Annotated in this window: 175 protein-coding genes and 4 pseudogenes (2 of these 179 running past the window's edge); 100 read left to right on the top strand and 79 right to left on the bottom strand. The window is 61.9% G+C overall.

What is annotated here, in order from left to right; genetic code table 11:
* The 6 genes from ybgC to F8A90_RS08740 form a co-directional block, all read right to left on the bottom strand.
* Nucleotides 1–62: the beginning of a tol-pal system-associated acyl-CoA thioesterase gene (gene ybgC, locus F8A90_RS08765; RefSeq protein WP_166017926.1), read on the bottom strand. Its footprint begins 373 nt before the window's first position; the window shows 62 of its 435 coding nt (coding positions 1–62); it begins with the start codon at nt 60–62; its stop codon lies beyond the left edge, outside the window.
* A complete protein-coding gene (gene ruvB, locus F8A90_RS08760; protein ID WP_200019790.1) occupies nt 59–1,102 on the bottom strand; it encodes a Holliday junction branch migration DNA helicase RuvB in 1,044 nt (347 codons plus the stop codon). The genes ybgC and ruvB overlap by 4 nt, the downstream gene beginning before the upstream one ends.
* A 240-nt stretch (nt 1,103–1,342) precedes the next feature.
* Nucleotides 1,343–1,957, bottom strand: a complete 615-nt coding sequence (gene ruvA / locus F8A90_RS08755) for a Holliday junction branch migration protein RuvA (RefSeq protein ID WP_043333607.1) — start codon at nt 1,955–1,957, stop codon at nt 1,343–1,345.
* Nucleotides 1,958–2,269: 312 nt separating this feature from the next.
* Nucleotides 2,270–2,848, bottom strand: coding sequence for a crossover junction endodeoxyribonuclease RuvC (ruvC, locus tag F8A90_RS08750; protein WP_166017922.1), 579 nt, complete (start codon nt 2,846–2,848; stop codon nt 2,270–2,272).
* Between the two features lie 288 nt (nt 2,849–3,136).
* Nucleotides 3,137–4,924: an aspartate--tRNA ligase gene (gene aspS, locus F8A90_RS08745; RefSeq protein ID WP_043333603.1), complete on the bottom strand. Its 1,788-nt coding sequence runs from the start codon at nt 4,922–4,924 to the stop codon at nt 3,137–3,139.
* A gap of 147 nt (nt 4,925–5,071) precedes the next feature.
* Nucleotides 5,072–5,296, bottom strand: coding sequence for an FmdB family zinc ribbon protein (locus tag F8A90_RS08740; protein WP_166017918.1), 225 nt, complete (start codon nt 5,294–5,296; stop codon nt 5,072–5,074).
* A gap of 319 nt (nt 5,297–5,615) precedes the next feature.
* Here F8A90_RS08740 and F8A90_RS08735 point away from each other — a divergent pair, with 319 nt between their 5' ends.
* Nucleotides 5,616–6,668, top strand: coding sequence for a D-2-hydroxyacid dehydrogenase (locus F8A90_RS08735; protein ID WP_200019789.1), 1,053 nt, complete (start codon nt 5,616–5,618; stop codon nt 6,666–6,668).
* 123 nt (nt 6,669–6,791) lie between these two features.
* On the opposite strand, the gene F8A90_RS08730 is transcribed toward F8A90_RS08735, so the two are convergent.
* Nucleotides 6,792–8,759, bottom strand: coding sequence for a PDC sensor domain-containing protein (locus tag F8A90_RS08730; RefSeq protein ID WP_200019788.1), 1,968 nt, complete (start codon nt 8,757–8,759; stop codon nt 6,792–6,794).
* A gap of 170 nt (nt 8,760–8,929) precedes the next feature.
* On the opposite strand from F8A90_RS08730, the gene F8A90_RS08725 reads away from it, so the two are divergent.
* The 3 genes from F8A90_RS08725 to F8A90_RS08715 all read left to right on the top strand — a co-directional run bounded on the left by F8A90_RS08725 (nt 8,930) and on the right by F8A90_RS08715 (nt 12,546).
* On the top strand, nt 8,930–9,850 hold the full coding sequence (locus F8A90_RS08725) for a ribokinase (protein WP_200019787.1): 921 nt from the start codon (nt 8,930–8,932) through the stop codon (nt 9,848–9,850).
* Nucleotides 9,851–9,992: 142 nt separating this feature from the next.
* Nucleotides 9,993–10,946 carry a nucleoside hydrolase gene (locus tag F8A90_RS08720; protein WP_200019786.1) on the top strand — a complete coding sequence of 318 codons (954 nt, stop codon included), beginning with the start codon at nt 9,993–9,995 and terminating at the stop codon, nt 10,944–10,946.
* A 445-nt stretch (nt 10,947–11,391) separates the two neighbouring features.
* Complete coding sequence (locus F8A90_RS08715) at nt 11,392–12,546, top strand: bifunctional nicotinamide-nucleotide adenylyltransferase/Nudix hydroxylase (RefSeq protein WP_200019785.1); 1,155 nt, start codon at nt 11,392–11,394, stop codon at nt 12,544–12,546.
* Between the two features lie 102 nt (nt 12,547–12,648).
* Here the strand turns inward: F8A90_RS08715 and F8A90_RS08710 are convergent, their stop codons facing one another.
* Nucleotides 12,649–13,581, bottom strand: coding sequence for a LysR substrate-binding domain-containing protein (locus tag F8A90_RS08710; protein ID WP_054556694.1), 933 nt, complete (start codon nt 13,579–13,581; stop codon nt 12,649–12,651).
* A 321-nt stretch (nt 13,582–13,902) separates the two neighbouring features.
* Here F8A90_RS08710 and F8A90_RS08705 point away from each other — a divergent pair, with 321 nt between their 5' ends.
* Nucleotides 13,903–15,312: an aspartate ammonia-lyase gene (locus tag F8A90_RS08705; protein ID WP_225348134.1), complete on the top strand. Its 1,410-nt coding sequence runs from the start codon at nt 13,903–13,905 to the stop codon at nt 15,310–15,312.
* 86 nt (nt 15,313–15,398) lie between these two features.
* Here F8A90_RS08705 and F8A90_RS08700 read toward each other — a convergent pair whose 3' ends face one another.
* The 4 genes from F8A90_RS08700 to F8A90_RS08685 form a co-directional block, all read right to left on the bottom strand.
* Nucleotides 15,399–17,288, bottom strand: coding sequence for a protein kinase domain-containing protein (locus tag F8A90_RS08700; RefSeq protein WP_200019783.1), 1,890 nt, complete (start codon nt 17,286–17,288; stop codon nt 15,399–15,401).
* 42 nt (nt 17,289–17,330) lie between these two features.
* Nucleotides 17,331–19,151: a dihydrolipoyllysine-residue acetyltransferase gene (locus tag F8A90_RS08695; protein ID WP_200019782.1), complete on the bottom strand. Its 1,821-nt coding sequence runs from the start codon at nt 19,149–19,151 to the stop codon at nt 17,331–17,333.
* A 21-nt stretch (nt 19,152–19,172) separates the two neighbouring features.
* A complete protein-coding gene (locus F8A90_RS08690) occupies nt 19,173–20,141 on the bottom strand; it encodes an alpha-ketoacid dehydrogenase subunit beta (RefSeq protein ID WP_043333588.1) in 969 nt (322 codons plus the stop codon).
* Between the two features lie 134 nt (nt 20,142–20,275).
* The gene (locus F8A90_RS08685; RefSeq protein ID WP_200019955.1) at nt 20,276–21,601 is read right to left on the bottom strand and encodes a thiamine pyrophosphate-dependent dehydrogenase E1 component subunit alpha; all 1,326 of its coding nucleotides are present in this window, start codon (nt 21,599–21,601) and stop codon (nt 20,276–20,278) included.
* A 618-nt stretch (nt 21,602–22,219) separates the two neighbouring features.
* Here F8A90_RS08685 and F8A90_RS08680 point away from each other — a divergent pair.
* Nucleotides 22,220–23,476 (top strand): dicarboxylate/amino acid:cation symporter, encoded by a 1,257-nt coding sequence (locus tag F8A90_RS08680; RefSeq protein ID WP_200019781.1) that lies wholly within the window; start codon nt 22,220–22,222, stop codon nt 23,474–23,476.
* A gap of 174 nt (nt 23,477–23,650) precedes the next feature.
* Here F8A90_RS08680 and F8A90_RS08675 read toward each other — a convergent pair whose 3' ends face one another.
* The 3 genes from F8A90_RS08675 to F8A90_RS08665 all read right to left on the bottom strand — a co-directional run bounded on the left by F8A90_RS08675 (nt 23,651) and on the right by F8A90_RS08665 (nt 30,160).
* Nucleotides 23,651–25,315 (bottom strand): AMP-binding protein, encoded by a 1,665-nt coding sequence (locus F8A90_RS08675; RefSeq protein WP_200019954.1) that lies wholly within the window; start codon nt 25,313–25,315, stop codon nt 23,651–23,653.
* Between the two features lie 625 nt (nt 25,316–25,940).
* Nucleotides 25,941–27,674 carry a BCCT family transporter gene (locus F8A90_RS08670; RefSeq protein ID WP_200019780.1) on the bottom strand — a complete coding sequence of 578 codons (1,734 nt, stop codon included), beginning with the start codon at nt 27,672–27,674 and terminating at the stop codon, nt 25,941–25,943.
* A gap of 458 nt (nt 27,675–28,132) precedes the next feature.
* Entirely contained in the window at nt 28,133–30,160 is a 2,028-nt protein-coding gene (locus tag F8A90_RS08665; protein ID WP_166017893.1) for a BCCT family transporter, read from the bottom strand.
* Nucleotides 30,161–30,427: 267 nt separating this feature from the next.
* Between F8A90_RS08665 and F8A90_RS08660 the strand changes: the two genes are divergently transcribed.
* On the top strand, nt 30,428–30,985 hold the full coding sequence (locus F8A90_RS08660) for a hypothetical protein (protein WP_200019779.1): 558 nt from the start codon (nt 30,428–30,430) through the stop codon (nt 30,983–30,985).
* Nucleotides 30,986–31,117: 132 nt separating this feature from the next.
* Here the strand turns inward: F8A90_RS08660 and smrA are convergent, their stop codons facing one another.
* From smrA to F8A90_RS08630, 6 genes are all read right to left on the bottom strand, one after another.
* Nucleotides 31,118–31,759, bottom strand: a complete 642-nt coding sequence (smrA, locus tag F8A90_RS08655; protein WP_233593614.1) for a DNA endonuclease SmrA — start codon at nt 31,757–31,759, stop codon at nt 31,118–31,120.
* A gap of 155 nt (nt 31,760–31,914) precedes the next feature.
* Nucleotides 31,915–32,991: an extracellular solute-binding protein gene (locus F8A90_RS08650; RefSeq protein ID WP_200019778.1), complete on the bottom strand. Its 1,077-nt coding sequence runs from the start codon at nt 32,989–32,991 to the stop codon at nt 31,915–31,917.
* A 1-nt stretch (nt 32,992) separates the two neighbouring features.
* Entirely contained in the window at nt 32,993–33,775 is a 783-nt protein-coding gene (gene potC, locus F8A90_RS08645; RefSeq protein ID WP_043333579.1) for a spermidine/putrescine ABC transporter permease PotC, read from the bottom strand.
* Nucleotides 33,772–34,653 (bottom strand): spermidine/putrescine ABC transporter permease PotB, encoded by an 882-nt coding sequence (potB, locus tag F8A90_RS08640; protein WP_200019777.1) that lies wholly within the window; start codon nt 34,651–34,653, stop codon nt 33,772–33,774. The genes potC and potB overlap by 4 nt, the downstream gene beginning before the upstream one ends.
* On the bottom strand, nt 34,650–35,783 hold the full coding sequence (gene potA / locus F8A90_RS08635) for a spermidine/putrescine ABC transporter ATP-binding protein PotA (protein ID WP_200019776.1): 1,134 nt from the start codon (nt 35,781–35,783) through the stop codon (nt 34,650–34,652). The genes potB and potA overlap by 4 nt, the downstream gene beginning before the upstream one ends.
* A gap of 580 nt (nt 35,784–36,363) precedes the next feature.
* A complete protein-coding gene (locus tag F8A90_RS08630) occupies nt 36,364–37,647 on the bottom strand; it encodes a YihY family inner membrane protein (protein ID WP_200019775.1) in 1,284 nt (427 codons plus the stop codon).
* Nucleotides 37,648–37,752: 105 nt separating this feature from the next.
* On the opposite strand from F8A90_RS08630, the gene F8A90_RS08625 reads away from it, so the two are divergent.
* The 4 genes from F8A90_RS08625 (at nt 37,753) to F8A90_RS08610 (ending at nt 39,978) form a co-directional block, all read left to right on the top strand.
* On the top strand, nt 37,753–38,112 hold the full coding sequence (locus F8A90_RS08625; RefSeq protein WP_166017883.1) for an arsenate reductase family protein: 360 nt from the start codon (nt 37,753–37,755) through the stop codon (nt 38,110–38,112).
* A gap of 70 nt (nt 38,113–38,182) precedes the next feature.
* A complete protein-coding gene (wrbA, locus tag F8A90_RS08620) occupies nt 38,183–38,815 on the top strand; it encodes an NAD(P)H:quinone oxidoreductase (protein WP_200019774.1) in 633 nt (210 codons plus the stop codon).
* On the top strand, nt 38,816–39,223 hold the full coding sequence (locus tag F8A90_RS08615) for a DUF2069 domain-containing protein (protein ID WP_166017879.1): 408 nt from the start codon (nt 38,816–38,818) through the stop codon (nt 39,221–39,223). It begins immediately after the preceding gene.
* Between the two features lie 266 nt (nt 39,224–39,489).
* Nucleotides 39,490–39,978 (top strand): c-type cytochrome, encoded by a 489-nt coding sequence (locus tag F8A90_RS08610; RefSeq protein WP_200019773.1) that lies wholly within the window; start codon nt 39,490–39,492, stop codon nt 39,976–39,978.
* 101 nt (nt 39,979–40,079) lie between these two features.
* On the opposite strand, the gene F8A90_RS08605 is transcribed toward F8A90_RS08610, so the two are convergent.
* Nucleotides 40,080–40,838 (bottom strand): cytochrome b/b6 domain-containing protein, encoded by a 759-nt coding sequence (locus tag F8A90_RS08605; RefSeq protein ID WP_200019772.1) that lies wholly within the window; start codon nt 40,836–40,838, stop codon nt 40,080–40,082.
* A gap of 338 nt (nt 40,839–41,176) precedes the next feature.
* On the opposite strand from F8A90_RS08605, the gene F8A90_RS08600 reads away from it, so the two are divergent.
* The 5 genes from F8A90_RS08600 to F8A90_RS08580 all read left to right on the top strand — a co-directional run bounded on the left by F8A90_RS08600 (nt 41,177) and on the right by F8A90_RS08580 (nt 44,783).
* Nucleotides 41,177–42,067, top strand: a complete 891-nt coding sequence (locus tag F8A90_RS08600) for an AzlC family ABC transporter permease (RefSeq protein WP_200019771.1) — start codon at nt 41,177–41,179, stop codon at nt 42,065–42,067.
* Entirely contained in the window at nt 42,064–42,438 is a 375-nt protein-coding gene (locus tag F8A90_RS08595) for a branched-chain amino acid transporter permease (protein ID WP_200019770.1), read from the top strand. The genes F8A90_RS08600 and F8A90_RS08595 overlap by 4 nt, the downstream gene beginning before the upstream one ends.
* A 70-nt stretch (nt 42,439–42,508) precedes the next feature.
* Nucleotides 42,509–43,159, top strand: coding sequence for a pyridoxamine 5'-phosphate oxidase (gene pdxH, locus F8A90_RS08590; RefSeq protein ID WP_200019769.1), 651 nt, complete (start codon nt 42,509–42,511; stop codon nt 43,157–43,159).
* Between the two features lie 356 nt (nt 43,160–43,515).
* Nucleotides 43,516–44,043 carry a hypothetical protein gene (locus tag F8A90_RS08585; protein WP_200019768.1) on the top strand — a complete coding sequence of 176 codons (528 nt, stop codon included), beginning with the start codon at nt 43,516–43,518 and terminating at the stop codon, nt 44,041–44,043.
* Nucleotides 44,044–44,111: 68 nt separating this feature from the next.
* Entirely contained in the window at nt 44,112–44,783 is a 672-nt protein-coding gene (locus F8A90_RS08580) for an RluA family pseudouridine synthase (RefSeq protein WP_166017865.1), read from the top strand.
* A gap of 140 nt (nt 44,784–44,923) precedes the next feature.
* On the opposite strand, the gene F8A90_RS08575 is transcribed toward F8A90_RS08580, so the two are convergent.
* From F8A90_RS08575 to F8A90_RS08560, 4 genes are all read right to left on the bottom strand, one after another.
* A complete protein-coding gene (locus F8A90_RS08575; RefSeq protein ID WP_233593613.1) occupies nt 44,924–45,844 on the bottom strand; it encodes a glycine betaine ABC transporter substrate-binding protein in 921 nt (306 codons plus the stop codon).
* 205 nt (nt 45,845–46,049) lie between these two features.
* The gene (locus F8A90_RS08570; RefSeq protein ID WP_166017863.1) at nt 46,050–46,907 is read right to left on the bottom strand and encodes an ABC transporter permease; all 858 of its coding nucleotides are present in this window, start codon (nt 46,905–46,907) and stop codon (nt 46,050–46,052) included.
* Entirely contained in the window at nt 46,904–48,112 is a 1,209-nt protein-coding gene (locus F8A90_RS08565; protein ID WP_200019767.1) for a quaternary amine ABC transporter ATP-binding protein, read from the bottom strand. Before F8A90_RS08565 ends, F8A90_RS08570 begins: the two co-directional genes overlap by 4 nt.
* 484 nt (nt 48,113–48,596) lie before the next feature.
* Nucleotides 48,597–51,686 carry a bifunctional acetate--CoA ligase family protein/GNAT family N-acetyltransferase gene (locus F8A90_RS08560; RefSeq protein ID WP_233593612.1) on the bottom strand — a complete coding sequence of 1,030 codons (3,090 nt, stop codon included), beginning with the start codon at nt 51,684–51,686 and terminating at the stop codon, nt 48,597–48,599.
* Between the two features lie 201 nt (nt 51,687–51,887).
* Here F8A90_RS08560 and F8A90_RS08550 point away from each other — a divergent pair.
* Nucleotides 51,888–52,820, top strand: a pseudogene (locus F8A90_RS08550) (histone deacetylase family protein); the annotation flags it as partial.
* A gap of 591 nt (nt 52,821–53,411) precedes the next feature.
* Nucleotides 53,412–54,050, top strand: coding sequence for a helix-turn-helix domain-containing protein (locus F8A90_RS08545; protein ID WP_166017857.1), 639 nt, complete (start codon nt 53,412–53,414; stop codon nt 54,048–54,050).
* Between the two features lie 229 nt (nt 54,051–54,279).
* Here the strand turns inward: F8A90_RS08545 and F8A90_RS08540 are convergent, their stop codons facing one another.
* The 3 genes from F8A90_RS08540 to F8A90_RS08530 are packed head-to-tail and all read right to left on the bottom strand — an operon-like array spanning nt 54,280 to nt 56,388.
* The gene (locus F8A90_RS08540) at nt 54,280–54,441 is read right to left on the bottom strand and encodes a hypothetical protein (protein ID WP_200019765.1); all 162 of its coding nucleotides are present in this window, start codon (nt 54,439–54,441) and stop codon (nt 54,280–54,282) included.
* Complete coding sequence (locus F8A90_RS08535; RefSeq protein WP_166017855.1) at nt 54,416–55,453, bottom strand: helix-turn-helix transcriptional regulator; 1,038 nt, start codon at nt 55,451–55,453, stop codon at nt 54,416–54,418. Before F8A90_RS08535 ends, F8A90_RS08540 begins: the two co-directional genes overlap by 26 nt.
* On the bottom strand, nt 55,453–56,388 hold the full coding sequence (locus F8A90_RS08530; RefSeq protein WP_200019950.1) for a formate dehydrogenase accessory sulfurtransferase FdhD: 936 nt from the start codon (nt 56,386–56,388) through the stop codon (nt 55,453–55,455). The genes F8A90_RS08535 and F8A90_RS08530 overlap by 1 nt, the downstream gene beginning before the upstream one ends.
* Nucleotides 56,389–56,596: 208 nt before the next feature.
* On the opposite strand from F8A90_RS08530, the gene F8A90_RS08525 reads away from it, so the two are divergent.
* From F8A90_RS08525 to F8A90_RS08445, 18 genes and pseudogenes are all read left to right on the top strand, one after another.
* Nucleotides 56,597–57,154 (top strand): DUF3305 domain-containing protein, encoded by a 558-nt coding sequence (locus F8A90_RS08525; protein ID WP_200019764.1) that lies wholly within the window; start codon nt 56,597–56,599, stop codon nt 57,152–57,154.
* A complete protein-coding gene (locus F8A90_RS08520; protein ID WP_200019763.1) occupies nt 57,151–57,924 on the top strand; it encodes a DUF3306 domain-containing protein in 774 nt (257 codons plus the stop codon). The genes F8A90_RS08525 and F8A90_RS08520 overlap by 4 nt, the downstream gene beginning before the upstream one ends.
* 509 nt (nt 57,925–58,433) lie before the next feature.
* Nucleotides 58,434–60,350: a 4Fe-4S dicluster domain-containing protein gene (locus F8A90_RS08515; protein ID WP_200019762.1), complete on the top strand. Its 1,917-nt coding sequence runs from the start codon at nt 58,434–58,436 to the stop codon at nt 60,348–60,350.
* A 4-nt stretch (nt 60,351–60,354) separates the two neighbouring features.
* Entirely contained in the window at nt 60,355–61,131 is a 777-nt protein-coding gene (locus F8A90_RS08510) for a TorD/DmsD family molecular chaperone (RefSeq protein WP_200019761.1), read from the top strand.
* A gap of 85 nt (nt 61,132–61,216) precedes the next feature.
* The gene (locus F8A90_RS08505; protein ID WP_200019760.1) at nt 61,217–61,444 is read left to right on the top strand and encodes a twin-arginine translocation pathway signal; all 228 of its coding nucleotides are present in this window, start codon (nt 61,217–61,219) and stop codon (nt 61,442–61,444) included.
* Nucleotides 61,445–61,658: 214 nt separating this feature from the next.
* A complete protein-coding gene (locus F8A90_RS08500) occupies nt 61,659–64,505 on the top strand; it encodes a molybdopterin-dependent oxidoreductase (RefSeq protein ID WP_200019759.1) in 2,847 nt (948 codons plus the stop codon).
* Nucleotides 64,506–64,635: 130 nt separating this feature from the next.
* Nucleotides 64,636–65,295, top strand: a complete 660-nt coding sequence (gene fdh3B, locus F8A90_RS08495) for a formate dehydrogenase FDH3 subunit beta (RefSeq protein ID WP_084208727.1) — start codon at nt 64,636–64,638, stop codon at nt 65,293–65,295.
* Nucleotides 65,296–65,304: 9 nt separating this feature from the next.
* Nucleotides 65,305–66,351: a formate dehydrogenase subunit gamma gene (locus F8A90_RS08490; RefSeq protein WP_200019758.1), complete on the top strand. Its 1,047-nt coding sequence runs from the start codon at nt 65,305–65,307 to the stop codon at nt 66,349–66,351.
* Between the two features lie 256 nt (nt 66,352–66,607).
* Nucleotides 66,608–66,952, top strand: coding sequence for a DUF1244 domain-containing protein (locus tag F8A90_RS08485; protein ID WP_166017841.1), 345 nt, complete (start codon nt 66,608–66,610; stop codon nt 66,950–66,952).
* Between the two features lie 2 nt (nt 66,953–66,954).
* Nucleotides 66,955–67,485, top strand: a complete 531-nt coding sequence (moaB, locus tag F8A90_RS08480) for a molybdenum cofactor biosynthesis protein B (protein WP_043333541.1) — start codon at nt 66,955–66,957, stop codon at nt 67,483–67,485.
* Nucleotides 67,475–68,791, top strand: coding sequence for a molybdopterin molybdotransferase MoeA (locus tag F8A90_RS08475; RefSeq protein WP_200019757.1), 1,317 nt, complete (start codon nt 67,475–67,477; stop codon nt 68,789–68,791). The genes moaB and F8A90_RS08475 overlap by 11 nt, the downstream gene beginning before the upstream one ends.
* A 244-nt stretch (nt 68,792–69,035) precedes the next feature.
* Entirely contained in the window at nt 69,036–69,842 is an 807-nt protein-coding gene (locus F8A90_RS08470; protein WP_200019756.1) for a carbonic anhydrase, read from the top strand.
* Between the two features lie 491 nt (nt 69,843–70,333).
* Nucleotides 70,334–74,221 (top strand): annotated as a pseudogene (locus F8A90_RS08465) (Ig-like domain-containing protein); the annotation flags it as partial.
* Nucleotides 74,212–74,520 (top strand): annotated as a pseudogene (locus F8A90_RS17745) (Ig-like domain-containing protein); the annotation flags it as partial. The pseudogenes F8A90_RS08465 and F8A90_RS17745, both read left to right, overlap by 10 nt.
* A gap of 84 nt (nt 74,521–74,604) precedes the next feature.
* Complete coding sequence (locus F8A90_RS08460; protein ID WP_200019754.1) at nt 74,605–87,276, top strand: Ig-like domain-containing protein; 12,672 nt, start codon at nt 74,605–74,607, stop codon at nt 87,274–87,276.
* 119 nt (nt 87,277–87,395) lie between these two features.
* A complete protein-coding gene (locus F8A90_RS08455) occupies nt 87,396–88,796 on the top strand; it encodes a TolC family protein (RefSeq protein WP_200019753.1) in 1,401 nt (466 codons plus the stop codon).
* Nucleotides 88,793–91,069 carry a type I secretion system permease/ATPase gene (locus tag F8A90_RS08450; RefSeq protein ID WP_200019752.1) on the top strand — a complete coding sequence of 759 codons (2,277 nt, stop codon included), beginning with the start codon at nt 88,793–88,795 and terminating at the stop codon, nt 91,067–91,069. Before F8A90_RS08455 ends, F8A90_RS08450 begins: the two co-directional genes overlap by 4 nt.
* Nucleotides 91,066–92,253 carry an HlyD family efflux transporter periplasmic adaptor subunit gene (locus tag F8A90_RS08445; RefSeq protein WP_200019751.1) on the top strand — a complete coding sequence of 396 codons (1,188 nt, stop codon included), beginning with the start codon at nt 91,066–91,068 and terminating at the stop codon, nt 92,251–92,253. Before F8A90_RS08450 ends, F8A90_RS08445 begins: the two co-directional genes overlap by 4 nt.
* 15 nt (nt 92,254–92,268) lie before the next feature.
* Here the strand turns inward: F8A90_RS08445 and F8A90_RS08440 are convergent, their stop codons facing one another.
* Nucleotides 92,269–92,988: an ACP phosphodiesterase gene (locus tag F8A90_RS08440; RefSeq protein ID WP_200019750.1), complete on the bottom strand. Its 720-nt coding sequence runs from the start codon at nt 92,986–92,988 to the stop codon at nt 92,269–92,271.
* A gap of 70 nt (nt 92,989–93,058) precedes the next feature.
* On the opposite strand from F8A90_RS08440, the gene selD reads away from it, so the two are divergent.
* Complete coding sequence (gene selD, locus F8A90_RS08435; RefSeq protein WP_200019749.1) at nt 93,059–95,458, top strand: selenide, water dikinase SelD; 2,400 nt, start codon at nt 93,059–93,061, stop codon at nt 95,456–95,458.
* Nucleotides 95,459–95,647: 189 nt separating this feature from the next.
* Here selD and F8A90_RS08430 read toward each other — a convergent pair whose 3' ends face one another.
* On the bottom strand, nt 95,648–96,370 hold the full coding sequence (locus F8A90_RS08430; RefSeq protein ID WP_200019748.1) for a DUF3581 family protein: 723 nt from the start codon (nt 96,368–96,370) through the stop codon (nt 95,648–95,650).
* A gap of 291 nt (nt 96,371–96,661) precedes the next feature.
* Between F8A90_RS08430 and F8A90_RS08425 the strand changes: the two genes are divergently transcribed.
* From F8A90_RS08425 to puuE, 3 genes are all read left to right on the top strand, one after another.
* Nucleotides 96,662–98,497, top strand: coding sequence for a VRR-NUC domain-containing protein (locus F8A90_RS08425; protein ID WP_233593611.1), 1,836 nt, complete (start codon nt 96,662–96,664; stop codon nt 98,495–98,497).
* A complete protein-coding gene (locus F8A90_RS17560; protein ID WP_233593610.1) occupies nt 98,494–101,319 on the top strand; it encodes an ATP-dependent DNA helicase in 2,826 nt (941 codons plus the stop codon). The genes F8A90_RS08425 and F8A90_RS17560 overlap by 4 nt, the downstream gene beginning before the upstream one ends.
* Nucleotides 101,320–101,444: 125 nt before the next feature.
* Complete coding sequence (gene puuE, locus F8A90_RS08415) at nt 101,445–102,398, top strand: allantoinase PuuE (RefSeq protein WP_200019746.1); 954 nt, start codon at nt 101,445–101,447, stop codon at nt 102,396–102,398.
* Between the two features lie 111 nt (nt 102,399–102,509).
* On the opposite strand, the gene F8A90_RS08410 is transcribed toward puuE, so the two are convergent.
* The 6 genes from F8A90_RS08410 to F8A90_RS08385 form a co-directional block, all read right to left on the bottom strand.
* Complete coding sequence (locus tag F8A90_RS08410; protein ID WP_233593609.1) at nt 102,510–103,787, bottom strand: amidase family protein; 1,278 nt, start codon at nt 103,785–103,787, stop codon at nt 102,510–102,512.
* Nucleotides 103,788–103,839: 52 nt separating this feature from the next.
* Nucleotides 103,840–104,658, bottom strand: coding sequence for an amino acid ABC transporter ATP-binding protein (locus F8A90_RS08405; RefSeq protein ID WP_200019744.1), 819 nt, complete (start codon nt 104,656–104,658; stop codon nt 103,840–103,842).
* On the bottom strand, nt 104,642–105,295 hold the full coding sequence (locus F8A90_RS08400) for an amino acid ABC transporter permease (RefSeq protein WP_077376658.1): 654 nt from the start codon (nt 105,293–105,295) through the stop codon (nt 104,642–104,644). Before F8A90_RS08400 ends, F8A90_RS08405 begins: the two co-directional genes overlap by 17 nt.
* Entirely contained in the window at nt 105,292–106,017 is a 726-nt protein-coding gene (locus tag F8A90_RS08395) for an amino acid ABC transporter permease (RefSeq protein WP_200019743.1), read from the bottom strand. The genes F8A90_RS08400 and F8A90_RS08395 overlap by 4 nt, the downstream gene beginning before the upstream one ends.
* Before the next feature lie 47 nt (nt 106,018–106,064).
* On the bottom strand, nt 106,065–106,919 hold the full coding sequence (locus F8A90_RS08390; protein WP_200019742.1) for a transporter substrate-binding domain-containing protein: 855 nt from the start codon (nt 106,917–106,919) through the stop codon (nt 106,065–106,067).
* A 593-nt stretch (nt 106,920–107,512) separates the two neighbouring features.
* Entirely contained in the window at nt 107,513–108,496 is a 984-nt protein-coding gene (locus F8A90_RS08385) for a MurR/RpiR family transcriptional regulator (RefSeq protein WP_200019741.1), read from the bottom strand.
* 373 nt (nt 108,497–108,869) lie between these two features.
* On the opposite strand from F8A90_RS08385, the gene F8A90_RS08380 reads away from it, so the two are divergent.
* The gene (locus F8A90_RS08380) at nt 108,870–109,313 is read left to right on the top strand and encodes a hypothetical protein (RefSeq protein ID WP_200019740.1); all 444 of its coding nucleotides are present in this window, start codon (nt 108,870–108,872) and stop codon (nt 109,311–109,313) included.
* A complete protein-coding gene (locus F8A90_RS08375; protein ID WP_200019739.1) occupies nt 109,310–109,915 on the top strand; it encodes a hypothetical protein in 606 nt (201 codons plus the stop codon). The genes F8A90_RS08380 and F8A90_RS08375 overlap by 4 nt, the downstream gene beginning before the upstream one ends.
* A gap of 200 nt (nt 109,916–110,115) precedes the next feature.
* Here the strand turns inward: F8A90_RS08375 and F8A90_RS08370 are convergent, their stop codons facing one another.
* Nucleotides 110,116–110,799 (bottom strand): TetR family transcriptional regulator C-terminal domain-containing protein, encoded by a 684-nt coding sequence (locus F8A90_RS08370; protein WP_200019738.1) that lies wholly within the window; start codon nt 110,797–110,799, stop codon nt 110,116–110,118.
* Nucleotides 110,800–111,204: 405 nt separating this feature from the next.
* Here F8A90_RS08370 and F8A90_RS08365 point away from each other — a divergent pair, with 405 nt between their 5' ends.
* From F8A90_RS08365 to F8A90_RS08325, 9 genes are all read left to right on the top strand, one after another.
* A complete protein-coding gene (locus F8A90_RS08365) occupies nt 111,205–112,734 on the top strand; it encodes a xanthine dehydrogenase small subunit (protein ID WP_200019737.1) in 1,530 nt (509 codons plus the stop codon).
* Nucleotides 112,712–115,126 carry a xanthine dehydrogenase molybdopterin binding subunit gene (gene xdhB, locus F8A90_RS08360; protein WP_200019736.1) on the top strand — a complete coding sequence of 805 codons (2,415 nt, stop codon included), beginning with the start codon at nt 112,712–112,714 and terminating at the stop codon, nt 115,124–115,126. The genes F8A90_RS08365 and xdhB overlap by 23 nt, the downstream gene beginning before the upstream one ends.
* Nucleotides 115,127–115,146: 20 nt before the next feature.
* Entirely contained in the window at nt 115,147–116,190 is a 1,044-nt protein-coding gene (gene xdhC, locus F8A90_RS08355; protein WP_200019735.1) for a xanthine dehydrogenase accessory protein XdhC, read from the top strand.
* On the top strand, nt 116,190–117,776 hold the full coding sequence (gene guaD / locus F8A90_RS08350) for a guanine deaminase (RefSeq protein ID WP_233593608.1): 1,587 nt from the start codon (nt 116,190–116,192) through the stop codon (nt 117,774–117,776). The genes xdhC and guaD overlap by 1 nt, the downstream gene beginning before the upstream one ends.
* A gap of 199 nt (nt 117,777–117,975) precedes the next feature.
* Nucleotides 117,976–118,635, top strand: coding sequence for an oxygen-insensitive NAD(P)H nitroreductase (gene nfsB / locus F8A90_RS08345; RefSeq protein ID WP_200019734.1), 660 nt, complete (start codon nt 117,976–117,978; stop codon nt 118,633–118,635).
* 304 nt (nt 118,636–118,939) lie between these two features.
* Nucleotides 118,940–119,248: a putative quinol monooxygenase gene (locus F8A90_RS08340; protein ID WP_200019733.1), complete on the top strand. Its 309-nt coding sequence runs from the start codon at nt 118,940–118,942 to the stop codon at nt 119,246–119,248.
* A gap of 266 nt (nt 119,249–119,514) precedes the next feature.
* On the top strand, nt 119,515–120,945 hold the full coding sequence (locus tag F8A90_RS08335; protein WP_200019732.1) for a uracil-xanthine permease family protein: 1,431 nt from the start codon (nt 119,515–119,517) through the stop codon (nt 120,943–120,945).
* A 351-nt stretch (nt 120,946–121,296) separates the two neighbouring features.
* Nucleotides 121,297–123,012 (top strand): bifunctional UDP-sugar hydrolase/5'-nucleotidase UshA, encoded by a 1,716-nt coding sequence (gene ushA, locus F8A90_RS08330; RefSeq protein ID WP_325096950.1) that lies wholly within the window; start codon nt 121,297–121,299, stop codon nt 123,010–123,012.
* A gap of 190 nt (nt 123,013–123,202) precedes the next feature.
* Nucleotides 123,203–123,655: an Lrp/AsnC family transcriptional regulator gene (locus F8A90_RS08325; RefSeq protein WP_084208752.1), complete on the top strand. Its 453-nt coding sequence runs from the start codon at nt 123,203–123,205 to the stop codon at nt 123,653–123,655.
* Nucleotides 123,656–123,735: 80 nt separating this feature from the next.
* Here the strand turns inward: F8A90_RS08325 and F8A90_RS08320 are convergent, their stop codons facing one another.
* Entirely contained in the window at nt 123,736–124,554 is an 819-nt protein-coding gene (locus tag F8A90_RS08320; RefSeq protein WP_200019731.1) for a hypothetical protein, read from the bottom strand.
* An 807-nt stretch (nt 124,555–125,361) separates the two neighbouring features.
* On the opposite strand from F8A90_RS08320, the gene F8A90_RS08315 reads away from it, so the two are divergent.
* The 6 genes from F8A90_RS08315 (at nt 125,362) to F8A90_RS08290 (ending at nt 132,611) form a co-directional block, all read left to right on the top strand.
* Nucleotides 125,362–126,453, top strand: coding sequence for a TRAP transporter substrate-binding protein (locus F8A90_RS08315; protein WP_200019730.1), 1,092 nt, complete (start codon nt 125,362–125,364; stop codon nt 126,451–126,453).
* 140 nt (nt 126,454–126,593) lie between these two features.
* On the top strand, nt 126,594–127,124 hold the full coding sequence (locus tag F8A90_RS08310) for a TRAP transporter small permease subunit (protein WP_200019729.1): 531 nt from the start codon (nt 126,594–126,596) through the stop codon (nt 127,122–127,124).
* Nucleotides 127,121–128,449, top strand: a complete 1,329-nt coding sequence (locus F8A90_RS08305; protein ID WP_200019728.1) for a TRAP transporter large permease — start codon at nt 127,121–127,123, stop codon at nt 128,447–128,449. The genes F8A90_RS08310 and F8A90_RS08305 overlap by 4 nt, the downstream gene beginning before the upstream one ends.
* A gap of 252 nt (nt 128,450–128,701) precedes the next feature.
* Entirely contained in the window at nt 128,702–129,541 is an 840-nt protein-coding gene (locus F8A90_RS08300; RefSeq protein WP_200019727.1) for a sulfite exporter TauE/SafE family protein, read from the top strand.
* A gap of 79 nt (nt 129,542–129,620) precedes the next feature.
* Entirely contained in the window at nt 129,621–131,321 is a 1,701-nt protein-coding gene (locus tag F8A90_RS08295; protein ID WP_200019726.1) for a gamma-glutamyltransferase family protein, read from the top strand.
* 231 nt (nt 131,322–131,552) lie between these two features.
* A complete protein-coding gene (locus tag F8A90_RS08290) occupies nt 131,553–132,611 on the top strand; it encodes a type II asparaginase (RefSeq protein WP_200019725.1) in 1,059 nt (352 codons plus the stop codon).
* A gap of 117 nt (nt 132,612–132,728) precedes the next feature.
* Here F8A90_RS08290 and F8A90_RS08285 read toward each other — a convergent pair whose 3' ends face one another.
* Nucleotides 132,729–133,388, bottom strand: coding sequence for an NADPH-dependent FMN reductase (locus F8A90_RS08285; protein WP_233593607.1), 660 nt, complete (start codon nt 133,386–133,388; stop codon nt 132,729–132,731).
* A gap of 730 nt (nt 133,389–134,118) precedes the next feature.
* On the opposite strand from F8A90_RS08285, the gene F8A90_RS08280 reads away from it, so the two are divergent.
* The 5 genes from F8A90_RS08280 (at nt 134,119) to sodX (ending at nt 136,534) form a co-directional block, all read left to right on the top strand.
* Nucleotides 134,119–134,811, top strand: a complete 693-nt coding sequence (locus tag F8A90_RS08280) for a hypothetical protein (RefSeq protein WP_200019724.1) — start codon at nt 134,119–134,121, stop codon at nt 134,809–134,811.
* A gap of 212 nt (nt 134,812–135,023) precedes the next feature.
* A complete protein-coding gene (locus F8A90_RS08275) occupies nt 135,024–135,443 on the top strand; it encodes a tetratricopeptide repeat protein (RefSeq protein WP_200019723.1) in 420 nt (139 codons plus the stop codon).
* Nucleotides 135,444–135,468: 25 nt separating this feature from the next.
* Nucleotides 135,469–135,678 carry a hypothetical protein gene (locus F8A90_RS08270; protein WP_200019722.1) on the top strand — a complete coding sequence of 70 codons (210 nt, stop codon included), beginning with the start codon at nt 135,469–135,471 and terminating at the stop codon, nt 135,676–135,678.
* Between the two features lie 2 nt (nt 135,679–135,680).
* Nucleotides 135,681–136,181, top strand: a complete 501-nt coding sequence (gene sodN / locus F8A90_RS08265; protein WP_200019721.1) for a superoxide dismutase, Ni — start codon at nt 135,681–135,683, stop codon at nt 136,179–136,181.
* Between the two features lie 56 nt (nt 136,182–136,237).
* Nucleotides 136,238–136,534 carry a nickel-type superoxide dismutase maturation protease gene (sodX, locus tag F8A90_RS08260; RefSeq protein WP_200019720.1) on the top strand — a complete coding sequence of 99 codons (297 nt, stop codon included), beginning with the start codon at nt 136,238–136,240 and terminating at the stop codon, nt 136,532–136,534.
* A 57-nt stretch (nt 136,535–136,591) separates the two neighbouring features.
* On the opposite strand, the gene F8A90_RS08255 is transcribed toward sodX, so the two are convergent.
* Nucleotides 136,592–138,688, bottom strand: coding sequence for an NADH:flavin oxidoreductase (locus tag F8A90_RS08255; protein WP_200019719.1), 2,097 nt, complete (start codon nt 138,686–138,688; stop codon nt 136,592–136,594).
* Between the two features lie 227 nt (nt 138,689–138,915).
* On the opposite strand from F8A90_RS08255, the gene F8A90_RS08250 reads away from it, so the two are divergent.
* On the top strand, nt 138,916–139,560 hold the full coding sequence (locus tag F8A90_RS08250) for a TetR/AcrR family transcriptional regulator (RefSeq protein ID WP_200019718.1): 645 nt from the start codon (nt 138,916–138,918) through the stop codon (nt 139,558–139,560).
* An 82-nt stretch (nt 139,561–139,642) separates the two neighbouring features.
* On the opposite strand, the gene F8A90_RS08245 is transcribed toward F8A90_RS08250, so the two are convergent.
* The 3 genes from F8A90_RS08245 to uraH all read right to left on the bottom strand — a co-directional run bounded on the left by F8A90_RS08245 (nt 139,643) and on the right by uraH (nt 143,548).
* Complete coding sequence (locus F8A90_RS08245; protein WP_200019717.1) at nt 139,643–141,742, bottom strand: methyl-accepting chemotaxis protein; 2,100 nt, start codon at nt 141,740–141,742, stop codon at nt 139,643–139,645.
* A 195-nt stretch (nt 141,743–141,937) separates the two neighbouring features.
* A complete protein-coding gene (locus F8A90_RS08240; protein ID WP_200019716.1) occupies nt 141,938–143,185 on the bottom strand; it encodes a urate hydroxylase PuuD in 1,248 nt (415 codons plus the stop codon).
* Nucleotides 143,186–143,194: 9 nt separating this feature from the next.
* The gene (gene uraH, locus F8A90_RS08235; protein ID WP_200019715.1) at nt 143,195–143,548 is read right to left on the bottom strand and encodes a hydroxyisourate hydrolase; all 354 of its coding nucleotides are present in this window, start codon (nt 143,546–143,548) and stop codon (nt 143,195–143,197) included.
* Between the two features lie 421 nt (nt 143,549–143,969).
* Here uraH and uraD point away from each other — a divergent pair, with 421 nt between their 5' ends.
* The gene (gene uraD, locus F8A90_RS08230) at nt 143,970–144,503 is read left to right on the top strand and encodes a 2-oxo-4-hydroxy-4-carboxy-5-ureidoimidazoline decarboxylase (RefSeq protein ID WP_200019714.1); all 534 of its coding nucleotides are present in this window, start codon (nt 143,970–143,972) and stop codon (nt 144,501–144,503) included.
* A 77-nt stretch (nt 144,504–144,580) separates the two neighbouring features.
* Here uraD and F8A90_RS08225 read toward each other — a convergent pair whose 3' ends face one another.
* Entirely contained in the window at nt 144,581–145,909 is a 1,329-nt protein-coding gene (locus tag F8A90_RS08225) for an allantoate amidohydrolase (RefSeq protein WP_200019713.1), read from the bottom strand.
* Nucleotides 145,906–147,189, bottom strand: a complete 1,284-nt coding sequence (locus F8A90_RS08220; protein WP_233593606.1) for a pyridoxal-phosphate-dependent aminotransferase family protein — start codon at nt 147,187–147,189, stop codon at nt 145,906–145,908. The genes F8A90_RS08225 and F8A90_RS08220 overlap by 4 nt, the downstream gene beginning before the upstream one ends.
* Nucleotides 147,190–147,633: 444 nt before the next feature.
* Between F8A90_RS08220 and F8A90_RS08215 the strand changes: the two genes are divergently transcribed.
* Nucleotides 147,634–148,458: an inositol monophosphatase family protein gene (locus F8A90_RS08215; protein WP_200019712.1), complete on the top strand. Its 825-nt coding sequence runs from the start codon at nt 147,634–147,636 to the stop codon at nt 148,456–148,458.
* Between the two features lie 181 nt (nt 148,459–148,639).
* Here the strand turns inward: F8A90_RS08215 and F8A90_RS08210 are convergent, their stop codons facing one another.
* The 3 genes from F8A90_RS08210 to F8A90_RS08200 form a co-directional block, all read right to left on the bottom strand.
* Nucleotides 148,640–149,665: a ParA family protein gene (locus F8A90_RS08210; protein WP_200019711.1), complete on the bottom strand. Its 1,026-nt coding sequence runs from the start codon at nt 149,663–149,665 to the stop codon at nt 148,640–148,642.
* A gap of 103 nt (nt 149,666–149,768) precedes the next feature.
* Nucleotides 149,769–150,434, bottom strand: coding sequence for a 7-cyano-7-deazaguanine/7-aminomethyl-7-deazaguanine transporter (locus F8A90_RS08205; protein WP_200019710.1), 666 nt, complete (start codon nt 150,432–150,434; stop codon nt 149,769–149,771).
* 353 nt (nt 150,435–150,787) lie between these two features.
* Nucleotides 150,788–152,239 (bottom strand): alanine/glycine:cation symporter family protein, encoded by a 1,452-nt coding sequence (locus tag F8A90_RS08200; protein ID WP_200019709.1) that lies wholly within the window; start codon nt 152,237–152,239, stop codon nt 150,788–150,790.
* A 507-nt stretch (nt 152,240–152,746) separates the two neighbouring features.
* Here F8A90_RS08200 and F8A90_RS08195 point away from each other — a divergent pair.
* Nucleotides 152,747–154,348, top strand: a complete 1,602-nt coding sequence (locus tag F8A90_RS08195; protein WP_200019708.1) for a Na+/H+ antiporter NhaC family protein — start codon at nt 152,747–152,749, stop codon at nt 154,346–154,348.
* 127 nt (nt 154,349–154,475) lie between these two features.
* Here F8A90_RS08195 and F8A90_RS08190 read toward each other — a convergent pair whose 3' ends face one another.
* The gene (locus F8A90_RS08190) at nt 154,476–156,446 is read right to left on the bottom strand and encodes an acetate--CoA ligase (RefSeq protein ID WP_200019707.1); all 1,971 of its coding nucleotides are present in this window, start codon (nt 156,444–156,446) and stop codon (nt 154,476–154,478) included.
* A gap of 621 nt (nt 156,447–157,067) precedes the next feature.
* Between F8A90_RS08190 and F8A90_RS08185 the strand changes: the two genes are divergently transcribed.
* Nucleotides 157,068–157,382: an ArsR/SmtB family transcription factor gene (locus F8A90_RS08185; RefSeq protein WP_054556050.1), complete on the top strand. Its 315-nt coding sequence runs from the start codon at nt 157,068–157,070 to the stop codon at nt 157,380–157,382.
* Between the two features lie 167 nt (nt 157,383–157,549).
* On the opposite strand, the gene sohB is transcribed toward F8A90_RS08185, so the two are convergent.
* On the bottom strand, nt 157,550–158,653 hold the full coding sequence (sohB, locus tag F8A90_RS08180) for a protease SohB (protein WP_200019706.1): 1,104 nt from the start codon (nt 158,651–158,653) through the stop codon (nt 157,550–157,552).
* Nucleotides 158,654–159,178: 525 nt separating this feature from the next.
* On the opposite strand from sohB, the gene F8A90_RS08175 reads away from it, so the two are divergent.
* Nucleotides 159,179–159,496: an SCP2 sterol-binding domain-containing protein gene (locus F8A90_RS08175; RefSeq protein ID WP_043332726.1), complete on the top strand. Its 318-nt coding sequence runs from the start codon at nt 159,179–159,181 to the stop codon at nt 159,494–159,496.
* A gap of 136 nt (nt 159,497–159,632) precedes the next feature.
* Here the strand turns inward: F8A90_RS08175 and nudC are convergent, their stop codons facing one another.
* From nudC to F8A90_RS08155, 4 genes are all read right to left on the bottom strand, one after another.
* Entirely contained in the window at nt 159,633–160,406 is a 774-nt protein-coding gene (gene nudC / locus F8A90_RS08170; protein WP_200019705.1) for an NAD(+) diphosphatase, read from the bottom strand.
* The gene (gene dnaQ / locus F8A90_RS08165) at nt 160,406–161,227 is read right to left on the bottom strand and encodes a DNA polymerase III subunit epsilon (RefSeq protein WP_200019704.1); all 822 of its coding nucleotides are present in this window, start codon (nt 161,225–161,227) and stop codon (nt 160,406–160,408) included. Before dnaQ ends, nudC begins: the two co-directional genes overlap by 1 nt.
* Nucleotides 161,228–161,384: 157 nt before the next feature.
* A complete protein-coding gene (gene rnhA / locus F8A90_RS08160) occupies nt 161,385–161,819 on the bottom strand; it encodes a ribonuclease HI (RefSeq protein ID WP_233593642.1) in 435 nt (144 codons plus the stop codon).
* 353 nt (nt 161,820–162,172) lie between these two features.
* Nucleotides 162,173–163,039 carry a class I SAM-dependent methyltransferase gene (locus tag F8A90_RS08155; protein ID WP_200019702.1) on the bottom strand — a complete coding sequence of 289 codons (867 nt, stop codon included), beginning with the start codon at nt 163,037–163,039 and terminating at the stop codon, nt 162,173–162,175.
* Between the two features lie 758 nt (nt 163,040–163,797).
* Here F8A90_RS08155 and gloB point away from each other — a divergent pair.
* The 10 genes from gloB to F8A90_RS08105 all read left to right on the top strand — a co-directional run bounded on the left by gloB (nt 163,798) and on the right by F8A90_RS08105 (nt 178,422).
* A complete protein-coding gene (gene gloB, locus F8A90_RS08150; protein ID WP_200019701.1) occupies nt 163,798–164,586 on the top strand; it encodes a hydroxyacylglutathione hydrolase in 789 nt (262 codons plus the stop codon).
* 208 nt (nt 164,587–164,794) lie between these two features.
* On the top strand, nt 164,795–166,201 hold the full coding sequence (locus F8A90_RS08145) for a LysM peptidoglycan-binding domain-containing protein (protein WP_233593605.1): 1,407 nt from the start codon (nt 164,795–164,797) through the stop codon (nt 166,199–166,201).
* 403 nt (nt 166,202–166,604) lie between these two features.
* On the top strand, nt 166,605–168,593 hold the full coding sequence (locus F8A90_RS08140; RefSeq protein ID WP_233593604.1) for an extracellular solute-binding protein: 1,989 nt from the start codon (nt 166,605–166,607) through the stop codon (nt 168,591–168,593).
* Between the two features lie 200 nt (nt 168,594–168,793).
* A complete protein-coding gene (locus tag F8A90_RS08135; protein ID WP_200019700.1) occupies nt 168,794–169,885 on the top strand; it encodes a microcin C ABC transporter permease YejB in 1,092 nt (363 codons plus the stop codon).
* Between the two features lies 1 nt (nt 169,886).
* Nucleotides 169,887–171,011 carry an ABC transporter permease gene (locus F8A90_RS08130; RefSeq protein ID WP_192838200.1) on the top strand — a complete coding sequence of 375 codons (1,125 nt, stop codon included), beginning with the start codon at nt 169,887–169,889 and terminating at the stop codon, nt 171,009–171,011.
* Nucleotides 171,008–172,663, top strand: a complete 1,656-nt coding sequence (locus F8A90_RS08125; RefSeq protein WP_200019699.1) for an ABC transporter ATP-binding protein — start codon at nt 171,008–171,010, stop codon at nt 172,661–172,663. Before F8A90_RS08130 ends, F8A90_RS08125 begins: the two co-directional genes overlap by 4 nt.
* Before the next feature lie 299 nt (nt 172,664–172,962).
* Complete coding sequence (locus F8A90_RS08120) at nt 172,963–174,273, top strand: imelysin family protein (protein WP_200019698.1); 1,311 nt, start codon at nt 172,963–172,965, stop codon at nt 174,271–174,273.
* Between the two features lie 258 nt (nt 174,274–174,531).
* On the top strand, nt 174,532–175,950 hold the full coding sequence (locus F8A90_RS08115; RefSeq protein ID WP_200019697.1) for a di-heme oxidoreductase family protein: 1,419 nt from the start codon (nt 174,532–174,534) through the stop codon (nt 175,948–175,950).
* Between the two features lie 104 nt (nt 175,951–176,054).
* Nucleotides 176,055–177,218 (top strand): imelysin family protein, encoded by a 1,164-nt coding sequence (locus F8A90_RS08110; RefSeq protein ID WP_200019696.1) that lies wholly within the window; start codon nt 176,055–176,057, stop codon nt 177,216–177,218.
* 16 nt (nt 177,219–177,234) lie between these two features.
* The gene (locus F8A90_RS08105) at nt 177,235–178,422 is read left to right on the top strand and encodes a DUF1513 domain-containing protein (RefSeq protein ID WP_200019695.1); all 1,188 of its coding nucleotides are present in this window, start codon (nt 177,235–177,237) and stop codon (nt 178,420–178,422) included.
* 133 nt (nt 178,423–178,555) lie between these two features.
* Here F8A90_RS08105 and F8A90_RS08100 read toward each other — a convergent pair whose 3' ends face one another.
* The 3 genes from F8A90_RS08100 to F8A90_RS08090 all read right to left on the bottom strand — a co-directional run bounded on the left by F8A90_RS08100 (nt 178,556) and on the right by F8A90_RS08090 (nt 185,357).
* A complete protein-coding gene (locus tag F8A90_RS08100) occupies nt 178,556–180,619 on the bottom strand; it encodes a TonB-dependent siderophore receptor (RefSeq protein WP_200019694.1) in 2,064 nt (687 codons plus the stop codon).
* Between the two features lie 360 nt (nt 180,620–180,979).
* Nucleotides 180,980–182,737: a multidrug ABC transporter permease/ATP-binding protein gene (locus F8A90_RS08095; protein ID WP_200019693.1), complete on the bottom strand. Its 1,758-nt coding sequence runs from the start codon at nt 182,735–182,737 to the stop codon at nt 180,980–180,982.
* Nucleotides 182,738–182,879: 142 nt separating this feature from the next.
* The gene (locus F8A90_RS08090; RefSeq protein WP_267906757.1) at nt 182,880–185,357 is read right to left on the bottom strand and encodes a DNA polymerase II; all 2,478 of its coding nucleotides are present in this window, start codon (nt 185,355–185,357) and stop codon (nt 182,880–182,882) included.
* A gap of 217 nt (nt 185,358–185,574) precedes the next feature.
* Here F8A90_RS08090 and F8A90_RS08085 point away from each other — a divergent pair, with 217 nt between their 5' ends.
* The 3 genes from F8A90_RS08085 to F8A90_RS08075 all read left to right on the top strand — a co-directional run bounded on the left by F8A90_RS08085 (nt 185,575) and on the right by F8A90_RS08075 (nt 189,632).
* A complete protein-coding gene (locus F8A90_RS08085) occupies nt 185,575–186,966 on the top strand; it encodes a sensor domain-containing diguanylate cyclase (RefSeq protein ID WP_200019691.1) in 1,392 nt (463 codons plus the stop codon).
* Nucleotides 186,967–187,189: 223 nt separating this feature from the next.
* Entirely contained in the window at nt 187,190–188,281 is a 1,092-nt protein-coding gene (locus tag F8A90_RS08080) for a GlxA family transcriptional regulator (protein ID WP_233593602.1), read from the top strand.
* 127 nt (nt 188,282–188,408) lie between these two features.
* Nucleotides 188,409–189,632, top strand: a complete 1,224-nt coding sequence (locus F8A90_RS08075; protein WP_200019690.1) for a TauD/TfdA family dioxygenase — start codon at nt 188,409–188,411, stop codon at nt 189,630–189,632.
* 85 nt (nt 189,633–189,717) lie between these two features.
* On the opposite strand, the gene F8A90_RS08070 is transcribed toward F8A90_RS08075, so the two are convergent.
* From F8A90_RS08070 to F8A90_RS08050, 5 genes are all read right to left on the bottom strand, one after another.
* Nucleotides 189,718–190,476, bottom strand: a complete 759-nt coding sequence (locus F8A90_RS08070; protein WP_233593601.1) for a c-type cytochrome — start codon at nt 190,474–190,476, stop codon at nt 189,718–189,720.
* 148 nt (nt 190,477–190,624) lie between these two features.
* Nucleotides 190,625–191,407: a copper resistance protein B gene (locus tag F8A90_RS08065; protein WP_200019689.1), complete on the bottom strand. Its 783-nt coding sequence runs from the start codon at nt 191,405–191,407 to the stop codon at nt 190,625–190,627.
* Nucleotides 191,408–191,416: 9 nt separating this feature from the next.
* Nucleotides 191,417–193,249 (bottom strand): copper resistance system multicopper oxidase, encoded by a 1,833-nt coding sequence (locus tag F8A90_RS08060; protein ID WP_200019940.1) that lies wholly within the window; start codon nt 193,247–193,249, stop codon nt 191,417–191,419.
* Nucleotides 193,250–193,333: 84 nt separating this feature from the next.
* A complete protein-coding gene (locus F8A90_RS08055; RefSeq protein ID WP_200019688.1) occupies nt 193,334–194,668 on the bottom strand; it encodes an ATP-binding protein in 1,335 nt (444 codons plus the stop codon).
* Entirely contained in the window at nt 194,646–195,320 is a 675-nt protein-coding gene (locus tag F8A90_RS08050; RefSeq protein ID WP_200019687.1) for a response regulator transcription factor, read from the bottom strand. Before F8A90_RS08050 ends, F8A90_RS08055 begins: the two co-directional genes overlap by 23 nt.
* A gap of 377 nt (nt 195,321–195,697) precedes the next feature.
* Between F8A90_RS08050 and F8A90_RS08045 the strand changes: the two genes are divergently transcribed.
* The 3 genes from F8A90_RS08045 to copD all read left to right on the top strand — a co-directional run bounded on the left by F8A90_RS08045 (nt 195,698) and on the right by copD (nt 197,918).
* The gene (locus F8A90_RS08045) at nt 195,698–196,504 is read left to right on the top strand and encodes a sulfite exporter TauE/SafE family protein (RefSeq protein WP_200019686.1); all 807 of its coding nucleotides are present in this window, start codon (nt 195,698–195,700) and stop codon (nt 196,502–196,504) included.
* A gap of 167 nt (nt 196,505–196,671) precedes the next feature.
* Nucleotides 196,672–197,037 (top strand): copper homeostasis periplasmic binding protein CopC, encoded by a 366-nt coding sequence (gene copC / locus F8A90_RS08040; protein ID WP_200019685.1) that lies wholly within the window; start codon nt 196,672–196,674, stop codon nt 197,035–197,037.
* The gene (gene copD / locus F8A90_RS08035; RefSeq protein WP_267906756.1) at nt 196,971–197,918 is read left to right on the top strand and encodes a copper homeostasis membrane protein CopD; all 948 of its coding nucleotides are present in this window, start codon (nt 196,971–196,973) and stop codon (nt 197,916–197,918) included. The genes copC and copD overlap by 67 nt, the downstream gene beginning before the upstream one ends.
* Before the next feature lie 179 nt (nt 197,919–198,097).
* On the opposite strand, the gene F8A90_RS08030 is transcribed toward copD, so the two are convergent.
* Complete coding sequence (locus F8A90_RS08030) at nt 198,098–199,564, bottom strand: aldehyde dehydrogenase family protein (RefSeq protein WP_200019683.1); 1,467 nt, start codon at nt 199,562–199,564, stop codon at nt 198,098–198,100.
* Between the two features lie 136 nt (nt 199,565–199,700).
* On the opposite strand from F8A90_RS08030, the gene F8A90_RS08025 reads away from it, so the two are divergent.
* Both F8A90_RS08025 and F8A90_RS08020 read left to right on the top strand, forming a co-directional pair.
* The gene (locus tag F8A90_RS08025) at nt 199,701–199,913 is read left to right on the top strand and encodes a DUF3820 family protein (RefSeq protein WP_200019682.1); all 213 of its coding nucleotides are present in this window, start codon (nt 199,701–199,703) and stop codon (nt 199,911–199,913) included.
* 91 nt (nt 199,914–200,004) lie between these two features.
* Nucleotides 200,005–200,445, top strand: a complete 441-nt coding sequence (locus F8A90_RS08020) for a hypothetical protein (RefSeq protein ID WP_200019681.1) — start codon at nt 200,005–200,007, stop codon at nt 200,443–200,445.
* 6 nt (nt 200,446–200,451) lie between these two features.
* Here F8A90_RS08020 and F8A90_RS08015 read toward each other — a convergent pair whose 3' ends face one another.
* Nucleotides 200,452–201,540: an NAD-dependent epimerase/dehydratase family protein gene (locus F8A90_RS08015; protein ID WP_200019680.1), complete on the bottom strand. Its 1,089-nt coding sequence runs from the start codon at nt 201,538–201,540 to the stop codon at nt 200,452–200,454.
* Between the two features lie 60 nt (nt 201,541–201,600).
* Nucleotides 201,601–201,984 carry a hypothetical protein gene (locus F8A90_RS08010; RefSeq protein WP_200019679.1) on the bottom strand — a complete coding sequence of 128 codons (384 nt, stop codon included), beginning with the start codon at nt 201,982–201,984 and terminating at the stop codon, nt 201,601–201,603.
* A gap of 250 nt (nt 201,985–202,234) precedes the next feature.
* On the opposite strand from F8A90_RS08010, the gene F8A90_RS08005 reads away from it, so the two are divergent.
* From F8A90_RS08005 to F8A90_RS07985, 5 genes are all read left to right on the top strand, one after another.
* Entirely contained in the window at nt 202,235–202,639 is a 405-nt protein-coding gene (locus F8A90_RS08005) for an ArsR/SmtB family transcription factor (RefSeq protein WP_200019678.1), read from the top strand.
* On the top strand, nt 202,632–203,063 hold the full coding sequence (gene arsC, locus F8A90_RS08000) for an arsenate reductase (glutaredoxin) (RefSeq protein ID WP_200019677.1): 432 nt from the start codon (nt 202,632–202,634) through the stop codon (nt 203,061–203,063). The genes F8A90_RS08005 and arsC overlap by 8 nt, the downstream gene beginning before the upstream one ends.
* A 63-nt stretch (nt 203,064–203,126) precedes the next feature.
* Complete coding sequence (gene arsH / locus F8A90_RS07995) at nt 203,127–203,849, top strand: arsenical resistance protein ArsH (protein ID WP_442778902.1); 723 nt, start codon at nt 203,127–203,129, stop codon at nt 203,847–203,849.
* A gap of 61 nt (nt 203,850–203,910) precedes the next feature.
* A complete protein-coding gene (locus tag F8A90_RS07990; RefSeq protein ID WP_200019676.1) occupies nt 203,911–205,224 on the top strand; it encodes an arsenic transporter in 1,314 nt (437 codons plus the stop codon).
* Between the two features lie 261 nt (nt 205,225–205,485).
* Nucleotides 205,486–206,355 carry an urea carboxylase-associated family protein gene (locus tag F8A90_RS07985; RefSeq protein ID WP_200019675.1) on the top strand — a complete coding sequence of 290 codons (870 nt, stop codon included), beginning with the start codon at nt 205,486–205,488 and terminating at the stop codon, nt 206,353–206,355.
* A 108-nt stretch (nt 206,356–206,463) separates the two neighbouring features.
* Here F8A90_RS07985 and F8A90_RS07980 read toward each other — a convergent pair whose 3' ends face one another.
* From F8A90_RS07980 to F8A90_RS07970, 3 genes are all read right to left on the bottom strand, one after another.
* Entirely contained in the window at nt 206,464–207,165 is a 702-nt protein-coding gene (locus F8A90_RS07980; RefSeq protein ID WP_200019674.1) for an HD-GYP domain-containing protein, read from the bottom strand.
* Between the two features lie 350 nt (nt 207,166–207,515).
* Nucleotides 207,516–208,409: a LysR family transcriptional regulator gene (locus F8A90_RS07975; protein WP_200019673.1), complete on the bottom strand. Its 894-nt coding sequence runs from the start codon at nt 208,407–208,409 to the stop codon at nt 207,516–207,518.
* 460 nt (nt 208,410–208,869) lie between these two features.
* Nucleotides 208,870–211,020 carry a TonB-dependent siderophore receptor gene (locus tag F8A90_RS07970; protein ID WP_233593600.1) on the bottom strand — a complete coding sequence of 717 codons (2,151 nt, stop codon included), beginning with the start codon at nt 211,018–211,020 and terminating at the stop codon, nt 208,870–208,872.
* Between the two features lie 391 nt (nt 211,021–211,411).
* On the opposite strand from F8A90_RS07970, the gene F8A90_RS07965 reads away from it, so the two are divergent.
* The gene (locus tag F8A90_RS07965; RefSeq protein WP_200019672.1) at nt 211,412–211,933 is read left to right on the top strand and encodes a TetR/AcrR family transcriptional regulator; all 522 of its coding nucleotides are present in this window, start codon (nt 211,412–211,414) and stop codon (nt 211,931–211,933) included.
* A gap of 26 nt (nt 211,934–211,959) precedes the next feature.
* Nucleotides 211,960–212,994 (top strand): annotated as a pseudogene (locus tag F8A90_RS07960) (alcohol dehydrogenase family protein).
* Between the two features lie 105 nt (nt 212,995–213,099).
* Here F8A90_RS07960 and yghU read toward each other — a convergent pair.
* A complete protein-coding gene (gene yghU / locus F8A90_RS07955) occupies nt 213,100–213,963 on the bottom strand; it encodes a glutathione-dependent disulfide-bond oxidoreductase (protein ID WP_200019671.1) in 864 nt (287 codons plus the stop codon).
* A 384-nt stretch (nt 213,964–214,347) separates the two neighbouring features.
* On the opposite strand from yghU, the gene F8A90_RS07950 reads away from it, so the two are divergent.
* From F8A90_RS07950 to F8A90_RS07940, 3 genes are all read left to right on the top strand, one after another.
* The gene (locus F8A90_RS07950; protein ID WP_200019670.1) at nt 214,348–214,917 is read left to right on the top strand and encodes a manganese efflux pump MntP; all 570 of its coding nucleotides are present in this window, start codon (nt 214,348–214,350) and stop codon (nt 214,915–214,917) included.
* A 239-nt stretch (nt 214,918–215,156) separates the two neighbouring features.
* Entirely contained in the window at nt 215,157–215,696 is a 540-nt protein-coding gene (locus F8A90_RS07945; RefSeq protein ID WP_200019669.1) for a redoxin domain-containing protein, read from the top strand.
* A 292-nt stretch (nt 215,697–215,988) separates the two neighbouring features.
* The gene (locus tag F8A90_RS07940) at nt 215,989–216,504 is read left to right on the top strand and encodes a DUF3455 domain-containing protein (RefSeq protein WP_054556016.1); all 516 of its coding nucleotides are present in this window, start codon (nt 215,989–215,991) and stop codon (nt 216,502–216,504) included.
* A gap of 319 nt (nt 216,505–216,823) precedes the next feature.
* Here F8A90_RS07940 and F8A90_RS07935 read toward each other — a convergent pair whose 3' ends face one another.
* The 3 genes from F8A90_RS07935 to F8A90_RS07925 all read right to left on the bottom strand — a co-directional run bounded on the left by F8A90_RS07935 (nt 216,824) and on the right by F8A90_RS07925 (nt 220,856).
* Nucleotides 216,824–217,861 carry a hypothetical protein gene (locus tag F8A90_RS07935; protein ID WP_200019668.1) on the bottom strand — a complete coding sequence of 346 codons (1,038 nt, stop codon included), beginning with the start codon at nt 217,859–217,861 and terminating at the stop codon, nt 216,824–216,826.
* Between the two features lie 268 nt (nt 217,862–218,129).
* Nucleotides 218,130–219,593 carry a Na+/H+ antiporter NhaC family protein gene (locus F8A90_RS07930; RefSeq protein WP_200019667.1) on the bottom strand — a complete coding sequence of 488 codons (1,464 nt, stop codon included), beginning with the start codon at nt 219,591–219,593 and terminating at the stop codon, nt 218,130–218,132.
* 690 nt (nt 219,594–220,283) lie between these two features.
* Nucleotides 220,284–220,856 (bottom strand): helix-turn-helix domain-containing protein, encoded by a 573-nt coding sequence (locus F8A90_RS07925; RefSeq protein WP_200019666.1) that lies wholly within the window; start codon nt 220,854–220,856, stop codon nt 220,284–220,286.
* 146 nt (nt 220,857–221,002) lie between these two features.
* On the opposite strand from F8A90_RS07925, the gene rhtA reads away from it, so the two are divergent.
* Nucleotides 221,003–221,896: a threonine/homoserine exporter RhtA gene (gene rhtA / locus F8A90_RS07920; RefSeq protein ID WP_200019665.1), complete on the top strand. Its 894-nt coding sequence runs from the start codon at nt 221,003–221,005 to the stop codon at nt 221,894–221,896.
* Nucleotides 221,897–221,985: 89 nt separating this feature from the next.
* Nucleotides 221,986–222,525: a TspO/MBR family protein gene (locus F8A90_RS07915; RefSeq protein ID WP_233593599.1), complete on the top strand. Its 540-nt coding sequence runs from the start codon at nt 221,986–221,988 to the stop codon at nt 222,523–222,525.
* Nucleotides 222,526–222,620: 95 nt separating this feature from the next.
* On the opposite strand, the gene F8A90_RS07910 is transcribed toward F8A90_RS07915, so the two are convergent.
* The 4 genes from F8A90_RS07910 to F8A90_RS07895 are packed head-to-tail and all read right to left on the bottom strand — an operon-like array spanning nt 222,621 to nt 227,498.
* Entirely contained in the window at nt 222,621–224,138 is a 1,518-nt protein-coding gene (locus F8A90_RS07910) for an ABC transporter ATP-binding protein (protein ID WP_233593598.1), read from the bottom strand.
* Nucleotides 224,135–225,052, bottom strand: a complete 918-nt coding sequence (locus F8A90_RS07905; protein WP_200019664.1) for an ABC transporter permease — start codon at nt 225,050–225,052, stop codon at nt 224,135–224,137. Before F8A90_RS07905 ends, F8A90_RS07910 begins: the two co-directional genes overlap by 4 nt.
* Nucleotides 225,049–225,975 (bottom strand): ABC transporter permease, encoded by a 927-nt coding sequence (locus tag F8A90_RS07900; protein ID WP_233593597.1) that lies wholly within the window; start codon nt 225,973–225,975, stop codon nt 225,049–225,051. Before F8A90_RS07900 ends, F8A90_RS07905 begins: the two co-directional genes overlap by 4 nt.
* Nucleotides 225,972–227,498, bottom strand: a complete 1,527-nt coding sequence (locus tag F8A90_RS07895; protein WP_200019662.1) for an ABC transporter substrate-binding protein — start codon at nt 227,496–227,498, stop codon at nt 225,972–225,974. Before F8A90_RS07895 ends, F8A90_RS07900 begins: the two co-directional genes overlap by 4 nt.
* Nucleotides 227,499–227,913: 415 nt before the next feature.
* Here F8A90_RS07895 and F8A90_RS07890 point away from each other — a divergent pair, with 415 nt between their 5' ends.
* Complete coding sequence (locus F8A90_RS07890; RefSeq protein ID WP_200019661.1) at nt 227,914–228,612, top strand: GNAT family N-acetyltransferase; 699 nt, start codon at nt 227,914–227,916, stop codon at nt 228,610–228,612.
* 127 nt (nt 228,613–228,739) lie between these two features.
* On the opposite strand, the gene F8A90_RS07885 is transcribed toward F8A90_RS07890, so the two are convergent.
* Entirely contained in the window at nt 228,740–229,582 is an 843-nt protein-coding gene (locus F8A90_RS07885; protein WP_233593596.1) for an alpha/beta fold hydrolase, read from the bottom strand.
* 176 nt (nt 229,583–229,758) lie between these two features.
* Here F8A90_RS07885 and F8A90_RS07880 point away from each other — a divergent pair, with 176 nt between their 5' ends.
* Nucleotides 229,759–230,064: a hypothetical protein gene (locus F8A90_RS07880; RefSeq protein WP_084208808.1), complete on the top strand. Its 306-nt coding sequence runs from the start codon at nt 229,759–229,761 to the stop codon at nt 230,062–230,064.
* A 151-nt stretch (nt 230,065–230,215) separates the two neighbouring features.
* Here the strand turns inward: F8A90_RS07880 and F8A90_RS07875 are convergent, their stop codons facing one another.
* Nucleotides 230,216–230,686, bottom strand: the end of a protein-coding gene (locus F8A90_RS07875; protein WP_200019660.1) for a bifunctional 2',3'-cyclic-nucleotide 2'-phosphodiesterase/3'-nucleotidase. 1,578 nt of this gene lie beyond the right edge of the window; 471 of the gene's 2,049 nt are visible here — the last part of the coding sequence; its start codon lies beyond the right edge, outside the window; it ends in the stop codon at nt 230,216–230,218.

Here is a 230,686-nt window from a genome sequence, read left to right as displayed (position 1 = left end):
ACAGTGTGGTGAAAACATGCAGCTTCACCCTTCAACGTATTTCCTGCGTCTTCAGATGTCATGACGCGTCATTTCCTTCCTGTCCCAGGCGCGCCTGCTCTTCACGTGGCGTGATCCCGAAGTGCAGATAGGCCGAGCGTGTGACCAGACGCCCACGCGCCGTGCGCATCATGAAGCCCTGCTGGATCAGGTAGGGCTCCAGCACATCCTCGATGGTATCGCGCTCTTCCCCGATGGCCGTCGCCAGTGAATCGACCCCGACTGGCCCGCCATCGAACTTCTCGATCATCGCCAACAGCAGTCGACGGTCCATGTGATCCAGGCCGTGGCTGTCGACATTGAGCATGTTGAGCGCCTTGTCGGCCACTTCCAGGGTCAAGCGACCATCCGAGCGCACTTCGGCGAAGTCACGCACCCGGCGCAGCAGGCGATTGGCGATACGTGGCGTGCCGCGGGAACGACGCGCAATCTCCAGCGCCCCTTCCATCTCGACTTCCATGCCGGAAAGCCTGGCACTGCGCGCCACGATGTCGGTGAGTGACTCGATATCGTAGAACTCGAGGCGCTGGACGATACCGAAGCGATCGCGCAGTGGCGCCGTCAGCAGCCCCGCGCGCGTCGTCGCGCCCACCAGGGTGAATCGTGGCAGTTCAAGCTTGATCGAGCGGGCCGCGGGCCCTTCACCGATCATGATGTCGAGCTGGTAATCTTCCATCGCCGGGTAGAGCACTTCCTCGACGGCCGGTGACAGGCGGTGAATCTCGTCGATGAACAGTACATCGCCTTCCTGCAGGTTGGTCAGCATCGCTGCCAGATCCCCTGCCCGCTCCAGCACCGGCCCTGAAGTCGACTTGATATCGACACTCATCTCGCTGGCGATGATATGCGCCAGTGTCGTCTTGCCGAGACCAGGTGGGCCGAAGACCAGGGTGTGATCCAGACTATCGCCTCGTCCTCGCGCGGCACTGATGAAGATCTCCATCTGCTCGCGGACGATAGGCTGTCCGATGTAATCACTCAGCGTGCGTGGCCGGTTGGCACGATCGATCCGCTCTTCCGGATCATGCGTCGCCGCGGAGATCAGTCGGTCCGACTCCATCATGATGCTTGCTCAACTCCTGATGACGCAGATCACGTACATGACGCGGGTCATGGGCCATGAACGTGCGTCAGTGGCAGGTGGCAAGGTTTGTCGGGGCTGTGCAACGATCTAGCGCATCTGCGTTCAAGCGCGCACTTTCTACCCCAGTAACCTGCCAACCCCTAGTCAATAAATCCAATCACGATGCGCCGTTTCCTTGGCGGAAACTATAGGGCGCATGTTTGCTGCCCTGGCGGGGCGTCAGCTGGCCATCTTGCGCGCCAGAGCCGCCTTGATGAGCGCTTCCGTGGAGGCGCCGGTCTCGAGACCGGAGAGCATCTTGGCTGCCTCGACAGGCTTGTAGCCCAGTGACACCAGCGCGGCTTCGGCATCCGCCAGAGGATGCGTGACCGGCGGCTGTGGCTGGGAGGCACGCGCCATTTCATCAAGACCATCATCCGCCGGCAGCGTCCAATGCTTGAGACGATCGCGCATCTCAATGATCAGACGATCCGCCGTCTTCTTGCCGACACCCGGCAGACGTGTCAGCGCCCGGCTATCTTCATCGTGAACACAGCGAATGAAATCTGACTGCTCCATTCCCGACAGAATCGCCAGCGCCAGACGCGGGCCGACACCGGAAATCTTGATCAATTCACGGAACAGACGACGCTCGGGCTCCTTGCCGAAGCCGTAGAGCAACTGCGCGTCTTCGCGCACCACCAGATGGGTGTAAAGCTGGCAATGTTCGCCCACTGCCGGCAAGCCCAACAGGGTGTTCATCGAAGCTTCCAGCTCATAACCGACACCCTGTACATCAAGCACCAGCTGCGGCGGTTGTTTTTCCAGCAATGTCCCGGTCAGACGTCCAATCATGTTGCGGCTGTCCTTGCTCGGCAGAGAACGTGTTCGGTGGAATCCTGCTGCTCGCAGGCCCGATCCTCTGCACGGATTGTTACAATGCGGGCAAGCCTACCAAAGATGAAGCGTAGGCGGCATGTCCCAGTGTCACGACGAATTTGTCGCATCTTTCTGACAGTCATACCTTGAGGAATGACACGAAGCCTGATGCCACGCGGCTTGGCACATCACGCAATCGGCTGCTGCCAGACTCGGCAGACACTCTACAAGTGACTGAAAAATCGCTATTAATTGAGCACAATACCGCATTTGTCGCTCAGCGGCATGTCAGGCGTCGGGCTCGAAGTCTCGCCAACTGCTGCTGCGCCGCACGCGGGTTCCCTTGCGTCGACTGGTATTCCCCAATCCCAAGGCTTCCAGCTGGTCATTGCCGGGCGTAAGGCGTCGACGCGCGAAACAATGCGTCAAGGCGATGGCCAGCGCATCGGCGGCATCGGCTTGTGGCGTGGCGGAAAGCTTGAGCGTATGCGTGACCATATGCTGCACCTGAGACTTCTCCGCAGCGCCGGTGCCGGTCACGGCCTGCTTGATCTGTCGCGGCCCATATTCGAATACCGGCAAGCCGTGATTGGCCGCACACACGATAGCAGCCCCGCGCGCCTGGCCCAGCTTGAGCGCAGAATCCGCGTTCTTGGACATGAAGACCTGCTCGATGGCGAATTCCGCAGGGCGATGCATGGCGATCACCTCGCTGATACCGGCATAGATCTGTGCCAGACGCTGATCCAGGCTGACCTGTGACATGCGAATGCAGCCACTGTCCACATAGCGAGGCTGAGCCGCAGAGACATCCAACACCCCATACCCGGTCAGACGTGAACCCGGGTCGATGCCAAGAATGATCATGCTGCCGCCTCGTCTTTCACACCTTCGGTCTTCGGTCTTCGCTGTCATCATCGCGCCATCGCTTTTACTGTGTATATAACCAGCCACCATGCCACAAAAAAGGCGGTGCGACACTGTCAACGCCTGACGTGAACGTCAGCAAACAGTCTCGCACCGCCTTGTCGGGCTTGCTTGCCCCCCTTGCCTATCAGGTCACAGGGGCAAACCTCCCACGGCGGGACAGCCCTTGCCTGATCGAATCAGTCCAGACGGCCCCACCAGTCACTTCCTCGGTCATGCGCCGCTGAATCAGGCCTGACCGCTTTCGTCCTCGACCTTGACCTTCTGACGCAGACGGATGTTCAGCTCCTTGAGCTGCTCACCGCTGACCACGCCCGGGGCGTCGGTCATCATGCAGCCGGCGCTCTGGGTTTTCGGGAAGGCAATCACTTCACGAATGGTCTTGGCGCCGGTCATCAGCATCACCAGACGGTCGAGACCGAAGGCCAGACCACCATGGGGCGGCGCGCCGAACTTCAGGGCGTCGAGCAGGAAGCCGAACTTCTCTTCCGCTTCTTCTTCACCGATGCCCAGCACTTCGAACACGGTACGCTGCATGGCCTGATCGTGAATACGGATGGAGCCGCCACCCAGCTCGGTGCCGTTGATGACCATGTCGTAGGCGCGAGACAGTGCCGCTTCCGGGTTGGCCTTGAGCTCTTCCGGCGTGCAGGACGGTGCGGTGAACGGGTGGTGAAGCGCGCTCAGGCGGCCATTGGCATCGGCTTCGAACATCGGGAAGTCGACGACCCACAGCGGTGCCCACTCGCGAGTGTAGAGGTTGAGGTCTTCGCCCAGCTTGACGCGCAGCGCACCGATGGCCTCGGCCACGATGTTGGCCTTGTCAGCGCCGAAGAACACGATGTCGCCATCGACGGCGCCACAGCGGTCCAGCACTTCATCCACGACGTCTTCCATGAACTTGACGATCGGCGACTGCAGCCCCTCGATGCCCTTGGCACGTTCGTTGACCTTGATCCATGCCAGGCCCTTGGCACCGTAGATGCCGACGAACTTGGTGTAGGCGTCGATTTCCTTGCGAGACAGGCTGGCACCGCCCGGAACACGGAGTGCGGCGACACGGCCCTTGTCGTCCTTGGCCGGACCGGAGAAGACCTTGAAGTCCACGCCGCTCATCAGGTCATCGACATCGACCAGTTCCAGCGGGATGCGCAGGTCCGGCTTGTCGGAACCGAAGCGGCTGATGGCCTCGGAATACGGCATGGTCGGGAAGTCACCCAGCTCGACATCGAGCACTTCCTTGTAGAGGCCACGGATCATGGTCTCGGTCATGCCCATGATGTCCTGCTCGTCGACGAAGCTGGCTTCGAGGTCGATCTGGGTGAACTCCGGCTGACGGTCGGCGCGCAGATCTTCATCACGGAAGCATTTGGCGATCTGGTAGTAACGATCGACACCAGCGACCATCAGCAGCTGCTTGAACAGCTGCGGGGACTGCGGCAGCGCGAAGAAGCTGCCGGCGTAGGTACGGCTCGGCACCAGATAGTCACGTGCGCCTTCCGGCGTGGCACGTGTCAGGATCGGGGTTTCGATGTCGAGGAAGCCCAGGGCTTCGAGCTGGGCGCGCACGCTGTGAGTGATGCGCGAGCGCAGACGCAGCTTCTCGATCATGTCGGGACGACGCAGGTCGACATAACGATACTTGAGGCGCACTTCCTCACCGACCTTGTTGTGGTCGTCGAGCTGGAACGGCGGCGTCTGTGCGGTGTTGAGCACTTCGACGTCCTTGGCCAGCACTTCGATCATGCCTGTCGGCATGTTCGGGTTCTGGGTGCCTTCCGGGCGCAGACGGATGCGGCCCTTGATACGCAGCACGAACTCGCTGCGCGCCTTGTCGGCAGTGGCGAAGGCATCGACGGTGTCCGGATCGACGACGATCTGGGCAATGCCATCACGGTCGCGCATGTCGAGGAAGATGACGCCACCGTGGTCGCGACGGCGGTGCACCCACCCGCACAGAGTGACATCCTGATCGATCAGGGTCTCGTTCAGTTTGCCGCAATAGTGGCTGCGCATGTTGATTCCTTGTTGCTCAAATTCATGATCGACGCGCTGATGCGCATCTGTCTCAGAGGGCCTGCCGTTGGCGATGAGGGTCAAGGGTACCCGTTGGGCGCCCTTGACCCTCATCACGCTGATGCCTGACGCACTATCCCAGCTGCATCAGGCGGTGCTGTCGCTACCACCGGCCAGATTCTTCTTGCTGCCGGACTTGAAATCCGTCTCGTACCAGCCACTGCCTGCCAGACGGAAGCCGGAGGCGGAGACCAGCTTCTCGAGCTGGTCCGTCTTGCATTCCGGGCACTCCGTCAGCGGCGCAGCGCTGATCTTCTGCAACTTGTCCATCCGATGGCCACAGGCCTTGCAGTGGTATTCATAGATCGGCATGGTCTTCTTTCCTGACAATACTGGTCACGGGGCTGTCTGAGCACCGTGAACCATGACAATGTTATGCCTTGCGGCGCGTCTTGCGTTCAGCGCACCTGCAGCCCCAACATGAGAGCTTTCGCAAGCACCAGCAAGAGACGCCTACAATAAGGCCAGTTGAGCGGCTTTCAAGTCAAAGCGAAAGGGGCACATTATAGCGTGCTCGGCCCCGTGCGGGGCAACACCCAAGCACAAACCGGCCCAGACACCACGTACTCGTCATTCCGGGGCCAGCCTTTCTGTCTTTTTGTCTATCTTCCTACGCCATCATGAGGCACCCATGTCCGATCACGATCGTACTTCGCAGTCTCCCTCTCATTCCTCCACGCCTTCTTCCTCCCACTGCGAGCCCGCCTCGTCCACCAGTGCCCCGCAGGCCGTCATGCTCGATGCCGGTTCCGTCGGTGACGGGCTGGACTTCTCGCGCCTCGAGGCCCGCCTGGAGGGATTGGCCTGCCATGACGCCACCGCGCCCGAGGAAGTGGTGCCACGAATGAGCGGTGCCTCCATCGTGCTGGTCAACAAGGTACGCATCGAGGCGCACCATATGGATGAGCTGCCGACCCTCAAGCTGATCGCGGTGATGGCGACCGGTACCAACAACATCGACATGGCGGCCGCCGAAGCACGCGGCATTCGGGTCATGAACGTCAATGCCTATGGCACTCACTCGGTGGCGCAGCACACCTGGATGCTGCTACTGGCACTGGCTGGCCGCCTGCCGGAATACCAGACCGACATCGCTGCGGGCGAGTGGCAACGCAGCCCGACCTTCTGCCTGATGGGCCGCCCCGTGGTGCAGCTGTCCGGCAAGCATCTGGTCATCGTCGGCAAGGGGGAGCTGGGCACCGCGGTGGGTAGGCTGGCCGAGGCATTCGGTATGCGTGTGACCTTTGCCGCTCGTCCGGGCACTGCCCCCACCGCCGAGCGCCCCGCGCTGGAAAGTCTGCTGCCCCAGGCTGACGCCATCAGCCTGCACTGCCCGCTGACACCGGAAACGCAGCATCTGATCGATGAACAGGCGCTCGCCGCCATGAAGACTGGTGCACTGCTGGTCAATTGTGCCCGCGGGGGCATCATCGACGAGGATGCAGCCCTGGAAGCACTGGCCACCGGACAACTCGGCGGCCTGGCGGTAGATAGCCTACCGGAGGAGCCGCCACGTGAAGGCCACTCACTGCTCTCGGCTCTGGAAAGCCAGCACCATTCGGCGAGTGCGCCCTTGAACCTGATCGTCACGCCGCACAATGCCTGGATCAGCCAGGAGGCGCGCCAGAACATGCTTGATCTCAGTCTGGCCAATATCGAGACATTCCTGAGCGAACACGCCTAACACCGCTAAATCCTCGCGGTGACAGGGGCTGACGCCGAGTGGCAGGTGTGATCGGTACATTACGAAAAAGCCCCCGAACCGGCATATGCGCCGGTTCGGGGGCTTTTTATGAGTGGCCTGGCATCAGCGAATACGGATATGCATGCCCGCCGCCTTGAGGGCATTGCCTTCAGCGTCCCACGACACCACACGACCGCGTGAGCTCAATAGTACCCACTGGGTAGCGCCTTCTCTTGCGCCGTCCTCTTTCTCGCCCCTCTCTTGCTCGTCCAACTCTCTCTCGTCGCCCTCCAGCACACCATCAGCGTCAGCGTCAGCCATCAGGCTCCGCTGTTGCAGGGAGTTGTCGCCAGCCTTGCCTGCTTCAGCATCCATGCCTGCCTCGTTCATTCCCATCGCCTCGATCTGCTGAAGGTCTTCCTCCTGCGGCGCACGCATTCGGTACTGACATTCACAGCTTTCGCCGTAAGTATTGATGACCTGATGCCTGAGCACATGCACCTGCTCAAGGTCATCCGGGTGGATCAAGCGGTCGAAATCCATTTCGCGCATCGCCAACGGCTCGTGACCCGAAGCGCCGAGCATCTTCCAGAGATTGGGATGGATGCGCACGATGCGTTCAGGAATGTCCATTTCCCACAGGCTATCGCCGCTGGCTTCGAGAGAATCCAGCAGGCGACGCTCGCTGGACTGCAATTCCTTCTGGGTCTGGCGCAGCCGCTGGTACATCTCTTCGGCGGTGGCGTTGGCATCATCCAGCTCGACGATGCCACTGCCACCCGCGGACTCGACGTCCGCGCCCATGCCGATGCGATGAAGACGCTCACGCAGCTCGGCCAGCGGCACCGAAAGGCGACGGCTGATGTGGTGCGTGCGCCAGCTCATGAGAATGAAGAAGGTGAAATAGAACAGGATCAGGCCACCGACCAGCGCCATGCCGACCAGCTGGAAGTTGCGTCCGATCTCGGCGGTACGAAAGAAGACGGCGCTCTCCTCGACCATGCTCAACATGATCCAGCCATTGCCCGGCAAGCGCTCCCACGCCACCTTGTAGGGTGCCCCTGCTACATTGACGCTCTCCAGGCCACGCCGCTGCTCGAGGATACGGGGCGCGAGTCTCTTGAAGACGTCATGGCCTTTCAGCGCCAGCTGGGCTGGCCGAATGACATCCTCTTCCTGCAGGTCATAGGCATCGGGAATATCCAACGGCAGCAGCGACAACAACTGCTCACCGGCGCGCGGCACGGCGAGTGAGCGTCCGTCGGCATCGAACAGCATCGCGAAGCCTTGCCAAGGCAGCTCCATCGCCAGCACCTGATTGACGATCACGTCCAGGGTCATGTCGACGCCGGCGACACCGAGAAATTCGCCTTGCTCCGAATAGAAGGGGCTGACGGCCGACGTCATCCAGCCATTGCCGGCCGGATCTTCGTAGATATCGGTCCAGATGGTGTTTCGCGAGGGATTTGCCTCTGGCGCGGCCAGATAGAAGAAGGAGAAGTCACGACAGTCATGGTTGGCTGGCACCAGCGAGGCCAGATCGACATAGGGGAAAAGGCGGACATAGCAGTCAGCCATCGTGACGAAGGACTGCACCACGGCCGAGTGCGAATATACGACACTGCGCATAATCGGGTCGACCGCCGTCATGCGCAGCGCCATGGAGATGTCCTGCTCGAGGCCTGGCAAGGCGGGATAGAAGCCGCTGCCCTGATTGTCCGCCGTCTGCTGACTGGCCCAGACACCGCTGGGCTGGCTTGCGTGACGAGCAACCTCGTGCGCCGCTACCCCAGTGCCAGTGTCGCCCATGGCCAGTTCGCCTGCCTGGGCACCGAGCCCGCGCGACAGGTTCTGGACATGCTCCAGTTGCTGGCTGAGTGACTTGGCCTCCCGCAGCATTGCCAGATTGAGTTCACTGCTCGACTGGGATTGCAGATAATTGAGATTGGCATCACGAATCTCGTCATTGGACACGAAATACACCGCCACCAGGGCGGTCTCGACCAACAGCAACGGAATCATGGTACTGGTGAAGAGCGCTCGCCAGACCCACTTCTTGATCGTGACGGCGGGTTGCTTCGACTCCGACATGGGCGACTATCCTGAATCCAGCGAGATGACAGGAAGTATGCACTTTCTCTTGCGTTCCAAGAGGCTAATAGCTTCAACGCTGAAACATGACCTATAGGTCAGACCTTGGTGATACGACTGGGGACAGGCGGCCAAGGCTTTGCTAGGATGCTCGACCCCAAGGAGGCTGCATGCTTTACAACTACGGTTCTATCAATATCGATCACGTCTATCGGGTACCCCACCTGGTACGACCGGGTGAAACCCTGGCGAGTCTCTCCTACCGTCAGGTACTGGGTGGCAAGGGTGCCAACCAGTCGCTCGCGCTTGCGCGCGCCGGAGGCGACGTCACGCACTGGGGCCGCCTTGGCAACAGTGATCGCTGGGCACTCGAGCCGCTGGAAGGCGCCGGTGTCATCACCTCGCAAGTCGAGCTGAGCGCCAGCGCCAGTGGCCACGCCATCATCCAGGTGGACGACCACGCCGAGAACAGCATCATTCTGCATCCGGGTGCCAACCACGGTTTCACCGATGAGCATCTGGCGACGCTGTTCTCCGGCGTGACACAGGGAGATTGGCTGCTGCTGCAAAATGAGTGCAACGCACTGGGCAAGGTCATCGAGCTGGCACATGCCAAGGGTATGAAGATCGCCTTCAATCCCGCCCCGATGGGTGCTGATGTCCTGCGCCTGCCACTGGAGCATTGCCAGGTGCTGTTCCTCAATCGCGGTGAAGCGGCACAGCTGGTCGAGCTGGAAGAGAGCGCGCCTGTCGCCACCTTGCTCGCCGCGCTGCACACTCGTCTGCCTGACACCGAAGTGGTCATGACCCTGGGCAGTGAAGGCGTCTGCTACCAGCTGGGGGAACAACGCATCCAGCTGCCGGCGCACCGCGTCAATGCCGTGGACACCACTGCAGCGGGTGACACCTTCATCGGCTATTACCTGGCAAGCCAGATCGAAGGTCTGAGCATCGAGGAAAGCCTGCGTCGCGCCAGCACCGCCTCTGCCCTGTGCGTGAGCCGCGAAGGCGCAGCGCCGAGCATTCCGCTGGCCAGTGATGTCGCCGCTGCCCTGGCCGAATGGCCGACGCTCGACGTCCTGAGTAACTGAGTCTTTGAGCAGCGAGTCTCTGAACAACTGAACTACCTGCACGGGGCACCACCACGTGGCCCGTGCCGTGCCCATGTCAGCTCATGGGCACCCTGTCGGCGTAACGCCCTCTTTAGCAGGTCACTTCTTTCACGAGGTCAGCATGAAAACACCGATCATCTTTGATACCGATCCGGGCGTGGATGATGCCCAGGCGATTGCCATCTGTCTGGCGCATCCGGACATCGAATTCCTCGGCATGACCACCACCTTCGGCAACGTCACCATCGAGACGGCCACCTCCAACGCCCTGCTGCTGGGCGAACTGGCAGGTCAGGAGATTCCGGTCGCCCAGGGCGCTGCCCAGCCGCTGGTCAAGGACAAGTTCCCGGCGCCGGCGCACATCCACGGTGCCAATGGCCTGGGCAACATGGAGATCCCGGAGCCCAAGGGCAAGGCACTGTCCATCAGCGCACCGCAATTCATCGTCGAGCAGGTCAATGCGCGCCCGGGCGAGATCACGCTCGTCGCCGTCGGTCCGCTGGGCAATCTGGCCACCGCACTGCAGCTGGACCCGAGCATCATCAGCAAGGTCAAGCAGGTCGTCGTCATGGGCGGTTCCATCCGTGAAGGCGGCAACGTCTCCCCGGTCGCCGAAGCCAACATCTTCAATGACCCGCATGCCGCCGCCAAGGTGCTGACCGCCGGCTGGCCGCTGACCATGGTCGGTCTCGATGCGACGCACCGCTGCGTGCTGTCTCCGGCCCATGTCGAGCGCATTCGCGTCGCGCAGGGCGCACTCGGCGAAGTGCTGTCCGGCAGCTATCAGTTCTACAAGGCCTTCTATCAGGAAGCGCGCGGCATCGATGGTTGCTGCCCGCACGACAGCTGCGCCCTCGCCTGGCTGATGAAGCCGGAGCTGTTCACCACCGAGCGCGGCCACCTGAATGTCGAAGTCGAAGGCCTGGCCGAAGGTCAGACGCTGTTCGCCCCTGAGGGGCGCGAATTCCTCGGCAACCAGTGGTCCCAGACGCCGCTGGTCGACGTCTGCGTCAATGCCCAGGGCGACAAGGTCGTGGAGTGGATCACCGAGGTGCTGACCGCCAAGGCGTCCTGATCCCGCGCCCGGCAGGCTCGCCTGGGCCTGCCACCGGCCTTGCCACAAACCGAGACAACGCCCGTCAGCGTCATTGCTGGCGGGCGTTGTCTCGGTTAGGGCATTCGCGCTTGTTCACTTTCCCCTTTCCTTCCCACTTCCCACTTCCCACTTCCCACTTCCCACTTCCCACTTCCCACTTCCCCCTTATCCCTTATCCCTTATCCCTTATCCCTTCAGGCCTCACCTTCAGGGCTATAGCTTCCCTATGGCCCCAAAGACCGAGAAGTTTAGGGATTACCAAGTTTTGCTTAACAAGATAACGGGATAAACTTTTACATACCCCTTACCAGACAGGGGTGGATGGCGAGCCGTTCGACGCATGCACATAATCTGATACGCTAGCGGAATCTCGCTGGGCAAGCACTTCATACGCCGCCCCATCCTGCCTGCCACGGAGCTCACCATGCCTTCGACGACAACGTTGCCCTCCGCACCCGCTGCAACGCTTCGCACTCAGGATTCTCCCGCGATCGCCGACACCCAATATGACTGCCTGGTCTTCATCGGTCGCTTTCAGCCCATGCACCATGGCCATGTTGCCGTGATGGAAGAGGCACTGCGCCTCGCGCGGCAGGTCATCGTGCTGGTCGGTTCTGCCTGGCAGGCGCGTTCACTGCGCAACCCGTTCACCTTCTCTGAACGCACGCGCATGATCCGCAGTTGCTTTGACGATGCTGACAATGCGCGCCTGGAAATCGTGCCGTTGCTTGACGCCCTCTACAACGACGATGTCTGGGTGCGTGATGTGCAGCGCAAGGTACGCGATATCGCACGTCCGCAAGCCAATCGGATGCCGAGAATCGCGCTGATCGGTGCCAATCGTCGTGACAGCAACAGCCAGTCAAGCTACTACCTGAGCCTCTTCCCCCAGTGGGAGTCGGTGGCGGTGCCGCTGCGCGAGGGGATGGAAGCCAGCCGTATTCGTGAGGTCATCTTCACCGAGCGTGCACGCGCCGAGGATTGGCTGGACAACGAGGGGTTGGAGCTGCTGCCAGCGCCGGTAGCTCAGCACCTGCATGGCTTTCTGGATGAGACCGCGTGGCAAGGGCTGGTGGAGGAACGTCGCCTGCTGGAGCAATATCGCGCCGCCTGGAGCGACGCGCCCTACCCGCCACTGTTCATCACGGTCAACGCCGTGGTGGTGCAGTCCGGCCATGTGCTGCTCACCACGCGTCGCGCGGCGCCCGGCAAGGGGCTTTACGCCCTGCCTGGCGGCTTCGTGCAACCCCAGGAGCGCCTGCTGGATGCCTGCCTGCGTGAGCTCAAGGAACGTGTACGCCTCAAGGTGCCGGAACCAGTCCTGCGTGGCTCTCTGCGCGGTCAGCGTCTGTTTGACGCGCCGCATCGCAGCTGGCGCGGACGCACCCTGGCTGAGGCCTTCTACTTCGCCCTGCGGCCGGAGCAGCAGCTACCCAAGCTCAGAAGTGGCGGTGGAGAGAACGAGGAGCAGGCACGCTGGGTCGCGCTGGCGGACCTGGAGCCTGACACCCTGTTCGAAGACCACTTCTTCATCATTCAGAACTTTCTCGGCCTGCATGCCGGACAGACCGGTTTCTGACGGCTGGGATGTGGTCCACACACGAAAACGGCAGCCCAGTGGGCTGCCGTTTTCGGCCAAGAGACACGCAGGTCTTCTAAACCGGCAATACACCGGCAAGGCTCAGGCTTCGAGGAAGTCGCGCGGCAAGTTCATCAGCTGTTTCCACAGCTTGTCGATGCCGGGCTTGTGGACCAGCGAACACCGATAGAGACGAATCTCCAGCGGGATATCCCACGCCTCGTTGCCCGCGCGCACCAGCTTGCCGCTTTCCAGCTCATCGCGAATGCAGAAATCCGGTATCCACGCCATGCCGACGCCCTGCAGGGCCATGCCCTTGAGCCCTTCTGCCATCGCCATCTCATAGACGGTGCGCAGACGCAGCCGCAGCGGATCATTCTTGAGCAGCATCTTCACGCTGCGGCCCAGAAATGCGCCCTGGGTATAGGACAGCAGGGGAATCGCATCCTGGCTGGTCTCGCTCTGCCCGGTCAGCGGGAAGCGTGGCTCGCCATTCTCCAGCGGCACGCACACCGGCAGCATGTTGACCTTGGCGACCGAGAAGGACGGGAAAGCCTCGGCGTCCAGCTGCATGCTGGCGTAAGGGTCGTAATAGGCCAGCATCAAGTCGCAGTTGCCTTCGCGCAGCGAGTGAATGGCGTCGCCGACATTCATCGCGGACAGGCGTGTCGGCAGCTCCCCCAGGCCCTGCTGAAGACGCGAGATCCACTTGGGGAAGAAGGCCAGCGCCAGCGAATGCGCGGCCGCGATATCCAGGGTCTCGTTGGCCATGCCCAGCCCACGCAGGTGGGCGAGACACTCCGACAGCTGCTCTGTCAGGTTGCGCGCGGTGACCAGGAACAACTGGCCCTCCGGTGTCAGACTGACCGGGGTCGTCGAACGATCGACCAGCGTAGTGCCCACTGCCTGTTCAAGCGCACGAATGCGGCGACTGAACGCAGGCTGGGTAACGTGTCGCAGGCGAGCCGAGGTGGAGAAGCTGCGGGTATTGGATAGCGCAACGAAATCTTCCAACCACTTAGTTTCCAGGTTCACCCGAACTCCCAAAAATGTCGAACATGCCCGGGCGAGGCTTGCCTGGCCGGTCATGCAGGGTCTTGTCATGGAGAATGATGCGTCGCGGCGCACCACCACCTTCGTCTTATGCGTTTGACGTATACGGCAGCGTTGAATGGCATTGGCCGCCGAGGGGCTGCGCTGGTTACCCTTGTCCACCTAGCCGCCATTCAAGCGCCACAGTGTACTTCAGCCAGGAGTTCCGCCCAAGTGAACCATCTCTCGGAAACCCCCATCGCCGCCAATGCCACCCCGGCAACTTCCGCGCCGGCCGACTTGAGCCATGCCGAGCGTGAGGCACTGGCCAACGGCTTCCGACTTGAAAAGGATCTCCTCGGGCGCGAGCCGGTGCCGGCTGACGCCTACTACGGTGTGCAGACCCAGCGCGCGCTGAACAACTTCCACCTGTCTGGCGTGCCGCTGTCGCACTTCCCGCGTCTCGTTGAAGGACTCGCGCTGGTCAAGGCCGCCGCCGCCGAAGCCAACCATGCGCTGGGCTATCTCGAGACACGCGAGCACGATGCCATCCAGCACGCCTGTGCGCGTCTGATGAATGGCGATCATCACGATCAGTTCGTGGTCGACATGATCCAGGGTGGTGCCGGCACCTCGACCAACATGAATGCCAACGAAGTGATCGCCAATCTTGGCCTGGAATTCCTCGGCTACGAGAAAGGAGATTACCAGCAGCTGCATCCCAACAATCACGTCAACATGGCGCAGTCCACCAACGACGCCTACCCGACCGCCATCCGTGTCGGCCTGCTGCGCAGCCACTCGATGCTGGTGGACGCGCTGAGCGAACTGGCCAATGCCTTCGCCACCAAGGCGCTGGAATTCGATGACGTGGTCAAGATGGGCCGCACCCAGCTGCAGGACGCGGTGCCGATGACGCTGGGCCAGGAATTCCGCGCCTTCGCCAACACCCTGCGTGAAGACGTCGACCGCATCGCCAACCTCAATGAGTTGCTCAAGGAGGTCAATCTGGGCGGGACCGCGATCGGCACCGGCATCAATGCCGACCCGCGCTACAGCGCACTGGCGATCGAGGCACTGGCGCGGCGTTCCGGCATCGACTTCCGCCCGGCGTCAGACCTGGTCGAGGCGACCAGCGACATGGGTGCCTTCGTGCTGTTCCACGGCATGCTCAAGCGGCTGGCGGTCAAGCTGTCCAAGATCTGCAACGATCTGCGCCTGCTGTCCTCCGGCCCGCGCACCGGCTTCAACGAGATCAACCTGCCGCCACAGCAGCCGGGCAGCTCGATCATGCCGGGCAAGGTCAACCCGGTGATTCCGGAAGCCGTCAATCAGGTCGCCTTCGATGTCATCGGCAACGACACCGCGCTGACCATGGCCGCTGAAGCCGGCCAGCTGCAGCTCAATGTGATGGAGCCGCTGATCGCCTACAAGCTGCTCGACTCCATCCGCCAGCTGAGCCGCGCCATGACCATGCTCAAGAATCGCTGCGTGATCGGCATCACCGCCAACCGCGATCGCTGTGCCGAGCTGGTCAACAACTCCATCGGCCTGATCACCGCGCTCAATCCGTATATCGGCTATGACAACGCCACCCGCATCGCCAAAGAAGCCCTGGTCAGCGGTCGCAGCGTGCTGGAACTGGTGCGCGAGGAAGGCCTGCTGGATGAAGCGCGCCTGGAGGCACTGCTGTCCCCGCAGGCCATGACGCGCCCGCGCCAGATGAAGGACTGAGTGGTCCTGGGAACCTGAAAGCAGCTCGATAGCATGTCATTGATGAAACCCGCCCGAGCAATTGCTCAGGCGGGTTTTTGTTTGGGTTACACAGCACGCGGATCCCGAGGATAGAAACGTTCGGGTTGCGCCTCGATATGATCGAAATGCTTGGTGTTCTTGTAGGGCATCTTCATGAAGCCGGAAATTCCCAGCCCTAAGATCAGCGGCACGGCATCCAGAATCTCCGCCAGCAGACGCGCGAATTCCTGCTCGCGCGAGGGATCCAGCAGCCGGTAATAACTGTGAATCTTGAGGTGGTGTGGCAGGGCTTCGAAGATCAGCATGCCGGTGTGGTGGATGGCATTGAGTGACTCCAGTGCCTTCAATATCTCCTCGGGCAGCACCAGCAGTTCCTCAGGGTCCGGGCCATCCTCGAAGTAGGAATGCACACGCGAGTCATCCTCAAGCTCCGGCACCGCGCTGACCTCATAGCTCAAGCGAGGTCCGGCCTCCCCGTCTGCCGTTGACGCAAAGACAAAGGCGGCTTCCGGGTCTTCCCGCTCCAGGTGCAGGGTATCGCGAGCATTGAACAGACACGCCTTGAACACGCCCTGGCGATAGATGGCACGCGCCAGAGCAACCATGTTGTTGATCGCGACGACAAAGGCGGCCTTCAAGGCAGGGTCATGCAGGTGCAGCGCAGTATCCACGAAGATGCCCTGTGGCTCCCAGCGAATCGCCAGACCGCCAACGATCGGGTATTTGCCCAGACGACTGACCGCGGCCAGGAAGGCTTTTTCGGTGCCGCCCATGCCTTGCATGAAGTTCTTGTAGTAACGATCCAGCTGGACATCATTGACGGCGTCCAGCGCGTTGCCAGCATGTTCGACGGTCTCGTCCGCCTCGAAGGCCTCACGCAGGAAGGATTTGCGTGAGGTATAGACGACCGTGTCGATCTCGCGCATCGCCGGCCTTACCCAGACCGGCAGCAGAGACTGTGGCGGTTCTAGAGGCAATTCCGGCATCACCAGACGCGAGATCCTGCTCATCTCGCGCAGGAAGTAGTCGCCGGCCTGCATGCGCAGCTGCGGGTCATCCGCCAGCATGCCATCGAGTAGACGCGCGAATTCCCGCGGCAACCCCAGCGACACCGCCGGAATGGCGCGCACGCCGAAGCGACACGACTGACCAGAAGCCAGCGCATAGAGTGTCGCGGCCACGCCCTGCTCATCGAAGCGCGGCGAGGACAGCGCACCATTGAGCTGCTCCTCACCGATGAAATAGACATCGCCCAGACGCGCATTGGTCTGCTGCAGATTATCCGACATCAGCTGCATCACGTTGGTGGTGATGAATTGCTGATGCTCATCGAGCTGAGCGAACACCGAACTGCCCCAGTCGATCAATGCCACCTGTTCCCGCTCGACATCGAAGACCAGATTCGACGGCTTGATATCACCATGCACGACCGGTGGCGTAACCGCTCCCATCGATGACCCGCGCAGCGACTTGAGAATATCGGCCAGCTGACTGGCGATCTTGACCACCAGTCGCGGCGACATGCGCCCGTGACGCAGCGAATATTCCTCGAGATTGATGCCCGGCGCGCGCTGCATGACCAGAATCGACTGCCGCCGTACCCGCTGATAACTGACCAGACGCGGAATCAGCGGGTGGGCGACCTGGTCGAGCATATAGGCCTCTTCCTCCAGGCGGTCCTGCAGTGCCTGGGGCAGGGTCACCCGCGTGAACTTGAAGACATGCTCTTCAGGTATGCGCCGGTCTTCGCCAGGACGCCAGCCCGCGAACACGAAACCGTAGGCGCCCTTGCCGACCAGATGGATATCCCGGTAGCCCAGCCCCTCGAGCTGAGCGATGCACAGCGCCACCCAGTCCTTGAGTTTCTTGGCATCATGATGCGAGAGCAGATAGATCGACTGCTCTTCCGGGATATAGAACTGTTGCAGGCGCTCGTGGGCGCGCGCATCACTCATGCAGGATGCTCTCTAGCCGGGGCCCTTGGAGCAAGCAGCGCGTCATGACAGCGACAGCAGCATTTCGTCAGGGTGCTCGAGATAGTGCTTCCACAGATTGCTGAAGCGCGCGATGGTCCCGCCGTCGATGATGCGATGATCCCCCGCCCAGGTGATGGTCATGATGTCACGCGCACAGACATTGCCCTCGCTATCGAAGCGCGGCAGACGCTGAGTGCGCCCCAGCGCGACGATGGCGACCTCCGGCTGGTTGATGATCGGCGCGGCGTAGGTGCCGCCCAGCGCCCCGATATTGGAGATCGACAAGGTGCCGCCCTTGAGGTCTGCCTGTGCAACGCGCCCGCTGCGTGCAGCTTCGGTCAGCCGCCCGACCTCCCGCGCGATCTCGAGAATGCTCAGACGTTCGACGCCCTTCACGTTCGGTACCATCAGCCCGCTGGCGCTGTCCACTGCCATGCCGATGTTGCAGCTCCCCTGATAGAGAATCTCGCTCTCATCCTCACTGAGGCGTGCATTGAGAATCGGCTCCTCGATCACCGCCAGCGCCATGGCCTTCATGATGAACGGCATCAAGGTCAGGCGAATGCCCTGCTGCTGGGCGCGCGCCTTGAGGCGTGCCCGCAGCGCCAGCAGGTCGGTGATATCGAGCTCATCGCCGTAATGGAAATGCGGGATCTGCGTGCTGGCCTGCACCATACGCCTGGCCATTACCGCGGCGACCCCCTTGAGCGGTACCGCTTTCGACTCAAGTCGTGACGATCGCACCTCGTCACTGGCCACGTCACTGGCCACAGCACACGCTTCGGCAGCTGCCTTGTCGGTCTCGACGGCCGCGCCGACCTTGTGAGAGTCATCAGGTGTCACGTCAGTCTCGTGAGCCTCGGATTGCTTGAGATATGCCAGCACGTCTTCCTTCAGCACCCGGCCGTTACGCCCCGAGCCTGCAATGGCCTGGATATCGAGCTGATGCTCGCGCAATAGGCGGCGCACGGCTGGGGTCGCGGGTATGCGAGGCCGGCTCTCCTCGTGACGCCCGTCTTGCCCACTCTTGTCGTCGCTCTTGTCGTCGCCCTCCTGCCGGTGCTCCGCCAGAAGCTCTGGCTGAGCCTGTTTGCGTTCAGACGAGGTGACGTCGCTCTCTGTGCTCTCAGTGCTTTCAGCCTCTGCCTCTTCATCAGGCACATAGGCATACAGCGGCGTATGCACTCGGGCATTTTCGCCCTGAGCATAATGGAAGCGCACGATACGCCCGGGCTCCGAGGCGGTGATCTCGACCAGCGCCTTGTCGGTCATCACATCGACGATCGTCTGGTCTTCTTCCACCGTGTCGCCTTCCGCGACGTGCCAGGTGACGACCTCACATTCGACGATGCCTTCGCCGATATCCGGCAGGATGAAATCACGTGAGCGCCGCTCAAGGGTCGCGGCTGTCTGTGAGGCAGTTGCCCCAGTACCGGCTGACTTAGAAGCTGACGCAGCGACATTCGACTGACGGCTGGACACCTGGCTGGCGGCTGACTGAGCCTGTGCCGTCGAGCGAGCAGGCGCTGCAACCGTCACGACATCGCCGACGGGGTCATCCTCACGCGTGTCTTCTCGGTGCTTCTCACTATCATCGTCGCTGCCAAGGCCATCATCCACTGCGAACAGTGGCGCATGGACACGGGCAATCTCGCCCTCCTGACAGTAGAGCTTGATCACGGTACCGGCGTGGGGCGCGGGGATTTCCACCAACGCCTTGTCTGTCATGACCTCGGCCACCGGCTGATCTTCCTCGATCACGTCGCCTTCCTTGATCAACCATTTGACCAGCTCGCACTCGACGATGCCTTCGCCGATATCGGGCAGGATGAAATCATTCATGGCGCGCATCACTCCCTGTCATCAGTAATTCAAGCTTTGCTTGATGGCCTCGTAGATCTTGAGCTCGTCCGGCAGATGCTCCTTCTCGAGCACCAGCGGGAACGGCGTATCAAGGCCTGTGACGCGTCGGATCGGCGCCTCGAGATACAAAAAGCAACGCTCCTGCACGGTGGCAGCAATCTCGCTGGCAAAGCCGCCCGTCAGCGGCGCTTCATGACTGACCACCAGACGCCCCGTCTTGAGCACCGAGTCACACACCGTCTCGATGTCCCAGGGCAGAATGCTGCGCAGGTCGATGATCTCGCAGTCGATGCCATCCTGCTCGGCAAGGGCAGCGGCCTTCTCGATGACCTCCATCTGAGCACCCCAGCCAAGCAGCGTGATATCGCGACCTTCACGAATGACGTCGGCCACCCCCAAGGGCAGTTCGTAATCGGCTTCTGGCACCTCGCCCACCGAGGCGCGATAGAGCCGCTTGGGCTCCATGAACAGCACCGGGTTGGGGTCGCGAATCGCCGCCAGCAAGAGGCCCTTGGCCTGATGAGGGTTGCGTGGCATCACGATCTTGAGGCCCGGGGTATGAGCGAAATAAGCCTCGGGCGACTGGGAGTGATAAAGCCCGCCTGCGATGCCACCACCATAGGGCGTGCGAATCGTCAGGCCGCCGACATCGAACAGATCACCGGAGCGATAGCGGAACTTGGCCGCCTCGTTCACGATCTGGTCAAAGGCGGGGAAGATGTAGTCGGCGAACTGGATCTCGGCCACCGGCGTCGAGCCCTGCGCCGCCAGACCGTTGGCGAACCCGATGATTCCCTGCTCGGTGAGTGGCGTATTGAAGCAGCGCTCTCGCCCGTATTTGTCCTGCAGGTGGCTGGTAGCCCGGAAGACGCCGCCGAATACCCCGACGTCCTCCCCGAACAACACCACACGGGGATTGGCGGCCATGGCGATATCCAGCGCATTGTTGATCGCCTGCAGCATGTTCATCTGTTTCTTGCCCGAGCCCGAGGCTGCTGCATTCTTGCTGCCAGTTGCGGCAGACACTTCTTGCGCAGCTGAACCCGCCGCAGCTGAGTCTGTCACTGGCGTTTTCTCCAACGGCTGTTCACTCATCTGCTCGTTCATGATGTCTGGCCTCCATCCACAGGCTGATGGCTTTCCACAAGCTGATGGCCCTCAACAGGCTTAGGGCTCTGCATTCGCTGCAGGCGTTCCTGATGCGCCTTGCGGCTGTCTTCCAGCTCCTGCGCGGTGAACCCCATGCTGGCAGCGCCCTTGGGATAAGCATGCGGATACTTGCGAATATGCTGTTTCACGTCTTCCAGCTGCTGTTTGAGCAACGGCGTCGGCGTGTCGTAGACATCAGTGATCAGCGTATCCAGCGCCGGTGGCGCCAGTTTCTCGGCACGCTTCATGGACTCAAGCACTTCACGACGCAGTTGATCGCCAGTGGCCTTTTCCTCCTCCTCACTCCACCAGCCTTGCGCCTCCAGCCAGTTGCGCATGCGCAGGATGGGGTCCTTGTCGCGCCAGATGGCCTCCTCCTTCTTGCTGCGATACCCGGAGGGATCATCCGAGGAGGAATGCGCCGCCAGACGGTAGGTCATCGCCTCGATCAATACCGGCTGATGGGTCTCGACCGCGATCTTGCGCGCCGCCAGGGTGGCTTCGTAGACGGCGATCACGTCATTGCCATCCACTCGGATGCTTTGCATGTGATAACCGAAGGCGCGTGGCGCGATGCCATCGGCGGCGAATTGCTCGCATGACGGGGTGGAAATGGCATAGCCATTGTTGCGACACAGGAAGATACATGGCACCCGATGCACCGAGGCCATGTTGAGAGCGGCATGGAAATCACCCTCAGACGCCGCCCCTTCACCGAAGATGGTGATGGTGCACTGCCCCTTGCCCGCCAGTTTCTGGCCATAGGCATAGCCGGTCGCCTGGGGAATCTGGGTCGCCAGCGGCGAAGAGATGGTCATGTAGTGCAGGTCACGCGACCCATAGTGAATCGGCATCTGACGGCCCTTGCCGTAGTCGCGCTCGTTGCCGAACATCTGGTTCATGAATTCGTCACAGCTGAAGCCACGCCAGGCAAGCGCACCCTGCTCACGGTATTGCGCCATGATCATGTCATCGTCTTCCAGTGCTGCCGCACTGCCGATCACCGTGGCTTCCTCGCCGGTGCATTGCATATAGAAGCTCAAGCGCCCCTGACGCTGAGCGGCCAACATGCGTTCATCCAGCACCCGGGTGAACAGCATCGTCCGGTAGATCTTGAGTGCCTTCTCTCGCTCGATCGGATCGCGCTCGATGGATGTAGTGTCCTGCGACTGGCCTCCCCGGGCATCGTCACTCTGCCTTTGTGCCGCATCGACAGGATAAAGGGTGCCATCCTGACGCAGGCGCTTGAAGATCGGGATGCAGAGCTCATCGCCGGTCATGAAGGCCAGATGATGCAGCACCGTCGGCCCCTGCGGCGCGATCTGGTCTGCCGTCGGCAGGGCGGTCAGGTCATTGAGCTCTTGTTGTGAGCCATCAGGCGGCGCGGTCCCCGGGGATACGGGTCCGCGTGTTGTTGTATCGGACATGCTCAGCGTCCTCTCTTACCGATCAGGCGTTTGAGGGATTACCCAGCCCTCGTGAGGCCGGGCAGGCAATGGCGAACTTTCAGAATTACCGAAGCGAAAGCTGTCGATTCGGCAATGACAACAGTGCCTACCATCAGACTAGTGGAAAGTCGCTCTGGGAGCCTAACAGTTGACGTTAACGTCAAGGTAACGCAAAGACAGACGATATGCCTGCCTGGCAACTACTTCTTTGGTGGAACTTTTTGCAGCATGAGCTCATGCGCGTTAGGCATGGAAAGCTGAATTCGCGTGAAAGGACGCTTTTTTGCGACTAAAGGTGCAGAGGGTGAGTGCAGGCTGACTGTTAATCTTCCCGCACCAAAAAAGTGCTTAATGCAGTGCGCAATCGTGACAAGGCATCGAGACGACAGACTCGGGCGCGCCCTGAGCATCATCAGCGATGATCATCGCTAGACACCTAAGGACAGTTTTATGAGTGATTCCTCCCGCCCTAACCTGTGGCGCCGTTTGCCGTTGTGGCAGAAGATCCTGGGCGGCCTCGCCTTGGGGATACTCGCTGGCGCCCTGATGGGCGAAAGTGCCAGCATGTTCAAGCCGCTGGGCGATATCTTCATCAATGCGATCAAGATGCTGATCGTGCCGCTGGTCTTCAGCACCCTGGTGGTCGGTATCACCTCGATGCGTGACCCGCAGAAGATGGGCCGCATCGGCGGCAAGACCATCGCCCTCTACCTGCTGACGACCGCCTTCGCGATCGCCATCGGCATGCTGGCCTCCAGCATCTTCCAGCCAGGTGCCGGCTTCGAGTTCAACTTCGACAAGGCGATGGAAACCAAGGACGCTCCTTCGCTGGTGCAGATTCTGGTCGACCTGGTGCCGAGCAACCCGATCGATGCGCTGGCCAATGGCAACATCATGCAGATCATCGTCTTCGCCATCGGGATCGGCATCTCGCTGATCATGATCGGCGACAAGGGCGAGCCGGTCGTGCGCGTCTTCGATAGTTTCGCCGAAGTGATGTACAAGCTGACCGAATTCGTGATGGCCTTCGCGCCGTTCGGTGTCTTCGGCCTGATGGCGCATGTCTCCGGCAACTACGGCCTTGATGTACTGCTGCCGTTGGCCAAGGTGATCGGCGTGGCGTATCTGGCGAGCATCGTGCACGTACTGGTGGTCTACTCCGGCCTGCTGGCGACACTGGGCAAGCTGAATCCGGTGCGCTATCTGCGTGGTATCGTCGATGCGCTGGTCGTGGCCTTCTCCTCGGCCTCCAGCTCCGGCACCCTGCCGATCTCCATCCGCTGCGCCCAGAAGAACCTCGGCGTCTCGGAAGGTGTCTCCGGTTTCGTGCTGCCGGTCGGCGCGACCATCAACATGGATGGCACCGCCATCTACCAGGGCGTGGTGGCACTGTTCATCGCCCAGATGACCGGCATCGAGCTGTCGATGATGGATTACGGCATGATCGTGCTGACTGGTACGCTGGCCTCCATCGGTACCGCCGGTGTGCCGGGCGCCGGTCTGATCATGCTCTCCATCGTGCTGAGTCAGGTAGGCCTGCCGCTGGAAGCCATCGCGGTGATCGCCGGCATCGACCGTATCCTCGACATGGCGCGTACCACCGTGAATGTCGCGGGCGACCTGATGGTCACCACCCTGGTCGGCAAGTCCGAGAACGAGCTGGACCTCGAGGTCTACAACGCGACCCAGCAGAAGAAAGACGCCTGACAGTAGGCGCTCTCACAAGCGCCCACTCTTGAAACACGAACGCCCCGCTCATTGAGCGGGGCGTTCGTGTTTCAAGGACCGTGTTTCAGGGCTGTGTTGACGGCCTGCGTTTACGGTTCATTTCTTCGATCCGGGTTTCAGGCTGACATGAACAGGGAGAAATCAAAGCCAAGGTCAGGCAGATTCCGGCGGCGAGTCGCGCAGCTCACGTCTGAGCACCTTGCCGACATTGGTCTTGGGTAGCTCATCAATGAAGACCACCTGACGCGGCACCTTGTAGCTGGCCAGTTCCTTGCGCGACCAGTCTCGCAGCGCGTCCGCCTCGAGCTCTGCGCCGTCCTTGAGCACGACATACAGCTTGATCGCCTCACCACTGCGCTCGTCCACCACCGAGACGGCGGCAGCCTCAAGCACGTCCGGGTGACGCACGATGACGTCCTCGACCTCATTGGGATACACGTTGAAGCCGGAGACGATGATCATGTCCTTCTTGCGATCGACGATGCGCATATAGCCATCGTCCTGGAAGACCGCGATATCACCGGTGCGCAGGAAGCCATCGGCAGTGAAGCTGTCTTTCGTTGCCTGCTCACGCTGCCAGTAGCCCTTCATCACCTGCGGCCCCTTCACGCACAGCTCGCCCGGCTCCCCCATCGCGACCAGCGCACCCTCATCGTCATACAGGCGCACCTCGGTGGAGGGCATGGGCCGACCGATGGTGCCGAGCTGAATGGCATCCAGCGGGTTGAACGACACGATCGGTGAGGTCTCGGTCATGCCGTAGCCCTCGGAGATATCACTGCCGGTGATCCGCTTCCACTCTTCTGCCGCCTTGCGCGTCAGCGCCACGCCCCCCGAGGTCGTGATCTTGAGCTTCGAGAAGTCCAGTGCCTGGAAGCCGGGATTGTTGCACAGCGCCACGAACAGCGTATTGAGACCGACGAACATCGTGAAGTCGTGCTTTTGCAGCGTCTTGACGAAGCCCGGGATATCGCGCGGATTGGGGATCAACAGGGTGTGATTGCCTTCACTGAGCATGCAGGCCATATGAATGGTGAAGGCGTAGATGTGATAGAGCGGCAGCGGCGCCACCAGCGTCTCATGGCCCGGGTTCAAGCCCTGCGTCAGGGCCATCTTGCCTTGCAGCATGTTGGCGAGCAGGTTGCGGTGGGTCAGCATCGCGCCCTTGGCGACCCCGGTGGTGCCGCCGGTGTACTGCAGCACAGCGACATCATCGAGTGCCAGTGTCGGCCGCTCCCAGCGCTCGGCCTTGCCCTGCGAGATGGCCGTGCGCAGCGCAATGGCATCGGGCAGGTGGTAACTCGGCACCAGTTTCTTGACGTGCTTGACCACGGTGTTGATCAATAGCCGCTTGAAGGCCGGGTGCATGTCGCCCAACTCACAGACCAGCACGTACTCGAGGCCAGTGCGCTCCCGCACGCGTTCGACCTTGTCCGCCATGTTGGCCAGCACCACCAACGCCCGTGCGCCGGAATCATTGAACTGATGCTCCATCTCACGTTCGGTATACAGCGGATTGGTATTCACCAGCACCAGGCCTGCTCGCAGCACGGCGAAGGCGACCACCGGAAACATCAGCGTATTGGGCAGCTGGATGGCGACCCGATCGCCCGGCTTGAGGTCGGTCTCATGCTGGAACCAGTCCGCCAGCTGGCGACTGGTGGCATCCAGCTCCGCAAAGGTCATGGTGCGGTCCATGCAGGTAAAGGCAGGACGCTCGCCATGCGCCGAGCAGGCCTTCTCCAGCATGTCCATCAGGGAGTCGTAGCCGCTGAAATCCACCTCCTGAGAAGACCGTAGGCACGACATGCCGCTCATGTCGCCTGCCGCTGGCTGTGCTCTCGAAGCGTCGGGCGAGGCATCTGCCACGTGGGAAGGCGCTGTATTGGAATCGGCAGTGGTATCGCTAGTGGACTTGCCTGACTCATCGGGTCGAGCCGCTAGGGGATCATGCATGGCGTTGCTCCTTGATCAGTACGTGGGGCGCTCGGCGTCACTGCCCCCGCTACCTTGTTGTTGTAGACGTCGTTGCAAGACGTCGTCGCGAGACTACGTCGTAAGGCATCGTGGTGAGTTGCGTGGTGAGGCGCTGCTGGGGCTCCGTCGGGTGGGTGTCAGCCTGTGGGCTCTTCACTGTCGACAGCATAGCCGCAAACCCATGCTGCGCGCCGTTGGCGGAATCGATGGACCTGCCAGCATTGGAACATACGTACGTTTGATATTGCCTTGCGACCTTGGTGACATGCGCAGGCCTGCTCTGGAGCAGGAAAACAGCCCTGAGCCCATAAAGGTAAACAGCCCCGGTATAAAAGCCGGAAAATCGCTGACGTGGATGAACGAGACCTCACCTTCTCACCCGACAGCGAGAAACAACGAGGCCCCTGCCCAGGGGCAGAGGCCTCATGTCTTGCACACCAGACGCATACATCTGGCAAACGGCAACTCAAGAGAGGTCGCGGACCTCGTTCTCGATCATCTTGCGGATATGCTCTTCGTTCTCGATCATCGATTCACCGTCCTCGCGCAGCGATTTCAACAACCCGATCATCATGGCGATCAATACGAAGGTGAACGGCAAGGCGCCGGCGATCGAGGCAGCCTGCAGGGACTTGAGCGCCTGATCTCCCCCCAGCAACAGCAGGATCAAGGTCACGGCGCCCAGCATCATGCCCCAGATGATGCGTTGCTGAACCGGAGGACGACGACCGAAGGCCAACAGGCGTCCCAGCACCAGGGTGCCGGAATCCGCAGACGTGACGAAGAAGATGATCACCACGACCAGCGCCGCCACCTTGGCTACGGTTGCGGCGATGCCGGGTGTGAGCACCTCGAACGAGTGGTAGAGGGTTCCGGCATAATCCCAGTTGGTGACCGCAGCCGTGTAGATGCCCATGTCGGCCCCGTACAGGGACTGGTAGATGCCCGCCGAGCCGATGACGCCGAACCAGACCAGCGCCACGATGGAGGGGATCACCATCACCCCGAGAATGAATTCACGGATGGTCCGGCCACGCGAGATACGGGCAATGAACATGCCGACGAAACCGGCCCAGGCGATCCACCAGCCCCAGTAGAAGATGGTCCATCCGCCCTGCCACACTCGCTCGTCCGGCGTGCGCGCCGTCCACAGTGTCATCGAGACCGCATCGGTGAGGTAATCCCCGAGCGCGGTGATGGAGCTCGCGATCAGATAGTTGGCATCGCTCACCAGCAGGAAGTAGGCCAGGATGCCCAGACATACCCAGGTATTGAAGGTGGAAAGCAGTTTGATGCCACGTGCCACGCCGCTGGTCGCTGACAGAGTGGCGATGGCACTGATCAGCACGATGGAGACCACGGTCACCATGCGCGACTTCTCTTCGATGAGACCCAGCGACATCAAGCCGGAGCCGATCTGCTCGACGCCCAGGCCGAGCGTGGTGGCGATGCCGAAGATGGTGCCGAATACGGTCAGGATATCGACGGTATGCCCGATGGGCCCGTAGATCCGGTTGCCGATCAGCGGATAGAGGGCCGAGCGCATCGAGAGCGGTAGCCCCTTGCGGAAGGCGAAATAGGCCAGTGACAGCCCGACGATGGCATACATGGCCCAGGCAATCGTCCCCCAGTGGAAGACGGTGAGCTTGATGCCACCGGCGGCCGCTTCCGCGACCCGGCTGTCAGGCACCGGGAAGCCTTCGTCCCCCGGCATGAGCCCACTTGCCAGAGCTGCCTGCTTGGCCTCGAAGAAGGCAGCGACAGCCGCCTTGATGTCAGCGCTCAGAAACGGATTGCCCCCGCTCCAGTCACTCGCGAAATGGATCATGGGCTCGGACATCGAGAAGAACAACATGCCCGCGCCGGTGCCGCAGCCGAACAGCATCGAGAACCAGGCAAAGTTGCTGAACTCGGGGCGTTCATCGTCACGCCCCAGCCGAATCTTGCCGACACGCGAACACATCACGTAAAGACAGACCACGAAGGTCGAGAACATGACCAGCACGTAGTACCAGCCCAGGGTGCTCTCTATCCAGGACTTGATGCCCAGAAACTGATCGCTGGCCGTCTTGCCCAACAGAATCGCATAGAGAATGAAGAACACGGTCATGGTGATTGCGGTGATACCGAGCGTCGAGTTGAGTCCCTTCAGGACACCTCGCTGCTCGATCAGTGCATCCAGTTCCTTTCCTTTCAGCATGTTTCTACCTCGTGACGGGTTTTTATTATCGTTTTCCATGACACCGGTATCGTTGTTCATCACAGAGGATACCGGGGCTCAGAGAACCTCAGGCGTCATGGAGACATTGCGGGCAGATCGCGTTCACCTTCGGTCAGTCATGGGCGAGAACCCTGGCAGGAGACACCACCACGGCATGTCATCTGGTCCCCGCCGGTATACGACTTTGTGGGAAGAATCCATGCTAGAGGGCCCCCGCTTGCGAGACAAATAAGATCTCGACGTCGTCTGGATAAGCAGAGCTAATGCCTGAGCTGAGAAAACGAGACTTCAGGTCGCGGCGTCTCTCGACAGATGCACTTTCCATTCCACCTAAACCAGCCTGTCTTATCCAGACAGACAAAAGCCCCTGCGGATCTCTCCGCAAGGGGCTTTCGTGTCATGACGACGCGTGAAGCAATACTGACTGCCCGCTCAGATCATTGACCGACGGACTGGCTCAGGCGCAGCTGGTGCAGGTAGTGCATATGGCGCTCGTACTGCTCCAGCAGGTCATTGATGACCTGGTCCTTGCTGTAGCCCATCAGATCATAGGACTGGCCGCCTTCCTTGAGGAAGACTTCGGCACGACAGTAATCCTCTTCATCCCCTTCGTCTTCCTGATCCAGATTGAGGTCCGGGCGCAGGTGAGAACGAATGCGCACGCCGTAGATGAAGTCATCTTCCTCGCCATGACGCGCATTGAAGTAGACACGATCACGGCTGGTAGTGACTTCGACTTCCAGCCCCTGGGTGCGCAATTCTTCGGCCAGCTCCTGCATGCCCTGCGCAACGGTACCGCGCAAGAAGCCACGAACCATGGCACGCGTCGGGAAGCTCATCAGATGCTGGGCACGCTTGCGCCAGTTGCCCTTTTCGCCCATCGGGGTCGCGGCTGCGGTATTCACCGACAGCGAGCGGCGCTTGACCGACTCGAGATTGAGCTGACGCAGCAGCCCGAAGATCGCGGCCAGCAGGATCATCCCGAACGGCAGGGCCGTGGCGATGGTGGCCGTCTGCAGTGCGCCCAGCCCACCGGCCAGCATCAACACGATCGCCAGAATGCCCACCGCGAAGGCCCAGTAGATACGCTGCCAGGTCGGGGTGTCTTCACGACCACCGGAGGCCAGCATGTCGACCACCATCGAGCCGGAATCCGCCGAGGTGACGAAGAACACGATGACCATCACCAGCGCGATCACCGAGGTGATGGACGACAGCGGCAGCTGCTCGAGGAAGGTGAACAGAGCCAGCGAATAGTTGTCGTTGACGGTATCGACCAGCGCCGTGACGTTCTGCTCCAGAATCATCGAGATGGCGGTGTTGCCGAAGATGGTCATCCACAAAAGCGTGAAACCGGCCGGCACGAACAGCACGCCGATCACGAATTCCCGGATGGTACGGCCACGCGAGACACGCGCGATGAACATGCCGACGAACGGAGACCAGGACATCCACCAACCCCAGTACAGCAGCGTCCAGCCACCGATCCAGTCATTGGGTTCGTAGGCGTAGAGCTCGAAGGTCTTGCCGACGATATCCGCCATGTAGAAGCCGGAATTCTGGACGAACGCCTTGAGCAGGAAGGCCGTCGGACCGAGCAGCAGCACGAACAGCAACAGCACCACGGCGAGGCCGAGGTTGATCTCGGACAGGATGCGGATGCCCTTGTCCAGGCCGGTCACGACCGAGATGGTGGCAAGGCCGGTGATCACGACGATGATCGCGACCTGGGTCCAGTCATTGTTCGGCATGCCGGTCAGGTGCGAGAGTCCGGCATTGACCTGTGCCACGCCGTAGCCCAGCGTGGTGGCGACACCACAGACGGTGCCGACGATGGCGAAGATGTCCACCGCGTGGCCGATGGGGCCGTAGATGCGCTTGCCGATCAGAGGATACAAGGCACTGCGCAGCGTCAACGGCAGGTCATGGCGATAGCTGAAGTAGGCCAGGATCAACGCGACGATGGCGTAGATCGACCAGGCATGCAGCCCCCAGTGGAAGAAGGTCAGCTTCATCGCTTCACGCGCGGTCTCGACCTGCTCCGGGGTGCCCGTCGGTGGATTGAGGAAATGCATCACGGGTTCTGCCACGCCGAAGAACATCAGGCCGATGCCCATGCCCGCCGAGAACAGCATCGCGAACCAGGTGACATTGCTGTAGTCCGGCAGTGAGTGGTCCGGCCCCAGACGAATCTCGCCGTGACGTGAGAAGCCGACATACACCACCGAGATCAGCACGATGGCCACACACAGGATGTAGAACCAGCTCACGGTATTGGTGATCCAATGCTGGACCGATTCAAACACCGACATGGCCGTGTCCGAGAACACCGCGGTGAAGATCACCAATAACAGGATGATGGCATTCGCGCCGAAAAAGACCGGCGGGTTGACCTTGGCAAACAAGCCGGTGCGCGGCTCGGCACTGGCAGCTTCGCCACCGCCCGCTGCAGGGGTATTGCGCATGGAGATTTCCTTGTGAGTGTCCTGGAGAGACGCCGTGAGCTGTCTCGGCGCCCTGCTGGCAGACAACACTATAATGAAAAAACATGATCGGATTGCGCGCGGATAATATCACCTGATGCTGACATGACCAATGTCTTGTCCAACTACCGTCCAACTTCTCGGAACACACATGGCGCAGGATGCCATTTCTTTTCTTGATGCTTGCACGCTAGCACCCAACGTCATCGGCACACTCACATGCCATGCTGGTCACACAGGAGGAAACGCATGAGTCGCAATCATCATTCCGGCAAGGGCCCCCAGCGCGCGCTCGCGCTGTCTCTCGCCCTGTTGAGTGCCCTGCCGACCACGTCCGCCATGGCGGGCCCGGGGCATGGGCGCTTCGATGGGCCGGGTTACATAGGCCCCGACATCGTGATCGGGCATGGCGCCCCCGGCCGGCTGATCCGCTGGGCTCCGGGTGGCCCGGGGCACGGTCATGGCCTGCCCGCAGGGGCACGCGGTGTCTGGGTGGGCGCTACGCTTTACTTCCTGGCGGCAGGCACCTATTACCTGTGGGAAGAGAGCCAGCAGCAGTATCTACCCGTCCAGGCCCCCGCTCAGGCGACACTCACGGCCGCAGCGGTCGATGTCATCGCCTATCCCACCAAGGGCCAGAGCGAAGACCAGCAAGCGCGTGATCGCTATGAGTGCCATCGGTGGGCCAATCAACAGAGCGGTGCCGAAGCCAACTCTGCCGCGCCGCCCGTGACCGCCAGCAACGCAGACACCTATCGCCGCGCATTGAGTGCCTGCTTTACCGGTCGCGGTTACAGCGTGCAATAGTCCGCTTGAGCCATGAGCATGAAAAAGCCCCGCCAGTTCGCGATGATCGCGGCCTGGCAGGGCTTTGTTGTGTCTACTGTCGGGTTTCTGTTGTCTGATTTGACTGCTTGCGGAACTTGCTGCTCGCAGCGATCAGCCGCGTCGCTTCTGATGCCGTTCGCGGTTGTTGTCACGCGACGCGCGGGACTTGCGCAACATCACCAGCGTCGCCCCCAGCCCACCATGGCGCGGCGTGGCACTGCTCCAGGCCTGCACCTCAGGCATCTGCTCCAGCCAGTGCACCAGGTAGGCACGAATCAAGGCGGCATGCGATTCGCTGTCACGTCCCTTGCCATGAATCACCAGCAGGCAGCGCAACTCGTTGCGCCAGGCATCCTGAATGAAGCGATGCACCTCACGCCGACACTCGATGAGCGGACGACGCATCAGATTGAGCTGCGCCTCGGGTGGGTAGCCGCCTTGGCGCAAGCGCTCCAGCACACCGGTCTGGATGCCATCGCGGCGAAACTCGACCGGGTCGTGCGGCGAGAGATGCTCCACGTAGCTGTCGGACAGCCCGTCCAGCTCATTGCCCAAGTTCTTCTGCGCGTCTTCACGCCGTGCCAGCTGAGCCTCGCTGGGGCCCTTGCGGGCCGCGGTGACATCGGCGCGGTCCTTGCCGCGCGTCAGGGGAGCAACGCCTTGCATCTCACGACTGAACAGATCATCCGCCTCGGCACTGCTCAACTCACGGGCATGCGCCGCTGACATCATTGCAGGGGAAAAACGTGACATGGCACCCTCCAGTCTTCACCAGGACGTGTCAATTACGTGGAGCGCGTAGTCAAGGTCGACAAACGACGACGCCCCGAGACAGAGCATGCCTCGGGGCGTCGGTTCAGCTCAAGTCGCTGACGTGATTTCTTGCGTCATCACGCCTCAAGGACGGATCAATGCCCGGTCTTGAGCTGCTCCCAGTACTTCTGATAGATCGACAGCGCATCGCCGACATCGGTCTGGAATTCGCCGCGGGCGAGATCCTGCTGAGTCGGGAAGACCACCGGATTGTCACGCACTTCCGGGTCCATCATGTTCTTGGCCGCCAGGCTCGGCGTGGTGTAACCCACGTACTCGCTGATTTCCTTGCTGACTTCCGGGCTGATCAGATAATCGATGAACTGATAGGCCGCATCGACGTGACGCGCATTGGACGGAATCGCCATGGTATCCATCCACAGGATGATGCCTTCCTTGGGATAGACATACTCGACCGGCACGCCTTCCTGGTTGGCCTGATAGACCTCACCGTTCCAGATCAGACCGGCATCGACCTCGCCCTGCATGAAAGGCACGCGCGCCGCGTCGGAGTTGAAGGCGCGCACGTTGGGCATCAGCTGGGTCAGCTTCTCGTAGGCCGCCTTGATCTCGTCCGGGTCCGTGGTGTTGCCACTGAAGCCGAGGCTTGCCAGTGCGACATGGAAGACTTCGCGCATGTCGTTGGAGAGCAGCAGCTTGTCACGATACTTGTCGTTCCACAGATCGTTCCAGCTGGTCAGCGCGCCCTCTTCGACATAGTCCGGGTTGTAACCGATACCGGCGCTGCCCCACATGTAAGGCACGCTGTACTGGTTGCCCTTGTCGAAGTCACGATCGACCAGATTCGGGTCGAGGTCCTCGAAATGATCCAGCTTGCTGACATCCAGCTTCTGCAGCAGGCCTTCACGCGCCATCTTGTCGATGTAATAGGTCGACGGGAAGACGAGGTCGTAGCTGTTGTCGCTATCCAGCAGCTTGAGCTTGGCGTACATCGCTTCGTTGGAATCGAAGGTGGAGTAGACGACATCGATGCCGGTCTGCTCTTCGAAGCGCTCGATGACCTCATCGGGCATGTACTCGGTCCAGTTGTAGACGTAGAGGACCTTGTCGCTGTCATCCGCGGCCAGAACGGGGGCGGATGAGGCCACGGAAGCCAGGCTGACGGCAGCCATCAGGCCAGCGGCACGCAGCGGGAAACGGGTACCTTGCATGTTATTTTTTCTCCTTGAGCAACAACTGTGAAATCAACAGCAGACAGAGCGACAGCCCCAACAGCAGGGTTGCCAATGCATTCACTTCAGGTTTGAGCCCCAGTCGCACCATCGAGTAGATGCGCAGCGGCAGCACCTCGAAGGTCGGCCCGGTGACGAAGGTCGAGATCACCACATCATCCAGCGACAGGGTGAAGCTCAGCAGCCAGCCGGAGGCGATCGCCGGCATCAGCGCCGGTACCAGCACATGCCAGACGGCGCGGGCTTCACTGGCCCCCAGATCACGCGCCGCTTCCAGCAACTGCGGGTTGATGCCCGTCAGGCGGGAGTAGACGGTGATCACCACGAACGGCAGACAGAAGGTGGCGTGCGAGACCAGCAGCGAGAAATAGCCAAGCTGGATACCCAGCGCAATGAACAGCGCCAGGAAGGCGATCGCCATCACGATGTCGGGCATCATCATCACCGTGAACAGCATGCCATTGAGCAGTGGCTTGCCGCGGAAGCGATAGCGGTAAAGCGCGGTGGCCGTCAGCGTGCCGATCAGCGTCGCCAGCGTTGCCGCCGTCACCCCGAGCCACAGCGTATTGAGCGCGGCTTCCATCAGATTGCCATTGCCCAGCAGCTTGTCGTACCAGCGCAGGCTGAAGCCGCCCCACACGAAGGGGTTGCGTGAGTCATTGAACGAGATGCCGATCAACACCAGGATCGGCACATACAACAGCGTGAAGATCAGCGTCAGGTAACAGCGGCTGAACCAACGCAGCGCGGCGCTCGCCTTCATAGGGTCACCTCACGCTTGAAGAGCTTGACGCTGCGGTAATAGGCCAGCAGCAGGAACGCCATCACCAGCGTCAGCATCACGCTGATCGCCGCACCGAAGGTCCAGTTGTTGGCCTCCAGGAACTGGCCCTTGATGATGTTGCCGATCAGCGGGTGGCGCGAGCCGCCCAGCAGGTCCGAGACATAGAACATGCCCATCGCCGGCAGGAACACCAGCAGCACGCCCGCGATGATGCCAGGCATGGTCAGCGGCAGCACGATATGGCGGAAGGTGGCCAGGCCATTGGCGCCCAGGTCGCGGGCCGCCTCCAGCGTCGGGCGGCTCAACTGCTCGAAGACGGCATACAGCGGCAAAATCATGAACGGCAGCAGCATGTAGACCAGCCCCACGATCACCGCCTCCTCTGTGTACAGCAGGCGCAGCGGCGCATCGATCAGGCCGAGATTCATCAGCACATCGTTGAGCAGCCCGCGAGTCGCGATCAGCGTGCGCAGGGCATAGATGCGGATCAGCGAGTTGGTCCAGAACGGAATGATCACCAACAGCAGCAGCAAGGGCTGCAGGCGCGGGCTGGCCCGCGAGATCATCCACGCGAAGGGATAGCCGAGCAGCAGACAGATCAGGGTCGTGATCAGGCCGATCCATAGCGAATGGCCGAAGACGCTCAGATACACCGGACTGATCATCTGGCCATAGTTGGTCAGAAAGCCCTGCCACAGCGTGCTCAACGACAGCTCACCGCCCAGCAGCTGGCCGGTGTTTTCCGGCATCAGACTGACCAGCACCACCAGCAGAGTCGGGGCCAGCACCAGCACGATCAGCCAGCCCCAGATGACGGCCAGGGTGGCGGTCTTGAAGGGATTGCGCACCAGACTCATGCACCCACCCCCGTCACGGCCGGCGCATCATCGGGCAGAATGATCTCCCAGTCCGGCACCCAGCTGACGCGCACGCGCTCGCCGAGGCGGTAATCGAAGTCCGGATCATCCTCATCGAAGAACTCGCTGGCCAACAACTGCTGACCGCTGTCGAGCTCCAGCACCGTATCCAGCGTCATGCCCTTGTAGTTGCGCTCGATGACGCGCGCCGGGAAGCCTTCGCTGTCCTCGGCGCCCTTGAGTCGCATGTCTTCCGGGCGCAGCAGCACCTGCACCGCCTCTCCGCCCTGATAGGTGCGACCATGGCTGCTGAGTTCCAGCGTCTGACCGAGCAGCGTCAACTCGATGCGCCCGGCCGTTGCCGCCGGGCGCACGACCTGCGCCGCCAGCTGGTTGATCTCACCGACGAAGCGTGCCACGAACAGGGTGCTCGGCGACTCATAGACCTCACGCGGCGTGCCGATCTGCTCGATGCCGCCTTCGCGCATCACCACCACGCGATCGGACATCGACAGCGCCTCTTCCTGATCGTGGGTGACGAACACGAAGGTGATGCCCAGACGACGCTGCAGGCGCTTGAGCTCGTTCTGCATCTGCTTGCGCAGCTTGTAATCCAGCGCCGACAGCGGCTCATCCAGCAGCAGGACACGGGGACGCTTGACCACGGCGCGGGCGATCGCGACGCGCTGCTGCTGCCCGCCGGAGAGCTGGTCCGGGCGGCGGTCCGACAGATGGGCCAGCTGCACCATCTCCAGCGCTTCGCGCACCCGCTCGTGAATCTCGGTCTTGGCGACCTTCTCCATGCGCAGACCGAAGGCCACGTTGTCATAGAGGTTCATGTGCGGAAACAGCGCATAGCTCTGAAAGACGGTATTGACCGGGCGCTGGTGAGCGGGACGCTCATGCAAGGCCGTCGACTCGAGCGTGATGGTGCCGCTATCCGGCGATTCGAAGCCGGCGATCATTCTCAGCACGGTGGTCTTGCCGCAACCGGACGGGCCCAGCAGCGTGACGAACTCACCATCGTTCAAATCCAGGTCAAGGCTGTCCAACACCTTGCGATCACCAAAGGTCTTGGAAATGCCACGCAGCTTGACCAGCGGGGCCTTCTCAGGAGCAGAGCTTTTCATCGGCGGGTTGTCACCTCCAGCGGGCGCCGCGAACGGCACCCTCATGCATGTCAGGCGCGCCAGGGACTGGCACGCCACATCGTCAATTCCGTCGTGCCTGGCCACCGACAGGCAGCCAGCTATCGCATCGTCTCGCCTCTCCCGCTAGCGCAAGGATGGCTTCACACAGCGGGCAAGACGCCGTCGCCAGTCTGGCATGCGAACCTTTCACTTGCGTGTCTGCCCGGCGAGCAGCGCCAGCTGATCTATTTTGCTGATACCTCGCCCATGCCTTACTCATACCTCGCTCATACCTCGCCCTGGCTCGCCAGCGTGCAGGCCGAATTGCGGCCATACAGGCGAGCGGTTCCGGTTGATGCGCGAGAGACAAAGGAAAAGGCCCGAACAGGTGTCGGGCCTTTGCATTGACTTCAATCACTGGCGTCAGTCACTGGTGCCAGCCAGGCGTCATCACTTTCGCTAACGAGACAACGACATCAACATCCGCCTCAACCCTCGTCGGGGTGAGCAGACGGCACAGGGTGCGCATTCTGCCCATTCGGCTTCAGACTGTCACCTTGCAATCGCGTTCCAGTGCCGCTCAGGAAGTCGCAAGTTGCGGATCTTGTGAGTCTTTTTCCTCCCGAGTCATGGCCTCATCACCCACGTCACCGACACTGGGCAACACCTCTACCAGACCGCAGGTCATGCGTTCCTTCTCGGCGGCACGCGCACGCGCCAGCGCCTCACGCAGGGGTTCCAGACGCGGGTGCGGCGCTTCGCCCGCCTCGCCGGCCGGCAGTTCCCACGGCAAGGCGTGCGCCATCTCCCACAGGGTGTAATGACTGAGATCACGCCCGAGCACCCATTGGCCATCCTGGGTCTGGCTGGCAATGTTCTCGGCGATCAGCGGCTTGAGCACGCGACGATAACGACTGCCCAGCACTTCCGTGAGGCGATCATCGGACAGCGGCTCACCGCGCTCATGGGCATCCTTGAGCAGCATCACGGCACCGAGGGTCTGCCAGAACGGCGGCCAGCGATGCCAGTCTGCATTGGAGCGCTCACCCATCCAAGCCGCGACTTCTGCCCCCAGCAGCACGATGCACCAGGACAGGAACACCCACAGCAGGAAGAGCGGCACGGCTGCGAAGGCGCCATAGATGGCCTGATAGGATGGGAAGTGCGTCACGTAGAGCGAGAAGCCCGCCTTGGCCAGCTCCAGCGCCAGGGCCGTGGTCAGCGCGCCGACCGCGGCGTCACGCAGGCGAACCTTGCAGTTGGGCACCGCGGCATAGATGAAGGTGAAGGCCGCGGCGCTCAACAGCGGCGGCAACAGACGAAGCAGAAGAGCCTTGCCGCCCAGCATCTCGGCGGCCGAGTCGAAGAAGGACAGCGAGGTCAAGAAGGATGACAGCAAGAAGCCCGAGCCCAGCATCAGCGGCCCCAGCGTCAGAACGGCCCAGTACATCAGGAAGCTCGACAGTCCCTTGCGCCCTTCCGGCACCTGCCAGATGGCATTGAAGGCACCTTCGATGGTGATCATCATCATCACCGAGGTCACAAACAGGAAGATCAGACCGACCGAGGTCAGATTGCGCGCCTGACCGGAGAACTCGTTGAGATACTCGAGCACCGTGGCGCCGGTCGAAGGCAGAAACTGGGAGAACACCGTCGACTGCAGTTGATCGCCCACTCCGTCGAAACTCGGAATGACGGCAAACATCGCGTAGATGACCGTCATCAGTGGCACGATGGCGAACAGCGTCGTATAGGTCAGCGCCGACGCGGTCTTCTTGCCGTCGTGATAGTTGAAACGTGATACCAGCTTGAGGATGACGCCGATGGCGGGCATGACCCGCGAGGTCCCTGGCAGTTGTGGCATTCTTGTGCGCCCCTCTACAATGCGTGCCTGATTCATTAGCCACCGCCGGCCATGGCCAGTAGCGCTTGCGTGAAACTCATCACCTGTCCGGAAACGGAGACAGTCATGTCAATATTGAAACTCTACCATAACCCGCGCTGCTCCAAGTCACGGGAAACACTGGCGCTTTTGACCGCGCGTCTTGAGGGCGATGGATTCGAGACCGTTCGTTACCTGGAAGATCCCCTCGATCGTGAGCAGCTCGAGGCCCTGGCCGCCCGAGTGGAAGGCGGGGCGCGGGCTCTGACCCGCGAGAACGAAGCCGAGTGGAAGACACTGGGTCTGGTAGACCCCAGCGATGCGCAACGCCTTGACGCGATTGCCGCAACGCCAAAATTGATGCAGCGACCGATTCTCGATGATGGCAAGCGTGCTGTCATCGGCCGCCCGCCTGAAGATGTGCTGGTGCTGTTGAGCGACGCCTGATGACAGGGTGTGCTCACGCAAGCCCCCTGCTTGCCCCTTTCGATAGATTGTCATCCATTTGAGGAAGCTCATGTCCGCAACGCCCCCCGACGCGACGCCATACGTCCTCGTCCTCTATTACTCGCGACACGGTGCGACCCGTACCCTGGCCGAGCAGATTGCCGCCGGTATCGAGTCCATCAGCGGTGTCGAGGCGCGCCTGCGCCGAGTGCCCGAGATCTCGGCCACCTGCGAACAGACCGCGCCGGAAATCCCCGACAGCGGGGCCATGTATGTCGAGCTGGACGACCTGCGTCACTGTTCGGGCCTCGCGCTGGGCAGCCCGACTCGCTTCGGCAACATGGCGGCGCCGCTCAAGTACTTCCTGGACTCCACCAGTGAGCTGTGGATGAACGGCGCCTTGATCGACAAGCCTGCCACCGCCTTCAGTGCCTCAAGCTCTCTGCATGGCGGTCAGGAAACCACGCTGATCACCATGCTGATCCCGCTGCTGCATCATGGCATGGTGTATGCCGGTGTGCCCTACAGCGCCACCGAGTTGCTCGAGACCACCCAGGGCGGCACGCCCTACGGCACGACCCACGTCAGCGGCAAGCGTGGCGACAACGATGTCGATGACAACGAACAGCGCCTGGCACTGGCGCAAGGCAAGCGTATCGCTCGCCTGGCCCTGGCCATGCAACCTCTCAGGGAGACGAAATAGATGCGCGCCTGGCTTGAACGACTGGAACGTGAGCAGGGTCTCGATACGCTCGAAGCCAAGAGCCGTCGCGGTGTGATCGCAAGTTTCGCGGCCGTCGCCCTGCTGCTGCTGATCGGCGGTATTCAGCTGATGGCGCAGAGCGAGGACAATGGCCTGCTGCCGCTGCTGATCCGCCTGCTGCCCATCGCATTGTTTCTGCCCGCCATCATCACCCGCCGGGCACGAGGTCATGTCTGGCTGGCGTTCGTCAGCCTGCTCTACATCATGCAAGGCGTGATGCTGGCCGGTGTGCCTGGCCACGCCGTCATCGGTGTACTGGAAGCGCTGGCGGCGCTGGGGCTGTTCATTTCCAGCATGGCTTACGCCCGATTCCGCTCACGCAATCTCAAGCGCCAACCGCAGGCCTGATCAAGCCTTGATCTCTCCATTGCCCGCCCTTCTCGTCGCGCCCTGATCCACTAAAATAGGCGACTGGAATAGGCGACTAAAATAGCCAACGAGAATTGCCGACGAGATTGGCGGGTATCGGTTTGCCCACGGCGACTTGCCACAACCCCAGCGCTACCCGCCCCTTTTCTTGCAAGACCCCTCAACCATCGCGAGCCGCCTATGATGTAACGGTGTTTGCGAGTTGACTACAGCGAGGCTTTGACATGACCGGCCTGACCACACACTTGTCTCATCACCGTCCTGCGGGCGTATCGCGCAGCTCCCTGACCACTGGCATGCTGGCGGCTGGCGTGGTGCTTTCCAGCCTGTTGGCGTCACCAGCGGCCCTGGCTGACAAGACGGAGGATGCCATCCAGTATCGCCAGGCTGTCTTCCAGACGCTGGCATGGCAGTTCAGCCCGATGGGCGCGATGGTCAAGGGCAAGCAGGATTATGATGCCGAGGAGTTTCGCACTCGCGCCGAGCGACTGGCACTGTTGGCTCAGATGCCTTGGGAGGGATTCATCGCCGGCTCCTACGACGGTGATACCGATGCGCTGAGCAAGATAGAGACCGACCGTGCAGGCTTCGACAAGCGTGCAGAGGCACTGATGACCCAGAGCCGGGCATTGGCCGACGCCGCCGCCAGTCAGGACCTTGACGCCCTGCGCAGCCAGTTCGTCGAGACAGCCAAGACCTGCAAGGGCTGTCATCAGCAGTATCGCGCTGACTGATAGTCAAAGCTCCACCACACACAAGCGCCGCCATGAGATTGCTCATGGCGGCGCTTGTGTGTATTGGCATGCTTGAGGGCGAGAGCAGGAGTGAGCAGAGCTTACGGCAACTGAGCCCCCTGCCAGATGACCACAATGGCAATGCTGATCGCCAATCCCAGCGCGAGCCACTTGCGGGGGCGTGAAGGTGGCGCTGGCGCGTTCTCGCCTGCCACCGATTGATTGCGCCTGAAATGCTTGCGGCCATGCACCATCGCCCAGATCAGCCACTCACCGCGCAGCCCGTGCCAGACGATGGCCATCAGATGCAGGGCGATCAGCCCCCACAACAGCGTAATATTGGTGTGATGCACCCAGGCCAGCCCATCGGCGACACTCGCTGAGACCCGGTCATGCAGGGGCCCTTCGAACAGCAGATCATCGGTGAGAAACAGCCCGCTCGATCCCTGAATTGCCAGCACCAGCAACATGGCCAGCGTCATCCAGCCACCCAGAGGGTTATGGCCTGCATGACGTGGCGCGCGTCCCGCCAGAAAGTCACCGGCGTAACGCCAGGTCGTGCGCGGTGACGCCAAGAAGCGGCTGAAGCGAGCATTCCCGGTGCCCACCAGCCCCCAGATGACGCGAAATACCACCAAACCGATCACGCAATATCCCAGTCGTGCATGCCAGACCATCGGAAAATCGAGCCCTGCGCCCACCTCGGCGGTGTACCACATGCCGATGATCGCCAGAATCAGCAACAGGTGAAACAGCCGGATGGCCAGCCCCCAGATCATGACACTGCGCAACGATGAAGGCCCGCCCTGATCAAGAAGCAACGTTTCGGACGAGGACTTGCGGGATAGGTTCGAACTCATCCTGATGACTCCCTCAGCGAATGAACCCTGGATGGCACGGCACGGGGCAAGGCAGCGATAGGCAGCCAATACGTGGTCATAGGCCAGTATAGGTGGCCATGGCCTGGCGGATCACGGCAAATCACTCCACCGCGGCGCCATGAGACATGTGAAATATCAGCAATGAAGCGCTGATTCAGCACTTTCCACTACCAGCTGCCACCTTGGCAGCATCGCCTGATGCTCGATGACATTATATGCTGACGAGATTGTCTACGGCTTTCCGGGTCTCGGCCACTTGAGGCCCCCTGCATGTGTCGCCCGGCTTCACCCCGCCTGCGCAGAACGGAACTCTCGCCATGTCATCGCCTTCCACGGCCAGTACCTCGCACGCCTCCCGGGACGACACCACCTGTGCGGGCTCGCCTCCCCGGCAGCCAGTCAGCGGTCGTCACCTATGGCAACAGGCACTTAACCAGACCCTGCCGGTGATGTTCGGCTATATCCCACTGGGCGCAGCCTTTGGCGTGCTGTTCACCCAGCTGCCGTTGAGCCCTTGGCTGGGCCTTCTCATGTCGCTGGTCATTCTGGCCGGGGCCGGCCAGTTCCTGGCGGTGGCATTGCTTGGTGCCGGAGCCGGCATCACCGAGGTCTTCGTGGCTACGCTGCTGCTCAATTCGCGCCACCTATTCTATGGCTTGTCGCTGCTGGAACGCTTCCGCGCGGCGGGCCTTGGCAAGCTCTATCTCATCTTCGGGCTGACCGACGAAACCTACTCGCTGCTGGCCAGTCTGCCGCGCAGTGGCGAGCGCGATGATCCGGTGGCGCGCCGTGATGACCAACGCCTGATGTTGCGCATCACCTTCCTCAACCAGTCCTGGTGGGTACTGGGGACGCTGCTGGGTCTGGCAGCCGGACAGCTCAACTTTGACAGCAGCGGCATCGAGTTCGCGTTGACGGCGCTATTCGTGGTGCTGGGGATCGAACAGTGGTTTGCCCTGCGCGAGCGTTGGCCCTTCCTGCTGGGTCTGCTGGTCACGTTCGCGGGCCTGTGGCTGCTGCCAAAAGATCAGCTGTTGCTGGGCAGCATCGCGGCAGCCTGCGCTCTGTTGCTCGGGCAGTATCATTACCAGCGTGGCAAACAACCGCCACACGGCAAGCCTGTCCCGCGTGACGATCATCCCCCCCACGGCAAGTCTGGCGCGCGCCAGACTCGGCACAATCAAGCCTCGGAGCACACCACCCCATGACGACCCTGCATGCCTTGCTGCTGATCGCCGTGTCAGCCGGTGCGACCTTCACCACGCGCGCGCTGCCCTTCGTGTTTCTGTCCCGCCATTCGGCCCATCCGCTGATTCTGCATATGGGCCGCTATCTGCCGGCCATCGTCATGGTCGTGCTGATCATCGTCTCGCTGTCCGCCATGCAACTGCCTGACCTGTCAGAGTCCGCGCACCGCATCTCGGCCTGGCGGAGTTGGCTTGAGAGCGCTGAGGGCGCTGGCATGCTGGTCGCGGCCATTTGCGTGGCGGGATTGCATCTGTGGCGACGCAATGCGCTGCTCTCGATTGCCGTCGGTACCGGGCTTTACATGGCGTGGTTGCAGCTGGGTGGTGTCTGAGGCTTGCGATCCACCACGTGAGCGGTCACAGTCATGTCATTACATGAGCAATTCATCAAGGGAGCCCACCATGAACCGCGATATCGCCGATGTGCGCAGAACCTATTCCGGTGATGGCCTGAGCCTTGCGAACACACCGCTGGAACCCTTCGAGCTGTTCCAGGAGTGGTTGACCAGCGCCCTGTCCGCCGATGACAACGACGCCAATGTCATGACGCTCTCCACCGTCGACAGCCAGGGCAAGCCGCATGCGCGCATCGTGCTGCTCAAGGGCTGCGACAGTGAAGGCTTCATCTTCTATACCAACTATCAGAGCCACAAGGGCAGCGAACTGGCCAATGTGCCCTTCGCCGCGCTGACCTTCTGGTGGCCCGCGCTGGAGCGCCAGGTGCGCATCGAAGGCAGCGTCGAGAAAGTCGCGGAAGCCACCTCCGATCAGTACTTCGCCTCACGCCCCAAGGGAAGCCAGTTGGGCGCCTGGGTCTCGCAGCAGAGTGTCGAGATTCCCGATCGCGAATGGCTCAGCGAGCGTCAGGGTCGCTTTGAACAGGTCTATGCCACCACCGAGGTGCCGCGACCGGAGCATTGGGGCGGCTATCGCGTGGTGCCGGAGATGATCGAATTCTGGCAGGGTCAACCCTCGCGCCTGCACGATCGCGTGCGCTACCAGCGCCTGGACACCGAAGACGGCAAATGGCACAAGCAGCTGCTGGCGCCTTGAACCGATCGCCAGTCTGTGCCGATCGCCAGTCTGTGCCGATCGCCAGTCTGTGCCGATCGCCAGTCTGTGCCGATAGCCAGTCTGCGCCACATCAAGCACTCTTCTCGAGGCTCCGCTATTGCGGGGCCTCTTGCGTTATCGTTCGGGTTACCGTCCGGTTTGCCGCTTGTGATGTCGCGTGCGCTTTCTCTTGAGACCCTGGCGGTACAGATTCGCGCGGTCAGCGGCTTGCCCTCGCCTGGCACAAACCGGACAATGGCCGCCCTTTCGGCCTCTCGAACGCTAGTCAGCCTGCGCCCTTCACCGGCGCATCCGACATGGCCTGCGATGCCAGACACGCTCAGATTGGAGGCATCATGGCCTGGGATGACAGCGGCACCCCCAAGGTGGCACGTCAGACACTCGTAGACCGACTGCTGGCGGGCTACACCCCGTCCGACAGGCATGGCATCTCGCTGGTCGATCACGCCGTGGTCGGCAATGTGCTGTATGCCGTGCTGGAGCACCCTCACGGCCATACCTTCATTCGCCAGCACCTGATGCAGGCACCCAAGAATGGTGACCCCAGCCGCTGGGAATACCATATCCGTGACGAGGGCACGCCAGACATTCCGCTGCAATGCCCGGAAGAGCTGCTCGAACAGTCGACAGCGCCCGGTGAAATTGCCGCCCAATGGCGCGCCGACACCCGCGCGGCGCGTGAGGCCGCCGCGGCGCGCAAGCGCAGGATCAAGAAGCTCAAGAAAGGCGAGCTGCTGACCGCACTGGACGGCAGCGAGGTGATCTTCGTGCGTGCCTTCACCGCCAGCCTCTTCATCGGACGTGCGCCCCAGGATGGTGAGGACGACGAGTACGAGTATCACTGGGATGACATTGCCCTCTAGATAGGGGCAGCGCTTGCGCCCACTTGCCGTTACGCCCCGACTCCTTCTGACGTCACTGACGAGCCTTTATGCAGCCACAAGCCGATCCGTTCATCGTTCCCGTCTGCCACGAAACCTACGCGATACTGTACGCCGACGATGACATCCTGCTGATCCACAAGCCCAGTGGCCTGCTCAGCCTATCCGGCAAGCATCCACTCAATCTGGATTCACTGCATCATCGCCTGGTCAAGGAATATCCCACCGCCAAGCTGCTGCATCGGCTGGATTTCGGCACCTCGGGCATCATGCTGGTCGCGCTCAACAAGCCGGCCAACGGCAACCTGACGCGCCAGTTTCAGGATCGAAACATCGGCAAGTCCTACACCGCGATCCTGCATGGCCATCTTGAGGAGGACAGCGGACGTATCTCGCTGCCCATCGCCAAGGATGTCGACCAGTTCCCGCTGCAGAAGATCTGCCACGAGACCGGCAAGACCGCCATCAGTGATTTTCGCGTCATTGAACGCCTGGAGAATCCGGCGCGCACGCGAGTCGAGTTCACGCCGGTGTCAGGTCGCACGCATCAGTTGCGCATTCATAGCCAGCAGATCGGCCACCCGATCCTGGGCTGCGACCTCTATGCGACGGATGAGGCCTTCTTCATGGCCGAGCGCCTGATGCTGCATGCCGAGATGATCAGCTTCGATCACCCGGTGAGCGGTGAGCGCATGGCAGTGCGCAGTCCCTGTCCTTTCTGAGCCCGCCCGTTCTGATCAATTCAGGCTGAGTCCGCCCCGTGTGAGCGACGCGTCATTGCAGGCACACAACGAAACGCCCCCACAGGAGACCCTGTGGGGGCGTTTCGTCATGCATGACTCAGTGAGTCATGCGTCAGGCATCACTCAGCTGCGGCCGGCAGCCATTCCTTGACGATATCCTGATGGCTTTCCACCCAAGCCTTGGCGGTTTCGTAGGGGTCAGCGTCATCTTCCTGGTTGTTGAGCATCACTTCGCCCATGTCAGCCGGGGTCCAGGCGAAGTTGTCGAGAATCGCGTAGACCTCCGGCATGTCTTCCTCGAGCCCCTTGCGCGCCAGGGTGTGAATCTCCTCGGCACCGCCGTAGACGCCCTGCGGGTCATCCAGGTACTTGAGGTCCCAGCGAGCGAACATCCAATGCGGTGTCCAGCCGGTGACGACGATCTCACGCTCGCCCTTGATCGCATTGCTCAGCGCGGCGGTCATGGTCGCGCCGCTGCCGGTGGTCAGATCGATGTCCTCGAGATCATAATCCTCGAGCACCTGCTCGGTCAGACGCGTCAGACCTGCGCCCGGCTCGATGCCGACGATGCGCTCATCGATATCCTCGGCGTGGGTCTTGATGTCGTCGATGGTCTCGAGCTTGCTGTAGGACGGCACGACCAGCCCCAGCTTGGTGCCTTCGAGATTGACGCCCAGGTCGTCGACCTTGTCGGCGATCTTGGCCATGTAGTCTTCGTGGGTGGTGGGGAGCCACGCACCGACCATGCCATCGGCATCGCCGAAGGCAACTGCCTGGAACATCGCCGCCGCAGACAGCGCCTTGAGTTCGACGTTGTAGCCCTGTGATTCGAGCACCGCCTTGACCACATTGGTGGAGGCGACTTCAGAGGACCATTCGACGTAGGCCAGCGTCACATCGCCCTTGTCACCGGCGGCATACACGGCACTTGCACCGGCCAGTGAGGAAGACATGACAGCGCCGAGCAGCAATGCCTTGCTGGCGGCATTCATCTTCGCAGTGACGTTCAAGGTAGTGCGGGAGGCATCTTGCTTGTTCATCGTTATCCCCTTTATTCGAATTTACTCATTATTTATCGAAAAGCATCTGTCGAAGAACGTCTGTCGAAACACGAGTTCAAAGAGCGCTTGTCGACGGCCAACAGCCATCGTCCTCTCGACAGTCAAACGCTGAGGCGGGTAGGAAAAGTGCTCGAGGCGGCCTCCGTATAGCCATGAAGCATACGGAGGCCACTGATGAAGCCCCTCACGAACGAGGCTTCTTTTCCTTGCTGAAGGTCTGGGTCAGGCGGTCGAGCAGCATGGCCAGGATGACCACCGCGATGCCCGCTTCGAAACCATCTCCCGGACGCAGGCGCTGGATGGCTTTCCAGACTTCATTCCCCAGGCCATCGGCGCCGATCATGGCCGCGATCACCACCATCGACAGTGCCAGCATGATGGTCTGGTTGATGCCGGCCATCACGGTGGGCAGTGACAGCGGCAGCTGCAGCTTGAAGAGTTTCTGGCTGCGGGTGGCACCGAAGGCATCGGCCGCCTCGATCAGGTCGTTGGGCACCTGACGAATGCCCAGCGTGGTGAAGCGAATCGCCGGTGGCATCGAGAAGATCACGGTGGCGAAGATGGCGGAGACCGAGCCGATGCCGAAGAAGGGAATCGCCGGAATCAGGTAGACGAAGGCCGGCATGGTCTGCATGAAATCCAGCACCGGCATGATGACCTTGTAGAAGCGATCCGAAAGTGCCGCCAGTATCCCCAGTGGTACCGCGATGACCACGGCGACCAGGGTGGCGATCACCACCAGAGTCAGCGATTCGATCATCGGATCCCACAGATCCAGGTTCCAGATCAGTCCCAGCCCCAGTACGGAACCGATGGCCAGGCGCGTGCCGGCCAGCCGCCAGCACAACAGCGTCACCAGGGCGATCAGCGCCCACTCGGGTAGCCACATCAGCGCATCGTTGAGGACATCGATGCCGGTCTCGGTGAACTTGGAGATGCCGCGCGTGATGCCTGAGTAGTTGGTCGTCAGGTAATCAAGCCCCGTCTCGATCCAGTCACCCAGTTCAATCTTCGGGATGGTAAAACCGGTTGCGTCGCTCATGCGTGTGCCTCCCCTGCTTCCGCCAGTTCCGCGAGTACGGACCCTTTGATCACCACGCCCAAGAGGCGGGATTGCTCATCGACTACCGCCAGCGGATGGTGATGACCGGCAAACATCGCGAACAGGTTGTGCAGCGGTTCTTCCGGGGAAACCTGACAGCAATCGGAGTGGATGATGCTCGAGAGATCAGTCAGATTCTCGCGCACGGCACGTTCGGCATCCTCGGCAGTGATGATCCCGAGTACGGTGCGATCACGACGCACCACGAACAGGCTGTCGAGGCCGTTGTCGCCCATCTTGCGCAGCGCCGTGCGCGGGCCATCATCATCGCGTGCGGTGGCACGCACATCGGTCATCGCCGAGCGGGCAGTCAGGATGCGCGACATGTCGACGCCTTCGACGAAGCGCGCCACATAATCATTGGCAGGGGATGTCAGGATGCTTTCGGGGGAGCCGATCTGCACGATCTCGCCATCCTTGAGCAGGATGATGCGGTCGCCGATGGACAGGGCTTCATCAAGGTCGTGGGTGATGAAGATGGTGGTCTTCTTCATCTTGTGCTGCAGCGCCAGCAATTCCTGCTGCATGTCCTTGCGGATCAGGGGATCAAGCGCCGAGAAGGCCTCATCCATCAACAGCACAGTGGAGTCGTTGGCCAGCGCTCGCGCCAGGCCGACACGTTGTTGCATGCCGCCGGATAGCTGGCTGGGGTAGGCATCTTCCCAACCATCAAGGCCGACCTGCTTGAGCGCATCGCGACCGCGCTGACAACAGACTTCCTTGTCCTCGCCACGGACCTCAAGCCCGAACTCGGCATTCTGTTGCACGGTGCGATGCGGGAAGAGCGCGAAATTCTGGAACACCATCGAGAAATGCTTGCGACGACAGCGCAGCAGCGACTTGTCATCCAGCTTGGCGACATCATCGCCGTCGATGAGGATCTCGCCCTCCGTCGGTTCGATCAACCGGTTCAGGCAGCGGATCAGGGTCGATTTCCCGGAGCCGGACAGCCCCATGATGACCAGCAACTCGCCTTCCATCACATCAAAGTCCACGTTGGAAAGCCCCAACGTCTGGCCAGTCTTCTCGAGAATCTCAGGGCGTTTCATGCCCTCATCACGCAATTTGAGCGCCTTGTCGGGCTGATTGCCGAACACCTTGCTCAAATTGCGCACTCGAATCTTCACGTCGCGAGTGTCAGTCATTGGCTTTCCTGTCGTCAGCGGGCAGGAAATAACCACGGATTCTGTCCATTACACACTCAATCCGGCAGGGAGAGTGACTCGCCCTGCCGCTGAAATCGCGCAACCTGGCCGCAAGTCTCGCTTGCCGGCCTGCTGACAGAATACTGTGTCATCCCCTGCGCCATTATCCATAAAGGATTCTTATATTTGTAATTACAATACAGTTTTATTGATAAGCGCTCAAACACGAACAGACGTTTATACGACCAAGGTGGTATGCCCTTGACGCTTCTTGCTGATACCTCCCTGAATCACGATATTGCGTGTTGTTATTGGTCTATTGCTCTCCAACCCGACATTCATTGCGTGCTGTCGAGAACCGCCTGGCAAGCCTGCGCATGCGGCCTTGAGCACCTCCCACACGTCTAACAACAAACCCACACACACGCTTATCAATAAGCCCAGACATAGGCCTATCAACAAGCCCACGCACCAACAAGGTGCATCAGGCCTTGGCTTCCAGTCTCAGGCGCTGCCAATCACTGACCGGCTCGTTGAGACGGATGCTGGCATCGATGACCTGTTCCTCCATGTTGTAGCGACAAGTGAAGCCGAGGTGCTTCATCAAGGCGCGCATCGGATGATTGTCGATCATGATCTTGCCGACCATCTCCAGCGTGCCCAGCGAGCGGCAATAGCGCAGCATCTTCTCCATCAACAAGCTGCCAATTCCCTCGCCTTGCATGTCATCACGGATGATGACGGAGAACTCGGTGCGAATGTTGTCCGGGTCATTCCATACCCTTACCACCCCCAGCATCTCGCGCTGCGGCGACTCACCTGGCTGGGCTTCCACTTCACGCTCGGCGATGAAGGCCATCTGGCGGTCGTAATTGATCTGGGCGAGCAACGCGAGATCTCGCTGCGTCAGTGCCGCCTTGTGGTGGAAGTAGCGGAAACGAATGCTCTCCTCTGAGAGCCGGGCATGGAAGGCCGTGATCAAGGGCGCATCCTCACCGCGTATCGGGCGCACCTCGACGTGCATGCCATTGTCCAGCGACACCCATTCACGCAGCTCCTCCGGGTACGGCATGATCGCGAAACGAGCCGGTTTGCCAAGATCCAGCGCGAAATCCACCGCCACGGCTTCCTCGCGGTTGAGCAACAACGGATTGATTTCCAACCCTCTTATGTCAGGCAAATCCGATGCCAACTGCGAGAGCTTGATCAACAGCGTGCTGACGCGCTCGAAATCGCGCTCCGGGTCCGGCGAGTGCTCGGCGATCAGGCGGGAGGCATGGCTACGCGAGATCAGCTCACGCGCCAATGTCATATTGAGGGGCGGCAAGGCCACCTGGCGGTCCGCCAGCACATTGACCTTGTAACCGCCGATGCCGAACACGATCACCGGGCCGAATTCGTCATCACGCGTGATGCCTGCGCTCAACTGCAGCGAGTGCTTGCCACGCTGCATCGGCTGCAGGCAGAACTCATGAATGCGCGTACGCTCATGGTCACTGCGCCCGCGCTCGGCATCGCCTTCCGCCACCTTCTGGGTGATGCGGCGGATCGCCAGCGCGATATCCTCCGGACCGGAAAGGTCCTGCACCACGCCGGAAGACAGCCGCTGTGGGTAGCGGCGATAGCGGAACGGCTGACTGTTGTGTTCATGCACCACGCGCAGCGCATAGGGGCCCTGGCGAGAAGGCTGGTCGCCATTCGCGGCGGAACGCTGCAACTCGACGATGGCGCGTGCACCTTCGGCGGCATCAAGCACATAGCGACTCGGTGCGGTCGCGATGCCGTAGGTATCGAGCACCTGCGCCGTCTCCGAGTGGGTCAACCATTCCCGCCCCGCACGCCGCGCGCTGTGCACCAGGTCATGGGCGCGGGCGCGAATCTCGGCACTGGTCGAGAAGGCCAGGCTCGGCGGCGTCTGCTGCAACAGTGTCTGCACACGGTGATAATCGACCATCTGCAGGAAGGCCTTGACGCCCTTCTCTGGTGACAGATAGGTCGGAATGCCGGCCAGATGGCACTCATGGCGGGCCGAAAGTGCCTGCTCGAGCCCCATCCAGCTGGTCAGCAGGTTGCGTCGGAATTGCTTGCGATGCGCCACCAGGGCCTCGGCCGTCGCCCGTGAGGGAGCAAGACGTGTCGGCGCATGCACGACCAGCACGGCGTCCACGCCTCGGTCATTGGCCACGATGTTGACCGCGGCCACGAAGTCTTCCGGCGTGGCATTGCCGCCCAGATCCACCGGATTGCGCCCCGGCAGGCTGACATCCAGTTCGGCCTTGAGCAGCGCCTGGCGGCTCTCCTCGCTCAGCTCGGCCAGCTTGCCGCCACCCGCCATCAGCTTGTCGATGGCCAGCAAGGCCGGGCCCAACCCATTGGAGACGATCGCCAGCCGATCACCGCGCAACGGTTTCATGCGATTCAGCGTCTCCAACGCATCGAACATGTCTTCGCTGTCATTGACACGCACCACGCCGGCACGCGCGAGGGCAACATCGACGATCCGGTCGCGATTGGGCACCCCACGCGTGACATGTGTGCCGAACAGGTCGGCTTCCGGGGTGCGTCCGCTCTTGATCGCCAGCACCAGCCGATTGCGGGATGCCTCGCGCAGCGCGGTCATGAAGTGCATCGGGTCGTGGATGCGCTCCAGGTGCAACAGCAAGGCCTGCGACGGCCCGTACTGGTTCAGATAGTCGATCAGATCGGGCAGCATCACATCGACGCTGTCGCCCAGAGTCACCAGATGCGAGAAGCCGATGCCGCGCCCCGCCGCCCAGTCGATCATCGCATTGCCCAACATCCCCGACTGGCCGAGATAGGCGACCTTGCCCTTGGCCACTGGCTGCCCGCTGAAGGAGGCATTCAGGTGGCGGTTGGGCACGCAGATGCCCATGCATTCCGGCCCGAGCAGGCGAATCCCACTGCCACGGGCGGCCTTTAGCAACCGACTGTTGAGGCTTTCCTGATCACGGTGGATACGCGGGACTTCGCCCCCTGGCTCACGGGCCCGGGAGGCGTCCAACACGTCGTCCGTACTGTCGGCGATCCGTGGGTAGCGCTCGGCGCTCGATGCTGAAGGCTCGCCTGCCTGATCCAAATGCGACAATTCGGTGGCGGAGGAATTGGGGGCTGGCTTGCCAGTAGTGGGCCTGTGAATGCCCGGCAGGCGTGGGGCAGAGAAGTTCAGCCCATCGCGGCGTGACAGCATCTCAAGCCCCTTGCCGGTAACGCGGGCCAACGAGCTGACCGGTGTCGGCGCGACACCTCCCGAAATCAGCAGCGCCGCCTTGACACCGCGCCGGCCCAGCTTCTCGACCACCCGCGGCAAGGTATCCGGCGGCGAGCACAGAATGGCCAGGTCCGGCACCTGTTCCAGCTCACTGACCCGCTTGACGCACGCCACGCCATGCACCGTCTCATATCCCTTGGGATTGACCACCGTCAGGGCGCCCTTGAAGCCCCCTTCAAGCAGATTGCGCAGTACCTGCCCGCCCAGTGAATGCGGCTTTTCCGAGGCGCCGATCACCACGATACTGGCGGGCTCGAAGAAATTGCGCAGAAATCGCGTTCCCATAGGCTTGTCCTGTCAGCGGTTGCGCCTCGTCAGCGCGATATGAGCAGCATGCCGCGAAAGCGCAGGTCTGAACAGCCATCCTCGCGCCCTTCATGCGTGAAACAAGGTAGACCATCGGCGACTGGCTCATGCCATTGACGACTCTTACTGTTACGTCATGGTGCAGACCATTATGACCCGCACACTTACGCAGGCATGCCGATGATCACCTCCTACATATCCCATCGCGACTGCGGTCAGCATTTCATGGGCCCTACCCACCCCGAGAGCCCACTGCGCCTGCAGGCCATCGAGCGTCAGCTGGCGCTGAGCGGCGTGATTCAGCATGTCCAGCAATACAGTGCGCGAGCGGCAACGCTTGAGCAGCTGGCGCGCGTGCATCCCATGCGCCACCTGCAGGCGCTGGAGAAATGTCCACCCCAGGCAGGGCAGCTGCTGACCATCAACGAAGACACCGTGATGTGTGCCGATAGCCTGGTCGCGGCGCGACTGGCCGCCGGCGCGGTGGTACGTGGGGTCGACCAGGTGATGCGTGATCAGGCCGACAACGTCTTCTGCGCCGTGCGCCCACCGGGCCATCATGCCGAACGCGCCGATGCGATGGGCTTCTGCTTCTACAACAACGTGGCCGTGGGCGCCCTGCACGCCCGCCAGCATTACGGCGTGAAGCGGATCGCGATCCTCGATTTCGACGTACACCAGGGCAACGGCACCGTCGACATCTTCAAGCATGATCCCGACACGCTGGTGTGCTCCTCCTTTCAGGACGCCATGTACCCGTGGCGCTACCTGGAGAGCCGCTGGGAGCACATCCACAACACGCCCTTGAGTGAAGGCAGCGGCTCACTGGCCTTCCGGCGGGCCATAGAAGCCCAATGGCTGAAGAAGCTCGATGACTTCAAACCGGAGTTGATCCTGATCTCGGCGGGCTTTGACGCGCATCGTGAAGACCCGATGGCGGAACTGTGTCTGGAAGATGACGACTATTACTGGGTCACCCTGCTGGCGATGGATGTCGCGCGGCGACACTGCCACGGGCGTATCGTCTCCGTGTTGGAAGGCGGGTATTGCCTGGAGGCGCTGGGGCGCAGCACCGAAGCGCATCTCAAGGCGCTGGTGGGCTTGCCGATGCAGGATGGTCTCGATGCGCGTGCCGGCAGCCATCACCCGGGCCAACGCCCTTCAGAGCCACCGGCTTCAGAGCAACCGGCTTCAGAGCAACCCACCTCAGAGCGTCCCGAGTCAAAGAAACCCGAGTCAAAGAAACCCGAGCCAGATCAGCTCGAACTCGCGTCCCGCTCCGCCTCTGGCACGCCAGACGGCGTCCAGCCGCCGCTTGCCAAGCCCGCCAAGGATGAGCGTGACCACCCGCTGTTCTAGCGCCTGACTGTTCTAGTGCTCGGCTATTAGTGCCCGGCTGTTCCAGCGCTGAGCATTCCCCGTACCGGTGACTTTTCGCACTTGCCGCACACCACTCCCCACGACAGGTTTCCCGCAGCCAGGAAACCTGCCGCTGGATCAAGGGGAGTACCAGCGAGCCTCCAGTGTCCCAAAGAGGCATGTCGCGGACAGCCATGTTGGCTACGTGTCGGGATGATGCGCGCTTGCCATGCTGTGATAAGCTGGCGATAAAGTTTCCGATAGTAAACTTTATCGCCAGCTGACAGCACTGCGACACCCAGTGTCGTGCGCCGCCAATATCACGCCCATAGCGAAGCCACTCTCATGAGCACACCGACAGACAAGGACGCCGCCGTCCGGATCGCCTCCGGTCGCAAACCCTTCGTTGAGCCCCTGAAGCTTGGCGAACGCGTGAAGCAGATTCGCCTCTCCCATCACTGGACGCTGGAAGATGTCAGCCAGCGCACGGGACTGGCGCGTTCGACGTTGTCCAAGATCGAGAATGAGCAGATCTCACCGACCTTCACGGCGGTCCAGAAGCTGATTCATGGCCTCAACATCGACCTGCCGCAGCTGCTGAGCCCACCCAAGCGCCAGACTGGCACTCTCGGGCGTCGCGACCTGACGCGCGTCGGTGATGGCAAATCACACCCGACACCGACCTATGAGCACGAGCTACTGTCCTGGCAGCTGGCGCAGAAACGCATGATTCCCTTCAAGACTCGCGTGCGCGCACGCAGCTTCGATGATTTCCCCGACTGGGTGCGTCACGACGGCGAGGAGTTCCTGATGGTATTGGCGGGCAGCATTCTGCTCTATTCGGAATTCTATGAACCCTTGCCGCTGGGCGATGGCGACAGCATCTATTTCGACTCCGACATGGGTCACGCCCTTGTCTCTACCAGCGAAGAAGATGCCATCGTTCTGTCGGTGTGCACTCGCAATGATTCGGACCCAAGCTGATCTGTCGTGAAGTGAGCCGAGCTGTGTTGAAGCGAGCTGAGCCGAGTTGAACTACGCAGAACGCGCTGGCGAGAAGCTAAACCGTAAAGACAGCCTCGACGCGAGCACCACCTGGCCGACCCATTCGAAACAACGACTTGCTTGATCATTCTCGCCGTCAACCCGAAATAAAAAAATCGCCCACTAGCCATGCGCTAATGGGCGATTTTTTGAGATGTTGTAAAGACACTCATGGCTTGCGCCGAGTCCTGGCCGCCAGCACCCGCTGGGCGTTCAATTTATCGAGCGTCTCGATACCGAGCGTCTCAATACTGAGCGTCTCGATACCGAGCGTCTCAATACTGAGCGTCTCGATACCGAGCGTCTCAATCGTGCTGGGCGGCGTCGCCACGCCAGATCAATTGACCGCATTCGCGCAGATCATAGCCGCCGAGGGATTGGGCCAGCTGGATGCCATTGGGTGTCGCCAGATAGTCCAGCAACCCCTGGAAGAGATCCCGGAAGTAGACATTGCGCGGCACCACCAGATCGAAGGCTTCTTCACAGACCGGCACGAAGCCGAGGCCGAACTCATTGGCGGCCGACAGCGTACCGGGGCCGACATCCACCTCGCCCCGCGCCACCATCGAGGCCACTTCACGCTCGGAATAGGCGATCGCCAAGGTGTTGAGCTGCTCGGCACGCATCTGATGGCCGGACAGCCACTCCTGCAGGAAGCGCTGCGAACCCGCCCCCTCCTGTCGCACCGCCCAACGCCGCTGCGAGCCGAACAGACCGCTGGGGTCGATGGACAAATGGCGGTCGTCATTGCGGATGATCAACCCCTGAGTGCGGCGCGCAAGCCGCACCATCACCCATTGGCGATAGCCATCATGTCCGCGAATCAGCGCCGGATGCCGCAGCGCCGCCTCCTCCGCACGCCCCCAGTGAATGGCGCAGACATCAGCCCGCCCCTGGCTGAGCAGATCAAGCCCCAGACGCGTGCCAGTGACGCTCATGCCATAGAAGGCGCTACCGGCATGCTGCTGATTGAGGCGCATGGAGAGCGCGGCCAGCAGCGGATCATCGCTGCCGGTGATCATCAGGCGATCCGCCAGTACACCATGATGGCTGGACTCGAGAATCCATTGCTCCACCAGTCGCCGTGGAAACAACCACTTGCCGGTCACCTTGGTCGCCGGCATGGTGCCGTCACTAGCCAGCTGATAGATCTTCTTCTCGTTGAGGTGCAGCAGGCGCGCAACCTCCTGCACCGTCAGGAAGGGGTTGTCGTGGGGGACCGGAGCTTGCCGGCCGGTAGCCGTACCTGAAGACTCAGCGGCAGAGCTGCCTGAAGGTGCGCCGAGTTCGGAGGAAAAGCCCTGTGAGAGTGTGTCGCCCAGCGGCGAACAGAGACGGCTCATCACTGGCCCTCCTTGTCGTGCCCGGCTGCGGCAACTGATGAGGATTGCTTGCCTGACGCGTCATGACGAGACGACTTGAGGGCGTCGCCTGCACGTAGCGGCGGGATGGCGTCCAGCACCAGCCGCCCGGCAGGGTCCACGGCCTGGAAATGGCGTCCCTTGGCGCGTGCGATCAACAGCACGCCAAAGCGTTCCGCCAGCTCCACCCCCTTCTGCGTGACGCCGGAGCGCGAGACCAGCACCGAGATCCCCGCTTGAGCCACCTTCAATACCATCTCGGAGGTCAGGCGACCAGTGGTATAGAAGATGTTGGCCCCCTGATAATCACTGGCATCATCACTCAGCGGCGCCAGCCAGCTCAGCCCCGCCAGCGTATCGACGGCGTTGTGGCGGCCGACATCCTCGATGAACGCCAATACCTCATCATCGCGGCACAGGGCGCAGCCATGTACCGCGCCGGCCTTGCGATAGGTCGCGTTGTGCGCCGCCAGCGCCTCCAGCAGGCGATACAACAAGGCCTGACTGAAGGGGCCTGCGTCCAGCGCGGCCAGTGATTGGCGCTCCAGCAGATTGCCGAATACCGTGCCCTGCCCACAGCCGGTGGTTACGGTGCGCTTGCCGAGGCGCTGCTCGATATCCTCGGGCAGATGACGCGTCACCACCGAGGCGCTCTCGACTTCCCAGTCCACCTGCAGCGCCTCGAGGTCCTCCAGCTCACCCAGCAAGCCCTGATTGCGCAGATAGCCGGCCACCAGCGCCTCAGGTTCGGCGCCCAGGGTCATCAAGGTGACGATCTCGCGACGATTGAGATAGATGGTCAGCGAGCGCTCGGCGGCAATGGACTGCTGATGGCGCTCACCGCGCTCATCCATGACTTCGATGTCCAGCGTAGTGGGTAGTGTGGCGCGACTGATCGCTGGCCGTGCAGAGGGCATCATGAACTCGGGTCTCCCTGATCGAGCCGGTTGGAATGGCAATTCTTGCGCTGAATCGCCGTAGAGTACCAGTCCGATGGCAGAGCTGTCCCCGCACTGACTGATCGAGACCCTGATATCCCGCGCAGCGGCATGTATCTTGCAAACCAGTACCATCGCAACATTCTTTTCAGACCCGCTTGCGGGTACAGCAGTGATCAAGGAAGCCATGTCTGAATCCATCCCTCCCCGCAGTGACGACACCCGCTGGTTGAGCGTCACCCTGGCGCCCACCACGCAGAAACTGGGGCGTTTCAGCATCGACACCTGGCGGATTGCCGACCTCTCGCCCTCCGCAACGCCAGAGGCGGACACGCACGCAGCAGAGCCTGCCGCCGCTGAAGAAGTGGCGCATCGCCGCATCCTGCCGCTGCAGCTTCATCTGACTGAGCGCACCGATTACCGCTACAACCTGCGCTGCGAGCAGCCGCGCCTGTTCGTCCAATGCGATGAGCGCGAAGCCGACGGCATGCAGCCCCGCGTGGTGACAGCCTGTCAGGAGGTGGCATCACAGTGGATGGATGGCGACCAGCTGGTGCTGGACGTGCCGATGCCGCCGGCCTTGATGGTGTGGCTGGAAGCCTACCTCGCCCGTCACGGTGAGCGCATCGACGAAGGCAAGAAGAAGAAACGCAAGGGCGCCGGGCGCGCCAGTCAGGCAGAGCAGCAAGCCGCGACGACCAACAAGGCGCAACAACCCGGTGATGGTACGGAAAGCACGTCATGAGCCAGCACGACGATAACGCAAGCCCTGCCAATGAAGGCCTGTTCTCGCGCTGGTCACGCCGAAAGCAAGGCGACAGCCGGCGTGAAGACCAACTGGCACAGCTGGACAGCCTCGAGGGAACCAGAGGCAACACCCTTCCGCCCTCACAGGCGGGAGACGTCGCTGACAACAGCGCTGTTACCCCTGCAGCGAGCGCCTCGCAGCACGCCCCCCTGAACGGCGACAGCCCCTCCTCGGCAGCCGAGCAGGCATCACCTGAGGGCGATCAGCAGGCATCGGACGCTGACGATACCGAAGTGTCAGCCATCGAGCTGCCAGACCCCGACACCCTGACACCAGACGCCGACATCAGCGCCTTCATGCAGAGCGGCGTGGATCCGGCGCTGCGCCAGCGTGCACTGCGACGCATCTTCATGGGTGGCGAGCACTCGGTGCGCGATGGGCTGGATGACTACGACCAGGACTTTTCCAAGATGCGCCCCCTCGCCGAAGGTGTCGCCGACACGCTGCGCAGCTGGACCCGCAAGGTCGAAGAAGGCCTGGAAAAGCTCGATGAGACAAGCGAGACACCCCAGGCGGATACGACGCTGGAGACACGCGAACAGATCCCTGAGCAGGCGCCTGACGGTGGGGCGCCAGTGGATGAGTCACACGCGTCGCACAGGGACGAGATAGTCGAATCACCAAGCCCGCAAGCGATGTCAGCAGAAGACTCGTCCGAGCCAGCTCCCGCGTCAGATGATAACGGCGTCGTCCGCGACAAGCCGTGACCCGGGGCTGGCCCCATAAGCGCATCAGGGCTCAGGATTAAGGACTAAGGCCCAAGGGCGTCAGGATGACGCGCCGCATAACCGACATGAGTCATTATGACCCACGAGTAAGCCGGACACATCTGACCGAGGTCATCCTGATGCCTCATGAGTCACCCTGACGCGCCTGCTCAAGGCGCACTGACTGCAACGCACCTGCAAGATTCAGCATGACATGCCAATACTTGAAGATGATGACTGGCGTCAACCGCCTACGGTGATGAGTGCCTGCGCGACCTGACAGCGCCTTTCTCTCATCAGGCGTAAAACGGCAATGGCATCAACAATATGCAAAGACGGTTGGCATGTCATGAATCCCTCACTGAAAGACTGTCGATCGCCGACCCGGCCCTCACCGCGAAAGACCGCGAGAGGCCGCGAGAATCAGCGACGACCGGGACCTGTATCACCCGCCTGCCACCTGACGGCAGCTTGCATGCAAGGTCCGCCACGACCGAATAAGGATGAGGATGCTCAGCTCAAGCCTCGAGAGCGCTCAACGCGCCCTCAATCAACAAGCACGCCAACGCGCCCTGTCATCCGCCATGGGTGGCTCATCAGCCTCCAGCCTGCCGCTATTGGCGACGGATGCCGGTAGCGCGCCCATCCGTTATCACAGTCTGGGACGCACCGTGATCATCGGCAGCGAAGCGCGAGTGCGAGCGCTGGCAAGCCTGCTGACCCGCCTGCCGGCCACCGCTCAGCTGCCGGTGGCACTCTTGATCAGTGAGCAGGACAACAGTGCGCTGGTGACGATGGACGAACAGCATCTCGCCGCCAGCGAGTCGTTGCCTGTGCACAGCGCCCCGCGTGACATGCTCGCGCTGAGCGGCCACCTCGGCCAGTTCAGCCTTGCCAGCGATGGCGTCAATCTGGCTGCCGCACTGGTGCCGCAAGGTGCCGGCAGCGCGCCCCATTTCGACCTGGTCGCTGACCTGTCCAGCCAGCCGCTCAACCAGGCGGAACTGCCACCGCCCGGCTATCTGCAAGCCGGTGCGGACGTCATCGCCGAGTTGGATCAGCTGGTCGCCGATGCTGAAGCCTCCCAGCAATCACTGTCACAGCTGACCGCCTGGGCCATGCAGTTCGCGGGCCTGATCGGCAACTTCGACAAACCGAATTACGTGACCGTCAATCTCGATACCTGCGCGCACTCCAGTGCCGGCAATGTCGGCTGTACGCGTTGCCTGTCATCGTGCAGCGCCGATGCCATCTTCTCGGTGGCCGGTCGTCGCAATGCGCATATCGAGATTGACCCATACCTGTGCCACGGCGCAGCCAGCTGCGTCAGCGCCTGCCCGACCGGCGCACTGAGCTTCACCCAGCCCCCCACCGAGCAGCGCATGGAGCAGATCCAGCGCCTGTTGGAGCGCTATCAGGATGGCGGGGGCCTCTACCCGCTGCTGCGCTATCGGCTGGAGCAATCCCCTGCCGCGCAGACTGCCCTGGCGAGTGTCGACCAGGAGCGCTGCCTCGATATCACCCTCGAGGAAATCTCCGCCACCGGGCACGACGAGTGGCTGGCCGCACTCGCACTTGGCGCGACGCAGGTCATCGTCGAACTGACCCACGACCTGCCCGCAGGCCAGTACCAGCAGCTCGAGAGCGAACGTCGCCTGGCATTGACCCTGCTCGACAGCATGGGACTTGCCAATGCGGACAGTGGCGAGCCGCGCATCCGCTTCGTATCACTGCCGGCCACCCTGCCGCAAATGGATGCCCGCGAGGCTGACCCCCTGCCCCCGATCACGCCGCTGTGTGTCGCTCTGGCACCGGGCGCGGATAGTGAAGAAGAGCAGCAACCCAGCCAGCCGATCGCCCGTGACTGGCTGCTGGGTCAGCCGCAGGCACGCCCCGGCAAGCGCGAACGCCTCAATCGGGTGCTCGATCACCTGGCGACACTGTCGGTCGCGGACCTGGCGCAGGGCAGCGTCGCCGTGCCGACAGGCGCGCCCTTCGGCGTGGTGAACGTCGACAGCGACAACTGCACGCTGTGTCAGGGATGTGTCGCCGTCTGCCCGACCAGCGCTCTCTCGGCCAATCGCACGTCGCCTGCACTATCCTTCACTCAAGGTGACTGCGTGCAGTGTGGCCTGTGCGAGCAGGCATGCCCGGAGCAGGTCATCACCCTGACCCCAGGCTTTGCTCCGCAGCCCGACGTGCGCCGCGAACCGCAGCTCATCAAGCAGGATGTGCCCTTCCCCTGCATCAGCTGTGGCACGCCGTTCGGCTCCACCGCCACTATCACGGCGATGCAGACCAAACTGGCCTCGCATGCCTACTTCCAGGGCGATGGCGCACTGCGCCTGAAGATGTGCAGCGACTGCCGCGTCAAGGACATCTGGCACGAAATGGCACGTAATCCCGATGCCCAACTCAAGGTTTGAGCCAATGACATCACCCACGTCGATTCCCGACGACTTTGCAGCAGGTGGGACTGACGATCGTGCACCTGACACCACTGCGGCCGACTCTCTGATAAGCCATAGTGAAGAACAGCAGGCATTGCGCGCCGACCTCTATCGGTTGCTGGCGCGGCTGCTGCGCGCGGCACCGGATGCGGAGCTGATCGACTTTCTGGCCGAACTCGACCATGACGCCATCAGCCTGCTCGGGGCCGCCGAGCAACAATTGCCGCGCGCGCTGGCGTCGCTGTCATTGGCCGCCCGCGTCAGCGACTCGCGCCGCCTGGAAGACGACTTCTTCCAGAGCCTGGTAGGCGTGGTGCAGGGCGAGGTAGTGCCCTACGCCAGCTGGTACCTCACCGGCTCGCTGATGGAGATGCCACTGGTCGCCCTGCGCCAGGACCTGAAGCGCCTCGGCTTCGAACGTCAAAGCGATGTGCATGAGCCCGAGGATCATCTCGGCGCGCTGTGCGAAGTGATGGCCATGCTGATCGATGAGGTGCCCGGCGAGCAGGTCAATTTCTTCCGCCGTCATGTGGCCAGCTGGGGCGAGCGCTGCTGCGCCGACCTCGCGGGACGCGAGAGCCCCTTCTATGCCGCCGTCGGCTACCTGGGGCAGGCCTTCCTGCGGGCAGAGCGCCTGAACCTCGGTGATTCGATCCCGCTGCATGCGGCGACCGGAAACAACTCTGGCGAGCAGGTGACGGCCGAGGCCGTCCAGCTCGTCACGCCAGCCAGTGTGGCGCCCGACGCAAGACACTGATGTCACGCATGACGTGAAGCAACATTCGAGACTGCAAGGCTATCCATCTCGCATCACCCAGCAGCATTCCCGACAGGAGATCAGCATGAAGACTGATGACGCAAAAGACAGCCATAACCAGGCGCGCCAGGGGCGCCGCAAATTCCTGCGCGTATTGGGCGCCAGCACCGTAGGGGTTGCCGCAGCAGGGTCATTGGCCGGTGCCGTGATTCCGGAGCAGGCCGCGCCAGAGGCCCCCGTCAAGGACAAGGGCACTGACAACTATCGCGAGAGCGATCACGTTAAGGCCTTCTACGCCACGCTGCGTGACTGAATGCCAGATAGACAGTGCCCTGCGCCTGCGCCATGCGCGCGGCCAGCGGCCTGAACAACGGGCAGCGCGGAGAGGTTTCCGCCCGCCATCGACAGTGACAAGTCGGCACGGATCAGGACTGCCCCTGATCTGAAAGACCGCCGCTCCCGACATTGCCCCCTGACCCGCTCATGCGGCCCGGGCAATGATTCGGGTGACGAGGAGAGATGATGTCATGCGACTGACCCCCACCCCCTCTGCCAAAGAGACCTCAGGACTCGGCATCAACCGCCGCCAGTTCCTGAAGCGCAGCGGTGTCGCCACCGGCGGCCTTGCCGCCGCGAGCTTCATGGCCGCCCCGATGATGAAACGCGCCGAAGCCAAGACCGAAGTGTCTGACGCACCGGTCGAGACAAAGCGCACCATCTGCTCACACTGCTCCGTGGGCTGCGGCGTCTATGCCGAGGTCCAGGAAGGTGTCTGGACCAAGCAGGAACCCGCCTTCGATCACCCCTTCAACCGTGGCGCGCACTGCGCCAAGGGTGCATCACTGCGTGAGCATGGTCACTCTGACCGTCGCCTCAAGTACCCGATGAAGCTCGAAGGCGGCAAGTGGAAGAAGCTCTCCTGGGAGCAGGCCATCGAGGAAGTCGGCGACAAGGTGCTCGAGCTCACCAGGGAGCACGGCCCCGATAGCATCTACTGGCTGGGTTCGGCCAAGTTCAGCAATGAACAGGCCTATCTGATGCGCAAGTTCGCGGCCCTGTTCGGCACCAACAACGTCGATCACCAGGCGCGTATCTGTCACTCCACCACGGTGGCCGGGGTCGCGAATACCTGGGGCTACGGGGCGATGACCAACTCCTTCAACGACATGCACAACTGTCGTTCGATCCTGTTCATCGGTTCCAACCCGTCCGAAGCGCATCCGGTGGCCATGCAGCACATCTTGCTGGCCAAGGAGCGTTCCAACGCCGAGATCATCGTCGTCGATCCGCGCTTCACGCGGACCGCCGCCAAGGCCAACAAGTACGTGCGCCTGCGCCCGGGCACCGATGTCGCCTACATCTGGGGCCTGCTGTGGCACATCTTCGAGAACGGCTGGGAAGATGAGGCCTACATCCAGCAGCGTGTCTACGGCATGGATGAAGTGCGTGCCGAAGTCGCCAAGTTCCCGCCGGCGGAAGTCGAGCGCATCACCGGTGTAGCCGAGGCCGACATGCTCGACGTCGCACGCCGCCTGTCCCAGAACCGTCCTGGCAGCGTCGTGTGGTGCATGGGCGGCACCCAGCACACCACCGGCAACAACAACACCCGCGCCTACTGCATCCTGGAACTGGCACTGGGCAACATCGGCAAGTCCGGTGGCGGCGCCAACATCTTCCGTGGCCACGACAACGTCCAGGGCGCCACGGATCTGGGCCTGATGTCCCACTCCCTGCCGGGCTACTACGGCCTCTCCGAAGGCGCGTGGAAGCACTGGTCCAAGGTCTGGAACGTCGATTTCGAGTGGATCCAGAACCGCTACGACCAGACCGAATATCATGACGGCAAGCCGATGCACACCAACGGCATCACCGTCTCGCGCTGGGTCGATGGCGTGCTCGAGAACCCGGACCGCATCTCCCAGCGGACCGCGCTCAAGGCGATGTTCTACTGGGGCCATGCCGTCAACTCCCAGACCCGCGGGCCGGAGATGAAGAAGGCGATGGCCAAGCTGGACATGATGGTGGTGGTCGACCCCTACCCGACCATCGCCGCCGTCATGCACGACCGTACCGACGGCGTCTACCTGCTGCCGGCCGCGACCCAGTTCGAGACCACCGGCAGCGTGACCAACTCCAGCCGCTCCCTGCAGTGGCGCGATCAGGTCATCGAGCCGATGTTCGAGTCCAAGCCTGACCACGAGATCATGTACCTGCTGGCGAAGAAGCTGGGCTTCGCCGACGAGCTGTTCCGCAACATCAAGGTCGAGGGCAGCGTGCCCGTCGTCGAGGACATCACGCGCGAGTTCAATGCCGGCATGTGGACGGTGGGTTACACCGCCCAGAGCCCTGAGCGCCTGAAGGCACACCAGCAGAACTGGCACACCTTCGACTTCGAGACGCTCAAGGCCCGGGGCGGCCCGGCCAACGGCGACTTCTACGGCCTGCCGTGGCCGTGCTGGGGTACACCGGAGATGGGTCACCCGGGCTCGCCCATCCTGTATGACACCTCCAAGACGGTGGCCGAGGGTGGCGGCAACTTCCGCGCGCGTTATGGCGTGGAGCACAACGGCACCAACATCCTCGCGGAAGGCTCCTGGTCCAAGGGAGCCGAGATCGAGGATGGCTATCCGGAGTTCACCGACAAGCTGCTCAAGCAGCTGGGCTGGTGGGATGACCTGACGGCCGAGGAAAAGCAGGAGGCGGAAGGCAAGAACTGGAAGACCGATCTCTCCGGCGGCATCCAGCGCGTGTGCATCAAGCACGGCTGCATCCCCTACGGAAATGCCAAGGCGCGCGCCCTGGTGTGGACCTTCCCGGACCCGATCCCCAAGCACCGCGAGCCGCTGTACACCGCGCGTCGCGATCTGGTGAAGGACTACCCGACCTGGCCGGATTCCGAGTCGATCTATCGCCTGCCGACGCTCTACGCCTCCATCCAGGAGAAGGACGTCAGCGCCAAGTACCCGATCACCCTGACCTCGGGCCGCCTGGTGGAATACGAAGGAGGTGGCGAAGAGACACGCTCCATTCCGTGGCTGGCCGAGCTGCAGCAGGAGATGTTCGTCGAGATCAATCCGGCACTGGCCAATGACCAAGGCATCAAGGACGGCGACATGGTGTGGGTCGAGGGCGCCGAGGGCGGTCGCGTCAAGGTGATGGCAATGGTCACCGAGCGTGTCGGCCCGGATGTCGTCTTCATGCCCTTCCACTTCGGTGGGCATTACGAAGGCGAATCCCTCGAGTCCCGCTATCCGGAAGGCACCGTGCCCTATGTGCTCGGTGAATCGGCCAATACCGCGACCACCTACGGCTACGACCCCGTGACCCTGATGCAGGAAACCAAGGTCACCTTGTGCCGCGTCAGCCTCGCCTGACTCGAGTGACGGCCGCGCCCCGGTGACGCGGCCCGGACGCAGCGCAAGACACGATCGGACGTATCCGTTACCAGAATCATCCGGCCTGTTGACCGAGGAACCCGGCGACAGGCCGTGAAGGAGAAGCACCATGGCCCAGATGAAATTTTTGTGTGATGCAGAGCGCTGCATCGAGTGCAATGGCTGCGTGACAGCCTGCAAGAACGCCAACGAGACGGAATGGGGCATTCAGCGTCGTCGCGTGGTGACCCTGGACGACGGCAAGCCGAGCGAAGTCTCCATCTCGGTGGCGTGCATGCATTGCGATGACGCGCCGTGCATGGCGGTCTGCCCCACCGACTGCTTCTACAAGACCGATGACGGCATCGTCCTACACGACAAGGACATCTGCATCGGTTGCGGCTACTGCCTGTACGCCTGCCCGTTCGGCGCCCCGCAGTTCCCGCAGCAAGGCGCCTTCGGCGAGCGCGGCAAGATGGACAAGTGCACCTTCTGTGCCGGCGGCCCGGCCGAGAGCCCGGAAGAAGAGTTCGAGAAGTACGGTGCCAACCGCATCAGCGAAGGCAAGCTGCCGCTGTGCGCCGAGATGTGCTCCACCAAGGCCCTGCTGGCCGGCGATGCCGAGACCGTCTCCGACATCTTCCGTCAGCGTGTGGTCTACCGTGGCCATGAAGACGGCGCCTGGTCGCCGGTCGACAAGGCCAGCCACCCGGAGACGTCTGCCAACCTGACCACCAGCAGCGTTCAGCAGGCGGACCACCTGGCCTACGACGCAGCCCGCAAGGGGTAAGGAGGCGACATGCGCGCGCACTTTACAGCTTCACGGTTGACCGTGGTCGCCATGTTCCTGTGCCTGATGCTGGCCAGTCTCTGGCTGGCTCCTCAGGCACTGGCCGCGAACCCTGACGGCGAGATCGGTCAGGCGGTCGGCACCGTGGACGCCGATACCTGGCGGCAGGTCAAGAATGGAGACAACTCCATCGACAGCCGTCATGACTCCAACTACAGCCTGATCAACCAGAGCGGCGAGACCTGGCGTCAGATCCGAAATCGCTGGATCTCACCGGGTGGCCTGATCGCGCTGGGTGGCATGCTCGCCGTGCTGGTGATCTTCTACCTGCTGGTGGGACGCAACAACCTGGACCACCCGCGCAGCGGCAAGCTGATGCTGCGCTGGACGGCGCTGGAGCGTGCCATGCACTGGACGCTGGCGACGCTGTTCCTGACGCTGGCCATCACCGGCATCAATCTGCTGTGGGGCAAGTTCGTGTTCCGCAATGTCTTCGGGGATGTGTTCTGGGCCAACATGATCATGGCGACCAAGGTGATCCACAACTATGTGGGCCCCCTGTTCTCGATCATGCTGATCCTAGTGCTGGCCAAGTGGCTGAAGCTCAATCTTCCCAGGAAGCATGACCTTGACTGGTTCCGTCAGGGTGGCGGCATGATGAAGGGCAAGCATCCGGACGCCGGCTTCGCCAATGGCGGGGAAAAGGCCTGGTACTGGATTCTGGCCACGGTCGGCCTAGTAGTGATTGCCAGCGGGCTGGTGCTCGACTTCCCGATCTTCGGCCAGACGCGTGACAACATGCAATGGGCCAATGTCTTCCACGGCATCGCCTCGCTGATGCTGATCGCGGTGTCCTTCGGCCACATCTATATCGGTACCGCGGGTACCGAGGGCGCCTTCGAGGGCATGAAGACCGGTTATGTCGATGAGACCTGGGCCAAGCAGCACCACAATCTGTGGTACGACGAGGTCAAGCAGGCCGAAGCGGCAGACCCGGCATCAGACCCCGCCACGGCGCCTGACGATAGCCTGGCACGTCAACAACGTCCGAATTAGCGCGGTGTCAGACATCCGCTGGATGAGTGAAGATACGCCCGGTCAGGTTCGCCTGCCGGGCGTTTTCGCTTGCCAGTGCCCGCTATGCCATTCGCCAACACTCCACCTGCCAAACCATAGCCCAACCCACAGGCGTGCAGCGCTGGTTCACAGCTCTTCATTAGTTGCGTAAAGTTTCAGATATCCCGCCTGGGTCTACCAGGCACCCCGACAGCATGAAGGCTGCCGCCTGGCTGAACCTTCTCAGGAGAATTCGATGAGCGACCCGACCCCTCAAGCCGTACAAGACCTTGGCCAACTGGACGAACAGACCCGCACCGAGCTGGAAGCAGCCGCTTTCCGTCGTCTGCTCAAGCATCTGGATGACAACAAGGATGTCCAGAACATCGATCTGATGATCCTCGCCGACTTCTGCCGCAACTGCCTGTCCAAGTGGCTGATGGCCGCTGGCGAGGAGCGCGGCGTGAGCTTCGATTACGACGCGGCGCGCGAGCATGTCTACGGCATGCCCTATTCCGAGTGGAAGACACATCACCAGGCCAAGGCGACCCCAGAGCAGCTGGCTGCGCTCGAGGCACGCCAACAAGGCAAGAAGGATTGATCATGAGTGGCAATGACGAACAGATCGGCCTCACCATCGCGGTATTGACCGTCTCGGACACTCGCACCGCGGAGAATGACCGCTCCGGCGACGCTCTGGTCGACAACCTGACGGCGGCTGGACATACCCTGCATGAAAAGCGCATCGTGCCCGATGACGTCTACCAACTGCGCGCCGTGGTCAGCGAATGGATCGCGGACCCGGCCGTGCAGGTCATCCTGACCACGGGCGGCACCGGCTTCACCGGGCGTGATTCCACGCCGGAAGCCATTCGCGTGCTGCTTGACAAGGAAATCCAGGGCTTCGGCGAACTCTTCCGTCAGCTTTCCCACCAGGAAGTCGGCAGCTCGACGATCCAGAGCCGCTGTCTGGGCGGGCTGGCCAACCGTACCGTGGTGTTCTGCCTGCCCGGCTCCACCGGCGCCTGCAAGACGGCCTGGAACGGCATCCTCAAGGAACAGCTCGACAGCCGTCACCGCCCCTGCAACTTCGCCAACCTGGTGATTCCGGAGCGCGGAACCCATGCCCACTGACGTCAGTAAAGGCCCGCATTCCCAGCCAACGCCTTCCGCGGCGGCTGAGTGCGGCTGCGATAGCGTACCTGCCGCCAAGGGGCTTGCCCCGCTCTCCAGCGCACTCTCTGCACTGCGTGAGAACTGTCCACTGATGCCAGCCGAGCGCGTAGCGGTCAGTGATGCCGCCGGGCGAGTGCTCGCCGAGGATGTGCAGGCACAACTGGACGTGCCGCCTGCCGACAACTCCCAGATGGATGGCTACTGCGCGCGCGTGGCAGACATCGGTGACGGTGCCTGGCTGCCGATCAGTCAGCGTATCGCGGCAGGCCAGCCTGCCACGCCGCTGGCCGTGGCGAGTTGTGCGCGCCTGTTCACCGGGGCGGAAATCCCCGACGGCGCCGACGTCGTGGTCATGCAGGAAGAAGTGACACTGCGTGAAGGCGACGATGGCGCGACTCATGCCTGGTTGCCCGGACCTCGCACCCACGGTGACAACATTCGTGTTCAAGGCCGGGATGTCAGCAAGGGCAATCGATTGCTCGCGGCGGGCACGCGACTGGATGCTGCCGCGCTGGGCCTGCTGTGTGGTCAAGGTCTGAGTACGGTGATGGTGCGCCGCAAGGTGAGAGTCGCCTTGTTCGCGACCGGCGATGAACTGATCGAACCCGGCCAGCCGCTCAAGCCCGGTCAGATCTACAACTCCAATCGTGTGATGCTCAGCCAGATGCTCAGCGACTTCGGAGCTGAGGTGGTGCTGGCACCGCTCAATGTGGCCGATACCTTCGAGGCCACCCGTGACGCTCTCGCTTCGGCGGCACAACAGGCTGATCTGATCGTCACCTGCGGAGGGGTCAGCGTCGGCGAGGAGGATCACGTCCGCCCCGCCATCGAGGCGCTCGGTAGCCTGGATCTGTGGCGTCTGGCCATCAAACCGGGCAAACCGCTGGCGCTGGGGCGCATCAACAGTCCCAAGGGTGATGCGGTGCGTGTCGTGGGCCTGCCGGGCAATCCGGTCTCCAGCTGGGTCGGTGGCTGGTTGTTCCTGCGTCCGCTACTGGGCGAGATGACCGACTGCACTGCATTGCGCGAGCTGAAACGACTCACGGTACGCGCAGCCTTCTCAGCCCGCACCGCCATCCGCCAGGATCATCTGCGCGTCACGCTATCTCCCGGCAGTGATGGGGAGCTTGAAGCGCATGCCTTCCCGGACCAGAACTCGGCGGTACTCTCCTCCTGCGCCGGTGCGCAGGCGTTGGCCGTGATTCCGCCCCATGCACAGCTGAACCACGGTGACAGCGTGGAATGCCTGTGGCTCGAGCGCTGAGACCGCTACTCTTCTCCTGTTGTTACAGCTGTTGTTACAACTGTCGTGACGACTGCCGTAGCAACCGCCGCGACAACTGCCACGAAAAATGACGCTGGAATGCGACACCCTAGTGACACTCCAGCGTCATCTTGACCTCGCCCCTGAGTCCGGCACACTGACTGCCTTCATTCATCTGCGTTCTGACTGCCTGGTGCAGTTCAGGATACTGATCGGTTACGGACTCTTGAGCAAGGACACCTCAATGCCAGCCTCTTCCTCGTCGCCCCGCGCACTGTTACGCCCACTTGCCATGGCTGTGCTGCTTGCCACCACGTCGTCATCCTTGCCGGCGCTCGCCGATGACAATGCCACTTCGCCCGCCCCGGGCACGTCGGTCACTGAGTGGAGCTATGCGAGTGAATCAGCGAACGACACCAGCGCCGGTGGCAATGGCCCCGAGCATTGGGGAGAGCTCACCCCGGGCTATGCCGAGTGCTCGGCTGGCAGCCAGCAGTCACCGATCGATATCGACAGCCAGTCACGCACGCTGAACGAAGCTGGCCCGAAACTTGACTACCACTCGCCGCTGCTCGTCACGCGCGATACGGGCCACACCCTGCAGATCGAAGGGGCCAGCGGCAATACCATGACGCTGGATGGCACCCAGTACACCCTGTCGCAGGTACATCTGCATGTGCCGTCAGAGCACGCCATCGACGGCAAGCGTGCCGCCATGGAAATCCATCTGGTGCACAGCACGCCAGAAGGCAAGCTGGCCGTGCTGGCCGTACTAGTTGAGGAAGGGCATGACAATCTGGCCCTCAGCCGCCTGTTGAGCCGCCTGCCCCAGCGCGGCCTCTCCGAGACCCTGACAAGCGGCCTGTCTGCCAACCTGCTGCTGCCACGTGAACATGCCGGCTGGCAGTACTCCGGCTCACTTACCACCCCGCCATGCTCCGAGCCCGTCACCTGGTTTGTCATGAAGGCGCCGATCGAAGCCTCCCAGGTACAGATCGACGCCTACCAGGAATGGCAAGGCGGAGAGAATGCCCGCCCCCTTCAGCGCTGATTGATACAGGCGCGCCACGGACGACAAAGGCGCCACCCTCACGGGTGGCGCCTTTTTTTAGTTTCGAAACATATTCCATGCGTTTAAACAACGTACACCATATCTCGACAGCAAACAGTTTATAAGCATATCTTAAACCAAGATCATTTTTTGTCGCTAAATTAACCAGTTAGCACCAGTTCATCTTTAGTCTCATGATCGATTAGAAAAATCATACTAGGCGAATGATCCAAACACACCAGCCTGGCGTTATTGAATTTGACGCTCAACTCCCCAACCCCCCAGTAGGACGAGGGATGGAGGAGACATCGAGATATCGAGTAGCGAAATCGAAGGATCAAAATAAAATACAAAGACAAACAAACTATACTTTAACGATAAGGATTGGCACCCAGGTACTAGAAAAATGACCCGGGTCATAATAACGTGTTGATTATTGATAATTAATAGAAAGTCGCGAATGCACAAGAAGTGCCATTGAGGATAACGATATGCCGGTAACTGCCAAGGTCGCTCCCCACGGTCAGCTCGCGGAACAGGAAACGGTCCTGCGTGGAGTCGACACCATTGCCCTCAATAGATCATCGGATGTCAGTCTGGACCTCCATCCTCGTGATATCGAGGTGATGACCCGCCAGGGAGACAACCTGCTTGTCACTCTCGAAAACGGGGAACTGATCACGGTCGAAAACTTCTACGCAGACCCCACCGAGCTCAGCCACCTGTATCTGCAAGGCGATGAGTTCGCCGGTGAGCTCTTTCAGGTGGGTCTGGGTGAAGCTGGCGCAGGGGGCGCTGTGCCCTTCACCAGTACCGCGACCTTGACGACGGCAGAGACGGCACTCACTACCGCAGCAGCGGGTGCAGGCACCGCTGGAGCAGAAGCCGCTACGGGCGCAGGTGCGGGTGCCGGGGCTGGCATCAGCACCGCTGGCCTCGTGGCAGGCGGCGTTGCCGTGGCCGCCGGAGTAGGCGTGGCCGCTGCCACCGGCGATGACAGCTCCTCCTCGGATGAGGACACGACAGCGCCTGAGGCGCCTGTCCTCAACGAGACCAATGGCAACATTCTCACCGGCAGCAGTGAGCCTGGCGCCACTATCGAGGTCACCAATGCCGCCGGCGACAGCGTGGGAAGCGCCGTTGCCAATGCCGATGGCAACTTCTCGGTCGCGCTGTCTCCCGCGCAGGCAGCGGGCACCGAACTTACCGCCACCGCGACCGATGCCGCCGGCAACGTGAGCGAAGCCTCCACCGCGGTCACCGTGCCGCAGGATGCTGACATCACGACACCCAACACCCCGACCATCGCCTCTGCCACCGACAACGTGGAAGCCGTGACCGGCACCCTCGCCTCCGGCGACAGCACCAATGATGCGACGCCGACGCTGACCGGCAGCGCCGAAGCCGGTAGCACCGTCACCGTCACGCATAATGGCGAAGTGATCGGCACGACCACCGCCGATAGCAATGGCACTTGGAGCTTCACACCAGGCACCGAATTCGCCGATGGCGAGCACGTCTTCAGTGTGACCGCGACCGACGAAGCCGGCAACGAGAGTGCAGCCTCTAGCGAGTTCACCCTCACCATCGACACCACCGCGCCGGATGCGCCGATTCTGTCCGAAACCGATGGCGAGACCGCCAACGGCAGCACCGTCAATGGCAACGCCGAGGCGGGAGGCACCGTCGAGATCACCAACGGTGATGGCGATCTGCTGGGCACCGGCACTGTGGCCGATGACGGCACCTTCAGCATCACGTTGTCTCCGAAGCAGGAAGCCGGCGCTGAACTGACTGCCACCGTCACTGACGGGGCAGGCAATGAAAGTGCGGTTTCTGACACCCTGGTAGTGCCGGAAGACGCTGACGTCACTACCCCGAACACCCCGACCATCGCCTCTGCCACCGACAACGTGGAAGCCGTGACCGGCACCCTCGCCTCCGGCGACAGCACCAATGACGCCACCCCGACACTGACCGGCAGCGCCGAGATCGGTAGCACCGTCACCGTCACGCACAATGGGGAAGTGATCGGCACGACCACCGCCGATGCTAATGGCACCTGGAGCTTCACCCCGAGCACTGATCTCACCGATGGCGATCACGTCTTCAGCGTCACCGCGACTGATGAAGCTGGCAACGAGAGTGCAGCCTCTGGCGAGTTCACACTCACCGTCGACACTACTGCGCCGGATGCGCCAGTCCTGAGCGAGACCGATGGCACCACCGTCGCCGGAACCGGTGAAGCGGGCACCACGGTCGAGATCACCAATGCCAACGATGATGTGCTGGGAGCAGCGGTCGTCGATGCAGATGGCACCTTCTCTGTCGAGCTCTCCCCGGAGCAGGAAGCCGGCAGTGAGCTGACTGCCACCGTCACTGACGCGGCAGGCAATGAAAGTGCGGTTTCCGACACCCTAGTGGTGCCGGAGGACGCTGACGTGACCGCCCCGAACACCCCGACCCTCGCCTCCGCGACGGATAACGTGGAAGCCGTGACCGGCACCCTCGCCTCCGGCGACAGCACCAATGATGCGACGCCGACTCTGACCGGCAGCGCCGAAGCCGGCAGCACCGTCACGATTACCCACAACGGTGAAGAGATCGGCACCACCGCCGCCGATGCTAATGGCACCTGGAGCTTCACGCCCGAGACCGATTTCGCCGATGGCGATCACGTCTTCAGCGTCACTGCGACCGATGCCGCAGGCAACGAAAGCCCAGCATCTGGCGAGTTCACGTTGACAGTTGATACTACCGTGCCGGATGCGCCGACATTGATCGAGTCCGACGGTACCAGTGTGAGCGGCACCGCCGAAGCCGGTAGCGACATCGAGATCACCAACAGCAATGGTGATACGGTCGGCAGCGGCGTTGTCGAAGACGACGGCACCTTCTCCGTCGCGCTTGATCCTGCGCAACAGGACGGTGAGGCGCTGACGGCGACGGCCACAGACCCTGCTGGCAATACCAGCAGCACCTCGACACCAACGACCGTGGATACCGGGGCCGACTCTACCGCCCCGAACACCCCGACCATCGCCTCTGCCACCGACAACGTGGAAGCCGATACCGGCACCCTCGCTTCCGGCGACAGCACCAATGACGCGAACCCTACGCTAACCGGCAGCGCCGAGATCAGTAGCACCGTCACCGTCACGCACAATGGGGAAGTGATCGGCACCACCACCGCCGATAGCAATGGCACCTGGAGCTTCACGCCCGAGACCGATTTCGCCGATGGCGACCACGTCTTCAGCGTCACTGCGACCGATGCCGCGGGCAACGAAAGTGCGGTATCTGCCGACTTCACCTTGACCGTCGACACCACCGCGCCGGATGCGCCAGTCCTGAGCGAAACCGATGGCACCACCGTCGCCGGAACCGGTGAAGCGGGCACCACGGTCGAGATCACCAATTCCAACGATGATGTGCTGGGAACAGCGGTCGTCGATGCAGATGGCACCTTCTCCGTCGAGCTCTCCCCGGAGCAGGAAGCCGGCACTGAGCTGACTGCCACCGTCACTGACGCGGCAGGCAATGAAAGTGCGGTTTCCGACACCCTGGTGGTGCCGGAGGACGCGGACGTCACTGCCCCGAACACCCCGACCATCGCCTCTGCCACCGACAACGTGGAAGCCGTGACCGGCACCCTCACCTCCGGCGATAGCACCAATGACGCGACGCCGACGCTGACCGGCAGCGCCGAAGCCGGCAGTACCGTCACCATCACTCACAACGGTGAAGTCGTTGGTAGTGAGACGTCAGATGCCAATGGCAGCTGGAGCTATACCCCGAGCACTGATCTCGCCGATGGCGATCACATCTTCAGCGTCACCGCGACTGACGAAGCCGGCAACGAGAGTGCAGCCTCTGGCGAGTTCACCCTCACCGTCGACACCACCGCGCCGGATGCGCCGATTCTGTCCGAGACCGATGGCGAGACCGCCAACGGCAGCACCGTCAATGGCAACGCCGAAGCCGGCGGGACCGTCGAAATCACCAATGGTGATGGCGATCTGCTGGGCAGCGGTACTGTCGCCGAGGATGGCACCTTCAGCATCACGCTATCTCCGAAGCAGGAAGCCGGCGCTGAACTGACCGCCACCGTCACTGACGCCGCGGGTAACGAAAGCCCAGTCTCCGACACCCTGGTGGTGCCGGAAGATGCCGACGTCACCGCGCCGAATGCGCCGACCATCGCCTCCGCGACGGATAACGTGGAAGCCGTGACCGGCACCCTCGCCTCCGGCGATAGTACCAATGACGCCACTCCGACCCTGACCGGCAGCGCCGAAGCCGGCAGCACCGTCACGATTACCCACAACGGTGAAGAGATCGGCACCACCACCGCCGATAGCAATGGCATCTGGAGCTTCACGCCGAGACCGATTTCGCCGATGGCGACCACGTCTTCAGCGTCACCGCGACCGATGCCGCAGGCAACGAAAGTGCACCGTCTGCTGACTTCACGCTCACCGTCGACACCACCGCGCCGGATGCACCGATTCTGTCTGAGACCGATGGCGAAACCGCCAATGGCAGTACGGTCAATGGCAGCGCCGAAGCCGGCGGGACGGTCGAGATCACCAACGGTGATGGCGATCTGCTGGGCTCTGGCACCGTCGCGGATGACGGCACCTTCAGCATCACGCTGTCTCCGAAGCAGGAAGCCGGCACTGAGCTGACGGCTACCGTCACCGATGCCGCAGGCAACGAAAGTGCTGTCTCCGACACCCTGGTGGTGCCGGAGGACGCTGACGTGACCGCCCCGAACACTCCGACCATCGCCTCTGCCACCGACAACGTGGAAGCCGTGACCGGCACCCTCACCTCCGGCGATAGCACCAATGACGCGACGCCGACGCTGACCGGCAGCGCCGAAGCCGGCAGTACCGTCACCATCACTCACAACGGTGAAGTCGTTGGTAGTGAGACGTCAGATGCCAATGGCAGCTGGAGCTATACCCCGAGCACTGATCTCGCCGATGGCGATCACATCTTCAGCGTCACCGCGACTGACGAAGCCGGCAACGAGAGTGCAGCCTCTGGCGAGTTCACCCTCACCGTCGACACCACCGCGCCGGATGCGCCGATTCTGTCCGAGACCGATGGCGAGACCGCCAACGGCAGCACCGTCAATGGCAACGCCGAAGCCGGCGGGACCGTCGAAATCACCAATGGTGATGGCGATCTGCTGGGCAGCGGTACTGTCGCCGAGGATGGCACCTTCAGCATCACGCTATCTCCGAAGCAGGAAGCCGGCGCTGAACTGACCGCCACCGTCACTGACGCCGCGGGTAACGAAAGCCCAGTCTCCGACACCCTGGTGGTGCCGGAAGATGCCGACGTCACCGCGCCGAATGCGCCGACCATCGCCTCCGCGACGGATAACGTGGAAGCCGTGACCGGCACCCTCGCCTCCGGCGATAGTACCAATGACGCCACTCCGACCCTGACCGGCAGCGCCGAAGCCGGCAGCACCGTCACGATTACCCACAACGGTGAAGAGATCGGCACCACCACCGCCGATAGCAATGGCATCTGGAGCTTCACGCCCGAGACCGATTTCGCCGATGGCGACCACGTCTTCAGCGTCACCGCGACCGATGCCGCAGGCAACGAAAGTGCACCGTCTGCTGACTTCACGCTCACCGTCGACACCACCGCGCCGGATGCACCGATTCTGTCTGAGACCGATGGCGAAACCGCCAATGGCAGTACGGTCAATGGCAGCGCCGAAGCCGGCGGGACGGTCGAGATCACCAACGGTGATGGCGATCTGCTGGGCTCTGGCACCGTCGCGGATGACGGCACCTTCAGCATCACGCTGTCTCCGAAGCAGGAAGCCGGCACTGAGCTGACGGCTACCGTCACCGATGCCGCAGGCAACGAAAGTGCTGTCTCCGACACCCTGGTGGTGCCGGAAGATGCCGACGTCACCGCACCGAATGCGCCGACCATCGCCTCTGCCACCGATGACGTGGAAGCCGATACCGGCGCCCTCGCCGATGGCGACAGCACCAATGATGCGACTCCGACCCTGACCGGTAGTGCCGAGATTGGCAGCACCGTCACCCTCACCCACAACGGTGAAGAAATCGGCACCGCTACCGCCGACAGCAACGGCACGTGGAGCTTCACGCCGGCGACTGGCTTCACCGATGGCGAGCACGTCTTCAGCGTCACTGCGACCGATGCCGCGGGCAACGAAAGTGCACCGTCTGCCGACTTCACGCTCACCGTCGACACCGTCGCGCCAAATGCACCAGTGCTGGCTAAGACCGATGGCACCACCGTCGCGGGCACCGGCGAGGCCGGCACCACGATCGAGATCACCAATACTGCTGGCGACGTCCTGGGCTCTGCTGAGGTCGACACCGATGGCAACTTCTCCGTTGAGCTTTCACCGGAGCAAGAAGCTGGCAGCACTCTGACAGCCACGGCAACCGATGCGGCCGGCAATGAAAGCGCAACGTCCGCGGCACTTGATGTGCCGGAAGATGCTGACGTCACAGCGCCGAATGCACCGACCATCGCCTCCGCCACTGATGATGTGGCGGCTGTCACAGGCACCCTCGCCGATGGCGACAGCACCAATGATGCGACTCCGACCCTGACCGGCAGCGCCGAAGCCGGCAGCACCGTGACCCTCACCCACAACGGTGAAGTGATCGGCACCACCATCGCTGACAGCAACGGCACGTGGAGCTTCACACCGGCGACTGCCTTCGCCGATGGCGAACACGTCTTCAGCGTCACCGCCACCGATGCCGCGGGCAACGAAAGTGCACCGTCTGCCGACTTCACGCTCACCGTCGACACCACCGCGCCGGATGCGCCGATTCTGTCTGAGACCGATGGCATCACCGTCGCCGGGACCGGTGAAGCCGGTACCACGGTCGAGATCACCAATGCTGCTGGCGACGTCCTGGCCTCTGCTGAGGTCGACACCGATGGCAACTTCTCGGTCGCGCTATCTCCCGAGCAGGATGCCGGCACCGAGCTGACGGCTACCGTCACCGATGCTGCAGGCAATGAGAGCCCGGCTTCCGACACACTGGTGGTCCCGGAAGATGCCGACGTCACCGCGCCGAATGCGCCGACCATCGCCTCCGCCACGGATAATGTGGAAGCCGTGACCGGCTCCCTCGCCAATGGCGACAGCACCAATGATGCGACTCCGACGCTGACCGGCAGCGCCGAAGCCGGCAGCACCATCACTCTCACCCATAACGGTGAAGAGATCGGCACCACCATCGCCGACAGTAACGGCACGTGGAGCTTCACACCGGCGACTGACTTCGCCGATGGCGAGCATGTCTTCAGTGTCACTGCCACCGATGCCGCGGGCAACGAAAGTGCACCGTCTGCCGACTTCACGCTCACCGTCGACACCACCGCGCCGGATGCGCCCGTTCTGGCCGAGACCGATGGCACCACCGTCACCGGCACCGGTGAAGCCGGTACCACGGTCGAGATCACCAATGCTGCTGGCGACGTCCTGGGCTCTGCTGAGGTCGACATCGATGGCAACTTCTCGGTCGCGCTGTCTCCCGAGCAGGATGCCGGCACCGAGCTGACCGCCACTGTCACCGATGCCGCTGGCAACGAAAGTGCTGTCTCCGACACCCTGGTGGTCCCGGAAGATGCCGACGTCACCGCGCCGAATGCGCCGACCATCGCATCTGCCACCGATGACGTGGAAGCCGTAACCGGCACCCTCGCCGATGGCGACAGCACCAATGATGCGACCCCGACCCTGACCGGCAGCGCCGAAGCCGGCAGCACCGTCACGATTACCCACAATGGTGAGGAAATCGCGACAGTCACCGCCGATGCCAATGGCAGCTGGAGCTATACCCCGAGCACTGATCTCGCCGATGGCGGTCACGTCTTCAGCGTCACCGCGACCGATACTGCGGGCAACGAAAGTGCGGCATCTGCCGACTTCACTCTTACCGTCGACACCACCGCGCCGGACGCGCCAGTCCTGAGCGAGACCGATGGCACCACCGTCGCCGGAACCGGTGAAGCGGGCACCACACTCGAGATCACCAATGCCAACGATGATGTGCTGGGAACAGCGGTCGTCGATGCAGATGGCACCTTCTCCGTCGAGCTCTCCCCGGAGCAGGAAGCCGGCATTGAGCTGACCGCCACGGTCACTGACGCGGCAGGCAATGAAAGTGCGGTTTCCGACACCCTGGTGGTGCCGGAGGACGCTGACGTGACCGCCCCGAACACCCCGACCATCGCCTCTGCCACCGACAACGTGGAAGCCGTGACCGGCACCCTCGCCTCCGGCGACAGCACCAATGATGCGACCCCGACGCTGACCGGCAGCGCCGAGATCGGTAGCACCGTCACCGTCACGCACAATGGGGAAGTGATCGGCACGACCACCGCCGATGCTAATGGCACCTGGAGCTTCACGCCCGAAACCGAATTCGCCGATGGCGAGCACGTCATCAGCGTCACCGCGACCGATGCCGCGGGCAACGAAAGTGCGGTATCTGCCGACTTCACCTTGACCGTCGATACCGCTGCGCCGGATGCGCCAGTCCTGAGTGAGACCGATGGCACCACCGTCGCAGGAACCGGTGAAGCGGGCACCACGCTCGAGATCACCAATGGCAACGATGATGTTGTGGGCACCGCGGTCGTCGATGCAGAAGGCAACTTCTCCGTCGAGCTCTCCCCGGTACAAGAAGCCGGTGCCGAGCTGACCGCGACGGTCACTGACGCCGCAGGCAACGAAAGCCCTGTCTCTGACACCCTGGTGGTGCCGGAGGACGCTGACGTCACTGCCCCGAACACCCCGACCATCGCCTCTGCCACCAACAACGTGGAAGCCGTGACCGGCACTCTCGCCAATGGCGACAGCACCAATGACGCGACTCCGACGCTGACCGGCAGCGCCGAAGCCGGCAGTACCGTCACCGTCACGCACAATGGTGAGGTGATCGGGACTGCCATCGCCGATACCAATGGCGCCTGGAGCTTCACGCCGGAGACCGAGCTCGCCGATGGCGACCACGTTTTCAGCGTTACCGCGACCGATGAAGCTGGCAACGAGAGTGCAGCCTCTGGCGAGTTCACCCTCACCGTCGACACCACTGCGCCGGATGCGCCGATTTTGTCCGAGACCGATGGCACCATCGTCGCCGGAACCGGTGAAGCGGGCACCACGATCGAGATCACCAATGCCAACGATGATGTGCTGGGAACAGCGGTCGTCGATGCAGATGGCACCTTCTCTGTCGAGCTCTCCCCGGAGCAGGAAGCCGGCAGTGAGCTGACCGCCATCGTCACTGACGCGACAGGCAATGAAAGTGCGGTTTCCGACACCCTGGTGGTGCCGGAGGACGCTGACGTGACCGCCCCGAACACCCCGACCATCGTCTCTGCCACCGATGACGTGGCGGCCGTGACCGGCTCCCTCGCTAATGGCGACAGCACTAATGATGCGACCCCGACCCTGACCGGCAGCGCCGAAGCCGGCAGTACCGTCACCATCACTCACAACGGTGAAGTCGTTGGTAGTGAGACGGCGGATGCCAATGCCAGCTGGAGCTATACCCCGAGCACTGATCTCGCCGATGGCGATCACGTCTTCAGTGTCACCGCGACCGACGAAGCCGGCAACGTGAGTGCGCCGTCTGGCGAGTTCACCCTCACCGTCGACACCACTGCGCCTACCAATCCAACCTTGGTGCTTACCAACGACACCAACACCACCGACGACGGCATCACCAGCAATGGCGAAGTCACCGTCAGCGACCTGGAAACTGGCGCGACCTGGGAGTACACCACCAACGGTGGCACCACCTGGACCGCGGGCACCGGCACCACCTTCACGCTCGCCGAAGGCAGCTATGCCGATGGCGACGTGCAGATCCGTCAGACCGATGTGGCCGGCAATGTCAGCGATGCCGTGAACCTGGGCACCGTGACGGTCGATGCCACCATCGCCGCGCCGAGCCTCGCGCTTACCACCGACACCAACGTCGCCGACGATGGCATCACCAGCAATGGTGAAGTCACCATCAGCGGCCTGGAAGCCAACGCAACCTGGGAGTACACCACCAACGGTGGCACGACCTGGATCGATGGCACCGGCACCACCTTCACGCTGGACGAAGGTGTTTACGCCGATGGCGCCGTGCAGATCCGTCAGACCGATGTCGCCGGCAACGTCAGCACTGAGGTCAGCCTGGGCGCCGTAATCGTTGATGCGACCATCGCTGCCCCGAGCCTTGCGCTCACCACCGACACCAACGTCACCGACGACGGCATCACCAGCAATGGTGAAGTCATCGTCAGTGGTCTGGAAGCTGACGCCACTTGGGAGTACTCCCTCGACGGCGGCAGCAACTGGATCGATGGCACCGGCACCACCTTCACGCTGGACGAAGGTGTCTACGCCGACGGCGACGTGCAGATCCGTCAGACCGATGTCGCCGGCAATATCAGCGACGCCGTGAACCTGGGTGACGTGACGGTCGATGCGACCGCGCCGACCACCACTGCTACCATTGACGCGATCAGCGACGATAGCGGTACCGCCGGCGACTTCATCACCAATGACGATGATGGCCTGACCGTCACCGCCACGCTGAGTGCCGAGCTCGCCACTGGGGAAGCTCTGCTCTACAGCACCGATGGCACCACCTGGATCGACATCACCGACAGCGTGTCCGGCACTGCCGTCAGCTACGCCGATGCCGACCTTACCGCCTCTGCCACCGTGCAGCTCAAGGTGCAGGACGCCGCCGGCAACGATGGCGCAGTGGCCTCGCAGGCGGTCGTAATCGACGCTGTCGCCCCGACCACCACTGCCACCATTGACGCGATCAGCGACGATAGCGGTACCGCCGGCGACTTCATCACCAATGACGATGATGGCCTGACGGTCACCGCCACGCTGAGTGCCGAGCTCGCCACTGGGGAAGCTCTGCTCTACAGCACCGATGGCACCACCTGGGTCGACATCACCGACAGCGTGTCCGGTACTGCTGTCAGCTACAACGATGCCGACCTCACCACCTCTGCCACCGTGCAGCTCAAGGTGCAGGACACTGCCGGCAACGATGGCGAAGTGACCTCGCAGGCCGTCGTGATCGACGCTGTCGCGCCGACCACCACTGCCACCATTGACGCGATCAGCGACGATAGCGGTACCGCCGGCGACTTCATCACCAATGACGATGATGGCCTAACGGTCACCGCCACGCTGAGTGCCGAGCTCGCCACTGGGGAAGCTCTGCTCTACAGCACCGATGGCACCACCTGGGTCGACATCACCGACAGCGTGTCCGGTACTGCTGTCAGCTATGCCGATGCCGACCTCACCGCCTCTGCCACCGTGCAGCTCAAGGTGCAGGACGCCGCCGGCAACGATGGCGACATCGAGAGTCAAGACGTCGTCATTGATACGATCGCTCCGACCACCACTGCCACCATTGACGCGATCAGCGACGATAGCGGTACCGCCGGCGACTTCATCACCAATGACGATGATGGCCTGACGGTCACCGCCACGCTGAGTGCCGAGCTCGCCACTGGGGAAGCTCTGCTCTACAGCACCGATGGCTCCACCTGGGTCGACATCACCGACAGCGTGTCCGGTACTGCCGTCAGCTACAACGATGCCGACCTCACAGCCTCTGCCACCGTGCAGCTCAAGGTGCAGGACACTGCCGGCAACGATGGCGAAGTGACCTCGCAGGCGGTCGTGATCGACGCTGTCGCGCCGACCACCACTGTCACCATTGACGCGATCAGCGACGATAGCGGTACCGCCGGCGACTTCATCACCAATGACGATGATGGCCTGACGGTCACCGCCACGCTGGATGCTCCGCTTGCCGAAGGCGAGACACTGCAGTACAGCACCGATGGCACCACCTGGATCGACATCACCGACAGCGTGACCGGCACTGCCGTCAGCTACGCCGATGCCAGCCTCACCACCTCTGCCACCGTGCAGCTCAAGGTGCAGGACGCCGCCGGCAACGATGGCGCAGTGGTCTCGCAGGCCGTCGTGATCGACGCTGTCGCGCCGACCACCACCGCCACCATTGACGCGATCAGCGACGATAGCGGTACCGCCGGCGACTTCATCACCAATGACGATGATGGCCTGACAATCACCGCCACGCTGAGTGCCGAGCTCGCCACTGGGGAAGCTCTGCTCTACAGCACCGATGGCACCACCTGGATCGACATCACCGACAGCGTGTCCGGCACTGCCGTCAGCTACGCCGATGCCGACCTTACCGCCTCTGCCACCGTGCAGCTCAAGGTGCAGGACGCCGCCGGCAACGATGGCGCAGTGGCCTCGCAGGCCGTCGTGATCGACGCTGTCGCGCCGACCACCACTGCCACCATTGACGCGATCAGCGACGATAGCGGTACCGCCGGCGACTTCATCACCAATGACGATGATGGCCTGACCGTCACCGCCACGCTGAGTGCCGAGCTCGCCACTGGGGAAGCTCTGCTCTACAGCACCGATGGCACCACCTGGGTCGACATCACCGACAGCGTGTCCGGTACTGCTGTCAGCTATGCCGATGCCGACCTTACCGCCTCTGCCACCGTGCAGCTCAAGGTGCAGGACGCCGCCGGCAACGATGGCGCAGTGGCCTCGCAGGCGGTCGTGATCGACGCTGTCGCGCCGACCACCACCGCCACCATTGACGCGATCAGCGACGATAGCGGTACCGCCGGCGACTTCATCACCAATGACGATGATGGCCTGACAATCACCGCCACGCTGAGTGCCGAGCTCGCCACTGGGGAAGCTCTGCTCTACAGCACCGATGGCACCACCTGGATCGACATCACCGACAGCGTGTCCGGCACTGCCGTCAGCTACGCCGATGCCGACCTTACCGCCTCTGCCACCGTGCAGCTCAAGGTGCAGGACGCCGCCGGCAACGATGGCGCAGTGGCCTCGCAGGCCGTCGTGATCGACGCTGTCGCGCCGACCACCACTGCCACCATTGACGCGATCAGCGACGATAGCGGTACCGCCGGCGACTTCATCACCAATGACGATGATGGCCTGACCGTCACCGCCACGCTGAGTGCCGAGCTCGCCACTGGGAAAGCTCTGCTCTACAGCACCGATGGCACCACCTGGGTCGACATCACCGACAGCGTGTCCGGTACTGCTGTCAGCTATGCCGATGCCGACCTCACCGCCTCTGCCACCGTGCAGCTCAAGGTGCAGGACGCCGCCGGCAACGATGGCGCAGTGGCCTCGCAGGCGGTCGTAATCGACGCTGTCGCCCCGACCACCACTGCCACCATTGACGCGATCAGCGACGATAGCGGTACCGCCGGCGACTTCATCACCAATGACGATGATGGCCTGACCGTCACCGCCACGCTGAGTGCCGAGCTCGCCACTGGGGAAGCTCTGCTCTACAGCACCGATGGCACCACCTGGATCGACATCACCGACAGCGTGTCCGGCACTGCCGTCAGCTATGCCGATGCCGACCTCACCGCCTCTGCCACCGTGCAGCTCAAGGTGCAGGACGCCGCCGGCAACGATGGCGACATCGAGAGTCAAGACGTCGTCATTGATACGATCGCTCCGACCACCACTGCCACCATTGACGCGATCAGCGACAATAGCGGTACCGCCGGCGACTTCATCACCAATGACGATGATGGCCTGACGGTCACCGCCACGCTGAGTGCCGAGCTCGCCACTGGGGAAGCTCTGCTCTACAGCACCGATGGCTCCACCTGGGTCGACATCACCGACAGCGTGTCCGGTACTGCCGTCAGCTACAACGATGCCGACCTCACAGCCTCTGCCACCGTGCAGCTCAAGGTGCAGGACACTGCCGGCAACGATGGCGCTATCGAGAGTCAAAACATCGTCATCGACACGACAGCTCCGACAGGGAGTGTCATCAACTTCACGGATGCTGATGGGGACGCTCTCAATGCTGCTGAAGCGACAGATGTGACATTCGAAGGCACTGTCGAAGCCGGCTTGACCAGCAGCAACCTCACGATCGTGATCACCGATACCGACAATGGCTCCGTCAGCGTCACAACCGAGAACATCACTGTCTCGGCGGCGGGCGAAGTGACTGTGTCAGGCGTCGACCTCACCGGTCTGGCAGAGGGACTGCTGACCGTGACCATGACCGTAACGGACGATGCAGGAAATGAGAATGTGGCCGCCGTGACCGATACGGCGACCAAGCTGAGCGACGATTTCCTCGATCTGGGCAATGCCAACCGACTGACAATCTCGGAAGCCCTGATCGCCTCTGCGGCGGGCGCCGTCGCCAGCACTCAGTCATTCGCCGATACCAGCGGTGAGGCAACTCTCTCACTCAGCTCCACCGAGTCGCTCACCAGCAACGGCCAGGCACTTGAATGGGTCGTTACGGATGCAGGGCGCACGCTCACATTGGCAAGTGATGCCGACAATGCTGCTGCGACGGCCGTCATGGTCGTTTCCGTCACTGAGGATGGCTCGGAAGTTATCTACAGCGCAGAACTGCTCGGCAACATTGATCAGGTGAATGCCGAGTCATCCACGGTGGATGTGCTTGTCACTCTGACCGACGGCGCGTCGAGCACCAGCAGTACCTTGAATATCGATATCGCTGATGATGTACCGACGATTGCGGCAAGTACCGTCGTGGAGACTCTGAGCTCGAATACGGATTACACCGGCTCCATCTTCGATGGTGAGGATGACTTCGGATTTGGAGCTGATGCGGCATATGGGCAGGTGCAGTCCTTCACGTTCAAGGGCCTGACATTCACTGTCTCTGATGATGGCACCTACGCGGACGTGACCGGCACCTCAACCGAGATTGGCTTGGAGGCTGGCGATACTGTAAGCATCGTCGATGGCATTCTGGCGGTCGAAACGCTGTCCGGTGAATCCTTCAGCCTGAATATCGACTCAGGGGACTATAGCTACAGCCACCAGGGCCAGTTCAGCGCAACAGAGGAGGCCAATACACGCCCGCAAGCCAACGTGACTGAAAGCGATGGTGTGCTAGGCCTTGTCGGCGTCAATGTTCTTGATATCGTGACCTTGAGCAACGACCAGCTATATAGTGTCTATGATGCCGAAGACAATGTTTCTTCGGTTACACTTAGCACTAATGGCCTTATAAGCTCTCTTACTGGCTTGGTCGAGGGGCTGACACTGGGACTAATACCAGTTCAAGCTGCCATCAATGCCTTACTGGGGACCAGTTCTTGGGTCTATAGTGAAGCATTGGCTTCTGAACTGGGCCTTACTGTCATAACTGACACTAATTCTGACTCAGAGAAAACTATTACCATCTCCAGCAGTGATGGTAGTGATATCAACAACATAGAAATCAATGAACTGCTAGCTAGTGTAGATTTTACAATTTCTTCCCCAGGGCTACTTAGTGGCCTTTTGAGCCTGCTCGACTTGGATTCTCTGGCTGACTCCATCTTGAGCAGCACCACCATTTATGCAACCGACTCACTCGGTGCAACCTCATCTGACACAGATGCTTCATTGGCCAATGTGGAGCTCCTTGTCGATGACTATGAGATCCCTGTGAATGAAGGCACTACCGGTAATGACACTGTTACCGCTTCACAATCAGGCTCTAACCTTTATGGCTATGCTGGAAACGACACACTAAATGGTGGAAGTGGAAGCAATATCCTGCGCGGTGGGAGTGGCGATGACATCCTGAATGGTGCGGCAGGCAGCGACTTGTTGATCGGCGGTTCAGGGGATGACAGCTTGGATGGTGGGGCCGGCGTAGACGTCATTCGATGGGAGGCCGGTGATGAAGGTACCGTCACTACACCTGCAACGGATACCGTGCTGGATTTCAACAATGACAGTGAGACCGATGCCACATCTGGCGATACCCTTGATCTGACTGATCTGTTGACCGGGGCCTATTATGTCGATAGCGCCACCAACAATCTTGCGAGCTATATCAGTGCCGAATATGTCTCGGCAGCCGGTGCGACCGTCCTCTATATCAACACAGAGGGTGGATTGACCGCTGATCCTGCCGCGTCCGCCAACCAGGTCATCAATATCGACGGACTCGATCTGACCGAAGGTGGCACCTTGACGAGCAGTGAGGTCATCGACTCCCTCATCAGCGGCGAGCAGTTGTTGGTGGGCACGGAGGTCAATGAGTCTGATGTCAGTGTCACGGTCGTGGATGGTGATGGCGACACGGCGACGGGTGAAATCACCTTCGTCGGTGAGGAAAGTCTGGACGCGGTCACCAATACCGCCCCTATCGTCACCCTGCAGGATTCTGAGCTGTTGGGCCTGGTCGGTCTCGAGGCAATCGACCTGATTGACCTTTCCAACAACCAGGTCTTCGTCGCAGACCCTGACAACAACCTGCGCGAAGTCGTGATCAATTACGCTGCAGTCGTGGATGTCAGTGCACTGAGCGGTTTGCTCACTGATCCTCAATTCACTTGGGACAACGACCTGGCGACTTCGCTTGGCCTATCAGTTACAAGTAGCAATGGCGGGATCATCGGGACACTCGCCACTAGCGCGGAGCTGACCATTACCGCGACTGATGGTGGGGATATCGACAACCTGGCGCTCACTCAATTCCTGGCGACCATCGGATTCGATGATGGCGGTGCTGCCGAATTCAACTTGGCGAACATCGACCTATTGGATGCCTACAGCATCACGGCAACCGATGCCTACGATGCCAGCACCACGGATGCCATCTCCTCTTTGGCAGGTGTGGAGCTGCTTGATTCCAATGAACCCCTGTTCTCCGGTATCGACGAAAGCAACACCTTTATTGGTAGCCTGCTGACCGACGATGAAATCGATATTTCAGCCAACCTTGAAGGCAGCGCGATCTTCGGGCTTTCCGGCAATGATTCTCTCATCGGTGGCCTCGGTAATGATGTCATTCGAGGTGGCGAGGGGGATGACTCCCTGGTCGGCAACGCGGGGGATGATCTGCTGATTGGCGATTCGGGCAGCAACACCTTCGATGGTGGCGCGGGTGATGACCTGATCGTCACTTCCAGCCTGGACTTCACCATTGAGGGTGGCGCTGACATCGATACCGTCAGGTTCGATGGCACAGGAAAAGGCATCGATCTCGTCGCCTTGTCCGCCCAGGCTGAGCCCAGTGTCATGACCAACATCGAAGTGCTCGATATCTCGGCCAGCAGCGAGACCGGCACCAGTCTGAAAATCGATGCCGATACGGTATTGAACCTCACCGATGGTGATAACGAGCTGTACATCGATGGCGATGAAGGCGATAGCGTGGAAGCGGCTGGGGCAACATCATCCGCGACAACGACCGAGTTCAACGGCACGACGTATGATACTTATCAGCTTGGTGAGGCAACGCTGTATATCGATCAAGACGTGACCGTGAATACCAGCAACGGATAAGCCTGATCGAGGTGCCCCGCAAGGGGCACCTCCCTTGATGATCAGCATGATTCAGAAACACTAGAGCGTCAGGATGACGCAGCACTTCAGAGGACACTCTGAAGACAAGGAGTCACATGATGCCCACCCTATTTCGTTGCCCGTCCGTCATCGGACAGGCGACAACTCTGCGCATACGAATGAAGAGGCTTTGCATCGCCGTCTGTGTCGTCTCAGCCGGTCTGGCGAGTTCGCTTCCGGCCAGTGCTCAGACGACACGTGATCTCGCCGCCGTGCTGAGCGATGTACTCAGGCATGACCCTCGCATCGACGCCGCCCGGGCCAATGTCCGAGCCGCAGGGACGGATATCGAGATTGCCGAGGATGGCTATTGGCCGCGCCTGGAAAGCAGCGTCGGCACCGAGGACAACTTCACCGAAGGCGGCTACCGTCTCACCCTGAGCCAGATGCTGTACGACTGGGGCCAGGTGGAGGCTGAGGTCGACCAACGCAAGGCCGAGCGGGATGTCGAACGTGACACCTTGGATCAGACCCGCATGGAAATCGCCCAGGAGGCGATCACCGCCTATGTCGATCTCGGGGCCAATCGCGCCATGGTGCGCCGCGTACGTGATTACATCGAGAAGCTCGAAAGCCTCGAGACACTGGCCAATGATCGTACCTTCTCGGGCTATGGTGACCGGGTCGAGCTGGACCGCGCCGCCGTCGACCTTGCCAGTGCGCGTGAATGGCTGGCACGCCTTCAGGGCGATGCCGATACCGCCCGTCAGGAGCTCGAGATACTCAGCGGCCGCTCCTTCAGGGATGTTGCGCTTAGTGCCCCGCCGCCCCTGCCGATCGTGGCGGACCTGGCCCGCGACCCTGCCACTACAGATGCCGCCATCACCAACGCGCCGGCCTATCGCAGTCATGTCAGCCAGCAGAATGCCGCGCGACACGCCTTGAGCCTGAGCGAGGCCGAGCGCTGGCCGGAATTGCGACTGGAGGCGACAAGCTCACGTTATGAGTCGAACGACGACATGGTCAGCGACTCCAGTATCGGCCTGCGCATCGAGGCCCCGGTCTTTCAGGGCCTGACACCCCTCCGTCAGCCTGAAGCGGACCGCGCACGCCTGACCGCCGCCCAGTTCGAGACCGCCTCCACTGCCCGTGAGCTGCGCCGCCAGATCCAGCGACTGTCTGCCAGTCAGCCAGCGGTCGAGGCACGCATCAAGGCGCTGGATCAGCAGGCACGCAGCGGGGAGCGCCTGCGCAGCAGCTATCGCGACCAGTTCATCACCGGTTCGCGCAATATCGAGGATCTGCTGACCATCGAGAGCGAGATCTTCGCCGCACGGCGCCAGATGATCGAACTCAATACCCAGCTGCTCACCGATCAATATGACCTCGCGACCCAGTTGGGTGCCCTGCCGCTGGTCTCCTCGCCCTATCGGGCCGAAGCCGCGGTCACCCCGCCAGAGACGGCGCACATCTCGCTGCCCCACTCTCATCCCCATGCCAGCCAGGGAGTCAGCCCATGAGCGCCCCACGAACCACCGCCCCCTCGGCCACGGCGACATCGCAACCCGACCCTTTGCTGGAGAGCGTTCGCCAGTTGCTGCGTCTGCAGGGCCACGGCATCGACCTCGAACGCCTGCGCCATGGCATGCCACTGACCAAGGGGCAGCTCGCGCCACAGGATCTGGAGCAGGCCCTGTCACGCCAGGGCATTGCCGCACGTCTGAGTCAGGCTCCCCTCGACGAGATTCCTGCCAGCCTGATGCCCTGCGTCGTGCTGCTGGAAGACGGTAGCAGCCGCGTCCTGCTGGCCCATGAGGCGTCGCATCAGAGGCCTGAAACGTCGAGCATCGAATCGCGCACCAAGTCGAGTGCCGAGTCGAGCGACACCCCGGCAGACGGTGATAGGGAAGCAGCCCCCAGCGGTCCCGGCTATCAGTTGCTCGACCCGCTGTCCGGGGGAGAATACTGGCAGCCACAGGCCGAGCTGAACGCCGCATACGCCGGCATTGCGCTGTTCGCCCATGGCGAGATCTCGCTGGAGCGCGCAGAAGGTTACAGCCAGACCCGCCAGGGTCACTGGCTGACATCACGCCTCAAGTCCCATTGGCGAGTCTTCGCCGAGGTCGCGCTGTCCTCCTCGCTTGCTGCACTGCTGGCGGTGGCCACGGCCCTGTTCGCGATGCAGGTCTATGACCGGGTGGTGCCGACCGGCGCCGTCGATACGCTGTGGGCGCTGGGCATCGGCGTGATTCTCGCCATCGCGCTGGAAGCGCTGTTGCGCGCACTGCGGGCGCAATTGATCGAGAACTCGGGCAAGAAGATCGATCTCGAGCTCAACGATCACATCTTCCGCCACGCCGTGCAGATGCGCCTGGCCTCGAAGCCGCGCTCCACCGGTGCGATGACCAGCCAGATTCGAGACTTCGATGCCATCCGCGAATTCTTCACCGCCTCGACCCTCGGGGCCTGTGGTGATCTGCCCTTCGCCCTGCTGTTCCTGGGCCTGATCACCCTGCTGGGCGGCCCGGTGGTCTGGGTACCGGTGGCCGCCATCGTGTTGATGCTGATTCCCGTGCTGCTGGCGCAACCCTGGCTGTCACGCCTGTCCCGTGAGGGCATGCGCGAATCCGCGGTCAAGAATGGCGTATTGCTCGAGACCCTCGACAACCTCGAGAACCTCAAGGCCTGTCGCGCCGAAGGCCATGCCAGTCGTCAATGGCAGCGCCTGACCTCCGAGCAGACCCACCGTGGCGTCACCTTCCGCCATGCCGTCGCCTGGCTGACCAGCTGGGGCACCGGCATGCAGCAGCTGGCCTACGTCGGCGTCATCATTGCCGGTGTCTATCTGATCATGGCCGGCGAGTTGAGCGTCGGTGCTCTGATCGCCTGCTCGATCCTGTCGTCGCGCGCCATCGGCCCGACCCTGCAGATCAGCGCGCTGCTGAGTCGCTGGCAGCACGTCAAGGTGGCCAAGGAAGGCTTGGATGCGCTGATGGAGACCGATATCGAGCGACCCGGTGATCGTCGCTTCGCGCGACTCGCCCAGGCTCGCGGTCACTATCATGCCGAGAATCTGCATTGGCGCTATGACGAGGAAGCGCCGGAGGCTCTGGCACTGGATCGTCTGAGCATCGCGCCCGGTGAACACATCGCGCTGCTGGGGGGCAATGGCGCCGGCAAGAGCACCCTGCTGCGACTGCTGGCCGGCTATTTCACGCCTACCAGCGGTGAACTGACCCTCGATCACCTCGCCCTGAGTCAGATCGACCCTGCCGACCGCCAACGCGCCATCGGCTACCTGCCACAGGACATCAGTCTGTTCAGCGGCACCCTGCGCGACAATCTGTGCATCGACGGACGGGATGTCAGCGACATGCGTCTGCTGGAGGTCCTCGAGATGACCGGCCTGGGCGACTTCGTGCGTCGTCATCCGCTGGGGCTGGACATGCTGTTGCATGATCGCCACAGCCTGTCCGGCGGCCAACGACAGAGCCTCGGTCTTGCCCGCCTGATCCTGCAGGACCCGGCCGTGGTGCTGCTGGATGAGCCCACCGCCTCGCTGGATCAGGCCACCGAGCAACACGTCATCAAGACCCTCGGCCCCTGGCTTGCCGGCCGCACCCTGGTACTCGCCACACACCGCAAGTCGCTGCTCGGCTGGGTCGAACGTGCCCTGGTGCTGCGCCACGGCAAGCGCGTCATGGACGGCCCGCTGGATCAGATCATGGCCAGACAATCGGCCGGCAAGACACCGGCCACCTCCGCATCCCGTCAGCGCCAGGAGGCCTCATGAGCCAGCGTTTCGATCCCGAACTCATCAAACGCGAGCTGGGCGCGCCGGACCAGAAGCTGGAAAGCCACTGGTCGCGCCCGCTGCTGTGGGCCAGCTTCCTGGTCATCGCACTGTTCATCGCCTGGTCGAGCTGGGCCGAGGTCAATGAGGTGGCGCGTGGCGAAGCCAAGGTCATCCCCTCCTCCCGCCAACAGACCATCCAGAGCCTCGAGGGCGGTATCCTCGACGAGATGATGGTTCGGGAGGGGGAAATCGTCGAGGCCGGCCAGCTGCTGGCCGCCATCGATGAAACCCGCTTCCGCTCGGCCTACATGGAATCGCTGAGCCAGGCCCAGGCGCTTAGGGCGACCATCGGACGTCTGGAAGCCGAGGTACTGGACAAGGCCAGCATCGAGTTTCCGCAGGAGGTGCGTGACAACGAGGCACTGACGGCCACCGAGCGTGAGCTATTCACGGCGCGGCGCAAGAAGCGTGACAGCGCCTTGAATGCGGTCAGCAAGGAGATCACTGCGGCCCAGCGTCAGCTCGCGGTGATCCGCCCGCTGGTCAAGCGACGTGCCGTGGGCGAGATGGAGATGCTCAAGCTGGATCGCGAGATCGCCGAACTCAAGGGCCGTCAGGCCGAGATCCGCAATACCTATCTGCAGGATGCCTACGCCGAGCTTGCCGACAAGAAGTCCGAACTGGCGACACTGGAAGAGACTACCGTGCAGCGGCGTGATCAGCTGGATCGCACCCGGCTGCTCTCGCCGGTGCGTGGCGTGGTCAACAACATCGCCATCACCACGCGTGGCGGCGTCATCCCGCCCGGCGAGGAGATCATGCAGATCACCCCGCTGGAAGACACCCTGGTGTTCGAGACGCGCATCCGCCCGCAGGATGTCGCCTTCATCGCCCCGGGCATGCCGGCCACGATTCGCATCAGCGCCTACGACTATGCGGTCTACGGCACGCTGGAGGGCAAGGTGGAGCGCATCAGCTCTGACACCCTGGAAGAGGAAACGCCGCGGGGTGAGGAAAGCTACTATCGCGTGCTGGTCAGCAGCGAGACCGCGGCGCTGGAGCACAATGGCGAGACGCTGCCGATCAAGCCGGGCATGGTCGCCACGGTGGACATCGAGACCGGCGAGCGCAGCGTGCTCTCGTATCTCCTGAGACCCTTCACGCGTCTGGAGCTGCGCTGAGCGCAAGCCTGATCATCAGATAACGGGCGTCTGGCGCAATGCCTGCATGTCCGGCCACAACCGCGCGAAGCTGTCCTCAAGCATCGCGCGGTTATCCGCCAGCCACGGCGTCATGTCCGCCAGCGGATTGGCGCCAGCTTCCAGATCCCCCATCTTGTGCGTACGCCTTCCGCTTCGCGTATCACTTTGCCTTCGTGAATCACTTTGCCTTCGTGAATCACTTTGCCTTCGTGAATCACTTTGCCTTCGTGAATCACTTTGCTGGCGAGGATCACTTGTCTGGCGTATGCGGCGTCTGGCCGTCATGCGCTCGCCGATGCTGGCAATGGTCGAGAGCGTGAACTCCAGCTCCTGATAGCGCCTGAGCGCATCGCGCACCTGAATCCACTCGATGAGGCTCGACAGGCGTGACGGCACCTCCTCACGCGCCAACAGGCGATAGAGGCGCTCGATATCGTCATCGTGCATCTCACCAGCCAGCAGGTGATCCCACATCATGTCAAAGGCGATGCCGGCCACACGACGTGACGCGGGCGGTACCTGAGTCAACAGCCAGCGAGTTTCGGGATGGGCATCGATCACCGCATCACAGCGGCGATGGAAACGGATGCCGGCTTCTATCTCAGGCGACCAGCCGCTCAGGTCACTGCCGCGCACGCCGTCGGCAATCAGGTTGCCAAACAGGAAGTTATCGCTGCCCGCCAGACACAGGTGCGCATGACCAAGAAAGTTCAAGTTGCTAGACTCCTGATATCATTACCCATTATTCAATATCCCCGTCCTCTTCTGACTATCGAGACCTCTGATGCCATCTGCGTCCATGCCTGCCAAGGCGCCCATCGTGCGCGATATCGTCCTGATCGGCGGGGGACATAGCCATGTTGGCGTGTTGATGCGTTTCGCCATGCAGCCTGAGCCTGGCGTACGCCTCACCGTCATCTGTCGCGACACCGACACGCCCTACTCCGGCATGCTACCCGGTTACGTGGCGGGGCATTACACCTTTGATGATGTGCATATCGACCTGCGTCGGCTGTGTCAGTTCGCCGGCGCACGCTTCTATCGGGATCAGGTGATCGATATCGACCGCGGCCAGCGCCGCGTGATCTGCGCCGAGCGCCCGGCGGTGGACTATGACCTGCTGTCGATCAATATCGGCTCCACGCCTCGCCTGTCCCACATCGACGGTATCGGTGATCCCGAATCGGCTGATGCTCCCGTGGTGGCGGTCAAACCGATCAGCACCTTCCAGCAGCGCTGGCTGAGCCTGCTTGAGCGCGCCAGAAGCGCCGAGCGGCCTCTCGACATCGTGCTGGTCGGCGGCGGTGCCGGCGGGGTCGAGCTGCTGCTGGCCATCCAGCAGCGCCTCGCCACCGAGTTGCCCGCTACGCTTGCGCCGAACCTGACGCTGATCACTCGCGGACAGCGCCTGTTGCCGACGCATTCTCCTGAGGTCAGCGAGGCACTCGCTACCACCTTGCATGAACGCGGTATCCAGGTACATTTCGGTGAGGAGATCACCGCTGTTGAATCGTCCACGACGTCATCCCAGCGCCAGCTGATCAGTGCCAGCGGCAGTCACCATCCGGCCGACGAGGCCATCTGGGTGACACGCGCCGGAGGGGCACGCTGGCTTGAGAAGACAGGACTGAGCCTGGATGAGGATGGCTTTCTCAAGGTACGCGATACCCTGCAGACGCTCGAGGATGATGCCATCTTCGCCGCGGGCGATATCGCGCATCAGGTCAATCATCCGCGTGAAAAGGCCGGCGTCTTCGCCGTACGCCAGTCACGGCCGCTGGCTGACAACCTGCGCCGCGCCGTGCGCGGAGAGTCACTACATCCCTATATTCCGCAGTCCCGCTGGCTGGCCCTGATCAGCACCGGGGATCGTGATGCCATTGCCTCACGCGGCAATCTGGGGCTGGTGTCGCCGTGGCTGCGCCCGTGGCTGTGGCGCTGGAAGGACCATATCGACCGCCAGTTCATGGCACGCTTCAATGAACTGCCCAGCATGGAGGACGCCGCGGACACCGGCGGCCTTGCCGGGTTGCAACAGCGCATCAGCGCTGCCTGGCAGGCGCTCAAGGGCGGCGATGGCAGGCTCCACCCGCGCCTGACCGCCGAGCTGGATGAGCAGGAAGCGCATCAGGCCCTGTCCGCCCTGGCGATGCGCTGTGGCGGCTGTGGCGCCAAGGTCGGTGCCAGTGTGCTCTCCCGAGCGCTGCAGAGCCTTGCCCCACGCGAGAACCCGGACGTGCTGGTCGGGCTGCATGCTCCGGATGATGCCGCCATCGTGCGAGTGCCCGAAGGTCAGGCACTGGTACACAGCGTCGACTTCTTCCGCGCCTTCATCGATGACCCCTATCTGTTCGGGCGCATCGCCGCCAATCACGCCCTGGGCGATCTCTACGCCATGGGCGCGACACCCCACACCGCGACCGCCGTCGCCACGGTGCCGCAGGGAATCGAGCGCAAGGTCGAACCGCTGGTACGCGAGCTGATGCAAGGCGCCACCGAAGTGCTCAACGAGGCAGGCTGTACGCTGGTCGGCGGACATACCGGCGAAGGTCAGGAGCTGGCGCTGGGCTTCGCGCTCAATGGTCTGGTGGAGGAGAGTCTGGCCGGCGTCACCTGCAAGGGCGGCATGCAGCCAGGCGAGGTGCTGATCCTCACCAAGGCCATCGGCACCGGCACCCTGCTGGCAGCGCACGCACGCCTGGAAGCGCGCGGCCGCTGGATCGATGCCGCTCTGGAGAGCATGCAGCAATCCAGTCAGCAGGCGGCAAATATCCTGCGCGCCCATCAGGCGAGCGCCTCCACCGATGTCACCGGCTTCGGCCTGCTCGGCCATCTGGTGGAGATGACCCGCGCCAGCGGCGTGGATGCCGAACTCGAGATCGACGCCCTGCCGATACTGGACGGCGCCGAGGACTGCGTCGCCCGCGGGGTAGTCAGCTCACTGCAACCGGCCAACCTGCGTCTCAAGCGGGCCCTGAAGGATCAGGCCGGCGTCATCGATCATCCGCGCTATCCGCTGCTGTTCGATCCACAGACTGCCGGCGGCCTGCTGGCCAGTGTGCCGGCAGGTGAGGCCGAGTCCTGCCTGGCCGCGCTCAAGGCCGCCGGCTATCACGCCAGCGCCATCATCGGGCGCATCCTGCCACAGGGTGACGCGCTGGCACCGATCAGCATCAAGCGCTGAACGCGGCGGGACAACTCACCGACGACGTCAGCCGCCCCCTTGCCGCCGGTCGTTTGCCCCCACGAAAAGACGCCCGCCAGATCTCTCTGGCGGGCGTCTTGAGCTCTGCAGCACGCAAGTCCGAGGGCTAGCTCACTTCGGCCATCTCACCTTCGACTGGCTCCGTTCGGCCATATCGGTTCGGCCGGCTCAGGCTTCGGCTTCGCGCTTGAGCGCCTCGAAGCTTTCCACGAAGGCATCCATCGTCTCGGCACAATAATCACGTAAACCACTGACGACTAGCTTCTTGGAGCCACTGCCGATGCACTGCTCGCCATCATGGATACCGAATTCGAGCAGGGTATCACCACGCTTGCCGTTGACCTCAAGCGAGGAGCGCACGAAATCGAGATGCAGATCGGCGATATCGAGCCGTTCGAAACAGAAGCCCATGCTGTCATAGATCACCAGCGGGCGTGCCGGATTGAACATCACCCCCTTCTCCAGCATCAGCGGCTGCAGGAAGTGCGGGAAGTTGCGCCCGGAGAAGGCGATATACTGGCGAGTGAAATTGGCGACCACTTCCTCGTCATGCGTGGTATCACCGCTGCGCTCGACCGTCAGATAGACCTTGCCGGCTTCATCGCGCACCAGCAGCGACACGCCATTCTCGTCGGGTTCTTCCAGCGCTTCGAAGATCAAGGGCACATCATTGCCGACCATGCCGCAGAAACGGATGGTCATGCACTGTGAAAGGCCGAATTTCGCCAGCAACAGGGAGAACAGCAGGTCGCCGGGCACACAGAAGCGTCGCGCGTCGGGGTCATGAATGGGGTTGTAATCCCCCGCCATCTGCTTGGCGAAGCGACTTGCCTGCTCGGCGGTGATCCGCACGCGGCCTTCTTCGACCCGGTGAAACTGATCAAGAAACATGGACTGCCTTCCTGCCCTGCTTGAATGATGATCGATGGCCCGTCCTGAACCATCGCGGAAATGCCTCCGAGGGGAGGAATCGCGGTCGACGCACTGTCACGTCTGCCCACCTGTCGTGTCATGTAGCTTTCAAGACATGCAGATGAGACGATTTTACCACTGGATGACAGCCAGATGGTGACTCGTGACAGGCTTTGCAAGAGATTGCAGCGCGACAGCTGGCCATATACTGTATATAACCCCATGCTTTCGGGCAAACCGCTGCACTGCCCGCCACTTCGACAGGTCGCCATGCAAGCCGCTTCCCTCGACAATCCGCGCTACTACCTGGCCAACTTCGACACCCTGCTCGACTGGGTCTGTCAGTGTCACGCCGATCTGCTGACAGAGGCGGAGCGTGCCACGGTGGACGCCATCACGCGCCTGCCGGACGCCTCGCGTGCCCTGCTGGTCCGCCTGCTGATGCGCAAGGGCGATCATTACGAGGTCACGCAGCTCCACTATGCCGAAATCGGCGACATCGAGGCCGCAAGCCAGCCTTTGATCACACCGATCACCGACAGTGCCTCGCCTGATGGTCTGTGCCGTCTGAACGCTGACCTGAGCCTGGAGGAAATGCTGTCACTTGTGACACTGCCGCGCTTGAAGGACGCCTTCCCCGAGCTGCCAAGAAGCACGCCCAAACGCCGGATGCCGGATGCCCTCAGCGAGCTGCTGGGCGATACCACGCCACGGTCACTGCCCGAGTGGCTGAATGACCCCACCGCCAACACGCTGAGTGTTGGGCTTGGTGAGCTGTCGCGACGCCTGAGCCTGATGTTCTTCGGCAACCTGCGCCAGACTCTGTCGGACTTCGTGCTCAGTGAACTGGGCCTGCTGCGCTGTGAGACGGTCGTGCTTTCGCCAGACTCGCGCGCCTTCACCCAGCGCTGGGAGGTGGATCGTTATCTGGCCCTGGAGCAGCTGCGTGAGGACTGGCAGACGGCCAGGGAGCGTCTGAACCGTGAGACGGCGCATGCTGAACTGGAGCCGCATTGGCAGCGCATCATCTCGGCACTGGACGAGGTGACATCGTCAGAAGGCGACGCGACAGAGGCGAATCGCGCCAATGCCTGGCTGGCACAGCGACGTGACCGGCTGCGTTTCTCGCTGGCGCGCGATGCCGAGCGTCAGGGCTGGCATCACGCAGCCGCACTCCAGTACGCCTGTCTCCAAGACTCCGCCTATGCGCCGCGTGCCATGCCGCGTCGAGTGAGAGCGCTGGAGCTTTCCGGCGATATCAGCGCAGCCCACACACTGGCCAGCGAGCGGTTGGCGCGCGCCGAGACCACGCTGGATGAGCAGCTGGCACTTGAGCGCGCCCTGCCTCGCCTGTGCCGTGGCCTTGGCCTGGCCGCCCCCAGACGCGCCAAGGCGCCGGCCACGCCTCAGATCACCCTTGCGGTGCCGGACCTTGCCACCTCGGCCGCCGCCGGTATCCATGGGGTCGAGCGCGCGGCCGCGCATGCACTGGCCACGCCCGAGGCACCGGTCTTCTATGTCGAGAATGGTCTGCTCCCCGCGCTCTTCACCCTGTTGTGCTGGGACGTACTGTTCGCGCCCTTGCCGGGAGCCTTCTTCCACGCCTTTCATACCGGTCCGGCGGACCTCTACCGCCCTGACTTCGTCAACCGTCGCCAGGCTGCTTTCGAGGACTGCTTCGCGCGCCTGGCCGATGGCCGCTACCGGGAGACGATTCGTGAGCGCCATCATCAGAAACAGGGCATTCAAGCGCCCTTCGTGCATTGGCCACTGTTGAGCGAGGAGCTGCTGTCCCACGCACTGGACTGCATCCCCCCGGCACATCTGGAGGCCTGCTTCCGACACCTGCTGGCCAATCCCCGCGAGCATCGCGCTGGCCTGCCGGACCTGATCCAGTTCTTCCCCGAGAACACCCGCGAGCGTTACAGGATGATCGAGGTCAAGGCACCCACTGACCGCCTGCAGGACAACCAGCGTCAGTGGCTGGCCCTGTTCGCACGCCATGAGATTCCGGCGCTGGAGTGCCGTGTCGAATGGCAGACCGTAAACGCCGCTGATGCGCCCGACGACGAGGCCACGGCACGCAAGGCACCGACTGCGCGATGATCACGGCCGACACCTCAAGCAACGCGCCCGAGCGCTATCGAATCGCGGTACGCGAGCTGTGCGCCTTCGCCGCACGCGAGGGCGATCTGGATCTGCGCTTCACGCCCTCGCCCACCGCTCAACAGGGCATTCGCGGTCATCAGCGCATCGTGCGTCGGCGTGGCAAGGACTACGAAAGCGAGATATCGCTCTCCGGCTGCATCGGCAATCTCGAGATTCGCGGCCGCGCCGATGGCTATGATCCCAGGCGCAACTGTCTCGAGGAGATCAAGACCCACCGTGGTGACCTGTCCCGTCAGCCCGCGAATCACCGCGCCCTGCACTGGGCCCAGGCGCGTGTATACGGTGCCCTGATGTGCCGCAGTCGCGATCTCGAGGGCATCACCCTGGCGCTGGTGTATCTGGATATCGCCGCGGACGCACCAGCCAGCGCTACCAAGGGTGAACCGGAATCCGGCGGTGACTCCATCGGGGCTTCACAGGATGAACAACGCCTGGAAGCCTGGTGGAGCCGCGAGGCGCTGGAAGCGGAGCTTGCACGTCTGGCCGCACGCTTCAGCGAGTTCGCCGACAATGAACTGGCGCATCGCCGCGCCCGTGACAGCGCCCTTGGCACGCTTGCCTTCCCCTGGCCTGCCTGGCGCCCCGGTCAACGTCAGCTGGCCGAGCATGCCTACAAGGCGGTGATGACTGGACGCGAGCTGCTGGCCGAGGCGCCGACCGGCACCGGCAAGACGCTGGCGACGCTGTATCCTGCGCTGCGTGCGATGCCCGCAAGCGGCACGGACAGGCTCTTCTACCTCACCGCCCGCACTCCGGGCCGCGCGCTGGCGCTGGACGCGCTGACCACCCTGAGGCCGGAGATTGTCGAGCACGCGGAATCATCGGACACGCCTGCCGCAGCGCTGCGCATTCTGGAACTCGGCGCGCGCAGCAAGACCTGTGAGCACCCGACTCTCGCCTGTCATGGTGAGTCCTGCCCGCTGGCGCGCGGCTTCCATGATCGCCTGCCCGCGGCGCGCAGCGCCGCGCTTGCCGACCACCAGCCACTGACGCTGGCGACGACACGCCGACACGCCCTGGCCCATGAGATCTGCCCCTACTTTCTCGCCCAGGAGCTCTCGCGCTGGGCGGATGTGATCATCGGGGATCACAACCACTACTTCGACAGTCATGCGCTGCTGTTCGCCCTGACCCAGGCCAATGACTGGCGCTCCGTGGTGCTCGTCGATGAAAGCCACAACCTCATCGAACGCGCCCGCGGCATGTACAGCACCGAACTCGACGCCCGACAGTTCCACTTCCTGCTCAAGCAGTTGAGTCGCACGGGCCATCCGGCCCCGCTGCGCTCGGCCTCCCGCACGCTGGCCCGGCAGTGGCGAGCGCTGGAGCAGCTCGGGCCGGAAAACGGCAGCTCAGGAAATCCAAGCAACGGGAACGGCAGCACCGATGATGGCAGTCAACAGGCACGTCTTGCGCTGGAGACGTTGCCCGGCGACTTCCTCAAGGCGCTGACGCAATGGACGGGCGCGATGGGCGACTGGTTGGCGGAGCCCGACAAGGCCGCAACCGCTCCTGCGGCCAGACAACAGGCAGCGCGAGCCACGGCCACACAAGCCCCCGAACAGCTGGGCCTGATCGCGAGCGATGCCGTTCCCCTGGCCTCAAGCACCACCCCATCAGACTCCAGTCCGACATCCACCGCGGCCAGCCGCCGCCAGCCTGACGTCGAGATGATGGAGGCCTATTTCGCGGCGCTGACGCTCACGCGACTCGCCGAAGGCTTCGGCGATCACTCGCTGTTCGAGGTCGAACTCGCCGCCACTCTCCCTGCGCGGCAGGCAACGCTCACCAGCGATTCAAGCTCACGCACCGGCGCAGCATCGGCTGCAAGAGAAAAAGCAGAAACAGTAGCAGCAGCCCGGCCTCGCAAGCCCCGAGGGCGCAGCGTGCGCCAGATACAACCGCGACTGCGCTGCGTCAGCCCGGCGCCGTGGCTGGCACCCCGCCTGCGCGCCAGCCACGCCACCCTATTGTTCTCGGCCACGCTCAATCCGCCGGCCTATCATCACCGCCTGCTGGGACTGGCGGACAATGCGGTCTGGTTGAGTGTCGATTCGCCGTTCAGGGCGACGCAGGTGCAGGTCAGTCGCCATCGGCTCTCGACCCGCCTGCGGGACCGCGAGGCCTCCTGCCGGCCCATCGCCGAACTGATGGCCCGCCAATACCAGCAGCGCCCGGGCAACTATCTGGCATTCTTCTCGAGCTTCGCCTATCTCGAGCAGGTCGCCAACACCTTGCAACAGCTGACGCCGGAGATTCCCCAATGGCGCCAGACCCGTGCCATGACGGAAGCGGAGCGCACCACCTTCATTCAGCGCTTCACCCCAGACGGCCAGGGCATAGGTTTCGCGGTGCTGGGCGGCGCCTTCGGTGAAGGGATCGATCTGCCCGGCTCGCGTCTGATCGGGGCCTTCATCGCCACCCTGGGGCTGGCCGGCTTCAGCCCGGAGAATGAAGCGCTCAAGCAGCGCCTGGCGCAGTGGCTGGAAAGCGATGCCCTACGTCGTAGCCAGCCGGAACAGATGGAGGGCCCTACGAGCGAGTCTCCCGACGATACCCGTGCACCGCGCCCTGTCATCCAGCCCTTGAATGCCGATGACTGCACCTATCTGTACCCAGGGCTCACCAGAGTGGTGCAGGCCGCAGGCCGCGTGATTCGCAACGAGCAGGATCAGGGCGTGATCCACCTGATCGATGACCGCTTCCTGCGCCCGGAAGTCGCACGGTTGCTGCCGCGCTGGTGGACACCGACGGATTGATGCGGGATGCAAGCGTGACACCAGCACGATGCGCCTTGATGGCACAAAGCCTGCACATCAATGGAGAGTGATGGGGTATTCATTTCGCACTTCATTTCGTTAGCCACCCGCAAGGAAGCCGCACGATGCCAGACAACGACAACGCCCTGTGGGGCGACGACTATCCGCGTGACCTGATCGGTTATGGTGCCAATCCCCCCCATGCCAACTGGCCGGGTGGTGCCAGGATCGCGGTGCAGTTCGTGCTCAACTATGAGGAAGGCGGCGAGAATTGCCTGCTGCACGGTGACAGCGAGAGCGAGAAGTTTCTCTCCGAGATCATCGGAGCCGAGGCCTACCCCGCGCGGCACATGAGCATGGAGTCGATCTACGAATATGGCTCGCGCAGTGGCGTGTGGCGGATTCTGGATGAATTCAAGCGCCGCGAGTTGCCGCTGACGGTCTTCGGCGTCGGCATGGCGCTGGCGCGGCATCCGGAGCTGGTCGCACGCTTCCTGGAGGATGGTCATGAGATCGCCAGTCACGGCTGGCGCTGGATTCATTACCAGCATATGGATGACGCCCATGAGCGCGCCCATCTGGAACGCGCGGTGGAAAGCTATCGCGAGCTGGTCGGTCATGCACCACAGGGCTGGTACACCGGGCGCGACAGCCCCAATACCCGCCGACTGGTGGTGGAGCACGGCGGCTTCACCTACGACAGCGATTACTACGGCGATGACCTGCCGCTATGGATGGAGGTGACCACCGCCAATGGCGAGCAGGTGCCGCATCTCGTCGTCCCCTACACCCTGGATACCAATGACATGCGCTTCGCCAGCGCCCAGGGCTTCAACAACGGCGAAGATTTCTTCCAGTACCTGCGCGATGCCTTCGATGTGCTCTACGCCGAGGGCGACACGGCACCCAAGATGCTCTCCATCGGGTTGCACTGTCGGATCGCCGGACGACCGGGACGCTTCGCGGCACTGAAACGCTTCCTCGATTACGTCCAGTCCCACGACAGGGTATGGATCACCCGTCGCATCGATATCGCCGAGCACTGGCAGCGCGAGCATCCCTATCCCCCCGCCAGCTGACGAACCATCCCTTCAAGCGCCAGCACCAGAAACGCCGCAGCCCTTTCGGGATGCGGCGTTTGTGATTGAATCCAGAGAAGGTCAGCGATCGCACCGTCAAGGCTGCGCCAGTCAGTCTTCCAACATGCAGGCCAATGCCAGCAGGCTCTCATCACGGTCCGGCAGGCCCAGCAATGAGACGCCCCAGGGTGGTGGTGCAGCCTCCTCCGGCAGGCGCGCAGCGTCATCGGTCAGCCACGGTAGACTCAATTGCGGTGCGCCATTCAAGCCGGCCAGTGCGGTGAGTCCCATCAAACGATGACGATAGGCCTCCATCTCCTCGAGGCTTGCGCCCAGCAGCGGTGAGGCGCCCGGCGTGGTGGGCAGCACGAACACCGCCTCGCTGGTGGCCTCCGCCTGGGCATGGGTAGCCGCACTACCATCGTCACAGGCACTCTCTCCGCCCTCATGACTGGCTGCCAGCTGCTGGCGATACCAGCGGCGCACGGTGTCTGCCTTGGCTTCTGCTGCCTGCTCGTCGGCGTCACTCAGGGTCATGCACCATTTGAGACGTGCCGCGATATCAGGATTCAGCTGCGGCCAGTGAGAGTCGGTGCCCTCCTCCGGTGTACTCAACCATGCCTGGTGCGTACGACGAATCTCGCAGCCCTGCAGAATCCGAAAGGCCTCACTGGCCCTCGCCATGAAGGCCTGGCTCAACATGCGCCGCTCGCAGCGAAAACCGAGTGATTCAAGACGACGCGCCAGCGGCCCCAGCAATCGCTGATAAGGCCCCGCCGCCAGTCCTTCCGGCACCAGCAGGATGAGTCTCGCCGGCAGACGAGTCGCTGTCGTTGGTGGCATCAACACCTCACTGACCTGTGTCAGCGTCGCGAGATCCCGCGCCATCCAGCCGATGGTATCGAAGCGCGGCGCCAGCGGCTTGAGGCCTGACATGTCAATGCGGCCATGGGTCGGCCGCAGCCCATAGAGCCCACAGTAGCTGGACGGCACGCGGATGGAGCCACCGGTATCGGTTCCCAGCCCGATCTCCGCCTCACCGCGCGCCACCGCTACGGCAGAGCCTACGCTTGAGCCTCCCGGCAACCTCAGCGGCGCACGCGGGTTCTGCGGCGTGCCACAATGGGCATTGGTGCCGTTGAGGCTGTAGGCCAGCTCATCGGTAGTGGTGCGCGCCCGATAATCGGCCCCTGCCTTCTGAAGCGCCAACACGCTGGGCGCCGTCTCCCGCTCGATGGGGGCGCTTGCCAGCAGGTCAGGATTGCCCTGTCCGGTGCGCTCGCCTTTGACCCCGAACAGGTCCTTCACCACCAGCCGCTTGCCATTGAGAGGCCCCTCTCCCTTCGGCCCCGAGAAACACGCAGGTGATACATAGATACGCTTGTCCACTGGGACCGACTCCTTTCGACACATGGGGATCTTTCATTGATACGGGACGCCATCAAAGCACCGCGCCGAGGAACTGGCGCAACTCTTCCGTGGCCGGGTTAGCAAACAGCGTCGCGGGGTCGCCTGATTCATGCACGCGCCCCTGATGCATGAAGATCACGCGATCCCCCACATCGCGGGCGAAATTCATCTCGTGGGTCACCAGAATCAACGTCATGCCCTCACGCTTGAGCTGCTCCAGCACCTTGAGCACATCGCCGACCAGCTCCGGGGCCAGCGCCGAGGTGATCTCGTCACACAGCAACACCTTGGGGTGCATCGCCAGGGCGCGCGCGATCGCCACCCGCTGCTGCTGGCCACCGGAGAGCTGGCTCGGCCAGGCATCGAATTTCTCCCCCAGCCCGACCTTGGCCAGCATCTCGCGGGCCTCGCGCTCCGCGACATCCCGTGCAACGCCCTTGACCAGCATCGGCGCCAGCATCACGTTCTCGCCGACGCGCTTGTGGGGGAACAGATTGAAGCTCTGGAACACCATGCCGACATCCTGCGCCAGAGCGGCGGCGTCCATCTCGCTACCGTCCAGCAGATTGCCGGCGACGTGGATGCTACCGCCGTCATGCTGTTCCAGCTGGTTGATACAGCGCAGCAAGGTGCTCTTGCCGGAGCCGCTGCGACCGATGATCGACACCACCTCGCCCGGGCGCACTTCAAGATCGATGCCCTTGAGCACCGTCAGATCGCCGAAGGACTTGGTGAGCGCCGACAGGCTGACCAACGGCGCCTTTGCCTTCTCGGAGACGGCAGCACTCTCGGTGACCGAGGAATCGGATGAGACGGTGTCCAGCGGGGAAACTTCAGCGAGCAGTGACATTGAGACGTGCCTCCAGGTGGCGAGCCAGCCGCGAGAGCGGATAGCACATGGCGAAATACAGCAACGCGACCAGCGCAAAGACGGTGAAGGGTTCCAGGGTGGCGTTGTTGAGCATGGTGCCGGCCTTGGTCAGTTCGACGAAGCCGATCACCGAGGCAAGCGCGGTGCCCTTGATGATCTGCACCGAGAAACCGACGGTCGGTGCGATGGCCATGCGCAGCGCCTGCGGCAGGATGATGTGACGCATGGTCTTCAGATAACCGAGCCCCAGCACTCGCGCCCCTTCCCACTGCCCCTTGGGCACCGCCTCGACACAGCCACGCCAGATGTCATGCAGGAAGGCACTGCTGAACAGCGTCAGCGCGACCGCCGCCGCCGTCCAGGCCGAGACATCCAGCCCGAAGACCGCCACGCCGAAGAAGGCCAGGAACAGCTGCATCAACAGCGGCGTGCCCTGGAACAGCTCCGTATAGAGGCGACAGAAGAGTGCCGCCCCCGGCCAACGAGTCAGACGCAGAAAGGTCAGCGCCAGCCCCACCAGACTGCCGCCGATGAAGGCGATCAGAGACAGCGCCAGCGTCCAGCGCGCCGCCAGCAGCAGGTTGCGCAGAATGTCCCACAGTGTGAAGTCGATCATGAGTGGGCCTCTCTCAGCACATGGGAAGACAGACGGCGGCGCGGGGCTGGCGTCAGATGGCGAAAGCCGAACAGACGACGCCCGATGCGGTTGAGCAAGGCGCGCATCGCGATGGCCAGCAGCAGGTACATGCCTGCCGTCACCACGTAGCTCTCGAAACTCAGGAAAGTACGCGACTGGATGAAGTTGGCCGCGAAGGTCAGGTCCGCCACGCTGATCTGGGAGACCACGGCGGAGCCCAGCATCACGATCACGCACTGGCTGGTCAGCGCCGGATACATGCGTTCCAGCGCCGGCATCAGCACCACATGGCGATAGCGCTGCCAGGGCGTGAGACCCAGCGCACGCCCGGCCTCCCACTGGCCGCGACCGGTGGCATCGACACCGGCACGCAGTATCTCGCTGCTGTAGGCGGCAAGGTTCAAAGTCATCGCGATCACCGCGGCCATCTCGGCGCTGAGTGACAGCCCCAGCGCCGGCAGGCCGAAGAAGATGAAGAACAGCTGGACGATGAAGGGCGTGTTGCGCAGCAGCTCCACCAGCATGCCCAGCAGCCGGCTGAAGAGGCTGGTCGGTGCTCGATGGCGCTGCCAGACACACAGCACTGCACCGAGTATCCCCAGCGTGGTGGTCAGAGTGGTCAACCAGACCGTCGTCATCAGCCCGGCCAGCAGGTCGGGCAGATACGGCAGCAGGCGCGAGAAATCCGGAAGATAGTTCATCGATCAAGCCTCACGGGCAAAGGGAGTCAGGCGTGCGACGTCTCGATTCAGGCATCCAGTGGCGGCAGCGGCGCCTTGAACCAGGTCTCGGAGAGCGCATTGAGCGTGCCGTCCTCGATCCCCTGGGCGATCAACTCGTTCACGCGCGCCTTGAGCGCCGGCGTGTCATGCCGCATGCCCACATAGCAGGGAGAATTCTTGAGCGGCAGCACGCTGACCGGCACGCGGGAGGGATTGCGTTCGGCGATGGCGGCGGTGACCAGGTTGCCGGTAGCGATCATCTCGACCTGACCTGACAGGAAGGCCGACAAGGTCGTGTTGTTGTCTTCGAAGCGCTTCACGGTGGTCGATTCCGGCACCACCTTGCTGAGCTCCATGTCTTCCACAGAGCCACGTGTCACGCCGATGGTCTTCTCGCTCAGTCCTTGCGCGGAATCCACCTCACTGCCCTTCTCGCCGAACACGCCGAGGAAGAACGGCGCATAGGCATCCGAGAAATCGATCGCCTTCTCACGCTCCGGATTCTTGCCCAGGCTAGAGATCACCAGATCGACCTTGCGGGTCTGCAGGTAAGGGATGCGGTTGGCCGAGGTGACCGGTACCAGCTCAAGCTTCACGTTCATCTCATCCGCCAGATAGCGCGCCATGTCGATATCGTAGCCACGCGGCTTGAGGTCAGGCCCGACCGAGCCGAACGGCGGGAAGTCCTGGGGCACCGCCACTTTCAGCACTCCGCTATCGGTGATGTCACTCAGTGCATCCGCGTGTGCACTCAAGGCGGTGGACGCCAACGTGCCCCACAAGGCCAGCAATATTCCCTTGCGCACCCAGTTGCCAAGACGCTGCTTGTTGTCTGCCTGTGTAGCGCGCTGCTGGGCCTTGCTCTCGTGACGCTTGCTCATCGGTCGACTCCGGTATCCGTCATGCCAGGCGCTGATGCGAGGACGACTCGTCATGCACCTGGTGCCTTGCGGCAGTTGATTGTTGTTGGTTGTTGATCGTTCCGCCGTGCTTCTTGCCGAATGTCTCGCCGAGTCAGTTCCAGTGACTCCTTGTCGCATTCGTCTTCAGAACCTGACCAATGAAACAAGTGATTCCCTTATCAATCTTTGCAACAGGTGTGCCAAAGACTCCCGCCTGGTGCTCCGTCAAGGTAATCGAGTTCCAGTCAGCGCAGAGGTGCCGGCGGCTCACACGCCTGAGCACGCGCTTGAGCACTGGCCTGAAAGCAAGACAGGCGAGTAGTAACGAGAAGAAGCGAGACACGTCAGGGGAGAGTCGAAATCGAGGATGACGCCCTCGCCTGGCGGCGAGATCAGAGCGTAAACAACGGTGAGATGGCAGCAGATGGTGCAGCCCGAGAGGGGCATGCGCCCTGCGGGTGCGCAGAGCGCGGTGGGTAGAATCGGGCCGCCACACAGGTCAGAGGCAAGGCAGACGACCCGAAGGAATAGAGAGGGAGAAAGGAAAGGCAGGGGCACTGCAAGCTGGACGATCAGCCGTCGCCCAGTTCTTCCAGCGTATCGAAGGTATCCGTCACGCGGCGTATCTGGCTGCGTCCGCCGACGAGATCATCATGCAGCAGCCGCGTGGCCAGCAGATTGATCTGACTCATAGCCGCGGCGTAGCTGTCGAAGGCACTGACGCTGTCCAACGGGCAACGCAGGACATGCTCGATACCGGCGGGGATGATGCCAAGGCTGTCATCGCAGACCAGCAGCACCGTGCAGGGGGCCTGCCCCAGCCATTCAAGCAATCGCGCCAAGCCCTGCGGGCGCCGGCGCATGGCGAATACCACCACGGCATCCTCGCTACCCAGTCGCGCGACCTCCTCGCCGAGTGATTGGCCAGGCTGCGGCAGCACCGCCACCTGCGCCCGTAGCTGCAGCAATTGCTGGCGCAGATGCAGCGCCAGAGGATAGGCATTGCGAAAGCCGATGATCTGCAGCCGCTCGGCCTTGGCCAGAGCGCTGCTCAAGGCCTCCATGTCGAGCATGTCCAGCGCCGCCAGCGCCTGACGCAGGTTGCGACACTCCTGCTCATAGTGACGCTGGTGATGGTCTGCCGTCGGCGCTGCCGCCACCGGCACGCCAGATTGACGCAGACTGCGTGCCTGATCCCGCGCCTCACGGAAATCCTGATAGCCGAGGCGTCGGAACAGGCGGCTGACCGTCGCCTTGGAGACGTCGGTCAGGCGTGACAGTTCCGCGGCGTTGTATAGCGCCAGTTCATCCTGATGCGCGAGCAGAAAGCGCGCGATGCGCTGCTCATTCGGGGTGAGCTCCTCAAGCGAACGGGTCAGGCGTTGATGCAGACTCAGGCTCTTCCTGCCTTGCCCTGCGGCATGGCGAGCGGGACTGGTGGCAAGACTGACAGTGTCGTCGGGGGCAGGCGCTTCCCCCTCCGGGTGCACTACCCGGGATTCACCGTACACGTCAGCCTCGGAGGGCGCGCTGTGATCTATGGGCGCTCGTGGCATGAAGACACACTCCTGAAAAGATTCTGCGTGAGCGCAGAGCAACGATTGCATCAACGATTGCATCAAGACAGTGCAAAGCCTGGGCCAGGTGCTGACTGACAGTGCATAGACGAAAGGCGTAGCCCTCGCGATGAGCGCTTTTTCCTCATCCTGAACGCCTCTGACGCCCTAAAGCGCTGCACGACGCCAACCATCCGCACCGCGCGACAGATACAAGCGACTGTTTTTACTGTTCATCACATCAAACCGGCACGCAAGCCGCTTCATCAAGAGTAGCCAGCCGACAGGTCATACGCCGCGCAGTAACGCCAACGACCCTTGCCGGACTGCAATATTCCCGATAAAGCGCTCGCGATGCGCAAGGAGCATTCTCATGGCCACCTCAACGATGACTGCCCTCCTCGATACCTGCCGAGCCATGACAGCCAAGGTCACGACACAGACATTCACCCTCTTGCCGCGCTCCAGCAGCGCCACCCAGGATGTCGCCAATGCCCAGTCCGCTCAATTGCTGGGCGTGATGGCGATGGGCTACGAGGCACCGCCGCTGAGTCTGAAAGCAACGGCGGTCTCCACGACGCATTCACCGACCCACGACACGCGCAGCCAGGCTGACATTGCCGCCTCAGCCGTGGCGGCCCAGACCTCAGCCGAGACATACACTCCGACTTCGACCTCGACAGCATCGCCCATCGCGCAGCAGAAAGCCGTCTTCAACCCTGACATCAACCACAAGGCTCACGCTGACTGGGAGGCGATGCACCGCCACCACACCCTGCTGCGTCAGAGCATGACGCGTCGAGGAATGCTGGCATGAGTGTCTATACCATCGGCATGGAATGCGGCATGCACATACCGCTGGAGAACAGCATCGCCCTCGCCCCGGCGCCTCGCATCAAGCTGGAGCTGACCGCCGGCCAGCACGCTGGCGAGTACCTGAGCATGATGTCAGGAGCCATCCAGCCGCTGACGGATAGCGACGATGCGTTGCTGAAAAGCCTGGAGGCGCAGCTGCCGCGCCGCAGCCTGATCTGGACGGCGCGCGGGATCACCGAGGTCGGGCGTGGCTGGCGTTGGCAGTCATCGCCCGGCCATCCCCAGGCGCCCTGGCTGGACGCCGTGCATCACAGCTGGCCAAGTCATGCGCCGCGCTGGCTGCGCAAGGCGCCGGTGGTGGTAGTCACCGCCGATGCGCTGCCACTGGCCAACCGCACTCGCCACCAACGTGACCTCGCCCGGCTGTGGGCAAGCGCCGACGCCGCGCTGATCTATCTGGCCGACGATGCCCGCGATGGTTGGCAGATGCATCAACACTGTGACATCTCTCAACTGGAGAAAGCCGAACTATCTGGGGCCAAGCAGGAGGAGGATGCCGTGCTGGATCGCGATCCTGGCATGCCGTTGGAGATGGCAAGCTGACCGCCTGACGGCCCTTTCCTTCGCTCTTTCTAGAACGACTCCAGACTCAAGAACCAACAACCAAAAAGCCCGTCCCGAAATCCGGGGCGGGCTTTTTGGTGTGCAGCAAGTCACTGACGACACACAACTGACAACAGGCGACTGACAGAGGGCTGAGCCCGCCGAATCAAGCGCTCAACCGCTCATGCCGCTCATGCCGCTCATGCCTGTCTCGGGCACAGACCATCACATAGCGTGCTGGCCACGAAATCCGCCAGTTGCTCCCAGTCTTCATCGCTCTGCGGTGCTCCCCCCAGCTGATCGATCTGGGCGGCGAAATCCGCGTAATGCTGAGTGGTGGACCAGATGAGGTAGATCACCCACATCGGTTCCGCCTCACGCAGCTTGCCCGCTGCCATCCAGGCCTTCATCACATCGCAGCGCGCCTGCACCCAGTCACGCAGGTCGCCACTGAGATAATCGCGCAGGAAAGGCGCCCCGCTGATCACCTCCGCCGCGAACAGACGCGAGGCCTGCGGCGCCTGGCGCGCCAGCTTGAGCTTGACGCGCACCAGCGCCTCCAGCACCTCACGCGGCTCATCGTCGGGCGAGATATCCTCGAGCGAGGCATTCCAGCGCGTCAGGGTCTGCTCCAGCAGGTGAACGTAGAGCTTCTCCTTGGAACCGAAGTAATAGAGCAGATTGGCCTTGGGCAACTCGGCCACTTCCGCAATCTGCTTCAAGGTGCTGCCGCGATAACCGTGACAGGCGAATACGCATTCGGCGGCCTCGAGAATACGGCTCTCGGCTTGCTCACGCGGCGAGCTGGCAGGCGGCACGCTCAATTCCGCGCTACGGGTACGACGGACTTCAGCGTAAAGGGAAGAAGGAGAATCCGCGGGCATCGGCATCACTCATCAAGTCAGAAAAAAGCATACGAGTCTCTTGGCGACAGCCCCCTGTCTGTCTCACTCGCCTGTCAGCGGCGATGTGCGCAAGCAGGAGGCTCTGGTCAAGCGACTATCACGTGGCGTTGGAACAGCAGTGAAAACAGCCCGTTGAGACATCGGTGAACAAAATACCACAACATGCACTGACCATTTGGTCAGATTCTTGCAGGAATCACAATACGACCTGTTACATTGATAGAGACAACAGCCTGCAGACCAACGCTCGCCGCCTGGATACAACAGGCCCGCTGGCAAGACAGAACAAGCCCGCTGACAGGGCAGCACAAGGACTTGAGTGTTGGAAACACGCTGTACGCAACAAGGCACCACAATGACAATACGACCTGACAGGATGCCCGCATGATCGACTTCACCTTGAACGGGCGCGCGTGCCGACTGCCCTCACCTGCACCGGGAACGAGCGTACTCGAAGTGCTGCGCACCTCACTTGGGCAAGACGGCACCAAGGAAGGCTGTGCCTCCGGCGACTGCGGCGCCTGCACCATTGCCTTGCAGGGGCCGGGCCACAATGTGAGCACCGCCAATGCCTGCCTGATGCCCGCCCACCAGCTGGCCGGCTGCGACTTGATCACCGTCGAGGGGCTGGCGGATGCCAGCCAAGCGTCATCGCTCTCGGCAGTGCAGCAGGCATTGGTCAGCACCCATGCCAGCCAGTGCGGTTTCTGCACCCCGGGCATCTCCATGAGCCTTGCGGTGCTGCATGCCCGTCATCAGCGCCAGATCGATCAGGGCGAAGTGATCGATGCCAGACAACGCGACACCATGATCGACCATGCACTGGGCGGCAACCTGTGTCGTTGCACCGGCTATCGCCCGATCCGCGAGGCCGCTCACCGCCTGCTGCAAGGCGAATTCGGGCCAGCCAGCCTGCAGGACGCTGGCGTCAGCACGGTGGAAGCGCACGACACTGCTCCTGATGACGAGCCAGACACCGGCCGCTTCTATCGTCCTGTCACCTTGCAGGCCCTGCTGGCACTGCGCGCCGAGCGCCCGGATGCCGCGTTGATCGCCGGCGGCACGGATCTGATGCTGGAATACACCCAGCGCCTGCGCGACTTCCCGGCCTTGATCGACACCACCCGGGTCGCGGCGCTTGGCAAGATAGAGGAAGGCGAGCACGCCGGTCAGGCGGGCTGGTGGATCGGAGCCGCGGTCAGCTATCACCAACTGATGCCACTACTGCGGGAACATTACCCGGATGGCGCGGAGTTGCTCACGCGACTGGGCAGTGAACAGATCCGCCACCGTGGCACCCTGGGCGGCAATATCGGCAATGCCTCGCCCATCGGTGACATGCCGCCACTGCTGATCGCACTGGACGCCTATATCCAGCTGATGAGCCAGGACAATGAGCGCATCCTGAAGCTCGAGGACTACTTCCTCGACTACAAGCGTACTCAGCTGATGCCGGACGAGATCATCCACTCCGTCTTCCTGCCACGGCCGGTTCACAATCAGCGGCTGGCGGTGCACAAGCTGTCCAAGCGGCGTGACGATGACATCTCCACCCTGCTCGGCGTCTTCGCCTGGCGGCGGGATGCCAGCGGGCGGGCGCAGCACTGGCGGGTGGCCTTCGGCGGCATGGCCGGGGTTCCGGCCCGCGCCCCGCACCTGGAAGCACTGCTGACGCTGCAAGCGCTGGAATCTCTCACTCCCGCCAGGCTGACGGCGCAGACTCGCCAGCAGATCGAACAGGCGGTGCAGGCCGATTTCTCACCGCTCAGTGACGTGCGCGGCTCACGCGAGTATCGCCTGCTGGCCGCCAGCCATCTGATTCCCCGCGTGGCCCAACGCATCCTGAATGAGCGCCAGCCCACGACCTCCCACACGCCACTGGAGAGCCTCGATGCGTACCTTGCACAGTCTTGAGTCCGACGCCAGCGCCGCGCCGGCCACCCCCGTTCTCCAGTCGCGTCAGCATGAAAGCGCCCAGCGTCATGTCAGCGGCTCGGCGCGTTACGTGGATGACCTGCCACTGCCCACCGGCACGTTGCATCTGGCGATCGGCATGAGCGAGGTCGCCCACGCCACCCTGGATGCGCTGGATCTCGAGGCGGTGCGCCGTGCCCCCGGCGTGGTCTGCGTGCTCAGCGCCGCCGACATCCCCGGTCACAGCGATGTGGGGCCGGTCTTCCCCGGCGACCCGCTGCTGGTCAGTGACATCATCAGCCATCATGGTCAAGCGCTGTTCGTGGTCGCCGCCGACAGCGAGCGCGCGGCACGTCAGGCGGCGCGACTGGCCAAGGTCGCCACCACGCCCCTGCCGGTGTGCCTGGACCCGCGCGAGGCGGCCAGCCGCGGTGATCTGGTGCGCCCGACCCACACCCAGGCGCGGCTTGCCAATGGCCGCGCCGGCGATCTCGACAGCATCAGCACCAAGCTCGCCAAATCCGCCTGGCAATTGAGCGGTGAACTGGAAAGCGGCGGCCAGGAACACTTCTATCTGGAGAGCCAGGCCGCACTGGCCTTGCCGGGTGAGGACGACGAGATGCTGGTGCACAGCTCCTCCCAGCACCCCAGTGAAGTCCAGAAGCTGATTGCCGAGGTGCTCGGCGTGCCCTTCCACGCCATCACGGTGGAGACCCGTCGCATGGGGGGCGGCTTCGGCGGCAAGGAAACCCAGGCCGCGCCGGTGGCCTGTCTGGCCGCGATGGTCGCTCGGCGCACCGGCCGCGCGGCACGCCTGCGTCTGGCACGTGGCGATGACATGCGTCTGACCGGCAAGCGCCACCCTTTCCACCATCGCTATGAATTCGGCGTCGATGACAGCGGGCGCATCGAGTCCGCCATCATCGAGCTGACCGGCGACTGCGGTCACTCGCCGGATCTTTCGGATGCCATCGTCGATCGCGCCATGTTCCATGCCGACAACGCCTACTATCTGGGCAATGCCCACGTGCGCGGCATTCGCGCACGCACCAATGTGGCGTCCAATACCGCCTTCCGCGGTTTTGGCGGTCCTCAGGGCATGTTGGCGGTCGAGTCCGCGATGGAGGATATCGCCCGACGTCTGGGACGTGACCCGCTGGAGATCCGCAAGCGTAACCTCTACTGCGAAGGCCGTGAGACGACGCACTATGGGCAACACGTCAATCAGCACCCGCTGCTGGCGACCCTGATCGATCAGCTCGAGGAAAGCGGCCGCTACTGGGCGCGCCGCGCCGAGATACGCGCCTTCAATGCCGCCAACCCGGTGGTAAGGAAGGGGCTGGCGCTGACTCCGGTCAAGTTCGGCATCTCCTTCACCGCCAAGCACCTCAATCAGGCAGGCGCCCTGGTGCATGTCTACACCGATGGCAGTGTGCAGGTGAATCACGGCGGCACCGAGATGGGCCAGGGCCTGCACACCAAGATCACCCAGGTCGCGGCGCGCGAATTGGGGCTGGCCGTGGACAAGGTACGTATCACCGCCACCCGCACCGACAAGGTGCCCAACACCTCGCCGACGGCGGCAAGCTCCGGGGCGGATCTCAACGGCATGGCGACGCGTGATGCCTGCCTGCGCCTCAAGATGCGCCTGCTCGACTTCGCCGCCGAGCATCTCGCCCAGCCACGCGTCAGTCTGAGCCTCACGGATGGCGAGCTGCATGGCCCGAGTGGTGTGCTGATGACCTGGGGCGAGCTGATCCAGGCGGCATATCTGGAACGCATCTCACTGTCCGAGAAGGGCTTCTATGCCACCCCGGATATCCATTACGATCGCGCCAGCGGCACCGGACACCCCTTCTACTATTACGCCTTCGGGGCGGCACTGTGCGAAGTGGTCGTCGATACGCTGAGTGGCGAATACCGCCTGGAAAGCGCCGAGATCCTGCATGATGTCGGTGATTCGCTCAATCCGGCCATCGACATCGGCCAGATCGAGGGCGGCTTCGTGCAGGGCATGGGCTGGCTGACGACGGAGGAGCTCAAGTGGCACGAGGATGGCCGCCTGCTCACCGATGGCCCGGCGACCTACAAGATTCCGGCGATCAGTGACGTGCCGGCCGGCGCGCTCAAGGTGCGCTTGCTGGAGGGGCACCCCAATTCAGCCGCCAGCATCTATCGCTCCAAGGCAGTCGGTGAGCCGCCCTTCATGCTCGCCATCAGCGTGTGGGCGGCGCTGCGCGATGCGCTGGCCTCGCTGACCGACTACCGCCGTGCGGTGCGCCTGGATACCCCGGCCACGCCGGAGCGGGTGATGCTGGCGGCGCGCGAACAGCGTGACTGGCAGGAGCAGCACGCCACTGCTGGCGCAGAGCCAACGCAGGTGCCGTCATGACTGTTGACAAGAGTGCCGTCATGAATGCAAAGAGTGCCGCGACCAGCCGCTGGTATCAGGCGCTCGCCGAGGCCCAGGCAGCGCTGACGGCGCATGCACTGGCCACCGTGGTGACGGTGGCGGGCTCTGCCCCGCGTGGTGCCGGCAGCAAGATGCTGATCACTCCCGATACGCTGCACGACAGCCTCGGCGGCGGCCGGCTGGAACAACTGGTGGTCGAGCGCGCCCGCGAGGGGCTGGCTCAAGGACAGTCAGGTTGCCTGCTCGAGGAAATCGCGCTCGGCCAGCATGCCCAGCAATGCTGCGGAGGACATGTGCAGGTGCTGATCGAGCTGTACCCGGCGCTTGCGCCGCGGTTGGCCCTGTTCGGTGCCGGTCATGTCGGGCAGGCGATCGTCACGCTGCTGGCCCCGCTGGGCTGGCAGATCGACTGGCGGGACTCACGCGCCGAGCAGCTCACGGCCGCCACGACTCCCGCGGGTTGCGAGGGACGTGTAGAACGTCAGGCGTTCAATATCCTGACTGACCTGCCGCGTGCGAAAGCCGCGCCCGCCAGTGAGTCACTGCCCGTGATGGCGGGCAGCCATGTGCTGGTATTGACCCATGACCATGTCGAGGACCAGGCACTGATCGCCGTACTCGCAGCGCGAGATGACCTGGCCTCGCTGGGGCTGATCGGTTCCAGCAGCAAGTGGGCGCGCTTTCGCCAGCGCCTGAGCGGCGATCTCGCGGAGCACGAGATTGCCCGCGTTCGCTGCCCGATCGGCGTGCCCGGCATTCCCGGCAAACGCCCTGAGGAAATCGCGATTGGCGTCGTCGCCGAGCTGCTGCAGATCGAGGCGCTGCAGATCGAAGCACGGCGCAGTGACGGAGCGGCCGTGAACTCACCCGACAAGGCCACCGGTCATGGCGCGTCTCCTCAAGGCACGTCAGCCCGGGGCACGTCAGCCCGAGGCGCATCACTGGACAGCCATGGACTGACACGCAAGGGAGCCCGCCAGCTGCGCGCCCATTTTGCCCCTGACGCGATGCACCAGACAGAAACGACACAGAAGGCCGAATGATGACTGACCAAGACACGTCGCACACTGCGGCCTGCCACCTGGATGAGCAGCGCCTGACGGCTGCCCTGCGCGCGGCCGCCGGGGACGCTTCCTGCGTCAGCCTGCTGCGTGGAGCACTGCTGCATTTCGTCGCCGACCCTGAAGACGCCATGCTGAGTGAGACGGCCTCGAGCGATGGCAACGATAAGAGAGACACACGAGCCTCTGACATGGCGGCGGCCCTGGCACACGCCGTGGAACACTACCCCGATGCGCTGCTGGTGATGCATGCAGGCCATGTGGTCGCCGTGGGAGATCATCACTCGCTTGCCCGGCATGAGGCTGTGGGCGAGCTGATGCGTCTGTGTCCGCCGCGCAAGGTTGAAGGCCTGATGATGCCGGGCTTCATCGATACCCATGTGCACTTCCCGCAGCTGGATATCATCGCAAGCTACGGCCACTGCCTGATCGACTGGCTGAACACCTACACCTTCCCCGCCGAGCAGCGCTTCGCCGATCCCGCACATGCCGCCGAGGTCGCCGATGCTTTCCTCGATGCGCTGCTGTGTCATGGCTCGACCAGCGCCCAGGTGTTCGCCACCTCACATGCCAGCAGTGCCGATGCCCTGTTCCGGGCTGCCCAGGCGCGCGATATGCGCGTACACGCCGGGCGCGTGATGATGGACCGCAACGCCCCGCCCGAGCTGCTGGACTCCGGGGTCGCCGCACTCAAGGACGATGAACGGCTGATCGCGGACTGGCACGGACGTGACCGCCTCGGCTATGTGCTGACGCCACGCTTCGCGCCGACCTCCACGCCCGAGCAACTCGAGGCTGCCGGGCAACTGCTCAAGAGCCAGCCAGACCTGCACCTGCAGACCCATCTGGCCGAGAACCTCGATGAAGTGAAGTGGGTCGCCGAGCTGTTCCCCGACGCTCGCGACTATCTGGCGGTCTATGAGGATGTCGGCCTGAGTCATGAGCGCACCACCTTCGCCCATGGCATCCACCTGGACGATGGCATGCGCCAACGCATCGCGGATCAGGGCGCCAGCATCGCCTTCTGCCCGACCTCCAATCTGTTTCTCGGCAGCGGACTCTTCGATCGCGCCAGTGCCCGTGCCATGGGCATGAACATCAGCATCGCCACCGATGTCGGCGGTGGCTCCAGCCTGTGTCAACTGGAGAGCCTCAAGGCCGCCTATCAGGTCGGCCAGCTTCACGGCGCGGTCGCCCATGATGTGGCAGGGCTTGAGTCACGCGCCAATCAACCGCTGACACCCTGGCAGGGCTTCTATCAACTGACGCTGGGCAATGCGCGCGCCATGCGCCTGCAAGACAAGATCGGCAACCTGCGTCCGGGCATGGAAGCCGATGTCATCGTGCTCGACCCCGCCGCCACGCCCTTGCTGGCACGGCGCACTCGCTGGGGTCAGTCCAGCCAGGTATCACTGCAGGAGGTGCTGTTCGCATTGATGATGCTGGGCGACGACCGCGTGATACGCGAAGTCCATGTGGCGGGCCAGTGCCGCAAGCTGCACGGCCTGATGCTGAGTGCTTCTTCTGATACGCCATCCAGAGAGCGTGCCGCAGCATTAATGCCATGACAGCATCACAGCGATGACAAGTAATTGACATATGGCGCCAATTCTCAGGATTGGTGCCATTTTTTCATCTTAAAGATGCGCGCAACACGGATACTCAACGCTGAATCCACTCGCTATGATGGCGACATCTTCTCCCACAAGGCTTCTTACAAGGTCATAGGCGCTCAGCGACTGGCCTGCCACTACGAGGACCGTCATCATGACTCCCACCGCCATCATGCAACGTCGTTATTCCACCAAGGCCTTCGATCCGGCACGCAAGATCAGCGCCGCCGACTGGCAGGAACTGGAAAACGTTATGCGCCTGAGCGCTTCCAGCGTCAATTCCCAGCCGTGGCACTTCCTGGTACTGGAATCTGACGATGCCAAGCAGCGCTTCGCGCGCGCCGGTACCGATGACAAGTACGCCTTCAACTCGCCGAAGATCACCAATGCGTCTCACGTCGTGCTGTTCTGCACTCGCTCCACCCTGGACGACGACTACCTGAACCACCTGCTGGACACCGAAGCCGCTGATGGCCGCTTCAAGAAGGATGACGAGTTCAGCGCGATGATGGACGGCGCGCGTCGTCTGTTCATCGACCTGCACCGTCATGACCTCAAGGACCTGCAGCACTGGATGGACAAGCAGGTTTACCTCAATTACGGCAGCCTGCTGTATGCAGCCTCCAGCCTGAACATCGATGCGGTGCCGCTGGAAGGCATCGACCCGGTGGCGCTGGATGCGGAATTCGGCCTGCGCGAAAAAGGCTTCAACGCCCTGGTCGCCGTGAGCCTGGGTTACCGCGCCGCTGACGACTTCAATGCCGAGCTGCCCAAGTCCCGCCTGCCGGCAGACGAGATCTTCACTCGCCTGTAAGGCTCGCTCTCAAGGCCGGGCCCTCAAGCCGGGCTCTCAGCAGCTGGCGCTCAAGAGCGGATTCTGACGATCCGTTCAGAGCAGCTGTCCGCAAGGCATCGACGAGTCCGCCTTGCGGGTAGACGGCGGGCACGGGGGCAAGATGCCACCCGTGCCCGCCGCATTGCATCCCGATGACGGACATGCCACCTTCTCGAGGCAGGCCAGCGCAGTACATTCTCGGCGGCGATGGCCGGCTTGCGTGCCTGATTCGTTTCGCCCATCTGTTACGTCCACTTCTTACGCCCACGACAGGATTCATGCCATGTCCATCAAGCTTATCGCGACACTGACCTTCCCCGCCGACCAGCAGGACAAGGCACGTGATGCTCTCGCCGAACTGGTCGAGAAGAGCCAGTCCGACAAGGGCTGCCTGCAGTACGAATTCTTCGCGATCGACAAGAACGTCGCGGAAGGTGAACCGGTACCGGAAGGCGACTTCGTGGTACTGGAAGAATGGTGGGATGAAGACGCCATCGAAGCCCACGTGGCCACCGAGCACTTCCAGGGCTTCTTGAGCACCTTCGGCGAAGGCGAGATCGACCTCAACATCCAGCGTTTGCTGACGCCCTGAGCCGCTGAGCGTACTTTCGCTCAGACAAGACGCCGCGAGAGCGCAGACAGATCCCCGCCGGGCATCACGCCCGGCGGGGATCTTGCGTTTGTGGCGCACGGGCTTGGCCTGCATCTCGGCCGCGAGGCCTGCAACAAGTGATGGAAAAATCGACGCGAGCACTGAACTTGGTTTACATCTTGCTTATAATTGGCTGCCCGCGCTGAATCCTCCAGTGCCCGACACCATTTCCGCCATTGCATCGCGAGCAGAACAAGGAGCGTCACATGAGCCAATCCTCTTCCGATTCCAAGGGGATCGACGAACCACTGCTCGGCCTCGAAAGCTGCCCTTCGGTCCCCATCTCGGCCCTCGCCGGCGCCCAGCATCTGCTGGCCAGTCTGGCCGGTATCATTGCACCGACATTGATCATCACCAGTGCGCTGGGCCTCGATGCCTATACCGCCAGCCTGCTGTCGATGGCGCTGGTGGTCTCCGGTGTCGCCACCTGGATCCAGTCCCAGCGCCTGGGACCATTCGGCTCGGGGCTGTTGAGCATCCAGGGCACCAGTTTCAGCTTCGTGTCCGCGCTGATCACTGCGGGGTTGATCGCACGCTCGCAGAATGCCAGTGACGAGCAGGTGCTGGCGGTGCTGTTCGGCACCTGCCTGGCCGGTAGCCTGATCGAGATGGCGCTGGGTACGGTGCTGCCGTGGCTCAAGCGGGTCATCACGCCCGTGGTCACCGGCGTGGTGGTGATGCTGATCGGCCTGAGCCTGATCCAGGTGGGCATGACGGACATCGGCGGCGGCTTCGGCGCCGAAGACTTCGGTGCGCCGGCCAATCTGGCACTGGCTGGCTGTGTGCTGATCACGGTGCTGGCCTGTCAGGTCTCGCGTCATCCGTGGCTGAGAATCGCCTCCATCTTCATCGGCATGGCCGTCGGCTGCATCATCGCCGCCATCGGTGGCCTCTATGATGCACCGCAGCTGGCCGATGCCGCCCTGCTGGCTCTGCCGTATCCGGCGACCCTGAATACCGGCTTCGACTTCTCGCTGGCCGCCTTCCTGCCGGTGGCCTTCATCTTCATGATCACTGCCATCGAGACGGTCGGTGACCTCACCGGCAGCGCACGCGCCTCGGGGCTCGCCGTGGATGATGAGCTGCACCAGAAGCGTCTGCGCGGCGGCGTACTGGGCGATGGCCTGAATTCCGCGCTCGGCGCGCTGGCCGGCACCTTCCCCAACACCACCTTCAGCCAGAACACCGGCGTGATCCAGCTGACCGGCATCGCCAGCCGCCATGTGGGCCGCTACGTGGCCGGCTTCCTGCTGCTGCTGGGCCTGTCGCCCTTCATCGCCACCCTGCTGACCCAGATGCCGCGTCCGGTGCTCGGTGCTACCACCACGCTGATGTTTGCGCTGATCGCGGTGTCTGGCATCCGCATCCTGATGGCGCAGCCCATCGGGCGTCGCGAGATGATGATCATCGCGCTGGCCCTGGGGCTGGGGCTTGGCGTCGGCATGGTGCCGGATGTGCTGAATGCCATTCCGGGCGCCTTCGCCGATGCGCTGCGCTCGCCGATCACCATGGGCGGCCTGACCGCCATCATCGCCGAGCTGCTGCTGCCGAAGATGGAAGACGCCGAGGTGTTCAATCCCAGAGCGAGTGAGCGTGAGTCCACCGACAGCATCAGCGCAGATCAGGAACACGCCTGACTCGCAGGCGCAGCAACGAGACATGAAAGAACCGGCGCACCATTGGCCGGTTTTTTCATGTCGGTCGCCTCTTGAGGCCAGCCGCGCTTCTTCAGGTCAGGTGCACTTCTTCACGCCATTCATTGACGCACGCAAACGGCGTACAGCTCGCACTTCCTGAGCAGATCATCCAATTTCCACAATGGCAAGACAGACTCGTACAGCGGTGTGCCTTGCCATCGGTTACCCTTCACCCACGACACCTGAGCGCTTTCACATCAACAGTCATGCAATCGGCACTCTGACAATCAGCACTTTGAGGCTGGAAGGCACCATTGCGCCTCGGAGCCAGACACAAGGGACGTATCGCTCATGCTGAACACTCGACTTACCTCATCCCGCGCGCCGGGCTTGCGCGCATCCTCCCGCTCGCACATGGCGCTGAAGGCCCTGCTGGGAGCGGCACTGCTGAGCACGCTCAGCGCCTGTGCCACCCACCAAAGCCACGAATGGCAGGCCGACACCACTTACCACCTGACGGTACTTCATACCAATGACCATCACGGCCGTTTCTGGCGCAGCAGCGATGGCGAATACGGCATGTCGGCGCGCAAGACACTGGTCGACCGCATCCGTGCCGAGGTGGAATCCGAGGGCGGCAGCGTGCTGCTGCTGTCTGGGGGAGACATCAATACCGGCGTGCCCGAGTCAGACCTCCAGCAGGCCGAGCCCGACTTCAAGGGCATGAACCGCATCGGCTACGACGCCATGGCGGTGGGCAACCATGAATTCGACAACCCGCTGGACGTCCTGCTCAAGCAGCGTGACTGGGCCGATTTCCCGATGCTGGCGGCCAACATCTACGACAAGACCACCGGCAAGCGTCTGTTCGCGCCCTGGAAGATCTTCGATGAACAGGGTGTCCGTATCGCGGTGATCGGCCTGACCACCGAAGACACCGTGCGTATCGGCAACCCGGAATACTTCAGCAATCTCGACTTCCGCGATCCCAAGGAAGAGGCGCGCAAGGCCATCGAGGAACTCAATGCGCACGAGCAGCCGGACCTGATCTTCGCCGTCACCCACATGGGGCACTATCAGAACGCCGAGCATGGCATCAATGCGCCGGGCGACGTTTCGCTTGCGCGCTACCTGCCCACCGGTGCGCTGGACATGATCGTCGGTGGTCACTCCCAGGAGCCGGTCTGCATGGAAGGCGTCAACCGGATGGCGGATTTTGCGCCCGGCGATGATTGCCAGCCGGACCGCCAGAACGGCACCTACATCGTGCAGGCGCATGAATGGGGCAAGTACGTGGGACGCGCCGATTACGCGTTCCGCAATGGCGAGCTGACCATGCTCAACTATCAGCTGATTCCGGTGAACCTCAAGAAGAGCGTCGAAGTGAACGGCGAGCGTCACAAGGTGCTGGTCAAGGAAGAAATCGCCGAGGACAGCGAGCTGCTGGAATTCCTGCGCCCCTATCAGGAGAAGGGTCAGGCGCAGCTCAACGTCAGCCTCGCGCAGAGCAACGGCAAGCTGGAGGGTGATCGTGATGTGGTGCGCTTTGCCCAGACCAACCTGGGCCGCCTGATCGCGACCGCTGCCATGCAGGCCGGCAAGGCGGACTTCGGCGTGATGAACTCTGGCGGCGTACGCGCCTCATTGCCTGAAGGCGAGATCACCTACAAGGATGTGCTGACCGTTCTGCCCTTCGGCAATACCGTGGGCGTGGTGACCATGACGGGCAGCGAGGTGCTCGACTACCTCAATGCCGTGGCGACCCAGCCGGTGGATTCCGGCGCCTATGCCCAGTTCGCCGGTATCAGCATGCAGGTCGACCGGGCCGCGGGCAGCGTGTCCGACGTGATGATCCAGGGCCAGCCACTGGACAGAAGCGCGCAATATCGCTTTACCGTCCCGAGCTTCAATGCCGCCGGTGGCGATGGCTATCCGAAGATCACCGACCTGCCGGGCTACCTGGATACCGGCTTCGTCGATGCCGATGTGCTCAAGGCCTATCTGGCCCAGCAGAGCCCGATCGATGTCTCGGCGTACGCTCCGAAGGGCGAGATCGTCTATCAGTGACGCTCAAGGCGTTCGCGATACGACGTAATCGCAAGAGATAGATGACAACGGGACGCCAAGGCGTCCCGTTGTCGTTTCCAGAGCCGCGATATCCTCACCAGAGGCTGAAGTCGGACTATACAAGTGCGGATCGCACAGGTTTGATAAGCCATGCGCTTCACCACAACAAAGACCGTAGAGACCCTGGCCCATGAACCTCAACCGCACCGACAGCGAACTGCTCAACCTGTTGATCAAGGACGGTCGCATGTCCTATGCCGATATCGCCCGCAAGCTGGGCATCTCGCGTGCCCACGCCCGTACGCGAGTCCAGGCATTGGTCGAGAGCGGCGTGATCGAGCAGTTCACCGCCGTCATCAACCCGGACAAGCTCGGCAAGGGTATCTCCACCTTCGTGGACCTGACCGTCGCGCCCAGCGCCATCGAGCGTATCGCCGAGGAGCTTTCCGCCTGTGTCGAGGTGGTCAGCCTCTACATCATGAGCGACCTGAAAAGCCTGCACATCCACACCCTCACCGACAGCTACGAAGCCTTCGACAGCTTCGTACGCGAGCATATCTTCAATCGTGACGAGATCCTCTCCGTCGACTGCAAGTCGCTGATGACTCGCGTGAAGCACCGGCGTGGCGGTGCGCGGCTATGACATCTCTGCCTCTGACGCCGCAGCCCCAGCCGACGCCGGAAGTGTCAACTCACTCGACACCTCAACTATCCCTGCAAGCGTCACTGCAACCTTCCCAGCCCGCGCAGCAGCCGTAGTGCAACCCACAGAAAGCCCAGCGGGAACAGTACCGTCTGGGTGATGAACAGCATGGTGAGGTCGATCACCTTGTCGGTCATGGCATCAAAGCCCTCGGTGACACTGGTGATCGGCCCGCCGACCCAGCCTTCCATGCTGCCCTTGAACTGCTGCCACCAGCTGCGCTCCTCGTGATCGCCGCCTACCTGCTTGTCCGCGACTTCCGCCAGCTGCTGCTGCGTCACGCTCAGCTGTGCCATCTGGGTATCGCGACTGTCATCGAGAAAGGCCTGGCCTGCCGCACCGCTGGCCAGCGCGACACTCAGCACCGCAAAACGCAGCGCAATTCCCCACAGGGCCACGCGCAGGATAGCCACCTGCCACCAGCGCTGGCGGGGATGCATCCCCTCGCCCGATTGGCGACTGCCGGTAAGTAGCCCCAGCGCCGCCAGCAGGCAGGCCCCACTGGCAAATGCCTTGATGATCAGCGAGCCGGAGATACCCAGCAGCAATTTCTGCAGCGCCAGCGAGCCGGTCGCCGCGAACATCACCCACGAGAAACGCTCGATCATGTCATTGGCGGGGTCCAGTGCTTCCCCGGGCGAGACCTGAAACACCTGCAGGTCGATGGTCGAGGACTGCAGCACCGAGATGGTCGCGTTGAGGCCCTTGGCGATGGCGAAGGCACTGAAGGCCTGCCCAAGGGTAGCGTCGAGAAAATCCAGCGCCCACTGCTGGGGCACTTCCCACCAGGCAAGCAGCGCCATCACTACCAGGATGGCGATCAGAAGGATGCGTGGCACCTGTGCCTCTCCTGGTGCCCCGGGCGTGACAGGCAGGCGAGGTCCGGCAGTCTTCGCTACGGAAGTGGATGCGGCGGCAGGCGAAGACTCCGAACGGGCGGCGGGCTCTTCAGGCTCATGAGGTGACATCTAACGCTCCTTCAGAACAAAGCCGCATGATGCCACCAGCCAGCCAGACTGTCGTCCGTGACTCCTCGTCTGAAGACTTGCGGTGGGCGAATCAACATTGAATGACTGTCTCTGATTGACCGGCTCTGGCTGACCGACTCTGACGTACCGACGCGGAGCGCCCCATCCAGATGCACCATGATCGATCGCACGCACCATCAGGCCGCAAGAATGACAATCGATCATCACCACCCCACATTCGTGAGCCAGATGTCACCCTCCATGACGCTATCGATGAACAAATGCCGCGATTGGCGTCATCTTGTGACATTTGTCAGGCACTGAACTCCGCACATCAGCGACTCCACGGTCTTACATGTGCAACTCCAGAAGCGCATGCGCGCATTCTCGACAGAAAACAGCGACCTCCCTCTGAACACATCTAATTGAAATAATTGAGAAATTACCTCATTCGGCGAAATGGCACACCGCTTGCAATGTCATCCACGTAGCGCGATGACAAATGACAGCCTCAAAACTGACAAATGAAAGACATCGCTACTCAAGAGCATGCAGAAACACCGACACAACAAGATCGCTGACCTCGATGTCAGCACGCCGTACAGGCTCCCCTTGCCGCATCCGCACATCCACCGCCGCAGGGGCACTACTGGTCATCCGTCCGCAGGAGAACCTCCCATGACATTCGATCGTCGCAAGTTCCTGGGTGCCGCACTGGCAACCTCAACCGCTGGACTCGTGATGGGTGCGCCCGCCATCGTGCGCGCGGAATCCAGCAAGACCTATCAATGGAAGATGACCAATGCCTACGGTCCTGGCTCGCCCTTCTATGTCGAGGGCCCGGGCAGCCCGACCGACTTCTGCCGCAAGGTGGAAGCCATGTCGGGCGGGCGCATGAAGATCCAGCACTTTGCGGCCGGTGAGCTGATTCCGGCACTGGAAGGCTTCAATGCCGTCGCCAGTGGCGTGGTGGAGATGAATGCCGGCAATGCCTATTTCTGGGCCGGCAAGATTCCCGCCGCCCAGTACTTCACTACCGTGCCGTTCGGTATGAACACCCAGGGCATGAATGCCTGGCTGTATCACGGTGGCGGCCTGGAGCTGTGGCATGAGCTGTACGCCCCCAAGGGTCTGATCGCCTTCCCGATGGGCAATACCGGCGTGCAGATGACCGGCTGGTTCCGCAAGCCGATCAACACGGTGGAGGACTTGAAAGGCCTGAAGATGCGTATCCCGGGGCTTGCCGGCAAGGTCTATGCCGAGCTGGGCGTCGCCGTGCGCCTGTTGCCGGGCGGGGAGATATTCCCGGCGCTGGAACGCGGTGTCATCGATGCCGCCGAATTCGTCGGCCCCTATCAGGATCGTCGTCTGGGGCTGCAGAAAGCTGCCAAGTACTACTACACCACCGGCTGGCATGAGCCGACCAACGTCACCGAACTGATGATCAACAAGGCCGCCTGGGAGGGCCTGCCGGAAGACCTGCAGGCCATCGTCAAGGCCGCTGCTCAGGCGTGCAATGTCGAGAGCCAGGCCTGGTGTGAGTCGGTGAATGCCGAAGCACTCAATGATCTGGTGGAAAACGAGGGCGTCACCGCTCAACCATTGCCCGATTCCGTGGTGGCACGTCTCAAGGAAGTCACCGAGAAGACGCTGACCGACATGGCGGCCGCCGATCCGGACACCGCACGTGTGCACGAGTCGTTCATGGCCTTCCGTGATCAACACAAGGAATGGGCTGCCGTCAGCGAGAAGACCTTCCTGGCACTCTGACGGCTGACATCGAACCTCCCTCCCCGTCGCGGCTCCTGCGGCTCACGCCCCAGTGCCTGAGCGGGTCATCACTGGTGTCATCCCTGCTTCCCTGTCCAACGCCACGACCTGTCCCGTCGTGGCGTTCATGAGGTCATGCCATGCTGTACGTCATCCATTTTCTCGAGGGCATCATCGAGCGATTGGGCATCATCGCCCGTTACTCGCTGCTGGCGCTCGTATTGCTGGTCGCCGGTAACGTGCTGTTGCGTTACTTCTTCAGCATCAGCCCCGTGCCACTTCAGGAATTCGAGTGGCACCTGATTTCTCCCATCGCGCTGCTGGGCATCTCCTACGCCCTCAAGCATCGCGCCGACGTTCGCGTCGATGTCTTCTACGACCGTTTCTCCCTCAAGGGCCGCGCATTGGTGGATCTGATCGGTGCGCTGATGACCATTGCCATCGGCACGGCGATCGCCTGGCTGGGCCTGAGCTATACCGAGCAGTCGTATCAATTGATGGAAGGTTCTCCCGACCCCGGCGGTCTGCCCTATCGCTACCTGCTCAAGGCCTTCATTCCCATCGGCTTCGCTGCGCTTGCACTGCAGGGCGTGGCAGACTGCCTGCGCGCGCTACTGGTACTTTCCGGCAAGCCCGTTGGCGGTGAGATGGAACGCGAGGTGACGCCATGAGCCCGAACGAGTGGATCGCGCTGAGCATGATCGGCGGCTTCCTGATCCTGATGCTGATCGGGATTCCGGTCGCGATTTCCCTGGCCGTAGCCGGTTTCGTGGCAGGGCTGGCAGGCTTCGGCCCACTGCTGTTCAGCCTGATGCCGGCACGTCTCTATGGCGTGGTCACTAACTACACCTTGCTGGCGATACCGCTGTTCGTGTTCATGGGGGTCATGCTCGAGAAATCCCGGGTCGCCGAGGACATGCTCGAGACCATCGGGCGTGCCATGGGTGGCGTGAACGGCGGCATGGGCATCGCGATCATCCTGGTCGGCGTGCTGATGGGCGCCTCCACCGGGATCGTCGGCGCGACAGTGGTCACCGTCGGCATGCTGACGCTGCCGACCCTGCTGCGGCGCGGCTATCACCCGGGCGTGGCTTCGGCCACCATCTGCGCCTCCGGCACCCTGGGGCAGATCATCCCGCCGAGCCTGGTATTGATACTGCTATCGGAAATCCTCGGCGAATCCGTCGGCACCCTGTTTGCCGCCGCCTTCGTCCCGGGGCTGGCCATCGCCGTCATCTATATCGTCTATCTGTTGGTGCTGGGCTGGTGGAAGCCCGAACTCGTTCCGGCCATTCCCGCAGAAGAACGCGCCGCCGCCGGTGGCATGAAGGAACTGCTTAGGGATCTGGCGCGCAGCGTGATTCCACCGCTGCTGCTGGTGTTCGCGGTACTCGGCTCGATTCTGGGTGGCGTGGCTGCCCCCACCGAAGCGGCGTCCATGGGTGCACTGGGTAGCATGCTGATCGCGCTGTTGGCGCGGCGGCTGGACTTCACCATGCTCAAGGCCTGTCTGCACTCGACCCTGACCATCACCGCCATGGTCTATTTCATCCTGCTGTGCGCGCAGCCCTTCTCGCTGGCCTTCCGCGGCCTGGGTGGCGAAAACATGGTGCATGATCTGTTCAACCTGCTGCCGGGCGGCGAACTGGGCGCACTGATTTTCCTGATGGTGATACTCTTCGTGCTCGGCTTTTTCCTGGAGTGGATCGAGATCAGCTACATCGCGCTGCCAATGTTCCTGCCGGTCTTCATCGGCTATGGCACCGACATGGTATGGCTGGGCGTGCTGGTGGCGATGAATCTGCAGATGTCCTTCCTGACGCCACCCTTCGGCTGGGCACTGTTCTTCCTCAAGGGCGTCGCTCCACCGGAAGTCACCACGCGCCATCTGTATCTCGGTGTGCTGCCCTTCGTGGGACTGCAGGCCATGGCCGTCGTACTGCTGTTCTGCTTCCCGGACCTCGCCACCTGGCTGCCGGAGGCGATCGGCTGGTAAGCCGGCCAGCCATGTACCGGCGCGTCTCGAGACACTTGACTGACGCTTCAGCGCAAAGGCCATTGGAAAGGTAATTCAGCAACGCGTAATGTCTTGTGGCCCGCCCTGCGGCTCGCCTCCCCTCAGACAGCACATCCGCCAGCGCCTCAGGCAGTGCTTCAGGGGGCATGCAACGTCTGCCGATGGCTTTCGTCGGCAATTTTCATCAGCAATGAATGACCCCGCGCCATACGGGTACTACAAGGAAACACCATGGAACTGTTCTCAGCCTATCCACTGCACTGGATCATCGGCCTGATCGCCGCGCTCATCGTCACCGGCATGATTGCCGGCGTGATGGCAGGCTTGCTGGGGGTCGGCGGCGGCATCGTCATCGTGCCCGTGCTCTTCCATCTCTTCAGCCTGCTGGGTGTCGATGAAGCGGTGCGCATGCACCAGGCGGTCGGTACCTCGCTTGCGACCATCATTCCCACCTCGATCATGTCGGCCAGGGCCCACTACGCCAAGGGCAATCTGGACCCGGCGATTCTCAAGCGCCTGCTGCCGGGTGTCATCATCGGCGTCATCATCGGCGGCCTGCTGTCCAACCTGTTCAGCGGCGCGGTCCTGATGGGGCTGTTTGCCACCGTGGCCTTCCTCGTGGCGCTCAACATGTTCCGCCGTCAGTCCACCGTGCTGGGCAGTGGCCTGCCGGGCCCGCTGGGCAGTGGCGCGCTGGGCACCTTCATCGGTGGCGTCTCGACCCTGATGGGCATCGGCGGCGGCACCTTGAGCGTGCCGACCCTGAGCACCCTGGGCACCCCGATGCACCTGGCCGTCGGCACGGGCGCGGCGCTGGGTCTGGTGATCAGCCTGCCGGGCACCGCAAGCTTCCTGCTCAATGGCATCGGTGAACCCAACCTGCTGCCGGGCTCCATCGGCTACGTCAATCTGCTCGGTTTCGCCGCGATCGTGCCGGCCACCATGCTGTGTGCGCCGATCGGTGCGAAGCTGGCCCACGCGATGGATGCCGCCAAGCTCAAGAAGGTCTTCGCCATCTTCCTGATGTTCACGGCGTTGCGCATGTTCTACGACCTGTTCACCGGCAGCTGATCTGCGCCCTCAGCGCAATGACAACGGCGCAATAACAACGGCGCAATAACAACAACGACATTCACAGGAGCAAGACGCCATGATGCATACCCGACGAGGATTCGGCGGGGCCTGCGCTGCCCCCCATCATCTGGCAGCAGAGGCCGGCCGTGACACTCTGCGTGACGGCGGCAATGCCATCGAGGCGATGGTCGCGATGGCCGCGACCATCGCGGTGGTCTATCCGCACATGAACGGTATCGGAGGGGATGGCTTCTGGCTGATCAAGCGCCCCGGTCTCGCTCCCATCGCCATCGATGCCTGTGGCCCGGCTGCCGCTCTCGCCAACCGGGAGTTCTATGCCGCCCAGGGCTACGGTGTCGCTGATGATGAGACAGGCGCTCCCCTGATGAATGGCGACAGCATTCCCTCCCGGGGACCGCTGTCCGCCTTGACGGTGGCCGGCACCATCGGCGGCTGGCAGGAAGCGCTGGCCTTCTCTGCCGAGACCTCGGCGGATGAGCGCTCGCCCCTGCCGCTTTCGACACTGTTGGGCCATGCCATCCGGCATGCCAATGATGGCGTGGCCGTCAGCGCCAGCCAGAAGGCACTCAGCGAGAAACACCTGGCCGTGCTCTCGCAACAGCCCGGCTTCGCTGAGCGCTATCTGGGACAGAGCGAGTCGGGAGAGCCGATCGCGCTGGAAGAAGGCGCGCGGCTGCGTCAGCCGACGCTGGCCGCAACGCTCTCGCGTCTGGCAGATGCCGGACTCGAAGACTTCTATCGTGGCGAGCTTGCGGCCCGCATGGCACAGGAGCTGGAAGCCGCCGGCAGCCCGCTTCGCCTGGCAGACCTCAACGGCTATCGCGCCCAGCGTGTCACGCCGCTCAAGGTGCGCCTGCGCGATAGTGAGGTATACAACCTGCCCGCCCCGACCCAGGGTCTGGCCACGTTGATGATTCTGGGGCTCTACGATGACTTGAGCGCGAGGCACGGCATCAGTGAGGCGGACGGCAACACACCGCGTCACCTGCATGCGCTGATCGAAGCCACCAAGCGCGCCTTCCTGGTACGTGACAGCTTGATCACCTCGCCGGAATGCCTCGAAGGTGGCCTGGCGGGCAGTATCGCCACTCAACAGAGGCATCTTGCCGCGGAGGCTCTGGCAGAACAGGCAGCCAGGGTCGACATGCAGGCCGCCCTTGGCTGGCCCTACGAACCCGCCGAGGGCGACACCATCTGGATGGGCACCACGGACAGTGACGGCACCACCGTCAGCTTCATCCAGAGTGTCTATTGGGAGTTCGGCAGTGGCCTGGTACTGCCCAGCAGTGGTGTGATGTGGCAGAACCGTGGGCTGGCATTCGATCTGGCGCCGGATAGACTGCGCAGCCTGGCGCCGGGCCGCAAGCCCTTCCACACTCTCAACCCCTCACTGGCCTGCTTCGATGATGGCCGCGTGATGGCCTTCGGCACCATGGGCGGCGAAGGCCAGCCGCAGACCCAGGCGGCTGTCTTCACGCGCATAGCCCGCCACGGCATGTCACTCCAGGACGCCATCAGCGCCCCACGCTGGTTGCTCGGCCGCACCTGGGGGGATGTCAGCACCAGCCTCAAGCTCGAATCACGCCTCGCGGGCGAGATGGCTCAGACACTCGCGGCCATGGGCCATGAGGTGGAAGTCCTCGATGAGGCCTTCAGCGATACCCTCGGGCACGCCGGCGCCGTGATGCGCCACCCGGATGGACAGGTCGAGGCCGCACACGACCCACGCAGCGATGGTGGCGCGGCGCTGACCTGATGAAAACCGGCCAGTGTCATATCAAGAACTGGCCGGCTTCTTGCTTATTTCGTGGGGGATGAAGCCTTCCGCCTGACTCCTACCGCGACCCCATGCTGAGCATCAATCGCCACACAGAATGACAAGGAGAACTGGCACCCTTAGTTTAGATATTCCTTATCCATAAACAATGAAAAGACTGCGACACGACCTTCATCTGCACTCATAACAACGACAGAGCGACTCACCACAATGACAACAGCTTCCTTCATGACTCCCCGCCGCCTTGTAGCTGCCATCTCGATCGCCGCCTGCTCTCTGGCCTATGGCATCCAGGCCAACGCCGCGGACCACCCGGGGGTGAAGATCTATGCCACCGGCGGCACCATTGCGGGTAGCTCAGCCTCTTCCACAGACACCACCAATTACAAATCCGGCAGCATCGGCGTGCAGGCGCTGCTGGATGCCGTGCCGGAGCTGGCTGATGTCGCCGAGGTGACCGGTGAACAGATCGCCAATACCGGCAGCAGCAACATCGATCAGGAAATCCTGCTCAAGCTGTCAAAGGCGATCAATGAAGAACTTGCGACGGACACCACCCACGGCGTGGTCATCACCCACGGCACCGACACGCTGGAGGAGACCGGCTTTTTCCTGGATCTCACCGTCAACAGTGACAAGCCGGTGGTAATGGTGGGCGCCATGCGTCCAGCGACAGCCATCAGCGCCGATGGCCCCTTCAATCTGCTGGAGGCGGTCACCCTGGCCGCCGATGAGGGCGCAGAGGGTCGTGGGGCGATGATCGTGCTGAATGACCGTATCGGCTCGGCGTATTACACCACCAAGACCAATGCCATCATGATGGACACCTTCAAGGCGACCGAGCAGGGCTATCTGGGTGCCTTCATCAGTGGCAAGCCGCACTTCTATTACACTCCGGCGACACCCACCGACAAACCTCACTTCGATGTGACATCCCTCGATGGACTGCCGAAGGTCGATATCATCTACGCCCACCAGGACATGGACCCGGCGCTGTTCACCGCCGCCCTCGACAATGGAGCCAAGGGCATCGTGATCGCCGGAAGCGGCAATGGTTCGATTCCGGACACCGTCAAGCCGCTGGTCAAGCAGGCGATGGCGGATGGCATCCCGGTCGTGCGCAGCACCCGTACCGGCAATGGCATCGTGACGGCCAAGGAAGAAGGCATCGGCAGCGGTGCACTCAACCCTCAGAAAGCGCGCATTCTGCTCTCGCTGGCGCTGACGGAAACCGATGACATGGACAAGGTACGTAGCTACTTCGAGTGAGCCGGCAGTCAGTGGCATGACGAGATGTGACTGACCCTCAATGCAAAAAGGGACTGCCCAGGCAGTCCCTTTTTGCTGCATCACCTATTTGTCGAGGCGTGAAACGCCAACACTTCTTCAAGGCGCATTGCGCTGCGAGGGGCTGCGGGTGAAGGCGCCGGGGCGCTTCTCACCCTCTTCGCTCTCGTGATAACGCCTGGCGGCATTCGCCCACCAGGCAAGTTGTTCGAAGGCGCGCTCGAGATAGCCAGCCCATTCCCGTGCATCGTGCCCCTCGGAGTAGCCGCCATCCTCGTTGAGCACTTCCTGCGCTCTGGGAACATGAATCATCGCCGAGACCGGCAGGCAGCCCAGCTCCGACAAGAAGGTGCGCATGTTGACCGCTGCGCGTACCCCACCCCACTGACCTGCGGAATAGGTCGCGATCACCGAGGGCTTATAGGAGTAAAGCGAGCTGCCGAAGTGATTCAGCAGATTGGCCAACGCCGGACTCATGGAATGGTTGTACTCGGGGCTGACCATGACGTAACCATCCGCCGCTTCGATTTGCTGGGCGAGATTGAGCAAGTCCTGGGGGGCATTGCGCTGCGCATAGGAAAACAGCGGCTTGAAGGGGTCTGCCAGATCGTAATCCAGTGGATCGATCAACACCGCCTCATGGCCACTTTCCTTGAGCTGTGCGACGCAGCACCTGGCGACCCTCTCCCCAAGACGTGCAGGTGCAGGGGGTGTGCTGGTTCGCACCGACCCCAGAAAGACGAGAATCTTCAGCGCCATTGTTCTCTCCTTGTGGCGAGCCCCATGAAATGAATTCCTGTGCTCGATATTCGCTCTTCCATTGCATCATATCCCGAACTCTGAATACCGATGCACTACGTTGCAGGACACTGCATCAATCTTCGTGATGCACCTGACACAGATCATGAATATGCATTCTCAGCCATACATTCCCAGCCATGCATTCCCTACCATGAATGTCCTGCCTGACTGCTTTGACTCTTTCCCCTTCCTTCATTGATTGCTGAGCCATCACCTTTGCAAAACTCGCAAGGGGCATGGCCTGCTGGCAATGAAGCACGTCACCCACAGTATCTGCAATTGGCGGCTGATGACTCCCTGCGAAGGTAGCGCAGGAGAGTATTTGATGTTGCGTCAGCAGCCCCACCATTTCTCATGCCAATGCCACTCTCATGCCTCGAGGAGCCAAAGGCCTCAAGGCCAACCACATGCCCGCCTGCAACAAGGTAGAAAAGCGCAACTTCATCCCTTTTGGCGTCATGTAAGCCACTTATAACGACGTTACCGTCACATACAGACATCATCCGCCAAGTCGACTTCATTTCATCAGCGCGCTGACGAGCCTGCTGTCTACACCATCTTCGCCACATCCAGCCCCGCGTCATGATGCTGCAACAAACATGCATTAAAACTAATTAAGTGTTAGCTTTGTCATCCCAAAAGCATGAGAAAACTAACCAACCTCATGACACGAGGAGACAGAAAGGGAATGCAGGACACTCAGGACATTACTGTCATTCAGCAGTTCACCTCATCTTTCACCCATCAAGCCCATCGCGAGACAGTGTCTTTCTTTGGTCGCAATCACCCGCTCTTCCGCCAGGTGCTCACGCTACGTGAAGACCACCACAGCGCCTCGAAGGCCTACCTCAAGAAGCACCCTGATCACGATGATGTGATCGACAGCAACAGTCAGCATATCTGCCTGATGGACACCCAGCTTGACACGGTACTGGGCAGCATTCGCGTCACCCCCGGTAGTCTCGAGTCGCGCACACTCTTCGATGACAGCGATGCAGTGTCCATCCCGGAGGGCGCCATCTATGAGTTCAGTCGGCTGGTGATGGCGCCGGAGGCCAAGCGTTTTTCCCACGGCAATCTGCTGATGGCAGCCGCAGCACGTCATGTCAGATCTCGAGAAGGCGATGGCATTCTGGCCTTGTGCAAACGCGCCAACATGAAGATCTTCAAGCGTTTCGGCCTGCTGCCGATCCACGATGCCACGCTCCGGACCGACAGACACCTCGGAGATCTCTACATGGTGTATGCCAGCATGGAGACCATCATGCACACGGCGAAACAGCGATATTCAGCGCCCGAACAAGCGCCACAGTCAGCGGATCTCTCACCAGACGCTACTTCGTTCTCGCCGGGCCCAGGCATCGCAAGCCAACCTGTCTGAACGTAGAAGACACACCAGTACCGCGTCGTCCGCCAGTCTGTGCACTGACAGTTCACGTCTGATCTTGCGCGCATGCCACGAGGCCAAGCTACCTTCCCCCTCATTTGTCATTCCCACTTGCAGTTGCTGAGGCTTTGCATCACTATTGAATGATAATGATTATCATAATCATGGCGATTCACTTAGACGATACCCAGTCACGGGAGGGCCTCATGGACGAATGGAAGCGTGAAACACAGGCAGGCAATGTGTTGTTCGAACAGGGCGACTACGCCATGGCAGAGCAGCACTATCTCAGCGCCTGCCATTTTGCCGACATCTTTCTGATGCCCTCAGCAGACCCGGATGGCGGCGTCGCGGCACTGGTCGTGAGCTACCAAAATCTGGCAGAGCTCTATCGCGCCCAGGGCCAACATCCGCAAGCGATGCGCGCCCTTCAGGCTGCCCATGCGCGCCTATCCCACGCGCTCTCCGCCCCGGGTCTTTGCCATGCCCATCAACAAGCCCTGTTACGCGGCAGCGGCCAGGTACGTATGGAGATCATGAACACCGTGCAATGGCTCGGCGTTACCGCGCGACGGACTCACCAGGCGAACCCCGCGGGATACTCCCCGACGCGGGTTCATCACTGACTCTCACCCTCACAGGAGATACGGCATGAAGAAAATCCTCACCGCGAGCGGACTGCTGTTGCTGACCGCCGCCAATACGGCCCTGGCCCACCCGGGACATGACCACAGTGACTGGAGCAGCCCACTCGTTCACACCCTGTTCTATGGTGCCATCGCAGCCATCATCGGTACCGCGTTCTTCGTCATTCGTCAGTCGCGTCACAAGCGCCAGAACACTCAGCAAAAGGAGGATTGAGCATGATTCACGCCCTGCTTCGCGGCATTGACCGCCTGGTATCAGTCCCTGCAGTTTCCGCGCACTGTGATATTCCCTGCAAGATCTACGACCCGTCTGCTGCACAGGTCGCGGCACTCAGCGTGATTCGTTTCATGGACCTCATCAATGAGCTGGGTCAGAAGGACAGCCTGACACTGTCAGATCAGGCATTGCTCGCACGCCTGGTGGAGCAGAAGGAAAGCCACGCCGAGAAAGCCAAGCACGAGATCCGTATCATCTGGGGCGATTACATCAAGCAGCCGCAGCGTGACGCCTACCCAAATATCGATTCACTGGTGCACAGCATCATGCTGGCCGGTTCTGCCTGCAAACAAGGCATCGAGCGCGACAAGGGTGAGAAGCTACTGACGCTCATCAATGAATTCGCCGCGGCGTTCTGGGATACCAAGGGGCTTACCACCTTTACCGCCACCTGCCCGTATCCGCCGTCTGAAAGCGTCGTCTATCCGAAGCTGGATTGATGGTTGTCTCATGACGTGTAGCAGGAAGTGCGAACGAATGGATAACGAGTGAACTGATGCCCATCGGACTCTACCGTGTCAATGGTGTCAGCATGTCTCCCGGCCTTGCGCCGGGAGATTACGTCGTGACGCTGAAACGCTGGAAATCGCGCTATCGCATCGGCGATATCGTGGTGGCACAGCACCCTCACTACGGCCGCATCATCAAGCGCATCCGCGCGATACAGCCAGACGGCATGCTATGGCTGGAAGGCACCCATCCTGACAGTACCTCGACTGAAAAGATGGGCTTGTTGTCTTGTCACCTGGTCAAGGGGCAGGTAATCCACACCTTCTCTCAAGACTCTCCGTGAGCCTTTCTTTGCCACTTGCCATGACTCCCCTGTGATATCCCATCTCTCTGCTCACCCTCACACCACCTTCATCAGCCTCAGCGCGTCATAGATCGCCGCATGGGTATTGCGGGTCGCGACGGCGTCGCCGATGCGATAGAGCTGGAAGCTTCCCTCTGCTGCGCGCTCGGTGTGCTCAGGACTTGGGCCGTCCGCCGGTTGGGCGAGTCCTTCGATCAGGGCGTCATAGTCCACTGCCCCGCCGTTGCGCGAGTAAGGTTTCAGCTCGAAGTAAAGATCTTCCATCGGGCGGGCACCGTAGTTGACGACCACCTGATCGACGATTCGCTGATCCGCGTAGGCGCCGGTCCCCTTGCCCTGCGCTACGGCGTCATCCAGGTAATCACTGCCGATATGGGCGATCAGCTGGCCCTCCTCACTGCGCGTGACACTGCCGAGACGATAGGTCGGCGTGAAAGTGACGGCAAGGCGTTGCAGGCTGCGCATGTAGGGCACCAGATTCATGGCCATGATTTCCGGCGCGAAGGTGCGGTCTGGCGTCATCATCTCGAGCCTGGCCCCGCTGTTGGCGATCATCTCGGCGGCCTGGAGTGCTGCGTGGTCTCCCGCGTCATCAAACAGCAGCACGTTGCGGCCAGGCGTGACATGGCCGGAGAGGATGTCCCAGCTGGAGACGACCAGCTCGCTGCCGACCTGCGGCATGTCTTCCTCGGGATAGCCACCGGTGGCGACGATGACGACATCGGGATGTTCCGCCAGCACATCCTCTGCTTCCGCGAAGACGTTGTAGCGAATCTGGACGCCGAGCGCCTCGCAGCGACTGATTCGCCAATCGATGATGCCGATCATCTCGCGACGCCGCCCGCTCTGCGCGGTGAGGCGAATCTGGCCACCGGGTTGATCGGCGGCTTCCAGCACTACTACCTGATGCCCACGTTCACCGGCGACACGTGCGGCCTCGAGCCCTGCCGGACCCGCCCCGATGATCACGACCTTTCGGATGACCTCGGCAGGCGTGATGTCATGCGGTTGCTCCAGCTCCCGCCCGGTGGCGGCGTTGTGGATGCAATAGGCGGAGCCACCCTGATAGATGCGATCGAGACAATAATTGGCCCCGACACAGGGGCGAATATCCTCTTCCTTGCCGGCCAACAGCTTGCGCACGATATGCGGGTCCGCCATGTGGGCACGCGTCATGCCGACCATGTCGACCTTGCCGGTGGCGATGGCATGGCGTGCGGTGGCGATGTCCTGAATCTTGGCACCGTGGAAGGTCGGGAAATCCATCGCCTCACGAATCTGTCCCGCGAAGTCCAGGTGCGGCGCACTGGCCATGCCCTGGATCGGGATGACATCGGTAAGGCCCGCATCAGTATCAATATGGCCGCGTACCACATTGAGAAAATCGACCTGACCGCTATCGCGCAGCAGGCGCGAGACTTCCAGACCATCATTGGCATCCAGCCCGCCACTCAGACATTCATCCCCGGTGTAGCGAACGCCGACGATGAACTCCTTGCCCACCCGGGCGCGAATGGCGCTCAACACTTCCATGGTGAAGCGCAGTCGATTCTCGAGACTGCCGCCGTAGGGACCCTCCAGGATATTGGTCAGCGGTGACCAGAACTGGTCCATCAGATGGCCATAGGCCTGCAGCTCGATACCATCGAGCCCGGCCGCCTGCATGCGCTCGGCGGCGTCGGCGTAGTCCTGGATCAGGCGTGTGATGTCCCAGTCCTCGACCCGCTTGGGAAAGGCCCGATGCGCCGCCTCACGGCGATGGGACGCCGAGACCGCCGGCAACCAGTCGGCCTTGTCCCAGCGCGTCCGACGCCCCAGGTGTGTGAGCTGGATCATCACCGCAGTACCGTGCTCATGGCAGGCATCGGTCAGCTCACTCATCCAGGGCACCACCTCATCGCGCCAGGCAAGGATATTGTTGAACACCGGCGGGCTGTCCTTGGCCACCGAGGCGGAGCCCGCCGTCATGGTCAAGGCGATGCCGGCGCGCGCACGCTCCTCGTGATAGGCGCGATAACGCGCCTTGGGCATGCCATCTTCCGGATAGGCAGGCTCGTGAGAGGTCATCATCAAGCGATTCTTGAGGGTCAGATGCTTGAGCGTGAACGGCGTGAGCAGCGGGTCCTGAGCCATGTGGCCTCCTGAAGAGCAGACAGCGAGAACAGGGGTGTCTTTATTGAGTACACCTGTGTACATACGCTGACTATAGTCCTAGGCTTCAGGCCATGCGTCAGTGAACACGCGGTTCTCGCCCGGCTGACGCAGCCAGACTCGTCGTTGTCGCAAACAGCATGCTCATGCTGTCAGCGCGATCGACCTTACATGATCCCCAGCATCCCCGGCCTTTCAGGAGACCCCCCATGCCAGAGTCCCCAAGTGTCCCTCCAGCAAGTGACGGCGCCCAGGCTGCCGGGCGCGGCAAGGCCGAAGACTGGCTGGAAGCCGCCTATCAGCAACTGTTGCAGGGCGGCGTGGATTCAGTGCGCGTCCTGACACTGGCCAAGACGCTGGGGCTGTCACGCACCAGCTTCTACTGGAGCTTCAAGGACCGCGACGCCTTGCTCAGCGCGCTGCTGGCGCGCTGGGATGCTCACAATACCGCTGGCTTGATCGGTCGCTGCGAGCAATACGCCGCCACGGTGGTGGAAGCCATGCTCAATGTCTTCGACTGCTGGCTGGATACGTCCCTGTTCGATTCACGCTTAGAGCTGGCGATCCGCAACTGGTCCTCTCAGAACGGGGAAGTTGCCGCTGCCGTCGCCCGCGCCGATCAGGCACGCATTCAGGCGCTGACCCGCATGCTGATGCGCTACGGCCAGCCCGAGCAACTCGCCAACGTGCGGGCGCGCACCACCTATCTGACCCAGATCGGTTACCTGTCGATGCGCACTCAGGAAAGCGTCAGCGAGCGCATCAGCCGGGTCGCCGAGTATGTCGAGGTCTTCGTCGGCGAGCGCTGCGAGCCCCAGGAGGTGGCACGCTTCGCGGCGCGACATCCGGCCTGAAACAACAAAGCCCTCACCGACGTCGGTCGGCAAGGGCTTGGCGAAGGGCCGCACTCAGGGTTCAGCCTCGAGCAGAGCTCGCTCAGAAGGCTTCCCACTCCTCCTCTTCACGGCGCTGGGATCCGCGCGCGGCATTTGCCGGGGGCGGGAAAGCTGCCTGCTCGGCATCCGCCTTCGGCTGCGTGTTCCTGTGCGACATGGACTGATGCGACATTGTTGAATTTGCCATGTCCTGAGCGCCCGCCACCTTGAAACCTGCCATCAGCTGCTCCAGTGCCTGAGCCTGAGCGCTCATGCTGCGGGCCGCGCCACTGACCTGATTGACCAGCGTAGTGTTCTGCTGCGTCATCGCATCCAGCTCGCTGACCGCGGTATTCACCTGGCCGACACCGGCACTCTGCTCACGCGCCCCGGCGCTGATCTCGGCGATCATGTCATTGACACGCTCGACACTCGAGAGAATCTCGGCCATCGCCTGGCTGGCGTCCTTCACCTGCGCCACGCCCTGCTGCGTGTGCGAGATCGACTCGTCGATCAGGCCGCGAATCTCGCGGGATGCATCGCTCGAGCGCGTCGCCAGGGTGCGCACTTCCTGCGCGACCACCGCAAAGCCACGCCCATGCTCACCGGCCCGCGCCGCTTCCACCGAGGCGTTGAGCGCCAGGATGTTAGTCTGGAAGGCGATGCCATCGATCAGACTGATGATCTCGCTGATGCGCTCGGCGGAACGATTGATGTCTTCCATGCTCGCCTGCGCCTTGCGCATGTCGTCATTGCCGCGGCGCGCCTGCTCGGAGGTCGAATTGACCAGCTGGCTGGCCTGCTGGGCGGAATCGGCACTGTGCTGCACGGTGGTGGTGATCTCCTCCATCGAGGCCGAGGTTTCCTGCAGACTGGAGGCTGACTGCTCGGTGCGTGCCGAAAGCTCCTCGTTGCCCTGGGCAATCTCGCCGGCGGCCTGATTGACGGCCCCCGTCGTGCCCCGCACCTGCCCCACCACGCGACTCAGGTCCTCGCCGACGCTGTTCATGGCCGCGGTCAGCTTGCCGATCTCATCCTGACGCTGACTGGTGATGCGCTGAGACAGATCGCCCCGCGCCAGCGCCTGAGCCAGTGACACCAGCGCATCCAGCGGACGACTGATCAGACGACGCTCGAGGAAGTAGAGGATACCGGCCACGACCAGCGCCAACAGCAGTGCCAGTCCGAAGACTTGATTGCGGACCTGCGTGATGCCCGCCGTCACTTCCTGCTTGTCGATCGTGGTCGCCACGACCCAGTCCCAGGCCGGATAGTGCTGGAAGCTGGTGATACGATCGCTGTCTTCGCCCGCCAGGCGGTAATCGATCTGACCGCTGTCGGCAGCAAAGAGCGGCGCGAAGGTCGGCTCACCCTGCGCATTCTTGAAATCCATCAGCGAGCGGCCCTGCCACTGACCCGTCGTCAGTACCTTGCCCTGCTGGCCCGGCGCCGTGCTCGCCACCAGACTGAAGTCCTTCTCATGCAGCTGGATATTGGTGATGGTGGCATACAGCTCATCGATCTGCTCGCCGACATCCACCCCGATGAACGAGGCCCCGATGAGGTTGTCATTGAAGTCGGTGATCGGACGATAGCGCGTCATGTAGTGACGGCCCGCCAGATAGAGCATGCCGGTATAGGACTGGCCGGCATTCAGCGCATCCTTGACCCCACCACTCAGCGTCAGCCCGAGCAGGCTTGAACCATCTTCGGTCTTGAGGGTGGTGGCAATGCGCACGAAATCCTCACCATCGCGCACGAAGAAGCTGACCGGCGCACCGGTGCGATTGGCAAAGTCGGCCAGATAACCGGATTGATTGTTGAGCATGAAGCCGGCATTGAGCAGCGCCGGCGCATCGCGCTCGCCTATCGGCAGACGTCGGTCCTCGATCAGCGTGAAATTGTCAGGAATGGTCGCCAGGAAGGCATTGAGCATGCGCGTCACGCTGGACTGCATGGTGGTATCGAACAGCTCGATGGTGTTGGTGATCTGTTGCTGCTGCTGAGCGAGAGCGCGTTCTGTCTCGCCTTCCACCTGATGCATGCTGGCCGTCGAGAACACCAGGCCCAGCGCCGTGAAGGCCGCCATCATCAACAGCAATACCAGCAAGGCGAGCTTGCTGCCGACACTGGCGCGGGCCAGACGCTTTCTTGTTGTCATCACTACGCGATACCCCGATCCAAGAGAGAAGTATCACGTCTATCGGCCACCGGACTCAGAACTGTAGCGATCCTGCTGATGAGTGGGTGCTGACGAGGTCTTGCGAGTTGCTTCTGACCAGCGGCTTGGAGCGCCGCTGGTCAGTACGCCCCCGTTCATGACTCTCTCGGCCATTGCCCCCTAATCCATTACCCCTCAGGGTGTCGCCTGCCACCAGTCATCCAGCAGCTGGCGTTCGGCATCCGTCATCTGGGTCATGTTGGCCAGCGGCATGCTCTTGTCGACCACCGTGCGCTGATGGATACGCATGGCCTGACGCTGGATGTCATCCCAGCCATTGAAGGCCACGCCGGCTGCCGGAGCCGTCAAGCCGATCAAGTTCGGCGTGTCACTGTGACAGCCGGCGCAGCGTTGCTCGACGATATGGCTGACCTTGTCTCGCAGGGCCTGATTCTCCCCCGGAGCTTCGTTGCCAGCGGCGCTGCTGGACGTGACAGATGCTGAGGGCGCACTTGTCTCAACAGTCGCGGGCGCTGTCTGTGAGCGTGGTGCGCAGAGCAGGATCACGCCGATCAACGCCAACACTGCCCCCACGGGCACCCAAAGGCGCTTGACGCCCTTGTGATGATCCACCGTGGCGATGCGGATCAGACCGCCCGTCACCAGTAACAGCAGGATGACGCCGAGGCGATAGTCATTGGCATACAGCAGCGGATAGTGGTTGCTGATCATCATCAGCACCGCAGGCAGCGTGATGAAGGTGTTGTGCACCGAACGCTGCTTGGCGCGCTGGCCGTGGATCGGGTCCGGCGTTTCCCCACGCTGGGCGGCGGCCAGCAGCGCCTTCTGCCCCGGGATGATCACATTGAAGACGTTGCCCGCCATGATGCTGCCCATCAGTGCGCCCATCAGCAGGAAGGCGGCACGGCCCGAGAACAGTTCGGTCGCGCCCCACGCCGCCAGCGTCAGCCACACACCGACCGCGACGAACAGCGCCCCCGCATGGCGCTTGAAGGGACTGCGGCACAGCGCCTCGTAGCCCAGCCAGCCACCGACGAGCACGCCCAGAGCGCTGCACACGGCCACGGTGCCGCTCATCTCGAACACGCGCGGGTCGATCAGGTAGGCGTGAGGCTGCAGCAGGTAGATCAGCGTGAAAAGCCCCATCCCGGACAGCCAGGTGACGTAGGCTTCCCACTTGAACCAGTGAATCTCGCTGGGTAGCCGTTCGCTGACCCCATCATGGCGAAACAGATGGTAGAGGCCACCGCCGTGCACCGCCCACAGCTCGCCACCGGGGCGACCATCGACCGCATGAGTGGCCGGCTGTCGCCGATTGTCGAGCCAGATGAAGAAGAACGATGCGCCGATCCAGGCGATCCCTGCCATGACATGCAGCCAGCGGGTCAGCAACATCGCCCAATCGAGAAGATATGCGCTCATGCCGGCTCCTTAGCTGCCGCGGTAGACGCTGTAGGCCCACGGAGTGACCAGCAGCGGAATGTGATAATGGCCGTTGGCCTCCAGCGTGAACTCGACCGGCACGCGGCCAAGCATGCCCCGGCCCACCGCGCGGCTGGCAAAGTAATCCCCTACCTGAAACGTCAGACGATAGACGCCGGAGAGATCAGCGGAAGCGTCGCTTTCCTCAAGCAGCGGTGCATCGAGACGCCCATCGGTATTGGTCGTGACCTCTGCGATCTCGTGAAAGTGACCCTGCGCATCCTGGCGCTCCAGGGTGATATGCACACCGCTGGCAGCGATGCCTTCGGCCTGGTTGAGCACATGCGTCGTCAGTCTGGGCATGGCGATTTCCTGTTCTTGTGTGGGTGTGGCGGGTACGGCTGAGCCCTGTATGCCCAGCTCGTGTACAAATGAAAGCTGTACGATAGAAGGCCGTGTCACTTTTTCTGACCTGATCTGACCTGACCGGTTTTAGTCTGGTCTATTCAGCCCTACCGTCAGCGGTTGGTGGTATTGCACCCGATGAGTGCAATGCTGCATTCTGACCGATCGGTCAAGGTGCAAGCCGTATCTCCCCATGTCAGACGCCTGTCGGTGCCGTCAGGCAGGTCAGGGGCAATACAGCCGTGACGTCAACCGCTGGTACAACGATGCAGCGTGTGACCGAGCGTTGGTCAGGCGCGTTGCCAGCGACGGCATGCGCCTTGCAAGCTGATGATTCCGTGAGCTTTTCAAACCTATCCCCCTCCCTGGAGCAAGGCGCATGCCAATCGAGACCCCGATGCACTATCTGGTGATGCTGGACACGCTCGACGCCCTGCCCCCCGAGGCGCTGGCACGACGCTTGAGTGGTCTCTATGAGCACTCGGACTGGGTGGTGGAACGCGCCGCGGCAGAGCGCCCATTCGCGAGCATGGAAGTCCTGCTGACGGCCTGTGCCAATGCGGTACGCCAGGCCAGTGATGCCGAGCGCCACCAATTGATTCTGGCCCATCCTGAGCTGGCTGCCGGCAAGCTGGAGACCCTGACGCCCGCCTCGCAGGGCGAGCAACGAGGCGCAGGGCTCGATCAACTCGATGACACCACCCGTGAACGCTTCCTGACGGCCAATGCCGACTACCAGGCGCGTCATGGCATTCCGTTCATCATCTGCGTCAAGGGCCACAGCGCCTCAAGCATTCTCGAGGAACTGGAGCGCCGTCTGCCGCAACCCACCGAGGTGGAATACCAGGAGGCTCTGACCCAGATAAATGCGATCGCTGCAGTGCGCCTGCCGGGTCTGCTCGAGGCCAGCTAGCGACGAGCGCCGTGGCGCCCGCACAGGCGTTGTGTCTCATGTGACTGTCTTATCCGTTCTATCTCATGCGCACTGTGTTACACGTACTTGGCAGCCACGGCCTCGATACTGGCGATCAGTGCCGCCAGGGCCTTGGCGACATCGTCTTCGGTCACCGCCTCCAGCGGGTGGTGGCTGATACCGCGCTCACAGCGCAGGAACAGCATGCCCACCGGGCACAGATGGCTGACTGCCATGGCGTCATGCCCGGCGCCACTCGGCAGCCGGAATGGCGTCTGACCGGTGACGGCGATGCCGGCATCGACGGCCTGCATCAATCCCTCGTCACAGGCCACGGCATCGGCTGCATGCGTCTGCTCACAGTGGAAGGTGAGGCCCCGTCGCGCCGCGATTCGATGCGCCTCGTTCAAGAGTTCATCCAGCGCCCGGTCCCGCTGCGCATCATCCAGCGCGCGGATATCCAGACTCAGCGCCGCCCCACCGGGAATCACGTTCACCGCCCCGGGCCGCAGCTCGCAACAGCCTACGGTCGCGACCAGCGAGTGGTCCGCCATGTCAGCGCGCCTGCCCGCCTGGACATCACGCGCCAGGGCTTCCACCGCCAGTGTCCACTCCGCCGCCGCACATAGTGCATCCTGTCGCAGTGCCATCGGCGTGGTGCCGGCATGCCCCGCCTGACCGACGAAGTTGACCGCGAAGCGTCTCGCACCAGCGATCCCCGTCACGGTGCCCAGCGCCAGATTCTCGGCCTCCAGCACAGGGCCCTGTTCGATGTGGACTTCCAGATAGCCCAACGGCGGGTTCTCCTGCAGGCTGGCCCTGGCAGCCGTCTGTCCGGAGAGCCCGAAGCGTTCGAGCGCATCCCCCAGCGAGATGCCGTCCTCGTCCTCCACGATCTCCCACCCTGGCTGCCAGCGACCCGCGATGGCATGACTACCGAGCAGGGTCGCTCCGAAGCGGGTGCCCTCTTCATCGCCGAAACCGACCACTTCCAGCGCGAAGGGCAAGCGGCTTCCCCCACTCTCCTCGGCACGCTGGCGGAAGTGGGTCAGCGCCGCGACCCCCAGCAAGACGCCGAGAATGCCGTCATAACGGCCGGCATCCGGCACGCTGTCCAGGTGGGAACCGATCACCAGCCGTGGCACCTCACGCTCACTGGATAGCGTTTCCGGGCACCAGCGCCCCCAGAGATTGCCGGCGCCATCCTGCCAACTTTGCAGACCGGCAGCCTTGAGCCAGCCAGCCGTGGTGGCGTTGGCGGCGGCGTGTTCAGGCGTCAGATAGCGACGGTCGATCCCGCTATCGCTGCGTGAGATCGCCGCCAGAGTGTCACAGGCGGCCAGCACATCGGCGGCCGTTTCCAGCGGCGCGATGGCGTCTGGTCTCATGGATCCTGCATCGCTCATGGCTGGCCTCCCGTGGTGAGGTCGGCGTGGCCATTAGCCGTCTGCCCCTGCTGCTCTTGATAGAAATCCAGCGCGGCGCCGACGCCACCGCCGACCACCGTCTTGACGCCCCCCCGGCGCAGAGTCTGTTCCAGCGCCGCCAGCGTGGTCAGCACGGTATCGCGACGCGCGTTGTAGCCCATCACGCCAAGACGCCAGACCTTGCCGTGCAGCAGGCCGAAACTGGTGCCGATCTCGATGCCGAAATCCTCCAGCATGCTGCGGCGCAGGCCATCGCCATCCAGGCCGTCGGGAATCATCACCGCGCTGACGTTGTTCATGCGGTGAGCCTGGTCGCCGAACAGCACAAGCCCCAGTCCCTTCAAGCCCTCGACCATCGCCTGGCCATGCAGCGCATGGCGTGCGATGGCGTTGTCCATGCCTTCATTGACCAGCAGGCGCGCACACTCACGTGCGCCATACAGCATGCTGGTGGCTTCGGTGTGGTGATTGAGACGCAGCTCACCCCAGTAATCGAGCACCATGGAGAGATCGAAATAGTTGGAGCGTATGCGCGCGCCCGGCTCCGCCAGTCGATCCGCCCCGCTGCTGATACCTGCCTCGACATGGCGACGGGAATGCACCACCTCCACTGCGCGCGGCGACAGCGTCAACGGCGAGCTGCCTGATGGCCCGGCGAGACATTTCTGCAAGCCGGCGGTGACGGCGTCCAGCCCCCACTCATCGGTCTTGAGAGGATTGCCCGCCAGCGAGGCCGTGGCATCGCTGTAGAACAGCACGCCTTCGCGGTGGCAGATGGCGCCGATGTCTTCCAGCGGCTGGCACATGGTGGTCGAGGTATCACCCTGCACCAGCGCCAGTACACTGGGCTTCACGTCGCGAATGGCGGCTTCGATCTGCTCCGGGCGGAATACCTGGCCCCACTCGCATTCCAGCGTATGCACCTCGGCACCGCAGCGCTCGGCGATCTCACGCAGCAGATGACCGAAGCGGCCGAAGATCGGCACCAGCACACGCTCCCTCGGCTGGATCAACGAGACCAGCACCGCCTCGATGCCGGCACGCGAGGTGCCATCGATCAACAGGGTGGCATCATTGGTGGTCTCGAAGACGCCGCGATAGAGCTGCATCGTCTCGTTCATGTAATGCGTCATCGCCGGGTCGTACTGACCGATCAAGGGAGCAGAAAGCGCACGCAGCACTCGCGGGTCCGCATTGATCGGGCCGGGGCCCATCAGCAGGCGCTGGGGAGGATGAATCTGGTCAAAGGTCGGGCTCACGGTCGCTCCTCGTGCAGCAGGGCATGGAATGCGGGAAGACTCGCCAACTCGCCGAGCCTCATGCCCAGACTACTGCAACAAGTGCGCCAGAATTTCAGGAATGAAACAAATGTTGAATTTCTGGTGTATTCGACGTGAGCCACCGCCCTGTCATGGCGTGCGCCTCGAGTGACAGAACGCCACCTGGTGCAAGACAGCATAACCACAAGATAACGCTATAAGATTGCTGACCACACTGCTCGGTGTCGCCCTGACAGTGCATGCCTTGCCTGCCAGGCACCATGACGGGGCATGAATGAGCTGGATCGACGCTTTCATTACCTGTTTCATGCGCCGCCGCTCACTGCCCGAGGCTGAACTCGCCACATGAGTCTGTTATACAAGGAGGCATCGGATGAGTGAGGGTTGCCTCATCCGACCTGATCATCGCTGCCGGAGAGCCACATGACGCTGGAACAACGCCTGGAACGAGCAACGGAACTGGCCAAACAGGCTGGTGAACGCATGGTGCAAGCGCGCGAGAAACAGGGTTTCGCGCACCATTACAAGAAAGGCGATGAGCTGGTCACCGACATCGACGTGGCGATCGACACCTTCCTGGCGGAAGCGCTCGAAGCCGAATTTCCCGAGGATGCGCGCCTTACCGAAGAGCTGTCGCCCGAGCGGGACGTGATCGGTACCAAGGGCGGTCTGTGGGTGATCGACCCCATCGACGGTACCGTCAATTTTGCCCATGGCCTGCGCCATGTCGCCGTATCCATTGCCTGGTGCGAGCGCGGCAAGATCCAGATGGGAGTCGTGCATGCGCCCTTCCTCGGCGAGACCTTCACCGCCATCCGCGGCAAGGGGGCCTGGCTCAACGGCGAGAGCATCTCGGTCAGCGAGACCGATGAGATGAGCCGCGCGCTGGTCGCGACCGGCTTCCCCTACAACCGCGACAGCCGCCCGCCGCTTCTCAAGCGTCTCTCGGCGATGCTGCTGGTCTGTCAGGATGTGCGCCGCAACGGCAGTGCCGCGCTGGACCTCTGTGATGTGGCGTGCGGACGACTGGATGCCTATTACGAAAGCGTTTCCCCCTGGGATTTTGCGGCAGGCCTTCTGATCGCGCGTGAAGCCGGCGCACGCACGGGTCATCTGTATCGCTGTCCGGACGGCATTCCCGATGAGCTTTATGGCGAGAATATCGTGGTGGCCTCACCGGCCTTGCATGCCCCGCTCAAGCGCCTGCTGGAGGAAGCCGATGCCAGTTCAGGGCTGCCGGGGCTGTAGGGGAGGCACTTGGTAAAGTGCTGAAGTGCTGGGTAGAAGACTTTAGAGATACGGCTGTGATGACCTGACTTTCAGGACATGTCTTTCATGACCTGACTTTAGTTACAAACTGCCGCTGCAATACACAAGAGCCCCGCCAATTGGCGGGGCTCTTGTGTTTCTGGCTGGCAAGCTCTCGGCATCAATCACCCAGATTGCCGCCCTTCTTCTTGCCCTTGGCGGCCGACTTGCTGGTGTCTTTGCTGGTGTCTTTGCTGGCATCTTTGCTGGCAGAGTCCTTGCTCGCCGCCTTCTTGTCAGCGCCGGCCGCTTTCTTGCTGGCAGACTTGGCTGCTGGCTTGCTGGCCGCCTTCCCTTTGACGCTGGCCTTGCCGGTGGCAGCACCTTGAGGGGCGGCAGCGGCGGTGTCGGTTGATCCAGTCTCAGCGGCCTTGCCGGCGACTGGCGCCGACGCCACCGTCGGCTCCTTGAGCAGGCTCAGGCGCTGGCCGATTTCCTGCCACAGGCTGCGATAGCTGACGGCCGGTGAGCTGTTGCGCGAAAAAGTTCCGATGGGTTTGCGCTCGATTCCCATGCGCTCTACCACGCTGGAATACGGGATACAGCCACTGAGCTGCAGCGGATAATCCTGCTTGAGCGATTCCATCACATCCTTGTGCAATGTCTTGCGGCGATCCACCAGAGTGAAGAACGGCCAGACGGGCACATCGAGATCGATCTCGGCCAGATAGGCGTTCAATTGCTCAAGGGTACGCAGCGACAGAACCGTGGGAATGATCGGCACCAGCAGGGTATCGGCAGAGGCGAAGACCTGCTCGGAAAGACTGGAAATGCTCGGCGGGCAATCGAGGATGACGAGGTCGTAGTCATCGCGAACCGGCTTGAGGACCTTGCGCAGTCGGGTACGCTTCTCTTCCTCGAGAATGTGGTCGAGGTTGCGGTAGGAGAATTCCGCCGGCAGGACATCTAGGTTCTGATAATCCGTGGAACGGATGACGCGGGACATGTCCTGCTTGCCGCTGATCAGCTTCTCGACCCCGCCCTTCAGCTTGGGCTTGGTACGCACATAAAAGGTCGCAGCGGCCTGCGGATCAAGATCCCACAGCAACACACGCAGGCCACTGTTGGCGGCACAATGCGCCAGATTGATGGCAGAAGCGGTCTTGCCCACGCCCCCTTTGATGCTGTACACCGCAGCGATTTTCATGGCTCCCTCCCGTCATTCCAGATGGTGCAACGTTAGCACAATCCGGTGCCGTGTCCCTGACTGACAACGGCGAAACGAGAGAAAATGATATGACAGTTTTATGTCAGACAGGCTCTCGCTCATCGACCAGGCCGCGCTTGAGCAACTGGTTCGTGAGGCGATTGAGCAACAATCCGTACATCGGCAGGAACAGCAATATCGAGATGGCCAGCTTGATCGCGTAATCCACCCAGGCGATCTCGACCCAGTGAGCCGCCATGAAGGCATCAGGCCCATTGCGGAACGCCACCGAGAAGAAGGCAAAGGTGTCAGCGAGATTGCCGAACAAGGTCGACGCCAGCGGCGCGATCCACCAGTGGGCATTGCGACGCAGACGATCGAATACCTGGATGTCGAGCAACTGGCCGATCACGTAGGCAATGAAGCTTGCCAGCGCGATACGTGCCACGAACAGGTTGAAGTCAGCCAGTGCTTCTACCCCTGCAAAGCTGCCCGCCTGAAACATCACCGACACCATGTAGCTGACCAGCAACGCCGGCAGCATGACCAGCGCAATGATGCGCCGCGCCTGATACTTGCCGAACAGACGCACCGTCAGATCCGTTGCCAGGAAGATGAACGGGAAACTGAAGGCGCCCCAGGTGGTATGGAAGCCGAACAGGGTCATCGGCAACTGTACCAGGTAATTGCTGGCGGTGATGATGAGGATGTGAAACAGGGCCAGGGCGACGAGTGCGCGCTGCGTCTGGGCAGACGAGAGGAGTAGCATTGCAGGTCCTTTTTGGATCAAAGCCGTCGTCCAGGGGTGAGGGAACCCTGTCACGAGCGTGTTGAGGTTTGCATCGTTCATTCTGACATCGCTGCCATCGACCGGCCTTCGGCCGCTGACGCCTTGGCGCAAGCGATTGAGCGCTACTGGCAAGCGGCAGCCGACATGCTCCACTGACAACCGCAAGGAGGCTTGCACGTCGTCAGAACGCAAAATGGCCGCGCATCGTATCACGATGCGCGGCCATTGACAGGTACCTGCGGGTAAAATCTGGCCAGAGGGTCAGGCCGTCTGTCTCCCTTGGCACCCCTTACGTTGCAAAGAAAGCGATGCAATGAAAGCGAGTATCAGAGTCACTTCTTCCAGATGCTGGCATCGACCTTGCCCTTCAGCTCCGGGAACTGCTCCGGATCAAAGGTCGGTTCCTTGCCGGCCTTATGCTGACGGTCGTAATCCTTGAAGATACGGAAGGCCAGCGGCGACAGCAGCAGGATGGCGATCAGGTTGATCAAGGCCATCGCACCCATCGACAGGTCCGCGAAGTTCCAGATGTTCTTCAGGCTGGCGACAGCACCGAGCATGACCATGCCGAGGACGGCGAAGCGGTAGACCATGATGACGGCCTTGGCGTTCTTCTTGCCTGAGATGTACTCGATATTGGACTCACCATAGGAGTAGTTGGCCACCAAGGAGGTGAAGGCGAACAGCAGAATGGCGATCGCCACGAAGCCGCCACCCCAGCTACCGACCTGTGAGGACAGCGCCGCCTGAGTGATCTGGATGCCGTCATTGCCGCCATCGTTGCCCAGGGTGCCGCTCATGATGATGATGGCTGCGGTCGCGGTACAGATGACCAGGGTGTCGATGAACACGCCCAGCATCTGGACGAAGCCCTGAGACGCCGGGTGCTTGGTGGTCGCCATCGCGGCGGCGTTCGGGGCGGAACCCATACCCGCTTCGTTGGAGAACAGACCCCGCTTGATGCCGTTCATCATCGCCTGGGCGATGGTGTAACCCAGCGCGCCACCCGCGGCCTGCTCAAGACCGAAGGCACTGCGGAAGATGGTACCCAACGCCGCCGGAAGCTCGGTGATGTTGATGGCCACGACGAAGATGGCCAGCAGCAGATAGAGCAGCGCCATGATCGGCACGATCAGCTCGGCGGTACGCGTGATGCGCTTCATGCCACCGAAGATGATCGGCACCATGACCACGACCAGCACCACACCCATGATCCACGGCGGCACGCTGAAGGCCTGCTCCATGGCCAGCGCGATGGAGTTGGACTGCACGGAGTTGAAGGCCAGACCGAAGGCGATGATCAGACACACGGAGAACAGGATCGCCATCCAGCGCTGACCGAGGCCCTTCTCGATGTAGTAGGCCGGGCCACCACGGAAGGTATTGTCATCATGGGAGACCTTGTAGGCCTGCGCCAGAGTGGACTCGATGAAACTGGTGGACATGCCGACCAGCGCCGTCATCCACATCCAGAAGATGGCGCCCGGGCCACCCAGGGAAATCGCCACGGCGACACCGGCGAGGTTACCGGTACCGACGCGCGCCGCCAGAGAGGTGGCCAGTGCCTGGAAGGAAGAGATGCCGCCTTCGCTGCCCTGACGAGATGTGGCCAGCAGCTTCCACATGTGTCCGAAATAACGGAACTGGATACCCTTGGTCATGACCGTGAAGAAGAGACCCGCTCCGATGAGCAGGTAAATCAATACACTGCCCCACAGCAGGCCATTGCCTGCATCGATCAACGCCAGGATCGGCGCTGGAATGATGGACGTTGTTTCCGACATGTCGGTCTCGCTTTGGCGGGTTTTTGGTCTTGTCGACGCTGGCAGAGCAACGGAAAGCCCATGACTTTCCTGCGACTGACAGCGAGCAACCACTACGATCGGGTTGCTCGACATGCTTTGGTGAGCGCCATTCTTCATATCCCACGGGGATAAGCAAGAAGAGCCCACTGTAAAGCGGTCTTCTACGCCCGAATTCTAGGGGAAAAATAGCGTAATGGCGGTGTTTTTCACTGCGACCTAGACTTTAGATGAACACGGGAATGTTTCACGTCTTGTTTGGCTCGGGCATAATGCGCCCCCTTCCGGAAGTCGCCGCCTGCCAGTGGCGGCTCAGGACTTGTCGGGCGCATGCTCGCGACTCATCGATTGCCGTTGCGCAACGGCGATCCCGTGAGTGTGCGCTGCGATCAGGCGGTGCAACTCCCTGACACCCACGCACCATAACCGCCATAACGGCACCCGGTAGCGCGCTTTGTCCCGGCGCCTGCCTTTGATTACAGGTGATACATGGAACTGACCAGCTACGCGGCGTCCCCGCTTTCGCTGCTCGCCCCGATCATAGCCATCGGTCTCGCAATACTGACACGTCGTGTCATGCTCTCCCTCGGGCTGGGTATCGTGTCAGGCGCCCTGCTGCTGAATGATTTCTCGCCACTCGTCACGCTGCACTATCTCTGGCAGCAGCTGGTTGCCGTCTTCATCGAGATGCCGGACAGCGGTCAGCTGGCCGAAGCCAGCCTCAATAGCTGGAATGTCTATATCCTGCTGTTCCTTCTGGCATTGGGTGCCATGGTCGGCGTGATCACTCTGGCAGGTGGCACCCGTGCCTTCGGCAACTGGGCGCGGGCGCGAGTCACTACACGCCGTGGCTCGCAGCTGATGACCGTGCTGCTGGGGGTATTCATCTTCATCGATGATTATTTCAATAGCCTGGCCGTAGGCAACATCTGCCGTCCGCTGACCGATCGTCAGGGACTGTCGCGCGCGCGCCTGGCCTATCTGATCGATTCCACCGCCGCGCCCGTCTGCGTGCTGACGCCGATCTCCAGCTGGGGTGCCTACATCATCAGCCTGATCGCCGGTATCCTGGCAACGCATCACATCACGGATGTCAGTCCGTTCGGTGCCTTCCTCGAGCTGTCCGCCCTCAACTACTACGCGATTGCGGCGCTGGTGCTGGTGATCGCTTCGGCCTGGTTCGACATCAACTTCGGCGCCATGCGCCGCCATGCCATCGCGGCGCGCGACGGTGAGCTTTTCGATGCCAAGCGCGGCAACCCGCCGGGCAACACCCATGTGGAAGAGTCCGAGCGTGGCCGTCCCATGGACCTGCTGATCCCGATCATCGTGCTGGTCATCGCGACCTTCTTCATGATCGTGCAGACCGGTGCCAGCGCACTGGCCGCCGAGGGCGAGGCCTTCGGCCTGATTCGCGCCTTCGAGCTGACGGATGTCGCCAAGTCGCTGATCATCGGCGGCGCCATCGGCCTGCTGGCCGCGGTAGCGATGCTGCTGCGGCATCGCATGGGCGCTGGTCGCAGTCTCAGCGCCATCGCCCAAGGCGCCAGTTCCATGCTGCCGGCCGTCTACATCCTCGTCTTCGCCTGGTTGCTGACCGGCATCATCGGCTCTCTGGGAACCGGCCAGTACCTGGCCACGCTGGTCGAGGGCGTCGTGTCTCCGACCTGGCTGCCGATGCTGCTGTTCGTGCTCTCCGGCCTGATGGCCTTTGCCACCGGCACCAGCTGGGGCACCTTCGGCATCATGCTGCCCATCGCCGGTGACATGGCGGCCGCCACCGAGCTCGCCATGATGCTGCCGATGATGGGCGCGGTGCTGGCCGGTTCCGTGTTCGGGGATCACTGCTCGCCGATTTCCGACACCACCATTCTGTCCTCGACGGGTGCCAGCTGCCATCACATCGATCACGTGATGACCCAGCTGCCCTACGCCCTGCTGGGTGCCGCGATCTCGTTGATCGCCTACCTGGTGATGGGCCTGACCGACAGCACCCTGTTCGGCTGGTTGAGCCTGGCGGGCCTGCTGGTCATCAGCATTGCCTGGCTTGCACGCCGCGAGATGGCCAATCCGGTCGTGGCACGCACCTGATGCAATAAATGCCACCTTGCTGAAAAAAAGCCCCCGCCATCTCATGGCGGGGGCTTTTTCATTATTGGAGCAGCGCGAGCCGCGTAATGGGGCCGCGATATCACTGCATCGGTTCATGCTCTCCAGTTCATGCGCTGCGTGCCTCACTCGCCTGACCGACGCCGGCCTCGCTCAGCGCCTCACGCACATCCTCCAGGCTTGAGGGGTCATCTATCGTCGAGGGCACCTGGTATTGCTCGCCCGCGGCGATCTGACGGATCATCTTGCGCAGTATCTTGCCGGAGCGTGTCTTGGGCAGGCGCTCGACGATCAGCACCTCCTTGAGCGAGGCAAAGGCCCCGATTTCCTGGCGTATCCGCTGGGCAAGCTCGGCGCACAGGCTGGCTTCATCCCCCTGCCAGCCATCCTTGAGAATTACCAGCCCCAACGGCATCTCGCCCTTGAGCGAATCCTCGATGCCGATCACCGCGCATTCCGCGATCGCGGCGTGTGCACCGAGCACCTGCTCCATCTCGCCCGTCGAAAGCCGATGCCCCGCCACGTTGATGACATCGTCAATGCGCCCCATCACGAACAGATAACCCTGCTCATCGAAGTAGCCGCCATCACCGGACAGGTAATAGCCTGGGTAGGCGGCAAGATAGGCAGCATGGAAGCGTCCGGGGTCCTGATAGAGTCCGGTCAGGCAGCCCGGCGGCAACGGCTGACGCAACACGACATTGCCCTGCTCTCCCGTAGGCACCTCATCTCCCATGCCATCAAGAATCTGCACATTGAAGCCCGGCAACGGCCAGGTGGCGCTGCCGGCACGCGCCTCGACCGGCGCCTTCACCTCGCGGCTGCCTTCGGTGAACATGTCAAGCCCCAGCAGGTTGCCGGCGATGGGCCAGCCGGTTTCGGTCTGCCACCAGTGATCGACGACCGGCACCGGCAGCAGATCGGCGAGCCAGTGATAGGTCGGCGGATCCAGCCGTTCTCCGGCCAGGAACAGACTGCGCAGGCTGGAAAGGTCGTAATTGGCCATATGACTGGCTTCCGGGTCTTCCTTCTTCATGGCGCGAAACGCCGTCGGTGCAGTGAAGAAGCAGTTGATGCGGTATTCCTCGATCAAGCGCCAGAAGGCTCCGGCATCCGGTGTCTTGACCGGCTTGCCTTCATACATGACGGTACTGGCCCCCATCAAGAGCGGGCCATAGACGATATAGGAGTGGCCGACGACCCAGCCGATGTCCGAGGCCGCCATGAAGGTATCCCCGGGGCGGGTCGCATAGAGAAGCTCCATTGAATAATGCAGCGCCACGGCGTAGCCGGCGTGATCACGCACCACTCCCTTGGGCTTGCCGGTGGTGCCGGAGGTATAGAGGACATAGAGAGGTTCGCTGCCCAGCATGCTGACCGCTTCGGTGGCCTGGGCGCTGGCCAGACAGTCATGCCAGTCATGATCACGCGGCCCGAGTGTCGCCCGCTGCTGTTCACGCTGCAGGATCAGACAGGCTTGCGGAGTGTGCTCGGCAAGCTCGATGGCTTCATCCAGCCAGGGCTTGTAAGGAATGATGCGATCGACTTCCACCCCGCAGGACGCTGCCATGATGACCTTGGGCGTGGCGTCATCGATGCGCACCGCCAGCTCCTTGGGGGAAAAGCCGCCGAAGACCACCGAATGCACCGCCCCGAGACGTGCACAGGCCAGCATCGCCATCATGGCCTCGGCGACCATCGGCATGTAGAGCACGACACGGTCGCCCTTCTCCACCCCGAGGTTGCGCAACACTCCCGCCAGCAGGGCCACCTCATCACGCAGCTCACGGAAAGTGTATTGCCGCTTGCTCTGCGTGACCGGTGAATCCCAATACAACGCGACCTGATCCGCTCGGCCATTGGCGACGTGATGGTCCAGCGCGGCATGGCAGATGTTCATCTCGCCATCGATGAACCAGCGCGCATGCTGCTGCTCATCCCAGGCCAGAATGGTCTGCGGCGGGCGAAACCAGGCGATGCGTTGCGCCTGCTCAGCCCAGAAGTCTTCTGGCGTCTCGTTGGCTCTCGCCGTCAGGGCGAGATAACGCTCGCGTGCACAGGAGTGATTGACGTCGGGCATGGCGTACCTCGTGATCCACGAATGGCTTTGTGGGCATCTCTTGCCTGTCCTGGCGCAAGACCTTGTCTCCGGGGCCCGTTGGCCGGACCTCTTTTCATGTCGCCACGTCGCCACGTCGCCATGGATGTTGCTATCGAGCGACGCACCTTGAATCTTGCCTGGCACCCGCCAGCCAAGGGCGATGCGACAAATGACGGTGGAGAAAGGATAGGCAGTACAGAGACACCTGAACCGATAGTTACGTTGAAACCTTAGGCCAAAAATCGCCCTTCAAACGCGCCCGGCCCACCGTTTTCAGCGTCTGATGGTCTTATACTCAATCCTTGGTCGCAGACGACCTGACAGCGTGAAAGGCGTCATTCGCGCAATAAAACATACGCTTGAACACGGTCTCACAGCAGATGCGACAAAAAGTCAAAGCCTGAGAACGACAAAGACGATGATTTATCGTTTAAGATTGCCTTGGACGTAGCACGCGGAGTTATTGATCATTCACTAAAACAAGGTTAGGTCATAACAACATGCCAATGGCCCATTGCGTCCCTCGGGATGCACCAAGATAGACCGACCGGGAGAGACAGCATGAACGCAACACTTTCTACAGCTGCAAGGAACAACCCCATGCCAGTGTCCAGCGATGCCATCACCCTGCACCAGGCCGGTGACCGCGTCATCGAAGAAGCCACTGCCCTGCTCAAGGCGATGGGCAACGAGAACCGCCTGCGCATCCTGTGCCTGCTCAGCGACAGCGAAATGTCGGTGAGCGAGCTCAACTCGCGCCTGGAACTGTCGCAATCCGCGTTGTCGCAGCATCTGGCGATTCTGCGTCGTGAAGGCATGGTGCGCACGCGCCGCGCTTCACAGACCATCTACTATTCGCTGCAAGGCCCCAACGCCGCAGGCGTCATTCGCGCCCTGCAGGATCTCTATAACTGAAAAAGGGCGCCAGCCGGTGACTGACGCCCTTTGAGGGGAATGTCGCTGAGTCACGCTGATCGTGACCCGCTAGACATCTGTATCACTCGCCGACTCCAACAAGATCGGGCAGGCCACGGAATGGCCTTCCAAACCTCTCCTCTTCGTACGCGATGACACTCTGCCGCTTATTGCTGATGCCAGCGCGACTCCGCATTGCGCTCCAGCACGCGGTCCAGCACACGATCCAGACTCGATGTCACGCCCTTGCCGAAACGGTCCATCACGCGACGCGGCTTCTCGAGACTCACCTCGAAGATCTTGACCTCCTCCTTCAGATAGCGCGCCAGCAACGCCTGACTGGTACCGACCTCGTCGATCAGACCGATATCGATGGCTTCACTGCCATACCAGATATCGCCCTGGGACACTGCCTCGACGTCCAATTGCGGACGACGGCTGCCGACATGCTGCTTGAACAGCTCATGGGTGCGCGCCAGGTCCGACAGAAACTTCTCACGCCCTTCTTCACTGTTCTCGCCAAGCATGGTCAAGGTGCGCTTGTAACGTCCCGCCGTCAGAATCTCGACATCCACATCATGCTTCTTGAGCAGACGGTGCACGTTGGGCACCTGAGCCACGACACCGATCGAGCCGATGACCGCAAAGGGCGCTGCCACCACGTGGTCCGCCGCACAGGCCATCATGTAGCCGCCACTGGCCGCGACCTTGTCGACCGTGATCGTCAGGCGCGCGCCACTGGCACGCAGGCGGTCCAGCTGGGCCGCAGCCAGACCATAGGCGTGCACCAGGCCACCACCGGACTCCAGTCGCAGCACGACCTCATCCTGCTCACCCAGCACACCTTCCAGCGCAGTGATCTGCTCCGCCAGGCTTTCCACACCGCTGGCCTTGATGTCGCCGACGAAGTCGAGCACGAAGACCCGACGCCCACGCGCACTGACCGGCGCATCGTCCTTGTCCGCATTGCCGCCCTTGTTGGCTTTCGCCTTGGCCTTGAGCGATTTCTTGAGCGCCTTGGCTTCCTGCTTGTGCTTCTTGGCCCGCGCCTTCTCCTTGGCGGCGTACTCGGCCTCTTCCAGTCCGGCGTGGCTCAATTCGCGTTGATAGCCCTTGATGCGCTCATGCCAGGGGCGAATCTTCAGCTTGGCCTGGCGCTCACCCGCTTCCCCCTGACGTGCACGTGCAATGATGAGCACGATGGCCGCGATCGCGACCACCACGGTGATCGCCTGAGCCAGAAAGAGGCCGTACTGTGAAATCCATTGCATGCACTTGCTCCTGAAACATTGAAGAAGGTGTCTGATCTCTCGCCAGCACATGAGCGACGATCGCTCGCTCTCGAGTGCATGGCTGTCAGGCAGAAGGTCAAGACATCTGCCACACGACCAGGACCCCATAACGAAATCACCGGCTAGGGGGCCGGTGCGGGATGGTACTCGATATGGGGGCAAGCTTGCCCGCCTGCAAGGCTGGCAGGCGCCTGTGCGGGTTCTCCAGGTGGCATGAACGCCACCCGTACTTTATCTCTGTACGTTACTTCTGCACATTATCTCTGCACGCTATCTCTAAAGGGTTCAGAGCTGAGCGCTGAAGCGCGGAACACGCCAGATCGATCACACGACTTGATTGGAACGATCGTTTGAAATAGTCTGATGTCAGTCTTGAAGGCCAACAGCGTGATCACTTCATGGTGAGCAAGGTGATGAACGACACCCCACCCCTCGCCATGCACGTCATCTTTCCCCGTGATCATTGGCCTTTCTCCACCGCTAGCACTGACAAGGAATATCATCATGGCCGACGCCAACGCCGTCATCGACATGCTCAAGAGCCGTTTCAACCCCGAAGCCGCCAAGGGCATGGATGAGGTCTTTCAATTCAACATCACCGACAGCGATGACTACTACATGGTCGTCAAGGACGGCACGCTGGACGTCGGCGAAGGTGAGCACGATGATCCGTCCGTGACCCTGAGCACCGACAGCGACACCCTAAAGGGCGTGATGAAGGGCGAAGTCGACGGCATGCAGGCCTTCATGACAGGCCGCCTGAAAGCCACCGGCAACATCATGCTGGCCACCAAGCTGACGTCTCTGTTTCCGAACAAGTAAGCGTCTGCTTGAGCAGGTGCACCGCTGCGAACAAGCCCGATAGAAAGGTTCGCTTGATACACCAGCCAAAGAAAACGCCCCGGCCAATGGTCGGGGCGTTTTCTTTGGGGAGAGGTTTGGCGTGAGGCGCGCAATATCAGCGGCCCGTCGCCACCGAGCGCAGGAAGTTGTCGATCAAGGCATGCGAGATCGAGAACTTCGGCGGCAGCCCCGGCAAGTCTTCCGGCGTGAACCACTGGGCATCCTCGATCTCGACACCATCGATGGTGATGTCGCCACCGGCATATTCCGCGTAGTAGCCCAGCATGAACGAGTGCGGGAACGGCCACGACTGGCTCTGGAAATAGCTGACTCGCCCGACCTCGATACCGACTTCCTCGTGCACCTCACGCCGCACGGCTTCCTCGGCACTTTCACCGGCTTCGATGAAGCCCGCCAGGGTCGAATACATGCCCGGCCCGAAGCGCGGACTGCGCGCCAGCAACATCTCGCGGCCCCGGGTGATCAGCGTGATGATGCACGGCGAGATACGCGGGTAGCTGCGATGCTGACAGCCGGTGCAGTGCATGGCGAATTCATGCTCCAGACGCTTCATGCGCTTGCCACAACGGCCACAGAATCGATGGTCACGCAGCCACTTGAGTACCTGCAGCGCGCTGGAAAGCAGCGGAAACTGATCGCGGGGCAGCGTATGCAGCCACTGACGCGCGGCGGGCCAATCGGCACTGCCATTCTCACCGAACACCGCAATCGGCGCGCCCTGCCATTCCCCAAGGGCCACGGCGCCGCTGGGCCAGTCCGCGATGGGCTGAATGATGCCGCCATCTGGCGCAGGCGCCACGCCATCACGCCCCACGCGAATCAGATAACCATGGCGCCGGGTCACACGCGAGAGATCACGAATCAACATCAGGCGTCGTCTCCGCGATTGCCTCGGCTGTCCAGGCTGGCGCCATCAAGAGCGGCGCCATCAAGACTGGCACTATCAAGACTGCCCAGTGCATCGATCGAGAGGCGATCGAACAGGCATTCATCCGCCTTGCCACGAATCTCTTCACACCAGGCCGAGTGACGCTCAAGCTCCAGCGCGGAAAGCCCGGGCGTGACCAGGCGTGGGCGATCGGCACGCAGGCGACGAACCCCGACGATACCGCCCTCCTCGCCATCGCCTTCCTCTATCACGTCCAGGCCCAGCGCCGTCTGGCCACCGGTCATCGCCAGATAGACATCGCCGAGAATCTCGGCATCCAGCAAGGCGCCGTGCAGCACACGATGCCCGTTGTCGATATCGTAGCGCTTGCACAACGCATCCAGATTGTTGCGCTGTCCGGGGTGCTTCTCTCGGGCCAGCTTCAGGGTATCGAGAATGGCGCAGTGATCGGCGACCGGGCCCAACGGGTTGGTACGCCCGGGATTGATCAGCCCGAATTCGTGATCGATGAAGCCCACATCGAAGGGCGCATTGTGGATGACCAGCTGGGCACCCTTGATGAAGTCCCAGAAGGCATCGGCAATCTCGGCGAAGACCGGCTCGTTGGCGACTCGCTCATCGGTAATGCCGTGAACCCCGATCGCCTCTGCATCGATCAAGCGCTCAGGATTGACGTACTGGTGGTAGGTGCGTCCGGTCAGGCGGCGGTTGATCATCTCCACCGCGCCGATCTCGATCAGGCGATGGCCTTCCTTCGGATCGATACCTGTCGTTTCGGTATCGAGAATAATCTGACGCATCTCAGACCTCTTGGTAAACAGTGACAGCTCCCTGACCGGCCTCTGCCTTGAGCTTCAGCTTCGGGCCGCATACCAGGGTGCCTCAATATCGGATCCTGCATGTCCGTGCTCACACATGACTGGCCACCGTGCTCGGCGTGCATGCCAGTCAAGGCACTCAACGGCGTCGCTGCATCTCGTCGATGGCCTCGTTGGCCAGCGCATCGGCGCGCTCGTTGCCCTCATCGCCACTATGCCCCTTGACCCAGCGCCACTCGATATCATGACGCTCACTCTGGGCCAACAGTGCTTTCCACAGGTCTTCATTCTTGACCGGCTGCTTGGCTGCCGTCTTCCAACCGCGCTTGACCCAGCCGTGCACCCACTTGGTGATGCCGTTCTTGACGTATTCGGAGTCGGTCCACAGCACTACCTGACAGCGCTTGGTGAGCGCCGTGAGCGCCTCGACCGCTGCCATCATCTCCATCCGATTGTTGGTCGTCTGGGCCTCACTCCCCTTGAGTTCCTTGCGATGCTTGCCACTGACGAGAATCGCGCCCCAGCCACCCGGGCCCGGGTTGCCACGACAGGCTCCATCGGTGTGGATGACCACGCGAGTCGGCGCAGCCTTGGATTCGGACGTCGCAGCGGCGGAGGGATTCTGGGATTCGGGCGTGGATGCACTCTGGCTCACAAACGGCACTCTCGACAAAGGAAACGAAGACGGGCAGGTACGACGGCGCTGGCTGTCACGTCAGGGGCAAGCCCGGCTCGCGCAGGCGGGGCTCGAAACCGCCCCCCTGGCAATCACTCGCCGGGAGCCACCACGCGACCACAGCAGGCTTCGCCGCAATGAGCGCCATTCTACCCACTCGCATCCAGCATGGCCAAAGTCCCTGTGTTTTTTTACAGCTCTCACCGAGCTGAAGCTTTATAGATAAGGGAGCCCTGCAGCGAGCTGCCGAGCTAGCCTCGTTCAGATAACTCCTTGCGCGACTCACGCTTCATGTGGCCCTCCCGCGAATGCACCCGCGTGGCCTGCCCGATGGAGACACCGGGGATGGCGACACGCGGTCGCTTGGCATTCAAGGGTTGTACGTACCCGACATTGCGTCGCGCCCGTATCAGCATCAGGCTGCCCAACGGCAGGTTGTAGCGGCGCCCCATGCGTTCAAGCCAACCGTGTCGCAGGCGTAACCCCGGCAGATGGAAGCCGGCATAGTCGATACGCTCGATCTCGAAATCCACGAAGGCCAGCCAATCGCGCAGGGCCGCCGGCGTTCGCCAGCTTCCCTCCCAGGGAGTGATGTGGCGACGGCGCGGGTCCAGACGCAGCAGCCCCTCGCCAGAGAGAGGCTGCCAGGCCACGATGACCAGACAGCCACTGGAGCGCAGGACACGGGCCGCCTCACGCAGCAGTCGGTGCGGCTCTGGCGCCACCTCCAACAGATGGTGGAGCATCACCAGATCCATGCTCTCGTCCGGCAATGCCAGCTGGGTCAGCGGGCAGATCAAGGTGGACGGCGACTCGGCAAGCGCCGCCTCGGGACTCCATTGGATGGCATGACGTATGGCAGAGAGTGACAAGAGGTCATTGCCCCCCGGCCCCAGATTCAGGCTGTGAAAACCGAAGCAGCGCTCGAACAGCGGCGTCAGCATCTCGCGCTCCGCCGTCAGGATATCCTGCCCATCCGGGCCCTCGAAAAAGGCACGCATGGCGCGCACATGGGCACTCAATTGGCGCGCATGCTGCCGCTGGCGCTCCTCGGCGGTCAGGGACGCGCTGGCCTTGTCCGCGCCGGATTCATTCACACCAAAGGGGCCTTTCCACATCTTGCATCTCCCGGGCTTCAGGCGGGGAGACACTCCCCACGGCATAGACAGGCTTTGACACTTGTCTACATTCTCACACCATAAGAGGTTTGACACTTACCCGCTGGCTCGTCAGGCTTGTTATCCGGAAAATTCAGATTCCCGCCAAGAATCAGTCCACTGGACATCATCGTGCTGGCTGTTGGCCTTGCAATTGATGGCGCTCATGGACGTTGGCACAGGCGGCCAGTCGTGACTTTTCCAGCTGGGCTTCCTTGGAGGAACCGGCATCAACCACCCGGCACCCGATCGCACACGGCGAGCCTGACCGGGAACGAAATCCCGACAAGCGAGTCTTGAACAGGACTGTGGCACCGAGCGTCTCGACACGCCCGGCCCGACACTCAGGATAGAGTGAAGCAAGGTGTTGCCCAACATCCTGCGAATGACCCATAAATATGCGTTGTCGATGATAGAGCCCTCGGATTACCCCTCCCGCCCACATACTCGGCTATGGGAGCGGCCAGGGGAGCGGCCAGGAGCACGTCCGTCCTGAGCCGTCTGTGAGCATGATCTGATGCCGCTTTCGACAACTAACTCTCAGTAAGGAGTCGATCCAACCGCCTGCCCATCAGCCTTGCAGGCGACGATGACATGCCATGTTCATCTGCTTCAGCCTGGCCGAACCCTCGGCGAGGAAGTATGAAGCCACTTTTCGCGTCAATGGCCTGTCATTGCTTCGATCGACGACTGCAAGACATCAAGAGCACCTGACCACCATGATGAGCGTAACGCCCATAGCGGCCTTTCAGGACAACTACATCTGGTTGATACAGAGCGACGACAACCCCCGCGTGGCGGTCGTCGACCCCGGTGATGCACGTCCGGTGATGGAGGCCTTGGAGTCCAGGGGCCTGACCCTCGACACCATTCTCATCACCCATCACCACCAGGATCACACCGGCGGCCTGCCGGAGCTGATCGAACGCTATCAACCTCGCGTGGTTGGCCCGCACAATCCGGCCATCCACGGTATCGACGAACGTGTCGGCGATGGCGACAGCTTCCGCCTGCAGGGCCGCCTCTTCGAGGTGATGGAAGTGCCGGGCCATACGCTGGATCACATCGCCTTCGCAAGCTCCGGCATGCCGGGTCTGCTGTTCTGCGGCGACACCCTGTTCAGTGGCGGTTGTGGGCGCCTGTTTGAAGGCACGCCAGAGCAGATGCATCACTCCCTGTCGCGCCTCGCCGCCCTGCCGGAAGAAACGCTTGTCTTCCCGGCACACGAGTACACGCTGGCCAATCTGGCCTTCGCCAGTGCCGCCGAGCCGAACAACCCGGCGCGAGATACCCTCAACGCAGAATGTGAACAGCTGCGTTCACTGGGCCGCCCCACGCTGCCCACCCTCATCGGCCGAGAAAAGCAGATCAATCCGTTCCTGCGCACGGATGAGGTGGCGCTGCAACGCCACCTCGAGCAGGAAGGTCGCCTCTCGGCACCCTCGGGTCAGGAAGATTCTCCACTGGCAGCCTTCACGGCACTGCGTCAGTGGAAGGACAACTTCTAGCCCTGCTGCCCGCGTGCCATTGCCCCCGTTCTGACGCCACCCAGTTGAGCGGCTGCAGCACGGCGTAAATGGCATTTCGCGTGACAGCGGGTCGAGAACATTCCTGATCTCGATCAGCCCCCGCAGTCACTGATTCGTGCCGGCATGACCGGCCAGCCGAGCCGCTGCTGACCCATCCAGCCGCGGCTCGCCAGAGAGTATTTCGTCAATGCATCAGCAAGACCTCCGTACCGACGGCCAGATGGCCGCCGACACGCCGTGTCGTGTCACTCCGACCCAGGCCCCCTTCCGTCCGGCTCGACTGCGTCACCTGATTCGCCTCGCCTCTCTGGGCGCTACCCTGTGCCTGATGCCGCTGACCGCCAGCGCCAATTCAGCAATGGTGTCCGGGGTCTCGCCCAGCAGTGAGTATCAGCGAGCCCCACTGAACTTCATGGAGGCCGTCGACGCCATTCCCGCACGCTACGACGACGTCTGGGAGCGCCTGCGCGCCGGCTATCAACTCCAGCAGGACACCGGTCGTCCACGCGTGCGCAAATGGATCAGCTGGTATCAGGAACACCCCCACCACGTGGAGCGTATCGCGGAACAGGCCCGCCCCTGGATTCGGTACGTGACACTGCGTACCGAAGCACGTGGCCTGCCGGCAGAACTGGCACTGCTGCCCTTCATCGAGAGCGCCTACGATCCGGACGCCGCGCATCCGGGCGGTGCGACTGGCATGTGGCAGTTCATGCCGCGCACCGGTGACGCCATGGGGCTGACACGCAACCGCTGGTATGACGGTCGCAAGGATGTGTTGCTGTCCACGGATGCCGCACTGGATTACCTGGAGACCCAGGGCGAGCGCTGGTATGACGGCGACTGGGAGCTGGCGCTGGCCGCCTACAATGCCGGTGCCGGCACCGTGAACCGCGCACGCCGCCGCGCCGGTGGCGATGAAGATTACTGGAACATCAAGCTGCCCAACGAGACCATGGAATACGTGCCGAAGCTTCTGGCACTGGCCGCGGTGATTCGCGACCCTGAAGAATATGGGCTTTCGCTTCCGAAGATTGACGACAGACCGGAAATCGCGGCCGTCGAGACGGGCGGACAGCTGGACCTGTCCACCGCCGCCGAGCTTGCCGGCATCAGTGAAGATGAGCTGCGCGCCCTGAACCCGGCTTACAAGCGCTGGGCCACCACACCCGGTGACAGCTCGCTGGTCATTCCCGCCACCGCCCGCGACACCTTCCTCAGTCAGCTGGCGACGCTACCTGAGGAAGCGCGTCAGAGCTGGGCCAGCTATCGTGTGAAGCGCGGCGATACCCTGTCCGTCATCGCACGCCGCAATGGCCTGACGCTGTCCGAGCTGAAGCAGAAGAATCGTCTCTCGGGCAACACCATCCGCATCGGCCAGGCATTGATGGTGCCGGACCGCGGCGCCTCGGTGGCCACCCAGCTGGCCTCGGCCAACGGCGAGAAGAAGGTGCGCGTGAAGAGTGGCGACTCCCTGTCCTTGATCGCCGCACGTCACAATGTCAGCACCCGACAGCTCGCGCGCTGGAACAAGCTGTCATCTGCGGACTATCTGCGCCCCGGTCAGATGCTGACCCTTTACAGCGTCAACTGAGCCTTCAGCCCGACTGAGCCAGTCGCTTCACGCGTCTGGCAATGACCGTGATACGCGACTCCCCAACGCCCCTGCCATCCGTGATGGTGGGGGCGTTTGCGATTCAAACGCCGCAGCATGGCCGCTGACAGGGAACTTCGTTACTCTTGGCGGGGTCGATGCAAGGAGACCGGCCGCAGCCCGGCGCGTGACGCAGTCCTTCCGTACCGCTTCTGCAGCTCTCCTTCAGCTCACGGCAGCTCAGGTAGTGTGTCGATGGCCGGCCACACTTGTCGACAGCCGCGCAGGCTCCCCAAGCCAGCGGAGTTGATAGCGAGTCAGGCGCAAACCAGCCGCGCTGCTCATATGCTGGTCATTTCATCACGGCCGCGAGGCCCGGGTCATTCAGTCAAGGAAGTCTTCGATGCAGCGTGTTTCTTCACTCACCCACCGCCGCTGGGCCGCGCTACGTGCGCTCTGCCTGGGAGCGCTGATGGTGAGCGGCTCGTTCACTGCCACGGCCAATGCGGCTGAGTCCAATACGGCCAAGTCCACTGCGAATAGCGAGCAACCTGCCGATTCACGCCCCAGCGCCGACATGGCGCCGGGCACACAGACAACCAGCACCGCCCCCACCTCGAACGTGCAGACACCGCTGGACGTCCCGACCGTGCATGGCCTGGCCATCTATGGCGAGCCCGCCCACAAGCCCGGCTTCACGCACTTCCCTTACGTCAATCCTGAGGCGCCGGTTGGCGGCCGCATGACGCGCGCCGCCATCGGCAGTTTCGACTCCACCAATCCCTTCATTCTCAAGGGCAATTCGGTGGCGGGACTCAACTACTTCGGCGGACTGATCTACGACACCCTGATGATCCCCTCCGCCGATGAGCCCTTCACCGAATACGGATTGCTGGCCAGCGGCGTTCGCCTGGCCAAGGACCGCAGTGCCATCGAATTCGATATCGATCATCGGGCGCGCTTTCACGATGGTGTAGCGGTGACTGCCGAGGATGTCGTCTTCACCTATCGCCTGCTCAAGGATGAAGGCCTGCCGTTCTTCAAGAGCTACTACCACGATGTCACCGGCGTCAGCGTGATCGATGCTGACACCGTGCGCTTCGAGATGGCGCCAGACGCCGCGCGCGAATTGCCGCTGATCATCGGGCAGCTACCTGTGCTGCCGGAGCACTATTGGAAGAGCCGAGACTTCACGCGCGCCACCCTGGAACTCCCGCTGGGTTCCGGCCCGTATCGCATGGCGTCTCTGGATGCCGGCCGCCAGGTTCGCTACGAGCGTGTCGACGATTACTGGGGCAAGGACCTGCCGGTCAACAAGGGTCGCCACAATATCCAGACACTGGTCTACGACTACTACCGCGATCAGACCGTGTCACTGGAAGCCTTCAAGGCTGGCAGCATCGATCTGCATGTCGAGAGCAGCGCCAAGAACTGGGCGACCGCCTACGACACCCCCGCGCTTCACGAGGGCCGCCTGAAAAAGCTGGAAGTTCCGGACAGCAACCCAGCGGGCATGCAGGGCTTCGTGCTCAACGAGCGCCGCGAGCGCTTCCAGGACCCGAAAGTCCGCGAGGCACTGGCGCTGGTCTTCGACTTCGACTGGATCAACCGCAACCTCTTCTACGGCGCCTACCAGCAGACCCACAGCTATTTCGAGAATTCGGACATGGCCGCGGATGGCATGCCCACCGGCAAGGAACTCGCACTGCTTGAGCCCTTCAAGGATGAGCTGCCCAGCGCGGTCTTCGACAAGCCTCTGCCGATCGATGAGCCACAGGAATTGCGCCCTCGCCTGCGCAAGGCGTTGGGGCTGCTGCGCGAAGCAGGTTATGAAGTGGTCAAGGGCCAGCTGGTCAGCCGCAGCAGCGGCAAGCCGCTGACGCTTGAGGTGCTCAATTACGACACCCAGTTCGAGCGCATCATTCAACCGTGGATTCGCAATCTGGCGCGCATCGGCATCAAGGCGCGGATTCGCACCGTCGACGTCAACCAGTACATCAATCGCCGTCGCAGCTTCGACTTCGATGTGGTGGTCGGCAGTTATCCGCAGTCCAACAGCCCTGGCAGCGAGCAGCGTGAATACTGGACCAGCGACTATGCCGACGTGGCTGGCTCACGCAATCTGATCGGCCTGAAAAGCCCGGTGGTGGATGCCCTCACCGATGCCTTGATCCAGGCGCAGACCCGCGAAGACCTGCTCAGTGCGACTCGGGCGCTCGATCGCGTGCTGCGCTGGGGCTTCCATGTCGTGCCCCAGTGGCACCTGGCGGCGACGCGCATCGCGCTCTGGAACAAGTTCGGCTATCCGCAGCCCTTCCCGGAATACCAGCTGAGTCTGGATAGCTGGTGGGTCGAGCCCGACAAGGATGCCTCGCTGGAACCAGGCGAATGAGCCGGACGCTGAAATCCAACAACTAAGCCCGACCCACAAGTCCGACGACTGAACAGGCACAGCGAACCAGCTCGACAGATGCGCCTGGTGAATGAACGTCGCGACTGACATCTCGCGCATGCCGCAACGACACAAACAAACGATGCCCTCCGCAACGTACGTCAGATGCCGACAATGGAGGGCACGCAGGGAGATTGCCATTGGGTGCCTATATTCTGCGCCGGATTCTGTTGATGATTCCGACGCTGCTCGGAATCCTGTTGCTGAATTTTCTGATCGTTCAGGCCGCCCCCGGTGGCCCGATCGAACAACTGATGTCACGTCTGGATGGCATGAGTGCCGGTGCCAGCACCCGCCTCAACAGTGGCGGCGGTGATGGTGTCACCAGCGGTGGCGGCGGTGGTGCCTCGACCTATCGCGGTGCATCAGGGGTCGACCCGGCCTTGATCGAGGAGCTGGAGCAGCAGTTCGGCTTCGACAAGCCGGTCTGGGAGCGCTTCACCGACATGGTCGTCGACTACGCGCAGGTCGATTTCGGCGACAGTTTCTTCCGTGATCGCCCGGTGATCGACCTGATGCTGGAGCGGCTGCCGGTCTCCATCTCGCTGGGGCTATGGACCACACTGCTGGTCTATCTGGTCTCGATCCCGCTGGGTATCCGCAAGGCACTGATGCACGGCTCGCGCTTCGACATCTGGACCTCCGGCGTCGTCATCGTCGGCTACGCGATTCCGGGCTTCCTGTTCGCGATCCTGTTGATCGTGGTCTTCGCCGGCGGCAGCTATCTGGACTGGTTCCCGCTCCGAGGGCTGACCTCGCCGGACTTCGAGGAGCTGTCCACCGTCGGCAAGATTCTGGATTACTTCCATCACATCGCCCTGCCGGTGCTGGCCTCCGCCATCGGCAGCTTCGCGACCCTGACGATGCTGACCAAGAACAGCTTCCTGGACGAGATCCACAAGCAATACGTCCTGACGGCACGCGCCAAGGGAGCCAGCGAGAACCGTATCCTCTACGGGCATGTCTTCCGCAACGCCATGCTGATCATCATCGCCGGGTTGCCAGCGGCGCTGGTCGGCATCTTCTTCACCGGTTCGCTGCTGATCGAGGTGATCTTCTCCCTCGACGGCCTGGGGCTGCTCGGCTTCGAGGCTGTCCTGCAGCGCGACTATCCGCTGATCTTCGGCACGCTGTATCTCTATACCCTGATCGGCCTGATCCTGAAGCTGGTCTCTGATCTGATGTATGTGTGGATCGACCCGCGCATCGACTTCGCGACACGGGAGGCCTGACATGCGTCATGAGACAACCCTTCACGAGACACCCGCTCACGACAAGAGCGACGACAGCCAGCAGGCACTGCATCGGCCGCGCGCCTCTCGCCTGTCGCCCATCACCCGACGGCGCATGGCGGCCTTTCGTGACAACCGTCGCGCCTGGTGGTCGCTGTTGATCTTCGGCGTGCTGTTCCTGCTCTCGCTGGGGGCCGAGCTGATCGCCAATGACCGCCCGCTGCTGGTCGAGTATCAGGGCGAGACCTACCTGCCGATGCTGCACGAGTATCCTGAGACCACCTTCGGCGGCTTTTTGCCCACCGCCACCGACTATCGCGACCCCTATGTGATCGAGGCCATTGAAGCGCAGGGCTTCATGCTCAACACCTTGATTCCCTACTCCTACGACACCCTGGATCTCAATCTGGGCTCTCCGGCGCCGTCGGCTCCCAATGCCCGTCATTGGCTGGGCACCGATGATCAAGGCCGTGACGTACTGGCGCGCGTCATCTATGGCTTCCGACTGTCGGTGATCTTCGCGCTGGTACTCACGGCGGGGTCGCTGGTGCTGGGGGTGTTGATCGGTGGCGTGCAGGGCTACTTCGGCGGCAAGGTCGACCTGATCGGCCAGCGTCTGATCGAGGTATGGTCTGGCCTGCCGGTGCTGTTCCTGCTGATCATTCTCGCCAGCATCGTCGAGCCGAACCTGTGGTGGCTGACCGGCATCATGCTGCTGTTCTCGTGGCTGGGCATCGTCGATATCGTACGCGCCGAATTCCTGCGCGCACGCAATCTGGAATACGTGCGCGCCGCTCGCGCCATGGGCCTGCCCTCGCGCCTGATCATGTGGCGTCATGTGCTGCCCAACGCGATGGTCGCCACCCTGACCTTCATCCCCTTCCTGTTCACGGGCGCCATCACCACCCTGACCGCACTGGATTTCCTCGGCTTCGGCCTGCCGGCCGGTTCACCCTCGCTGGGCGAGCTGGTCGCACAGGGCAAGAACAACCTGCAGGCACCATGGCTGGGCATGACCGCCTTCCTGAGCCTCGGCATCATGCTGACGCTGTTGGTCTTCATCGGCGAAGGGCTGCGCGATGCCTTCGACCCACGTCATATCAGCGCCCGGGAGCAGAACGCATGAGTCATTCCTCCATCCCCCCGACGCCATCCCCGAGCGCGGAAAATGAAAGCAACACTCCCTGCGTGCTGCGCCTTGATGACCTGTGCATCCGCTTTGGCAAGACACCGGTGGTCAAGCACCTCTCGCTTGAGGTCAGGCGTGGCGAATGCCTGGCTATCGTCGGTGAGTCCGGCTCAGGCAAGTCCGTCAGCCTGCTGGCCAGTCTCGGGCTGCTGCCGGGCCATGCCCATGTCACTGGGCAGCGCGAATTCACGCGCCCTGGCGGCAAGGCGCTGGATCTGGCCGCGCTGACGCCACGCCAATGGCAGCGGGTGCGCGGCGGTCAGATCGGCTTCGTGTTCCAGGAGCCGATGACCTCGCTCAACCCACTGACGCGTGTCGGCGAACAGATCAGTGAAAGCCTGCGCCTCCAGCAGGGGCTGCGTGGCAATGCCGCCCGCCAGCGAGTGCTGGAACTGCTCTGCCAGGTGCAGCTGCCGCGCCCCGAGGAGTTGATCGATGCCTGGCCGCACCAGCTCTCTGGCGGCCAACGCCAGCGCGTGATGATCGCCATGGCGATGGCCAATCAGCCACCGCTGTTGATCGCCGACGAACCGACCACGGCGCTGGATGTCACCGTGCAGCAGGAAATACTCCAGCTACTGGATCGCCTGCGTCGCGATCAGGGCATGGCGATGGTTTTGATCAGTCATGACCTCAATCTGGTGCGCCGTCACGCCGACCGCGTGATCGTGATGCGCGACGGGGAATGCATCGAGCAGGGGCGCGTCGACGAGGTATTCGATGCGCCGCAGGCCGATTACACCCGCGAGCTGCTGGCCGCCGAACCCGAAGGGCACGCCAGCGACTTGAGTGCCGAGGACGCCGCGACACCGGTTCTGGCCGCACGCAAGCTGGAGGTGCGCTTCTCGCGCAGCAAGAAGCTTTTCCAGAAGCGCCCCGCGGACTTCATCGCCGTTCATCCGCTGGATCTGACCTTGGCGCGCGGCGAGACACTTGGCGTGGTCGGGGAATCGGGTTCCGGCAAGACGACACTCGCCCTGGCGCTCTTGAAGCTGCAGGCCGCCAAGGGCGAGATCCACCTCGAGAACGAACGCATCGATACGCTGGATCGCAACACGCTGCGCCTGCGTCGCCGCCAGATGCAGATCGTCTTCCAGGACCCCTATGGATCGCTATCCCCACGCATGCCGGTGGCGGACATCATCAGTGAAGGTCTGCGCTTTCACCATCCAACACTCAGCGAAGACGAGGTTCGCCAGCGGGTGGCGCAGGTACTTGAGGAAGTCGAACTGCCCTCGGCGTGTGCCGATCGCTATCCCCATGAGTTCTCCGGCGGCCAACGTCAGCGTATTGCCCTGGCGCGCGCGCTGATCCTTGAGCCCAGACTGCTGGTACTCGATGAGCCCACCTCGGCACTGGACCGCAGCGTGCAGAAGCAGCTGATTGCCCTGCTGCGTGAACTCCAGACGCGCCGAGGCCTGAGCTATCTGTTCATCAGCCATGACCTGGCGGTGGTTCGCGCGCTATCCCACCGCGTAATGGTGTTGCGTGAAGGCCGCCTGGTGGAAACGGGCACGACAGCTGAAGTGCTCGGCAACCCGCGCGAGGACTATACGCGCGCCTTGATACAGGCCGCGGGTCTGGCCTGACACTGGCTGACCTGAGCTGACCTGAGCTGACCTGCTCTGATCTGCCCGATCAATACGATCACCCTGCTCGGGCACCTACAGGTGATGAGCAGGGCATTGCCGCATTGCAGTCAATGCACCCCTGCGTTGCAAGACTCACGTTTTGTCGATTGCAAATAATAAAGGTTCTCAATATGATCCAGTGAGATGCGGGCCGACCATCGAGAGATCGTGTAATGACTTCCCGCCACTTCTCGAGCGGCCCCACGCACTGCCGTTCTGCGCGCACTGCATAACAACAGACCGACCAAGGGATTCACATGACTGCCTCTTTCCGTTTTGCCTCACGCAAGCCGTTGGCAGCTGCCATCGCATTGTCAGCCTCCATGTTCACCGGTGCCGCTCTGGCTGAGCACCATGGCGATGGACATGACAAGGCGCTGACGGCCGAAGCTGTCGTCGCCCAGTACGCCAACGTCGCGCACGCCACCTACAGCGATGCCCTGGCCAGCGCCAATGCCTTGCGTGCCGCCAACGCCGCGCTGATCGAAGCCCCGTCCGAGGCGACGCTTGCCGCGGCTCGCACTGCCTGGAAACAGGCGCGCGTGGCGTACCAGCAAAGTGAAGTCTTCCGCTTCGGCAATGCCATCGTCGATGACTGGGAAGGTCAGCTGAATGCCTGGCCGCTGGATGAAGGCCTGATCGACTATGTCGAAGGCGACGGCTATCAGGCGGAGCTGGGCAACCCGGGCGCCAGCGCCAACATCATCGCCAACGACAGCGTGCAGATCGGTGCCGACAAGATCGACACCACCGAGATCACCCCGGAGTTGCTGGCCTCCCTCAACGAGCTGGGCGGTTTCGAGGCCAACGTGGCCAGCGGCTACCACGCCATCGAATTCCTGCTCTGGGGCCAGGACATGCATGGCTTCGAGTCTGGCGCTGGTGAGCGACCGGCGTCGGACTATGCCAAGGGCGAGGACTGCACCGGCGGCAACTGTGACCGCCGTGGCGCCTACCTGCTGGCGGCCAATGATCTGCTGATCAGTGATCTGGAATACATGGTCGGCCAGTGGGCACAGGGCGACAAGGCCAACTACCGCGCGGAACTGACCTCGCTGCCGGCCGGTGAAGGTCTCGAGAAGATGCTGTTCGGTATGGGCTCCCTGTCGTTGGGTGAGCTGGCCGGTGAGCGCATGAAGGTCGCGCTGGAAGCCAACTCCTATGAAGACGAGCACGACTGTTTCTCCGACAACACCCACTACTCGCACTTCTACAATGCCAAGGGCATCCAGAACGTCTACGAAGGCAAGTACGTGACCCTGGATGGTCGCACCTTCGAAGGCCCGTCACTGCATGCGCTCGTCGCCCAGAATGACCCGGAACTGGCTGAGAAGATGCATGAGGCGCTGGACACCACCATGGGCCAGCTGCAGGTGATGGTCGACACGGCAGAAGCCGATGGCGGCATGAAGTTTGACCAGATGATCGCCCCGGGCAATGCCAAAGGCGCCGAGATCATCAATGCCAGCATTCAGGATCTGGTCGCCCAGACCCGCCTGATCGAAGAGATCGCCGACGATGTCGGCATCAGCGGCATGAAGGCCGATACCGCGGACCATGAGTTCTAAGCACACGCTCGAGATTGCCAGTCCATGGGGTAACGATTGATTCATCCCGTGCAGCGCAGCCCCACGCCCGAACCCGTCTACGCACAGGTTCGGGCGTTGATGCTTTTCGCGCCAGCATTTAATGCGCGTCTGCTGATTCATCAAGTCGTCCCAGAGCATCCTGATCAATCAGCAGCCTGACCGCGCAAGCCAGGACCTACATTGATGTCACACGTCATCCCGAAACATCCCACACTTCACGCATTGTCTGTCGCCATAATGCTTGCCGCCCTGCCCCTCGACGTGGCACAGGCCGCCCAGTCACCGCTGACCGTGAGCGCATACCTGGCCGAACTGCCAATGCAGAAAACTGCCAGAAGCGGTGGCGACGGCAGCGTGCGCAAGCACGATACCAACGCTTACTCACTGCCGGCCAAGAACCTGAGCTTCGATCAGCGGCTGTCCTTCAGTGTCGGCAACAGCTTCTTCAAGAGCCCCTGGGTGATCGCACCCGCCAGCACCACCGCACGCGATGGCCTCGGCCCACTGTTCAACACCAACGCCTGCCAGAACTGCCACGTCAAGGATGGTCGCGGCAGCCTGCCAGCCGAGGGCGATCCCTCGGTGGGCCTCTTCCTGCGCCTGGGTCTGCCGGACAGTCACGAGGACAGCTGGAGCGATGAGGAGCGCGAATTCCGGCGTATCGCCGGGGTGATGCCGCATCCTGTCTATGGTACCCAATTGCAGAATGCCGCCGTGCCTGGCATCGAGCGCGAAGGTCGCATGCAGGTGGATTACGAGGAAGTCCTCGTGCCACTCGCGGACGGGCAGGTCGTGTCGCTTCGCAAGCCACACTACTCTCTGGCCGAACCCGGCTTCGGAGACCCGGGGCCCATCGCACTCTCACCGCGCCTCGCGCCTGGCATGGTGGGTCTCGGGCTGCTCGAGGCGGTCAGCGACGAGACATTGCGTGAATGGGCAGACCCGCAGGATGCCGATGGCGATGGCATCAGCGGCCGCCCCAATACCGTCTGGTCACTCGCCGAGCAACGCGAGGTGATGGGGCGTTTCGGCTGGAAGGCCGGCCAGCCCGATGTGCGACAGCAGAGTGCCAAGGCCTTCGCCGGGGACATGGGCCTGACATCGGATCTCGTCAGCTCCACCGACTGCACGCCGGTCCAGAAATGCGATGACCTCCCCGACGGAGGAACGATTGAGGTGGAAGACAATGTCATGGACAACGTGGCCTTCTATTCGCGCAATCTCGCCGTACCGACACGACGTGACATCGATGACCCGACGGTGCGCCAAGGCGAGCAGCTGTTCCGGGAGCTTGAATGTGCCAGCTGCCACCGCCCACGCCTGACCACCCAATCCGGCGGCGTGGCGGAACAACTGGCCGATCAGACGATCTGGCCCTACAGCGACATGCTGCTGCATGACATGGGGGAAGGATTGGCGGATGATCGCCGCGAATTCGAGGCGACCGGCAATGAGTGGCGCACACCGCCCCTCTGGGGCATCGGCCTGGCCCAGACGGTCAACCCAGCCACAGGCTTCTTGCATGATGGCCGTGCACGCACCCTGCTTGAGGCCGTGCTCTGGCATGGCGGCGAAGCCCAACCAAGCCGCGATGCCGTCGTGGCCCTGCCGACTGACCAGCGTGAGGCGCTGTTGCGCTTCCTGGAATCGCTCTGATCTCTGACTCTGAACTCTGGCTCTGGATCTCTGGCTCTGGTTCTCTGGGTCTGAACTCTGCCCAGTCTCTTCCGCTAGCCGACTATGACAAGGAATACCCGTTCATGCCCCGCGACTTCTTCACCCCAGCTGCAACCCCGATGAAACCTGCCCAGTGCAAGACCTCGCCCCTGGCCCAGTTGGCCAGCGGCATGACACTGCTGGGCGCCGCGCTGTTGTCGACGAGCACACTGGCGGCGACGAATTCTTCTGACGCCAACAAAGACGTCGCCAGAGCGGATGCCGTCAGTCAGTTTGCCGCTGACACTCTGAGCGAAGCACATCAACAACTCGCCAACCGTCTGGTGCAGCTCTCGCAGCACACTCAAGCGTTCTGCTCCGCCGAGAGTAGCATCACCCTCGAAACCCTAAAGGAAGATTGGCGCAGCGCCATGCTGGGGCTGAATCAGGTCAACTGGGTCGAGATGGGCCCCATCCTGCAGAATTCCCGTCAGTGGCAATTGTATTTCTGGCCGGACAAGAAGGATCTCGTCTCAGGCAAGACACGCGCCCTGCTCGCTGGTGATGCCCCGATCACGGCCGCGAGCCTGGCCGAGCAATCCATCGTCATGCAGGGGCTGGGCAGTGTGGAATATCAGCTCTTCGATGCACGCTACGCCGACTCCCCCCTCACCGCCGATACTCGTCGCTGCGAGCTGATGACGGCCAACACCGCCTATGCCGCCAACACCGGCAAGACGCTGCTTGAAGAGTGGCAGCAGTTCGCGCCACAACTGGCCGAAGGCACAGGCGCTTTCAGCGATCCGCGTGACGCCGTGCTTTCCCTGGTGCGCGCGATGACCGTCCAGCTTGAGGCCATCAAGGACCGCAAGCTGCGCCGCCCGATCGGGCTCGACAACGGCGGCACGGCCAACCCCTACGCGGCAGAGTCCTGGCGTGGCGGCATGGGACTTGCCAACATCGGGGCGACGCTTGCGATGATGGAGACGCTCTGGCTCGGCAATGACGAGGTCGCAGGCATTCATGGCTATCTGAATCAGCAGGTCGACCCACGCATGGTGGCCTCCATCACCGGAGATTTTGCCGACGCGCGTGACGCCTTCGCCGCCCTGCCGGCGGATCTTGCTGGCATCTTGCGTGACGACCCGCGCAATGGCGATCTGCAGCAGGCCATGATCCACCTCGAGACCCTACAGGCGGGCTTCGCTGACACGCTCAACCCGGCACTCGGGCTGTCTCTGGGCTTCAACAGCACCGATGGTGATTGATTCGGGAGTGAAGCACGTGAGCAAAACAGGACATGGCATGCTGGATACCCATCCTGCGGAGGCACGTCAGCGCCGTCGGCTGCTCAAGGCGTTGGCCTGCACCCCACTGCTGGGGTTACCCGGCGGCGCAGCACTGGCCGGTGGCAACAATGCCGCCAGTGCCCAGGGGCGTGCCCCGCTGGGAGTGGCCATCTCGGCCTGTGACGATGACACGGGACAGCACTTTGCCAGCTGCACCAGCTACCGCGGCGTGGAACGCTGGCGTCAGCCCATCAAGGAGCGTGCCCACGGCGCCACCCGTCATCCTCACAAGCCGTGGGCGTTGATCTTCGCCCGTCGCCCGGGCACGGAAATCAATGTCTTCGATCTCGAGAGCGGAGAGCGGATCACGCGCCTCGAAGCTGCACCAGACCGCCACTTCTATGGGCACGGCGTGTTCAGCCCGGACGGTGGTCTGCTCTACACCACCGAGAACGCCATCACCTCCGGGGAAGGCCGTATCGGGATCTACGACATGCATCGCGACTTCGCGCGACTCGGCGAGTTCGCCAGTGGCGGGATCGGCCCGCACGAGATTCGCCTGCACCCGGATGGCCAGCATCTGATCATCGCCAATGGCGGAATTCTCACGCGCCCGGAGACCGGGCGCGTGAAGCTCAATCTGGAGTCGATGCAGCCCAATCTGACGCTGCTGGATCGCGTGTCGGGCGAGATTCGCTGGCAAGGCGAGCCATCGCATCACCAGTTGTCATTGCGACACCTGGATGTCAGCCGTGATGGCACCATCGTCGCGGGGTATCAGTATCAGGGGCCTGCCTCGGACCATCACCCCTTGGTGGTGATGAAGCGCCCCGCCAGCGAGACCCTGCAGGAATTGCCGCTACCACGGGAATACGTCCCCCAGTTCAAGCAGTACATCGCGAGCATCGCCATCGCCCCCCAGGGCCACCTGGCCGTCGCCACCGTGCCCCGCGGCAACTTGATCACGTTGTGGAACCTCGAGACCGGTGAGCTTGAGACCACGCTGGACTTTGCCGATTGCGCCGGGGTGCTGGCGGTACCGGCGACGCAGGAGACTCCCGCGGGGTTCGTGGTCAGCAATGGACGTGGGGAATGGCTGCTGATCGATGAAGATGGCCTGCCGGTACTGGGGCCGGTGCGCCTGGCCAATACCCACTGGGACAACCATCTGGCATTGATGTAGACGGCGACACGGGGTGACAACAGCCCCCATGACGGGAAGGAAGGTGATACCCGGCCAGACACGACAACGCCCCGCAGGCTGCTGCCTGCGGGGCGTTGTCGTTCAAAAGGACGTGATGCAAAGGCGCCAGGGATCAGAAGCGATAGCTCAGACTGCCGATGATGCTGCGGGATTCCCCGTAGTAGCACCAGTAGCTGCAGCTGGCGACATATTCCTTGTCAGTGAGGTTGCTGACATTGACCTGAGCGCTCAGCTCGCGGGTGAAGTCATACCCCACCATCGCGTCGAACAGCAGATAGTCGGAGACGGTGGTCTCGCCATCCACCGATTCACCGACATAACGGGCCCCCGCCCCAAGACGCAGGCCATCCAGAGTGCCACTTTCGAAGGCGTAATCCAGCCAGCTGGAAGCCTGGTGGCGCGGTATCAGCGGCGCACGCACATCGTCTTCCAGGCGTGCATCGGTATAGGTATACGCCGAGGTCAGCTTGAGGTGGTCCGTCAGATAACCGACCATTTCCAGCTCGAAGCCACGCGACTGGCGCTCGCCCTCCTGCACCTGGACACCGCCGGTGGTGACCAGCGTATTGTCTTCGGTGAGGTCAAAGACAGCCGCCGTCACGTAGCCATCCCAGCCGGCGGGCTGATACTTGGCGCCCAGCTCCCACTGGCGACCTTCGCGGGGCTCGTACAGAGAGCCGCCATCATCCACGGCGCTGATCGGCTCGAAGGATTCGGTATAGCTCAGGTAGGGGTTGAGGCCGAAGTCACTGAGATACATCACCCCACCCGACCAGCTGATCTCGTCATCATCGGAGCGCTCGCGGGTACCGGTGGACTGATTGACGTTCTCGGTCTCGGCCTGGTCGTAACGCACCCCCGCCAGCAGTACCCACTTGTCATCGATGCGCAGCTGATCCTGCACGTAGAGGCCGATCTGCTCCTTGTCGATATCGCGCCGCGTGATCTGATCATCGCTCAAGGCGGTGTAATTCCCGTATTGCGGGTCGAACAGATCGATCGGATCGCCGAAGGCATAGTCATCCGCTTCCTTGCCGGACAGGCTGAGATTCTGATAATCCACGCCCAGCAGCAAGGTGTTCTCGGTGCGCTCGCCATACCATTTGCCGATGGCACGGTTGTCGACGGTATAGCTGTCGATGGTGCCCTCGCGGTACAGCAGCCCCCGCTGTCCCTCGCGCGCCGAGGACTGATAGAGGATGTAGCTGCTGATCAGGTCGAGATCCAGCTGGCTATAGCGGAAATCCTGCTCCAGCGCCCAGGTGTCGTTCAGCTGGTGGCGCAGCTCATAGCCCAGGGAGGTCTGGGTACGCTCATCCTTGTCATACCCCGGCTCGCTGTAGTTGGTCTGGGGGTCCACCTTGCCGAACGGCGTATCGTCCACGGTGCCATAGGCCAGCTTGAAGGCATTGGTGGGCACGCCATCATCCTTCTGGAGGCTGGCGAGCAGCGTCAGCTGGGTTGCATCCGAGATGTCCCAGGTCAGGCTCGGCGCGAAGTAGTAGCGCTCGTTCTCGGTGTGATCGAGATCCCCATCACGTTCGCGGTACAACCCGACCAGCCGATAGCGTACGTCGCCGTCATCGCTCAGATAGCCACTGGTATCGAGCCCCGTCTGGCGCAGACCGCGATTGCCGACCTGAATCTGAATCTCGCTCTGCGGCTCATCGGTGGGGCGCTTGCTGATGGCGTTGATCAATCCGCCGGGAGGCGCCTCCCCGTAAAGGATGGAAGAAGGCCCCTTGAACAGATCGACGCGCTCCAGCCCCCAGGTCTCCGGCAACCACTGATAGAAGCCTTCACGGTAGATGCGCAGGCCATCCTGATAGGTGGATTGATCAAAGCCTCGCACCTTGAACCAGTCGGTATTGTTGTCTGACCCATAATGGCCAGACAGGACGCCGGCACGGTAACGGAAGGTTTCATCGAGCTGCTGGACGTTGCGCGTGTCGAGCTCTTCGCGATTGACCGTCGAGACCGGACGCGGCGTTTCCACCAGCGGCGCATCGACTTTCAGTGCCGTGCCGACCACGACCAGGGTGTCATCGGTCTCGGCGGCCAGCACGCTGGCCGACTGTGACAGGAGCCCCGCCGCGAGACAGAGTCGTATGGCATGTGACAGGGGGGTGAGTGCCGGCCGGACAGGTGCCTGCCGTGATGTTGGGTATCTGGACATGTCGTGTTCCCTTGCAACGATCGTTGTGTGGTCAATCTCCCCTTCCGTCTCGATGCGCATCTCACTGGCACGCTGATATCGAATACGGAAAGGAATCAGGATGATTCGTATTTATCTTTCATCGATCATGATGGCCCGCCATTTCATGGAGATCCTGCCTGCAATCCCGAGAATCGCGCGTGTCACCACACTGCAGCAGCGTAAGTCGTGAAGCCTGCTGCCGTGGGTATCCTCCCTGGCCCATCACATGAGTCCGGCTCCTGGGCTCACGTCCTGCCACTGCCTGTCTGGTGATGTCGGCGGAAATGAGCGACCGCGGCATCCCGCAGCCGCCCCTTCCGCCAGCCCGAACGGGTTGTTTCAGGCTTCATCCAGACGCGCGACGGCATCCTGACTGATGCGATCGCGCTGGGCGCCCGACAACTCCTGCAGCTTGCCGGCACGCATCTCGAACAATCGGTCCGCCTGCTCGAAATAATGATCATCGTGACTGATGGCAAAGACCGTCTTGCCCATCTCGCGCAGACGCGGCAACAGATCACGATAGAAGATACGACGGAACTGCGGGTCCTGATCTGCCGCCCATTCATCCAGCAACAGGATGTCACGACACTCGGCCACGGCCATCAACAGCGCCAGTCGCTTGCGTTGTCCCTGCGACAGCTCCGTATTGACGATGCGATTTCCGTCCAGCATCAGCTTCTCTCGCATCTGCAGATAGTCCATCCACTGTGCGATGAGTGCCGGGTCCGCCGGCTCGCCGGTCGGCCCCAGCAGACGATCGAACTGATGGAAATCGGTGAAGACTGCCGAGAACTGCTGACGCCAACCTTCCCGCTCATGCGCCTGAATCGGGCGCCCATCGCGCAGAAGTGAGCCTGATGTCGGCTGATAGAGACCGGTCAAGAGCTTGGCCAGAGTCGACTTGCCACTGCCGTTGCCGCCGATCAGAAACACCAGCTCCCCGCGCCTGAGGGTGAGATCCAGCGGGCCGACCGAGAAGGCCTGTTGACTGCCCTGCTGTGCGCTCCGCTCGCTATTCTCGTGACTGCCATAGCGAAAGCAGACACTCTGCAGACTCAGGGTCTGCCAGCCAGACTCGGCCGACGTGTCTGCGGCTGATGCCTGTGCCTGAGGCTGCACATCTTGAGGAGACGCGAAATCGGCGTTGACCGGAGCCAGTGCCAGCTTGCGCAGCTTGGCGAAGGCCACATCCGCCCCCAGCAGAGTCGGCAATGCGCCTACTGCCTGAATCAGCGGCGTGCGCAGGAAGAGAAGCGTCAGGGAAAAGGTCGCGGCGACCTCACCACTGGCCCACCCCAGGCCATTGGCCAGATAGAAGACGATGCCGATGGCACCCAGCATCATGATATTGGAGAAGTTGACGGCGCTCAGGTGGTAGGTATCGGCACGCACGACGTGGTGACGATACTCGCGGGCATTGACGCTGTAGCGGGTGTCGAAATAGTCACGCGCACGGGGTCGATTGAGCGCCAGTTCCTTGCGACCATCGATGACCGCCTCATAGTCGGCGTAAAGGCGACTCTCCGCTTCTCGCACCTCGGCCAGGTGGCGATAGACTCGCGTGACCAGCCAGCTGCCCCCCATGATGGTCAAGGTCACCCAGATGGCAGTGACCAGCATCATGCCGGGGGATAGCCAGCCAAGATAGAACACGGCCCCCAGGGTCAGCACGATGCCCTGCACCAGTTCGGGCAGGCGCACGAACGCCAGGGTGATGTTGCGGATGTCACTGGACAGACTCGCCAGCAGATTGGCACTGCCCAGCTGCTCGAGCCGCTCGATATCGGTATCGAGAATCTGCTTGACCAGACGCCCGCGCAGTCCGTGCACGAAATGATGCCCCAGCGTCGTCAACGCCAGCTGTGCCCCCAGGGTGATCGCCAGCAACAGCAGAATCAGTCCGAGAAACTCCGGAAGCACCCCGACATGGGCCGCAAGCCCTTCATCCAGGGGGACGGAATCAGCATGTGTGATGAGTCGCTGGTTGATATAGGCGATGACACCGATACCCAGTCCCGCGCTGGCAAGACTGAGAAGCATCACGCCAACAAAGGACCAGCGATAATGGGCAAGAACCACTTTCAATAACGTCACACCTGCTCCCGGATATTCTGGCGAGCTGATCGCCATCACAAGACTGCTGTGCAGGCCTGATGGCTGCACCGAGAGAGGATCTTACGTCGAACATACATTAATGCAAGAAATAATGAGAAGGATTATCACTACGTAACAAGCGTCACCATAGCGACAACTGACGATCCAGCAGACGATCGAAATCATCTCCCACGAACGGCAGGATCCCATCGGCGATCGGTTTCAGCTGACGGCTGAGATAGTGCTCCACATCGATGGGCGAGCGCAGATACTCGATCGGTTCTGGCCCGGCGGTGGTCATCACGTAGCGGATCCAACCTCCGCGCTGGTAGCGCAGTGGCAGTCCGCGTCGGCGGTTCTCGTCATCTGCCAGGCGCGCTGCGCGCACATGAGGCGGCACATTGCGCTGATAGTCGTCGAGCTTGCGCCGCAGACGTTTGCGATAGGTCAGCGCTTCGATATCGGCAAGCTGTCGTGCAGATGTCGGGCCATCTCCGAGCCGTTCATTCTCGACATGACGCTGCAGATAGTCCTGCACATAGCCTTTCAGGTAATCCTGATAGGGCTGGCCTTCGAAGATGCGACGATAGAGTCCTTGCTGGAATGTCTTGGCAAGTTGCGTCCAATCAGAGCGCACGGATTCAAGCCCCTTGAACACCAGCTCTGTCTGGTCAGTCTTCCCGTCACCCGTACCACTCTTGTGCTGCAGCCCGGCGTAGCGCTTCTTGCTGCCCTCCTCGGCGCCACGAATGGTCGGCATCACGAAACGCTGATAATGGGTCTCGAACTGAAGTTCCAATGCACTCTCGAGATTCAGCGTCTCCTTGAGATGCTGTCGCCACCAGTCCGTGACATGGGCTGCCAGTTCGCGGCCGATCTCAGCGGCTTTCTCCTCGTCATGCGCACTGCCAAGCCACACGAAGGTGGAATCGGTGTCGCCATAGATGACGGTGTAGCCGCGCGCCTCGATCAACTCGACTGTCTGCTGGATGATCTGGTGGCCACGGCGGGTGATCGATGAGGCCAGACGCGGGTCGAAGAATCGGCAACCGCGTGACCCCAGTACGCCGTAGAAGGCATTCATGATGATCTTGAGTGCCTGGGTCAGCGGCACATCGCCCGCCGCACGTGCAACGTCCCGCGCCTGCCAGATATCCGCGACGATGGCGGGCAGGCAATGCCTGTCGCGTGAGAACTGTGCGCCGAGAAAGCCGGGGACGGTATCTTCAGCGGTCACGTTCGACTCACGCAGACCTTCGATCAGCCCGAGCGGGTCGATCAGAAACGTCCGGATGATGGAGGGATACAGGCTCTTGAAATCCAGCACCAGCACCGAGTCATAGAGGCCGGGCCGGGAATCCATCACGAAGCCGCCGGGGCTGTCCTCTCCCACCACGTCCCCCAGGTTGGGCGCGACCTTGCCCAGCCGGTGCAATCTCGGCAGATACAGATGCGTGAAGGCAGCCACCGAGCCACCGCTGCGATCCGTCTCAAGTCCGGTGACACTGGCCCGTGCGAGCAGAAATTCCATCAGCCGCGTCTTCGCGAAGATACGCGTGACAAGCTCACAGTCCTTGAGGTTGTAGCGCGCCAGAGACGGCTTGTCCTCGGCGAACATGCGCAGAATCTCGTCCAGCCGGCCATAGGGGTCATCAATGGCCTTGCCTTCCTGCAACAGCTCTCGCGAGACATTCTCGAGGCTGAACGACTCGAAATGCCAGAAGGCAGACTTGAGCGCCTCGATGCCATCCACCACCCAGCGGCCGGGGATCTCGGCGAAGAAATGGTCGTCCTGACGGGAATGTGACCGCCACTGCATCACGCCGCCATCACGTCCCAGTCGCAGGGGCAGGCCTTCGGCCTCTGACAACCGCACCAGCATGCGCAGATCGAACTGGATGACATTCCAGCCGATGATGACATCAGGGTCATGCAGGGTCATCCAGTCGATCAGCGCCTGGAGCAACCCACGTCGACTATCGCGGTATTCCAGCGAGAAATCGCGGCTGGCGCTCTTCTCCCCATTGGGAGGGCCCAGCATGTACACCTGACGCTGCCCGCAACCTTCAAGCGCGATGGAATACAGATTGCCCCGGGCATCGGTCTCGATGTCCAGCGATGCCCAGCGTAGCGGAGGACGATAGCCGTCAAGCGGCACCAGCCGGGCGTCAAGCAGGCTTCCATCCGGTTTTCGCTCGCCGCGTACCGTGACGCCTGCCGTGATGAAACGCTCCATCAGGTAGCGATCAGGCGGGCGCACATCCGCTTCATAGACATCGACGCCGATGGCCTTCAGGCGACGAGTCAGCTGCAACAGCATGCGGTATTCACGGCAGTAGAGCCCCACCACAGGACGGTGTTGAAAATCTTCGAGCGCAAGGGGGCGCAGTTCAGCTCCCGCCTGAAAGCCGACTAGGGTCTGTGCGAGAACCTGCTGTTCAGCCGGCAGGAAAGCGACGACGTCCTGCGGTGCACATTCGACACGAACGGCGCCTTTCTCTGTGCGAATCCAGAAGCTGATCACCACCCCCTCTGACGTGTCCCGCCAATGGCGTGTCAGCAGGAAGCCATGAAGTTCTACAGGAGCTTGGCGGGGATCTTCGGATGCGGCCTCTGGCACTGCATTACCTTTACGTTGAATATACGAATGCCGGGCAGGATGAGAGCAAGACGCGTCTGCATCCTCATACGATAATATGAATTCTGTATCGTACAACATCCGGCGTGAAGCCTGAGCCTGATGACAGCAATGACCGTCCCTTCCCGGCGACAGGATGAATGTCTGCGGCAAGGAATGCCTCTCCCGAGATAGCGGCACCCCACAAGGAGCCTGCGTCATGCAACGCTTTGAGATGATTCAAACCCTGCTGGGCCAGATGCTGGGTCAGATCGACGACATCATCTTGCTTGCGGATGATCAGCGCCACATCACCTACTTGAATGACAGCGCGGTGAAGGCTTTCGGCTACCCTCGTGAAGCGTTGATCGGCAAGCAGACACGTATGCTGTATGCCTCCGGCGATGAGTTCGAACGCCAGGGTCAGAGGCGCTTTCGTGTCGATGCCCAGCCCGCCAAGGAAGGCCGGGTCATCCGCTACCGACGACAGGATGGCACCTACTTCTATGGGGAAACGCTCGGCGGCCCCATCAAGGACCCCACCAGCGGCAATATCTTCATGTTCGGGCTGATCCGCGATGTTTCACGCCGCGTGACAGCGGAACATACCCTGCACAGCCTGCATGCCATCACCTCATCACGTGAACTCAATTTCAATGAGCGCATCGATGAGCTGCTGAAACTGGGCTGCGCCCATTTCGGCCTGCCGATCGGAATCTTCAGCCGCATCCGGGGCGGCGAATACGTCGTCCAGCGCGCCTGTCACCCGGAAGACCTGCTGGAGCCGGGACTGAGCTTCTCCCTCAGCGATACCTATTGCGATCACGTCTACAAGGCTGACTGCGTCCAGGCCTTCCATCATGTGGCCAGCAGCGAGATCCGCAACCATCCCTGCTATGCCAACTTCAATCTTGAAGCCTACATCGGAGCACCGGTCATCGTGGATGGTGAGCGCTACGGCACCTTCAACTTCTCGAGCCCTGACCCGGTGCCGCCGTTCACGGCTCAGGACATCGAGCTGGTGCGTCTCATCGCCTTGTGGGCCGGTCACGAAGTCGCGCGTGCCAATGACATCAATGCCTTGAAGGATGCCCATCAGGCGCTCGAGAAGATCGCCATCACCGACCCACTGACCGGCCTTTACAACCGACGTCATGCCCAGCAAGTGCTGGATGACAACATCGCGGCACTGGCCACCGCCGAGGTAGATCAGCCCCTGTGTGTGGCACTGCTGGATTTCGACCATTTCAAGAAGATCAACGACAACCACGGCCATGACGCCGGCGATCTTGCCCTGCAACACTTGAACGTTCTCGCCGAAGAGATTCTGCTGCCCAGCGACACCCTCGCCAGATGGGGGGGTGAGGAATTTCTGGCCATCCTGCCCAATTCACTGCTCAGCGACTCTGCCACACGTATCAATACGCTGCGCCAGCGGATGAAAGACAGTGTCGTGGAGTACGAGGGCCAACGTCTGCCCCTGTCATTGAGCATCGGGATGACCTGCCTGGAGCCCGATGACAGCGCCACACGTGAGCAGTTGATCGCACGCGCCGATGAAGCCATGTACGCGGCCAAGGAAGAAGGGCGCAACTGCCTCAGGATGCTGTAACGCAATGATGCGTGAATTGCTCCGTCCCGCCTGCCCTGATCAGGAGTCAGAACAGGACGGAGTCTTCTCACTAGAGCTCTCTCACCGAAGCGCTCTCGTCAAGGCCCTCTCGCCAAAGCCCCCGCGTCACGCCATCCCTCCTCTCGCACTCAGCTAGCGAACACGCTAAGGTCAGGCCCATCCCCTATTGCCGAGCCACCCGACGTCGTCGTTGCCTACCCTCATGCCTTCACACGATTCCAGCGCTACGCCGCCCGATGCGTCCTATGGCTTCGGCCTCTCGGAAGACGGCGTGTTGTCTGACCAGCCCACCAGCATTGCGCCCTTGACCGCCACCCTTGCCTCGCCTGCCCCTGCTGACCGTCACCAACTCGGCATATTCCTGCTGCCGGGCTTCGCGATGGTCGCGTTGTTCTCGATGATCGAACCGCTGCGCATCGCCAATCGACTGCGCGGAACACGCCTGTATCAGTGGACACTCGCAAGCCAGGATGGCGCGCCGGTCAAGGCCTCCAACGGCATGGTGCTGCCGGTGGATACCGCACGTGATGAGCTCGCCTCGGTAGACAAGCTGGTGGTGTGCACCAGCTTTGCCCCGGAAGCCTATCTGGAAGATCGCACCTTGCACTGGCTGCAGGAGCGCTCCCATGGCGGCTGCCAGCTCGGGGGCGTGGACACCGGCTGCTTCGTGCTGGCGCGCGCCGGCCTCCTAACCGGCAAGACGGTCACGCTGCACTGGGAAAGCCTGCCGGAATTCACCCAGCGCTTCGATGAGGTGGACGCCGTCGAGTCACTGTATGAAATCAGTGACGATGGCTTCTTCTGCGCCGGCGGCAGCGCCCCGCTGGACATGAGCCTGGAGCTGATTCGGCGCCAGCATGGCGAGGCGCTCTATCAGGCAGTGCGTGAACAGCTGATTCTCGATCAAGGACGCCTGCCGGCAAGCCGCCAGCGCGGCATCAGTCAGCAGACGGCCGATCTGGCCGACCCGCTGCTCAGGCGCGCGATCACGCGTATGGAGAACACCCTGGAGGCCCCGCTCAGCATCGAGGCACTCGCCGAGGAGCTCGGCCTCTCATGGCGGCAGCTGGAGCGCCGCTTCCAGCAAGGGCTCGGCTGCACGCCTCGTGCCTATCACGGTGAGCGTCGCCTGCTGCATGCACGCAGCCTGCTTCACGATACCCGCCATGGCGTCACCGATATCGCGCTGGCCTGCGGTTTCACCTCGCATTCGAGTTTCACCCGCGCCTTTCGCCGTCGCTTCGGGATCACCCCGACCCAGGCCCGCCGCCAGCCACCACGACCTCTGGGATGATCTATGCCCGCCCCCGCAACGCGATGTCGAATTGGGCACAGTGGGTGTCGAATTGGGCACAGTAGCGAACGCCGTGGGCTGCCATTCTGTCGGGGAATCGCTCACCTGACAGAAGGAAGGACTCTCCATGGCGCTCCCGATCACACCCGATTACGACAGCTGGCCAATTGACGAGACTCTCGTGAAGGTCGTTCACGAAGCACGCTTTCTGAGCGTGACCTGGAGCGATGGCCGCGTCAGCCGTTTTCATAGTGTCTGGTTGCGCGAGAACGCCGCGGACGATACCACCGTCAATCCGGCGACACGCGAACGCATTCTGGACCTCTCCCAGATTCCTGCCTGGCCGGAAATCGCCGAGGCCTGCATCGATGAGGACGGCGCACTCAGCGTGCTATTCACGCCCGAAGACCGCCGTCTGCGCTTCCACCCGGGCTTCCTGCGCGGCAATGACTATGACAACCAGGACGCGCTGCCACCGGAACTGCCGCCGATGACGCTCTGGCACGCCGAGCAGCTGGATCAGCCGCCGACCATCGATGCCGCTCGCCTGGCCGAGGCCGACCAAGGCAGCGTGCAGGAGGCGGAGATTCTGTATCCGACCCTGCATGAACTGCTCGGCAAGGGACTGGTGCGTCTGCGCAACCTGCCGACAGAAGAAGGCGCCATCGAGAAGGTCGCCGAACGCATCGGCTCGATCCGCACCACCAACTTCGGCCACCTCTTCAATGTCCGTGCGATCCAGAATCCGGATTCCAACGCCTATACCTCGATCGCCTTGCCACCGCACGTGGACCTGCCGACCCGTGAATATCAGCCGGGCCTGCAATGCCTCTACTGTCTCGAGAACACCGTGGAAGGCGGCATGGCGGTGATGATGGACGGCTTCGCCATCGCCACGGCGCTGAAGGAAGAACACCCCAAGGCCTACGAGACACTCACCACGGTACAGTGGCGCTACGCCAACACCTCGCGCAATACCGATCATGTCTGGTATTCGCCGATGATCGTGCTGGGTCAGGCAGGCGAACTGCTGGAGGTGCGGATCGCCGACTTCCTGCGCGGGCCGATGATGGCACCGTTCGAGCAGACCGAGACCGCCTATGAAGCACTGATGACGCTGCAGCGCATGTTGCGTGATCCGCGCTTCGCCATGCGCTTCACCTATGCCCCCGGCGACATGGTCATCTTCGACAATCGCCGTCTGTTGCACGCCCGCGATGCCTTCGAAGGCGACAGCGGCAGCCGCTGGTTGCAGGGCTGCTACCTGGAGCGTGACGAGGTACGCTCGCGCTATCGCATGCTCAAGCGTGCCGAACGCGCGGAGCGGGTCGAGGCAACGCCTACGGTCTGATACTCGAACATCAAGATGGCGTAAAGAAATGGCAGCCCCGAAAGTTTCCATACAAGCCTGGGGCTGCCCAGTATGGCACGCGATTTCAATGTTGATGCTCCTGATCATGCGCGGCGTGAGAATGACCATCTGCATCACCGTTGCTTTTCAGACCATGACTTTCCTGTGCAGGACTTTCCTGCAAAGCATCATGATGCCCATCATCATGGGGTAACTCTCCAACCCCATCAGCATGGTGCGATGACTGCGATAGCGTAGTCTCACCTCCGCCATGTTGATGACCATCACTTGCTGCCACAAGGGCCGTATAACGCGCAGCACTCATGTCAGGAAGTTCTTCCATGAAAGCGACCATCTGCCAGATGTACTCATCCTGCATGCTCTGACCCCATGCCGGCATTCCGCTGGCTTTTATCCCATGCTTGATGACCCAGAAACGCTCATGAGGCTCACCGCTCATGGTAGATGCTGCGAAATTCGGGGGACTGGGATAAAGCCCCCTACTGAGTTCTGTCTCTGACATACCAGGTGCCAGATGGCAGGAGGCGCACATCGAGGCATAATTTCCTGCACCGGCGACAATCATGGCTTCATCATCAAGCAGGGGAGCCTGGATAGCACTGGAGTGGAACTCGATGGAGCGATCACGCGCCGTTTCAAATACTTCGTACACCCAACCCCAATGCGGGTCATCCGCGGCCACACTGATGACCCCGGAATAAACCGCCCCCGCACCAAGAGTTGCCAGCATCATCAACGTCAGCCACATTCCCCATAGCATTTTTTTCATGTCATATCCCTTGGTCAAGCAAGCATATTCAATGAACAGATCGTCTGACACCATGCAGACAATGGGGTCTTGCCTCGTCATGCTTCCTGAAATTTAGGAAAGGCGCAGTATCCAATCATGAGCAGGTCTTCACGAATGCCACGAATGCTGGTCACCGTCGCGGAGGCGTAACCTGATGACTGAACACCGCCGCCAGCGTGCTTCAGAACATCATGCGGATCCCAATCACGACACCCGTATCTTCTACCGTCTCACTTTCCTCACGCCGCATATCAGCAGTTTCGCCATACTCTCGCTGCCAATAAACACCTACATAAGGAGCTACTCGACGAGTCACCTCATAGCGAGCACGCAAGCCGATTCGCACAGAATTGAGACCCGATCCGATAGCCTGTTGTCTGGATTCATTGGCAGCAAGGACAATTTCACTACGTGGCTGTAGATACCAACGCTGTGTCAGGCGTATATCATGTTCAAGTTCCAGACTGGCAGTGACTACGCCTCCCTCTCGATATTGCACTGCTGCATCCGTCTCGATCCTGTAGGGTGCAGTCCCTTGAAGCCCGAAGACCCCATACACGCTTTCATCATGATCATCACTAAGTACGCCGCCCTGATAGCCACCTCCAATCTGGAATTCCCAGAAATCGGCAATCAGGTGACTATAAAGAAGCTCAAGTGACTCAAACTCGGCGTCTTCGCCATCGCCCTGGGTATTTTCCCCTTCTGACTTGAGATAGACACGATGGGTATCTCCGCCATACCAGGCCTGAAAATCCCATACCAGTGAGTCCTCGCCCTTATCCGGAAGGCTATATTCCAGGCGATCGAATGCGGCACTCCACTGGAGATGTTCTGCCATGGGCGATGGCCATGACTGAGGGGCATCGTAACCATCCTGAGCAAACGCCTGAGAGACACCAGCACTGGAGAATAGAAACGCCGTCACGCTGGCAAGACGAATTGAATGATGTCTGATTGACATGATGACTCCTCAAGAAACCTTTACGACACGGAACATACCTGCGTCCATGTGGTACAGAAGATGACAATGGAAAGCCCAGCTACCTTCTGCATCTGCAGTGATCAAGGCTGACACTCGCTCACCCGGCTTGACATTCAAGGTGTGCTTGCGAGGAATCAGGTCTCCTTGCCCATTCTCCAGCTCCATCCACATGCCGTGCAGGTGTATGGGATGCTCCATCATGGTGTCATTGATCAGGATGAGACGGAGTCGCTCATCCTTCTTGAAGTGAATCGGGCCATTGACTTCGCTGAACTTCTTGCCATCGAAGGACCACATATAGCGCTCCATGTTGCCGGTCAGATGCAGCTCCATCTCGCGCATGGGGCCACGCCTGTCCGGCCAGGGCGCATGGGCCTTGAGGTCCTGATAGACCAGTACACGACGCAGCGATTGATCCAGACCGATGCCTGCCTGGTCGTAACGAGCCCCCTGCTGAATGGCACCGGCCATCAACATATGATTGGTTGCCGCGTCAGCCTGCATCGCTGTCATCTTCGAATGATCCATACCGGCCATCTTCGAATGATCCATACCGGCCATCTTCGAATGATCCATGCCTGCCATCTGCGAATGATCCATGCCTGCCATCTGCGAATGGTCCATGCCGGCCATCTGCGAATGATCCATGCCTGACATCTTCGAATGGTCCATGCCTGCATGAGCGCCCATGGCCTCCATCCCGCGATCAGCGATCTGTCGTCGTTCAGGTACGGGCGCCTCCATCCCGGCGCGAGGTGCCAGCGTGGCTCGCGCGTATCCACTGCGGTCCATGGCTTCGGCGAAGATGGTGTACGCCTTGTCGTCTTCCGGTGTCACCAGCACATCGTAGGCTTCCGCCACGGCAATACGGAACTCATCCACCGCTACCGGTTGCACTGGCTGACCATCTGCAGCGACCACGGTCATCTTCAAGCCGGGAATACGTAAATCGAAGTAACTCATTGCCGAGCCATTGACGACACGCAGACGCACGGTTTCCCCACGCTTGAATAGCGCGCTCCAGTTTTCTTCTGGTGAATGACCATTGAGAAGATACGTATAGGTACTGCCGGTGACATCCGCGATATCCCTCGAACTCATGCGCATCTCAGCCCACATGCTGCGTGCCTCGATCGTGTCTACCAGGCCTCTACGCCGCACATCCGCAAAGAAATCAGCGACAGTCCGTTCCTGGAAGTTGTAATAACCCTCCATGGTCTTGAGGTTGCGAAAGACTGTCTTGGGATCTTCAAACGTCCAGTCAGTGAGCAGCAGGACATGCTCACGATCATATGTGAAGGCTTCGGGTGTTGCGGAGTCTATGATCAGTGGGCCTGCGTGGCCCTCCTGCTCCTGAAGGCCTGAATGGCTGTGATACCAGTAGGTACCGCTCTGGGTGACAGGAAACCGATAGGTAAAGGTCTCGCCCGGTGCGATTCCCGCGAAGCTGATACCCGGCACACCGTCCATTTCCGGGGGAAGTATGATGCCATGCCAATGGATGGAGGTCGGCTCATCCATCAGGTTCGTCACCTTGATGACAGCATCCTGCCCCTCTTTCAAACGCACCATGGGGCCGGGGCTGCTGCCATTGATCGTGATGGGACGCGCGAACTGCCCGTCGATGTCGAAATCTTCACGACGAATGACAAGCGAGACTTCGGGGCCATGTACAACCCCTTGAGAATAAGTCGATGTTCGCCCCCAGGGATTGGCCCAGGCAGGTGCCATCCCCAGTGCCATTGTGCCAAGCCCCAGGGCAGAACCTCCCTTCAGCAATTGACGACGTGATACAGAGAAATCAGACGTTCCTGATGCCATGGCCATTGTTTCTCCCGGGTCATGAAAGATGAGTCATGACACAGATGAAGCCACGTCAAGCTGAAACGAACCTGAAAGACTGAATCAATTACGAGTCGGCAAGCGAATATCGACTCTCAACCCACCAGATTGACCAGAGGAATATGTCAAACAACCTGCATAATGCTCGACAAGATGACCGAGAATGGACAGTCCCAGTCCATACCCAGGTTGTGTTTCGTCTCGTCGCCAACCACGCACCCCAAGATGCGTCAGATCCTTCTGTGGAACGCCCGGGCCATCATCCTCTACTCTTACTGAGAGCTGGTCCTTATCCATTCGCATCTGGCATTGCACCTGATGGGTGGACCACTTGCCTGCATTATCCAGCAATATACCCAGTATTTCGGTAAAATCCTGGGTTTCAATATTCACCAGGTATTCGGCATGTCCTGCAGCAAGGCCCGAGCATTCGAGTTGAAAACATCTCTGCGGATAGATTCCCTGAAACATCTCGATCAGACGACCGGCTTCTTCAATAGGGTGAGTCGATTGGCCTGCACGCGGACCAGCGATGCGAGCGCGCCTCAATTCAGCTGCGAGCTGCGCATGTATTGCCTCAACTCGCACCAACATCTTGCCACGGCGTACCTCATTGATCGGGCGTGTACCACGTAACACCTGAGTCAATGCCGCCAGAGGTGTCTTTAGGGCATGAGACAGGTTGGCAACGGACTCTCGCGAGCGAGTCAGCCGGCGATCAAATTCATCCAGCAGCTTGTTGAGCTGTGATACCAGCGCGTCAAGCTCCGAAGGGGCATCAAGCACAATTCGCTTTCGGTACCCGGACTGGAGTTCGCCCAATTGATGACGCAGGACACTCAACGGCTTGAGCCCTCGCCTTACCGCCAGCAGATTGAGTGATATCAGAATCCCCCACAACAAGATGGCGCTGGCGGCGATCCACCAATGCACTCGGGTCAAGCCCTGCTCCACTGGCGAGAAATTCTCGGCAATCAGCAATTGCACCGCCTTCCCGCGAATATCAAAGACGTGCCGATAGGCCAACAGAGGCTGTTGCTGAAACTGATGCATGATCAACGCATTTCCCTTGCCCTCAAGCAAAGGGAGCATCTCCGACGGCACGGCAGGAAGCGAAGTACTGACCTTCTCCCCGACTCGCAGCACATAGAAATGATGAAAGCTCAGGGACTCCTCACGGGCCGCCGCCATGAGCTGGGCTACAGGACGCTCATCTTTCTTGAGCAAGGTGACGATATGCGATGCCTCATCCTTGAGGCGCTCGCCAAGAAAGTCCTTCGCCAGCTCGTGGAGAAAGAAGCCGTGCAGATACCAGGCAAACAACACCACCGCGAGGGATGCACCTCCCAGGCGTGTCAGCAGGCGAAAACGAAGGCTACGACGATCGATGTGAAACAAGCAGGTACCCCTGTCCGCGACGGGTCTGTATCAAGTCCTTGCCCAAGCGGCGGCGAAGACGAGCGATATAGACTTCTACCAGGTTGGGTGCTGCAGCATCTTGCTCCAGTGCATAGAGTTGATCCAGCAACTGCGCCTTGGAATGCACTCTACCCGGATGATGCATGAGGTAGCGCAACAAACGGAATTCGGTAGCCGTCAAGGAAGACCAATCCTCTCCGTCGCAACTGACACGTTGCGACTCTTCATCCAGCTGAATCCCGCTGACCTCAAGATACGTATGACCTCCCCCTTGCCGACGACGAAGCAGCGCGTGTAGTCGCGCCAGCAACTCGGCTTCATGAAATGGCTTGGTCAGATAATCATCCGCCCCACTGCGCAACCCGACTACCTTGTCCTCCCAGGTATCACGCGCCGTAAGGATCAGCACAGGAATATCCACGTGGGACTGTCGCCAGCGCTTGAGCAACTCCAGTCCCGAGCCATCGGGAAGCCCGAGATCCAGAATCGCCAGCGCATACTGTTCGGTTGCCATGAAAGCCTGGGCATCATTCAGACTGGTGGAAACATCCAGTCGGTAGCCATTATCTTCCAGCAGTTCAGCGAGGCTTTCTGCCAACAGGTCATCATCCTCAAGCAACAACAGCTTCATGACACTCCTCCTTCATTCCATGACCCCCAATGAACACTGCCCCCATGGCAAGAGCAACCTATGCATAAAAACACCTCCATCTTGCAGGTGTAAGCTGAGTGCTGACTGAAAGAGCGCGAAACGGTAATGACCGGTACCGGACATTACACCATTGCCTGCGGGAAATACCTTGGTGATATCCAGAAGCGCTGATATCTGCCGCCTCATCATCGGGTGAACCCTCCGATGGATCGAGAACCTCTTCAGGCAATGCCTGCCCCATACTGGGCAGAGCCTTCCTGGCACGGTAGCCTTGCGTGCCGGCCAGCCACGCTACTCCCTATCAGCCGCCAGCCGAATGTCACTTCATCATTGGCTATCTGTACAGGATGCCCGCAATGCCCGTCAGTCCCACCGATATCCCCTATTTCGCAAGCCTGCTTGACGGCCTCGGGCAGTATTTCCCGCTCTCGCTGCCCATCGTCTTCGCGTTGATCCTGCTGGCTGCTGCCACCTCCGCACTGTCTGCGGCTGTCGGAGTCGGTGGGGGCACGCTGCTGATCATGTTCATGGCGCAGTTGATGCCTGCCGTTGCCCTGATTCCTGTGCATGGCATGGTACAGCTGGGCTCCAACGGTGGGCGTATGGCGATGACATGGCGCCATATCGACATGCGCCGTCTGCTGGCCTTTCTGCCCGGTGTGGCGCTGGGTGCGCTGGTCGCGGCCTGGGTGTTGATCCGCTTGCCTGAAGGGGTGCTGGAGCTTTCCATCGCGCTGTTCGTGCTGTTCACCTGCTGGGGGCCGGCGCTGCCCAAGCGGGCATTGAGCCGCACGGGCACCTTGATAGCCGGTGCCATCACGACGTTCCTTTCGAGTCTGATCGGGGCCAGCGGCCCACTGGTCGCGAGCTTCATCAAGCAAGGCGGTGGCGAGCGTCACACCAAGGTGGCGACCTTCGCGGCCTGCATGGTCGCGCAGCACCTCACCAAGGCCTTCATCTTCGGCATGGCAGGGTTTGTCTTCCAGGAGTGGTTGCCCCTGATCGTGCTGATGATCGGTGCGGGCCTGATCGGTACTCGACTCGGACTGCGCTTTCTGGATCGCGTCTCCAACCGGCACTTCGATGGTTTGTTCAAATGGGCGCTGTCATTGCTGGCACTCAGGCTTGCCTGGCTGGGTAGCGTCTCTCTGATCGGTCATTGATCCGCCACCAGGCGAAGCTTGGGGTGCGACATTATTGCGGGGGACACCACAGTGCTGGCTGAGGTAACGTGCCCCTTCTGCAAGTGCATACCTCTGGTCAGAGGATGTGGATCCCCATGACCAGACCGTGCACAAGACGACGCGACTGAATTCCAGAGGACATCAAGATGGCGCATGCAAGACACTGGCTCACCACACTCGTCGCTGGCAGCCTGCTGTTCAGTGGCCAGGCATTTGCTCACGCCCATGTCAGCAGTGCCAATCCCGCGGACGGCGCCAAAATCACCTCGCCAACGAGCATCAGCCTGACCTTCAGCGAAGGGCTGGAGTTGCCCTTCAGTGGCCTGGGTCTCAGTAGAGTCGATGGCAATCCCGTCTCACTGGGAGATACCACTCTCGACAATGGCGGCAAGACGTTGAGCGCTCCGGTCAGCAAGACGCTCGAGGCAGGGAAATATGCCGTCAAATGGCATGTGCTTTCCACCGATGGTCACAAGACCGAAGGCCAGTATCAGTTCACCGTCACGCCGTGATCGGCCCCGATAACGCCCTTGCCGCGAGCCGCTTCGTCCTTGACGGAGCGGTCGTGTTTCTTTGGGGCGTCAGCGGCTTTCTGCTGACATCGTCGTCGCGCGAGCTGCGCCTCTGGCTTGAGGAGCGCTGGTCGGGGGCCTTGCGCCTGGCACTGGCTTTGGCCGTGATCGCCACTGCCTGCCAACTGCCACTCCAGACTGCCATCATCGGGGCTGGCTGGGGAGATCTCTCCAATGTCTCCCTGGCATGGAGCGTCATGACCCAGACGACCTCGGGGCTTGCCTGGGCAGGCAAGGCAGGCATCCTGTCGATGGCAGTGCTGGCGCTGATGGTGATTCCCGCACATCGCCTGGTGTTCCTGGCGCTTGCGAGCATGGCAATGTTGGCAAGCCTTGCGTTCTCCGGTCACGCCGCCATGCACGGTGGCTGGCTGGGAGGTATTCACCGCGCCAATCAATGGCTGCACCTGCTCAGTGGCGGCTTCTGGATCGGGGCGTTGTTCCCGGTGGTGTCCACCCTGCGTGCGTTGCATGCCGAAACGTTTTGCCAAGCTGCCAGAGCTGCCTTGATACGCTTCTCCCGCATGGGCCACCTCGCGGTCGCTCTGGTGGTCGTGACGGGGGCCCTCAATACCGGGCTGATTCTCGGGACACCTCCGCTGGACTGGTCCCACCCTTATCAGGGACTGCTGGCCATCAAGATCGGGCTGGTGCTCAGTATGGTCAGTATCGCCCTCTTCAATCGCTATTGGCTGGTGCCGCAGCTTTCTGGCCCGGGCGGCACCACACGAGCCCTTGTGTGGATGACCCGATTGGAAGTGTTGTTGGCGGCGCTGGTACTGGGGCTGGTCGTGACGCTTTCCGCCCTCGATCCCTACTGATGATCGCAGCTTGCGTGCCTGTCCTCTCGATAGGGCCGCCCTAGTTGTCACGATCCCCAGGCCTTGTTGCCTGCCTCACCCACCATGACGTGTCTACATTACCCACCATTAAAACGCCCCGCTCAGCCAGCAGGCTGAGCGGGGCGTTGTTTGTCATGCGCAACTACAGATAAAAGGGATCAGAAAGGATATTGGCGTGGCTCGACCTGCAGGCTGACCCATTGGTCGGTGGTGAATTCCTCCAGCACCCAGTCGCCATTGAAGCGCCCGAGGCCTGAATTCTTCTCGCCGCCGAAGGGCGCGCGGGGGTCATCATTCACCGGCATGTCGTTGACGTGCACCATGCCCGCCTCGACCTGGCGCGCGAAGCGCTCGCCGCGTGCGATATCCGCGGTGAAGACGGAAGCCGAAAGGCCATATTCGGTGCCATTGGCAAGTTCCAGCGCATGCGCTTCGTCACGGGCCTTCTGGATGCCGACCAGCGGACCGAAGATCTCGTTCTGCGCCAGGCTCATGTCATTGGTGACATCGGTGAACACATGCGGCGGCACCAGCTGACCCTGCGTCTCGCCCTCAAGCATCACCTGGGCGCCCTCGCCCTTGGCCGTCTCGATCATCTCGAGCAGACCATCACGCTGCTTGGCATTGATGATCGGCCCGATGACGGTATCGTCCTGTGCGGGATCGCCGACCTTGAGTGCACGGGCACGCGCCACGAAGCGATCGACAAAGGCGTCATGGACCGACTCATCGACGATGATGCGGTTGATAGCCATGCATATCTGCCCCTGATGGAGGAACTTGCCGACCAGAGCGGCGTCCACCGCCTGCTCGATATCCGCATCATCAAGCACCACGAAGGGGCTGTTACCACCCAGCTCCAGGGCTACGTGCTTGAGATGATCACCACCGACGGCGCGCTTGCCGATGCCCTTGCCCACCTGGGTAGAACCGGTAAAGGAGATCAGCCGCGGCACCTCGTGATCCACGAAGGCGTCGCCAATCTCGCTGCCGGCACCGACCACCACGCTCAGGACACCGGCAGGCAGCCCCGCCTCCTCGAACAATCTGGCCAGCAGGAGGCCGCCGGTCAGCGGGGTATCACTGGCCGGCTTGATGACGACGCTGTTGCCGAGCGCCAGTGCCGGCGCCAGGGAACGCTGGGTCAGATGCAGCGGGAAATTCCACGGGCTGATGATGCCGATGACCCCCAGCGGCTTGCGGAAGACACGGCTCTCCTTGCCCGGCACCTGGGCCTCCATCGCCATTCCGGCCACGCGGTTGGCCATCGCGGCGGACTCCAGCGTGATCGCACGGGCTGCCGCCAGTTCCGCCTGAGCCTTGATGCGGGTACTGCCGGACTCACGAATCAACCAGCCGAGCAGCTCTTCGCGTCGCTCGTCCATCAGCTCCACTACCTTGTGCATCACGCCAGCGCGCTCGCTTGCCGGTGTCAGAGCCCAGTCAGGCTGAACATCACGCGCCTTGCGATAACTGACATCGAGATCCTCGGCATTGGCCATGGAGATCGAAAGCAGCGAGCTTTGATCAAAGGGGTCCACCACCTCGAGCGTCTTGCCGGCTCGTCCGGCACGCCATTCACCGGCGAGAGGGAGCTGCTCCAGGTTCTGGTAATCGCGAGGCATGAGTCTCTCCGTGCTGTGGGTATGCAGGAGAGATGGCGATAGTGTGGCAAAACCCAACCGTTGCATCACAGCTATGCCAGAATGGCACCGCTAGCTGAGAACCCGCCCCCTACCCGAACTGAATGAGAGTCAAAGGATGAGCCCTGAAGACCTGCAGACACTGACGACCTGCCAGATGCCCTATGGCAAGTATGCCGGACGCCTGATTGCCGACCTGCCCGGGGATTATCTGGGCTGGTTTGCGCGCAAGGGGTTTCCGCAGGGCGAGATCGGTCGCCTGCTCGCGCTGATGCACGAGATTGATCACAACGGATTGAATGCACTGCTGGAGCCGTTGAGGAAATGCTAAAGCCAAAGAAAATCATACTGTCGATTAAGTTGATTTAAATATACCATCGAGCAATCAAAATATACGATGGTCTTTGAACGTTTCTAACTTCATGCTCACCATTTCTGAGGCAGCGATGACACGCACACTAATAACAACTGTACTCGTGCTTACCATTACAGGTTGCTCTACTACGCCAATTTCATCATTAGATGCTGACCCCGTCCCTCCTGAAAGAATTTATGCACATGATAAACCCTTACAGGAAGAGCATGGAACATTGACTTTAACCCGTGATAGCGGGCTGCTGGGTAGCGCTTGCGGTATCATGATAAAAATCAATGGCGTCCTCACAACCAAACTCAATCCAGCCGAAACCGTCTCGCTGGATCTGACCCCGGGGACATATATAATCAGCGCTTCAGCAGATCAAGGCCTTTGTGAAACTGGTGTCAAAGAAGTAAAGGACACTATTACTCCCAATACGACGATACGCTATAGAATGGGCTATGACCCAAGTGGAACATTGGGACTATTCCCTACGATGTATTAACCAGTATCAGGACAAGCGTCCACTGGCGACCAGCTGGTCGAACATGTCGTGCAAGGTGGTCTCGAGAGGCCGGTAGACCAGGCCCAGCTGCTCGCGGCTGCGGGTATTGTCGAAGACGAAGGGATGGCCCACATTGCGTGCGACGATCCTTCGCGTCACCGCCTTGTTGGCCAGCGGACCCGCCAGCCACACCAGCCATTTAGGTAACTGGCGAGTGGAAATCGCGTACTGCGGGCCTGCGTATTGACTCAACAGGCGCCCCAGCGCGATGAAGCTTGAGGAGTGCCCGGCGACCAGATGACGCCCATTGGCCGTGGGCAGAAATCCCGTCGCCAGATGCGCCTCGGCGACATCACGTACATCCACCACGCCCATGCCATAATCCGGCGCGCCTATCCTGAGCGTGCCGTCACAGAGCTGCGTCATCAGGCTGAAGGATTCGCCGTGCGTGTCATCGCTGATCGCGGGGCCAAGCACCAGCGAGGGATTGATCACTACCAGCCGCCAGCGCGACTGCTGCTCGGCAATCTGCCAGGCGGCCTGTTCCGCCAGCGTCTTGGAGTGGGAGTAGGCCTGGTGTGTCAGCGAGGCCGTGGTGTTCCAGACACCCTCGTCGAAACAGCCGCGCGGGGTGTCCAGCGCATCGGCATTGTCACTGTAGATGGCAGCACAGCTGCTGGTCAGCACCACACGTTCGACACTAGCCTGACGATTCGCCTCTTCCAGCACATTGCGCGTGCCCTCCACCGCCGGACGCACCAGATCACGCTCGGGGTCCTCGACACTGACCACGAAGGGTGAGGCGGTGTGAAAGACCACCCCACAGTCTGCCATCGCCTGAGCGTAAGAGCCCTGTGTGAGCAGATCACTGGCAAAGACACGTAGCTCCCCCGGCAAGCGTTCGGCCAGCGCCTTGAGCGCCGCCAGACGTTCGCTATTGCCGGGATCGCGCACGGCGGCATGCACCGTCAGGCCCTCTTCCAGCAAGCGACGAATCAGCTGCCCCGCAACATAGCCGGTCGCGCCGGTCACCAGTACCGGTCGCGATCGCTCCAGCCCTGCCAACAAAGCTTGCGTGGATGCATTGAGCGGCATGTAAGACTCCCGGGATGCAGTAAACCGCGATCTGACGGCACAGCGAGCACGACAGTGACGTCAGGCGGACAGTCTGACGAACCAGGTCCACAGGCCGCCCAGAATCAGCGACTCGGCGGCGAAGCGGAACAGATGGCGCATCTCGATGCCATCCAGCATCAGCCCCATCAGACGGGCCGTCATGATGCCGGCGATACCTGCCACCGCGAGCGTCACCAGCACCGGCAAGAGACCCAGGCCGATCGGCGGATACATCAGCAGATACCCTACCGCGATGACCCAGCCCCAACGAATGCGCCGCGAAATCGCCGCGCCGGTTTCCTTCGGAACGGTCAGCGGGGTGTCGTCGGGTCCCTTGAAGCGGTTGACCAGCTCCGGCACTGCCGCCAGCAGTACCCCTGCTGTCAGCACGAAGCCGCCCAGAATCTGCAATACCATCATCATCGCGCCATCTTCCCTTGTCCGGTAATCAATGGCGCACATGCTACCAATACTGCTGGGCAAATGCCTGACCGGAATGCGAGTCCCGCAAACAATCAAGTCTGGCCAAAGGCGTGAAGCTCGCATTCGTCCCTTGCGTCATCCTCCAGGCACCATCTCCCGACATCGCCCCGAGCATCTTCCCATCTGCGGCGAGCTGATCTATCATCGCACCATCGTCATTTCGACAAGTCTCGACATATGGACAGATCAAATGAATGACTCCGACAGCCTGCCCGACCCGCAGGCCACGCTGGACACCTTCGCGGCGCTGTCCCAGGCCACGCGTCTGGACACGTTTCGGCTTCTGGTCCGCCATGAGCCACAAGGCCTGCCTGCCGGCGAGATCGCGCGGCGTCTCGAGGTGCCGCACAACACGCTCTCGACCCATCTGGGCGTACTGAGCCGCGCGGGGCTGATTCACTCCCAGCGCGAAGGCCGTTCACTGATCTATCGCGCCAACCTCGAGCACATGCTCGCCACCGTGCAGTTTCTGGTACGCGACTGCTGCGCCGGCTCCTCGGTGGTCTGCGACCCGTTGCTGGCCTCGCTCACCGTGCCCGATTGCAGCGTCTCCTCCACCCCCTGTGCTTCCCAGGAGTCTCGCAACGATGACTGATTCCAACCGTTCTTCCGGCAAGATCACGATCTATCACAACCCGGCCTGCGGCACCTCGCGCAATGTGCTGGCCATGCTCAAGGCTTCCGGCGAGACACCGGAGGTGATCGAGTATCTGGTCACCCCGCCGACGCGCGAGAGGCTGGAGTCGCTGATTGCCGCCATGGGAGGTGGCCCGCGCCCGCTGCTGCGCCGCAAGGGTACGCCCTATGACGAGCTCAATCTGGATGACCCGTCCATGAGCGATGCCGAGCTGATCGACGCCATGATGGCCCACCCGATCCTGATCAACCGCCCCATCGTCGTGACGCCCATGGCCACGCGCCTGTGCCGACCATCGGAGACGGTACTGAAGCTTCTGGACAATCCGGTCGCGCAATACACCAAGGAAGACGGCGACATCGTCCACGCCCCCAGGACCTGAATCATGAACGCACACACTCCCGACACGTCTCACCTGCTGACAGAAGACAACATGACCGACGCGATGAAAGCGGCACTGGCCGACCTGCCCAATATCGATGCCGAACACTGGCGACCGCTGGAAATCGACCGCCTGGTCGGCCCGGATGCTCCACGTCATGCGCCGCGCATACTGGTGCTTTATGGCTCCCTGCGTGAGCGTTCCTTCTCGCGCTTTGCCGCCGAGGAAGCGGCGCGCCTGCTGCGCGCCTTCGGTGCCGAGGTGCGCCTGTACTCGCCGGCCGGCCTGCCATTGCCGGATGACTGCGAGGCCGATCACCCCAAGGTGCAGGAGCTGCGCGAGCTGGCCCAGTGGTCCGAGGGCATGCTGTGGGCGAGCCCGGAGCGCCACGGCGCGATGACCTCGATCATGAAGGCACAGATCGACTGGATTCCCCTGTCACTGGGCGGCGTGCGGCCCACCCAGGGCAAGACGCTGGCCATCCTGCAGGTCAGCGGCGGCAGCCAGAGCTTCAACAGCGTCAACCAGATGCGCATTCTGGGCCGCTGGATGCGCATGCTGACCATCCCCAACCAGTCATCCGTGCCCAGGGCCTTCAATGAATTCGATGAGCAGGGCCGCATGCGCCTATCACCGCTGTATCTGCGCATCGTCGATGTCTGTGAAGAGCTGATGAAGTTCACCTGGATGAACCGCGACCGCAGCGCCTACCTGACCGAGCGCTACTCGGAGCGTGTCGAGAGCGCCGAAGAGGTCTCCCGACGCGTCAATCAGAGCACGATCTGACGCAGCCCGCAGTCGCACACGCGGCTTCTCACTTACTTTTCACCCTCGACAAGGAGACGTCATGCTTGCCTTGGCAATCTTCGCCATCACGCTGGCACTGGTGATCTGGCAGCCACGTGGGCTGGGCATCGGCACCAGCGCCCTCGGCGGCGCCGTGGTCGCGCTGGCCTGCGGCGTGGTCAATCTACCGGATGTGCTGGTGGTCTGGGATATCGTCTGGGACGCCACCTTCACCTTCGTGGCGCTGATCATCATCTCGCTGATTCTCGATGAAGCGGGCTTCTTCAGCTGGGCCGCACTGCATGTCGCGCGCTGGGGCGGCGGCAACGGGCGCAAGCTGTTCCCGCTTATCGTGCTGCTGGGCGCGGTGATCGCGGCCTTCTTCGCCAATGATGGCGCCGCCCTGCTGCTGACGCCGATCGTAATCGCGATTCTGGTGCGCCTGGAGTTCTCGGCGGCGACGTCATTGGCCTTCATCATTGCCACCGGGTTCGTGGCGGATTCCACCAGCTTGCCGCTGGTGATCTCGAATCTGGTCAACATCGTCAGCGCCAACTACTTTGACATCTCCTTCACGCATTACGCCGCCGTGATGGTGCCGGTCGACCTGATCGCGCTGGCCGCCACGCTGATCGTGCTGTGGCTGATGTTCCGCAAGGAGCTGCCCTCGCACTACGCGCTGGAGAAGCTCGAGGCACCCTTGAGCGCCATCAAGGACCCCCTGGTATTCCGCGCGGCCTTCCCGCTGCTCGGCGTGCTGCTGGTGGCCTACTTCGTGACCGCACCCTTGGGCATCCCGCTCGCCGTCGTCACCGGCAGCGCCGCGCTGGTTCTGCTGGCCATCGCCGGCCGCTGGCTGAGCAGCGGTGATGCCGTGATCGAACTCGGCCCGGTACTGCGCGGTGCGCCGTGGCAGATCGTGCTGTTCTCGGTGGGCATGTATCTGGTGGTCTACGGGCTGGGCAATGCCGGCCTGACCGATCACGCCAGCGACATCCTCGCCTGGCTTGCCAGTCAGGGCGAGCTGGTCGCCACTCTCGGCACCGGCGTGCTGGCCGCCGTCACCGCCTCGGTGATGAACAACATGCCGGCCACGCTGATCGGCGCGCTGGCCATCGACCACCTCACCGCGCAGCAGGTCAATGACGCGACGCGTGAGCTGATGGTCTACGCCAACGTGATCGGCAATGACCTGGGGCCCAAGTTCACCCCGATCGGCAGCCTTGCCACACTGCTGTGGCTGCATGTGCTCGATCAGAAAGGCCATCACATCAGCTGGGGGCAGTACATGAAGGTCGGCCTGGTGCTGACACCGCCGGTACTGATCGCCGCCCTGCTCGGCCTGTGGGCCTGGCTGGGCGTGCTCAACGGCTGATCGGATCTGCTGTCAGCCAAGAACCCCATCGGCCTGAGGACAACATTGGACTCAGGTATGAAACAGAACTGGCGCAGGGAGAAATCCCTGCGCCAGTTCTGTTTCATCCCCCCGAAGGTTTCATCTTCACCGAAAAATGTACTGAAGCGCCTGACGTGGCAATCTGACAGTAGACGTCGTCCTTGCTCGATTTCATTATCCGACAATGCCGCCATCGAACCTCAATGAGAGACCAGACCTGACAACCCCGGGAGTCCTGTCATGAGTGATGTACCTGCCGCCTATCAAGCCAGCAAGGGGTCGATTCTGGACGTCGATCGCGACTTCTACGACAGCCTCACCGAAGGCAAGGCCGAGCGCACCCTGGTCGCGACCCATACCGTGCCGCTGCGCGATGGCCTGGCGTGGGAAGTGCCGGCGGGCCACGTGCTGCGCATCAAGATCACCGAGGGCTCACAGGTCGGTGATTTCAACATGTGGAACCTGCACAACCCGCGTGAGCGCATGTGGGCGTCTCGCACCCGCCAGCTGCAGCGCGCGCATGTCAGCACCTATGATCGCCTGTGGTCCACTCTGCCCTACCTGCGCCCGATGGCGACCATCATCGATGACACCCTCGCCGACTATGGCGTCGATGCAGAAGGTGGTCGCGTGCATGACCTGCTGGGCACGCGCTGCGACCCTTACGTCAATCGCCTGCTGACCGGCGAGGACTTCGATCACCACTGCCACTCCAATCTGGTCCGCGCGGTGGAACCCTGGGGCCTGACCGAATTTGATATCCACGATGTGCTCAACATCTTCCAATGCACCGGCCTCAACAATGAAGACAAGTACTTCATGAAGGCCTGCCCGGCACGCAAGGGCGATTATCTGGAGTTCTTCGCCGAGACAGATCTGCTGTGCGCAATGTCCTGTTGCCCGGGTGGCGATCTGTCAGTGGACCTGTGGGGCCCTGATGCGCGTGATCCGCTCGAGACCTGCAACCCGCTCGGCGTCGAGATCTACCGGCTGGAAGGCGACGTTCTCGCAGGCTGGGAGTCGCCCAGGGTCGCGGCTTACGCCGGTAACCACGGCCGCCAGCACCCCACTACCGGCTGGGCCGCCATCAAGCGTGAGCGCTGCTGCTGAGGCAGCTTTTGGCACGCTGATCGCGTTTAGCGAATACTGATGTAACAAAGCCCCCTGCCGAGACTCTCGACAGGGGGCTTTGACGTTTCGTGAACGGGCATCGCCGCCTCAGCGTCGGCTTGTCTGCTCATACAAACGCCGATGTTCGGCGTGCAGCGATGTCCATAGCGGCGCCATGCGGGCAATCAGACGAGGATCGAACTGCTTGCCGGCTTCCTCGCTGAACAATCCGACCAGACGCTTCAACGACCAGCCCGGCTTGTAGGCGCGCGGCGAGGCCAGAGCATCGAAGACATCCATCATTGCGGCCACCTGACAATGCAGTGGCAAGGCCCCCCCGGCGGACCCGGCAGGATAGCCCTTGCCATTCCAGCCCTCGTGATGGGTGATCGCCACTTGGCTGGCCAGCGCTCTCAGGGGGCCGCGTAGAGAAAACAGCAGGCGTCCGCCATGACCGGCATGATCGCGCATCGTGATGCGCTCCTCATCACTGAGCGCACGCGGGGCATTCAGAAGCTCCGTCGAGATACCGACCTTGCCGATATCATGCAACAAGGCCGCGCTATGCAGGTCATGCAGTGGCACCTTGCGCTGAGCGGACGGCAACAGCCTTGCGTAGAGAAATATCGTCAGCCCCGCCACCCGCCAGGAATGCGCCAGGGTATCGCCATGGTGACGTTGAAGGAGGCGCGCCAGGGCAAGAACTCCGGGTTCGAGCGACTTCGCCCCGGGGGGCGGCTTTGAGAGGTAATCCGGCAAGGCGACATCACCGTCAGGCGCGACTCTCGTTGTGCACAGGGCATTTTTCATGGGGGCTCCCTGTTCAATCTGCCTATCACGGGTCGTGAGTCATCAGGGGGCTCATGATCGATGCGCCAGATGGGGTCGCATCAGCCCGGAATGACGAACGAAGATTTCTCGTTCGTTTTCAGATTTGTGTTTCACATCCGCCTCGCAAGCTCGCGCCTTCATCTCCGTTTTGAAGAACAGCTCTTCCGAGACCCTGCACTTGCCAAAAAGGGCTTGATAGAAAGCACGTGATAAAAAGTACTTGGTGAATATTAGGCGATAATAATGATGAGTCTCAATGTTTCTTCATCAAATCCTTGCCTTGTTCGTATTGCATCATGAGTCATACAGCGCTCAGAGACGCGCGCATATCATCTCGCGAACCATTCCAGCAGATGCTCGATCAAGCGCACCGTACGCAGCGGACGATGGCGCTCACGATGATAGATCAATGACAACGGTACATCCGCCGGCTGCCAGTCACTCAGCAATTCCTGCAGCTCCCCTTGCGCAAGGGCGGATTCACAGTAGAGCCTTGGCACGCGAATGATGCCGTTGCCGGCAATGGCACCACTGACCAGCACATGCCCGTTGCGGCACTCAAGCTGGCCACCGACATCCACCTGCAACTCTCGCGTCTCTGTCCCGCGAGCGGTAAAGGACCAGCGCGAGATCGAGCCCACCAGGCAGCGGTGATCCACCAGCTCACCGGGCGTGTTTGGTTCACCATGGCGGGCGAGATAGTCGGGACTTGCCACCACCACGTAGGGCAATGTCCGCAGCGGACGCGCGATGAAATCGGCATCCTCGAGGGCGCCCATGCGCAGCGCGATATCGAAATCGTCACGAATCAGATTCACGCGATGACTGCTGAAATCCAGCTCCACCTGCACTTGCGGCCATGTCTGCATGAAGGCATGCACGGCGGGCGCCAGTAGCCGCTCACCGATCGGCCCGCCGACGCTGTTGATGCGCAGCCTCCCGCGCATGGCGTTGCGCTCCTCACGTACCAGCGTCACGATCTGGGTAATGTCGCCCAACGCACTGCGACACTGGGCATGCAGCAGATGACCACTCTCGGTGAGTCGCAACGAGCGTGTCGAACGCTGCATCAGCGACACGCCCAGGGCCTGTTCAAGCGCAGTCACCTGTTTGGAGACCTGCGACCGCGACACGCCCAACTGCTCGGCGGCGCGGGTGAAGCTGCCATGATCCGCCGTCATGACGAAGGCACGAATATCGGCCAGGGGAAGTGACTCGAGCATGGGGCTCTCCAGCCAGGTGGGATGTCGAGAAGGAACACAGAGGCAGCACGCCAGGACAGTCAATCGAAGACACGCGCTCAAAGACAGTCAGTCACAGCGCGTCTTGCCAGTAGTCTACCAGCCGCATCGACGGCTTCAGCGGCCGCGCAGGCTTTCATCACAATGTCTCCCCCGACGACGAGTGGCGCGCGGGGGTCTTGGGCGCTATACAACATATGCAAAAAGGGGCGCTGATGAGCGCCCCTTTTTTATTTCCTGCTCAACAGTCTGTTACCAGATCACCAGCTTATGCCCTGATCACCAGATGGTGACAAGATCACCCGACATCCGAAACTGGCCAAGATCGTCCGTCTTGCCTGTCTGTATGTCGTGACTGTCTATATGCCGTGACTCTCTATGTGCCGGGATTACTCTGGGGTCTAGCCGCCCCTGGCGAGTCAGTCTGCCAGAGGAGGCCGTCTTACCAACCGACGCTGGCTGACAGGGTAATTTCCATCGGGTCACCCACCAGCACGCGAGTATCGCCGCCGCTACCGTAGTAGTAGCCGGTATCAAACAGGTTCTTCGCATTCAGCTTGAATTCGGTGTCCGGGCCGAAGAAGTCATGACGCCAGCCGACGAAGGCATCTGCCACGGTGTAGGCATCCATCGAGAAGCTGTTGTCGTCATCGCCTTCACGCTCACCGACATAACGCACGCCACCGCCGACACGCCACTCGCCGTAGGACGGATCGATCGCCAGATCATGTGCCAGATAGAGGCTGGCCGCGTTGAGCGCCGCATTCGGCAGACGATTGCCCTCGGTGCCTTCGGTATCCTCCAGCACTTCGGTATCGGTGTAGGCATAGCTGAACAGCAAGGAAGTGCGATCCGTCAGGGCACCTTCGAGGCTGAATTCCAGGCCTTGCGAGCCGGCTTCACCGATGGTGCGAGTCACCCCATTGTCAGTGACTGCAACGTTCTCCTTGCGGATCTGGTAGAGCGCCACGGAGGTTGCCAGACGCGGATTCCACTGACGCTTGTAGCCGATCTCGTAGCCCTTGCCGAGCTCAGGATCGAGGCTCTCGCCGCTGTCACTGTCGCTGCCGTTCGGCACGAAGGATTCGCTGTAGCTGATGTAGGCAGAGCTGGCATCGTCGATGCGATACAGCAGGTTCGCGGAGGGCAGGAACAGGTCATCGCTGTAATCGGGGTCAGATACGAAGTCCTCGCCCTCACCGCTTTGCTGATCAAACCAGGTGTAGCGCCCGCCAAGCCCCAGAATCCACTTGTCGGTCAGATACCAGCGGTCGCTGACATAGACCCCGATGGCCTGGCTTTCATCGAGACGATTGCTGCGCGAGGTGTTGATGTCGTCGGAGGTCACCTGGGCCAGCTGGCCGTGGTTCACGTCAGTGACGGTGGAGACCGTGACGGAGTCGCCGAAATAGCGCTCATCCAGATAGTCGCGTGTGGTCTCGTAATCGGCACCGATGACGAGCTGGTGACGCTGCCCCGCAATCTCGACATCGCCCATGGCGTCCAGCGCAGTGTAGTGCTCGCTGCGATCATAGCCCTGGTTCTCTTCGGCACGTACGGTCACATCACCGCTGTCGCTGACATTCGTGACGTTGGCGCGCGCATCGCTGTACTGGCGACGCGTCCAGCCGTAGGTCAGCTTCATGTCCCAGTTGTCGGTGACTTCCTGCTTCCACCAGGCATTGACGGACTCGTCATGGCCATAGACACGGTTCCAGGATTCATCGAAACGCGTGCCACGCGTGACGTTGGCAGCGCTGCCGTTGTAGAAGACGGTGCCACGATCGATATCCAGCTCGTAGTCCTGATACTCGTAGCTGATCTGGGCGCTGCTGTGCTCGCCTTCCCAACGCAGTGACGGAGCGATGGTGGTACGACGGTCATTGCCGTACTCGCGCCAGGAGTCTTCATCCTCATGCGACAGGATGAAGCGATAGGCCAGACCGGTGTCCTCGATGGGGCCGGTGGTGTCCAGGGTGGTATTGCCACCGCCGAAGGAGCTGACTTCGCCACTGATCTCGGTGTGCGTCTCGTACTGCGGACTTTTGGTGACCATGTTGATCACGCCGCCGGGGTTCTGCTGGCCCTGGAAGAGCGATGACGGCCCCTTGAGCACCTCGACGCGGTCCACGGTCGCCGTGGTGTAGGTACGGCGTGGCTGACGGATGCCATCGATCAGCATCGAACCATCGCTGTTGCTGCCGAAGCCTCGCTTGATGAAGCCGTCTTCGGTGCCCCCGAGGGTGTTGCCCAGCTGGATACCCGCGACCGGCTGCAGCGCCTCTTCCAGGTCATCCAGATTGAAATCATGCATGACCTGCTGGGTCACGACATTGATGGTGCGTGCCTGCTCGAGAAAGTCCACCGACTGCTTGTTGGCCAGGCTCGAGGCCTCGGCGCGGTAGCTGCCCGGCGCCACTTCACCTTCACGCTCCCCGGTCACCACGATCACCGAATTCGTGACTGGCGATTCGCTTGAGGTGGCACTCTCTGCCGCCAGCGAAGTGCCCGGCAATGCCATCAGGCTGAAGATCAGGCAGGAGAAATGCCCCTTGTGCGTGCTTGCAGCGCTATCCCGAAAATGATTTGGCACCTGAAAACCCTTTGTACGCGATGCGACAGCGTCCTGCTGAACCACACCTTTCATCCGCTCGATGAGCAGAAAGTGGCCATGACTGACGCCCCCCGCGCCAGCAAATGAGTCGCGAATGCTAATCTTTATCAAATGCCATCGCAACGTAAAGTGCGTGATTTTTCCGCTGATTGTCCTGAGCTTTGCCTTATTCAACGCCCAGCAAACAACTATTTGCGTAATTCTACCGACATCGAAGCGCCTCACGCGCAATGCGCGACGTCAGATCATGGGAGCTGCCACACAAGGCTCGGGAAACGTCGCATTGACACAGGGAGAGCGATCGCTCTACCCTGCATCGCAACTCGAGTAGAACGATCGCTCTCCCTGATATCTGAACCACGGTCCCGACATGATCCAGCACGACATCGCCGCCCGCCTGGAGACCCTCTTCAGCCAGCGCGGCTTCGCAGAGCCGAGTGTTTCCGAACTCAAGGCAGCGTCAGCCGTCAGTCTGCGCACCCTCTATCGCCACTTCCCCTCCAAGGAAAGCATGGTGATCGGTGCGCTTCAGCATCGTCACGAACGCTATATGGCTTTTCTTGAAGAGGCGGTGCCCGAGGATGGCACCGCAGCCCTCAGCCATCTGTACCAGCGCCTGGGCCATTGGATGCAGTTTGAGGCACCCAACGGCTGCATGTCGGTCAATGCCATGGCCGCCTTCCCTGACAATCAGGAAGTGCGCGAGGCCGTGGACCGCCACAAGCGCGAGATTCTTGAGTGGCTGGGCCAGCGCAGCCAGCGCGAAGATCTCGCCACCGAGCTGTTCCTGATTCATGAAGGGGCCTCATCCGCCTGGCTGGTCCTCGGCGATAAGGCCATCGAGGCCGCACTTTCCACCACACTCACGCTACTGGGAGCACAACAAAAGTGAGCTCACTTGCCCCAAGCGATGACAGCATGCACGGCGTCTACCTGACCGGCCATGGCGGCCCGGAAGTGCTGGAAGTGCGTGATGACATCCCTCGCCCGGCACCCGGCCCGCGTGACGTGCTGGTGCGAGTCGGCGCGGCAGGCGTCAACAATACCGACGTCAATACCCGCCTGGCGTGGTATTCGAAGGGGGAAGGTGACGCGGAAGATGCCAGCTGGTCCGGCCAACCGATCCATTTCCCACGCATTCAGGGCGCTGATATCTGCGGCGAGATCGTGGCGGTCGGGGCAGAGGTCAACAATGTGCGAATCGGCGAGCGTGTCCTGATCGAGCCCTGCCTGCAGGAGCACGATGGCCAGGACCTCGCCTCCGCGTGGTACATCGGCGCTGAGTGCGATGGCGGCTTCGCCGAATACACCAAGGTGGCAGCACGCCATGCCCACCCTATCAAGAGCGCACTGAGCGATGTGGAGCTGGCCTCTTTCCCCTGCTCCTACTCCACCGCCGAGAACCTGCTGACACGTACGCAGCTTGCCAAGGGGGAGCGCGTGTTGATCACCGGTGCTTCAGGGGGCGTCGGCTCCGCGGCCGTTCAACTGGCGAAGGCACATGGCGCCCACGTCATTGCCGTCACCAGTGCGGCCAAGGCCGACGCCCTGCGCGATCTCGGCGCCGATGAGATCGTCCTGCGTGAGTAGACACTGGCCGATGTGATCGAAGGCAACAGTGTCGAGGTGGTCATTGATCTGGTGGGTGGCCCGCAATGGCCAGAGCTGCTGGATATTCTCGGCCACAAGGGGCGCTACGCCGTCGCGGGTGCCATCGGTGGCGAAATGGTGGAACTCGACCTGCGCACCCTGTATCTGAAGGACTTGAGCTTCTTCGGCTGCACGGTGCTGGAACCGGAAGTCTTCCCCAATCTCGTGCACCATATCGAGCAAGGCAACATCAAGCCGCTGGTCGCCGAGGTCTTCGCGCTGGCCGATATCACCACTGCCCAGGAGGTCTTTCAGCAAAAAGGTCATGTGGGTAAGGTCGTGCTCAAGGTTCGTCAGGACTGAGCCAGTTTCTCCACTGGACTGATGGCCACAACGCAAAAGGGCTACCCGATGGGTAGCCCTTTTCACTGCCGAACGTCTGCGTCACACAAGCACGCATCACACAGATCAGTCGGTGCGCTTGTCTTCGGTGTTGGTCTCGAAGTCACTCGCCGCGTGGCGCTCGATCAACTGCTCCTCAGGCTCGCCCCAGAAACGATTGACCATGCGACCCCGCTTGACCGCCGGACGCTGGGCAATCGACCTGGCCCAGCGCTGCACGTGCGTGTAGTCCTGTACGGAAAGAAACTCGGCAGCATCATAGAGCTTGCCTTCGACAAGTGCGCCATACCAGGCATAGATGGCGATATCCGCGATGCTGTATTCGTCACCCGCGATGTAGGCGTTGTCGGCCAGCTGACGATCCAGCACGTCCAGTTGACGCTTGGTCTCCATCGCGAAACGGTTGATGGGGTATTCGAGCTTCTCCGGCGCGTAGGCATAGAAGTGGCCAAAACCACCGCCCAGATAGGGTGCGGAGCCCATCTGCCAGAACAGCCAGTTCATGACTTCGACACGCTTGGCGGGGTCCTTGGGGATCAGAGCGCCGAATTTCTCGGCCAGATGCAGCAGGATGGAGCCGGATTCGAACACGCGAATAGGCGTCCCGCCGCTTCTGTCCATCAGCGCGGGGATCTTGGAATTGGGGTTGATCGCGACGAAATCGCTACCGAACTGGTCCCCATCGCCGATTCGTATCGGCCAGGCATCGTATTCAGCACCGCCATGACCGAGCGCCAGCAGCTCCTCGAACATGATGGTGACCTTCACGCCGTTGGGTGTCGCCATGGAGTAGAGCTGGAAGGGATGCTCGCCGACCGGCAGCTCCTTGTCATGCGTCGAGCCCGCGATCGGCCGATTGGTACTGGCGAACTTGCCGCCACTCTCGCTTTCCCATTTCCAGACCTTGGGTGGCTGATAACTGTCGCTCATACCCTTGACTCCTTGGCATCCTGTTGAAGCTTCACGACTGAAGCTTCAAGACTTCGTTGGCATCAGACGCATCGACGTTGCGCCGCTCTGACTCGGTAAACAAGTTATGGCGGTCAGGCGCTCGGGACACAAGGGGATGAAATGACAAGTTTTTGTTGCTAGTATGCCACCAGTTTTTGGGGAGTAGCCCGCTCTCGTCACCCAACGAGAGTCTCGGATGTCAACATGGTCGGCAGGCATTGCCGTGGCACCGAGGACCCACCTATCCGATCATGCCCGTGATCAGTCAGGACGAGGTTCGGCGAGACCAATGACAGTCAGACGCTTCCGGCCGGTGGTGTCTCGCTGTTATTGACTCGCAACCGGCCTGGAACATCCTGACAAATGCCTCTTCTACCGACATTCCTGCTCGCCTTTTCCATGTCTTGCGACGCCTTTGCGGCCGCCTTGTGCAAGGGTGCCGCCATACGCCGTCCCTCTCTGAAAGATGCCTTGCGCATCGGCCTCATCTTCGGGGTCATCGAAGCCATCACGCCCATGATCGGTTGGCTGATCGGTCGCTCACTGGCCGTCTACGTCGAACAGTGGGACCACTGGATCGCCTTCGCCCTGCTGCTGCTGCTCGGTCTGCACATGATTCATGAGGGGCTCTCCAAGGACGAGGAAGACGAGGAATGCACCACGCCGCAATCGTTGCCCCGCCTGATGCTGACCGGTCTTTCCACCAGTATCGATGCGATGGCCGTGGGGGCCGGGCTCGCCTTTGCGGGCGTGAACATCGTCACCACTGCGCTGGCGATCGGTACCGCCACCTTCGTGATGGCCACCACCGGCGTGATGCTGGGCGGTGTGCTGGGCAAGATGGTCGGCAAGCGCGCGGAGATCATCGGTGGCCTGGTGCTGATCGGCATCGGCACGACCATCCTGCTGGATCACACCGGCTACCTGGGTTGATCCTCTGCTGAAAAGTGCCCTGAACGGCCCCGTAGCGCCCCCCTGGCGATGAACGCACCCTCGCGTTGCGCCAGGGGCCCCCTTGAAAACACTGACAATGGCGTCATTCAAGGGGGACACATGGCGTATCCTGTCGCTGGTCATTCAAGGCGCTCGATATCCAGACACATGATATCCGCCGCTTGATCTGCGGAGACAGGAAAGCCAACGCCGTGATCTTCCAAAGGGAGTCAGATTGCATGTATACACGCAAGCTTCATCCAGGCAGTGAATTCCCGGCCATTCAGGTCAAAGGCAGCGACGGTGAGGCACTGACCCTCGGCAAGCCCCAGGGCGAGCATGACTGGCAGCTGGTCGTGGTCTATCGCGGCAAGCATTGCCCGATCTGCACCAAGTTTCTCAACAAGCTGGAGAACTACCGCGAGCGTTTCAGCGCCCAGGGCGTCGATCTGGTCGCCGTGTCTGCCGATGATGAGCAGCAACTCACACAGCATCGCGAGTCGCTGGAGGTCAACTTCCCGCTCGCGTATGGGCTGACCCTCGACCAGATGCAATCGCTGGGACTGTTCATCTCGACGCCGCGCAGCGAAAAGGAAACCGATCACGACTTCCCGGAGCCTGCCTTCTTCATCGTCAATGGCGAAGGCAAGATCCAGATTCAGGAAATCGCCAACGCGCCCTTCGTGCGCCCTGATCTGGATACCCTCATCGGGGGCATCGAGTTCATCCGCAAGCCGGATAACGACTACCCGATTCGCGGCACCCGCGATTACGACTGAATCCCTCAGGGTTCACGTCGCTACACAGACGCCCCGCAGCCTCGTGCTGCGGGGCGTCTGTGTGTCTGGGCCTATTGCTTGCCACCTGGCCTTCACCTCGCCCGCCTTGCGCTTTTGGCCTCTTTTCATGACGCCGCTGATAGGCGCTGAAAACAGGCCACAAAAAAACCACGAAAAAAATCTGATCCTGTGACATCCAGACGAGAAAGGCCAGCGTTATGAACAGTGCAAGGGAGACAACGACACACCTGCAACCGCTAGCTGAACCTTATCTGTCTACGGAGTCGTCAAGATGAAAACAATCGCCTGTATCTCTGGTATTTTCGCTGCCCTCGCATTGAGCCCGCTGGCTCAGGCCATGGAGGTTCCCGAGAGCGTCACGGTGCCAAAAGGCAATGAAGTCGCCATGGAAACCGTCGGTGTCGGCAAGATCAAATGGGCCTGCGAAGCCAAAGACGATGGCACCATGGGCTGGGTCTTCAAGGGTCCGGATGCCGCTCTGAATGATGCCGATGGCAAGCAGGTCGGCAAATACTATGGTCCGCCCGCCACCTGGGAATCCATGGATGGCTCCAAGATCACCGGCACACAGCTGGCGGTAGAGCCCAACGGCAAGGGCAATATTCCGCTGCAGCTGGTCGAGGCTAACCCGGCCGAAGGTGAAGGGCATATGCAGGGCGTCACCTATGTTCAGCGCCTCAATACCCAGGGCGGTGCCGCACCTGACATGGCCTGTGATGAAGCTCACAAGGACAAGGTCGAAATCGTGATGTACCAGGCCGATTATCTGTTCTACAAGGCCATGTAATCTCAAGCCTTGAATAAAATGGATTCACCACTCGATGTCGTGTGACAAAGCGCATTGACACAGGGAAGGTGCGATCATGAAAAGCCCCGACATGCACAGGCATGTCGGGGCTTTGTCGTCATCAATCCTGGCGGGGAAATGATGATTCAGCATGAAATTGAACAAGCAAAACCTGGTGATCATGCAGGCGATAACAGCGGCGCTAAAAGAGGTGATAAGGGAAGCCATCACGAAGACGGTCAAGCCTCCCATTTCGGTGCCAAAGCCGTGAGATTATTCCCCCGGCCTGTGAACCGACCTCTGATCCGATAAGCTGCCGTCAGACCAGCGCCAGCATTGTATAGGGCGCTTCACAGGAGTGGCGCTCATCCCGTTCATCCACGCTGCCCAGCTCATGGTTGCGATCATTGTCATAGACCACGAACAGCCGTTCGCGATCCAGTACCGCAAGCCCCTCCGCCTTGTGCTCGAACTCCAGCACGCGACCATCCTCATGCGTCACCAGCGTCGGGGATTTGCCTGCATGGAAGTCGGCCAGCGACAGCACCCACAGATATCCCCCGATCACCTCTTCACTGCCCTGCTCGGTCTCGAAGCTGGTCACCAGATAGAGACGTGCGTGATAGGTATCATATTCCAGGCTCGAAAGACCACACTCGTGATTCACCCCCTCATACTCGGCGGGGTCAAAGGCATAGACGTCGTGAAGGTCCTCGATGAACTCGATATTGTCACTGTCGGTCATGGCATAGCGCGCCCCGATGACGCGACGAACGTACGCGAAGTCATCATGCGAGTTGCCTTGCTCTCTTACCCCGAACAGGATCAGCCCATCGCCCTTGTCACTCGGCACGACCGCCAGGCCTTCGATCTTGTAGTACGGCTGGCCAATGGCCGTTTCCAGCTTCTGACGGAATTCCAATGAGCCCTCGACCCCGTCACGCGGGTCCGGGTCGACCACCTGCACCTTGTCCGGCTCACCCAGCGGCCAGATCAACAGGTGGTTGTAGGCATTCAGGGCATGGCTCTCGCTATCGATACGATCAAACCCGGTGGTTGCCAACATGTGACGGCCATCGGTGGTCAGCGCGAAGTCTTCATACTTGACCGCCTGACGGATCAACGGCGTGGTCAGATACTCAAGCCGGCTGTCATCGGGCCCTTGCGAATCCAGTGGCAATGAGAAGACCGCCGAGCGTCCCTCTCCCGGAATCGGCTTGTCACTCGCCATCAACAATCGCTCACCGTCATAGGCCACGGCGGATATCTCGGCGTTCACCAGCTTGCCATCCTCATCCTTCAAGCCGGCCGGAAAACAATGGATCGTGCCCTGTTGCGTGATACTTACCTTCGCCATGCATGCTCCTTGAAATGAAACGTCATGACAGTGGGACAGGCCATGCGGGATTGAGTTCGGGGCAGTGCATGCCGCCCTGCCTCAGGCAGGCCAATGACAGGGGCTACCCCTGGAACATATCTTGGGATTGAGACAGAAACAGAAAAGCATCTTCAAGACTCCACAACGCCCCGCGAGACTCCAAGAGGCAGGAGTGTCGCGGGGCGCTGGGTGTATCAAGCATCAATCGTCAGGGCGCTGAATCACGCACTGGCCAGCGGTGTACGTTTCACACTTCCCTGGCCGGCGCCGCCAGCACCGTCTCGGGATTCCCACCTTGAGCGGTTGCAGCCTGCTGCGCGTGAATACCCTGCTTGCGAGAGCTGCGCGCACGCCAGGTGATGGAGATGGCCAGTACCACCAGCATCGCCCAGGGGTAAGGCGTGAAGAAGGACGCCATTGCACTCGGCGCCGCGACGCCCGCTTCGGCGGCACTGGCAGCGATCACCTGCTGCCAGACTGCCACCGCGATATGCCAGGGCAGCAGGAAGAAGACCGTGCAGACGGCACAATCCATCAGGTTCGCACTGCGCTCCGGTGCGATTGCGAACTTCTCGGCCAGCTTGCGCACCAGCCCGGGGCCAACCAGCAACAGCGCCGGCGCATTGGCGGACAGCGGGATGGACGCCGCGATCGTCACCGCCACGATGCCTGTCTCGGCTCCCGTGCGCGACCTGATCAAGCTGTCATTGGCCTTGTCGAGCAGACGCCGCATCAGGCCAGCATCCAGAATCACCTGCGTCAGTGCCAGTACCATCAGGGCGAACAGCACGGCGCCGGTCACCGAGGCGATACCGTTCTCGATCAAGCCTGTGCTTTCACCGCGCTGTGCCGGCAGCGCAAAGATATCGCCCAGGCTGATGGCGCCGATCACGAGAGCACAGAGCATGGCGACCAGGTTGCCGAAGAACATCGCCTCGATGATATGGCGGCGCTTGAGGGCCAAGCCGACCACCACGGCCAGAGGCAACAGCATTACCAGGCCGAGCGCATTGCCTGATGCCAGCGCAGGCACCTCGGTCAGCGCCGTCTCGCTGCCACCGGCCACCAGGAAGATCACCACGCAGATGGCAGCTGCGGACAGTGCCAGCGGCAGACGCGTGCGAATGACATCCGCGACCTGCGCCCCCTGGGTGAAGGACGACACGATGGTGGTATCCGAGACTGGCGACAGATTGTCACCAAAGGCAGCCCCCGAGAGCAGCGCCACCGCCAGCATCGTCGGGTCTGCGCCCAGCATCACGCCGGCCGGATAGAGCACGGGCCCAAGGCCGATGACAGTGCCCACGCTTGTGCCGGTACCCAGCGAAAACACCATGCAGATGGCGAAGGCGAGCACCACGAAGACACCACCTGTGGCACCCATCGAGGCACCAATCCATTGCAGGCCATCGATGAGTCCGCCTGCCATCATCAACTTGCCGAATACCCCGGCGAGCAGCCATAGGGCAATGATGGCGGTCGCGGTGTGGTTGCCCATGCCACGCAGCAGGCTCTCGCAGTAGGCCGAGCGATCACGACACAGAAAGAGCCCGACTCCCATCGCCAGCCAGGCGCAGGCCCAGAAAGGCTGGGTGCCCGCACGCTCGAATACCGAGAGGTAGATCAGCCCCGCCACCAGCACCATCAGCGGCACCAGGGCGCCCATCACTCCACCCCGAAACACCAATTCCTTCGTATCCTGTTGCTGCATATTCTTGTCCCTCACACGCGAGTCTTGTTATTGGAGTCATCCTTCCCTGGCGGGTCTGCACATGACATCCCAAGCCCCCGCCAGATAGCCACAGGCTATGCGAACCACTTGCGTGACGACCAATGCCAAAATCGATGGCAAACGATTACTTTTGCACATGACCAAGCAATCTCTCTGCCAAATATTAGAAAATCAGGAATTTCACATACCAAAGCAGTGACAGGACAGTGATCTGTCAGGGTGCTGACGCATCAATCAGCGTTGCCGCAAGGCAATGTTTGAAAGAGGCAGTACTGGAGAGAAACATCATGACGAGAGACGGTCTTGGAGAAAAATATCAGCTGCGAAAGCTCGCCGGGCTGGGGCCTTGAGGCAGAACGCGGTTCTACATGCAGCTCTACATGTGTCTCGACACGCGCCTCAATCCCCGCCCTTGCAAAAGCTTGCAGGGGCGGACATTACGGAAAAGGGAAACGCCGGGATGATGGGCGTGGGTGAAGGCTGGACTGAAGTCAGCGCCGCACGGGGGCGCAGCTAGGGATCAGCAGATGCTCGGTAAAGGGGTAAGCATTGGTCGTCTGCACCTGTCGTCTGCACCGGCCCCCTGCACCTGTCCCCTGCACCATCTTCATGAACCGGAGAGTCCGGGCAGGCGCCCGGGCACACGGCAGTTCATGTCATGTCGGGCGATCAATGCAGCACGTTGCGAATGAAGTGCAGCATCTCCGTGCCCGTGTTGTGGTAGCGGTAGGCCTGATCGCTGGGATAGACATGGAAATCCCCGGCGCGAATGACGATTTTCTCGCGTTCCAGCGTGAGAGTCAGCTCACCTTGCGTGACCACCAGCATCTCGTGCCAACCGGCATCATCGGGCGCGGAGTCATAGTGCTCGCCGGGGGCGAGGGCCCAGTCCCATAACTCGACTTCCTGGGTCGCCGGCTTGCTGGCCAGCAGCACGGCGCGGCTTTCGGGCGCCTGCCCGACCCAGGCCACCTCATTGATGCGTGCCGAGTCTTCGCTTTCCGGGGGCTGCACCAGCGCGTAGAAGAGCACTCCAAGCGCCTCGGCGAGCTTGTCGAGCGTACCGAGGCTGACATTGACGTCGCCCTTCTCGATGTTCACCAGCATGCGGCGACTGATCTCGGCCTGATCCGCGAGTGCCTGCTGGCTCAGCTCGGCGGCCAGACGCAGGCGGCGTACATTGGCCGCGACATGGACCAGAACATCGGGTCGATCTTTCCTGTTGTGCAATATAGTGCGCATCCGTACAATCCCGCTGACGATGAGGGAAGCCGGCATTCAACTGGCCTCAAGCTCCCTCCCCTTGCTACCTCAATGTCCACGAATCATGCCGCATGTGTTGCTGGCTGACCATGACCATCACCCACAGGATCACTCAAGGAGACACCATGTCCGTTGCTGTCGCAGCCTCCTCTTCTCGTCTGTGGCCCGTCGCCATGTTGCTGGTCGCCATGTGCTCGATCCAGAGCGGTGCTTCGCTGGCCACTTCCCTGTTCCCGATGATCGGTGCAGCGGGCGCGACGGCAATTCGATTGATCATCGCCTCGGTTCTGCTGCTGGCCATTCTGCGCCCGTGGCGCAAACCGGTGACACGCAAGGCCTGGAAGTCCATCACTCTCTATGGCGTGGCGCTGGGTGTGATGAACCTGCTGTTCTACCAGGCCCTCAAGACAGTACCGCTGGGCATCGCCGTGGCACTGGAATTCACCGGTCCGCTGGCCGTGGCACTGTTGAGCTCACGTCGCTGGCTTGACCTGGGCTGGGTGGCGCTGGCGATCATCGGATTGGTGTTGCTGCTGTTGCTGGGTGAGGACACCGCTGCGCCGATCGACCCCGTCGGTGCCGCCTTCGCCCTCGGGGCCGGCGTGTGCTGGGCGCTCTACATTCTGTTCGGCCAGAAGGCCGGGGCAGGCAACGGCACCCAGAGTGCCGCATTGGGGATCACGATCGCGGCGGTGGTGGTCGCGCCCATCGGCGTGATGGAAGCGGGCAGCGCCATGTTCTCACTCGAGATATTGCCATTGGCCTTGGCCGTCGCCGTGCTCTCGACCGCCCTGCCCTACACGCTCGAGATGATCGCTCTACCGCGCCTGCCGACCCATACCTTCGGCACTCTGATGAGTCTGGAGCCGGCCGTGGCGGCGCTGTCCGGACTGCTGTTCCTCGGCCAGGCATTGGGCCTACTACAATGGCTTGCGATTGGACTTGTGATCACCGCCTCGGTTGGCACGACGCTGACCGGTCGCCGCACGGACGTTTTCGACGCCCCGATACCGGACTGAGCAACGTATGAGGCATGGTCGTTTCTCATGGCCCAGCGTGGTATATCGTTCATTCCTTCATCACGTCCCATGAAAGCAGGAGGCAGCCGATGACCTTGCAGCGCTCACCATCCTCACCCCCCACCGCCCTGCGCGCCACCGTGCAGATGGGAATCTGGTTCGGGTTGAGCTTTCTCACTGCCGCCATCGGTGCACTGGCTTCGGTAGATGCCAAGACCTTCTACGCAAGCCTCACTCAGCCCGCATGGGCACCTCCAGCGGGCGCCTTCGGGCCAGTTTGGACGGCATTGTTCGTGATGATGGCACTCGCCGCCTGGCGGGTCGCGCGCGATGGTCTGCATGCCAGCAACGGTTTCCGCTCGCGCCATCGTCTGGCGCTCGGACTCTTCGTGGTGCAACTGATCGTCAATGCCCTGTGGAGCTGGCTGTTCTTCGCCTGGCATCTCGGTCAGGCGGCCTTCATCGACGTACTGATACTGTGGACGCTGATTGCCGTCACCCTGTTCGCCTTCTGGCGCATCGATCGCTTCGCCGGACTGTTGATGCTGCCCTACCTGGCGTGGGTGACCCTGGCCAGTGCGCTGACCTGGTCCGTCTGGCAAGCCAATCCGGCCCTGCTGGGGAGCTGAGCTGCGCTCCATGTGCCTCTCATCCTGGTGCACGCAACAGACACGCCAACGCCCTCTTGCTGTCGCGACCCTGCCGCCGTGGGCCTGTTGAGCGATCAGATTTCCTGACGCGCCTTCAAGCGACCTTCCTCCACCACCAGCACGCGATCCGCGACCTTGCGCAGCAGTGCCGCATCATGACTGACCAGTACCAGCGCCGTGCCCTGCTCGCGCACCATCTTCACCATGCAGGCGATCACCTCCTGCTGGACCAGCGGGTCGAGGCGTGAGGTCGGCTCATCGGCGAACACGAAGCGCGGCTTGATCAGCATCAGACGCAACAGTGCGAAACGCTGCAGCTCGCCACCCGAGACCTGTCCCGGCAGACGCGAGAGCAATTCCGGCGCCAGGCTCAGTTGCGCCATCAGCTGCGGCAGCTGGCTGTCGTCGAGACGATGGCGTGCGCTGAGATCCTTCAACAGGCGCCCCAGTGTCCGGCGTGGCGGGAAAGTTACTACGGGGTCCTGATAGAGCTTCTGATACTCCAGGCGTTCGGCATGCTGGACTACGCGTCCTGAATGCGGTGCCAACAGGCCGAGCAGTGCATCACCCAGCGATGACTTGCCACAGCCGGAAGCGCCCTGGACGCCGATGATCTCACCACTCTTCACACTGAGTTCCACGTCACGCAGCAGCGCGGTCTCCCCGCGCGCGATGGTCAGATTCTCGGCGCGGATGATGGTCTCGCCTGCCGCCTTGCCATCACGGTTTGCACTGTCGGCTGCCGGCTTAAAGGCGGCCTCAGGCCAGGCCTGTGGCGCGGCATTCACCAGGCGTCGGGTATAGGCATGTGTCGGTGCGGCCAGCACATCACGCGTCGCGCCCTGCTCGATCACTTCGCCCTTGCGTACCACCATCAGGCAGCCACCGATCTGGTGCGCCAGCGCCATGTCATGGGTGATGACCATCAAGCCGGCACGCGGTGTCTCGGCCAGTGACTTGAGCAGCAGCTCGCCGATCTCGCTGACGCGGGCGGCGTCCAGCCCCTTGGTCGGCTCGTCGGCGATCAACAGCGGTGCGCCGCCGGCGCGGGCGGCCGCAAAGGCCACGCGTTGCGCCATGCCGCCGGACAGCTTGCCCGGCAGCTGCTCGCTGGCCGCGGCGACACCCAGCTGCTCCAGATCGCTGCGCGCGGCCGCGTGGGAGGCCTGCGCCGAACGCCCCGCAACCAGACGATATGCCTCACCGACCTGACGAATTACCTTCATCAACGGGTCCAGCGCCAGCCAGGGCTCCTGGGGCAATACCGCCAGGCGACGACCCCAGAGCGGGCGACGATTCTGTGGCGTGTGCAGAGGATATTGCTCGCCGTCGAGCCACAGGCTGCCGGAGGCCACAAGTTCCGGGGGCAGCGTGCCCAGCAGTGCCTGAGCCAGCAGACTCTTGCCGGACCCCGTCTCACCGATCACCACCAGCGGTTCTCCCGCCTTGAGCGCAAGCGAGACAGGTGCCAGCAGCGCCGTCTGCGCGCCGCGGACCCTCACGCTCACATCCTCGGCACACAGCACCACATCATCCGCCGTTGCCCCATGCCGCGTGTGAGAGACAGGCGTGGTCATTGTCGCGACATTCATGGGCGCGCTCCTTCGAGGGTGTCTGCGGCGGTTGACGTTCTGGCCTTGCTGCCGGACATCAGCAACAGTCCCAGCAACAGCAGGAAGGTGACCAGCACCGGCGTCAGCAGCGCGAACGGCGCTTCACGCCAATACGGCAACAGCTCGACCATCATGGTGCCCAGCTCCGGCGTAGGCTCCGGAATGCCGACGTGGACGAAACCCAGCGCGGCAATCGCCATCAGGGCGTTGGCCATGCCGAAGGCCATCGCCGTCATCATCACGGGCGCCATTTCCGGCCACAGGTGATGACGAAAACGGTACCAGGCTCCGAAGCCCAGCAGACGACTGGCCTCGACGCCGGGACTCGCCAGCACGCTGCGACCGGTGGCACGGGCCAGACGGAAGAATTCCACCCACAGCACCAGCGACAGGCCCAACCACAATGCCAGCGGCGTCGACGGCAGGATGACGCTGACCATCAGCACCAGCAGCAGCCCCGGCAATGCCAGCAGGCTGTCTGACACCAGGCTCAACAGGCGCTCGGCCCAGCCACCGCGTCCCGCGGCCAGCAAACCCAGCGAGATGCCTGAAAACGCGGCCAGAATCACCGCCCCTGCGGCAATGGAAAGCGACAGCCCGAGCGCCGCCACCAGACGGTGATACAGGGAGCGCCCAAGATGGTCATAGCCCAGCGGGGCGCTGGTGATCATCTCACCGGCGTCAGTGGCACCAACGGCATTTGCGCCCTGCAGCGCACGATAGAGATGCTGCTCCAGCGGGTCTCCCGGTATCACCAGATTGCCCAGCAGAGCCAGCAGCACGAGGCTCGCGACCAGCGCGGCCCCGATCACCCGGCGCAATGGCCAGTCAAGACGTGGACGACGCACGGCGTCCACGCGCTGCGGCGCGAGCCCTTCCACCACCTGATTCATTTCACACCCCGTGGGTCCAGTTGGCGACCCAGCAGATCGACCAGCAGATTGATCAAGACAAAGCCGACGCCCAGCACCAGGGCGGTGCCCTGCACCATCGGCACATCGCGCGAGAAGATGGCGTGCACCAGCGCATGGCCGATGCCCGGCCAGCCGAAGATGCTCTCGATCACCACCACCCCTTCCACCAGGGTCACGAACTGCAGCCCCAGATAGGTCACCAGCGGCAAGGCCACATGGCGCAGGCCGTGACGCCAGAAGGTCTGGGCGTTGCTGAGGCCCTTCCAGCGCGCGAAATCATGGAAGGCCGTCTGGGTGACAGCGGCCATGGCATCGCGTGCCAGACGTGCCGATACCGCTGCCAGCCCGAGCGCCAGCGTCATCGCCGGCAGAATGAAGTGCTGCGGCTCACCGTGACCGGCAGCCGGCAGCAGGCCCATCTCCACCGAGATCAGCAGGATCAGCACCAGCGCCAGCAAGAACTGCGGCGTGGCGCGCAGCAGGCTGCAGACGGCCAGCAGGCTTCGGTCCAGCCAGCCACCGGCACGCAGACCGGCCAGCAGCCCCAGCGGCGGGCCGATCAGCAGCGAGATGCCCAGCGCCGCGCCGGCGAGTGACAAGGAGTTGCCCAGCTGGTGACGAATCTCCACCCACACCGATTCACCGGAAATCAGCGAGGTGCCAAGCTCCAGGCGCAGGATATCGCCCAGCCAGTAAAGGAAGTGCAAGCCGCCCTGTGCCTCGAGACCCAGTTCGGCGCGCACCGAGGCCGCAGCGGCCGCATCCAGCGCGTCATAACCATAGCGACCGGCCGCGATGCGCCAGGCGGCATCGCCGGGCAGACTCTGCATCATCAGATAGCTGGCGCCGCCGACCATCAGCACCACCATCAATAGCTGCAACAGACGTGAAGGGATATTCATTGTGCCCACCGCAATTCTGAAAGGCCGAAACTACGCTCCCAGGGGTCTACCTGAGCGCTTTGCAGTCGATTGGAGATCGCCAGGTTCTGGTAGTACCAGGCGATGGGGATCACGGGCAGCGCCCGCTGGATCACGCCGCTGGCCTGGGCGCGCGGGTCCTCTCCTGCGGGCGTGGGCCCGTAGCCCTCACGTGCCATGCGCTCAAGCTCAGCGGTGAAGTCGGCGTCAAACCAGCCCATCGCCCCCCAATCACCGCCGGGGGATTCAGGCGTCCCCGCGTAATCGCTCAGCACGTTGCCGATGGGGTCCGGCACCATGGCCAGATTGCGCGCGAACAGGGCCATGTCGAGGCTGCCGTCGTGGTGGCCAGCCGGAATCGCCGAGAAGTTGGTGATATCCAGACGTGTCTGGATGCCGATGGCGTGGAACTGGCGCTCCAGCACCGTGGCAACCAGCGGCAGCTCCGGACGGTCCGAGAAGGTGATCAGACTGATCGCGAGACGCTGGCCATCCTTGTGGCGGATGCCCTCCTCGCCGACGGTCCAACCTGCGGCGTCCAGCAGTGCACGCGCCTTGGCGACGTCCTGATGGAGTTCGGGCAGTGCGGGGTCATGCCAGCCTTCCACCATCGGCGGGAACAGCTGGCTGGCGCCACGCGGATAGCGCAGCACGACCTGCGCGATGGCGGTACGATCGATCGCCAGACTCAATGCACGCCGTACAGCGGGGTCCTGAAAGGCCGGATGATTGGCGTTGACCTTCAACAGCATCGTGCGCGGCGTCGCGGCCGCTGCCAGAGTCACACGCGGCGATTGGGAGAGACGCTGGCGACTGGCGGGGTCCAGCCCATAGGTGAAGTCGGCATCTCCGCTCTCGGCGATCAATGCCCTGCCCTCGGCGCGACTGACCGCCTGATAGCGTGCCTGACGTACCTCGGGCTGCTCGCCCCAGTAGTTCTCGAACGCGACGACTTCCAGGCTCAGCGGCGGCGTCATGCGCTGCATGCGATAAGGGCCGGTACCGATGACCTCCTGGGCAGTACCCGACCCATCGTAGGCTGCCGAGGCCAGAATCTGCTGGCGATAATCGGCCAGATAGGCCGGCAGTGCCGCGAAGGGCTCGCTGAGGGCAATCACCAGCGTCTGGTCATCTTCAGCGACGATCCGCTCGATCGGCACTGACTTCAAGATGCCCGGCTTGGCACGTGCGATCTCGAGACTCTGACGCGCGACTTCGGCATCCAGACGGCTGCCATCATGGAACTGCACGCCGGAACGCAGCGTGAAGCGCCACTCTAGGCCGTCTTTTGAGACGCTCCAATCCGTGGCAAGGCCTGGACGCAATTCGCCCGTGGCATCGACATCCACCAGGGTCTCGACGACCTGCATGCGCTGAAACAGGATACCGCTCAACAGCGGGTCTGCCCCCTTGATGTCAAAGGGAGCGACGATCTCCAGACGTCGTGTGTCAGCCGCCGATGCCTGCGCCGCTGAGGCATCTTGCGCATGGCTGGGCTGCACCACGGCCAAGCTCATCAGGACGCTGGCGACGGCCAGCTGCCTACGTTTGTGAAGGAAGGTTCGGTATTGCCACCGAAGTCCTGAGAGCAATTTGACCATCGATATCGCGCGTCCTGAGCAAGAGCGTGGTTGCCGACGCGCAACCGGCGCCGACCCACAAAAAAACGCAATGTTATAGTGTAACCATTACGTTTTGGCAACTCTCGACTCACCTTCTGCGCCTAGGCAGAGCTGGACAGGCACTTGAAAGGTGCAGGACAAGTACTGGACAGGCATTCACTTGTCAGCGGCAATCCAACATCCGATGATAGATGGCAGATTACATTAGTATGCGCTAACCGACTGGTCCGCTATCATGGACGAATGGTCATCAGTCCGCGCATCTGTGCCCTTACCCTCAACAATAAGCGACAGGATCATGGATGATCTCAGCATTACCCCTATCAGCGATTCGGCTTGCAGCAGCTATCTGAGCGCCGCGGCACGGCGACTGTGCTGTGGCAACATGCTCGCGACCTACAAACGGCATGGCATGAGCTGGGACGAGGAGTTGTTCAGCGAGCGCTGGCGAGACAACGAGAATTACGCGATACGTATCAATGGCGAATGGGTCGGCTTCATCAGCCTCAAGGCCCTGCCGGATATCCTGTATCTGCGTGACCTGCAACTGGTGCCACATTGGCAAGGCCGTGGTGTCGGCTCCGCCTGCCTGAACTGGTTGATCCAGCTGGCAACGCAACAGGAGTACGGCCAGTCGCTGGTGAAAGACCGTGCCTCCGAGCTAACCCCGGGCGCTCAGCCCTGCCCGCGCGCGCTGCGCCTGAGAGTCTTCTCCGACAGCCCGGCATTGGCGCTCTACCAGCGCCACGGCTTCTCCCTGGTCAATGAGCAGTGCACCCCGACGCGCAGTGGCAGCATCATGGCGCTGGAACGCCCCCTCGCCTTTCAGGCAGCGCCGTCGCTCTCCCCGCGGGTTGATCACGCGCCCTTGCCCCTGTCGGGCAAAGCGCCTCTCGACACAATCATCGACGAGTTTATCGATGAAGACGCCTTGACGATCACGGCCAAGCGCAAGCGACAGTCCCCTTCAGCCGCGCGGGATATCGCGCATCATTAGGCGATTTCCCGTGCGCGATTTCCGCCAGATACGACAATGCCCGGTCCTATGACCGGGCATTGTCGTTCAGGGCTCATTCACCATCAGGGGTGAGAATTTCCTCAGCTGATGGCTGATGGGCTCCTCCTCAGCGGGCGAGGAAGTCCAGGATATGGCGCACGGTTTCTTCAGGCTTCTCGTCAGTGACCCAGTGGCCGGCGTCCTTCACCCAGATCAGCTCGGCACCCGGAATGGCATCTGCCAGCATCGGGGCGTAATCCGGTTTCTGGAAGTTATCCTTGTCGCCCCACAGCACCAGGGTCTTGATCTCGATATTCTTGAGCTCTCCGGCGATGGCCTGGGTGTATTCCTTGTTGAGACGACGCATGTTGCGGAAGAAAGCCGCCTTGCCTTGCTCGCTGTTCCACTGGGAGGCATAGCGCTCGACCATCTCTTCGGTCGCGACGGCCGGATCATGCACACCACTGGGCATGAAGCCGCGCATAGTGCTGATGAATTCCTCGACGCTGGTCGCTTCCTCGACGCCCGGCTCCAGCAGCTGCTTGAACTCCGGAATCGGCCAGGAATCGAAGCATACGCTGTCGATCAGTACCTGACGGCGAACACGCTCGGGATGATTGACGGCCATCAGCTGACCGATACCCCCGCCGATATCATGCGAGACGACATCCGCACTCGCCACACCCAGTGAATCCATCAGCTTGATGAAGATGCGTGTCTGGGCATTGATGGACACGTCAGCATCCACCGGCATGTCCGACTCGCCATAGTTGAGCATGTCCGGGGCGATGACCCGGTAATGTCTGGCCAATTCCGGCATCACATCGCGCCACATCAGCTTGTTGGTCGGAATGCCGTGAATCAACAACAGCGGCTGACCTTCCCCCATTTCCTTGTAGGCAATGCGGTGACCTTCGATCATTGCATAACGGGTTTCCAAGGCTTCCATTGTCACGTTGTCGTGGCTCATTGCTGACCTCCTTGCTTGCTCGATTCTCAATCACGGCCTCGGCAATCTCGATTGCCGACCTTGTGCGCCGTGAACGTGGTGTCACCTTACGAATTCCTGAGCGATCACTCAAGCACGATTTTGATTGATTGCTCAAAATACGTTTCAATAGCCGCAATCTTCAAAGGGAAAGCCCAATGGCCCGTGTCATCAACCGTAGTCTGCTCGATCTTCGCCGCCTTACCATCAATCTGGTGACCTACCCCGAGGGCCACAGCGTAATGCGTCATAACGACCCGATGGGTAGCGGCAGCTACTACAAGCTCAATATCGTGCTCAAGAAACCCCGTCAGGGCGGTGTCTTCGAGACCGATGGCAGCCTATTTCGCCTCGCGGACCGCGTGGTGCTGTTTCGCCCCGACCTTCACGAACACAGCGTCAGCCGCATCGAGCGCGGCAAACGTGTGCTGCTGAGCATCGCCTTGCACGCACCCTGGCGCTGATCCGCAGTGAGCCTGCAATCGAGAGTCGTGAAGTGAAAGCGGATAGTGGAACAGACAGCGGGTAACGCCTGGCGATAAAAAAACGCCAGTCAGCTATCGCTGACTGGCGTTCTTTCCCGATGACCAGGTGCTCAACAATGAGCTACCTCGGCTATTTCATCCGGTCCAGCCCGACGCGATAGCGGGCAAAGCCCATCTCGTCCTGATCCACCAGCGTCATCGGATAGACCGCCTGGGCATCGATGAACTGCTGCGCATCCTCGCCGGGGGCGGTGGTGAAGCGAATGTCCAGCGGGGTGTCCGTGTCGATCGCGGCCAGCCGCCAGTTGTGATCCGCCGCCGGGTCCACCGCGCCCTGCTGCTGCGTCTGGCGCGAGATGTACTGGGCCAGAATGCTGCGATTTTCATCCGGTGACGCAAAGGCGACATTTGACTCACCGGTACCGGGGAAGTCCTCGCCGTAGGCGCGATAGTTGTTGGTCGCGAGCAGGAAGACATCGTCGTCATTGACCGGCTCGCCCTGGTAGGTGAGCCCCTGGATACGGTGGGCATCGGCATCGATCAGCGCACAATTGCCGTCGTAACGCGCCGGCTGCGTGACATCCACCCGATAGTCGACGCC

It is taken from the genome of Cobetia sp. cqz5-12 (genome assembly GCF_016495405.1).
Taxonomy (GTDB): Bacteria; Pseudomonadota; Gammaproteobacteria; order Pseudomonadales; family Halomonadaceae; genus Cobetia.
Note: the sequence above shows the minus strand (reverse complement) of the source record. Positions and strands in the feature narration are given on the sequence as shown.

Excerpts from the sequence above, each read along its gene's own strand:
- ruvB (WP_200019790.1), bottom strand. The coding sequence starts at position 1,102 with ATGATGGAGTCGGACCGACTGATCTCCGCGGCGACGCATGATCCGGAA.
- ruvA (WP_043333607.1), bottom strand. The coding sequence starts at position 1,957 with ATGATTGGACGTCTGACCGGGACATTGCTGGAAAAACAACCGCCGCAG.
- ruvC (WP_166017922.1), bottom strand. The coding sequence starts at position 2,848 with ATGATCATTCTTGGCATCGACCCGGGTTCACGTCTGACCGGGTATGGG.
- aspS (WP_043333603.1), bottom strand. The coding sequence starts at position 4,924 with ATGCGCAGCCACTATTGCGGCAAACTGAACGAGACCCTGATCGATCAG.
- F8A90_RS08740 (WP_166017918.1), bottom strand. The coding sequence starts at position 5,296 with ATGCCGATCTATGAATACCACTGCAAGGCCTGTGGCCATCGGATGGAC.
- F8A90_RS08735 (WP_200019789.1), top strand. The coding sequence starts at position 5,616 with ATGTCCGATCACGATCGTACTTCGCAGTCTCCCTCTCATTCCTCCACG.
- F8A90_RS08730 (WP_200019788.1), bottom strand. The coding sequence starts at position 8,759 with ATGTCGGAGTCGAAGCAACCCGCCGTCACGATCAAGAAGTGGGTCTGG.
- F8A90_RS08725 (WP_200019787.1), top strand. The coding sequence starts at position 8,930 with ATGCTTTACAACTACGGTTCTATCAATATCGATCACGTCTATCGGGTA.
- F8A90_RS08720 (WP_200019786.1), top strand. The coding sequence starts at position 9,993 with ATGAAAACACCGATCATCTTTGATACCGATCCGGGCGTGGATGATGCC.
- F8A90_RS08715 (WP_200019785.1), top strand. The coding sequence starts at position 11,392 with ATGCCTTCGACGACAACGTTGCCCTCCGCACCCGCTGCAACGCTTCGC.
- F8A90_RS08700 (WP_200019783.1), bottom strand. The coding sequence starts at position 17,288 with ATGAGTGATGCGCGCGCCCACGAGCGCCTGCAACAGTTCTATATCCCG.
- F8A90_RS08695 (WP_200019782.1), bottom strand. The coding sequence starts at position 19,151 with ATGAATGATTTCATCCTGCCCGATATCGGCGAAGGCATCGTCGAGTGC.
- F8A90_RS08690 (WP_043333588.1), bottom strand. The coding sequence starts at position 20,141 with ATGAACATGCTGCAGGCGATCAACAATGCGCTGGATATCGCCATGGCC.
- F8A90_RS08685 (WP_200019955.1), bottom strand. The coding sequence starts at position 21,601 with ATGACCGGCGATGAGCTCTGCATCCCGATCTTCAAGCGCCTGCGTCAG.
- F8A90_RS08680 (WP_200019781.1), top strand. The coding sequence starts at position 22,220 with ATGAGTGATTCCTCCCGCCCTAACCTGTGGCGCCGTTTGCCGTTGTGG.
- F8A90_RS08675 (WP_200019954.1), bottom strand. The coding sequence starts at position 25,315 with ATGAGCGGCATGTCGTGCCTACGGTCTTCTCAGGAGGTGGATTTCAGC.
- F8A90_RS08670 (WP_200019780.1), bottom strand. The coding sequence starts at position 27,674 with ATGCTGAAAGGAAAGGAACTGGATGCACTGATCGAGCAGCGAGGTGTC.
- F8A90_RS08665 (WP_166017893.1), bottom strand. The coding sequence starts at position 30,160 with ATGCGCAATACCCCTGCAGCGGGCGGTGGCGAAGCTGCCAGTGCCGAG.
- F8A90_RS08660 (WP_200019779.1), top strand. The coding sequence starts at position 30,428 with ATGAGTCGCAATCATCATTCCGGCAAGGGCCCCCAGCGCGCGCTCGCG.
- smrA (WP_233593614.1), bottom strand. The coding sequence starts at position 31,759 with ATGTCACGTTTTTCCCCTGCAATGATGTCAGCGGCGCATGCCCGTGAG.
- F8A90_RS08650 (WP_200019778.1), bottom strand. The coding sequence starts at position 32,991 with ATGCAAGGTACCCGTTTCCCGCTGCGTGCCGCTGGCCTGATGGCTGCC.
- potC (WP_043333579.1), bottom strand. The coding sequence starts at position 33,775 with ATGAAGGCGAGCGCCGCGCTGCGTTGGTTCAGCCGCTGTTACCTGACG.
- potB (WP_200019777.1), bottom strand. The coding sequence starts at position 34,653 with ATGAGTCTGGTGCGCAATCCCTTCAAGACCGCCACCCTGGCCGTCATC.
- potA (WP_200019776.1), bottom strand. The coding sequence starts at position 35,783 with ATGAAAAGCTCTGCTCCTGAGAAGGCCCCGCTGGTCAAGCTGCGTGGC.
- F8A90_RS08630 (WP_200019775.1), bottom strand. The coding sequence starts at position 37,647 with ATGCCACAACTGCCAGGGACCTCGCGGGTCATGCCCGCCATCGGCGTC.
- F8A90_RS08625 (WP_166017883.1), top strand. The coding sequence starts at position 37,753 with ATGTCAATATTGAAACTCTACCATAACCCGCGCTGCTCCAAGTCACGG.
- wrbA (WP_200019774.1), top strand. The coding sequence starts at position 38,183 with ATGTCCGCAACGCCCCCCGACGCGACGCCATACGTCCTCGTCCTCTAT.
- F8A90_RS08615 (WP_166017879.1), top strand. The coding sequence starts at position 38,816 with ATGCGCGCCTGGCTTGAACGACTGGAACGTGAGCAGGGTCTCGATACG.
- F8A90_RS08605 (WP_200019772.1), bottom strand. The coding sequence starts at position 40,838 with ATGAGTTCGAACCTATCCCGCAAGTCCTCGTCCGAAACGTTGCTTCTT.
- F8A90_RS08600 (WP_200019771.1), top strand. The coding sequence starts at position 41,177 with ATGTCATCGCCTTCCACGGCCAGTACCTCGCACGCCTCCCGGGACGAC.
- F8A90_RS08595 (WP_200019770.1), top strand. The coding sequence starts at position 42,064 with ATGACGACCCTGCATGCCTTGCTGCTGATCGCCGTGTCAGCCGGTGCG.
- pdxH (WP_200019769.1), top strand. The coding sequence starts at position 42,509 with ATGAACCGCGATATCGCCGATGTGCGCAGAACCTATTCCGGTGATGGC.
- F8A90_RS08585 (WP_200019768.1), top strand. The coding sequence starts at position 43,516 with ATGGCCTGGGATGACAGCGGCACCCCCAAGGTGGCACGTCAGACACTC.
- F8A90_RS08580 (WP_166017865.1), top strand. The coding sequence starts at position 44,112 with ATGCAGCCACAAGCCGATCCGTTCATCGTTCCCGTCTGCCACGAAACC.
- F8A90_RS08575 (WP_233593613.1), bottom strand. The coding sequence starts at position 45,844 with ATGAACAAGCAAGATGCCTCCCGCACTACCTTGAACGTCACTGCGAAG.
- F8A90_RS08570 (WP_166017863.1), bottom strand. The coding sequence starts at position 46,907 with ATGAGCGACGCAACCGGTTTTACCATCCCGAAGATTGAACTGGGTGAC.
- F8A90_RS08565 (WP_200019767.1), bottom strand. The coding sequence starts at position 48,112 with ATGACTGACACTCGCGACGTGAAGATTCGAGTGCGCAATTTGAGCAAG.
- F8A90_RS08560 (WP_233593612.1), bottom strand. The coding sequence starts at position 51,686 with ATGGGAACGCGATTTCTGCGCAATTTCTTCGAGCCCGCCAGTATCGTG.
- F8A90_RS08545 (WP_166017857.1), top strand. The coding sequence starts at position 53,412 with ATGAGCACACCGACAGACAAGGACGCCGCCGTCCGGATCGCCTCCGGT.
- F8A90_RS08535 (WP_166017855.1), bottom strand. The coding sequence starts at position 55,453 with ATGAGCCGTCTCTGTTCGCCGCTGGGCGACACACTCTCACAGGGCTTT.
- F8A90_RS08530 (WP_200019950.1), bottom strand. The coding sequence starts at position 56,388 with ATGCCCTCTGCACGGCCAGCGATCAGTCGCGCCACACTACCCACTACG.
- F8A90_RS08525 (WP_200019764.1), top strand. The coding sequence starts at position 56,597 with ATGTCTGAATCCATCCCTCCCCGCAGTGACGACACCCGCTGGTTGAGC.
- F8A90_RS08520 (WP_200019763.1), top strand. The coding sequence starts at position 57,151 with ATGAGCCAGCACGACGATAACGCAAGCCCTGCCAATGAAGGCCTGTTC.
- F8A90_RS08515 (WP_200019762.1), top strand. The coding sequence starts at position 58,434 with ATGCTCAGCTCAAGCCTCGAGAGCGCTCAACGCGCCCTCAATCAACAA.
- F8A90_RS08510 (WP_200019761.1), top strand. The coding sequence starts at position 60,355 with ATGACATCACCCACGTCGATTCCCGACGACTTTGCAGCAGGTGGGACT.
- F8A90_RS08505 (WP_200019760.1), top strand. The coding sequence starts at position 61,217 with ATGAAGACTGATGACGCAAAAGACAGCCATAACCAGGCGCGCCAGGGG.
- F8A90_RS08500 (WP_200019759.1), top strand. The coding sequence starts at position 61,659 with ATGCGACTGACCCCCACCCCCTCTGCCAAAGAGACCTCAGGACTCGGC.
- fdh3B (WP_084208727.1), top strand. The coding sequence starts at position 64,636 with ATGGCCCAGATGAAATTTTTGTGTGATGCAGAGCGCTGCATCGAGTGC.
- F8A90_RS08490 (WP_200019758.1), top strand. The coding sequence starts at position 65,305 with ATGCGCGCGCACTTTACAGCTTCACGGTTGACCGTGGTCGCCATGTTC.
- F8A90_RS08485 (WP_166017841.1), top strand. The coding sequence starts at position 66,608 with ATGAGCGACCCGACCCCTCAAGCCGTACAAGACCTTGGCCAACTGGAC.
- moaB (WP_043333541.1), top strand. The coding sequence starts at position 66,955 with ATGAGTGGCAATGACGAACAGATCGGCCTCACCATCGCGGTATTGACC.
- F8A90_RS08475 (WP_200019757.1), top strand. The coding sequence starts at position 67,475 with ATGCCCACTGACGTCAGTAAAGGCCCGCATTCCCAGCCAACGCCTTCC.
- F8A90_RS08470 (WP_200019756.1), top strand. The coding sequence starts at position 69,036 with ATGCCAGCCTCTTCCTCGTCGCCCCGCGCACTGTTACGCCCACTTGCC.
- F8A90_RS08455 (WP_200019753.1), top strand. The coding sequence starts at position 87,396 with ATGCCCACCCTATTTCGTTGCCCGTCCGTCATCGGACAGGCGACAACT.
- F8A90_RS08450 (WP_200019752.1), top strand. The coding sequence starts at position 88,793 with ATGAGCGCCCCACGAACCACCGCCCCCTCGGCCACGGCGACATCGCAA.
- F8A90_RS08445 (WP_200019751.1), top strand. The coding sequence starts at position 91,066 with ATGAGCCAGCGTTTCGATCCCGAACTCATCAAACGCGAGCTGGGCGCG.
- selD (WP_200019749.1), top strand. The coding sequence starts at position 93,059 with ATGCCATCTGCGTCCATGCCTGCCAAGGCGCCCATCGTGCGCGATATC.
- F8A90_RS08430 (WP_200019748.1), bottom strand. The coding sequence starts at position 96,370 with ATGTTTCTTGATCAGTTTCACCGGGTCGAAGAAGGCCGCGTGCGGATC.
- F8A90_RS08425 (WP_233593611.1), top strand. The coding sequence starts at position 96,662 with ATGCAAGCCGCTTCCCTCGACAATCCGCGCTACTACCTGGCCAACTTC.
- F8A90_RS17560 (WP_233593610.1), top strand. The coding sequence starts at position 98,494 with ATGATCACGGCCGACACCTCAAGCAACGCGCCCGAGCGCTATCGAATC.
- puuE (WP_200019746.1), top strand. The coding sequence starts at position 101,445 with ATGCCAGACAACGACAACGCCCTGTGGGGCGACGACTATCCGCGTGAC.
- F8A90_RS08405 (WP_200019744.1), bottom strand. The coding sequence starts at position 104,658 with ATGTCACTGCTCGCTGAAGTTTCCCCGCTGGACACCGTCTCATCCGAT.
- F8A90_RS08400 (WP_077376658.1), bottom strand. The coding sequence starts at position 105,295 with ATGATCGACTTCACACTGTGGGACATTCTGCGCAACCTGCTGCTGGCG.
- F8A90_RS08395 (WP_200019743.1), bottom strand. The coding sequence starts at position 106,017 with ATGAACTATCTTCCGGATTTCTCGCGCCTGCTGCCGTATCTGCCCGAC.
- F8A90_RS08390 (WP_200019742.1), bottom strand. The coding sequence starts at position 106,919 with ATGAGCAAGCGTCACGAGAGCAAGGCCCAGCAGCGCGCTACACAGGCA.
- F8A90_RS08385 (WP_200019741.1), bottom strand. The coding sequence starts at position 108,496 with ATGCCACGAGCGCCCATAGATCACAGCGCGCCCTCCGAGGCTGACGTG.
- F8A90_RS08380 (WP_200019740.1), top strand. The coding sequence starts at position 108,870 with ATGGCCACCTCAACGATGACTGCCCTCCTCGATACCTGCCGAGCCATG.
- F8A90_RS08375 (WP_200019739.1), top strand. The coding sequence starts at position 109,310 with ATGAGTGTCTATACCATCGGCATGGAATGCGGCATGCACATACCGCTG.
- F8A90_RS08370 (WP_200019738.1), bottom strand. The coding sequence starts at position 110,799 with ATGCCCGCGGATTCTCCTTCTTCCCTTTACGCTGAAGTCCGTCGTACC.
- F8A90_RS08365 (WP_200019737.1), top strand. The coding sequence starts at position 111,205 with ATGATCGACTTCACCTTGAACGGGCGCGCGTGCCGACTGCCCTCACCT.
- xdhB (WP_200019736.1), top strand. The coding sequence starts at position 112,712 with ATGCGTACCTTGCACAGTCTTGAGTCCGACGCCAGCGCCGCGCCGGCC.
- xdhC (WP_200019735.1), top strand. The coding sequence starts at position 115,147 with ATGAATGCAAAGAGTGCCGCGACCAGCCGCTGGTATCAGGCGCTCGCC.
- guaD (WP_233593608.1), top strand. The coding sequence starts at position 116,190 with ATGACTGACCAAGACACGTCGCACACTGCGGCCTGCCACCTGGATGAG.
- nfsB (WP_200019734.1), top strand. The coding sequence starts at position 117,976 with ATGACTCCCACCGCCATCATGCAACGTCGTTATTCCACCAAGGCCTTC.
- F8A90_RS08340 (WP_200019733.1), top strand. The coding sequence starts at position 118,940 with ATGTCCATCAAGCTTATCGCGACACTGACCTTCCCCGCCGACCAGCAG.
- F8A90_RS08335 (WP_200019732.1), top strand. The coding sequence starts at position 119,515 with ATGAGCCAATCCTCTTCCGATTCCAAGGGGATCGACGAACCACTGCTC.
- ushA (WP_325096950.1), top strand. The coding sequence starts at position 121,297 with ATGCTGAACACTCGACTTACCTCATCCCGCGCGCCGGGCTTGCGCGCA.
- F8A90_RS08325 (WP_084208752.1), top strand. The coding sequence starts at position 123,203 with ATGAACCTCAACCGCACCGACAGCGAACTGCTCAACCTGTTGATCAAG.
- F8A90_RS08315 (WP_200019730.1), top strand. The coding sequence starts at position 125,362 with ATGACATTCGATCGTCGCAAGTTCCTGGGTGCCGCACTGGCAACCTCA.
- F8A90_RS08310 (WP_200019729.1), top strand. The coding sequence starts at position 126,594 with ATGCTGTACGTCATCCATTTTCTCGAGGGCATCATCGAGCGATTGGGC.
- F8A90_RS08305 (WP_200019728.1), top strand. The coding sequence starts at position 127,121 with ATGAGCCCGAACGAGTGGATCGCGCTGAGCATGATCGGCGGCTTCCTG.
- F8A90_RS08300 (WP_200019727.1), top strand. The coding sequence starts at position 128,702 with ATGGAACTGTTCTCAGCCTATCCACTGCACTGGATCATCGGCCTGATC.
- F8A90_RS08295 (WP_200019726.1), top strand. The coding sequence starts at position 129,621 with ATGATGCATACCCGACGAGGATTCGGCGGGGCCTGCGCTGCCCCCCAT.
- F8A90_RS08290 (WP_200019725.1), top strand. The coding sequence starts at position 131,553 with ATGACAACAGCTTCCTTCATGACTCCCCGCCGCCTTGTAGCTGCCATC.
- F8A90_RS08285 (WP_233593607.1), bottom strand. The coding sequence starts at position 133,388 with ATGGCGCTGAAGATTCTCGTCTTTCTGGGGTCGGTGCGAACCAGCACA.
- F8A90_RS08280 (WP_200019724.1), top strand. The coding sequence starts at position 134,119 with ATGCAGGACACTCAGGACATTACTGTCATTCAGCAGTTCACCTCATCT.
- F8A90_RS08275 (WP_200019723.1), top strand. The coding sequence starts at position 135,024 with ATGGACGAATGGAAGCGTGAAACACAGGCAGGCAATGTGTTGTTCGAA.
- F8A90_RS08270 (WP_200019722.1), top strand. The coding sequence starts at position 135,469 with ATGAAGAAAATCCTCACCGCGAGCGGACTGCTGTTGCTGACCGCCGCC.
- sodN (WP_200019721.1), top strand. The coding sequence starts at position 135,681 with ATGATTCACGCCCTGCTTCGCGGCATTGACCGCCTGGTATCAGTCCCT.
- sodX (WP_200019720.1), top strand. The coding sequence starts at position 136,238 with ATGCCCATCGGACTCTACCGTGTCAATGGTGTCAGCATGTCTCCCGGC.
- F8A90_RS08255 (WP_200019719.1), bottom strand. The coding sequence starts at position 138,688 with ATGGCTCAGGACCCGCTGCTCACGCCGTTCACGCTCAAGCATCTGACC.
- F8A90_RS08250 (WP_200019718.1), top strand. The coding sequence starts at position 138,916 with ATGCCAGAGTCCCCAAGTGTCCCTCCAGCAAGTGACGGCGCCCAGGCT.
- F8A90_RS08245 (WP_200019717.1), bottom strand. The coding sequence starts at position 141,742 with ATGACAACAAGAAAGCGTCTGGCCCGCGCCAGTGTCGGCAGCAAGCTC.
- F8A90_RS08240 (WP_200019716.1), bottom strand. The coding sequence starts at position 143,185 with ATGAGCGCATATCTTCTCGATTGGGCGATGTTGCTGACCCGCTGGCTG.
- uraH (WP_200019715.1), bottom strand. The coding sequence starts at position 143,548 with ATGCCCAGACTGACGACGCATGTGCTCAACCAGGCCGAAGGCATCGCT.
- uraD (WP_200019714.1), top strand. The coding sequence starts at position 143,970 with ATGCCAATCGAGACCCCGATGCACTATCTGGTGATGCTGGACACGCTC.
- F8A90_RS08225 (WP_200019713.1), bottom strand. The coding sequence starts at position 145,909 with ATGAGCGATGCAGGATCCATGAGACCAGACGCCATCGCGCCGCTGGAA.
- F8A90_RS08215 (WP_200019712.1), top strand. The coding sequence starts at position 147,634 with ATGACGCTGGAACAACGCCTGGAACGAGCAACGGAACTGGCCAAACAG.
- F8A90_RS08210 (WP_200019711.1), bottom strand. The coding sequence starts at position 149,665 with ATGAAAATCGCTGCGGTGTACAGCATCAAAGGGGGCGTGGGCAAGACC.
- F8A90_RS08205 (WP_200019710.1), bottom strand. The coding sequence starts at position 150,434 with ATGCTACTCCTCTCGTCTGCCCAGACGCAGCGCGCACTCGTCGCCCTG.
- F8A90_RS08200 (WP_200019709.1), bottom strand. The coding sequence starts at position 152,239 with ATGTCGGAAACAACGTCCATCATTCCAGCGCCGATCCTGGCGTTGATC.
- F8A90_RS08195 (WP_200019708.1), top strand. The coding sequence starts at position 152,747 with ATGGAACTGACCAGCTACGCGGCGTCCCCGCTTTCGCTGCTCGCCCCG.
- F8A90_RS08190 (WP_200019707.1), bottom strand. The coding sequence starts at position 156,446 with ATGCCCGACGTCAATCACTCCTGTGCACGCGAGCGTTATCTCGCCCTG.
- F8A90_RS08185 (WP_054556050.1), top strand. The coding sequence starts at position 157,068 with ATGCCAGTGTCCAGCGATGCCATCACCCTGCACCAGGCCGGTGACCGC.
- sohB (WP_200019706.1), bottom strand. The coding sequence starts at position 158,653 with ATGCAATGGATTTCACAGTACGGCCTCTTTCTGGCTCAGGCGATCACC.
- F8A90_RS08175 (WP_043332726.1), top strand. The coding sequence starts at position 159,179 with ATGGCCGACGCCAACGCCGTCATCGACATGCTCAAGAGCCGTTTCAAC.
- nudC (WP_200019705.1), bottom strand. The coding sequence starts at position 160,406 with ATGTTGATTCGTGATCTCTCGCGTGTGACCCGGCGCCATGGTTATCTG.
- dnaQ (WP_200019704.1), bottom strand. The coding sequence starts at position 161,227 with ATGCGTCAGATTATTCTCGATACCGAAACGACAGGTATCGATCCGAAG.
- F8A90_RS08155 (WP_200019702.1), bottom strand. The coding sequence starts at position 163,039 with ATGTGGAAAGGCCCCTTTGGTGTGAATGAATCCGGCGCGGACAAGGCC.
- gloB (WP_200019701.1), top strand. The coding sequence starts at position 163,798 with ATGATGAGCGTAACGCCCATAGCGGCCTTTCAGGACAACTACATCTGG.
- F8A90_RS08145 (WP_233593605.1), top strand. The coding sequence starts at position 164,795 with ATGCATCAGCAAGACCTCCGTACCGACGGCCAGATGGCCGCCGACACG.
- F8A90_RS08140 (WP_233593604.1), top strand. The coding sequence starts at position 166,605 with ATGCAGCGTGTTTCTTCACTCACCCACCGCCGCTGGGCCGCGCTACGT.
- F8A90_RS08130 (WP_192838200.1), top strand. The coding sequence starts at position 169,887 with ATGCGTCATGAGACAACCCTTCACGAGACACCCGCTCACGACAAGAGC.
- F8A90_RS08125 (WP_200019699.1), top strand. The coding sequence starts at position 171,008 with ATGAGTCATTCCTCCATCCCCCCGACGCCATCCCCGAGCGCGGAAAAT.
- F8A90_RS08120 (WP_200019698.1), top strand. The coding sequence starts at position 172,963 with ATGACTGCCTCTTTCCGTTTTGCCTCACGCAAGCCGTTGGCAGCTGCC.
- F8A90_RS08115 (WP_200019697.1), top strand. The coding sequence starts at position 174,532 with ATGCTTGCCGCCCTGCCCCTCGACGTGGCACAGGCCGCCCAGTCACCG.
- F8A90_RS08110 (WP_200019696.1), top strand. The coding sequence starts at position 176,055 with ATGCCCCGCGACTTCTTCACCCCAGCTGCAACCCCGATGAAACCTGCC.
- F8A90_RS08100 (WP_200019694.1), bottom strand. The coding sequence starts at position 180,619 with ATGTCCAGATACCCAACATCACGGCAGGCACCTGTCCGGCCGGCACTC.
- F8A90_RS08085 (WP_200019691.1), top strand. The coding sequence starts at position 185,575 with ATGCAACGCTTTGAGATGATTCAAACCCTGCTGGGCCAGATGCTGGGT.
- F8A90_RS08080 (WP_233593602.1), top strand. The coding sequence starts at position 187,190 with ATGCCTTCACACGATTCCAGCGCTACGCCGCCCGATGCGTCCTATGGC.
- F8A90_RS08075 (WP_200019690.1), top strand. The coding sequence starts at position 188,409 with ATGGCGCTCCCGATCACACCCGATTACGACAGCTGGCCAATTGACGAG.
- F8A90_RS08070 (WP_233593601.1), bottom strand. The coding sequence starts at position 190,476 with ATGGTGTCAGACGATCTGTTCATTGAATATGCTTGCTTGACCAAGGGA.
- F8A90_RS08065 (WP_200019689.1), bottom strand. The coding sequence starts at position 191,407 with ATGTCAATCAGACATCATTCAATTCGTCTTGCCAGCGTGACGGCGTTT.
- F8A90_RS08060 (WP_200019940.1), bottom strand. The coding sequence starts at position 193,249 with ATGGCATCAGGAACGTCTGATTTCTCTGTATCACGTCGTCAATTGCTG.
- F8A90_RS08050 (WP_200019687.1), bottom strand. The coding sequence starts at position 195,320 with ATGAAGCTGTTGTTGCTTGAGGATGATGACCTGTTGGCAGAAAGCCTC.
- F8A90_RS08045 (WP_200019686.1), top strand. The coding sequence starts at position 195,698 with ATGCCCGTCAGTCCCACCGATATCCCCTATTTCGCAAGCCTGCTTGAC.
- copC (WP_200019685.1), top strand. The coding sequence starts at position 196,672 with ATGGCGCATGCAAGACACTGGCTCACCACACTCGTCGCTGGCAGCCTG.
- copD (WP_267906756.1), top strand. The coding sequence starts at position 196,971 with ATGGCATGTGCTTTCCACCGATGGTCACAAGACCGAAGGCCAGTATCA.
- F8A90_RS08030 (WP_200019683.1), bottom strand. The coding sequence starts at position 199,564 with ATGCCTCGCGATTACCAGAACCTGGAGCAGCTCCCTCTCGCCGGTGAA.
- F8A90_RS08025 (WP_200019682.1), top strand. The coding sequence starts at position 199,701 with ATGAGCCCTGAAGACCTGCAGACACTGACGACCTGCCAGATGCCCTAT.
- F8A90_RS08020 (WP_200019681.1), top strand. The coding sequence starts at position 200,005 with ATGCTCACCATTTCTGAGGCAGCGATGACACGCACACTAATAACAACT.
- F8A90_RS08015 (WP_200019680.1), bottom strand. The coding sequence starts at position 201,540 with ATGCCGCTCAATGCATCCACGCAAGCTTTGTTGGCAGGGCTGGAGCGA.
- F8A90_RS08010 (WP_200019679.1), bottom strand. The coding sequence starts at position 201,984 with ATGATGATGGTATTGCAGATTCTGGGCGGCTTCGTGCTGACAGCAGGG.
- F8A90_RS08005 (WP_200019678.1), top strand. The coding sequence starts at position 202,235 with ATGAATGACTCCGACAGCCTGCCCGACCCGCAGGCCACGCTGGACACC.
- arsC (WP_200019677.1), top strand. The coding sequence starts at position 202,632 with ATGACTGATTCCAACCGTTCTTCCGGCAAGATCACGATCTATCACAAC.
- arsH (WP_442778902.1), top strand. The coding sequence starts at position 203,127 with ATGAAAGCGGCACTGGCCGACCTGCCCAATATCGATGCCGAACACTGG.
- F8A90_RS07990 (WP_200019676.1), top strand. The coding sequence starts at position 203,911 with ATGCTTGCCTTGGCAATCTTCGCCATCACGCTGGCACTGGTGATCTGG.
- F8A90_RS07985 (WP_200019675.1), top strand. The coding sequence starts at position 205,486 with ATGAGTGATGTACCTGCCGCCTATCAAGCCAGCAAGGGGTCGATTCTG.
- F8A90_RS07980 (WP_200019674.1), bottom strand. The coding sequence starts at position 207,165 with ATGAAAAATGCCCTGTGCACAACGAGAGTCGCGCCTGACGGTGATGTC.
- F8A90_RS07975 (WP_200019673.1), bottom strand. The coding sequence starts at position 208,409 with ATGCTCGAGTCACTTCCCCTGGCCGATATTCGTGCCTTCGTCATGACG.
- F8A90_RS07965 (WP_200019672.1), top strand. The coding sequence starts at position 211,412 with ATGATCCAGCACGACATCGCCGCCCGCCTGGAGACCCTCTTCAGCCAG.
- yghU (WP_200019671.1), bottom strand. The coding sequence starts at position 213,963 with ATGAGCGACAGTTATCAGCCACCCAAGGTCTGGAAATGGGAAAGCGAG.
- F8A90_RS07950 (WP_200019670.1), top strand. The coding sequence starts at position 214,348 with ATGCCTCTTCTACCGACATTCCTGCTCGCCTTTTCCATGTCTTGCGAC.
- F8A90_RS07945 (WP_200019669.1), top strand. The coding sequence starts at position 215,157 with ATGTATACACGCAAGCTTCATCCAGGCAGTGAATTCCCGGCCATTCAG.
- F8A90_RS07940 (WP_054556016.1), top strand. The coding sequence starts at position 215,989 with ATGAAAACAATCGCCTGTATCTCTGGTATTTTCGCTGCCCTCGCATTG.
- F8A90_RS07935 (WP_200019668.1), bottom strand. The coding sequence starts at position 217,861 with ATGGCGAAGGTAAGTATCACGCAACAGGGCACGATCCATTGTTTTCCG.
- F8A90_RS07930 (WP_200019667.1), bottom strand. The coding sequence starts at position 219,593 with ATGCAGCAACAGGATACGAAGGAATTGGTGTTTCGGGGTGGAGTGATG.
- F8A90_RS07925 (WP_200019666.1), bottom strand. The coding sequence starts at position 220,856 with ATGCGCACTATATTGCACAACAGGAAAGATCGACCCGATGTTCTGGTC.
- rhtA (WP_200019665.1), top strand. The coding sequence starts at position 221,003 with ATGTCCGTTGCTGTCGCAGCCTCCTCTTCTCGTCTGTGGCCCGTCGCC.
- F8A90_RS07915 (WP_233593599.1), top strand. The coding sequence starts at position 221,986 with ATGACCTTGCAGCGCTCACCATCCTCACCCCCCACCGCCCTGCGCGCC.
- F8A90_RS07910 (WP_233593598.1), bottom strand. The coding sequence starts at position 224,138 with ATGAATGTCGCGACAATGACCACGCCTGTCTCTCACACGCGGCATGGG.
- F8A90_RS07905 (WP_200019664.1), bottom strand. The coding sequence starts at position 225,052 with ATGAATCAGGTGGTGGAAGGGCTCGCGCCGCAGCGCGTGGACGCCGTG.
- F8A90_RS07900 (WP_233593597.1), bottom strand. The coding sequence starts at position 225,975 with ATGAATATCCCTTCACGTCTGTTGCAGCTATTGATGGTGGTGCTGATG.
- F8A90_RS07890 (WP_200019661.1), top strand. The coding sequence starts at position 227,914 with ATGGATGATCTCAGCATTACCCCTATCAGCGATTCGGCTTGCAGCAGC.
- F8A90_RS07885 (WP_233593596.1), bottom strand. The coding sequence starts at position 229,582 with ATGAGCCACGACAACGTGACAATGGAAGCCTTGGAAACCCGTTATGCA.
- F8A90_RS07880 (WP_084208808.1), top strand. The coding sequence starts at position 229,759 with ATGGCCCGTGTCATCAACCGTAGTCTGCTCGATCTTCGCCGCCTTACC.